This is a genomic window from Amycolatopsis sp. WAC 04182, from assembly GCF_003947465.1.
GTDB lineage: Bacteria > Actinomycetota > Actinomycetes > Mycobacteriales > Pseudonocardiaceae > Amycolatopsis.
Window position 1 is genome coordinate 227,915 of sequence record NZ_QHJJ01000003.1, and the last position, 230,686, is coordinate 458,600.

General features: G+C 66.9%; 221 protein-coding genes and 1 pseudogene (2 of these 222 cut by a window edge). 111 read left to right on the plus strand and 111 right to left on the minus strand.

All coding sequences use genetic code 11. From position 1 onward, the window contains the following. From DMH01_RS14820 to DMH01_RS14830, 3 genes are all read left to right on the plus strand, one after another. Nucleotides 1-1,506: the 3' portion of a hypothetical protein gene (locus DMH01_RS14820; protein WP_125677119.1), read on the plus strand. The gene continues 69 nt to the left of window position 1, outside the view; 1,506 of the gene's 1,575 nt are visible here — the last part of the coding sequence; its start codon lies beyond the left edge, outside the window; the stop codon is at nt 1,504-1,506. A gap of 132 nt (nt 1,507-1,638) precedes the next feature. Next, entirely contained in the window at nt 1,639-2,052 is a 414-nt protein-coding gene (locus DMH01_RS14825) for a hypothetical protein (RefSeq protein ID WP_125677121.1), read from the plus strand. Nucleotides 2,053-2,175: 123 nt separating this feature from the next. Then, on the plus strand, nt 2,176-2,589 hold the full coding sequence (locus DMH01_RS14830) for a hypothetical protein (protein ID WP_125677123.1): 414 nt from the start codon (nt 2,176-2,178) through the stop codon (nt 2,587-2,589). A gap of 641 nt (nt 2,590-3,230) precedes the next feature. Here the strand turns inward: DMH01_RS14830 and DMH01_RS14835 are convergent. Both DMH01_RS14835 and DMH01_RS14840 read right to left on the minus strand, forming a co-directional pair. Then, entirely contained in the window at nt 3,231-3,608 is a 378-nt protein-coding gene (locus DMH01_RS14835) for a hypothetical protein (RefSeq protein WP_125677125.1), read from the minus strand. A gap of 133 nt (nt 3,609-3,741) precedes the next feature. Further along, complete coding sequence (locus tag DMH01_RS14840; RefSeq protein WP_125677127.1) at nt 3,742-4,029, minus strand: hypothetical protein; 288 nt, start codon at nt 4,027-4,029, stop codon at nt 3,742-3,744. A 205-nt stretch (nt 4,030-4,234) separates the two neighbouring features. Between DMH01_RS14840 and DMH01_RS14845 the strand changes: the two genes are divergently transcribed. The 4 genes from DMH01_RS14845 (at nt 4,235) to DMH01_RS14855 (ending at nt 12,512) form a co-directional block, all read left to right on the plus strand. Further along, nucleotides 4,235-6,943 carry a LuxR family transcriptional regulator gene (locus tag DMH01_RS14845; protein WP_125677129.1) on the plus strand — a complete coding sequence of 903 codons (2,709 nt, stop codon included), beginning with the start codon at nt 4,235-4,237 and terminating at the stop codon, nt 6,941-6,943. Between the two features lie 405 nt (nt 6,944-7,348). Beyond that, a complete protein-coding gene (locus DMH01_RS42695; protein WP_158633216.1) occupies nt 7,349-7,495 on the plus strand; it encodes a hypothetical protein in 147 nt (48 codons plus the stop codon). Then, a complete protein-coding gene (locus DMH01_RS14850) occupies nt 7,492-9,582 on the plus strand; it encodes a patatin-like phospholipase family protein (RefSeq protein ID WP_125677131.1) in 2,091 nt (696 codons plus the stop codon). The genes DMH01_RS42695 and DMH01_RS14850 overlap by 4 nt, the downstream gene beginning before the upstream one ends. 1,919 nt (nt 9,583-11,501) lie before the next feature. Next, entirely contained in the window at nt 11,502-12,512 is a 1,011-nt protein-coding gene (locus DMH01_RS14855; protein WP_125677133.1) for a hypothetical protein, read from the plus strand. 163 nt (nt 12,513-12,675) lie between these two features. Here the strand turns inward: DMH01_RS14855 and DMH01_RS14860 are convergent, their stop codons facing one another. Continuing rightward, nucleotides 12,676-13,269, minus strand: a complete 594-nt coding sequence (locus DMH01_RS14860; RefSeq protein ID WP_125677135.1) for a hypothetical protein — start codon at nt 13,267-13,269, stop codon at nt 12,676-12,678. Nucleotides 13,270-13,475: 206 nt separating this feature from the next. On the opposite strand from DMH01_RS14860, the gene DMH01_RS14865 reads away from it, so the two are divergent. Further along, the gene (locus DMH01_RS14865; RefSeq protein ID WP_125677136.1) at nt 13,476-14,531 is read left to right on the plus strand and encodes a pentapeptide repeat-containing protein; all 1,056 of its coding nucleotides are present in this window, start codon (nt 13,476-13,478) and stop codon (nt 14,529-14,531) included. On the opposite strand, the gene DMH01_RS42985 is transcribed toward DMH01_RS14865, so the two are convergent. From DMH01_RS42985 to DMH01_RS14880, 4 genes are all read right to left on the minus strand, one after another. Further along, entirely contained in the window at nt 14,522-14,749 is a 228-nt protein-coding gene (locus tag DMH01_RS42985; RefSeq protein WP_199745495.1) for a hypothetical protein, read from the minus strand. The two genes, DMH01_RS14865 and DMH01_RS42985, sit on opposite strands and share 10 nt — an antisense overlap. 91 nt (nt 14,750-14,840) lie before the next feature. Next, nucleotides 14,841-16,874, minus strand: coding sequence for a site-specific integrase (locus tag DMH01_RS14870; protein ID WP_199745496.1), 2,034 nt, complete (start codon nt 16,872-16,874; stop codon nt 14,841-14,843). A 125-nt stretch (nt 16,875-16,999) separates the two neighbouring features. After that, nucleotides 17,000-18,250 carry a site-specific integrase gene (locus DMH01_RS14875; protein WP_125677138.1) on the minus strand — a complete coding sequence of 417 codons (1,251 nt, stop codon included), beginning with the start codon at nt 18,248-18,250 and terminating at the stop codon, nt 17,000-17,002. An 11-nt stretch (nt 18,251-18,261) separates the two neighbouring features. Next, nucleotides 18,262-18,807 (minus strand): hypothetical protein, encoded by a 546-nt coding sequence (locus tag DMH01_RS14880; RefSeq protein WP_125677140.1) that lies wholly within the window; start codon nt 18,805-18,807, stop codon nt 18,262-18,264. Nucleotides 18,808-19,251: 444 nt separating this feature from the next. Between DMH01_RS14880 and DMH01_RS42700 the strand changes: the two genes are divergently transcribed. From DMH01_RS42700 to DMH01_RS43555, 9 genes are all read left to right on the plus strand, one after another. Continuing rightward, nucleotides 19,252-19,425 (plus strand): hypothetical protein, encoded by a 174-nt coding sequence (locus DMH01_RS42700; RefSeq protein WP_158633217.1) that lies wholly within the window; start codon nt 19,252-19,254, stop codon nt 19,423-19,425. A 332-nt stretch (nt 19,426-19,757) separates the two neighbouring features. Then, nucleotides 19,758-20,360, plus strand: a complete 603-nt coding sequence (locus DMH01_RS14885; protein ID WP_125677142.1) for a hypothetical protein — start codon at nt 19,758-19,760, stop codon at nt 20,358-20,360. Nucleotides 20,361-21,133: 773 nt separating this feature from the next. After that, nucleotides 21,134-21,916, plus strand: a complete 783-nt coding sequence (locus DMH01_RS14890; RefSeq protein WP_125677144.1) for a hypothetical protein — start codon at nt 21,134-21,136, stop codon at nt 21,914-21,916. After that, complete coding sequence (locus DMH01_RS14895) at nt 21,913-22,329, plus strand: hypothetical protein (RefSeq protein ID WP_199745497.1); 417 nt, start codon at nt 21,913-21,915, stop codon at nt 22,327-22,329. The genes DMH01_RS14890 and DMH01_RS14895 overlap by 4 nt, the downstream gene beginning before the upstream one ends. A gap of 635 nt (nt 22,330-22,964) precedes the next feature. Then, entirely contained in the window at nt 22,965-23,669 is a 705-nt protein-coding gene (locus DMH01_RS14900) for a DUF169 domain-containing protein (protein WP_125677146.1), read from the plus strand. A gap of 185 nt (nt 23,670-23,854) precedes the next feature. Then, a complete protein-coding gene (locus DMH01_RS14905) occupies nt 23,855-24,280 on the plus strand; it encodes a helix-turn-helix transcriptional regulator (protein ID WP_199745498.1) in 426 nt (141 codons plus the stop codon). 32 nt (nt 24,281-24,312) lie between these two features. After that, nucleotides 24,313-24,495, plus strand: coding sequence for a hypothetical protein (locus DMH01_RS14910; protein ID WP_125677149.1), 183 nt, complete (start codon nt 24,313-24,315; stop codon nt 24,493-24,495). A gap of 5 nt (nt 24,496-24,500) precedes the next feature. After that, complete coding sequence (locus DMH01_RS14915; protein WP_233621608.1) at nt 24,501-26,765, plus strand: peptidase domain-containing ABC transporter; 2,265 nt, start codon at nt 24,501-24,503, stop codon at nt 26,763-26,765. 379 nt (nt 26,766-27,144) lie between these two features. Continuing rightward, entirely contained in the window at nt 27,145-27,270 is a 126-nt protein-coding gene (locus tag DMH01_RS43555) for a hypothetical protein (RefSeq protein WP_255432057.1), read from the plus strand. Between the two features lie 191 nt (nt 27,271-27,461). Here DMH01_RS43555 and DMH01_RS14920 read toward each other — a convergent pair whose 3' ends face one another. Continuing rightward, the gene (locus DMH01_RS14920) at nt 27,462-28,430 is read right to left on the minus strand and encodes an alkylmercury lyase family protein (protein ID WP_158633218.1); all 969 of its coding nucleotides are present in this window, start codon (nt 28,428-28,430) and stop codon (nt 27,462-27,464) included. A 95-nt stretch (nt 28,431-28,525) separates the two neighbouring features. On the opposite strand from DMH01_RS14920, the gene DMH01_RS14925 reads away from it, so the two are divergent. Continuing rightward, a complete protein-coding gene (locus DMH01_RS14925) occupies nt 28,526-28,921 on the plus strand; it encodes a heavy metal-responsive transcriptional regulator (protein WP_125677155.1) in 396 nt (131 codons plus the stop codon). A gap of 51 nt (nt 28,922-28,972) precedes the next feature. On the opposite strand, the gene DMH01_RS14930 is transcribed toward DMH01_RS14925, so the two are convergent. From DMH01_RS14930 to DMH01_RS14995, 14 genes are all read right to left on the minus strand, one after another. Then, on the minus strand, nt 28,973-29,956 hold the full coding sequence (locus DMH01_RS14930; RefSeq protein ID WP_125677156.1) for a hypothetical protein: 984 nt from the start codon (nt 29,954-29,956) through the stop codon (nt 28,973-28,975). A 185-nt stretch (nt 29,957-30,141) separates the two neighbouring features. Beyond that, nucleotides 30,142-30,711, minus strand: a complete 570-nt coding sequence (locus tag DMH01_RS14935; protein WP_125677158.1) for a hypothetical protein — start codon at nt 30,709-30,711, stop codon at nt 30,142-30,144. 168 nt (nt 30,712-30,879) lie between these two features. Then, nucleotides 30,880-31,692 (minus strand): trypsin-like serine protease, encoded by an 813-nt coding sequence (locus DMH01_RS14940; RefSeq protein ID WP_125677160.1) that lies wholly within the window; start codon nt 31,690-31,692, stop codon nt 30,880-30,882. Between the two features lie 326 nt (nt 31,693-32,018). After that, on the minus strand, nt 32,019-32,771 hold the full coding sequence (locus DMH01_RS14945; protein ID WP_125677162.1) for a hypothetical protein: 753 nt from the start codon (nt 32,769-32,771) through the stop codon (nt 32,019-32,021). Next, nucleotides 32,768-33,385 (minus strand): hypothetical protein, encoded by a 618-nt coding sequence (locus tag DMH01_RS14950; protein WP_125677164.1) that lies wholly within the window; start codon nt 33,383-33,385, stop codon nt 32,768-32,770. Before DMH01_RS14950 ends, DMH01_RS14945 begins: the two co-directional genes overlap by 4 nt. A 137-nt stretch (nt 33,386-33,522) precedes the next feature. After that, nucleotides 33,523-34,560 carry an SAM-dependent methyltransferase gene (locus DMH01_RS14955; RefSeq protein ID WP_125677166.1) on the minus strand — a complete coding sequence of 346 codons (1,038 nt, stop codon included), beginning with the start codon at nt 34,558-34,560 and terminating at the stop codon, nt 33,523-33,525. Continuing rightward, nucleotides 34,554-35,468 (minus strand): helix-turn-helix transcriptional regulator, encoded by a 915-nt coding sequence (locus tag DMH01_RS14960; RefSeq protein WP_125677168.1) that lies wholly within the window; start codon nt 35,466-35,468, stop codon nt 34,554-34,556. The genes DMH01_RS14955 and DMH01_RS14960 overlap by 7 nt, the downstream gene beginning before the upstream one ends. 164 nt (nt 35,469-35,632) lie before the next feature. Further along, nucleotides 35,633-36,700, minus strand: a complete 1,068-nt coding sequence (locus DMH01_RS14965) for a trypsin-like serine protease (protein WP_158633219.1) — start codon at nt 36,698-36,700, stop codon at nt 35,633-35,635. 208 nt (nt 36,701-36,908) lie between these two features. Then, nucleotides 36,909-37,298, minus strand: a complete 390-nt coding sequence (locus DMH01_RS14970; protein WP_125677172.1) for a hypothetical protein — start codon at nt 37,296-37,298, stop codon at nt 36,909-36,911. Continuing rightward, a complete protein-coding gene (locus DMH01_RS14975; RefSeq protein WP_125677174.1) occupies nt 37,295-38,185 on the minus strand; it encodes an SAM-dependent methyltransferase in 891 nt (296 codons plus the stop codon). The genes DMH01_RS14970 and DMH01_RS14975 overlap by 4 nt, the downstream gene beginning before the upstream one ends. Continuing rightward, nucleotides 38,169-39,074 carry an SAM-dependent methyltransferase gene (locus DMH01_RS14980; RefSeq protein WP_125677176.1) on the minus strand — a complete coding sequence of 302 codons (906 nt, stop codon included), beginning with the start codon at nt 39,072-39,074 and terminating at the stop codon, nt 38,169-38,171. The genes DMH01_RS14975 and DMH01_RS14980 overlap by 17 nt, the downstream gene beginning before the upstream one ends. 86 nt (nt 39,075-39,160) lie before the next feature. Next, entirely contained in the window at nt 39,161-40,012 is an 852-nt protein-coding gene (locus DMH01_RS14985) for an ABC transporter substrate-binding protein (RefSeq protein ID WP_158633220.1), read from the minus strand. 249 nt (nt 40,013-40,261) lie between these two features. Next, a complete protein-coding gene (locus tag DMH01_RS14990; RefSeq protein WP_125677180.1) occupies nt 40,262-40,834 on the minus strand; it encodes a hypothetical protein in 573 nt (190 codons plus the stop codon). 124 nt (nt 40,835-40,958) lie between these two features. Beyond that, nucleotides 40,959-41,903 carry an SAM-dependent methyltransferase gene (locus tag DMH01_RS14995; protein WP_125677182.1) on the minus strand — a complete coding sequence of 315 codons (945 nt, stop codon included), beginning with the start codon at nt 41,901-41,903 and terminating at the stop codon, nt 40,959-40,961. 354 nt (nt 41,904-42,257) lie between these two features. Here DMH01_RS14995 and DMH01_RS15000 point away from each other — a divergent pair, with 354 nt between their 5' ends. After that, nucleotides 42,258-42,923 carry an HAD family hydrolase gene (locus DMH01_RS15000; protein WP_125677184.1) on the plus strand — a complete coding sequence of 222 codons (666 nt, stop codon included), beginning with the start codon at nt 42,258-42,260 and terminating at the stop codon, nt 42,921-42,923. On the opposite strand, the gene DMH01_RS15005 is transcribed toward DMH01_RS15000, so the two are convergent. Continuing rightward, nucleotides 42,920-44,305 carry a hypothetical protein gene (locus DMH01_RS15005; protein ID WP_125677186.1) on the minus strand — a complete coding sequence of 462 codons (1,386 nt, stop codon included), beginning with the start codon at nt 44,303-44,305 and terminating at the stop codon, nt 42,920-42,922. The genes DMH01_RS15000 and DMH01_RS15005 overlap by 4 nt on opposite strands. Before the next feature lie 1,153 nt (nt 44,306-45,458). Between DMH01_RS15005 and DMH01_RS15010 the strand changes: the two genes are divergently transcribed. The 6 genes from DMH01_RS15010 to DMH01_RS15035 all read left to right on the plus strand — a co-directional run bounded on the left by DMH01_RS15010 (nt 45,459) and on the right by DMH01_RS15035 (nt 50,135). Beyond that, nucleotides 45,459-46,517 (plus strand): hypothetical protein, encoded by a 1,059-nt coding sequence (locus tag DMH01_RS15010; RefSeq protein WP_125677188.1) that lies wholly within the window; start codon nt 45,459-45,461, stop codon nt 46,515-46,517. A gap of 39 nt (nt 46,518-46,556) precedes the next feature. Continuing rightward, nucleotides 46,557-46,937 carry a sigma-70 family RNA polymerase sigma factor gene (locus DMH01_RS15015; protein WP_125677190.1) on the plus strand — a complete coding sequence of 127 codons (381 nt, stop codon included), beginning with the start codon at nt 46,557-46,559 and terminating at the stop codon, nt 46,935-46,937. 101 nt (nt 46,938-47,038) lie between these two features. Next, a complete protein-coding gene (locus DMH01_RS15020) occupies nt 47,039-47,845 on the plus strand; it encodes a hypothetical protein (protein ID WP_125677192.1) in 807 nt (268 codons plus the stop codon). Beyond that, nucleotides 47,842-48,465: a DUF3558 family protein gene (locus DMH01_RS15025; RefSeq protein WP_125677194.1), complete on the plus strand. Its 624-nt coding sequence runs from the start codon at nt 47,842-47,844 to the stop codon at nt 48,463-48,465. The genes DMH01_RS15020 and DMH01_RS15025 overlap by 4 nt, the downstream gene beginning before the upstream one ends. Before the next feature lie 87 nt (nt 48,466-48,552). Next, the gene (locus DMH01_RS15030) at nt 48,553-49,326 is read left to right on the plus strand and encodes a hypothetical protein (protein WP_125677196.1); all 774 of its coding nucleotides are present in this window, start codon (nt 48,553-48,555) and stop codon (nt 49,324-49,326) included. Between the two features lie 74 nt (nt 49,327-49,400). Then, entirely contained in the window at nt 49,401-50,135 is a 735-nt protein-coding gene (locus DMH01_RS15035) for a Scr1 family TA system antitoxin-like transcriptional regulator (RefSeq protein WP_125677198.1), read from the plus strand. 126 nt (nt 50,136-50,261) lie between these two features. Here the strand turns inward: DMH01_RS15035 and DMH01_RS15040 are convergent, their stop codons facing one another. The 5 genes from DMH01_RS15040 to DMH01_RS15060 form a co-directional block, all read right to left on the minus strand. Continuing rightward, nucleotides 50,262-50,711 carry an SUKH-3 domain-containing protein gene (locus DMH01_RS15040; RefSeq protein WP_158633221.1) on the minus strand — a complete coding sequence of 150 codons (450 nt, stop codon included), beginning with the start codon at nt 50,709-50,711 and terminating at the stop codon, nt 50,262-50,264. Between the two features lie 246 nt (nt 50,712-50,957). After that, nucleotides 50,958-51,272, minus strand: a complete 315-nt coding sequence (locus DMH01_RS15045; RefSeq protein ID WP_125677202.1) for a hypothetical protein — start codon at nt 51,270-51,272, stop codon at nt 50,958-50,960. A gap of 9 nt (nt 51,273-51,281) precedes the next feature. Then, entirely contained in the window at nt 51,282-51,674 is a 393-nt protein-coding gene (locus DMH01_RS15050) for a hypothetical protein (protein ID WP_125677204.1), read from the minus strand. Nucleotides 51,675-52,143: 469 nt separating this feature from the next. Further along, on the minus strand, nt 52,144-52,344 hold the full coding sequence (locus DMH01_RS15055) for a hypothetical protein (RefSeq protein ID WP_125677206.1): 201 nt from the start codon (nt 52,342-52,344) through the stop codon (nt 52,144-52,146). 214 nt (nt 52,345-52,558) lie between these two features. Beyond that, entirely contained in the window at nt 52,559-53,023 is a 465-nt protein-coding gene (locus DMH01_RS15060; RefSeq protein ID WP_125677208.1) for a hypothetical protein, read from the minus strand. 277 nt (nt 53,024-53,300) lie between these two features. Between DMH01_RS15060 and DMH01_RS15065 the strand changes: the two genes are divergently transcribed. From DMH01_RS15065 to DMH01_RS15075, 3 genes are read left to right on the plus strand one after another with little or no spacing between them, the layout of a single operon-like run. Beyond that, a complete protein-coding gene (locus DMH01_RS15065) occupies nt 53,301-54,563 on the plus strand; it encodes a hypothetical protein (RefSeq protein ID WP_125677210.1) in 1,263 nt (420 codons plus the stop codon). Beyond that, nucleotides 54,556-55,431 (plus strand): phosphotransferase enzyme family protein, encoded by an 876-nt coding sequence (locus tag DMH01_RS15070; RefSeq protein WP_125677212.1) that lies wholly within the window; start codon nt 54,556-54,558, stop codon nt 55,429-55,431. Before DMH01_RS15065 ends, DMH01_RS15070 begins: the two co-directional genes overlap by 8 nt. Before the next feature lie 12 nt (nt 55,432-55,443). Then, nucleotides 55,444-56,280, plus strand: a complete 837-nt coding sequence (locus DMH01_RS15075; protein WP_125677214.1) for a hypothetical protein — start codon at nt 55,444-55,446, stop codon at nt 56,278-56,280. Here DMH01_RS15075 and DMH01_RS15080 read toward each other — a convergent pair. The 5 genes from DMH01_RS15080 to DMH01_RS15100 form a co-directional block, all read right to left on the minus strand. Further along, entirely contained in the window at nt 56,275-56,724 is a 450-nt protein-coding gene (locus DMH01_RS15080; RefSeq protein ID WP_125677216.1) for an SUKH-3 domain-containing protein, read from the minus strand. The genes DMH01_RS15075 and DMH01_RS15080 overlap by 6 nt on opposite strands. Before the next feature lie 167 nt (nt 56,725-56,891). Continuing rightward, the gene (locus DMH01_RS15085; protein WP_125677218.1) at nt 56,892-57,500 is read right to left on the minus strand and encodes an SMI1/KNR4 family protein; all 609 of its coding nucleotides are present in this window, start codon (nt 57,498-57,500) and stop codon (nt 56,892-56,894) included. Nucleotides 57,501-57,598: 98 nt separating this feature from the next. After that, complete coding sequence (locus DMH01_RS15090; protein ID WP_125677220.1) at nt 57,599-58,942, minus strand: hypothetical protein; 1,344 nt, start codon at nt 58,940-58,942, stop codon at nt 57,599-57,601. Between the two features lie 644 nt (nt 58,943-59,586). Further along, the gene (locus DMH01_RS15095; RefSeq protein WP_125677222.1) at nt 59,587-60,780 is read right to left on the minus strand and encodes a hypothetical protein; all 1,194 of its coding nucleotides are present in this window, start codon (nt 60,778-60,780) and stop codon (nt 59,587-59,589) included. A gap of 845 nt (nt 60,781-61,625) precedes the next feature. Continuing rightward, complete coding sequence (locus DMH01_RS15100) at nt 61,626-62,201, minus strand: hypothetical protein (RefSeq protein WP_199745499.1); 576 nt, start codon at nt 62,199-62,201, stop codon at nt 61,626-61,628. A gap of 1,112 nt (nt 62,202-63,313) precedes the next feature. On the opposite strand from DMH01_RS15100, the gene DMH01_RS15110 reads away from it, so the two are divergent. Then, entirely contained in the window at nt 63,314-63,631 is a 318-nt protein-coding gene (locus tag DMH01_RS15110) for a hypothetical protein (RefSeq protein ID WP_125677224.1), read from the plus strand. A gap of 290 nt (nt 63,632-63,921) precedes the next feature. Here the strand turns inward: DMH01_RS15110 and DMH01_RS15115 are convergent, their stop codons facing one another. Together DMH01_RS15115 and DMH01_RS15120 are read right to left on the minus strand one after the other, a co-directional pair. Further along, on the minus strand, nt 63,922-64,986 hold the full coding sequence (locus DMH01_RS15115) for a DUF6348 family protein (RefSeq protein ID WP_125677226.1): 1,065 nt from the start codon (nt 64,984-64,986) through the stop codon (nt 63,922-63,924). Nucleotides 64,987-65,158: 172 nt separating this feature from the next. Next, on the minus strand, nt 65,159-68,206 hold the full coding sequence (locus DMH01_RS15120) for an RICIN domain-containing protein (protein WP_233621609.1): 3,048 nt from the start codon (nt 68,204-68,206) through the stop codon (nt 65,159-65,161). Between the two features lie 663 nt (nt 68,207-68,869). Between DMH01_RS15120 and DMH01_RS43305 the strand changes: the two genes are divergently transcribed. The 8 genes from DMH01_RS43305 to DMH01_RS15165 all read left to right on the plus strand — a co-directional run bounded on the left by DMH01_RS43305 (nt 68,870) and on the right by DMH01_RS15165 (nt 78,446). Further along, on the plus strand, nt 68,870-69,529 hold the full coding sequence (locus DMH01_RS43305; protein WP_233621526.1) for a hypothetical protein: 660 nt from the start codon (nt 68,870-68,872) through the stop codon (nt 69,527-69,529). 152 nt (nt 69,530-69,681) lie between these two features. Beyond that, entirely contained in the window at nt 69,682-73,974 is a 4,293-nt protein-coding gene (locus tag DMH01_RS15130; protein WP_233621527.1) for a DNA/RNA non-specific endonuclease, read from the plus strand. A 51-nt stretch (nt 73,975-74,025) separates the two neighbouring features. After that, nucleotides 74,026-74,580 carry an SMI1/KNR4 family protein gene (locus DMH01_RS15135; RefSeq protein ID WP_125677232.1) on the plus strand — a complete coding sequence of 185 codons (555 nt, stop codon included), beginning with the start codon at nt 74,026-74,028 and terminating at the stop codon, nt 74,578-74,580. Nucleotides 74,581-74,860: 280 nt separating this feature from the next. Then, entirely contained in the window at nt 74,861-75,415 is a 555-nt protein-coding gene (locus DMH01_RS15140; RefSeq protein WP_125677234.1) for an SMI1/KNR4 family protein, read from the plus strand. 87 nt (nt 75,416-75,502) lie between these two features. Beyond that, a complete protein-coding gene (locus DMH01_RS15145) occupies nt 75,503-76,015 on the plus strand; it encodes a hypothetical protein (protein ID WP_233621528.1) in 513 nt (170 codons plus the stop codon). Nucleotides 76,016-76,048: 33 nt separating this feature from the next. Continuing rightward, nucleotides 76,049-76,600: an SMI1/KNR4 family protein gene (locus tag DMH01_RS15150; protein ID WP_125677236.1), complete on the plus strand. Its 552-nt coding sequence runs from the start codon at nt 76,049-76,051 to the stop codon at nt 76,598-76,600. 1,100 nt (nt 76,601-77,700) lie between these two features. Next, nucleotides 77,701-77,853 carry a hypothetical protein gene (locus tag DMH01_RS15160; protein WP_199745500.1) on the plus strand — a complete coding sequence of 51 codons (153 nt, stop codon included), beginning with the start codon at nt 77,701-77,703 and terminating at the stop codon, nt 77,851-77,853. After that, on the plus strand, nt 77,850-78,446 hold the full coding sequence (locus tag DMH01_RS15165; protein WP_233621529.1) for a DUF3558 domain-containing protein: 597 nt from the start codon (nt 77,850-77,852) through the stop codon (nt 78,444-78,446). The genes DMH01_RS15160 and DMH01_RS15165 overlap by 4 nt, the downstream gene beginning before the upstream one ends. Before the next feature lie 397 nt (nt 78,447-78,843). On the opposite strand, the gene DMH01_RS15170 is transcribed toward DMH01_RS15165, so the two are convergent. Both DMH01_RS15170 and DMH01_RS15175 read right to left on the minus strand, forming a co-directional pair. Next, entirely contained in the window at nt 78,844-79,119 is a 276-nt protein-coding gene (locus DMH01_RS15170) for a YrhB domain-containing protein (RefSeq protein ID WP_125677240.1), read from the minus strand. 207 nt (nt 79,120-79,326) lie between these two features. Then, complete coding sequence (locus DMH01_RS15175) at nt 79,327-79,725, minus strand: hypothetical protein (RefSeq protein ID WP_125677242.1); 399 nt, start codon at nt 79,723-79,725, stop codon at nt 79,327-79,329. A gap of 214 nt (nt 79,726-79,939) precedes the next feature. On the opposite strand from DMH01_RS15175, the gene DMH01_RS15180 reads away from it, so the two are divergent. Then, nucleotides 79,940-80,356 (plus strand): hypothetical protein, encoded by a 417-nt coding sequence (locus DMH01_RS15180; protein WP_125677243.1) that lies wholly within the window; start codon nt 79,940-79,942, stop codon nt 80,354-80,356. A 178-nt stretch (nt 80,357-80,534) separates the two neighbouring features. Here the strand turns inward: DMH01_RS15180 and fxsT are convergent, their stop codons facing one another. The 7 genes from fxsT to DMH01_RS15215 all read right to left on the minus strand — a co-directional run bounded on the left by fxsT (nt 80,535) and on the right by DMH01_RS15215 (nt 91,370). Next, nucleotides 80,535-82,901, minus strand: coding sequence for an FxSxx-COOH system tetratricopeptide repeat protein (fxsT, locus tag DMH01_RS15185; protein WP_199745501.1), 2,367 nt, complete (start codon nt 82,899-82,901; stop codon nt 80,535-80,537). A gap of 11 nt (nt 82,902-82,912) precedes the next feature. Next, entirely contained in the window at nt 82,913-83,323 is a 411-nt protein-coding gene (locus DMH01_RS15190) for a hypothetical protein (protein WP_125677245.1), read from the minus strand. A gap of 338 nt (nt 83,324-83,661) precedes the next feature. Next, the gene (locus DMH01_RS15195) at nt 83,662-86,718 is read right to left on the minus strand and encodes an NACHT domain-containing NTPase (RefSeq protein ID WP_125677247.1); all 3,057 of its coding nucleotides are present in this window, start codon (nt 86,716-86,718) and stop codon (nt 83,662-83,664) included. 418 nt (nt 86,719-87,136) lie between these two features. Next, nucleotides 87,137-87,628, minus strand: a complete 492-nt coding sequence (locus DMH01_RS15200) for a hypothetical protein (protein WP_125677249.1) — start codon at nt 87,626-87,628, stop codon at nt 87,137-87,139. 229 nt (nt 87,629-87,857) lie between these two features. Further along, the gene (locus tag DMH01_RS15205) at nt 87,858-88,538 is read right to left on the minus strand and encodes a cysteine hydrolase family protein (protein WP_125677251.1); all 681 of its coding nucleotides are present in this window, start codon (nt 88,536-88,538) and stop codon (nt 87,858-87,860) included. A 232-nt stretch (nt 88,539-88,770) separates the two neighbouring features. Then, nucleotides 88,771-90,990 carry a tetratricopeptide repeat protein gene (locus DMH01_RS15210; protein ID WP_125677253.1) on the minus strand — a complete coding sequence of 740 codons (2,220 nt, stop codon included), beginning with the start codon at nt 90,988-90,990 and terminating at the stop codon, nt 88,771-88,773. Between the two features lie 5 nt (nt 90,991-90,995). Further along, nucleotides 90,996-91,370, minus strand: coding sequence for an RIP homotypic interaction motif-containing protein (locus tag DMH01_RS15215; RefSeq protein ID WP_233621530.1), 375 nt, complete (start codon nt 91,368-91,370; stop codon nt 90,996-90,998). A 356-nt stretch (nt 91,371-91,726) separates the two neighbouring features. On the opposite strand from DMH01_RS15215, the gene DMH01_RS42705 reads away from it, so the two are divergent. Together DMH01_RS42705 and DMH01_RS15220 are read left to right on the plus strand one after the other, a co-directional pair. After that, entirely contained in the window at nt 91,727-91,885 is a 159-nt protein-coding gene (locus tag DMH01_RS42705) for a hypothetical protein (RefSeq protein WP_158633223.1), read from the plus strand. Nucleotides 91,886-92,118: 233 nt separating this feature from the next. Further along, nucleotides 92,119-92,784, plus strand: a complete 666-nt coding sequence (locus DMH01_RS15220; RefSeq protein ID WP_199745502.1) for a hypothetical protein — start codon at nt 92,119-92,121, stop codon at nt 92,782-92,784. Between the two features lie 215 nt (nt 92,785-92,999). On the opposite strand, the gene DMH01_RS15225 is transcribed toward DMH01_RS15220, so the two are convergent. Then, complete coding sequence (locus DMH01_RS15225) at nt 93,000-93,575, minus strand: 3'-5' exonuclease (protein WP_125677255.1); 576 nt, start codon at nt 93,573-93,575, stop codon at nt 93,000-93,002. A gap of 172 nt (nt 93,576-93,747) precedes the next feature. Between DMH01_RS15225 and DMH01_RS15230 the strand changes: the two genes are divergently transcribed. The 10 genes from DMH01_RS15230 to DMH01_RS15275 all read left to right on the plus strand — a co-directional run bounded on the left by DMH01_RS15230 (nt 93,748) and on the right by DMH01_RS15275 (nt 103,003). Continuing rightward, complete coding sequence (locus tag DMH01_RS15230; RefSeq protein ID WP_125677257.1) at nt 93,748-94,227, plus strand: hypothetical protein; 480 nt, start codon at nt 93,748-93,750, stop codon at nt 94,225-94,227. A gap of 322 nt (nt 94,228-94,549) precedes the next feature. Next, on the plus strand, nt 94,550-95,959 hold the full coding sequence (locus DMH01_RS15235; RefSeq protein ID WP_158633224.1) for a pentapeptide repeat-containing protein: 1,410 nt from the start codon (nt 94,550-94,552) through the stop codon (nt 95,957-95,959). Nucleotides 95,960-96,467: 508 nt separating this feature from the next. Further along, nucleotides 96,468-96,767: an SseB family protein gene (locus DMH01_RS15240; protein WP_125677260.1), complete on the plus strand. Its 300-nt coding sequence runs from the start codon at nt 96,468-96,470 to the stop codon at nt 96,765-96,767. Between the two features lie 74 nt (nt 96,768-96,841). Then, a complete protein-coding gene (locus tag DMH01_RS15245) occupies nt 96,842-97,162 on the plus strand; it encodes a hypothetical protein (RefSeq protein WP_233621531.1) in 321 nt (106 codons plus the stop codon). After that, nucleotides 97,159-98,466, plus strand: coding sequence for a putative T7SS-secreted protein (locus DMH01_RS15250; protein WP_125677264.1), 1,308 nt, complete (start codon nt 97,159-97,161; stop codon nt 98,464-98,466). The genes DMH01_RS15245 and DMH01_RS15250 overlap by 4 nt, the downstream gene beginning before the upstream one ends. A gap of 49 nt (nt 98,467-98,515) precedes the next feature. After that, complete coding sequence (locus DMH01_RS15255) at nt 98,516-98,923, plus strand: ankyrin repeat domain-containing protein (RefSeq protein ID WP_125677266.1); 408 nt, start codon at nt 98,516-98,518, stop codon at nt 98,921-98,923. Then, the gene (locus DMH01_RS15260) at nt 98,920-99,447 is read left to right on the plus strand and encodes a suppressor of fused domain protein (protein WP_125677268.1); all 528 of its coding nucleotides are present in this window, start codon (nt 98,920-98,922) and stop codon (nt 99,445-99,447) included. Before DMH01_RS15255 ends, DMH01_RS15260 begins: the two co-directional genes overlap by 4 nt. 125 nt (nt 99,448-99,572) lie before the next feature. Beyond that, nucleotides 99,573-100,523, plus strand: coding sequence for a hypothetical protein (locus DMH01_RS15265; RefSeq protein WP_125677270.1), 951 nt, complete (start codon nt 99,573-99,575; stop codon nt 100,521-100,523). Nucleotides 100,524-100,725: 202 nt separating this feature from the next. After that, on the plus strand, nt 100,726-100,926 hold the full coding sequence (locus DMH01_RS15270; RefSeq protein WP_125677272.1) for a hypothetical protein: 201 nt from the start codon (nt 100,726-100,728) through the stop codon (nt 100,924-100,926). Nucleotides 100,927-101,221: 295 nt separating this feature from the next. Then, nucleotides 101,222-103,003: an Hsp70 family protein gene (locus tag DMH01_RS15275; protein WP_125677274.1), complete on the plus strand. Its 1,782-nt coding sequence runs from the start codon at nt 101,222-101,224 to the stop codon at nt 103,001-103,003. Between the two features lie 527 nt (nt 103,004-103,530). Here DMH01_RS15275 and DMH01_RS15280 read toward each other — a convergent pair. From DMH01_RS15280 to DMH01_RS42710, 8 genes are all read right to left on the minus strand, one after another. Then, nucleotides 103,531-103,968, minus strand: a complete 438-nt coding sequence (locus DMH01_RS15280; protein WP_125677276.1) for an Imm10 family immunity protein — start codon at nt 103,966-103,968, stop codon at nt 103,531-103,533. After that, nucleotides 103,913-104,977, minus strand: a complete 1,065-nt coding sequence (locus DMH01_RS43715) for a sigma factor-like helix-turn-helix DNA-binding protein (protein WP_158633225.1) — start codon at nt 104,975-104,977, stop codon at nt 103,913-103,915. The genes DMH01_RS15280 and DMH01_RS43715 overlap by 56 nt, the downstream gene beginning before the upstream one ends. A 330-nt stretch (nt 104,978-105,307) precedes the next feature. After that, on the minus strand, nt 105,308-105,835 hold the full coding sequence (locus tag DMH01_RS15290; RefSeq protein ID WP_125677278.1) for a hypothetical protein: 528 nt from the start codon (nt 105,833-105,835) through the stop codon (nt 105,308-105,310). A gap of 80 nt (nt 105,836-105,915) precedes the next feature. Further along, complete coding sequence (locus tag DMH01_RS15295) at nt 105,916-107,115, minus strand: hypothetical protein (RefSeq protein WP_158633226.1); 1,200 nt, start codon at nt 107,113-107,115, stop codon at nt 105,916-105,918. A gap of 866 nt (nt 107,116-107,981) precedes the next feature. Next, nucleotides 107,982-109,085: a WXG100 family type VII secretion target gene (locus tag DMH01_RS15300; protein ID WP_125677282.1), complete on the minus strand. Its 1,104-nt coding sequence runs from the start codon at nt 109,083-109,085 to the stop codon at nt 107,982-107,984. A gap of 23 nt (nt 109,086-109,108) precedes the next feature. Then, nucleotides 109,109-109,402: a hypothetical protein gene (locus tag DMH01_RS15305; protein ID WP_125677284.1), complete on the minus strand. Its 294-nt coding sequence runs from the start codon at nt 109,400-109,402 to the stop codon at nt 109,109-109,111. Continuing rightward, entirely contained in the window at nt 109,399-109,800 is a 402-nt protein-coding gene (locus tag DMH01_RS42990; RefSeq protein ID WP_199745504.1) for an SAV_915 family protein, read from the minus strand. The genes DMH01_RS15305 and DMH01_RS42990 overlap by 4 nt, the downstream gene beginning before the upstream one ends. Nucleotides 109,801-109,979: 179 nt before the next feature. After that, nucleotides 109,980-110,147, minus strand: a complete 168-nt coding sequence (locus DMH01_RS42710; RefSeq protein WP_158633227.1) for a hypothetical protein — start codon at nt 110,145-110,147, stop codon at nt 109,980-109,982. A gap of 238 nt (nt 110,148-110,385) precedes the next feature. Between DMH01_RS42710 and DMH01_RS15315 the strand changes: the two genes are divergently transcribed. After that, nucleotides 110,386-113,328: a helix-turn-helix domain-containing protein gene (locus DMH01_RS15315; protein WP_125677286.1), complete on the plus strand. Its 2,943-nt coding sequence runs from the start codon at nt 110,386-110,388 to the stop codon at nt 113,326-113,328. Nucleotides 113,329-113,675: 347 nt separating this feature from the next. Here the strand turns inward: DMH01_RS15315 and DMH01_RS15320 are convergent, their stop codons facing one another. Then, entirely contained in the window at nt 113,676-115,184 is a 1,509-nt protein-coding gene (locus tag DMH01_RS15320) for a peptide deformylase (protein WP_125677288.1), read from the minus strand. Between the two features lie 148 nt (nt 115,185-115,332). Between DMH01_RS15320 and DMH01_RS15325 the strand changes: the two genes are divergently transcribed. From DMH01_RS15325 to DMH01_RS15345, 5 genes are all read left to right on the plus strand, one after another. Then, nucleotides 115,333-115,674, plus strand: a complete 342-nt coding sequence (locus DMH01_RS15325) for a hypothetical protein (RefSeq protein WP_125677290.1) — start codon at nt 115,333-115,335, stop codon at nt 115,672-115,674. A 39-nt stretch (nt 115,675-115,713) separates the two neighbouring features. After that, a complete protein-coding gene (locus tag DMH01_RS15330) occupies nt 115,714-116,289 on the plus strand; it encodes a dTDP-4-dehydrorhamnose 3,5-epimerase family protein (protein WP_125677292.1) in 576 nt (191 codons plus the stop codon). A 63-nt stretch (nt 116,290-116,352) separates the two neighbouring features. After that, nucleotides 116,353-117,357 (plus strand): dTDP-glucose 4,6-dehydratase, encoded by a 1,005-nt coding sequence (locus tag DMH01_RS15335; protein ID WP_125677294.1) that lies wholly within the window; start codon nt 116,353-116,355, stop codon nt 117,355-117,357. Further along, nucleotides 117,354-118,565 carry a DegT/DnrJ/EryC1/StrS aminotransferase family protein gene (locus tag DMH01_RS15340; protein WP_125677296.1) on the plus strand — a complete coding sequence of 404 codons (1,212 nt, stop codon included), beginning with the start codon at nt 117,354-117,356 and terminating at the stop codon, nt 118,563-118,565. Before DMH01_RS15335 ends, DMH01_RS15340 begins: the two co-directional genes overlap by 4 nt. Further along, nucleotides 118,562-119,212, plus strand: coding sequence for a formyltransferase family protein (locus DMH01_RS15345; RefSeq protein WP_125677298.1), 651 nt, complete (start codon nt 118,562-118,564; stop codon nt 119,210-119,212). The genes DMH01_RS15340 and DMH01_RS15345 overlap by 4 nt, the downstream gene beginning before the upstream one ends. A 22-nt stretch (nt 119,213-119,234) precedes the next feature. Here the strand turns inward: DMH01_RS15345 and DMH01_RS15350 are convergent, their stop codons facing one another. Further along, nucleotides 119,235-120,452, minus strand: a complete 1,218-nt coding sequence (locus tag DMH01_RS15350) for a glycosyltransferase (RefSeq protein ID WP_125678768.1) — start codon at nt 120,450-120,452, stop codon at nt 119,235-119,237. Nucleotides 120,453-120,739: 287 nt separating this feature from the next. Between DMH01_RS15350 and DMH01_RS15355 the strand changes: the two genes are divergently transcribed. The 3 genes from DMH01_RS15355 (at nt 120,740) to DMH01_RS15365 (ending at nt 123,091) form a co-directional block, all read left to right on the plus strand. Beyond that, the gene (locus tag DMH01_RS15355) at nt 120,740-121,231 is read left to right on the plus strand and encodes an NUDIX domain-containing protein (protein ID WP_125677300.1); all 492 of its coding nucleotides are present in this window, start codon (nt 120,740-120,742) and stop codon (nt 121,229-121,231) included. A gap of 221 nt (nt 121,232-121,452) precedes the next feature. Beyond that, nucleotides 121,453-121,818 carry an Lsr2 family protein gene (locus DMH01_RS15360; protein ID WP_125677301.1) on the plus strand — a complete coding sequence of 122 codons (366 nt, stop codon included), beginning with the start codon at nt 121,453-121,455 and terminating at the stop codon, nt 121,816-121,818. Between the two features lie 448 nt (nt 121,819-122,266). Then, nucleotides 122,267-123,091, plus strand: coding sequence for an SAM-dependent methyltransferase (locus DMH01_RS15365; protein ID WP_125678769.1), 825 nt, complete (start codon nt 122,267-122,269; stop codon nt 123,089-123,091). Between the two features lie 20 nt (nt 123,092-123,111). Here DMH01_RS15365 and DMH01_RS15370 read toward each other — a convergent pair whose 3' ends face one another. Both DMH01_RS15370 and DMH01_RS15375 read right to left on the minus strand, forming a co-directional pair. Then, complete coding sequence (locus DMH01_RS15370; RefSeq protein WP_125677303.1) at nt 123,112-123,702, minus strand: DUF6624 domain-containing protein; 591 nt, start codon at nt 123,700-123,702, stop codon at nt 123,112-123,114. A 19-nt stretch (nt 123,703-123,721) separates the two neighbouring features. Continuing rightward, on the minus strand, nt 123,722-124,396 hold the full coding sequence (locus DMH01_RS15375; protein WP_125677305.1) for a bifunctional 2-polyprenyl-6-hydroxyphenol methylase/3-demethylubiquinol 3-O-methyltransferase UbiG: 675 nt from the start codon (nt 124,394-124,396) through the stop codon (nt 123,722-123,724). 712 nt (nt 124,397-125,108) lie between these two features. Here DMH01_RS15375 and DMH01_RS15380 point away from each other — a divergent pair. Continuing rightward, entirely contained in the window at nt 125,109-125,522 is a 414-nt protein-coding gene (locus DMH01_RS15380; RefSeq protein WP_125677307.1) for a hypothetical protein, read from the plus strand. Between the two features lie 142 nt (nt 125,523-125,664). Here DMH01_RS15380 and DMH01_RS15385 read toward each other — a convergent pair whose 3' ends face one another. After that, complete coding sequence (locus DMH01_RS15385; protein WP_125677309.1) at nt 125,665-126,462, minus strand: pentapeptide repeat-containing protein; 798 nt, start codon at nt 126,460-126,462, stop codon at nt 125,665-125,667. A gap of 71 nt (nt 126,463-126,533) precedes the next feature. Here DMH01_RS15385 and DMH01_RS42715 point away from each other — a divergent pair, with 71 nt between their 5' ends. Together DMH01_RS42715 and DMH01_RS15390 are read left to right on the plus strand one after the other, a co-directional pair. Then, nucleotides 126,534-126,701 (plus strand): hypothetical protein, encoded by a 168-nt coding sequence (locus tag DMH01_RS42715; protein WP_158633229.1) that lies wholly within the window; start codon nt 126,534-126,536, stop codon nt 126,699-126,701. An 832-nt stretch (nt 126,702-127,533) separates the two neighbouring features. After that, a complete protein-coding gene (locus tag DMH01_RS15390; RefSeq protein ID WP_125677311.1) occupies nt 127,534-128,004 on the plus strand; it encodes a helix-turn-helix domain-containing protein in 471 nt (156 codons plus the stop codon). A 668-nt stretch (nt 128,005-128,672) separates the two neighbouring features. Here DMH01_RS15390 and DMH01_RS15395 read toward each other — a convergent pair. The 3 genes from DMH01_RS15395 to DMH01_RS15405 form a co-directional block, all read right to left on the minus strand. Further along, nucleotides 128,673-129,059 carry a peptidase inhibitor family I36 protein gene (locus DMH01_RS15395; protein WP_125677313.1) on the minus strand — a complete coding sequence of 129 codons (387 nt, stop codon included), beginning with the start codon at nt 129,057-129,059 and terminating at the stop codon, nt 128,673-128,675. A gap of 473 nt (nt 129,060-129,532) precedes the next feature. Next, the gene (locus DMH01_RS43720) at nt 129,533-129,901 is read right to left on the minus strand and encodes a peptidase inhibitor family I36 protein (protein ID WP_370323373.1); all 369 of its coding nucleotides are present in this window, start codon (nt 129,899-129,901) and stop codon (nt 129,533-129,535) included. A gap of 18 nt (nt 129,902-129,919) precedes the next feature. Next, nucleotides 129,920-130,309 (minus strand): peptidase inhibitor family I36 protein, encoded by a 390-nt coding sequence (locus DMH01_RS15405; protein WP_125677317.1) that lies wholly within the window; start codon nt 130,307-130,309, stop codon nt 129,920-129,922. Nucleotides 130,310-130,689: 380 nt separating this feature from the next. On the opposite strand from DMH01_RS15405, the gene DMH01_RS15410 reads away from it, so the two are divergent. Next, nucleotides 130,690-133,620, plus strand: a complete 2,931-nt coding sequence (locus DMH01_RS15410) for an AfsR/SARP family transcriptional regulator (protein WP_125677319.1) — start codon at nt 130,690-130,692, stop codon at nt 133,618-133,620. Nucleotides 133,621-133,710: 90 nt separating this feature from the next. Here DMH01_RS15410 and DMH01_RS15415 read toward each other — a convergent pair whose 3' ends face one another. Beyond that, nucleotides 133,711-134,073 (minus strand): hypothetical protein, encoded by a 363-nt coding sequence (locus DMH01_RS15415; RefSeq protein WP_125677321.1) that lies wholly within the window; start codon nt 134,071-134,073, stop codon nt 133,711-133,713. A gap of 168 nt (nt 134,074-134,241) precedes the next feature. On the opposite strand from DMH01_RS15415, the gene DMH01_RS15420 reads away from it, so the two are divergent. Next, the gene (locus DMH01_RS15420; protein ID WP_158633231.1) at nt 134,242-134,592 is read left to right on the plus strand and encodes an endonuclease domain-containing protein; all 351 of its coding nucleotides are present in this window, start codon (nt 134,242-134,244) and stop codon (nt 134,590-134,592) included. Between the two features lie 49 nt (nt 134,593-134,641). Here the strand turns inward: DMH01_RS15420 and DMH01_RS43310 are convergent, their stop codons facing one another. The 4 genes from DMH01_RS43310 to DMH01_RS43615 all read right to left on the minus strand — a co-directional run bounded on the left by DMH01_RS43310 (nt 134,642) and on the right by DMH01_RS43615 (nt 139,044). After that, the gene (locus tag DMH01_RS43310) at nt 134,642-134,965 is read right to left on the minus strand and encodes a hypothetical protein (protein WP_233621533.1); all 324 of its coding nucleotides are present in this window, start codon (nt 134,963-134,965) and stop codon (nt 134,642-134,644) included. A 1,862-nt stretch (nt 134,966-136,827) separates the two neighbouring features. Further along, a complete protein-coding gene (locus DMH01_RS15430) occupies nt 136,828-137,619 on the minus strand; it encodes a hypothetical protein (RefSeq protein WP_125677324.1) in 792 nt (263 codons plus the stop codon). Nucleotides 137,620-138,124: 505 nt separating this feature from the next. Then, nucleotides 138,125-138,553, minus strand: coding sequence for a hypothetical protein (locus DMH01_RS15435; protein ID WP_125677326.1), 429 nt, complete (start codon nt 138,551-138,553; stop codon nt 138,125-138,127). Nucleotides 138,554-138,603: 50 nt separating this feature from the next. After that, nucleotides 138,604-139,044, minus strand: a complete 441-nt coding sequence (locus tag DMH01_RS43615) for an ATP-binding protein (protein WP_305016644.1) — start codon at nt 139,042-139,044, stop codon at nt 138,604-138,606. A gap of 51 nt (nt 139,045-139,095) precedes the next feature. On the opposite strand from DMH01_RS43615, the gene DMH01_RS15445 reads away from it, so the two are divergent. Then, a complete protein-coding gene (locus DMH01_RS15445; RefSeq protein WP_233621534.1) occupies nt 139,096-139,713 on the plus strand; it encodes a GNAT family N-acetyltransferase in 618 nt (205 codons plus the stop codon). A gap of 181 nt (nt 139,714-139,894) precedes the next feature. On the opposite strand, the gene DMH01_RS42995 is transcribed toward DMH01_RS15445, so the two are convergent. Further along, nucleotides 139,895-140,845: a DUF6283 family protein gene (locus DMH01_RS42995; protein WP_199745505.1), complete on the minus strand. Its 951-nt coding sequence runs from the start codon at nt 140,843-140,845 to the stop codon at nt 139,895-139,897. Between the two features lie 1,487 nt (nt 140,846-142,332). On the opposite strand from DMH01_RS42995, the gene DMH01_RS15455 reads away from it, so the two are divergent. Further along, nucleotides 142,333-142,758 carry a hypothetical protein gene (locus DMH01_RS15455; protein WP_125677328.1) on the plus strand — a complete coding sequence of 142 codons (426 nt, stop codon included), beginning with the start codon at nt 142,333-142,335 and terminating at the stop codon, nt 142,756-142,758. A gap of 74 nt (nt 142,759-142,832) precedes the next feature. Next, on the plus strand, nt 142,833-143,480 hold the full coding sequence (locus tag DMH01_RS15460) for a hypothetical protein (RefSeq protein WP_125677330.1): 648 nt from the start codon (nt 142,833-142,835) through the stop codon (nt 143,478-143,480). Nucleotides 143,481-143,580: 100 nt separating this feature from the next. On the opposite strand, the gene DMH01_RS15465 is transcribed toward DMH01_RS15460, so the two are convergent. Next, entirely contained in the window at nt 143,581-143,805 is a 225-nt protein-coding gene (locus tag DMH01_RS15465; protein ID WP_199745506.1) for a hypothetical protein, read from the minus strand. A gap of 90 nt (nt 143,806-143,895) precedes the next feature. Here DMH01_RS15465 and DMH01_RS15470 point away from each other — a divergent pair, with 90 nt between their 5' ends. The 3 genes from DMH01_RS15470 (at nt 143,896) to DMH01_RS15480 (ending at nt 146,527) form a co-directional block, all read left to right on the plus strand. Continuing rightward, on the plus strand, nt 143,896-144,582 hold the full coding sequence (locus DMH01_RS15470; protein WP_125677332.1) for a hypothetical protein: 687 nt from the start codon (nt 143,896-143,898) through the stop codon (nt 144,580-144,582). Between the two features lie 596 nt (nt 144,583-145,178). After that, complete coding sequence (locus DMH01_RS15475; RefSeq protein ID WP_125677334.1) at nt 145,179-145,724, plus strand: hypothetical protein; 546 nt, start codon at nt 145,179-145,181, stop codon at nt 145,722-145,724. 140 nt (nt 145,725-145,864) lie between these two features. Beyond that, a complete protein-coding gene (locus DMH01_RS15480) occupies nt 145,865-146,527 on the plus strand; it encodes a DUF6518 family protein (protein ID WP_125677336.1) in 663 nt (220 codons plus the stop codon). A gap of 494 nt (nt 146,528-147,021) precedes the next feature. Here DMH01_RS15480 and DMH01_RS43560 read toward each other — a convergent pair whose 3' ends face one another. Together DMH01_RS43560 and DMH01_RS15485 are read right to left on the minus strand one after the other, a co-directional pair. Then, nucleotides 147,022-147,150, minus strand: coding sequence for a hypothetical protein (locus tag DMH01_RS43560; protein ID WP_255432058.1), 129 nt, complete (start codon nt 147,148-147,150; stop codon nt 147,022-147,024). Nucleotides 147,151-147,972: 822 nt separating this feature from the next. Then, nucleotides 147,973-148,347 carry a hypothetical protein gene (locus tag DMH01_RS15485; protein WP_125677338.1) on the minus strand — a complete coding sequence of 125 codons (375 nt, stop codon included), beginning with the start codon at nt 148,345-148,347 and terminating at the stop codon, nt 147,973-147,975. 102 nt (nt 148,348-148,449) lie between these two features. Here DMH01_RS15485 and DMH01_RS15490 point away from each other — a divergent pair, with 102 nt between their 5' ends. From DMH01_RS15490 to DMH01_RS15515, 6 genes are all read left to right on the plus strand, one after another. Then, entirely contained in the window at nt 148,450-149,418 is a 969-nt protein-coding gene (locus DMH01_RS15490; RefSeq protein ID WP_125677339.1) for a hypothetical protein, read from the plus strand. Continuing rightward, nucleotides 149,415-150,311: a helix-turn-helix transcriptional regulator gene (locus DMH01_RS15495; protein ID WP_125677341.1), complete on the plus strand. Its 897-nt coding sequence runs from the start codon at nt 149,415-149,417 to the stop codon at nt 150,309-150,311. Before DMH01_RS15490 ends, DMH01_RS15495 begins: the two co-directional genes overlap by 4 nt. A 399-nt stretch (nt 150,312-150,710) precedes the next feature. After that, complete coding sequence (locus tag DMH01_RS15500) at nt 150,711-151,304, plus strand: hypothetical protein (RefSeq protein ID WP_125677344.1); 594 nt, start codon at nt 150,711-150,713, stop codon at nt 151,302-151,304. A 131-nt stretch (nt 151,305-151,435) separates the two neighbouring features. Continuing rightward, the gene (locus DMH01_RS15505; RefSeq protein ID WP_125677346.1) at nt 151,436-151,663 is read left to right on the plus strand and encodes a hypothetical protein; all 228 of its coding nucleotides are present in this window, start codon (nt 151,436-151,438) and stop codon (nt 151,661-151,663) included. Between the two features lie 381 nt (nt 151,664-152,044). Then, a complete protein-coding gene (locus DMH01_RS15510) occupies nt 152,045-153,604 on the plus strand; it encodes a 3'-5' exonuclease (RefSeq protein ID WP_125677347.1) in 1,560 nt (519 codons plus the stop codon). Between the two features lie 173 nt (nt 153,605-153,777). Next, nucleotides 153,778-154,410: a hypothetical protein gene (locus tag DMH01_RS15515; protein ID WP_125677349.1), complete on the plus strand. Its 633-nt coding sequence runs from the start codon at nt 153,778-153,780 to the stop codon at nt 154,408-154,410. A 100-nt stretch (nt 154,411-154,510) separates the two neighbouring features. Here DMH01_RS15515 and DMH01_RS15520 read toward each other — a convergent pair whose 3' ends face one another. From DMH01_RS15520 to DMH01_RS43725, 4 genes are all read right to left on the minus strand, one after another. Beyond that, complete coding sequence (locus DMH01_RS15520; RefSeq protein WP_125677351.1) at nt 154,511-155,992, minus strand: serine/threonine-protein kinase; 1,482 nt, start codon at nt 155,990-155,992, stop codon at nt 154,511-154,513. Nucleotides 155,993-156,184: 192 nt separating this feature from the next. Next, on the minus strand, nt 156,185-157,009 hold the full coding sequence (locus DMH01_RS15525; protein WP_125677353.1) for a TIGR02391 family protein: 825 nt from the start codon (nt 157,007-157,009) through the stop codon (nt 156,185-156,187). Between the two features lie 111 nt (nt 157,010-157,120). Beyond that, nucleotides 157,121-157,309, minus strand: coding sequence for a hypothetical protein (locus DMH01_RS15530; protein WP_125677355.1), 189 nt, complete (start codon nt 157,307-157,309; stop codon nt 157,121-157,123). Next, on the minus strand, nt 157,306-158,049 hold the full coding sequence (locus tag DMH01_RS43725) for a hypothetical protein (RefSeq protein ID WP_199745507.1): 744 nt from the start codon (nt 158,047-158,049) through the stop codon (nt 157,306-157,308). The genes DMH01_RS15530 and DMH01_RS43725 overlap by 4 nt, the downstream gene beginning before the upstream one ends. A 227-nt stretch (nt 158,050-158,276) precedes the next feature. On the opposite strand from DMH01_RS43725, the gene DMH01_RS15540 reads away from it, so the two are divergent. Beyond that, on the plus strand, nt 158,277-159,212 hold the full coding sequence (locus DMH01_RS15540; protein ID WP_233621535.1) for a phosphotransferase family protein: 936 nt from the start codon (nt 158,277-158,279) through the stop codon (nt 159,210-159,212). A 467-nt stretch (nt 159,213-159,679) separates the two neighbouring features. On the opposite strand, the gene DMH01_RS15545 is transcribed toward DMH01_RS15540, so the two are convergent. Continuing rightward, nucleotides 159,680-160,390: a hypothetical protein gene (locus DMH01_RS15545; RefSeq protein WP_125677356.1), complete on the minus strand. Its 711-nt coding sequence runs from the start codon at nt 160,388-160,390 to the stop codon at nt 159,680-159,682. Next, the gene (locus DMH01_RS15550) at nt 160,387-160,773 is read right to left on the minus strand and encodes a hypothetical protein (protein WP_125677359.1); all 387 of its coding nucleotides are present in this window, start codon (nt 160,771-160,773) and stop codon (nt 160,387-160,389) included. Before DMH01_RS15550 ends, DMH01_RS15545 begins: the two co-directional genes overlap by 4 nt. A 394-nt stretch (nt 160,774-161,167) precedes the next feature. Between DMH01_RS15550 and DMH01_RS15555 the strand changes: the two genes are divergently transcribed. Together DMH01_RS15555 and DMH01_RS15560 are read left to right on the plus strand one after the other, a co-directional pair. Next, nucleotides 161,168-161,839, plus strand: a complete 672-nt coding sequence (locus DMH01_RS15555; protein ID WP_125677361.1) for a hypothetical protein — start codon at nt 161,168-161,170, stop codon at nt 161,837-161,839. Nucleotides 161,840-162,957: 1,118 nt separating this feature from the next. Further along, a complete protein-coding gene (locus DMH01_RS15560; RefSeq protein WP_125677363.1) occupies nt 162,958-164,163 on the plus strand; it encodes a helix-turn-helix domain-containing protein in 1,206 nt (401 codons plus the stop codon). Nucleotides 164,164-164,471: 308 nt separating this feature from the next. Here the strand turns inward: DMH01_RS15560 and DMH01_RS15565 are convergent, their stop codons facing one another. After that, nucleotides 164,472-164,660, minus strand: a complete 189-nt coding sequence (locus DMH01_RS15565) for a hypothetical protein (protein WP_125677365.1) — start codon at nt 164,658-164,660, stop codon at nt 164,472-164,474. A gap of 84 nt (nt 164,661-164,744) precedes the next feature. Further along, a complete protein-coding gene (locus tag DMH01_RS15570; protein ID WP_125677367.1) occupies nt 164,745-165,197 on the minus strand; it encodes a hypothetical protein in 453 nt (150 codons plus the stop codon). A 426-nt stretch (nt 165,198-165,623) separates the two neighbouring features. Between DMH01_RS15570 and DMH01_RS15575 the strand changes: the two genes are divergently transcribed. The 3 genes from DMH01_RS15575 (at nt 165,624) to DMH01_RS15585 (ending at nt 167,331) form a co-directional block, all read left to right on the plus strand. Further along, entirely contained in the window at nt 165,624-166,058 is a 435-nt protein-coding gene (locus DMH01_RS15575; RefSeq protein ID WP_125677369.1) for a hypothetical protein, read from the plus strand. Then, on the plus strand, nt 166,055-166,603 hold the full coding sequence (locus DMH01_RS15580) for a hypothetical protein (RefSeq protein ID WP_199745508.1): 549 nt from the start codon (nt 166,055-166,057) through the stop codon (nt 166,601-166,603). The genes DMH01_RS15575 and DMH01_RS15580 overlap by 4 nt, the downstream gene beginning before the upstream one ends. Before the next feature lie 416 nt (nt 166,604-167,019). Then, complete coding sequence (locus DMH01_RS15585; protein WP_125677371.1) at nt 167,020-167,331, plus strand: hypothetical protein; 312 nt, start codon at nt 167,020-167,022, stop codon at nt 167,329-167,331. Nucleotides 167,332-168,068: 737 nt separating this feature from the next. Here DMH01_RS15585 and DMH01_RS42720 read toward each other — a convergent pair. The 8 genes and pseudogenes from DMH01_RS42720 to DMH01_RS15615 form a co-directional block, all read right to left on the minus strand. After that, a complete protein-coding gene (locus DMH01_RS42720; RefSeq protein ID WP_158633232.1) occupies nt 168,069-168,233 on the minus strand; it encodes a hypothetical protein in 165 nt (54 codons plus the stop codon). A 1,638-nt stretch (nt 168,234-169,871) separates the two neighbouring features. Beyond that, the gene (locus DMH01_RS15590; RefSeq protein ID WP_125677373.1) at nt 169,872-170,174 is read right to left on the minus strand and encodes a hypothetical protein; all 303 of its coding nucleotides are present in this window, start codon (nt 170,172-170,174) and stop codon (nt 169,872-169,874) included. Next, a complete protein-coding gene (locus tag DMH01_RS42725) occupies nt 170,117-170,335 on the minus strand; it encodes a hypothetical protein (RefSeq protein WP_158633233.1) in 219 nt (72 codons plus the stop codon). The genes DMH01_RS15590 and DMH01_RS42725 overlap by 58 nt, the downstream gene beginning before the upstream one ends. Nucleotides 170,336-170,636: 301 nt before the next feature. Then, complete coding sequence (locus DMH01_RS15595) at nt 170,637-171,149, minus strand: hypothetical protein (RefSeq protein WP_233621536.1); 513 nt, start codon at nt 171,147-171,149, stop codon at nt 170,637-170,639. Nucleotides 171,150-172,229: 1,080 nt separating this feature from the next. Then, nucleotides 172,230-172,562, minus strand: a pseudogene (locus DMH01_RS15600) (lysine 2,3-aminomutase); the annotation flags it as partial. A gap of 91 nt (nt 172,563-172,653) precedes the next feature. Then, nucleotides 172,654-173,349 carry a tyrosine-type recombinase/integrase gene (locus DMH01_RS43320; protein WP_370323469.1) on the minus strand — a complete coding sequence of 232 codons (696 nt, stop codon included), beginning with the start codon at nt 173,347-173,349 and terminating at the stop codon, nt 172,654-172,656. 439 nt (nt 173,350-173,788) lie between these two features. Further along, nucleotides 173,789-174,613, minus strand: coding sequence for an alpha/beta fold hydrolase (locus DMH01_RS15610; protein WP_233621537.1), 825 nt, complete (start codon nt 174,611-174,613; stop codon nt 173,789-173,791). 98 nt (nt 174,614-174,711) lie between these two features. Beyond that, complete coding sequence (locus DMH01_RS15615) at nt 174,712-175,467, minus strand: thioesterase II family protein (RefSeq protein WP_125677379.1); 756 nt, start codon at nt 175,465-175,467, stop codon at nt 174,712-174,714. A gap of 161 nt (nt 175,468-175,628) precedes the next feature. Here DMH01_RS15615 and DMH01_RS15620 point away from each other — a divergent pair, with 161 nt between their 5' ends. Beyond that, the gene (locus DMH01_RS15620) at nt 175,629-176,006 is read left to right on the plus strand and encodes a hypothetical protein (protein ID WP_125677381.1); all 378 of its coding nucleotides are present in this window, start codon (nt 175,629-175,631) and stop codon (nt 176,004-176,006) included. A gap of 318 nt (nt 176,007-176,324) precedes the next feature. On the opposite strand, the gene DMH01_RS15625 is transcribed toward DMH01_RS15620, so the two are convergent. Beyond that, the gene (locus tag DMH01_RS15625) at nt 176,325-177,188 is read right to left on the minus strand and encodes an alpha/beta fold hydrolase (protein ID WP_125677383.1); all 864 of its coding nucleotides are present in this window, start codon (nt 177,186-177,188) and stop codon (nt 176,325-176,327) included. Between the two features lie 57 nt (nt 177,189-177,245). Here DMH01_RS15625 and DMH01_RS15630 point away from each other — a divergent pair, with 57 nt between their 5' ends. Then, on the plus strand, nt 177,246-178,064 hold the full coding sequence (locus tag DMH01_RS15630) for an AraC family transcriptional regulator (RefSeq protein ID WP_125677385.1): 819 nt from the start codon (nt 177,246-177,248) through the stop codon (nt 178,062-178,064). An 87-nt stretch (nt 178,065-178,151) separates the two neighbouring features. Continuing rightward, nucleotides 178,152-179,000 (plus strand): fructosamine kinase family protein, encoded by an 849-nt coding sequence (locus tag DMH01_RS15635; protein ID WP_125677387.1) that lies wholly within the window; start codon nt 178,152-178,154, stop codon nt 178,998-179,000. A 1-nt stretch (nt 179,001) separates the two neighbouring features. Here the strand turns inward: DMH01_RS15635 and DMH01_RS15640 are convergent, their stop codons facing one another. Further along, nucleotides 179,002-179,676 (minus strand): TetR/AcrR family transcriptional regulator, encoded by a 675-nt coding sequence (locus DMH01_RS15640; RefSeq protein ID WP_125677389.1) that lies wholly within the window; start codon nt 179,674-179,676, stop codon nt 179,002-179,004. 93 nt (nt 179,677-179,769) lie between these two features. Between DMH01_RS15640 and DMH01_RS15645 the strand changes: the two genes are divergently transcribed. Next, nucleotides 179,770-180,495: an SDR family oxidoreductase gene (locus tag DMH01_RS15645; RefSeq protein ID WP_125677391.1), complete on the plus strand. Its 726-nt coding sequence runs from the start codon at nt 179,770-179,772 to the stop codon at nt 180,493-180,495. 10 nt (nt 180,496-180,505) lie between these two features. Here the strand turns inward: DMH01_RS15645 and DMH01_RS15650 are convergent, their stop codons facing one another. From DMH01_RS15650 to DMH01_RS15670, 5 genes are all read right to left on the minus strand, one after another. Further along, on the minus strand, nt 180,506-181,108 hold the full coding sequence (locus DMH01_RS15650; RefSeq protein ID WP_125677393.1) for a DUF2510 domain-containing protein: 603 nt from the start codon (nt 181,106-181,108) through the stop codon (nt 180,506-180,508). After that, complete coding sequence (locus tag DMH01_RS15655) at nt 181,105-182,469, minus strand: DUF4041 domain-containing protein (RefSeq protein WP_125677395.1); 1,365 nt, start codon at nt 182,467-182,469, stop codon at nt 181,105-181,107. Before DMH01_RS15655 ends, DMH01_RS15650 begins: the two co-directional genes overlap by 4 nt. 234 nt (nt 182,470-182,703) lie before the next feature. After that, nucleotides 182,704-182,967, minus strand: a complete 264-nt coding sequence (locus DMH01_RS15660; RefSeq protein ID WP_125677397.1) for an amphi-Trp domain-containing protein — start codon at nt 182,965-182,967, stop codon at nt 182,704-182,706. 81 nt (nt 182,968-183,048) lie between these two features. Further along, nucleotides 183,049-183,645, minus strand: coding sequence for an SUMF1/EgtB/PvdO family nonheme iron enzyme (locus DMH01_RS15665; RefSeq protein WP_125677399.1), 597 nt, complete (start codon nt 183,643-183,645; stop codon nt 183,049-183,051). 29 nt (nt 183,646-183,674) lie between these two features. After that, entirely contained in the window at nt 183,675-184,820 is a 1,146-nt protein-coding gene (locus tag DMH01_RS15670; protein WP_125677401.1) for a Cmx/CmrA family chloramphenicol efflux MFS transporter, read from the minus strand. A gap of 367 nt (nt 184,821-185,187) precedes the next feature. On the opposite strand from DMH01_RS15670, the gene DMH01_RS15675 reads away from it, so the two are divergent. Further along, nucleotides 185,188-186,267 carry a dihydrodipicolinate reductase gene (locus DMH01_RS15675; protein ID WP_125677403.1) on the plus strand — a complete coding sequence of 360 codons (1,080 nt, stop codon included), beginning with the start codon at nt 185,188-185,190 and terminating at the stop codon, nt 186,265-186,267. Beyond that, nucleotides 186,264-186,743, plus strand: a complete 480-nt coding sequence (locus DMH01_RS15680) for a carboxymuconolactone decarboxylase family protein (RefSeq protein ID WP_125677405.1) — start codon at nt 186,264-186,266, stop codon at nt 186,741-186,743. Before DMH01_RS15675 ends, DMH01_RS15680 begins: the two co-directional genes overlap by 4 nt. Nucleotides 186,744-186,786: 43 nt before the next feature. On the opposite strand, the gene DMH01_RS15685 is transcribed toward DMH01_RS15680, so the two are convergent. Next, nucleotides 186,787-188,328 carry a GMC oxidoreductase gene (locus DMH01_RS15685; RefSeq protein ID WP_125677407.1) on the minus strand — a complete coding sequence of 514 codons (1,542 nt, stop codon included), beginning with the start codon at nt 188,326-188,328 and terminating at the stop codon, nt 186,787-186,789. Nucleotides 188,329-188,501: 173 nt separating this feature from the next. On the opposite strand from DMH01_RS15685, the gene DMH01_RS15690 reads away from it, so the two are divergent. The 3 genes from DMH01_RS15690 to DMH01_RS15700 all read left to right on the plus strand — a co-directional run bounded on the left by DMH01_RS15690 (nt 188,502) and on the right by DMH01_RS15700 (nt 192,771). Then, on the plus strand, nt 188,502-188,867 hold the full coding sequence (locus DMH01_RS15690) for an RNA-binding S4 domain-containing protein (protein ID WP_125677409.1): 366 nt from the start codon (nt 188,502-188,504) through the stop codon (nt 188,865-188,867). Nucleotides 188,868-189,010: 143 nt separating this feature from the next. Continuing rightward, nucleotides 189,011-191,329, plus strand: coding sequence for a cellulose binding domain-containing protein (locus DMH01_RS15695; RefSeq protein ID WP_233621539.1), 2,319 nt, complete (start codon nt 189,011-189,013; stop codon nt 191,327-191,329). Next, nucleotides 191,326-192,771, plus strand: coding sequence for a cellulose binding domain-containing protein (locus DMH01_RS15700; RefSeq protein ID WP_125677411.1), 1,446 nt, complete (start codon nt 191,326-191,328; stop codon nt 192,769-192,771). Before DMH01_RS15695 ends, DMH01_RS15700 begins: the two co-directional genes overlap by 4 nt. Nucleotides 192,772-192,815: 44 nt before the next feature. On the opposite strand, the gene DMH01_RS15705 is transcribed toward DMH01_RS15700, so the two are convergent. Next, complete coding sequence (locus DMH01_RS15705; protein ID WP_125677413.1) at nt 192,816-193,619, minus strand: class I SAM-dependent methyltransferase; 804 nt, start codon at nt 193,617-193,619, stop codon at nt 192,816-192,818. Nucleotides 193,620-193,669: 50 nt separating this feature from the next. On the opposite strand from DMH01_RS15705, the gene DMH01_RS15710 reads away from it, so the two are divergent. Beyond that, entirely contained in the window at nt 193,670-194,242 is a 573-nt protein-coding gene (locus DMH01_RS15710) for a TetR/AcrR family transcriptional regulator (protein ID WP_125677415.1), read from the plus strand. A 100-nt stretch (nt 194,243-194,342) separates the two neighbouring features. Here DMH01_RS15710 and DMH01_RS15715 read toward each other — a convergent pair whose 3' ends face one another. The 3 genes from DMH01_RS15715 to DMH01_RS15725 form a co-directional block, all read right to left on the minus strand. Beyond that, entirely contained in the window at nt 194,343-195,176 is an 834-nt protein-coding gene (locus tag DMH01_RS15715) for a bifunctional 5,10-methylenetetrahydrofolate dehydrogenase/5,10-methenyltetrahydrofolate cyclohydrolase (protein WP_125677417.1), read from the minus strand. Continuing rightward, on the minus strand, nt 195,173-195,796 hold the full coding sequence (locus DMH01_RS15720) for a cyclodeaminase/cyclohydrolase family protein (protein WP_034318628.1): 624 nt from the start codon (nt 195,794-195,796) through the stop codon (nt 195,173-195,175). Before DMH01_RS15720 ends, DMH01_RS15715 begins: the two co-directional genes overlap by 4 nt. Before the next feature lie 121 nt (nt 195,797-195,917). After that, nucleotides 195,918-196,751, minus strand: coding sequence for a peptidoglycan-binding protein (locus DMH01_RS15725; protein ID WP_125677419.1), 834 nt, complete (start codon nt 196,749-196,751; stop codon nt 195,918-195,920). Between the two features lie 171 nt (nt 196,752-196,922). On the opposite strand from DMH01_RS15725, the gene DMH01_RS15730 reads away from it, so the two are divergent. After that, complete coding sequence (locus DMH01_RS15730; protein WP_125677421.1) at nt 196,923-197,378, plus strand: hypothetical protein; 456 nt, start codon at nt 196,923-196,925, stop codon at nt 197,376-197,378. A 189-nt stretch (nt 197,379-197,567) separates the two neighbouring features. Next, nucleotides 197,568-199,901: a chitobiase/beta-hexosaminidase C-terminal domain-containing protein gene (locus DMH01_RS15735; protein WP_125677422.1), complete on the plus strand. Its 2,334-nt coding sequence runs from the start codon at nt 197,568-197,570 to the stop codon at nt 199,899-199,901. A gap of 500 nt (nt 199,902-200,401) precedes the next feature. On the opposite strand, the gene DMH01_RS15740 is transcribed toward DMH01_RS15735, so the two are convergent. Further along, a complete protein-coding gene (locus DMH01_RS15740) occupies nt 200,402-201,082 on the minus strand; it encodes a hypothetical protein (protein ID WP_125677424.1) in 681 nt (226 codons plus the stop codon). Between the two features lie 186 nt (nt 201,083-201,268). Here DMH01_RS15740 and DMH01_RS15745 point away from each other — a divergent pair, with 186 nt between their 5' ends. Together DMH01_RS15745 and DMH01_RS15750 are read left to right on the plus strand one after the other, a co-directional pair. Further along, nucleotides 201,269-201,724, plus strand: coding sequence for a DUF4383 domain-containing protein (locus DMH01_RS15745; protein WP_125677426.1), 456 nt, complete (start codon nt 201,269-201,271; stop codon nt 201,722-201,724). A gap of 34 nt (nt 201,725-201,758) precedes the next feature. After that, nucleotides 201,759-202,640 carry a manganese catalase family protein gene (locus DMH01_RS15750; RefSeq protein WP_125677428.1) on the plus strand — a complete coding sequence of 294 codons (882 nt, stop codon included), beginning with the start codon at nt 201,759-201,761 and terminating at the stop codon, nt 202,638-202,640. A gap of 61 nt (nt 202,641-202,701) precedes the next feature. On the opposite strand, the gene DMH01_RS15755 is transcribed toward DMH01_RS15750, so the two are convergent. From DMH01_RS15755 to DMH01_RS15780, 6 genes are all read right to left on the minus strand, one after another. Further along, nucleotides 202,702-203,688: a YihY/virulence factor BrkB family protein gene (locus DMH01_RS15755; protein ID WP_125677430.1), complete on the minus strand. Its 987-nt coding sequence runs from the start codon at nt 203,686-203,688 to the stop codon at nt 202,702-202,704. A 59-nt stretch (nt 203,689-203,747) separates the two neighbouring features. Beyond that, nucleotides 203,748-203,960, minus strand: coding sequence for a ferrous iron transport protein A (locus DMH01_RS15760; protein ID WP_125677432.1), 213 nt, complete (start codon nt 203,958-203,960; stop codon nt 203,748-203,750). Next, nucleotides 203,957-204,196: a glutaredoxin domain-containing protein gene (locus DMH01_RS15765; RefSeq protein WP_125677434.1), complete on the minus strand. Its 240-nt coding sequence runs from the start codon at nt 204,194-204,196 to the stop codon at nt 203,957-203,959. Before DMH01_RS15765 ends, DMH01_RS15760 begins: the two co-directional genes overlap by 4 nt. A gap of 3 nt (nt 204,197-204,199) precedes the next feature. Continuing rightward, entirely contained in the window at nt 204,200-207,088 is a 2,889-nt protein-coding gene (locus DMH01_RS15770) for a helix-turn-helix transcriptional regulator (protein WP_125677436.1), read from the minus strand. Between the two features lie 89 nt (nt 207,089-207,177). Next, nucleotides 207,178-207,372 carry a hypothetical protein gene (locus DMH01_RS15775; RefSeq protein WP_034318598.1) on the minus strand — a complete coding sequence of 65 codons (195 nt, stop codon included), beginning with the start codon at nt 207,370-207,372 and terminating at the stop codon, nt 207,178-207,180. Between the two features lie 13 nt (nt 207,373-207,385). Continuing rightward, nucleotides 207,386-210,265 carry a type 2 lanthipeptide synthetase LanM family protein gene (locus DMH01_RS15780; protein WP_233621540.1) on the minus strand — a complete coding sequence of 960 codons (2,880 nt, stop codon included), beginning with the start codon at nt 210,263-210,265 and terminating at the stop codon, nt 207,386-207,388. A gap of 890 nt (nt 210,266-211,155) precedes the next feature. Between DMH01_RS15780 and DMH01_RS15785 the strand changes: the two genes are divergently transcribed. Beyond that, entirely contained in the window at nt 211,156-211,638 is a 483-nt protein-coding gene (locus DMH01_RS15785; RefSeq protein WP_125677440.1) for a hypothetical protein, read from the plus strand. 17 nt (nt 211,639-211,655) lie between these two features. Continuing rightward, nucleotides 211,656-212,150, plus strand: a complete 495-nt coding sequence (locus DMH01_RS15790; protein WP_125677442.1) for a hypothetical protein — start codon at nt 211,656-211,658, stop codon at nt 212,148-212,150. Nucleotides 212,151-212,214: 64 nt separating this feature from the next. Here the strand turns inward: DMH01_RS15790 and DMH01_RS15795 are convergent, their stop codons facing one another. Then, nucleotides 212,215-212,445 carry a hypothetical protein gene (locus DMH01_RS15795; RefSeq protein WP_125677443.1) on the minus strand — a complete coding sequence of 77 codons (231 nt, stop codon included), beginning with the start codon at nt 212,443-212,445 and terminating at the stop codon, nt 212,215-212,217. Nucleotides 212,446-212,664: 219 nt separating this feature from the next. Between DMH01_RS15795 and DMH01_RS15800 the strand changes: the two genes are divergently transcribed. Together DMH01_RS15800 and pip are read left to right on the plus strand one after the other, a co-directional pair. After that, nucleotides 212,665-214,773, plus strand: a complete 2,109-nt coding sequence (locus DMH01_RS15800; protein ID WP_125677445.1) for an acyltransferase family protein — start codon at nt 212,665-212,667, stop codon at nt 214,771-214,773. Between the two features lie 101 nt (nt 214,774-214,874). After that, a complete protein-coding gene (gene pip / locus DMH01_RS15805) occupies nt 214,875-215,816 on the plus strand; it encodes a prolyl aminopeptidase (RefSeq protein WP_125677447.1) in 942 nt (313 codons plus the stop codon). A 281-nt stretch (nt 215,817-216,097) separates the two neighbouring features. On the opposite strand, the gene DMH01_RS15810 is transcribed toward pip, so the two are convergent. Then, complete coding sequence (locus DMH01_RS15810) at nt 216,098-216,430, minus strand: hypothetical protein (protein ID WP_125677449.1); 333 nt, start codon at nt 216,428-216,430, stop codon at nt 216,098-216,100. Between the two features lie 793 nt (nt 216,431-217,223). Here DMH01_RS15810 and DMH01_RS15815 point away from each other — a divergent pair. The 7 genes from DMH01_RS15815 (at nt 217,224) to DMH01_RS15850 (ending at nt 222,721) form a co-directional block, all read left to right on the plus strand. Next, nucleotides 217,224-218,048 carry an alpha/beta fold hydrolase gene (locus tag DMH01_RS15815; protein WP_125677451.1) on the plus strand — a complete coding sequence of 275 codons (825 nt, stop codon included), beginning with the start codon at nt 217,224-217,226 and terminating at the stop codon, nt 218,046-218,048. Then, a complete protein-coding gene (locus tag DMH01_RS15820) occupies nt 218,045-218,497 on the plus strand; it encodes a GbsR/MarR family transcriptional regulator (protein WP_125677453.1) in 453 nt (150 codons plus the stop codon). The genes DMH01_RS15815 and DMH01_RS15820 overlap by 4 nt, the downstream gene beginning before the upstream one ends. A 99-nt stretch (nt 218,498-218,596) precedes the next feature. Further along, complete coding sequence (locus tag DMH01_RS43730) at nt 218,597-219,190, plus strand: NUDIX domain-containing protein (protein ID WP_125677457.1); 594 nt, start codon at nt 218,597-218,599, stop codon at nt 219,188-219,190. After that, nucleotides 219,132-220,454 carry a M20/M25/M40 family metallo-hydrolase gene (locus DMH01_RS15835; RefSeq protein WP_034318586.1) on the plus strand — a complete coding sequence of 441 codons (1,323 nt, stop codon included), beginning with the start codon at nt 219,132-219,134 and terminating at the stop codon, nt 220,452-220,454. Before DMH01_RS43730 ends, DMH01_RS15835 begins: the two co-directional genes overlap by 59 nt. Continuing rightward, nucleotides 220,454-221,338: an alpha/beta fold hydrolase gene (locus tag DMH01_RS15840; protein ID WP_125677459.1), complete on the plus strand. Its 885-nt coding sequence runs from the start codon at nt 220,454-220,456 to the stop codon at nt 221,336-221,338. Before DMH01_RS15835 ends, DMH01_RS15840 begins: the two co-directional genes overlap by 1 nt. Nucleotides 221,339-221,378: 40 nt before the next feature. Beyond that, complete coding sequence (locus tag DMH01_RS15845; protein ID WP_125677461.1) at nt 221,379-221,975, plus strand: helix-turn-helix domain-containing protein; 597 nt, start codon at nt 221,379-221,381, stop codon at nt 221,973-221,975. Next, nucleotides 221,975-222,721, plus strand: a complete 747-nt coding sequence (locus DMH01_RS15850; RefSeq protein ID WP_125677463.1) for an SRPBCC domain-containing protein — start codon at nt 221,975-221,977, stop codon at nt 222,719-222,721. The genes DMH01_RS15845 and DMH01_RS15850 overlap by 1 nt, the downstream gene beginning before the upstream one ends. Nucleotides 222,722-222,795: 74 nt before the next feature. Here the strand turns inward: DMH01_RS15850 and DMH01_RS15855 are convergent, their stop codons facing one another. The 3 genes from DMH01_RS15855 to DMH01_RS15865 all read right to left on the minus strand — a co-directional run bounded on the left by DMH01_RS15855 (nt 222,796) and on the right by DMH01_RS15865 (nt 225,106). After that, nucleotides 222,796-223,017: a DUF5703 family protein gene (locus tag DMH01_RS15855; protein ID WP_016334446.1), complete on the minus strand. Its 222-nt coding sequence runs from the start codon at nt 223,015-223,017 to the stop codon at nt 222,796-222,798. Then, nucleotides 223,014-224,027, minus strand: coding sequence for a YncE family protein (locus DMH01_RS15860; RefSeq protein ID WP_125677465.1), 1,014 nt, complete (start codon nt 224,025-224,027; stop codon nt 223,014-223,016). The genes DMH01_RS15855 and DMH01_RS15860 overlap by 4 nt, the downstream gene beginning before the upstream one ends. Before the next feature lie 113 nt (nt 224,028-224,140). After that, on the minus strand, nt 224,141-225,106 hold the full coding sequence (locus DMH01_RS15865) for an aldo/keto reductase (RefSeq protein WP_199745509.1): 966 nt from the start codon (nt 225,104-225,106) through the stop codon (nt 224,141-224,143). A 136-nt stretch (nt 225,107-225,242) separates the two neighbouring features. On the opposite strand from DMH01_RS15865, the gene DMH01_RS15870 reads away from it, so the two are divergent. The 4 genes from DMH01_RS15870 (at nt 225,243) to DMH01_RS15885 (ending at nt 230,033) form a co-directional block, all read left to right on the plus strand. Next, the gene (locus tag DMH01_RS15870) at nt 225,243-226,289 is read left to right on the plus strand and encodes an LLM class F420-dependent oxidoreductase (protein ID WP_125677467.1); all 1,047 of its coding nucleotides are present in this window, start codon (nt 225,243-225,245) and stop codon (nt 226,287-226,289) included. Further along, a complete protein-coding gene (locus DMH01_RS15875) occupies nt 226,289-227,128 on the plus strand; it encodes an undecaprenyl-diphosphate phosphatase (protein ID WP_125677468.1) in 840 nt (279 codons plus the stop codon). The genes DMH01_RS15870 and DMH01_RS15875 overlap by 1 nt, the downstream gene beginning before the upstream one ends. Nucleotides 227,129-227,177: 49 nt before the next feature. Beyond that, on the plus strand, nt 227,178-227,888 hold the full coding sequence (locus DMH01_RS15880) for a histidine phosphatase family protein (RefSeq protein WP_125677470.1): 711 nt from the start codon (nt 227,178-227,180) through the stop codon (nt 227,886-227,888). 102 nt (nt 227,889-227,990) lie between these two features. Beyond that, the gene (locus DMH01_RS15885; RefSeq protein ID WP_125677472.1) at nt 227,991-230,033 is read left to right on the plus strand and encodes a M3 family metallopeptidase; all 2,043 of its coding nucleotides are present in this window, start codon (nt 227,991-227,993) and stop codon (nt 230,031-230,033) included. A 56-nt stretch (nt 230,034-230,089) separates the two neighbouring features. Here the strand turns inward: DMH01_RS15885 and DMH01_RS15890 are convergent, their stop codons facing one another. Then, nucleotides 230,090-230,686, minus strand: the 3' portion of a protein-coding gene (locus DMH01_RS15890; protein WP_125677475.1) for an aminotransferase class V-fold PLP-dependent enzyme. 627 nt of this gene lie beyond the right edge of the window; only the last 597 of its 1,224 coding nucleotides appear in the window; its start codon lies beyond the right edge, outside the window — the gene reads right to left on this strand; it ends in the stop codon at nt 230,090-230,092.

Genomic DNA, 230,686 nt, shown 5'->3' on the forward strand with positions numbered 1-230,686 from the left:
CCGTCCGGGCGGCTGCCGGCAGAGGTGGGGTTGCCGGATGACGCCAAGGTGATGTCCGATCGGCTTCGGTGGGTGCCTGGTGCCATGGATGGGGTCATCGGTCACCATGGATCCGCCGATGGCACTGACCGCGCCACAGAGGTCGCACGCTTGCTGGCGACGGCGTGCCAGCGGCCATCAGCCAGGCAGCTCCGCAAGCTCTATGCCGGTATCACGGATGACGACGTCATGGACTACGTCGACGCGTTGATGGAAAGGCTGGGCCGCGAGCGGCTGGACGGGAGGGCGCTGCATAGGGTCGGGAAGTGGCTTGCCGTCACGGCCCCCGATCGAGGGCCGGTCAAACTGGGTATCGCACTGCTTGGTGTCACCGGGCTTGGAGACGACGTGGCCGTCGTGCGGACGCTCGGCGCACACGAAGAGTTCACCCTCTTTTGCGCAGTGGCCATCTCCAACGGGCTACCCGCCCCGGAATCGGAGTTGTGGGCGCTGGCCGCGTCGGTGGATGGCTGGGGCCGGATTCATTGCGTAGAGCGATTGCGGGACACGACCGATCCGGACATTCGCTCGTGGATCCTGCGTGAGGGATTCCGAAACTCCATCATGTACGAGTACTTGGCCTGCATTGCCGCCACGACCGGAGGTCTGCTCGAAGCTCTGCGCGGTGAGACGGTCGATCGGGGGTTGTTGACCTCCGCTGGTGAAATTCTGGAAGCGTTGATCACGGGTGGACCGGCGGAAGACGTCGACGACTACGAGTCCGGCGCCGACGCCGTGGAGGCGTTTCTCGCCACGATGACCACCCAGGCGCAGACCCTTCAGGACTTCTCAACCGTGGCGACGATCCGCTCCTTCCTGGCCCGCGAGACCGGGTGGGACCAGCGCAGCCAGAACGGCTGGACCGCCACCCGCCGACAAGCCTTCGAGCACGCCAGTGACCAGATCCTGAGCCAGGATTCATGGATCGGCCGCATCACCGCGGGGCTGGCATCAGACGACCCCGTTGAGTTCTCCCTGGCAGACCGTGCTGCCCGTGTCCGGGGCATGGACACCTTCGACGCACACCTCGAGAAGATCAAGACCGATCCGTTCGGCAGCGGGTGGTACCACGCTTGGCAACAGGCAGACACCGGGCGTGCTCAGCAGTTGGCAGACCTGGCACATACCCTCCTGCCGATCGACCAGATCACGACCGGGCCAGCCGATGAGCTGGGAATGGGCCCGCAATGGCGCGCCCACAATGCGCTGGACTGGACCCTGCAAGCCCTGCGCGACCATCCGGGCACCGGAGCCGATCTGCTGCTGGCAGGACTGCACAGCCCGGTTACTCGCAACCGGAACATGGCGCTGACAGCGTTCCAACAGTGGCCGCGAACCGCATGGCCGGCCGACGCTCACGACGTGATTCACGACCTTGCACGTTCCGATCCCAACGACAATGCACGCCGGTTCGCCCTCGAACTGACTACCGGTCAGGTAGAGGAGGACGAGCAGCATGATCGGTAAGACAACCACCCTCCGCTGAAAAACCACATCTCGAAGAGAACGAGCTCTCCATTCGCACGCTCATGCCGACGAGCGGGCGGTCGTGACGTGCGCTTCCACCGATGACGTGGGGCGCTGCGGCAGGATGGCGGCATGGCAGCGCACAGGTACATGCCGAACGAGTTGCTGGGCAGGCTGGTTGGGTCTCGGCTGTACTCCGTGAATTTCGTGTACGACTATGTCCAACTGCAATTCGACCGGCTCGGCAGCGACTCGCCCATCCTCACCTGCGACGCCATGCCGACGGTCACCGTCGTCAACGGCACGTACGTCGACGGCGGACCTGGCTATGCCGACGCGCTGCGATCCCTGATCACCGCAACGGTCGTCTCCACGGAGGAAGCCACGGGTACGGGACTGAGCCTCGAGTTCGACACGGGCAGTCTCGCCCTGCACCCGACGCTGGCCGAACTCACCGGCCCCGAGATCGCAAACCTGACCGGCTTCACCGACGGCCAATGGATGTGCTGGCGCCCAGGAGAGGACTCCTTCGAAGACCTCGCCTGAGTCGACCACGGCACCAACGCACACCACGAGCATCTGCGGAAACCGCACCGTCGATACCTGACGAACATCCGCTTCTGCCGGTGGGCGAACGTCGACCTTAGGCGGGGCGATTACGCTGGTCTGGTGACCGCGGAGAAGATCGACTGGGGCGGGCAGCGCGAGCGTGTAGCGACGAAGGCTGAACGCGTATTCGCCATCTCGTTGGACGCGCTCGTTCCTGGGTTGGACTACTGGCTGCACGCCGACGGCGATGGCACCCCTTGGCTCCTGGTTTCCCTGGACGTCGTCGAAGACAACGCTGTGCTCGCCACCTTACGATTGGACTTCGATGAGCGTGGCATTCGCGGTGGCTGGAGCCCGGCCTGCCTCAACTGGGACGATGGGGTGAGGGCCGAGGAAGCCCTGATCGAACTATCGGGACCCGACGGTGTGATCCACCCGGCTGACGGGGCGTCCGTCGAGGACCTCGCCCGCCGAGCCGCTGAGTGGTTCACCGCGCCAAAAAGGGGGCGGTGGGCCGACCACCCTGCACCGTAAGCCGAGGCCAGTCGTGCCGGTCCACGATTTCCCCTCATGCCGCGATCAGCGTGCTTTCGCTTGGCCAAATCTCATTGATCTTGGCCAACGTTGGCAAATATCCCATTGGATTGAGATTGATCATCGCTGGGCCATCTGAGTAGGCCTTGGCGACTCGCCGATCGTCGTCGAGCCCTGGTGCGGTGTAGGCATGGAAGGTGTCCGACGGCTCCCGGCGGTGGTAGCGCGATCCCGTGAGCGAACACCGACGGCTGATGCCGGTCGCGCGTTGGTGCCTGGTCGTTGTGCTCGGGTTGACGGCGTATCACAGTTCGGCCTGCTCCCTGGCGCCGAAGCGCCCAGTACCTCTGCACTGCCTCCCCCTTATTCTGGACGACCATCGCCGCCGGACGGATCGCGCCGAATTACCCGTCTCCGTCAGCTGCGAGCTCACCGAGGATCGATCGACATATGCTTACGAGCCGACGCCAGCGAGGCGATGCTGCCATCACGAATGGCCAGACGGACAGACCACGCACTGTGCGGTGTGGGTCGCCCTCGTTGTGCGATCTTGGCCTTTTGAGCAGCCCCGTTCCGGATCACTAGGCTGTGGCTAACGAGTGGCCGCCGCGTGCATTGGCGACCACTCGTTGTCCTGAGCCTCAGTAGGTCCACGTGTACAAGGGCGAATGTCCGTCGTTGTACACCGACACTGGCACGCCCCACCACCACCTGCTGATGCACTCGGTCGCACCAGGCTGCGGGTAGAGGTGTTCCGGAGGCGCGGCCGGGGACTGGGACTGGATCTTGGCCACGCTCTCGCCCAATCCGGGGTTGTAGACGCAGAGCCGGGTTTCACCGAAGAACCAGGTTGGGAAGTAAGCCCGATCTCCGTAGTTCGGCAGGTAGGTGAGATTCGATGCGATTGACGCGGGCGACTCATGTTCCGAGGCCGCAGACGCGTCGTCGTTGAAGCCGCTGGTCATAGCGCCGGCGGTGATGAGTCCGGCGATCAACCGTGTGCCTGTTTTCCAGCTCATTGCGTGATCCCTTTCGTTATAAGCGATTCTCTTACTAGATCCATTAGGCGAGAAATCGGAAGCGCGCGCGTGGGTGCTGCTCAGTAGGTGGGGAAACTGCGCCGCTCCTTGAACCGGTTGCGCCAGCCGACGTCTACGATCCGCCTCCCGTGCCTGACACCAGCAGGTCGACTTCGGCCCAGCGGTGCCGCAGCAACGAGTTCAGGGGCGATGTGACGGCTAACAGCTCGCAGACGTCTGCGTATGCATCGAGCACCGCCAGCCGCGACTGTCCTGGAACCTCATCTTCGGTCTGCCCGCCACGCGAGCCCTCCATGAGCGGATCATCGTCGCCCAGCGCCGGATCGGCCGTCCCCGGGTTGCCGAGCTCGACCAGACTTCGTCTCAGCTCCCCGGCTGTGTGCGGTATCGCCTCGTTCATCTCAGTGTCCTCTCGGTCAGTACTTGCCGAATCGCATTAGTCGCTTGGTGCTGTCGTGGACCACGTTGGACCTCCAAGCGCGTGTGCGGCCTCAGGGGAAACCCCAGTAACTTGAGAAAGGTCGGTAAGGTGGAATTCATCGGCGTTCGGCGTAAAACCCTGCAGAACCTCCGCTGTTATTCGGATTCGCTGATACCTTGGTTGGATGCTCTGCGGTCGCGAGGCGGAGTCTCGTCAGATCGATTCGGTACTTGATGGCGCTCGGCGGGGTGACAGCGGTGTGCTGTTGTTCTACGGCGAAGCTGGTATCGGCAAGACAGCGCTGCTCGAGTACGGCGAGGCGGCCGCCGGGGACATGCGGGTACTACAGGTACGCGGATTTGAGCCGGAGCAGAACCTCGCTTTCTCCGGGCTCTCCCAGATTTTCTTTCCGTTGACCTGTGAGATCGCCGAGCTGCCGGAGGCGCAGGCACGCGCGTTGTGCGGCGCGTTAGCCATGGGACCTCCGGTGGCGGCCGATCGGTTCGCGGTCTACGCGGCAACACTCGGCTTACTCGCCCAGTTGGCCGAGTACCGTCCGCTGCTCGTGACCATCGACGATCTGCAGTGGCTCGACGGTCCTTCAGCCGAAGCGCTGACCTTCGCCGCGCATCGGCTCGTTGCCGAGAACATTGCTATCCTGGCCGCCGTTCGGCACAGTCGAGCGCAGATCGGTGCCGACTGGCAGCTGCCGACGTGCGTGCTCGAAGGCCTCGGCGACGACGACACCGCCCGGCTAATCGAAGCGCACACCGCGATCAGACCTGCCTCCGCCGTGGTCAATCACCTCAGGCGAGAGACGGCGGGAAATCCCATGGCACTGCTGGAAACCCTGAATGGGTTGACCGCCGCGCATCTAACCGGCGGCGCCCAGCTGCCTGCCGTTGTGCCTGTCGACGCCGCAGGCGCGCTCTTCGCCCCCCGCGTGGCGGCGCTGGACGAGCGGGCACGCGACGCACTGACACTGCTGGCAGTCAGCCGATCGAGCAGGATGGGCACGGTACTTGCAGCGGGACAGAACCTTTCCTTGCCGGCCCAGGCCTTCCTCGACGTCGAGGCCAGTGGTTTGGTCGAGTTCGGGAACGGCTCGTTCCGCTTCACCCATCCGCTGGCGCGCACAGCCGCCACAACCGCCGTGCCACCGGCCCGGCGACGGCGTGCACACCTGGCACTGGCCGAAGCAGCGGGCGAGCCCGAGCAGATGCCCGAGCGCGTCTGGCATCTTGCGGAGGCCGCCCTCGGACCCGACGAGCAGGTGGCGCTTGCTCTGGAGCGGGTTGCGGAGCGAACACGAAGCCGGAACGGATACGCCTCCGCCGTGTCGGCATTAGTGCGGGCAGCGGCGCTGAGCCAGACGGAGGTGGCGCGGGCCCGCCGGCTCTTCGCCGCGGCGGAAAACGCTTTGCTCGCTGGACAGAGCACCCGCGCCCGAAGCCTGCTCATGCAGGCGGACGCGCTCACCGACGATCTCGATCTGCGTGGCGCGGTTGCCGCCAACCGGGGACGGGTAGAGCTGTTCACTGGTCATCCTGCCCTTGCGCGCAGGGTCGTTGGCGCCGCTGCGGACACGTTCCGGGTTACCGACCCCAAGCGCTGCGCCGAACTGCTCGCCGACTCTGCCGTGGCCGCGCTACTTGCCGGCGACGCAATCGCCGCGGTCGAGGCGGCCGATGCGGCGAACCGGGTGGCTCCGAGGGGTAGCACGAGCACCGCGTTCATCATAAAAGTGGTGCAGGGCATGACGTTGCTGCACATGCGGGACCTCGTGCGCGGCTCGGCTCTGTTGCACGAGGCAGCCGCGATGGTGGAGCACTGGGGAGACGAGTCGCTGCGGGTGGAATACGTTATCCTCTCCAGTCTTGGCATGTACTGGATCGGCATGCACGACCTGGCGTTGCGCGTGCTGTCGTCGGTGGTGAATCGGCTGCGTGACACCGGAGCGATCGGCATGCTGCCGTTCGCGCTGGCCACGTCCGCCTACTGCGAAGCCCGCGCTGGACGTGTCAACAGCGCTCGGTCGATAGCGTCCGAAGCCGTGGAGTTGTCGCTGCTCGGCGGGCACAGCCTGTGGCGGTACCTAGCACTCAGCTCGCTGGCGCATGTCGAGGCAATCCGCGGCGATGAGGACGACTGCCGGGCGCACGTGGCACGGGCGCTGACGCTGCGGGCGAGGAACGCCGACTACCCCCGCGACGCCGCCGAGGCGCTGGCGCTGCTCGAACTGGGCAAGGGACGCTATGACGAGGCGATCAAGAGCACCGGCGACACCGGGCCGGAGGTCGGACACCCTGACCTGATCGAGGCCAGGATCCGTAATGGTTCGCCACCGGACGACGCCCCGATCGACGCTCTCGCGACAAACACGACGCTGCCACTGCAAGCCGCGGTTGCCTGGCGCCTGAAGGGACTGCTGGCGGACAATGCCGAGTTCGTGGAGTGCTTCACCACCGCCATCGGCCTGCACTCCCAGGTCCTATGCCCGTTCGAAGAAGCCCGCACCCTGCTCGCGTACGGCGAACGACTGCGCCGGGCAGGACACCGCGTTCAGTCACGTGAGCACCTGAGACCCGCGCTCGAGATCTTCACTGCTCTGCCCGCCGCACAGTGGGCCGCGCGCACCAGGCAGGAGCTGGCCGCGACCGGCGAGATCAGGCGTGACACGACACGGGTGTCCGGGCTAGAGCAGCTCACGCCGCAGGAGTATCAAGTGGCGCGCGCCGTGGTCACCGGCGCTACCAACCGCGACATCGCGTCCTTGTTGTTCCTCAGCACCAAGACGATCGAGTATCACTTGAACAACGTCTTCCGGAAGCTCGGTCTGCGGAGGAGAACCGAACTCGGCCACCGGTTTCCCGAACTGCTCGCAGGCAGCTGAGCTGGCCCCAGGGTTTCTCCCGAGGCGCACGACGCCTTCCGCAGTGCACCGTGAAGTCACCAGAGTGACAATGCTGCGGGAAAGCGGTGAACATGAAGGTCAGCACGGTCCTCGTCCTGATGTGCCTGCTGGTTGCCGCAGAGCGTCCGAGCAGGTCGCACCCGTCGCGGAGCATGCCGCGCGGGACGCGGTCCCACCGATCTGGCCGCACGTACCGGCTCTACACGCTGATCCTCCTTCGGCCGATCGCACGCTCGCCGTCGCCAAGCGAACGGCTGAACTGCTCCGGACGATTCCTTACCGAACGGCAACCAGCGCAAGACTGTGATCGACGTCGACTGCAGGCTGCACACGCTCTACGAGCACAGTTAGATCACGGACCCGGACGAGCTGAAGAAGCACGCTGTGCTCGAAGCCAGTGCAGACCCGACCATCGGTCTGCAGGCCATCGACTTCCTCGTAAAGCTTAGGCCCTCCTCGACGGAGGACAACGTCAAGAAGCTGGTCATCACTAAATCTGCGGCCTATAGCGAAAAGGAGACGACACCATGACGATCGCACTGTGCCTGAGTGGCGGCGGAGCGAAGGGTGACTTCGAGCTCGGCGCACTCAGGTGCCTGTACGACCGCGGCATCAGACCCGACATCATCGCAAGCACGTCGGTGGGTTCCGTGAACGCCGTCAAACTCGCGGAAGGCGAGGACCCCGCCGACGCTGGACGCGGCCTCGCGGGACTCGAGCGACTGTGGAGCGGGCTTAACACCAACGACGACATGTACGTTCCGGCGGCGTGGCTCAACCACCCCGAAATGGACAGCAGGGTCCGTGACTACCTGACGGGCCGTAGCGCGCATCTCGGCATCAGTGGACCACAGAAGCAGGACGGCCGTTGGGGCATGCTGGACATCTTCGTGGACACCTGGAACGAAGCGTGGTTTCTCGGCAGCGACGGCGCCGCCTTGCTCAAGTCCTTAAACCTGCTCGCGACGAAGGCACGCAGTCTGTACGAGCTCTTACCCATCCGGACGTTGCTGTACGCGCAGGTGAACCTCGCCCACATCGCCGAGTGGGCGGGCGCGGGCGGGCGATGGCGAATGGCCACTGTCGCCTTGGAGAGCGGCAGGTTGCGCTACATCACCGAAACCGGTGGTGTACTTGAAAATACCGGAACACCGGTGATGGTGTCTGGGCCACTGCTGGCAGAGTGCGCCGTGTTGCAAGGAAAAGTACAGGAGGTCGAAGACGTGATTCGCGACCTCCAGCAAGAACTCCGTGCAGCATCCACGGGGCAGAAGAGCTTCTACAGCAGTCAGATTCGCAAGCTGCAGAACGACCTCGGCAAGACACGCACGGCTTTCGCTGCCTGTGTGGCGGCACAGCCGGCCGTGCCGCTGTCGGTGGACGTCCGCGAAGGTGTCCTCGCGTCCGCCGCCATCCCGGGAATCTTTCCCACGGTCAGACTCGGCAACGAGTCCTACGTGGATGGAGGCATCCGCGAGATCCTGCCTGTCCAGATCGCCGTCGACCTGGGCGCGGACCAGGTTTACGCGATCAGCGCATCCGCATTGTCCGTCGTCGAGCAACCACCAGGCACCTATGCCACCGCGGGCCTCGCCGACGTCGTCAGCCGGTCGGTCATGTCGCTGGTGCTCAACGAGACCAACATCGACGACCTTCAGGTGAGGTCCGGCAGCGGCGCCCCACTGCCCAGCGTGACCGTCATCGCGCCGGACCTGGAGATCCACGACATGACCACCATCGACCCCGGCCTGGTCCAGATCAACAAGGACTACGGCTGGATGCGTGCCGCGGACGTGCTCGACGGTGTCGCCGCCGACAGCGCCCGATGGCGCTCGGCCACTGACATCGCGGCGGTCCGGCTGGAAACCTGGCGACACGAGAACCGCCTCTACGGCCACGAAGACCCCACTCGCCTCTACGAAGGCAGCCAGCCGCCCTACCCACTCGCACACGACCTGGTCATCGCCGGCCGAGCCCGCCTGGCCCACTTGCTGACCGCCCGGCGGGCGAGCGGCGGCCCCACCCCGCAGAGCATCGACCGGTGGACCTCCACCCTGGAACGGCATCCCTGGTCCATCGCACGGAACGACGCGACCTTCGTAGCACAGTCGGTTCCGTCCGCGATGACGTTCGGCCAGCCCGCGCGGGTGTCGGTGACGATGCGCAACACAGGCGCGACGACGTGGACCGAGGCGGCCGGCTACCGGCTCGGCAGTCAGGCACCGCAGGACAACATGGTCTGGGGCAGCGGGCGGCAAATCCTGACCGGTCCGGTCGAGCCCGGTGACGAGGCGACGTTCTCCTTCGCTGTCACCGTGCCCACACCGGCCGGCGTCCCGTTCCAGTGGTGCATGGTGAGGGAGGGCGTGGAATGGTTCGGCGAGTTGACTCCTGAAATCATGGTCACCGTCACCCAGTCACCGGAATGCGCCCAAGTCCGCGGGTCGATCAACCAGAGCAACCGGGTGATCGCGGCCCTGCGCAACGTGTTGGACGGTCTCGACCCCACGAACTCCGGCGACCGACAGGAGATCAGGGAGATACGTGCTCAGATCGCCGAGTGCCAGAAGCAGTTGAACGCGCAACGGGCACATGAGGCAACACTCGCCTGCCCATAACGGTCCCTTGGCGCTCTACAGCCGTCTCATCGGCGCTGCTCACCGCGAGCGCTGCCGGAGTCTGTGCTTCGACATTGTGCACGGTCGCGTCGCGTGCAACTTCTGCTATCACTGCGAACGCACCCTCATGCCGCAATGAGGACCTCCGGGCAGGCGGCTGGACCAGGCCGCACTGCCCGGTCGCCGCAGCCGCCGGGTGCACAACCTCAGCCGAGGAATGTCACGGGTTTGGGACTGATCATTGTGACGTCTTCGTTAGACAACGGGGAACACCCAGGTCATGCAAGATCGACATGTCATGGGCGGCGAGACCCTACAGGGGAGGTATCGAGGTATCGCGATAGGTCGGAAGGGGCGGGTTCTGTCGGGCAATGGCAATAGCCGCAGGTGGCAGGGTCGATGTTGGCGGGTGGTCATCGTGACGGATCTGGCCCACTTCGCGAGGCCCTGCCGCATTTCGGTCGGGTGTGACGTGCGACGCGCAGTTCGTCGTCCTGCCCTTTTCCCCCGGGATGTGCTGGATGAGGTCGTAACTCTGGGTTGCATTCCGCTCGCTCTTGGAAAAGATCATGCTGCGGGCATTGGTGGAAACCTGCTCTGACCGGCAACGATGCCACTAGGGGTAATTGCAAACGCTGCAAGTTTGCAACGGTGCGATTGTGTCCTATTGTGCAACACTTGATTTGTCCGGCGGCTGGTCGGCAAGTCGACGTTAGTGTAAAGGAGGTGTCGCGGAATTGATCGATGCTTGGAAAACGGTTGATCTGGCGTGTGGGCGCATTGAATTGCGCGCGACTTTCGCGGAAATGGCGATGTGGGTATGATTGCGACTGCGTGACTGGAACGGCCGCGGAGTGCTGCAGACACTCACGCGACCGTCCAGTCGCGTCGACGAGGGCTCCGGCTACCTGCGCGCCCACTTGGCGACTACGCGGAGTCCGATCGCTGCGAGCCTGGCGGCCTTGGCCGCCAGGCTCGCGCCGTCGTTCAGGAGTTCCACCGTAGTGGCTCCTACCTCTAGAAACGTTGCCAGAGCCTCGCAGCTCCGCGCGTACCGCTTCTGGACCCGACGGTCCTCGTCGTCGGCACCTCGATTACCCATCCATCACTCCCGGTTCCCGACCGGGCAGGGCTGCCCCGCCGGATGCGGAGCTGCTCACCCCGCACCGGCGCCGCGCACGGGAGTGGCCCGGGACGGGTCGGCAGAGATGGTCAAGCAGTAGGTGCCTGCGAGCAGAATACCGTAGAAGTCGATGGGTGGACCGTTTGCCGATAAGCAAGCGCCGCCAGTCGAGGGCTGACGTAAGAATGCGCCGCGAGGCACCGCCCACAGCGGAGACCGCTAGGTGGTGGTGAAATAGTGGACGGCCGCGCGGGCTGCCCCGAATGGGCTATCTGTAGTTGAAATGTTTACTGCCGTGCAATTCATCAACCATTTTCCGGAGGTTCGGCCGAGGGCGGGGTTGTGACCAGCGGTTTCGTCTGTTCTGGCTGAGGGCTGTCCTGCGTCGTCAGCATCTGCGGGACCTCGGCAGAGCCAGCGAAGGCCGGATCGCGCGGGTAACGGCGGGAGCACTCCGCCGCGGTGATCCGACCAGGTCGTAGCGTGCCCTGTCCTCGGGTGACGCGTCATGCGGGAGGCCTGTGATGTCGCCGTCCGAGGCGATCACGTGGACCTGGTGGTCGAAAGGAGCGCGGTTGTGTGCTTGCGATACGGGCGGAGTCGGCAGCGCAGGAGCAAGTGCTTGGCGCCGCCGATGGGTGATCGCCGGACCCGCAGACGTTCTGACCAGGTCCGGTCTCGTTCTCCAGCCTTTCTGGAACCGTCTCATTGCGTCGTCCCGATCGATCGCCGGTCCCAACCTTGGGATGACAAGCCGGGCTCGACCTACAGCAACACCTGATGGAAGCATGCGTAAATGCTTGACGAGATCGACTGGGGATCGCTCAGCCACGCCTACGGCCCTGCCACAGACACTCCTGTGCACCTGGCAGCACTCAGCTCCACGAACCCCGACGCACGGAATGCCGCACTCGACCATCTGGATACTGCCGTGCTCCACCAAGGATTCCCCGAGTCTGCTACAGCGCCGGCCACTCGCGTCATCGTTCAACTGCTCGCACGAGGAGAAGTCACATCGGAAGTCCGTGACGCGCTCCTTGAGTTCCTCGGTTGGGTCGCCGAAGCGACCACAGAAGCTTCAAAGGTCGCGCATTGCGCTGATCTCGTCGCACCGCTACAGCAGGCAGTCAAGGAGTCCTACCCCGTGGTGGTCAGCTTCCTGGACAATGCCGACCAGTCCCAGCGGAAAAGGGCCGTCCAAGCGGCGGTTTCGCACGTCAAGACATCTGCGCTGGCCGATCAGCGGACCGCCCTTGCCGCACGCCTCCGCAGCTGGGCCGCTGATCCATCCGAGCAGCGCGCCTACTGGGTACGGCAGCTCGGCGAGCTCGACAACCACACCGAGCAGGATCTCTCAGACCCTGACACCGACGTGCGCATCTGCACCGCGCTGGCTCCAAGCCTCGCAGAAAGCGCCACGGCCACCAACATCATCGTCGCCGCACTGGCCGACGTGGCCGACCGCGGCATCCCCGAGCCTGACCTCTACACGCTCAGCGAACTCATCGACGCCGCCATCGCCCGAGTCGATGACTTCGAACGCATCGCGGCACCAGCCCAGGCGATCATCCGGCAAGCCGACTGGACCGGATTCGACACCACATGGGGTCCACTGCTCTTGGCCGCCTTCGACACTCCATACAACGAACAAACCAAGCTGTCGACAGCACAACGCGACACCCTTGCGGCATTGGTCGTCAACCCCAGGATCTGGAACTACCAGATCGGCAACTCGTCGTTGGTATTCCGCCGAGCCGGGCTTCCGTTCGATCGAGAAGCCTGCGACCGGATCACCGAACAACTTTAGAAAACCACCCACCTGTCAACAAGCCGAACAGGAAGTCGCCCACCGACCTGCGTCGCTAGTGTCACCCACACAAGGCCGCTCGCTCTCCGACGCCCGTATTCCCTGCCGTGTCTCATGAGATACCCAACTCTGGGGAAAGGTGGGTCCCCAAAAGTTGAACAGGTCAAGCGACCGGCCAGGGGAGACCGTGGCCGGTGATGATCTGCCCGGCGATGTCGTGGAAGGCGTCGCGGGCGTGTTCGCCGGTTACGCGGCGGCCGAGCAGGCGCTCGGCGAGTTCGTCGACGGGCCAGGACATCAGCACGCCGTGGCGGCCGAGCAGTAAACCGACCCGCCGGATCCGGTACAGGTCGGCGGTGTCCAGCCACGCGTAGAGCAGGACTTGCCAGAGCCATCGGCCGACTTTGCCGGTGTCGCGGACGCTGACGACAGTCTTGACGTCGAGCAGCGTTCCGCCGCGGGCGTCGATCCCGTGGTCGGGGTCGATCGCGCCGAGGAGGAGGTCGGCGTCGGCCCAGTGCGGCACGATGGTCGGCCCGGCGATCCCGAGCGGTGTGCCGGGGCCAGGGTTGCCGGCGAGTTTCCGGAGCTCCCACAGGGTGCCACGTTCGTGCAGCCGTCGCGCCAGTGCGACCAGCTCGTCCACCTGGCGCTGCTCGACCAGGCCACGCAGCTGATCGACGGTCGGGCGCCCGGAATCGAATAGCCGGGCCAGCCTGTCGTCGACGAACCCGCGGCGGTATACGTCCTCGCACACGGTCAGCAGCCAGCACAGGCGAGCCAGGCCCGCTTCAGCGGCGGGGGAGCCTTCTCTGAACTAACGCGATCAACAACCTCGGCGAAGGTCATCGCGCTGCCGCTCAACCGTCGGCAGACTTACACGGCATGAAGCCGGGAAGCCTTCGAGGCGGTCGTGGGAGATGGTGGCGACGACGCGAAGGGACATGGTGGTGGGCAATCGCCGTGATCGTGGTGCCGGTCACGGTGCTCGCCGGGGTAGCTATCACCCTTCTGCTGGTATTCGTCGACAGTAGCGACCCGAAGAACCAAATCGAACTGATCAAGACCGGCCTGACCCTCGGCGCAGGAACCGGGGGCGTGCTCGCGCTGGTGCTTGCCCGGCGTCGACAGTGGTTCACCGAGCACGACGCCGCTGAACGGCGCCTGACCGAGCTGTACTTGAAGGCTGTTGAGCAGCTGGGTTCCGACAGAGCCGCCATCCGCCATGGCGGGCTCTACGCCCTCGAACGTGTCGCTCAGGGCAACCCCAGTCAACGGCAAACCGTGGTGAACGTGCTGTGTGCGTACCTCCGCGCCCCGTTCCGATTGCCGGATGAACCTCACCCTCGCAGTCGAGCTGGTATTCGCCGACCGCTCGCTGCCTCACGACCAGGTGCTCGCCACCTCGCCGCCGGTGGTCGCCACCAAACATCGGGTGTTGCCGCGTTCGATGACGAAACTCGCCAGGAGCAGGAAGTGCGCCTCACGGCCCAGCGCATCCTCAGCGACCACATCAGGCCAGGGCCTGACCGGGATCATCCAAGAGAAACCTATTGGGCAGACATCGACCTGGACCTCACCGGCGCAGTCCTGCTCGACCTAGATCTCGACCACTGCCATCTGCGTTCCGGCCGATTCATCGGCGCTACAATTGCACGAAACACGCTGGTTCGGCACGCAAGATTCGATGGAAATGCCGACTTTGGTCGGGTGAAATTCTCCGGAGTCGCCCAGTTCGAGTCAACGCATTTCGCTGGGCACGTCTGGTTCACTGCAACCAGCTTCGCCCAAGAAGCTGACTTCAGCGATGTCGAGTTCAACATGGTCGCGTGGTTCAGGAGTGCAATATTCGCAGGTGAGACACTCTTCAGGAGGTCCAAGTTCGCTGGGAAAACTTCGTTCGAGAGCGTTGCCTTCAAAGGAGAAGCCTCATTCGAGGCTACCAACTTCACACAGCCTCCCCAGCTTGAAGGTGCGGATTTCCACAACGGGCTTCCCCAAGAACTGCCTCACCGCTGAGGCGATTGACTGGGCAGGCAGGTGCTTCTGCCTGCAATTTCACCGAAGGCTGGCAGTCCAAGGGTGACCGTGGTGGCTCGCTTGGCACGTTCGTCGAGCCCGGCGAGCTTGTCTCGGGTGGCGGCGAGGCTGACGCGTAGCCCCTCGGCCTCCCCGCGCCATCCCTCGCGCTCGGCTTCGGCGATCCGGACGGCGAGGTTGTTCCGGATCTCCTCCAAGCGGTGCCGCTGGCTCGGATCGACCCGGAGGACCGGACATCGAACGCAGCTGTGCTCGTGCTGGCACCCCGTCCCATACGCCCGCCCGCAATCACCCAGCGCGACCTTCCGCCGCTCGAAGTGACCCAGGAACTCGGTCCACTCCTCCTCGGTCGGTGTCCGGTACTCCTCGCTGGGACGCAGCCGCGCGCCGGCGGGCGATGAACGCCCGGTGGCCGTTGACGACCTCCTCGGGGTAGACGGCCTTGTAGCCCATCGTCGTGTTGATGTCCTGGTGCCCCAGGAGCAGCTGAGCAATGTGAGGCGGCATCCCGTTCATGATCGCTTCGGTGGCGAAGACGCGGCGAAAGTCGTGGGGCTGGAAGTCCAGCAGCTGTCCCGCGGCGTCGGTCATGCCGACGTCGGTCCAGATCTCGCTGATCGCTGCGCGGATCGTTTTCACCGACACCGCTCGGTGTTCGCCGTTGCTGTACCACTGGAACAGCAACGGTGCGGGCGGCAGCCAGACCTTCTCCAGCCGGTCCCAGAACGGCACCAACGGCACGGCGCCGTCGCTTCCCCTAACCCGGCTGATGGTGGCGGAGAGAACATCCGCCAGTTTTGGGCTGACCACCAGGAGCCGCTCTCGGTCGGACTTGGATGGCGCGATCTGCAGCAGCGGGATGACTTCGCCGGTGGTGGGCAGCCTGTGCTGGGTGATGCTGTGATGGCCGGTCTCCATCATCTCCTCGATGCGGACCCCGGTGTGGCGGAGAAACTCGATCGCTGCCCATCCCCAGAAGGCCCGGTTCTCGGCATGGTTGAGGTGGTGCTTGTGGCCGTTGGTGTCGAGAACGCAGAAGGAGCTGTCGATGTCCCTGCGGTTCTTGCTGTTCAGCTTGAGGTAAGTCTCGCCCAGGACGACGAACTCGCTGCCGGCCTTCGTGGTCTTGACCGCGGCCAGCCGGGTCTGCGCGTCGCGAAGACGCTGTGCGGCGACACGCACCAGGGCCGGTAAGACCGGTACCCGCTCCCGGGTCCGCTGGTCCATGCGAGCTTTGCGGTGGTGGAGGTGCTTGGTGTAGGTGATCTCGTTGCTGCTGACCGGGCTGGGGGCAGCCCACGGCGCCCAGCGAGCCGGGTCTTCCAGCGCCCACTGGGCGATATCGAGGTAGAACGCGCGCACGAATCCCAGCTGGTTGAGGTAGTGCCCGCGGGACCGGGCGACTTCGGTGGCCGAGCCGTCCGGCGCGCGGCGGCGCACGACCTTGGTCTGCAGGCGCTTCTTCCAGGTGGCGACGACGTCCGGGGCCAGGTGAAGCGACGCTATGCCGGGATTGTCGATCTCCAGGTTCTTCCAGAAGTTCAGCGCGAGAGTCCGGGCGAGGTTGTCGAAGCTGGAGTAGTCCAGCGCGGGCTGGCGCTCGGCGAGGTAGTCGACAATGAGGTCGCGGACAGGACGGCACTGCAGGTCGTAGCGGTCGACGAGCTGCCCGGCGCTGAGCTGGCCGGAGTACACGTTGAATGCCCTCAACGTGGCCGGGGCGACCGCCGGGAACAGCCCGGACTTCTTGAGCATGGTGTAGAACAGCGCGCGGCCGCGGCTGCGGCGCCGCAGCACGACGAGCTCGACCGAGCGCAGCTCCAGGCAGTCGCCCACGGTGATGTCGGCTACTCCGCCGCCCTTGAGCAGCAGGATGACCGCGACCTGCGTGAGAGCCAGCGTGCCCGACGGGGACGCCAGCGTGCGCGGGTCGGATGCTGCCTTCAGCCGTGCGAAACCGTCCGGATCGCGGTTCCGCAGCACCTCGTCCTGCCAGTGTCGGCTGCGCACGACCAGCAGCAGGAACTCCGCATCGGGCCGGATCACGTCCGCGACGACCAGGACGAGCAGCCCGCTGCGCAACGCCTTCGTCCTCAGCCTGTCACCTTGATCAGTCAGCCAGGAAGCGAGGGCGTCAGGCCATTGGTGGCCCAGCACGGGCGCGGGGCTGTTCTGCCAGCGTTCCTGCCAGGTGGCGCCGGGCAACGTTGCCAGCCAGCGCAGCAGCCGGTCGACACCGAATCGGCGTGCGGCCCGGGTGTCTTCGTGCGCCGGCCACTGCTCGATCACCCCGAGGACGTCGCTGGCGGCTGTCTCCGTCATCGGCCAGCTGGCCGGTCGAGTCCGCGGCGGGAATCGCTTCAGCAGTGCCCGGCCGGCCTCACCCACGAACGCCGGAGCACTAGCTGAGTTTCGCTGATCCGGGGCGAGCAACGTGCTGTCGGGACTCATGAGGTCCGGCCGAACAGAACGTCCAGGGACGCGGGGTCGTACTGCGGGCTGCTCACCGCGGCGGCCGGCACGACGCGGGGTTCGGCTCGTCGGCGATGATGCGCCACAGCTGCGGCGATGACGTCGTCGTGCGTTGGCGCGGTGTAGAGCTGCGTGGTGCGGAGGCTGGCGTGGCCGAGCACCTGCTGAACGTCGGTGATCGGCATCTGCGGATCTTCAGCCATCCGGTAGGCCGCGGTGTGGCGTAGGTCGTGCAGCGAGTAGTTCGAGCCCAGCAGGGCTTGCGCGCGGGTGAACATCGCGCGGGCGGCCGGGTAGGCCAATGGGCGCCATGGTCGCCGCAGCGTGCACCACAGCGGTTGGTCGCGGCCGCGCGGTGCGCCCCGGCCCCACTGCTCTTCCTGGTAGAGCCGCAACCACACGAACGCATCCGGCGACGCCGGCAGCCACTGGAACGCTCCGCTGCCCTTGCGCACGACGCCGATCACCTGCTGGCCCGGAGCGGCGTGCTTCTGCGTCACTCCGAGCAGCTCCTCGGCGCGGGCCGCGCTGGAGACCCAGAACGCCAGCAGCGCCCGGTCCCGGTGGTGCTTCAGCCCGGCGAACAGCGCGTCGAACGCATCGTCAGGTATCCGTTTCGGCAGGCGCTGGGGTACCACCGGCCGATACCGGCCCGTCCGGGCCTTCTCGAACGGCTCGAGCGGGTTGTGGTGGGCATGTGCCCTGCCCGCCCGCCGCGACCGGTCCAGCGGGAACGGATTGACGATCGGTCCGGTCCCGGCTTCCAGGTGGAAGTCGTAGAACGAACGTAGCACCGTCTCCGCGTGCGCCCTGGTCGACGCCGCATACCTTGCGGCCGACCGACGTGGGGTGCTCGACCGCGGGGCGGGAACCGGCGTTCCATCGGCGGCTGCGCGTTCGGCTCGCCAGTGGGGCCGGCTGGGTTTGTCGGCGAGCTTCATCCACCGCATGAAGTCCCGGCCCTCGCTCCGTGTCGCGTGGTTCCAGGCCACGTCCACAGAGGCGAGGAACCGCCACCACCGCAGCAGGTCGTTGCCGTAGGAGTACAACGTCGAGCGCGACGAGCGAGCTGCCTGCAGCTCCGCGAAGTACTCAGCAACAGCCTCGACCGCCGTTTCGTCGGCATCGAGGAGCCGGTAGGGCATGTACTCGTCGGTCGCAATCAACCGGCACACCCGGGCCAAAACGAGTCCGGTCAGATCCCGCTGCTGCTGGTGCTCACGCATGGCGGGGGAAGCTAACAGAAACTGCGTTTGAGCTGCAAAAATTCGTGCTTTAGTTCAGTCAACGTGCCGAGCGTTCCGGTAGGGGCGTGGCGGGCCAGGTAGGTGCGTCCGCGTTCGAGGAAGTCCGCCCACACCACCTCGGCGGCCGGGTTGCCCGGTAGGTGCCGTTCGCCGGGGCCGCCAAGGTCTAGCCAGGACCCCGCCGCGGACCGGATATGCAGCGCGCGGGCACGGTACTCGGCGGTGAGGTCCCGGTGGCTGGGGTAGCGCGCGGCCTGATCGTGCGCCCACGCAGGGGACGCCCACTTGGCCTGGATCAGCCCGAGCAGCGCGTAGTACGGCGGCGCTGGCTGGACCGGGTCAGCAAGCCGCTGTCCGAAGGCGCCGCCGACCTCCGCCCACCACCGTGCCGGGACTTCGCCTACTGGACGGACCGGGCGGACGTCCCGTACGGCGGTCGCGATCTGCTCGACCACCGACGCCGTCCCGGTGAATGTCCGTCCGCACCACGCGGCGAGCGGGCTTCGGGGGCTGGCGAGTTCACTGGTCAACGACACGATGTCACCACCGCACGCGGCGCGCCGCGGCCGGTCCGCTCGCAACGGACGTTCCGACAGCCCTCCACGTGTGCCATACCAGTGCAACGTTCATGTCCACCGTCTATCACGCCGGTCCGACATTCCGGGAAACTCGAAACATCACGGCGTTCCGGCCCGAGGGGTTGCGAGCCGGGCGGCGGACGCCTCCAATCGGCAACTGCGCTTCGCTCTGGCGGCGGTCAGGTCGTGGACGACCGGGCCCGGCGCCGTTCGATGAGTTCGCCCCGCACCGCCGCCGAGCGATGCTGCTTCCGGCCGAGCCTCCGGAGGCCGGCGCCATGCTGCCGACGTCATTCGTCGGCATCAGGGTTGGCGTTGTCGGCCGCGACTCGGGGCACGGGAGCGTCACGCACCCAGCCCGTATACGCGACTCGGCATGAACGGCTGGGGCCGGTCACGAGGGTGCGGGACGGTCGGAAAGGCTGCCGCACCGACCTGCCCGCCGCGATCCTCGCCGACCTCCTCGGCCTCCACGTCAACACCGCCGTCCGCTGGGTCACCTACGCCCGCCGAGACTGGACCGACTACCTCGCCGCACGAGCCGCCGAGCACGGCAAGCCACAGCGGGACGAATAGCCCCCGATCAGCGGCATGAGAGTAGGTCGGTCAAGTCACGCTCTCGGCTGACGCGCCTTCGCTGGGCTCGGCCAGCACGGCTGCTAGAGATCGAGGTGCAAGTACGGGAAGCACGCGACCTACCGTGTTAACACTGAAGCCAGCACCAACGACGTACGTGCTGAACTGAACGCTCACCGCGTAGACGCGTGAAGTGCCTACCTCCATCACCCACGCTGGCAGGTTTAAGTCGCATGAGATGCCCTCAGTGCCACGGACAGCAGTTCCAGATTACCTCACCTGGACACCTTCAGTGCACAACGGAAGTCGTCGTTGACGCTGTGCCACCCGGCATGGGCGCAAATCGCGGCTACACCCCTATACCGATCTATGGCCCCTGCAACAGAAAGTACGATCAGCAAGCTGGCGAAGCAGCTGAGATTGCTTTCGAACATGCGCGGCAGTCGGCGAAGATCCGTGCCGACGAGGACAAAATGGAGCGCAAGAAGGAAGCGGAAGCGCAGACCGACCTTGAACGTCGCAAGTACGCTGCACTCCTGGAGCTCAAGAAAGCGGGCAATCCCGGCACTCTGCCGCGTCGAGTGGTAGGACAATATGAGTACACACTGTTCGAGAGGTGGCTTGGGAAGTCAGGCCACGAAGTGTACGTAGACGCAGAGCCCGCGTGGCCGATCGGCACATTCAGGTGGGAGTGGAGTGGGTCTCATGGCGTTGATCATGTGGAAGATCTAGCGACCGGATATACACCAAGTGGGCGATATGTGCCGATGCAGTACGGTACTGAGGGCGATGACGTTCACATCCTGTACCGCAAACATCGCATCCGTAAACCGGGCTATGACTACTCACACGGTCCTCTCCCAACGAGCGTTCAACTGGTCGAGGGTTTGGAGCGAGCAGTCAAGTCAATTCGGCGTCCGAAGCATAACGACTAATTGGGAAAGCGTTTCACCGCCACTGGGTGTACCAGTGACATTTGCCGTCGACGGGTACTCAATGTGCACGGCGTCGAATCCACTCAGTCTCGGGCGCGGCGACCACGCAGGGTAGCGGTAAGTCGTGTGCGCTCGCGGCGGCAGAGGTCAGGACGGCAGGGGCAGGATCGACGCCGATGCTGACCGGCCCCTCTACCGATCGCTGGCGCTCGGCGGCGGATCTGCTCGACTTGGCGATCAAACAGCCACCATGGATTGCACGTTATGTCGTTGACTTTGAGCGCAGGCCGCCAGCCACCATGTTGTCGGCTTGAGTGTTTGCGTGCCCGGAGGGCTGCCGGTCGCGAATGGCCTAGTTCGGTCGTCAGCAGAATAGGACGTTCGAGTGGCGGTAGGAGTCGACGACGCACGGCAATGCAGCGTGCCGGCTGCCCGGCAACTGGCCCTGTCATCCGCGACCGCAATGCCAGTGCCGGTCAGGTCCTCGTCTCCGGTGAGGAATAGCGCATGGTTGGAATAAGTACTTTCCACCAGTAGTCCTGGGGTTACGGGCCGGGTGCTGCCCGGACCCCGAACCCGGTGGCAAGGGCTCACGACACCTGATCCGCAGCCATGAATACAAGAGCGCAACCGACGATCAGGGGAATCACCTGTCGGCTGGGATTGAGCGCGACGTTCCTTGGGGCGCCATCACCCCGGTCGTCCGAGCCATCCGGGTCCTGGAACGCATGGTTCCCGATGGCGCCTTGTTATTCGACCACTGTGCTCACGACATGCACATGCGTCCCGGGACCGGGACGCTGAAACTGACCACATTCCGCAGGCGGATCGACGCGTTCGTGCACTGGGCGAACACGGAAGCCGACCGCTGCGGACTGACCGGCGAGACGATCCCACCCGACCCGCTCGGGAACATCGGTACCGCACGCTTCCGCCGATCCCTGGCCTGGCATATCGCACGCCGTCCCAACGGCCTCGTCGCACTGGCAATCCAATACGGACACTTGCGGACCGCGATCTCCGGTGCCTACGCTTCCCGCGGTCGCGGCGGAATCCACGAGCTCATCGACATCGAAACTGTCAGGGCGGTCGCCGACACTGTCGCCGACGTGCATGACGACCTCCAAGCTGGTCGAGGTGTGTCGGGACCCGCGGCCCGTCGCGCGATCAAGGCATCCGCCACCGCACCGCGCTTCGCCGGCACCGTCATCACCGCCACGACAGCCAAGCGCTTGTTGGTGAACGAGGACGCGATCATTTACGACAATCCGCATGCCTTGCTGCTCTGCCACTACAAACGCGGCACTGCGCTGTGTCATCGCGACGGCGTCAAGGACGCACCCAGCCTGGACCACTGCGTTCCTGGTTGCGGCAACATCGTCCGCACCGATCGACACGCCATCCAACTCCGAGAACGCGCCAATGCACTGGACCGCGCCGCGTCCCACGTCCCTCAGCCGGTCGGAACGCGGTTGCGTGCCAACGCAGACCGACTTCGTGCTCATGCCGACACACACGACCGTACTCGCATCACCCTGCCTGAGGATGCCCCATGAGCCCCGCCCCCGACGAACGCGACCGCATCCGAGCCGCCATGGCCCGCATCCTGGCCGGTACCCCACAGCGGTCTAAGGGAGCGCTGACTGTTGTTGCCCTCGCGCTGGAGGCAGGCGTTCCCCGTAACGCGCTGACCCAACGGCACACCGACCTGAAAGCGGAGTTCTACGAGCGCACCACCGAGCACGGGGCGGTGGCCGAGGTCGAGCAGAGACTGCGTGCCACCATCGTCAGACTGAACAAGACGATCGCGGGCAAGAACGCCGAGCTCTCGCGGCTACGGACTGATGTCCCGGCTCTCGCCCGCGTCGTCCAACAGCTCACCCTGGAGAACAGTCAGCTCCGCGAGGCGCTCGCGCAACCTGACGCCACCGTTGTAGCCCTGCCCGGCCGACGCACACTGAGCCCGTAGGGCCGCCTCCCACAACTCGCGCTCGCGAATTCACCTCACAACGAGATCCCTGCGCCCTCGCTGCACGGCGAGTCCCGCCAGTTCGACGCAGGGCATTTCCTGGCAGGGATCGGGGCAGGAGACGGCGACTGCGAAACCAGACACGTCGGCGATTGCGGAGACGAATCCGACTGTGACGGTTCAAGCTGACACAACCATCCACAGTGAGCACGCATGTACCGATCGGTATTCGTAGAAACGGAGCGTGTCTAACGATTCCTTCGGTTCCGAACCGGTTGGCCGACTGGATCAACGTTGCACCCGAGTGGACGACGCGGTGTCGGCCCAACGGGGGGCAGGATTTACCGGCTACCCGGGTTCGCGACTCTCTCTTGATCAGTGCGGCCCGTGGTCCGGGGGTGTAGTGCGCAGGTCGAGGGGTGGGGTGACGAAGTCGTGGCTCGTACCGCAACGACGTACGTCGAACGCTCCTTTCCTTGTCACGGCGAGGGCGGGTTTGTGCACTATTTCTCGGTCGGCACGAAGGAAATCTGGGAACACCGTATTGCTGGCCGCTGTCATTTCACCTAGAAGTGAGCTGTCGGGCTGGTGATCGTGTTCCGCCACCATCAGAGGACCAGCGAAAGGCACGAAAAGTGGAGCATGCTCATGCGGCAGGAAGAATCACCGACCTGCTCTCGGCGGATCTGCCGCCGGTGGCGTTGACGTTCGCTGACGGACCACCCGACGGCGTCGCGGTCTCGACCGAGGCTGTGCCCTCCAGTTGTAACTTCTGGCGTGTCGCCGAGAAGGGGGTGTTTTACGCCGCCGCCGAACAGCATTTCAACTGTCCGGTCGGGGCGATGGTGATGGGTTTCGAGTTGCCCGAGGCGACGGGTGAGCAACTCGGCGGCCTGGTGCAGTCGATGTGCGACGCCCGGTACCTGGACCCTGACGAGGCGGCGAACATCCCCTCGGTGGACAAGAAAAGCGCGGGGATCGTGTACGGGCCGCTCGCGGAATTCCCCATCGAACCCGATCTGATCCTGCTGTGGCTGACACCGGCGCAGGCGATGATCTACAACGAGGCCGCGGGAAACGCCAAGTGGACCGCGTCCCCGATGGATGTCTCGGGCCGGCCCGGTTGCGCGGCGCTGCCGCTGGCGCTGAAGAGCCAGACGCCGCGGATGGCGCTGGGGTGCATCGGCATGCGGACGTTCACCGACATCGCCGACGACCGCATCCTCGCCGTGCTGCCCGGTGGTCTGGCCGAGGAGTTCATCTCGGCGTTGGAGACCACGGTGGCCGCCAACGCCGAGATGAAGAAGTTCTACGAGACCGCGAAGGCCAGCTTCGCGTGAGCCTGAGGGTTCTGTGGTGATGCACGCGTTGTGACAGCCCCTGTCGCCGGTGGTTGGACCATTCCGGTGGCGGGGGTTGTGCGTTGGAGCACGGGGCTCGTACGGTCGGACACATCGAAGAACCTGGATCTAGTACATCGAGGTATCTCGATGAGGGGGTTGATGTGACTCGAGTGGAGCGGACCGTGGTCGCCCCGTCAGAGGCCGAGTGCGCCCCGATCCCGCCGTCCGGGGTTCCGCTGTGCAGCGTTCCCTTGACGACGCCGCGGCTTCCCGCCGAGGAAGCCAAGCAGATCTCGGTGCTGTTCAAGGCTCTCGGGCACCCGCATCGGGTACAGCTGGTGAATCTGCTGGCCCGCCAAAGCTCCCCGGTGTGCGTCTATGACATCACCATGGCGATGGAGCTCGCGCAATCCACCGTGAGCCACCATCTCAAGCAACTCGTCTCGGCGGGGTTGCTGCGCCGCGAGCAGCGCGGGATCTGGGCGTACTACTCGGTCGATCGTGCGGCGACGGAGCACTTGTCCGCGGTGATCGATCTTGATGTCGCGCCGCGGCGAAACGATCGTGACACAGCGACGACCCAGGAGACGGCCGCCGCGAGACCGTGACCCGACCACAGCGTCGAAGAGGTGGTGAACCGATGGGGGAGAACAAGAAACGCGTCCTGTTCGCCGACGAAGGTACCCAGGTGCTCGCGGGCCGGGAGCGCGACATCCTCCCGGTCGCGGTGCGGGCGCCGGCGCTGAGGCTGTTGTGGGTCTTGCTGGCGGTGGCCGCGATCTGTCTCACGGTTCTGGTGATCGTGATCGGGGGACTGTTGTGACCCGCATGGCGCGGCTGCGCGGCCGGGTGCCGTTGGTTTTGCAGTCGAGCAACGCCGAATGCGGTCTCGCGTGCCTGTCGATGATCTTGGGCCATCACCGGCGGCCCACGCCGGTGCGGGAACTGCGGGAGCTGTGCGCTCCGGGACGGGACGGGGTCAGCGCGGGCGGACTGCTGCGCGCCGGACGCGCCTGCGGCTTGACGATGACGGGCTACGCCGCCACACCCGAGGCGTTCAAGGCGGTCGCGCTGCCCGCGATCGCGCACTGGGAAGGCAACCATTTCGTTGTCGTGGAACGGATGTCGCCGCGACGGGTCGACATCATGGACCCCCGCCGCGGACGACGCCGTCTGACGCCTGAGGAGTTCCGTGCTGGTCTCGGCCGTGCGGTGCTCGGCGCCGGTCCCGGCGACGAGTTCGAGCCGCGCCCGGCGTCCGGGGAGCCCTTCTGGCGGACCTATGCCCGCTCGCTGTGGCGGTTGCCCGGGACGATGGCGTTGCTGCTGCAGGTGCTCGCGGTCAGCATCGTCGCCCAGGCGCTGGTGGTGGCGATGCCGCTGGCCACGCGCACCGTCGTCGACGACCTGTCGGCGTTGCGGTCCACCGACGTGCTGTCGTTGATGGGCATCGGCATCGCGGTGGTGGCCGTGGCGCAGCTGATCACCACGTTGCTGAGATCGTCGCTGCTGGTCTATCTGCAGGGCCGCCTGGACACGGCCGCGCTGCTCGGGTTCAGCGCGCACTTGTTCCGGCTGCCGCTGCGGTTCTTCGAACAGCGCAGCACCGGCGACCTCGTCACCCGCTTCGGCAGCATCGCGATGCTGCGTGACCTGATGACCGGACAAACCCTCGGGTCGCTGCTGGACGCCGTGCTGGTTCTGGCCTACCTCGGTGTACTCGCGGCCCTCGATCTCCCGGTGGCGCTGGCGGTGCTCGGGGTACTGGCCGCCGTGGTCTTGCTGCTGATCGCCACCACCCGCTCGGTCCGCGAACGGATGGCCGCCGATCTGGCCACCCAGGCCGAAACCCAAGGCTATCTCGTCGAATCCCTGGAAGGGATCGCCACCTACAAGGCCGCCGCCGCCGAAGACCGCGCCCTGGGCCGTCTGGGACATCTGCTGTCCGGCTGGATGAGCGCCACCCTGGGCCGGACCTACCTGGCCGCCGTCGTCGACGCCGTCACCACGGCGCTGCGGGTGCTGACGCCGCTGCTGGTGCTGTGGCTGTGCGTGACCCGCGTGCTCGCCGGAACCATGACCCCCGGCACCATGCTGGCGGTCGCCTGGCTCGCGTCGGCCATCGTGTCGCCACTGGCGACGGTGGTGGCCAACGGGCAACGGCTGCAGCTGGCCGGTGCCCAGCTGCAACGCCTCGCCGACGTCCTGGACAGCCCGCCCGAACGCAGCGACCCCGCCGCCGCGGGCCACCGGCTGCGCGGCCGGATCGACCTCGAGAAGGTCGGGTTCCGTTACGACCTGTTCAGTCCGCCGGTCCTGCACGACATCAGCGTCCGCGTCGAGCCCGGTGAGAAGGTCGCCGTCGTCGGCGCCACCGGCTCCGGCAAAACCACCCTCGGCATGGTGCTGCTCGGCCTCTACACCCCGACCAGCGGCCACATCGGCTTCGACGGCATTGCCGCCGACGACCTCGACCCGCGTGCGCTGCGGGCCCAGATCGGTGTCGTGCCGCAGGAGCCGTTCGTGTTCGCCGGCACCATCGCCGACAACATCACCCTGCGCGACCCCACAGTCCCCGCCGGAGAGATCGAACGCGCGGCCCGGCTGGCGTGCCTGCACGACGAGATCACCGCGATGCCGATGGGCTACGGCACTCAGCTCGCCCAGCGCGGCAGCGGTCTCTCCGGCGGGCAACGGCAACGCCTCGCCCTCGCCCGGGCTCTCGTGCGCGAACCCCGGATCCTGCTCTTGGACGAGGCCACCAGCCACCTCGACGCCGCCACCGAAGCCCGCATCCACCACAACCTCGCCGAACTGAAGTGCGTGCAGATCGTCATCGCGCACCGGCTGAGCACCGTCCGCGACGCCCACCAGATCCTCGTCCTGCACCACGGCCGCATCTCCGAACACGGCACCCACGCAGAGTTGCTAGCCCACGGCGAGCACTACACGCGGCTCGTCGCCGCCCAAATCGACCAGACACCCAACGGCCACCGCGCGAGCGCCACCACCGGGCCGGCAAGCCCGGCTTCCCTGCTCCCCGCCCCCGCAGGCGGCGAGAACCACACCACACCAGAAGCCGAAAGGAGGTGAACCACCATGGAAGACACCATCGTCACGCCCGAACTCACCGAAGCCGAACTCGAGGAGATTCAGGGCGGCCACGACGGCGGCCCGTGCTGCACCCTGACCGTCGACGGCGGCTGCGGCTGCTGACCGGCCGCACACCGAGAAATGTGCTGAGAACCGGGTGATGGGCGGGCCAGTCGTACCCTGGCCCGCCCACCACCTGGCCATCTCACGCCCGCCACCACGGGGGCGCAACCGCCATCCTGCCGTGAAACCCGATCGGCCGCGTACCGTCGCACGCCGGATCCCGGCGCCCGAGCAAGCCACCGGCCTGTCGCGGGTTCTCCACGCTCACGCCACACCCGGCGTTGAGACCACATCAGCACGCGACAGGAGGTGACACATGGAGATCACAACTGCCCCGCCGCAGGAACTCACCGAGACCGAACTCGACGAGATCCAGGGCGGCCAGGGCGCACAGAGCTGCGCGAGCAGCGTCGACGGACCCTGCATCTGCAAGCCCGAATAGATGCCGCTGTCCGCGATGACCACGGAAGCGTGACAGTGTGGTGAGCGGACCAGTCTTACCCTGGTCCGCTCACCACACCCACCTCGCGTCCGCGTAAACGGGCGCGGATACATCTTGCCGCGAGGACCCGCTCGCGCCTCCACCCGCCACCCACCGAGCCTCGATAGCGGACGCCGACCGCGCCTCGAAGGTCAGGCCAGCAACGAACCGAAGATCTCACGTCCCAGCTCACACGCCTCACCCACGCCGAGAATCGATCCCGGCACGTCAGGATGCGCGGCGGCCCAGCCCGCGGCGCCGTCGCGGCTGGCGAAGAAGTTCAGATGACCGCAGCACACCTCCGCGGCCGGCCCCGTCTCACAACTCGCGCCGACGAAGACCACCGCCGTCGACGGGTCGGCCTCAGGCCGCCCGCCGAGGACGCTGACGACAACCTCCGCGCCGTCGGCGGTGGTCGACACGATCTCTGCGTCCGTGGACAGCATCGCCGGAATCCCGAGAGCGTCGACCGCGCACATCGCGAACACCAAGACCCCATCGGCCTGTGTGACGCGATGCCGGGTCGGGAGCGCCGAAAACGGATACGCCACGGTGATGCACCCAGCGCTGTCCAGCCGAAGGAAATCGGCGTCGTGCAGCAGCGCCAGCACCTCCGCGGCCGATGCCGAGAACTCGGCAGACACCACCTCCAGCTCGTCGGCCGTCGGTGGATGCCCCGCTACGGCGAACGACCGCAGGACCGCCTGCTGGACCGCTCGCTGCCCCCGCGTTTCCGGTGCCCGGCGCCGCTGCCCACCAACCCGCAGAATCTCGGCCACACCCGGTGGCAGGCCCGCCACCGGCGGCTCCGTCCGACCGCCGTATGTGGTGAGCGCGGCGACCAAGGCCGTCCTCGGCGGCGCCGGCCGTGCCAGACCGTCCTCATCACGGAACAACCGGCACGACACGCTCGGCCGCGACCCCGGCACAGCGAACGGGTCGACACCGTTCACCAGCAGGGTCGGCGAACCGTGCATCCCCTCAGCCTCCGCCTGGGCGTGCTCGGTGACCTCGCGGTGCACAACCCGGACCTCCGGGCGATCGGCAAGCACATCCCGCAGCAAGTCATCCAGAAGCGCGACATGTGGACAGTCCGGAACGGACAGTACGACCAACTCCATGACACCCATCCTCTACGGTCTGGCACACACGCTGACCTCGTCCAGCACCGTAAACCTTCCACCTGGGTGGAAGGTCAAGGCGTAGAATCGCCACCATGCGCATCGGCGAACTCGCCCAGGCCACGGCGGTCAGCACCAAGACCATCCGGTTCTACGAACAATCCGGCCTGCCGCCCGAACCGCCCCGCACCGCCAGCGGCTACCGCGACTACGACCCTGACACCACCCACCGCCTCGAGTTCATCCGCACCGCCCAGGCCGCAGGACTCCCATTGCACGAGATCCGGGACATCCTCGCCATCCGAGACATCGGCCAAGCACCCTGCGACCACGTCGGCGAACTCATCGACCGCCACCTCAGCAACGTCCGCCGCCGCATCGCCGACCTGCACGCCGCCGAACAAGACCTGCGCCAGCTCCAAGCACGAGCCGCCACCTACACCGCCACCTCCTGCGCCAGTACAGAAGTCTGCGGCATCTTCACCCACTGACAGGCCGCCAGCGGGACAGGAAATTGACACGCTGGTCCAAGCAGAAGCTCGTCAGGTGCGCGACCGTCCGTCAGCGGAGAACCTGAGTGCGAACAAGAACCGCTTATGGTCGTTTCTCCGCCACTTGCGACCAGGCCGCACCTCGTTGGGTTCGACTGGCTCATGAACCTGGACGCTGCCGGGCACGAGCATCTCCGCGGCCTGCGGATTCAGTACCGCGCCGTCGATCTGGGTCGGCGGGCGACCATTCAGGGCGGGAAAGTTCGTAGGGGTATAGACCCGGGCAAGCTCACCGACGTGCTGGAAGCCGACTCCACCGATGCGGCGGTCGTCCACCCACCGTCCACAGAGGAAGTCCAGAGCGCTGGTGGCGAAAGGATGGTCGCCGGGCATCGGGATCCCGTCGGGAAACAGCATCCGAGGCGCGTAATGTGCGATTTCGTCGAAATGCTTGGCGTAGCTGGCCGGCTCGAACTCTGGGCCAGAGGGGTGGCCGAACCAGTCGGCAAGCACTGCGGCGGGTCGTGCTTTGCAGGTGCCGTATGGCCTGAAGCGGTCAACGTCCTGCAGTCGCAGGTCCCCGTTCGGGTGCCCGTGCGTGGCGAACAGGTCCATCTTCCGCTCTGGCAGGTCTCGCGGCGAGATCACCGCGCGATTGCGGTTGCGGCCGAGGAAGCCAGCATCCCGCGGGTCACCGTGCCACTCGTGCACGAGAACCTTACTGGCGTCGTAGAGAAGCGCCGGACCGATCGCGCCCCAGTCACCCGGAAGGGAGCCGACCCGGAGAACGTAATTGCGATCCCGGGCGACGGTGTTCAAGGCTACTTCCGCCGCGCCATGTCCTCTGTTGCCGAAGAAGCGCCAGAAGTTCGTCTCCGCGATAACCCCGAGATCGGGCCATCGGTCATCGGCGCCCACCAACTCGACCAGCCCGTCCATGCAGTAGTCAACTGACTGATCGGAGGACGCACCACCGTGATCAAAATTTACGAACATCAGATCAAGTTCTGCAAAAGCATCGTTGATCACGGACATGTTGTGAGCCCTTCAGAGCCCTGCCGTGCTAGACACGCTGACTTGACAGGGAAGACGAACATCAGATCCAGCCGCAGCGAACCGGTCGAGGCCGCGGACTCGTCGGGGCTTGCGGTCGTTGACAATGCTCGGTAGGCGGGCGTGGCGGGACGATCGCTGATGTGGTCCCGGTCGGTGTGGTTCATCTATTCCGCTCCCTCGCCGCCATGGTGAACGGCGTGCAGGGTGGAGCGGTGGTCCGCCGCTGGCTGCCGGAGCAGGCAGGGCCCGCTGGGAATGCTGTGGCTGCTGCACGCGCCGAAGACCAAGCAGTGCGCGATGTCGCGTGGTCGGCGGCGACGGGCAAGGAATTCCAGAATGCCAAGCACTGCGGTGAACGGGAGGGCGTGGACACCCATGGTGACGGGGATGCTGCGATGGCGGTCGCAGCCGATCAGCACCCCGCACGAGGAGAAATGGGCAACCCAGTGCACACCACGCAGAACGAGCTCGACTTCGAGTTCTTGCAGGTTGTCATCCGGCGCGGCCGAGCGACGGTCGACTGTGCCGAGCGCGCCGTGGAAACTCTCCGGGTAGCTCAGCACCGCGGTGGTGTGGGTGTCGCGGTCGACGATCGTCCAGCCACGCCACTGGAAGTACGCCAGTAGCGGGTCCACGGTTCCGTCGTCCGGCGGCGGCAACATGTCGTGGCGGGTGGTGAGAATCGGGTCGATGACCGCATGGAGTCGGGTTCGTGCGGTGCCGATGAGGGTCATGTCTTTCGTCTGTCTCGCAAGGGTCGGGTGGGTTAGAGGTACTGCGCGGGCGTGGCCCGGGGATCCGGTGAGCACCAACCTGGCGCTGGAGCGATCGATCACCGAGTGTCGAGGCCGCTGGGTCCAGTGGCAGGCGGGTGTGCGAGATCGTTGCGGCGCCGGCGCGGGCTAGGCGCTACCGGCGATGGTGGCGCGGATGAATGGAAGGTGGGGCGTCAGGTCTGTGACAACTCCGGGGAAAGTCTCGGGTTGCCCGTAGATTCCGCGACTGACCACGCCGGTGAGGAGGGGCACGGTGCTCGTGTCGTCGTCAGGGAGCAGAAACGCGGGGCCGCCCGAGTAGCCCGGGCGAATCGGGGCGCTCGCGACGTTCGCGACACAGGCGTCACCGGGGCCGGGCGCCATCCCGATGCAGGACTCCGGGGGGATGACTTCGGTGTCCACCCGCGTGAGACGCCCGGTGCCCCGACGTCCGTCAGGCCAGCCGTACGCGCGGATACGGTGGCCGACGCGCAGGCCGTGGAAGTCGGCGAGTACGGCCGGCTCGGCGTCGGCGGGTTCGGTGAGGCGCACCAGGGCCAGATCGTTGACCGGCCCCCATAAGACCGACCGGTCTTCTGTCATGCGGAATCGGTTCGTGACGACTTTGTCGAATCGGTGCACCGTTCCGGTGCCGAGTTGCTGTCCTCCGATCCGGACGTAGAGGTCCAGGTCCTCGAATTTGGGCGCATCCTCCGGGCGAAAGATGTCGCCGAAAACGTGACCGCAGGTGAGCAACCAGCATGGATCGATCAGGACGGCGGCAGCACGGTAACCGTCGACCACCTTCTTCGGGACGTCGCAGTTGAACATGAAGCTCGCGATCCACGGAGTCTCGTCAGTGGCCTCCTGGGCCTGTGGTTCGCACGAGAGCTTCTCGAGATCTTCCTGGTAGTAGCGCAGAGGTTCGATGAATTCGGGGTCGAGGTCGGCGTGTGGCACGGGATTCTCCTGTCGTGGGCAGTGTTCGTATGCGGTGTGGTGGTTGTGTTGCGGTGTATTCGAATGGTGGAGCCGGGGGGTCTGGTGCGATGTCCAGATGCCTCACGGTGCCGCTGGGAGTGCGGTGCTGACGTCCAGGATCTGTTGCCCGGGTTGGACATCCGCAGGAAGACAGAACCGGCACGGGTAGCTGTTCGCCCGAGTCGTAGTTGGCGTCGCAGCGCCAGCTCGTGTGCTGGTGGTCGTTTGCCGGCGTGCGACCTCGTCTCGGGTTCATGTGGCCATCGGTGTGCGGGGGCGTGTGAGCCATGACGGCACCGTGCGGGTTAGCCGCAGCCGGCGGCGGTCAGGGCGAGTCGCGTGGCGCGGTCGCGCGGCACGACACCACGGCCCCAGATCTCGGCGCGGGCGCCGGAGGGCCAGCCGTCCTCGGTTCTGGTGAACCGCAACGTCCCGCCCTGTGAGCCGACGACGGTGACGGTGTCGGTGGTGATGCTGAGCTGCGCGGCCAGGTCGGTGTATTCGGTGCCGGACAGGCAACTGCCGCGGTAGTCCCGCACCCCGGCCCACGGGTCGGGAGCGAACCCGATGTCGGCGGGCTGCCCGACAACGCCCAGCATGACGGCGGCGGACACCAGAAACGCGCACGAACTCAGGATCAGGATCGGGTTGCGGGACAGTGACATGTCCCCGAGTGCCCATCCCATAGCGGTCGCGGTGAGACCCGCCGCCAGGACGACAACGGGCCACCACGGCATGGGCAAGTAGTACTTGCCGCTCCAGGTCGCCAGTCCCGCGGTGATGGCGAGGACGACTCCCCAGACCACGGCCGTGGCCACGCGCCACACGGGACGGCTGGCGGTGCGGCCTGGCCGCTCGAGCGCAGAACGGCGCTGGGGGAACATTCGGCGGTTGCGTGTGCGTCCGGCCCGGTCGGTGGGCCGGGTGAGTCGTCGGATCACCGGCCGGTCTCGGTCGGCGGAGGGAGGCCACAGGCGGACTTTCCCCTGCTTGCTCGCCTCCGACTGCCTGACGTCGTCGGTGTTCGGCCGCGCGGTGTGCGGGTCGGGATCGTTCACGGTGTTCTCTTTTCTCTGCCACAAAAGCGGAGGTTGCGGGTGAACTGCGGGGTCTGGACATGGCGGTGTCGGCCGGAGGGAGCCCCAGCGGTTTGGGTGCGTTCGGCGGCCGCGGCGAGCTGCCAGCGGGACTGACGTGCCAGGAGGTCCTCGGCGTCGACTCCGTAGCGGCGGCCGAGGCTGTGGGCCAACGCCGCGGTGACTGCCTTGTGACCGTTGAGGATCTTGGAGATGCTCGTGGGGTCGTATCCGAGCGTGACGGCGAACCGGCTGTTGCTTAAGCCGGTGGCGGCGATGACCGCCCGGATCACGTCGATCGCCGAGGCGTTGTCGTCCACGTCGAGGTAGACGGGATGCCGGCTGAGGGGAGCTGCTGATCCGGCCGTGGCCGCGAGGTGCTCGCGGTCGGCAACGGTGGCCAGCGCGGTGCGGTTCTGCCGGATCAGCAGGTCGAGCGGGTCGATCGTGTAGCGCTGCGCCACGGCGTGAGCGAGGTCCGGGCTAATACGGGTACTGCCGTTCAGGACGCGCCCCATCTTGGCCGCCGGGTAGCCGACGGGGACCGCGAAGTCTCCGCGGGAGAGGCCGCTGCGGGCCACGACATCGATCAGCACGTCACGCGCGGTGGCACACGAGAATCTACCTTCCGTGGTTTTCCCGGACTGCTGGGCGAGAACGTGGGTGCTCCGAGCGTTGCGTGGTGTGGTGCGCGGGACGAGGGCAGTGTGTTCGCCGGGTGGCGAGGTGAGGGTCATCGTGTTCTCGTCGGTGTCGTCTCGGGTGTGGTGAGGGTGGGGATGCGGCCGACGGCGGCGAGGGTGAAGGGGGCGCGCGGGTGTCGTGTGGTGTCCGGGTGCGGCCAGCAGGATGTGCTGGTGATTCCTGGCCCGAGAAGGTCCAGGTCGGACACCATTGATGCGAACCGGGCGGGACCGAATGCCCTGGGATGTGGCGGAACGCAGCGCTGGTAGGCGCGGCACCAGCGGGCCGTGTCCTCGCGCAGCGCTGTGCGCGTGGGGAGTGGAAGCTTGGGTAGCAAGGGTTGGTCGGACAGGTGCGTGACCGCGACGATGCTGCGCGGTGGCAGTTTCGTGGCGAGGGACCGGAGGATGGCGCGTGGTGCGCGGCGTTCGAAGAAGTGCAGGATGTCGACCATCAGGACGGCCACGGGCCTGGTGCGGTCCAGCAGCTTGGCCTGGCGGAGACGGCCCAGCATCCCGGGGACCGCGAAGCAGTTCCCGCGTATCGCGGTGGCCCGCAGGCCGTGGTGTGAGTTTTGCCGTAGCCAGGCGCGATTGGACTCGTCGACCCGGATGTCGTTGTCCACGAACACGATGCTCGCCGCGGCGCCGGTACTGGACGCTTGTGCGGTGAGGGTGGTGTAGGCGGCGCTGGTGCAGGCGAGTCCGGAGCCGAGGTCGAGGAACTGGGTGATGCCCTCGGCGAGGGCGTGCTCGACGACGCGCGCGGTGAAGTGGTCGCGGTCCCGCACGGACGGGGTGGCCAGGGAGATGTGCACGAGCTCGTCGGCCAGGCGCCGGTCGTTCGCGGTGGCGTGGTCCCCGTTGCGTAGCACGTTGTCGACCAGGGCGGGATGCGGGCGCATGCTGCACGGGGTCGGCAGGGCCGACCACAGCGCTTGATACTCGGCACGGTTGGTGAGGGTGTGGTTGTACCGGCAGCACCCTCGCGCGGCGGGGCAGGGGCCGCCCCAGTACGGTCCGCGGCCGTCCCGCCATGTCTCGACCGTGCGCATCGCTTCCGGGCCGACCTCGCGAACGATCAGCATGCCGTTGCCCCGCCGAAGGTGCCTGAGGCGAGAAGCCTCACCGCGGAGGTGGTATCAGTCAGCGCTCGGGAGGCCAGTTGAGTGATGGTCTGCCGGTAGGGCGCGAGGTGATCCGGGTGGTCCAGGACCAGCATCGCCGTCGGCGTGAAGGCGGTGACGACTTCGTGTCCCCGGTCGTCCTGGAACAGGGTGAAGCCCGTCGTGGCGGTGGAGGCGGCGGTGGCCGGGATGATTCTGAGGTGGCAGCGTGGGTGCCAGACCAAGGTGCGGAGATGAAGTCGTTGCTCGGCCGCGACCTGTGGCGGCAACGGCCGGCTCAGAACGGCCTCGTCGATGTACGCGGTCGTGGCCGGTCCTTTGGGCCCGCTGAGGATCGTCTGGCGTTTCTGGCGTGCTGATGCTCCATCGAGGACCGCCTGAGGTGCGAGGAGGTCGCTGTCACGCAGGATGGTCTCGGTGTATCCGGCGGTCTGCGTCAGGTGCGGCAGTTGATGTGGCTGGTAGGAAATGATCGTGTGGGCGTTGGCTCCGAGATGGAGGAGTGTCGGCAGCATGTCGGGAAGACCCACCGGGTGGGCCTGGATGCTGTACGCCCGTGGGGACAGGTCGGCCACGGCGGAAACGCGCTCGATCTCCTCGGGAGCTACCTCTGCCGCCACGAGGAAGCTGGCCACGTCCAGCCTGGTAGCGGCCGTGTACCCGGTGACTATGCGGCTCGTTTTCGAATCGCTCCAGCCGAGTCTGCCCGCGATCGTGCCTTGAGTGAGTTTCGATCGCCGGAGCGCAAGCTGCAGCGCGGCACCGATCTCTCGGCTCTGGACCGAGGATTTTTCCGTGGAGGCAAGCGTTGTTCCGGCAGGACAGGATGCGGCGGTGGACACGGTGAATCGCTTTCTGAGGGCGCTCAAGGAAAATGATTGTTGGCTCGTCGGGTGACGCATGTGCTGCCGATACCGAGGTGCCGCTCGGCCAGTAGGTCGCGGTCGGCACGCAACGGTGGCGACGCTGCGGTGGCGGGGAAGAACCGGTGTTCCGGCGACCGCGAAGGGCTACCGGAACACCGGTTCCTGTGCTATCCGGCCAAGGTCAGATCCGCCTGCGTGACCTGTGTCTGCGCATCACGCTCGTGCATGGTGCGGATGATCCACAGCAGAAACCGCGGTTCCGCGACCTGCGTGTAGATCGTCGAGGCGACACAGGCCTGCGTGTGCGAGCGCGATCCGAATCCGGTGAGGACCCAGTCCCGCCCGTACCGCTGTAACGCTCCGCCGCCGGAATCACCGGCACACGCGGTGCCTCCACCCGGGGCGGTGCCCAGGCAGATCTCGCCGCGCCCGATTCCCGCTGGGGCGCAGTCGTCCTTCGGGGCGATCGGCACGTCGAGCTGCCGCAGCCACGTCGGTGCCGGCGCACCCCAGTGAGCCGGATCCGGGTCGGTCACGCCCCACCCGATGATCCGGGTTTGCCTGCTCGCCCGGGGATAGGCGAGTTTCGCGGGCTTGACCTGCCATCCCGGGACCGGGTGGTCCAGCTGGATCAGTGCCAGGTCCCAGATGTAGCCGTCGCCATCCGGCATACCCCACTCCCAGTGCTTCGGGAGCGAGATCGACGTGACCCGGCGGACGGCTCCGCCGGAGTGCCGGTTGGTTGACCCGATCCGCAGCGTGTACTGGGACGGGTCCTGCGGTTCCGCCTGCGTACCCACTCCGGCCCGCCGCGGGGGCGGAGCCTGCTGGAACGCCCGCCATGCCAGCTCGCCCGCCCGGTCCACGCGTTGCGGCGCCGGAGGCACGACGGACAGGCAATGCGCTGCCGTGACAACGAACTCGGGGTGGATCAGCGCACCGCTACAGGTGTGCCAGTCCTTCACGCCGTTCTTCAGCAGCTGGATCGACCCGGCGCCGGCGTAGGCCTGTGGGGCCCGTTCGCCGCGGACGATCATCGGCGACACATCGTCGCCTCCGGTGTCGGTGGCGGCCGGGCTGGTGGTGCTGGCGGGTACGGCCGTGGCCGCACCGTGGTTCCCGCCGTCGGCGGCAGCGACCGGCGCGGCGCCGAGGCCGGTGGCGAACAACGCCGCCAGGGTGGCTACGGCGACGCGCAACCCGCCACGGCGGCGGGCTCTCGTGCTTACTTTCACTGTTTCCCTTCTCGGATCGTGCTTCCTGACGCTCCTCGCAGGCATGCGAGGAGCGCGACTGTGGAGCCACCGGATCTCTTCGGTGGCATTGCTGCGACGTCGGCTACCGGGCGCGGCGCTCGCCGCACCTGGCGCGGCCACGGTGGACAGTCCTGTTCGGACGACACGACGCTCCGCACGGGGCAGCCGGTCGGGCCGGGCGGTGGATTCAGCTGTCGCCGGGGCCTGGGGCGGATCGGGCGGCGTCGACGAGCTGCGGGTAGAGGTCCGTCTTGGTGCCGGTGCCGGGGGATTGCGCCATGTAGAACATCGGCACGCCGGTATCACGCCGGAATAGGACGAGCCGGACCGCGCGGTGGGTGGTCACGTCGACGAACAGATGCTCCGAGGCGGAGTGGCGGTGCTCGATCCGGCGACCGAGCAGGCTGGAGAGCCACACTCCGGCGTCCTCGCGGTCCAGCGGGCCGGCGTCGGTGACCTTGCTCAGCTCGAGCGAGGCCACATCGAGCGCGGCGTGGTCGACGAGATCCGCGATCCACGCGGCGTGCGCGAGGTCGGGGTGAGCGGTGTCCTGAACGGTCACGGTCGAGGTCGTCACGACGCGGTCCTCGTCGCGATCGCGCACCACACGGGAAGTTCCGGACCCGCGATGTCGGCAGGTTGCGGGCCGCACCACTGCGACGCCGGCGCGACGCCGGGGGGTTCGAGCTTCCAGCCGGTGTCGAACCAGCTTTCGACCTCAGCCTGCGATCGCGGGGTCAGCTGTGGCTCGGGTGTCAACGCCAGGTGCCCGGCCAGCTCATCGAGCGCGGCGGCCGCCGCGCTCCCCGGAGGCGCGGTGCCAAGGGTGCTCACCCCGATGACGCTGCCGGGAGGGAGCTCCTCGTGGTAGGCGCGCATCAGGCCGCTGACGTCACCAGGCCAGTGCGACGGATCTGCGACCATCGTGAGACACACCGGTGTCGTGAGGTCCAGCGACCAGCCGCCACGCTCATGGATCTGGTGCAGCGGCCGGTGGACTTCGTGGACCGCGGCCTTGACCGCTGCGGCTCGTTCCACTTTGAGCACGGCCAGGGCCGTCTCCTGGTGGCCGAATAGCATGTTTTCGCGAGCCACCAGCACCATGCTGGGGGCACCGACGTAGGCCTTGGCCTGGGTGTAGGGAGTTTTCCTCTCCGGACCGAGAGGCAGCGGGGCGCGCAGGACCACGAACTGGCTGATCCCTCGCTTTTCGGCGGCGAACGCGATGACGTCGTAGAGGAAACGCTGCTGCGCCAGCACACACCAGCGATAACCGGGCACATCGGCGTCGATCCGCTTTGCCAGTTCCCGGTCCGCGACAAAGACTCCATCGGATCGGACACCGAAGGTCTCGTCGAGGAAGAAGCCGTTGACACGGCCGATGGTCGGGTTGTCGGTTTCGGCGTGCAGATCGGGGACGGTCCCGTGCGAGGTCAGGGAGTATGGGTCAGGCGTCGAGGTCATGGCCGGGGTTCCTCGTGTGATCGACGGTGCTGGCAGAGGGACGTGGTCGCGTGCGGGTCGGGCGGCGTGCGATCACCGTGATCAGCTCTGCCGCTGTGTCCGTGGTGGACAGTGACGTAGTGGTGTCCGGCGGCGCCTGGATCTCCACGCCGCTGTACCGGATGAGGTCCCATTCGTGCGGATCGGTGAACATGTCCAGCACTTCGGAAGAGGTGCGCAGGATCAGCGGCGATGGCAGGGAGCTCGTGAACGCGGCCTCCACCGATGAGCGTCCCGAATCCGGGGTCGTGGCCGGGTGCTGTGGGGCTACGTGGGTGACCGACACCCGGCTGTCCGCGGGCAGCACGTCCCACAGGTCAGCGAGCAGTGCCTGCGGATCCCAGGTGTGCTGGAGCGCGGCGGACAGCACAACCCAGATCGGTGCGTCGAGGCTGATCTCTCCGTCCGCGGCGGCCGTGCGCAGGCAGGCGCCGAGCCCGGGATCGGAGGACATCCAGCTGACGTCCGGGTTGTCGCGGTAGGTCGCGACCATCCAGGACCGCACCGCGGCTTCGGCGTCGTCGAGCAGGTACAGCACGCGAGCCCCGCTGTCAGCCGGCAGCACCTCGTGGACGGGTTTCCAGGGTGGGAGGTCAGGGTCGACGACGACGTACTGCCGGTGCGTCCTGGCCGCCAGGGCGAGGACAAGGTCCCGGAACTCGTGTTCGGCCACGATCGTCGCCGGGAAGGTGGGCATGCACTCACGGATCCGCCACGCCGCCTCAAACGCCCCCGGGTCGTCCCTGCGGCCGCCGAGCGCGGCACGGACCGCGGCGCGGGTCACGGTCCACGGTGGACCGTCGGAGATGGACACCGTCGCGGGGACGGAACGGTGTGGGTGCTCAGGCATCGTGGTGCACTTTCGTGGTCGCGGACGTGGTGGTTAGACAGCACGCGTGCGGTGCGGTGCTCTTGGGACAGTGAGCGAGAACGGGTTTACTGGTCCGGCGGGGGCGCGATGACCAGGTCTGACATCCGGACCGGCTGCTTGATCACGCCGAAGCTGTGCATCAGGTCCGCCCAGCGCTGCAGCTGCACCGCGGACGGCGTGAGCGGGAAGATCGGAAGTTTCATCAACTGCGCGTCTCCCGCGTCGACCTTCATCTCCCGCACGGCGAGCCGCTGCGCGATCTCGGGTTTCGACGTCACCTCGGCCGCGGCGCGGCGCAGTGCCCGCTGAAACGCCGCGATCTCCGCCGGGTGCTGTTGTGCCCAGGCGGCCGTGACGACGTAGCTGCCGGTCGGGATCGACTGCTCGAAGCCCCCGCCCTTGATCGGATCGATCAGCGGCTTCAACTTCTGCTTGGTCGCCGGCATGATGTATGGCTCGGGCAGCAGCGCGGCGTCGATCTCCTTGCGGGCGAGCAGGCCTGCCATGTCGGGGAAGTTCGCTCGCGTCCACTGCACGGTCGAGTCGTCGACCTTGTGTGTGGCCATCACGGCGCGGGTGAGCATGTGGCTCACACCGTTGACGCCGTTGTGCGCGATCCGTTTCCCGGCCAGGTCCGCCACCGTCGGGACCGAGCCGTCGTCACGGACCATGATCCACATGGTTTCGGGGCCCGCCATCGCGGCCTGGGCAATGACCCGCAGGTCCAGGCCACCCGTAGCCACGGCCGAGATGATCGCGACATCACCGGCGTAGGCGACATCGGCGTCCCCGGCCTGCAGCTTGACGATGCCGACCTGCCCGCTCTCGGCGGGCACTGGTGTCACGTCGATTCCGGCGGCCCGGAAGTACCCCTGCTCGATCGCCCACCGCAGGGGAGCGGAGTCCAGGATCGTCATCAAGGTCGCCGCCACCTTCGGCCGCGAACCAGAAGATTCTTCGGTGCCGCCGCCGAGAAGCCCGCACGCCGAGGTAGCGAGCAGAAGCGTGGCGACAAGCAGGGAACCAAGCACGGTGGAGAAACGCCGGGGTGCCGAGCGGGGCGATCTCATCATGGGGGTCTCCGTGGGGACGCAGAACGAAGGGGAACGGGGAATGCCACATAAGCGAGCCGGCAGGGGAGAACACCAGCGGCCGTGGTACCAAGCTCAGTGGTGCTGACGCTGCCTGAACGGGGTCCGGCGGCGGTGCTCGTGCCTGGGCAGCAGCAGGCCGCCGAGGCCGTCAAGACAGGCGCTGCGCGGCTGCAGACTCGGCGAGCGCAGCTGATCGCGGTGAAGTCCGGCTTCGGAGAGAATCATCCAGAGCACCGCGGCGCGGGGATCGGCCGTATCCCCGTCCTGGTGCGCCGATGCGAGCATGCGATGCCACAGGAAGGTAGCCTCGGGGTCCATAGCCCAACCTCGGAACAGAACTTTGCGAGCCGAGTTCGCGCGCTGCAGTGCCGTCCAGGCCACCGTGTACGCCGGGCCCTCGAGTTCGGCGAGCATGTCGTCGATAGGCAGAACTCTCGACAGAGTTGCGCGGACGGCGAGGCCGCACGGCTCAGCCAGCCGGGCGACCGCCTGGCCGTCGGCGACGGCCAGCCGCCCACCTTGGATCGTCACCGCGCGCTCGAGGAAGAGGTCGGCGGCCAGCGCGACCGCGATCGCACGTCTGTCCCGGTGAACCTGACGTGTGAACACGTGATCGCGCCGGTCTTCGCCGACCGCCGACAGCACCAGCGCCGGCAGAGACGTCGGACCCTCATACGCTAGAAGCGCAGCGGAATCTGTTGTGTGCACAGTGTTCCTCCCCTACAGGTGCGAGAGCCAGTCGGGGCGGCTCTCTCCGAATTGCGGGTGACTACGCGAGCGGCCAGGGCCGCCCCTTGTGCGCGACGCCGCCGAGGTTGAAACGATCGGTGGCGACCCGCTCACGGAACGGGCCGGGCGGATACCACTCCGGGCACGGCACAGGCACGCGGTCGTTCGTCAGCGCGTGAGGAACAACCAGCGGGAGATCGGCGAACAAGGCCTCGATGTCCTTCTGTGGAAGGAAAGGGCGAGTCCCGAGACCTCGCGCCTTCAGTTCGTTGCCCGCCCGCCGCGCCGCCTCGGCGTCATCAGAGTCCTCAGGCGCACACAGATGCGTCAGTGCCAGGAACGAACCATCCTGAAGTGTGTCGCTCAAACCTGCGGTGATGTCCTGCGCAGTCCACCTCGTGCCGTCAGGAACGAACGGCAGAGTTCCACACTGCAGCACCGCCACCGGCTGCTCGGCATAGAGCGGGAGATGCATGTCATGCAGTCGGCGGAGCAAGTCAGGATCGTAAATGTCGGCCTGGACAACCCGGACCACGGAAGTGCCCGAATTGACGGACGTGTCGTACTCCGAGAGCGCGTGACTGAAGATCACCGGCTCCGATTCAACGTAAATTACGACCGCATCGGAGTTCGCCCGCTGAATACGCTTATGCAGCGGATCCCCGTCCACAGCCCACTGGTCGGCTCCACAGACGACGAACGTTCTGACCTGCGTGCGCCGGAGCAGCATCTCGCAGACCCGAATCTGAAACCGGCGGTCCTCCTTGAACAGGCGCCTCGCCGTGGCCGCTCCGCCCGGCAACGCCGCACTGACCGCGCGTGCGACCTGCCGGTCCTCCTCGTAGTGGTCCTTGCCGCCGACCAGCGCGTCGATCAACCGAACACGGCTGGGACCCTGCAGAAGCGCCAAGTACTCAGAAGGCATCAACTGCGGTGTACAGCTTGGTTCCCCTGGGATCTCTTCAATTGGTGCGTTGGCTTTCACGACTGGATCACTAGCGGTTCCGATCCGGATGGAACATGCTCGACGTCGTAATGCGGCGCGCGGTGTGCCGACCGGCAGACCTGGCGAGTCGTCGCCGTCAGGCGTCGAGGTCTAAAGGTGTGGGCTTTCTCTGCTGGCTGTAACACGCCAGTAGTTGACCACCGCGAGGATCGGCTTTATAAGGTGGTACGGGGGGTGTGTAGGGGGTGTGCAGAGGGTGTGAGCGGTTCAATCGTGATTGGACCAGGGAGGCGGTGACCGCTGGCAAGTCCAGCGGGGGCGAACCGTATCCTGAGTTGGCAGACTGTCAAAGTGCCCAGGCAAGGGTACGAAGTGGAGGGAACAACACCGCCAATGCGGATCAACACGGTGTTCTTCGACGTGGGGGAAGTACTAATCGACGAAGCCCGGGAGTATGGAACCTGGGCGGACTGGCTTGGCGTCTCCCGGCACACGTTCTCAGGCGTGTTTGGGTCTATCATCGCCCAAGGGCGAGACTATCGGGAAACCTTTCAGGTATTCAGGCCCGGCTTTGACCTCGCTGAAGAACGAGAAAAACGCGCAGCTGCGGGCCAGCCTGAATGGTTTGGAGAGGATGACCTCTATCCAGATGTCCGGCCGTGCCTCGCTCGGTTGCGTGAACTGGGCCTAACGGTGGGAATCTCAGGCAACCAGACGGCTCGTGCTGAAGGCCTGTTGCGTGGTCTTGATCTACCACACGACATCCTTGGCACTTCAGACACGTGGGGTGTTGAGAAGCCGTCGACAAACTTCTTCACACGCGTCGTCGCCGAGGCAGGGGTTTCAGCAGAGCAGATTCTTTACGTCGGTGACAGGCTCGATAACGATGTTGCTCCGGCGCAGGAGGTCGGAATGAAGACAGCTGTAATCCGACGCGGGATCTGGGGTCATGTCCTCCGAGACCCGGAGTCACCGATTGAGAAGGCATGTGTCTTCACACTCGATTCGCTGGCTGAGCTTCCCAACCTCGTGCAGGCCTACAACGCCGACGAGGGTTAGGGTTCGATCGCGCGTTGGGTCCGTAGGAGTTCGTGCGTGCGATCAACCAACATACCTCCCGTCGGTGCGGTCGACAGCGCGGCGTGTACACGAGGGAGCCGCGCCACGGCCATCCGATAGGGTGCCTGCTCCAACTGGTCACAGGCCTTAATAGCGAGCTCAACGGCGTGTTCGGGCGATTCGGCAGCGTGGGCGGCGGCAAGATCCAGCAGCAGTACCGAGCGCTGCTTGCCGCTGCCCGCGCCAAGACTCTCCAGAGACTGCTGCAGCCAGGCGATAGCTTCGTCGAAGCGGCCGGCCAGGAGTGCCGTGTTTCCGGCGAATCCCGCGAAGCGTGAGCTGTCGAAGAAGTCCATCCACAGCGGTGCCGTGCCATCGGACTTGGCGAGATAGTCCTCAGCCTGCTTGAGGTGACGACGACTCTCGGTCACCTGTTCATTGCGGGCGTAGATCTCTGCGGAGACACAATGCAGCCACGCGCGGACCAAGGGGTGGTGGCCTGAGTTCCGCCACTGGCGTTCGGCGGCTACGAGGAAGGGGCGCGCATCGGCCAACCTCTCGTCGAAGCCTGGCACAAACGCCTGGTGAGCGGCCACGGCAACGGCTAACGAGTGGTCTTTGGCGTGGGCAACACCGGCCTCGGCCGTCCTGAAGGCGTTCAGGGCCTGCCTTTCGAAGCCATCGAGATCGAAGAACGCCAGTCGCGCTACGAGCAGCGCGCACTCTGCAACTGCGGCCGCCAAAACAGGCTCGTCACCTTGGGCTGCGCCCAGCATCTCGCTACCGAGAGCCATATGTGCTTGCGCTGCGTGAAGGAGCATTCTCGACTGGGAAGTCCAGTACAGCGTGCGTTGATGCGCGACAACCTGGGCATAGGCGGCGACCGCCTTGGGGTCTGTGCCCGTTGCTCGTCGGCGATGGTCGACCGACAGCACCTCGTCCTGATCGACGTCAAGTGGAACGCCTGCTGCTTGGAGAGCTGACCGCCAGGTCTCATCGGCACCGCCTGCCAACACCGGTACGACCTCCCTTGCTGTAAACCTCCCTAGTAGGTTCACCATGCCAGATGCGGGGGCGATGTCGTACGGCCGGGGATCGGCCGGCCGGAGTGCCAGCTCCTCGTCGGTGAGGAGGCCAAGCGCTGAGGCGCTCTTGTTGAGGACCATGCAGAGGTGCTTGGCAAAAAACTTGCTAGTGCCGTTACGGGTTTCCCAGGATTTGACCATCTGCTCGGTGACTTCGCGATATCCAACGAGCTCTTGATCCCCTTCGGAAGCGATGCTGCGATTCAACTGGCGCGCAAGTTCGCTCCGACTCCATCCACGATCCACTCGATACCATTGCAGCCGCGGGTTCTGTTTGAGTTCCCGTTGACCTGCCACGAAGTGCCCCCTGATCCATACTTGTCCGGTCACTCGCCTCGAATGGCGTCGCATGTTGCTGCGGTCGTTGTAAGCCGTTGGTGAAGTTGCACTGGCCGCCGCCCGCACCTGTGGTCACAGACTATCGGAGAGCTCCTCCTTGATGTGCTGAGAGCTGTGCACGACACCTAAAAGGAGTCTCCGGGGTGCAATGAGCGAGTCCTTAACTGCAGCATCCGTTACAGGCGGTGGCACTGGAAACCAGGTTCAGGGATGTGCAGCTCGTGGAGCGCTCGACCCACTCACACCCCCTGTGCACCCCGTGCACACCCTCTATGCCACCTTATAAAGCCGCTACAGGAAGTGGTCAACTACTGGGCGTGTCACAGCCCGCAAAGCACAATGCGAATTACTGCCCCCGCTCCTTTCCCAGGATCGCTCGTGCGCCTACCGTCGGGGGCCGCCTGCGTAAAGTTGTGGCTCGCCCCCTGCTGGCAGGCCAGGTGAAGCGCTTCTAGCTCGTGACGTTGAACCTGCTGGGAGTTGAAGACATAGATCACGCTCGTCAGCGGTTAGCCTCCCCTGCGTTCCCTGCAGGTAGTCGAGATCTCCTCGGTACCCGCCGGCAGTACGAGCAGCACCAAACGGCGACGGCAAAGCTGGTCCACACAATCGACGCCGGGGTCCGCTTGGAGCGCAGTCTCCTGGTTCCGTTGTGTCTACCCGAAGCCGTGCGCGCGGAGTACCTCTACACGGCAAGTCGTGCTGCACCGAGTTATGCCGCCACATCACGCCCGGTCAACTGTCCAATGTGTCTGGAGAAAGCTGCGCAAGCCGAGACAACCTGGATTCCGGTCATCCCGACGGCAGACTCAACGCCGCCGGATTCCCGGATCTGGTGGTCATCGGTACGAGGAGATCGTCCGCTGCTGGATTTTCTACGGGATCCGGAGGGGTACAAGCTGGCCCGTTCCCACCGGACCGCGGCCGGGCTCTTGGCGGCTTTGGTGGCGCGGGCGCCGGTTACTGAGGTGATCAGTGTTAGGGGCGATGTGCTGTCGCACAGCGGAAAGCTGGTCGAGCCCGGTTCCGGGAAGGACGTCACGGTGCTTATCCGCCGTGTGATGGCAGGCGTTGGCGCTTGTAGAGGGGATTCGGTGTGCGCGGAGGTGTTGTGCGGTCCGGTCAGGTCCGGTTCCTGAGTTACAACCTGTTCAACTACGGCGACGACCTTGAGCAGGCTGAGCTTGCCCACAAGGTTATCCGCCAGCAGCGTGAGGATGCCGCCAAGGTAGGTGATGCGCTGGTAGTCGCCGTTCAGGAGCTGTTTGCCGGGGACCGGGCGGTTGGGGTCGGCGGCACGCGGTGGTGTCGTCGGTGGTGGCCGGGGGCCGGTGGGCGGAGTAAGGCAGGTCGCGCGGGGAGGCGGCTGCGGACGCTGGCCGAGGCGACAGGTTTGCGGTGTGAGTATCAGCGGAATCGGCCGGCCGTCGGGGTGGGTAATCAGCGTTATCACCCGGGTTTGTTGTGGTCGGATGAGCTGAGCCCGGCGGGCGGGTTCGCTGTGGTGGCCGGTCAGGCGCTGTGGCATGCGTATGTGCAGCTGGACCTGGATGTCGGGGTGCGGGAGCCGGTGGCGCACGGGTCGTTCCATGCGCGGCCGCATGGGTTGCGTCAGCGTGCTGACGAGTGCGAGGTGGTGGTGAAGCGGGTGTACCGGCTGCCTCGCCGTCGGGCGACGCTGGTTGGGCTGGACCGGAACGGTGTGCCGGCGGATCTGCCGGGCTGGCCGCCACAGGCCTCGCGCGCGACGTCGTGGCCGGAGTACGACCACGATCCGTATCGCGTTCGGCATGGTGAACCGTGCCGAACTGTGGACTGGCATCCGGAGTTCACCTTCCAGTGCCGGACCTGGGTAAACGCTGACGGGACGCGGGGCTGGGAGGCGGACCGGACGGCGGGTCGGGTGCTGTGTGATGGCGGCCTGGTGGACGCGGCCGCGGCCCTCAATGTCACGTGGGCGGCGACCGTCGGGCATTGGCCCGGGGACCAGGCGTGTGGGCCGCGCCGGCTCGACAGCGTGATCGTCACCCCTGAGGTCGTGCCCGCGCTGGTGTCGTGCGAGGTCATCTCGGGCGCGCTGGCGAAGAAGGCGTCGGATCACCTGCCGGCCATCGCCCGGTATGCGCCTGCGGCGATCACTATGTCCGTCAGCGAGCGTGCTGGTGGATAGCGGTCACGTGTGCGGACGCGGTGCCGGGGGAGCGGCGTGATGCCGGGCCTCGAGGCGGTCGCGACGCGGATGCCTGGGCAGCGCAGCAGCTTGAGTGCCCGGTCGGTGTGGTGGCCGACGATCGGTGAGTGCGTCATCGAGGCTCACGGCGACGACGTCCCGGACGCCGACTGGTCGGGGCCGGGGGAGAGCGGCGGGGCGTTCGTGCGGTGGATACCGCGCTGTGAGCGGTCGCCGGATCGCTTGTGGACGGTGTTGGAGTGGCGAGCACACGGGATGCCGGTGGTCGATATCGCGGTCCTGATCGGTGTGCCGGAGGCACGCGTGCGGTCGTGGTTGACCCGGAACGCACGTGAGGCACGGAAAGAACGATTGACGGCCGCGCTGATGCCGCGGTCGATGAGGGGAGAGACGACATGACGGACACCGAGCTACGGCTACGGACCGCGACAGCGAACGTGAAACGGGCGGGATACAAACGCCGGACGAGGTTTCACGATCACGACAAGCTGGCGGCGACCTTGTGCTCGCTGAAGAAAGCACCGCACGCGCTGTACTTGTCTGAGTGCACCCATTACACCGGCACACCTCACGATCCGGATCCGCTCGAGGAGGTCCTCAAGCTGCTCGGCTCGTTGTGGACGACCCTGGGGCCTGATGGCCGGAAGTTCGGCGAAGTGCCCTACCGTGCCTGGATTTCCACGGTGCCGGGATCGGTGAACGTCCCCGGATTGTTTGTTGACCCCCGTGTCGTCCAGCCGCGCGCCTGGTATGGGCTCGCTGGCAGGCGGACTCAGCTGGCCAACACCCTCAGCGCCACCATCAACGGTCACCCGTTCCGGTTGAGGTGCGTGCACTGGAATGGATCGCGCGGTCCGAGCGGCCTGACCGAGCAGGCGGATCAGGACGGTCAGGTCGCGTCGGAGAACGCGCTGTACGCCGGCGACTTCAACACAACCAGCTCCGCTCAAGGCGAGACGGTCTATGAGAACTGGGGGGCGCTCTGCGACCGGGTGGGCCGTCCGTGGATGCGCAGCCAGAAAGGCATCCGCCTCGCGGACGGCACCTGGGTCACGCACACCGGGATGGACCGGTTCCTGGAGCATGGGTGGTGGGACGCGGGCCAGGTCGCCGGTGACTTCACGCCGACCACGACCGACCCGGAGACGGCGTTGCGGATCGATCGCATCGTGCTGTCGAAGCGGTCACCGGCCCGTTTCGACCCCGACACCTACGCCGTCCACAAGCATCCGCTCCTCGGCAAAGGCGCGAAACCGAACGATCACCTGATGGTCAGCGCGGACGTCATCGTCGAGGCGGCGGCATGACCCGGCTGGCGAGGTCGGCGGCTGGGCCGAGCACGGTGCTGCTGATCGCGACGGTCGTGGCCGGATGCAGCCCAGCTCCGGTGAGCCCGCCGCCGTCACCGACGACGACGCGGACGATCGGGCTGGCGACCCGGGTCCCGCCCTACGCGGGGGCGCCCGCGGTGCGTGACCCGCTCCCGTTCACCGTGTTGTCCGGTCATCCGTGCGCGACCGCCCTCACCCCGGCCCAGGTCAAGCAGATCCTGGGGATCGAGGCCACCGGCAAGCCCGACCGGAACGAACCTGCTGGGCCGACCTGCCTGTGGGAGAACCCGGTGACCGCGCGGATGGTCAGAGTGGGCTACGCGACGACCCATCGGCAGGGCCTCAGCGCGATCTATCCGGCCCCGGGCCCAGACGAGGGCCGGGTGTGGCGGGAGCTGATGGTGGGCGGGTATCCGGCGGTGGCCACGGCTGAGGATCCGGAGTGGTACTGCACGGTCATGGTCGGCCTGGCCGACGATGCTGCGGTCGGGGTCGCGCTGATCGGCCGTGTCGGCGACACCCGCGATGTGTGCGCGGCGACCGGGCAGTCCGCCGATCTGGTCGTCACGACGTTGAGGAAGCAGGTCGGACGGTGACGACGCCGATGCCATCAGAAGCCACGTGGCGCGACCGGACTGGCCCGCCGCCGTCGGTGATGACCGACCATCCCGGGTGGTGGCTGGATGACCAGGGGGCGCCTGCGGCGGCTGCTGCGGTCGTCGGACGCGGTGTGGCCGGTCATCGCCACACCGTCCCGGGACGGCGGCCATCAGATCGACCTCGAACTCGTCGGCGGGCGGCCAGGCACCGACCCGTCGGTCGACGTCGTGGACCCGGCCGCGCTCGCCGACACCGAGACAGATCTGCGCGCGGTTCTGCTCGAGGCGGGGACGGTGGCTCGGGTCCGGTCCGGTGACCTGTGGGACGCGCTGGTCGGCGCGATCCTGCGGTGCACCACACCGGCCGAACGCGCCCGCGCGGTGTACCGGGACACGGCGACGGGATTCGGGACGAGCTATGACACACCAGTGGGCAGGGCGAGTCTTTTTCCCTCACCCCAACTGGTTCTCCAGTTGTCGGCGGACGTGTTCGAGGTGTACGGGCTCAGCCATGTCCGCGATCGCCTGCGCACCGCGGCGTGGGTCGCCCGCGAGCTGGAGTCCCGGTGGCGGACCGTGCCGTCGGATCAGCTCGCCACGGTGCTCGCGGCGGTGCCGCGGCTCGGATCGCTGATCGCCGGTGCTGCGGTCGCGGACCTCAGCGGCGACTTCCGCTGCCTCGAGCCCGGTGACGTCCTGGTCCGCCGCCGGGTCCGTGCGCTGGTTCGTGCGGCGTCCTGGCCCGACGATCCGCGGGAGTTCGGCATCCGGTGGCAGGAGATGACCGGGATCGAACGATCGGCCTGGACCGTGCTGGTCCTCGCCGCCGACGCTCGACACACAGTGCAGGTGCCGTGACCCCACCTCCTCGTATGAGCCCACCGGCGAGACGAACCAGTAAGCGCCAGAATCCGCCCACGAACGGAGACGACGTGACCACGAGAGACACACTCGACCGCATTCGTGCCGACGCGGTCGCGTTATGCCGGGCTGAAGAAACCGCGGTGTCGATCCGCTCCTACGGCGGGCTGGAGTTCCCCGATCTGTTGATGGACGGCGCCTACGCCGAGCAGATGTGGTCGATGCGGACAGCGTTCCAGCCGTTGCCCGCGATCGCGGGTGCGCTCCTGCAACCGCGGCGCATGGCCGTGCTGCGCCGTGATCCTCCGGCCGAGGCGTCCTTTGTGGTCAACGAGAGCGCGCTGACGGTGCTGGAGTACGGGCGAGGCGATCCTCGTGTCGCGACCGCTCAACTGCGCTGGCTGGCAGACCGCATCGACGAGCGGGCCTGCACAGTGCGGGTCCTGCACTTCGGAGCGCGGCTGGCGCTGACGCCGGACCCCGCATTCGGGCCAGTCCTAGGGGGCACGCCGGGACCCGCGTTCACGATCGTGACCGACGCCGACGGCCGGGAGACGGTGTTCGCGGACGCGCCGACTCCCAGCCGGATCCAGATCGTCCGCGACGAGATACCTGATGTCCGCGGAGTCGCCTACTACACGCGGCGGTTCGCCGAGCTGAGCGACGCCAGTCTCGACCGCAACGGCAGCCGGGAGCGGATCCGCGACGCGATCCGACGACGTGAGGAACTGGCCGCCCTTGCCCCATCGGATGGTGACAATTCGACCGGCGCCGTAGGTACCGGCGGCACGAGACGGTCTCGGTGACGTGGTCGCTCACAGCCGTGACGAGCGCGTACCGGGCTCGGGCCGGGCCGCGGTCTCCTCCCGGACAAAACCCGCGCAGGAGTGCGTATCCACCCACCGCCTCCAGCACGCGATAGCCCGGCACGGTCATGAAGGTTCTGGAATCACCTCAGGTGCGACACCGAGAATCAGGTTCTCCAGGGCGGCATCACCGGTACCGAAGCTCGCTACCCAGGTTTCCACGAGGACGATCTCAGCGTGCTCCGAGATTCCCAGGAAGTAGCGACCGCGATCGAGTTCGCCGATCGGGAAGAGGTTCATGCCGAGATGGGTGCCCCAGTCGGCGAACCTGTCCGTCTCCGACTCGACGTCACCAGGGTTGAGCTCGAAGGGCTCTCGGGCTCGCGAGACGCCACCGCCGCCAAGGTTCACCCGCAAGCCGCCGAACTCGGTAAGGAATCGTTCAGCGGCCTCATGCATGTGCACCAGTCCGTCAGCTTCCAGCGTGCGCCGCCAGGCAGTGGTATCAACACGCCTCCCTGGTTCCCAGCCAGAAGACCGAAGCACGTGTTCGACCTCTGCCGAGAACCTGGTCATTCGCCAGCCCCACATCACACCCCGATCGGAACGTTCACCCTATCCGGTAGGCGGACTTCCTTCGGCGAGGTAGGTCTCTCACCGTCAAGGATAACGCCGACCACCGCATTAAGAGCAGAACGTCAACGGCCACCGTGCGCTCGTTCAGGCCCTTGTCCGCTGGCGCACCATTGGACACAGGCAAAGAGGAAACCGAGGCGTGCTTAATGGCCGTCGAGGTGCTCCGCCTGTCCGGTTGGGCCCGGCTCAGCTGGTGGGGCGCAGTGCGTGTCGGCCGGTGGCTTCAGCGATGTTGCTAAGGTCGGTGAGCAGGACATTGAGCTTGAGCGGGAGCTGACACCGGGTCCGGCGCCGCCATCGAGGGCGAGGACATGCTTCGCAGTCGCCGTTGGTATCGATCTGGTGCTGATCCAGCAAGGCCCGCAGCGCGCCGGTCAGCAGCAGCACTGCCTGCGCCAGTTGTTGCGGGGACGTGCTATTGGCGTGGTGCGCGGCATGGTCGTAGCTGTCGAGACGCGTCATCACCTCGTCGGTGAACGTCTGAGCGAGGACGTATGTCACGGCTTCTCCTTATGTGGAAGACGATGTCGTCGCTGACCGCGAACGCAACGGCATCACCGGTTGCGTATCCATGGTGGTGGAGCGTTGCGCGGGAATGACCGGCTCGTAGGTGTCCGGGTCGGCTGATATGAGGACCAGAGGGCCGAATCTCGTCGCGGCGGTGGGGGCGCATTCTCCGATCCGGTCGGGTTCGCGGCGGCCTGGTGGCTGGTGGGGAAGCTCGGTGACCGTGGCTGCGGTCATGGTGCGCCACCGTGCCCCGAAGGCGACGGGAAAGGTCGTCTGGGAGAGCCGGGAGTGTTGGTAGGGCATGACTTTGCCGGTGATGGTGTGCCCGTCGATGACGGCCGTGACGATCGTGCCGATCCACGGCAGTGCCGGAACCGCTCCGAGCGGGCTCACGAGGGCGGTCCGGGTTCTGGATTGGTCGTGGGCACGTGTTTGGGGCCTTTCGTGGGCAGTTGGTGAAGCTTCGCGAGCACGCGTTCCATAACGGCGAGGTCAGGGCTCGGCAGTGGCCGGTGCACCGGTCGTGCGGCGGCGAATGGGACCACGGGCCGCGCCAGCCGCAAGGGCAGCGGGCGGTAGGGGAGCAGATCGGCGGCGAGCACGGCGACGGCAGACGCACTGTCGTCGGGTCAGGCGCACGGTCCAGGCCGTGACGTCGCACTCCGGCTCGGTGTCCGCCAGTCCCCAGGTGTGGTGGTCGCGGGCGCAGTCGCCGCAGCGGACGGGATCCGGGTGCACGGCGCTGTGGCCTAGCGGCCGGGCAGGAGGAGGCGCGGGACGTCCAGGGTGAGGACGTTGCGGTGGGCCAGACGGTCCGCGGCCAGTTGCGTGAGCCGCGCCCCCCGGGACGGTCGTGTCGTGATCATCGGGGGGCGTCCTGGTCGGATGCGGCGCGGCGGGCCTCGGCGACCTGTGACTGCCACATGACGAACCCGTGGTCGCATTGGTAGCCGGCCTGGTTCCAGGCCCAGGTGTCGCAGCAGTGGCCTCCGACGGCGAAGGACACACCACGCTTGACGACGAGCACGGCGGTGGTGGGTGGGACTGCGGTTGGGTGTGTCACGGGGATCAGCTCCTCGAAGGGCCGTGAACGTGGCATGGGGGTTGGTGCTCCGCGCCGGGGCGGGAAGGCGCCGGACAGTGGCGGCCGCCTGCGCTGCGGGCGTCGGGGGTCGCCCGGGCAGCGAGCTGGTCACGGCGCGCACGGCGCGGAGCACCTGGTCGTGGTGACATTCGAGTTCGAGAGGGTCGTCGTGCTGCAGCGGGCGAGCCGGGTCTCAACCCGTGCTCTCCGGCGGTCCGCAGAGGGAGGGCCGCGCGGTGGCTGGTGCGGCCGGTGCTTCCTCGGATGTGAGGGGGAGGGTTTCCAGGACGCGGTCGACGGCGCTTCGCGAGCCGGGGAAGCTGTCGCGCAGATGACGCCACCGCACTCCTCGGACTTCCGGGGCCCGCATGCGCAGATCCGTGCGGTGGGCGACCCTGGCCATCACCAGTGTTCCGGCCTGTGCTACGCCGTGCGCTGTCTGGCTGGTGGCCCCGAGCCGGCGTACCGGGGTTCGGGGGAAACCCCAATCCGACAGAAGCCACGTGGTGGCGTGCTCGAGTGAACCCTCCGGTACGTGGGCGACCGAGGGCAATTGCCATTCCGGTTCCTGGAATGGCGGTGTCAGGGTGCATTGCAGGACGTCGTCCTGGTGAATAATGGCCACCAGGAGGCAGGTGTTTGCGCTGTCGGAGGTCACGCTGTTCCTCGCGTTGTCGTCTCTTCCCGGATCCAGCGTCGAAAATTGACCGGAATCCGTTGGTGCCGGCCGGAAAACTAGTGCGTTCCGCGGGTCTCGGCCGTGTTCTGAGCGTGCCTCGCATGCGCCTGCCGTGGAACCCCGTGGCGTTGCAGCCACTTGCAACGCACTGCAATGCGCGTTGCAGCCCTATTGCAGTTCACGATGCCGGGCGGCACAGTGGAGCGGGATAGGGAGGGTGTGGACAATGAATTTCCGGTGGACGGCGCAATCGGCGATGGCTCTCAAAACGGCGCTGAACCTGAACCTGGTGTCTTTTGCCGAGCATCTCGGACTGAGCCCCAGCACCGTCAACCACTGGAGCGCCCCCGGAACCTCGGTCACACCGGGCAGCGAAGCGCAAGAGCTGTTGACCGTGGCCCTGAACCAGGCCACCGGCGAGGCGAAGAACCGGTTCTGGGCCACCGTGGCCACCGGACCCGGCGACCCGGCCGGCGCTCCCGAGCGGCTCGATCTGGGCGGTCAGATCCGGGACGGCGCGAAGCTGTCGATGACGATGGCCGACGAGGCCGCCCAGCTGGCCTCCAGCGACGAACAGCTGAGCTACCTGCGCGACGAGCTGTGCAGGATCGCCGTCGCCTATGTCCACACGCCACTGTCCACCGTGGTCGACGACCTCCGCGACGCGCAGAAAACGCTGGCGGCCATCACCCAGACCGCGCACCGCCCGCGCAGCGCACACGAAGCGACCGTCCTGTCCGGAGTGCTGTGCCTGCTGCTCGCGCACGCCAGCCAGAACGCGGGCGACCAGAAAGCGGCACTGCAGCAGCTGCGGTCGGCGAGCACCTTCGCGAACGTCGCGGGCAGTGACGCGCTGCGGGCCTGGGCGCTGGGCTCCGCGGCACTCATGCTCGAGTGGTCCTCGCGCCCCGGGGAAGCCGCCGCACGAGCCCGCGAAGGCCTCCGGTACCCCGTCAGCGCGCAATCGCACCAGCGGCTGCTGGCGATCGCCGCCAGGTCAGCCGCACGAGCCGGGGACACCCCGGCCGCACGCGACGCGCTCGCCAGCCTCCGCGACCTGGACCCGGCACCCGCCGCCCGGGACGACGTCGTCGACTTCGGCGGGCTGCTCAGCTTCCCGGCGCCGAAGCTGACCTACTACCAAGGAGGGGCCCTGACGCTGCTCGCCGACTACGAGCTCGCCGAACGTCACTCGGTGACCGCGATCAACGGCTACGAAACCGGCCCCTTGGAGGAGCGCTCCTACGGCGACGAAGCGCTCGCCCGGCTGGACGTGACCCGGGCCCGGCTCGGCCAGGGCGACGTCACCGGCGCTCTCGCCGCCGTCGAGCCCGTCCTCACCCTGGACCCGCAGCTGCGGATCCGGCAGATCGACACCGCCATCGGAGGCCTGCGCACGGACGCACACGCCCTCGCCGCGCGTCATCACGGTGACGCCGCCGAGCTCACCGACCGCCTCACCGGCTACCTGACCGCCGCCCGGCAGGGGCCCCGAGCACTACCATCGGCTCGTGCCTGATCACCCGGACACCGCCGCCCTCGTCCAAGCCTGTCGCGAAGCGGGCCTTAATCCCGGTGACGCGGTCCTGCTGCGGCGGCACGCCACCACCGTCTACCACATCCCCGGCCCCGGCCAGGGCCTGATCGCCAAGATCGCACACACCGCCCGGACCAGCGCGGAGCGCGCCATCCACCTCACCCGCTGGCTCCGCACCCACGACTTCCCCTGCACCGAACCAGCCGACGTCAGCCAGCCGATCGACGCCGGCGACTTCGTCGTCACCTTCTGGAAGCACTACGACCAAACCCAGCGAGACCTGCCCGGCGCCGCGCACCTCGGAACGCTGCTCCGCACGCTGCACGCCCTGCCCGCGCCGCCCATCGACCTGCCCGCGGCCGCGCCGCTACGACACTTCGCGGACCTCGTGACCTCCTCGGCCGCATTGTCCAGCGACGACAAAGCCTGGCTCGTGGCCGAACGCCGTCGCCTGCTCGCCGAGTACGCCGACCTCGACTTCCCACTCGGCGTCGGGATGCTGCACGGAGACGCCTACCCCGGCAACACCCTCTGGGACGGGAGCACCGCACTGCTCGGTGACTGGGACGAACCGGCCGTCGGCCCCCGCGAACTCGACCTCGCGCCCACCGTGCAGGGCGGGATCAGGTTCGGGCGCAGCACCGCCGAGCTCGACGCCTTCACCGCCGCCTACGGCTACGACCCCCGCGACTGGTCCGGCATGGCCACGCTGACCGGCCTGCGGGACCTGCACACCCTCGGCTCCTTCATCCGCCGCGCCCAGCACAGCGACACCGACGCCGTCAACGAACTCGACACCCGGATCGCGTCCCTGCGCCGGCGTGACAATTCCAGCTGGCGCGCCGCCTAGACCGGCGAACCGATGCCGGATCTCACCGTCACTTCAGCGCAGAGCCCAGCCGCCGACACCAGCGACGACAGGATTTTCACCACCCACAGCGCGGTCATCGTGCTCGACGGCGCCAGCGCCTACGCACCCGTCCCGGTCAGCCCCTCCACCTACGCTGACAGCCTCGGCCGGCACCTGCGCGACCACCTCGCCCACGACACCGGCATCGACCTGGCCGACGCCCTCGCCGACGCGATCACCGCCACCACGATCCAGCTGGGCCTGACCGCCGGTAGATCCCCATCCAGTACGGTGACCATCTTGCGCCGCCGCGACGAGCACGTCGACGTGCTCATGCTCGGCGACAACCTCCTCGTCGCCCCCGGCCGCACGATCACCGATCCCCGGCTCGACCACCTCGACATTCCCGAACGCCACCTGTACAAGCAGCGCCTCGCCGACGGCACGGGATTCGACGACACCCACCGCGGACTGCTGATCACACTCCAGCGCCGGCAAGCGGCACGCCGCAACCGGCCGGGCGGCTACTGGATCGCCGAAACCGACCCGGCCGCGGCCTACCAGGCCATCCGCGCCACCATCCCCGCCGACCAGATCCCGTGGGCGATCGTGGCGACCGACGGCGCCTACACACCCATGAAACACCTGGGCATCACCGACTGGCCCACCATCAGCGCGATGACCACGGCAGACCTGCACGACGTCGTGACCCGCTGCCACACCTGGGAACACGACACCGATCCCGACGCCCGGACGCTGCCGCGCGCGAAACGCCACGACGACAAAACCCTTGCCGCAGTGCGTATCCAGCTACCGGCGGCAGCAACGGATATCCCGACACCGTCATGACGACTCCGAAATGACCTGCGGTGCGACACCGAGAATCGGTTTTTCCAGGGCGGCATCGCCGGTTCCGAAGCTCGCCACCCAGGTTTCAACGAGGACGATCTCAGCTGACTCCGCGATCCCCAGGAAGTAGCGACCGCGATCAAGTTCGCCGATCGGGAAGAGGTTCATGCCGAGATGGGCGCCCCAGTCGGCGAATCTATCCGTCTCGGACTCGACGTCTGCAGGGTTCAGCTCGAAGGGCTCCTGGGCTCGCGAGACGCCGCCGCCACTGAGATTCACCCGCAAGCCGCCGAACTCAGCGAGAAATCGGTCAGCGGCCTCATGCATGTGCACCAGTCCGTCAGCTTCCAAGGCATCCCGCCAAGCCGCGGAATCAACCTGCCGCCCAGGTTCCCAGCCGGACGATCGGAGAACGTGTTCAACCTCTGCCGAGAATCCGGTCATTCGCCCGTCCGCCACGTCACACCGAAGAACTTCACCCTATCCGGCTGGATCCCCGTCATCGACGTGGTCTGTCCGCGCGGATGCGGCGACAGCGGCACGGTGTCAGCCCGGCACCTGGATCGGCTCGTCCAGGGAACTGTCCTCTGAGGGACTCACGGAGCTAGGGGTTACGCCCAGGTCAGTGCTCCGTCGTCGCGGATGCCCGGAGCACCGGGACGGGCCTCGGCTGGTGTGGCGGAATGGTGTCTGTCGAGGCGGTCGGCGGTGTCGGTGAGCAGGGCGTCGAGGTTGGCCCAGGGGGTGCGGTGGGCGCCGGCTTGGGCCATCCAGTCCATCACCCGGCCGTGGTGGTTACCGGGGCGCAGGTCGAGGGCGAGGATGGCGCCGTCGACACCGCGGCAGATGGGGATCAGTGCGGTGCAGTATCCGAAGGTGGCGTCGCCGGCGGAGCGCAGGTGGTGCCCGCCGGGTCGGCAGCAGTCCTCGTCGGGATAGCGGCTGAGGCTGGCCCATTCCTCCCGGACACGTGCCACCGAGAGTGGCATGTGTACTTCGGGGAAGGTGAAAGCGGTGCGGTAGTCGCGCTGGTCGTCGACACCGTCCATCAGGCTCCACCAGTGCAGCAGGTCGCTGGGAAGTGCCTGCCCTACCGCTTTCTGGGTCGCGTGGATGTCCTCGGCGGGTGCTGGGGGACGGAGTGTGGCGGCGGTGACCGGCGTATGGATGTGCAGCCAGGCCGTGATCCGGTCCCAGGCCGCGTCGATGCCGCCGTTCACGTCCGCACGCTCCTCTGTGGTCGTCGGTGGGTGTGGTGGCCCGCTGGGAGGCGATCGTCCCGGCGGGCCACCACGGTTGTCGTCAGTCCCGGTACTGGCTAGGGATTGATCGGGATGAAGAACCGTTCCTGATCGTGCGGGTCAAGTTCCGGGTCTTTGCCCAGGTCCAGGATGCGGTCGTTCTCCTGCCAGCCGAACAGCCGCCGGCCTGCTTCCTGGTTCTGCTCGCTGTTGACCCACCGTACCGTGTAGTCCAGCACGTATTGTGCGCCTTCGTACTCGTGCCGCGCAGACCCCTCGTAGCTGGACGCGAACGCGTACTCGTCACAGTCGAAAGGCCCGCCGGTCGGTGGCTTCGGCGGCATCTTCACCGTGTCGCAGAAGTTCGTCGACACCCTGCGGTTGCGGACGGCGCGGGCTCTGGAATCCTCGCTGCGGGCGCTGGCCAGCCGGTGCAGCGTGTCCCCAGGTGCGGGCGAGCCGCCCAGTAGCCGTTTGCCTTGTTTCGTCGGCACGGTCGCGTCGGGGTTGGTGCGGGCCTCGTCGATGTGCACGGCGTGTCCGGCCACCGCCGGGTCGCTCTTGCCGTAGGACATGCCCGGCACCGCGCGGTCGAAGATGCTGCCCTGTTTGTCACGCAGGTAGAACGCGCTGTCGAACCGTAGCCCACCTTCGGGGCTGACCGACTTCAGGTCGATGTCGCGTTTCGGGGTGAACTCGTACTCGAACTTGAACACGCCCTGAGCCAGCTGTTCACCGAACTCCGCGCCGGGCTGGTACCCATCGGACAGCAGGTCGAGGTAGGAGTTCGGATCGAGGCGCCATTGCGGGATAGTCGCCTTGCGGGTCGAGAATTTACCCGGGTGGCACGCGCGATCGTTGGGGATCCCGAAATCGACCCGGTACTCGCCCGCGCATTGGATGGTCACCTGCATCGTGGCGTTGGGCTGAGTGAACGCGCCTTGGGTGTAGAGAATTGTGGTTTCCAGCCGGAAGTCGGCGAAGCGCTGCGTGGCGTTCTCCGGATGGGGCCCGATTTTGCCGTAGCCGACCACGACACTCGTCGCGCCGATCGCACCGATGACCTGGCAACCCCGCGGCCCGCATTTCAAGTCCACTGCCCAGACCAGATCGATCTGGCAGTACGAGAACCGGTTCTTGATCCACCCCGCGTCCTGGCCTGCGGTTCCGGCCTTGGCCAGGCAGTCCGCGTGGGTCATGTATTCATACGGATCCGCAGGCTTCCGCCCGCTGGGGAATCGGGAACTATCCACCACATACGGCGGATCTGCCGCCGCGATCCGTGGTTTCCCTTGCGGTGGTGCCTGTCCCGCCGCGGCGCTCGGCTGGATGCCGAGCGCGTCCAGGTTTCCGTCGCGCTCCAGCGTCTTCCGTACGATGTCCGGATTCTGCACCAGCGCTGGAGTGCGGATGATGTACATTTCCGATCGATATGTCACCGCCTCGTCTGCCTGTGCGGGCACTGAACCCACCAACAGTGCAACGACGGATGCTAACAGTAAAAAGGCATGTCTGAGACGTATCACAATTGTTGACCCTCCCCAGGTGTCACCAGTCGGCAGTCACGTCTGGGCTGCCGTAGTTCAAGACTGTCGAACCGTACGTGTGTTCGACGACCGCCGATCGAGTGACGATAGTTCCAGGTGTTTCGAATAGGTGGAGACCTAGACGTAGAGTGCGAACTTCCTGACGTCTGCGGGAAGGATTCCTGGTGCGGAATCCGGTTCAACGGCGTTTCCGGTTGAAAACTCCTGTCATGGTGTTGCCGTGCGTGAGCGGCGACGATTTACTTCAAGACTGCCCGACTGGGCAAGCAAGTCCTCAGTGTGTTACTGGTGATTTGACGCATTCCGCAAAGGGCTGGTCAGATATTGCGAATATGTGGTGGCGAAATTGTCGAGCTGCCGGTACGCGTCACGGAGGTATTCGTAGTCGTGGGCCGTGTCTGCTCCCGCTGTCAGTCAGTCCGTGAGCGAGGACGGTGGTGATCGCCAAGACTCTGCGGCTGCCGCTTCCTGTGCCCGCTAACCGACAGCTCGGCACGAGGTGGACGCCGCGATGCGGATCAGCTTGTCGGTGTCGGGGGTTCGGCGGATGCGCCGCTGTGTGGGGCGGCACTGATCTGATCGATGTTCGGGCGGTCGTGCAGGGCCCGTGCCGATGGTGTGGTCCCGGTGGCCTGTCGGTCCTGGCCGGTGAGATTGAGAGCGCGAAGGATGTCGTGTGGGGAGGTGAGCAGGTGTGGCTGATGGTCGAGAGTGAGTTGCTGGGCCGCGGTGAGCTGGTGCACGGCGACCACGTTGTCGGCCTTCACGATCAGCAGTGCGCCGATCCTCAGCACCGCGTCGGGAGTGGGCTGCAAGGCGGTCAGGACCGGTCCCAGGTTCTGCATCATCGTGGCGGTGATGGTCGCGTCCTGGCTCAGGACCAGGCGCGCGTCGAGCGCGTGTGCGGCGGATACCGCCGCGTCCCGCGCCGTCGGTGACGTGCTGCCCTTGACCCATAGGCGCCGAAACCACGATCCGAGGACGGGTTCGTCTTTGTCGATGATCTCGGCGCCCGCTCGCGCGAGCAGGTCCGTGACGGCCGTCTCGACCTGTTCATGGACACGTTCGTTCGTAAGGTAGATCGTCACCGGGAGATCGGTGCGGGGGACAGCATCGTCCGAAGCGACCTGCCGGGGCACTCTGATCCAGCCTCGGGATGTGTGCTCTTTCCCGTGGACGGTGACGGGACGGAACCCGGCGGGGTCGACGGCCTTGCTGCGGCGCACCACATCGTCGTACAGCCACTCGGAGAACACCAGGATCGGTGCATTTGAGACGGTCGCCCGCGTGACGCCTTCCAGGCGCGGAGCATCCAGTAACCGGAACGCCTCGGAGACCACCGCGCCGTGCACGCCGGCCTCATCGATGGCAACCTGCCCGCCGTGCAAGGCGATTGTCAGGTCGATGCGCTGCTCCGGTGGGTGCACGGCGTTGTACCGGGTCAGGGCGGCTGTTAGGGCTTCGGGTACCACGTTGACAAGAACGTCGGGGCGTGTTCCGGCGGGAAGAACGATGAGTGCCCCGTCGCCCCTGTCTTCGACGTAACTGTCCTCCCAGGGCAGGCCAGCGACGTCGAATGCCTGCCTCAGGACGTCGTAGAGGCCCTGGATGAGGGAAAGTCGATCCCTGCTGCTCCGGTAGCGCGCGGCGAAGTCCTCAAGGTCGGTGACGAGGACAAGGCGGTTTTCGGCCTCGGGGCGGCTGGTATGCATGGCGGCCTTCCTGGTGGTGCGCTTCGGGCACGTTGGTCGCTTCGTCGCCCCGGACATCGTCGCACCGTCGTCAGCCACCCTGCGACAGGTCCTGGTGTGCTGCCTAGGCCCCGATCCGCCGGTTCGCCCATCTTGCTACGGTCGCGGTGATCAACTTGCTCCCCCATGGATCTGAGAGGGTGGGCACGACGCCGCTCCTATTGCTCAACGGGCGATCCCCCGCTCCGGCACGACATTCCCGAGACAGAGCGCGATCTCTGGCGGGAAAGGAGGCTATCGGTGCCCTTCGCGACGGAAACAGCACCTGGTAGACCACCCGTAGTGGACTGCCTTTGTCGGCACGTTCGCCGCTGGGTCGGCGTGAGCGCTCATTACACGGACCGACCGTTGCAGGTTTCCAGAAGCCACGCATCCGGAAGGCCACGCCGGCGTCAGGAGGCTGAGCTGACATCGGCGTGGCGGGAATGTCGGCGTACCTGGCGGCGCTGTAGGAGGTCCGGCTGGCCGGCAATCCGGAGCCCCTGTGCGGCCGCCGAGGAGATCACGGTGGTCCTGGGAGAGCTGTTCGACGCGTTGCCTACCGCGAAGAAAGCCGCCGAGCGTGAGGCGCAGATCGTGGACACGAGCCGGTGGGTGCTCGGGCTCGGCGAAGCCTAGAAAGACTTTGTCCTGGCCGCTCGGTGCGATGTCGGCTTCGCCGGGAAACTTCGCACATACTGGTGGGAGTTCTGGCGTCGGCGCTCGGAAGAGGAGCGGCCGGGTGGCTGGCTGGGCAAGACCGCCACTCTGGTGATCGGGACACCGATGACGAGCAGTGGCTGATCCGGTGCGTGCGATGGCCGGGTTCAGGACACGTCATGCCGCGCGGTGTGTTGCCTGGACGCTGTGGTGCCGTCCGGTGTGGACCAGAGTGGGGCAGTGGGCGGGTGTGCTGCGAGTTGCGCGGAGCACGCGTGGCGGACTTCTGCACGGAGTTGTGGGATGCTCCGGCCCCAGCCTGCTCCCCATTCGTCGACGAGATAGTAGAGCTGGCCGAGTGGAAGGTCGATGACGCTGCCGCGGTAACCGGTTTGGGCGAGGATGTGGTCCACCTTGCCGACGATCCATTCCTCGCGGACCGGGCCGTCGGTGTGCAGGCGGGCGAGGTGGGTGAACGCGGTGTTCGCTGCGGCTGTGTCCGAATCAGGGATGGAGGTGTGGCAGTCGGCGAGTGCGTCGCGCAGGACGTCGTGCACTTCGCCGGTATCGGTGCCGCTCAGCCCGGCGAGTGTCCGCAAGGCTTGCCCGTCGTGGCCGTCGATGAGCCAGTGGGCTGCCCAGAGGGGAATCCGCTCGGTGGGCGTCAAGCTCAGTGTTGTCCAGGCGGCGACCAGTTCTGGGGTGGGGATGTCGCCGGGATTCAGGGCTGGCCACTCGTGCATGGATGCGATCGTGTCTCAGCTTCACCGGCCCGGCATCTGAATTTTCCGTCAGGATGAGTTCGAGTCGCGATGACAGGAGTGGGATGGAACAGCCTGCGGCGTAGACGAGCGCGGCGCCGCGGAAGATCAGGCTGATCATGAGCCCAGCGGTGTCGCTGATGTACTCGGCTTCGTCGCGGTCGGTGTCGCGGGCAAGCAGGCGTTCGGGCTTGACGAGAGCGCTCCAGATCGCGCCGGAGAGGAGGCCGCCGAAGCCGCCGGCGACGTCGCGCAGGTCGGTCCGGGACCAGTCGCCGCGGCGGTCGATGACCGACCTTCTATACAGCCGTAGCGGCGGGTGCGGGACGCGGCGGCCGTCGTCGGTGTAGACGGTGGCGGTGAACAGTGTCCGCCATCGGTCGCGGCCGAGTGTGAGGTAGGGGGCGTTCAGCGTTGGATCGGGCGAGCCCGATCCAACGCTGAGGTAGTGATCGATGATGAGCCGGTGCCGGTGCAGGGCGTCGAGCAGGATCGGCACGTCGTCGCTGGCTGTTGTGCCCCGCCCGGCTCGTCGCACCGGCGGGCGCGCCCTGGACGACCAGCGGTCCGCCCGAGGCGCCATAGCAGGCAGTCTGGTAATTACGAGGAACCGACAGTTTCGGTCAGCAGGGGCGCTACCGAGTTCGCGAAGGTGGGGCGCCACGTGCGGCACCACCGGCGTGGTCTGGGGCCGTCGCCCTTGGGCGATTCCGACCCCTCCCGCTTGGACGTACGCCGCGTCGGGCGTGCACACCTCAGTCATAAGGACCGCTTGCGGCAAGATGGCTCACGTGACCGTTTCAAGCGATGTACGAGCACGAACGTCCAGCGAGCTCCTATACCTGTCGGTGGATCTGGGTGCAAGTCCGGATCTTGAGGAATTTTCACGGAACGCGCAAGGATTAGCTTCGCTCGGACGCTTCGCTCTCGGCATGAACTTGGCCGGACAGCCATCCTGGCCTAACTTTTCCGTTGTACGTGTCTCACTCGCGAGCCCGTGGGTCACCGTCCTTGGAGATCTGGCTAAAGCGTCAAGTCCGATTGGGTACAGCGTGGCCGCTCTGTATGGACTGCATCGCCTACTCAATGTCGTAATGACTTGGCAGCAGCACAAGCTGGACATGACCGAGCGCGAGATGCGTCTCGTGGCACTGTCGCAACAGTTGGAGGCCGAGGGGCTCATACAACTGGAAGAAGCGAAGGCTAGGGCTCAAGACTCAGCGTCCTCGGACGCAATGGATGAAGGTGAGCTTGAGCGACGCTTGGAGTTGGCGCAGCAGCGCCTCAAGCGTTCATCTCGAACAGGGGCACCACTGCTTGTTGCTCACAGCGCAGACGAGCTAGGCAATATCGAAGCTGCTGAGATGATCTCACCTGATGATCCTCGTGGGGCGCCGCCACGAGCCGAGTGATTCGTTCGTTCGCTCCGCCTCTCCTGCGCAAACCCTGATACGCGGAGTTTTCCGAGTAGCCTCGCCGTCGGACGGAGCTTTAGGGGGCCGCGTGGCGTGGGTAAAGAGGTCGCCGTTGGGATGCGGACGGCGAGCGCCAAGATCAAGGGCGTGCCAGCGGAGTCCAACGCGCGCAGGGAACCAGCCACGTGCCTCTCTACCGAGGACGTGAGTGCGATCCGGCGAGTGCTGGAGTCCGTGGCCAAGGCCTCGTTCCCGCCAGCATGCTCGCGATCAGTCTGTCCGGCAGGCTAGGCGTCGACGGGCACAAGTAGTCCGAACACCCGCGTCGCGACCCGTCCGTCGGCGAGCAGCGCCGGCTGTTCCGCCACCACCGCCTCACCACCGGACCACGGGCGGCTGTCCAAGAGAACTTCGTTGTTCAGCAGCGCGCCGTCGTTGTGCGCGACGAACAACCGGAGCCCGTGCACCTTCCGGCTGAGCTTTTCCGCGCGCAACGCTTCCAGCAGCCGGTCGAGCAGCGGTTCGACGGAAGGCACGTTCTCGGCGAACAGGGTGATCTGCGCGCCGAGTACCAGCTCGAACGCCCCGTCCGGATGGTCGTACTGTTCGCGCTGGACCTGATCGGCCGCGGCGCCGGGTAGCAGCAATCCGTCGATGAGGGGATGCAACGCTCCGCGGCTGAACATGTCCACCGCGCGGCCGATCGCCTCGCGCCACGTGGTGCCGTGCCCCGCGAAGCTCTCGACAAGCCACGGCTCGGCCAGCGCTGGATGCGACACGGCGAAGTCGACCTGGGCCATCACCACGCCTTCGGGGGCGGGGTGCACGACGAGTTTCGTATCCGCACGAGTGTCGTCATCCAGCGGGATGCCGTGCTCGCGAAGAAGAGCTTCGTACATCGATTGCGGTGAAGGCACACCGCCGTCGCCCCCGACGGCCGGTTCGAGGTCCTTGAACAGCACAGGTTCGGCGAGTTCCAGGTCCGCGAGCTGCGATCCGGCGTTCAGCGCCTCGTTGATCACGGCGAACGTGCTGCTGCGGAACGCGATCCGTTCGAATTCCGCGCGGCTCGCGTACTGGGCGCGATCGAACGCCGCTACGAAGACCGGCTCCTGTGCGAGGAAGACCTGCCCGCGGGAGTCGCGCACGGCATCCGGATACGTGACGTCCGGCAGCAACCGCCGGACGTAGGCCATCGGCAGGAAAACCAGCAGCCGCTCGGCCAGCCACGGCTCGACTCCCGCGCCGGTCAGCCGTTCCCAGAACAGGTCGTCGCTCGGCGGTTCTTCGCCCGCGCAGAACGCGGCGATCCCAACTTCAAGCGCGCCATCGAGCCCCCATGATGCGATCACCGCGGAAGTCTAGAGGAACAGCAACGGCCGTCACACGGAACCCGTACCGGCTGGAGCAGCATCGTGACGTGTCTGATCAGCGCCATCCGGGGACGTGGCTTGACTGCCGCTCGGCATCGGCACGGGAGGCGGGTGCTGGCTCCACAGTCGTGGAGCCAGCACCCTAGTGGGGTTACGGGGTGGTGTTGATCTGGATGCTGGTCCAGCGTTGGTTGGGGTTGCCGAGGTCGGCCCACTGGCCTACAGGTGTCGCGTTGGCGGTGCCGTTACCGAGGGCCTCGACGACTTTGGCGGAGTAGACGCTGCGGAGGGCGAGTGTGCCGTTGGCGGCGGTGGTGAATTCCCATTGCTGGTTGACGCCGTTGTGGCAGGTGTATTGCGTGATCGAGGTTCCGTTGTTGTAGTTGGGGGCAAGGTCGAGGCATTTGCCGGAGTTCTGGTTCTTGAGGTTGTACTTGTTGTCGCCGAGCGGGATGAGTTTCCAGACCTGTTTGGCGCCGGCGACGCAGTCCCAGAGTTCGGTGCCGGCGCTGTCGCGCAGTGCGTCCTGGCCGACGCCGGCGACCTGGATGCACCGTCCGCCGTTGGCGTTCTTCAGCTCGACCGAACCGGGTGTCATGGTGACGGTCTTGTAGTCGATGGTGCTGCCGCTCTCGTTGCTCCAGTCGATCCGTCCGTTCTGGAAGACGTTGCGGCGGCCCTTGGGCAGGGGGAGTTCGTCGGTGGTGGGGTAGCCGAGGTAGGACTTTTCGGCTCCTAGGGCGTTCCAACGGGCGCGGATGTTGCCGTAGATGGCGTGGGCGCCGGTGGCGGGATGCCAGTAGATCGCGGTGCCGTTGCTGAAGTTGACATACTCGCCAACCCCGTCGGAGGTGGTGAGCACTTCGGAGGTGGGCAGACCGAGGATGCCGGATTCGTAGCCGAGTTCGGCGTACTTCTTGTAGATCTCGCCGTGGACGGCCAAGACGCCGTTGGCCTGGGTGCGGTAGAGCGCGCCGGTGGAGAAGCGCTGGCGCTGGACGCTCGGGACGCCCGCGCCGGCGAGCGTTGCCTGGCGTTCGTTCTCAAGGGGGTGTCCCAGGAGCCCCGTTTCGTAGCCGAGAGCTTTGTGACGGGTGTGGAAGTCGCCGGTGACAGTAAGACCGCCGATGTTGGGCATCCAGTAGACCGATCCGCCGGTGAACCGGTTGTAGTAGCCGGTGCCGCTACCGAAGCCGGTCTCGTCGGTGGTGGGGTAGCCCAACGGTCCGGTCAGGCCACCGGTTTGACTCCAGGTGACGCCGATCCCCCCGTGCACCTCGTGGGCGCCGCTGGCCGGGCTCCAGAGGATGTAGAGGGTGTCCTCGCCGCCTAGGGCATAGAGGAACTCGAGCTCCTGGCCCTGGCCGTCTTTGGTCGTGGTCTGGGAGGTCATGATGCCGGGGATGGCGTTGGGGCCGCCCATGGCGAGGAGTTTGTCGAGTATCGGCCCGTTGTAGACGGCGCTGATGCCGTAGGACTCGTAAACGCCGCTGCCACTGCGGGTGCGGTAGAGGCGGCCTTTCTCGTAGGGGCGATAGCCGAGGTGGTTGGCGTCGAGGACGGGGTCGCCGACGGGCTTGCCAAGCTTGTCCCGAAGTTCGGGCCAATCGGAGAGCGCCACGTCGAAGGGGGTGGGGGGCAGCGGCGTGTCGATGTCTATGTAGTCGTCCCGCGAGCCGTCTACGTGCAGGGAGTGGTTCGGTGCCGCTTTGGACTTGAAAACAGGTCTCGTGGGGTCCAGGCACCAGGTCGCTGCGGTTTTGAACTCGGGTGTGCCGTCGGTGGGGGACACGGTGAGGTGGTCAGAAGACGGGCGGGAGGTGTCGCTGTTCCAACGGATGTAGTTGTTGGGATGGGTGACCGACTGGATCGAGAAACACGTGGGGTCGCTGAGCCCGGGTTCGATCTTCCAGACCACTTCCGGGTGGTTGCCCTGCTGCCAGTGAGTGAGGGTTACCCGGCCGCCGCCGCTGTCGGTCAGGTACATGTCACCGTTCAGCCAGGTCAGCGTGCGCAGGGACTGGGTCAGGTGCTGAGACTGGCCCTCGCGGAGGAACCGTTCTCTATCGATCGGTGAGCCTGCCAGGGCGGTGTCGGCGGCGGTGACGAGTGCGGGATGGACTCGGCTTTTGGCGGCGCGGGTGCGGATCTCGGTGATCTGGCGGACGTATTCTTCGTCGCGTTTGCGGAGTGCGTTGTCGATGTCGCGCAGGTGGGCGTCTTTGGCGCCGTGGTCGATGAAGGCTTTCCAGTCGGCGGGGTTGCGGCTGCGGACGGCGGCTTCGGCGGCTCCGTGCACCTCGGTGTCGCGTGGTGCGCGGCTCCAGATCTCGATGACGAAGTCCTGGTCGCTGAGGTTGACCAGGGCGGTGTCGCCGCGGATACCGAGGGCGTGCCAGGCGGCGTTGGCCTTGGCCTCCCGGGCGAGCTCGGCCGCTTTCTCCGCTTCGGTCTTGGCCGCGTCTTCCCGGATCAGCCGGTCGACGTCCTTGCTGTGCTCGTCGAAGATCCCGACGGTGAGGAAGGTCCACTGTGCTTCGGCTGTGCCGCGGAGGGCGGCTCGGGCTGCTTCCTTGACCGCGGTGTCCTTGTGGTTGTCGGCGTTGAGGTCGAGGTAGACGATGAACTCATAGACCGACTTCGCCAGGGCGGTGTTGTCGGCCGGGATGCCGAGCAGGGCGGCGGCTTTGGCTTTGGCGGTGCGTTCCTCTTCCTGCCGGGCGCGGCGTTCGGCCACGATGGCCTGATCCTGGACGTTGGCCGCGGCCATGCCGGTCTTGATGAACGTGGTGCAGGCGTCGTCGCTCTCGCCGAGCGCGGCGATGGCGGCGTCCTTGACCTTCTGGTGTTCTGGCTCGAGTGGCTTCTGTTTGTCTAGGTCGTCGGCGGCGTAGTACATGGCGGCGGTGAAGTTGCGGTCGGTGAGGATTAGCAGTTCCGGGCCGGCGACGATGCCGAGGATGGCCGCGGTCTTGGCTTTCTCTGCTTCCGTCGACTGAGCCAACGTGGCCCGCTGAGCCGCGGCCGCCGTCGCGAGCCGGTCCGGGTTCGCCGCTGCTGGTGCCGCGGCGAGCAGGCTGACCGCCATAACGGCTGCGGTGAGGACCGCGGTCGTCTTTCCCGTGCGTTGTCTGGGCGGGCGGGATACCGCCGCCGGTCTGGCCGAATGTCTCACGAGAATTCCCCCTCTTGATGGCACGATGAGCAATCAAATGGCGTATTACCGCTCAACGGGAACCGCATTTTCTGGATGCCGGTTCGCGAACGCGAGCCTGTGAGAACTAGCGCCCGTGGCTAAATGTGGTCAACAGTCCGGGGTAACCGAAACGCAGACGTGATCAACGCCTATGAATTAGAGTGATGGACATCACGTTTGGCGGGTTGGATGTCTCGGCGGTGTGCCATAGTTTCCCGGCTGCGTGATCACGTAGCTACTGGGGGGAGTGGGTTTGTGGGGAAGATTTCTGCCGTGTGCAGGGCGCTCACGCTCGGGTTGATAGTCACGCTTTCCTTTGCTGGCACGGCTTCTGCCGCAGGCGGCCGCGAGGAGCAGGTGCGGGTCGCGGGGATCGAGCAGTCGCGGTGGTATCCGATGGTGCGCCAGATTGCTCTCTATCACGGGGAAATAGTGGTTCGAGCCTCGGCGTGGCAGGCGATATGGTCGGACGAAGGGGAAACCGCGCTCCAGCGATTCGTAATATCCGGATTCCGTGAGGCGCGGGAGCGTGCTCAGCAGAATTCCGCGCGCAATCGAGATTTTGTGCAGCGAGTATTAGCGACGTATACGGCCACGTACTCCCCGAGGGTTCACGCCGCCGCGAAACAGGCTTCCCAAGGTAGCGACGCTGACCGGGATCGTTTCGTGCGGACTGGTTTCGCCGAAGCGAAAGCGCTCGACACTGCCGCCCGGGAGTCCGACGAGCAGCATCGGCAGGTGATCGCTCAAGAGGAGCGGGACTTCGTCCGCCTGCTGAGTGTCTCCGATCCTGGTGAGCAGGTCCGGCTGGCCGCACAGCATGCTCTGCGCCCGGGAAGCACGGACACCGATGTGCGGGAGTTCTTCGCCACAGGGTGGATGGCCGCGGCCGCGCTGGATGTGGAGATCTTCCGGCTCCGCACGCAGGACGCGGGGATCCAGTATCACGCGGTGATCCCGCGGCTGGTGGCTGACGCCGAGGCGGCCGAGCTCGAGGCCCGCAACGCGGGAGAGGCCGCGGCGGAGCAGGCCCGTCTGGTCGCCGCCCGGGCCTGGGCAACCACGCGGGACAAGGCCGAGGAAGCACGGCAGGCGTGGGAGGCCGAACGGCAGCTCTGCCTGGAGCAGGCCCGGTACTGGCAGACGGTGAAAGACCGCGCGGCCGCGGAAACCGACCCGGTCTGGGCGGCGATCGTGACGGGCGCGGAGAAACAGCGCGGCGGCTGGACGACGGAAACGACGTTCGCCGGCGACGAGGCCGGACGGTGGGCAGGAGCCCGCGATCAGGCTCAGCAGGGCTATGACCGGATGACCACCCGCCCCTGACCCGGCAGGTGCGTTCCGCCTGGCCGACCCGACCGTGAGCCAGGTGTTCTGACACAGATCGTTCTTCGAGGGTGGGGTGTGTTGTGCGAATGCCGAGACGGATGCGCCGCGCGAGACAAGGGATCCTGGCCAGCCGGTGGTGCCGGCGAACCGTGGTGGTGACACTGGCCGCCGCCCTGGTGGCCGGGGGAGCAGGACCGGGCAGCTCGGTCGCCGCCCTCTCCGCGCCAGGGGCAGCGCAGGGCCAGTGGCAGCCGCCCGCCGGTCCCGCCGCGGCCAGCGAGCCAACGCCGCCGCCGTCCGGGCCGGAAGGTGATCCGGAACTGGAAGCGCTACTGCGGCAGCTGCAGCTGGACTTGCTGGCCGACATCGCCGCGTTCGACGAGGACGAGGAAGTCCGCGCTGCCGCCCGGGACACCCTGCGCAAGACCGAAGCCGGCGACGCGACCGCGATTCCCGCGTTCTTCGACCACGGCCAGCAGGACGCCAAGGCGGCGGCGAGGAAACGCAAAGCCGACGCCGACGCCAACAACCGTGCCGTGATCGAACCACTCGCCGGCACCGGCGGCCCCGTGTTCAACGCCGCCGTGGCCCGCGCTCTGGCCGGCAACGCCTACGACCGGGCCGACTTCCTGGCCTTCGGCCGCGACATCGCCGCCGAACAGGACCGCCGCGAGGGCGCCTATGACACGGAACTGAAGAACCGGCGGCGGATGCACGTCCAGGTCGCCGCTGACCGCGGAACTCCCGAGGTGTCCGCGGCGGCAAAGGCAGCGCTCGCCGCGGGGGACGCCGCGATCGCGGAGTTCCTCAAGACGGGATACCTGGCCGCGGCACGGCGTGATGCCGACGCGCGGGAGTTGTATCTGGCCGAGCTGGAACAGAAACGCAAGGACGCGGTCGCGGCATCGGATCTGGCTCAGCGGACCGCGCGGGCGATGCGTGCCCGGACCAACCTGCTCGGCGCGCACGCCGACGGGGTCAAAGCCCTCGAGCGCACCGCGAACGACATGACCTCCGCGGCGAACATCTCCCGCGAGACCGCCCGATTGCTCGCCTCGGATCAGGCCGGGCACACCTACCACCCGGAGCTGTATCAGCGCGCGAAAGACGACGTCGCCCGCGAGGTCGGCCGCGCCGTCACCGACGCCCGGGCCGCGCAATCCGCGGCCGCGGGTGCGAAGACCCAGGTCGACATCCTGCTACAGAACGGGATGCCGCACGGCGCGCAGTGGGCGAAGGTCGTGGAAGGCATGGCCGCCGCGGCGGATGCGGCGAAACGCGCCGCCGAGACCGCCGCCCACGCCATCGACGCGATCTCCGCCGACGCGGCGGCCACCGACGCCGCCGAGAAGGCCAGGGCGCACGAGGAGAACGCTCGGCAGTGGCGGCTCAACGCCGAATCCCACGCCGCCGCGGCCGCCCAGCTCGCACAGGCAGCCAAAGAGCAGGCCACCGCGGCCGCCGAGGCCGCCGAACAGGCCCGCCAGGCCCGGGTCGACGCCGAAACCGCACTCCGCAACGCCCGCGTTCACGCCGCGAACGTCAAACAAGCCCGTGTGGACGCCGAACGCGAACGCGACGTCGCCGCCGCGAAACGACACGAGGCCGAGCACTGGCGCCAGCAGGCCGCCGCGAAACGACAGGAAGCCGAAGCCAAGCAGCGCGAAGCCGCGCAGCACCGCGACGCCGCCCAGCGCGACGCGGCCATCGCCCACCAGAAACGCCTGGACGCCGAAGCCCAGCAGAGGATCGCGGCGGGGAAACGCGGCGACGCCCAAGCCCAGGAACAGATCGCCGCCGACGCCGCCCGTGACGCCCGCGCCCAGGAAAAGATCGCCCAGGACGCCAACACCAGCGCCCGTAACGAGGAAGCCAACGCGTTCCGGGCACGGGACGAGGCCGCGGCGATCGCACAGTCCGCGGACACCGCGGACAAGAAGGCTGTCGCCCTAGAAGGCCTGGCCCAGCGGATGCAGCAATCCACCGAAGTCGTGCAGGCGGACAAAGACAAGGCGTGGGCAGCGGCCCACGCAGCTCGTGCTGATGCCAACAGGGCCAAGGATGCCGCACTGATCGCCCGTGGTCACGCGAACGACGCTCAAGCAGCCGCGGGCCGGGCGCGCGGCGCCGCGATCGAAGCGGACGCGGCCGCCGGACGGGCCCGCGCCCACGCCGACGCTGCCCAAGCTGCTGCCGCGCAAGCCCGCGCCGCCGCCCGCGAAGCCGAGGTCGCTGCCGAGAAGGCACGTACCGCCGCGAATGAGGCCCAGGCCGCCGCGGCCCGCGCGAACGAGGCCGCTTCCCGCGCCGAGCGGGAGGCCGCCGCGGTCCACGCCGAAGCACTGCGCGCCCGCGCCTTTGCCGAAGAGGCCACCGCTGCTGAGGCCCGGGCCGCGGAGAACGCGCGCAACGCGGCCAACCTCGCGCAGCAGGCAGCCGTCGAAGCAGCGATCACCTTGGACGCTGCCCACCGCACCCGGGATGAGGCCAACGCCGCCGGTGTCGAGGCAGCCACCGCGGCCATGCAGGCCGGGATCGCCGCCCGGGCGGCGACCGCGTCGGTGCAGTCGGCTTCCGGGATCGCCGCTCCGGCGGACCAGGCCATCGCGATCGTGAGCCCCTTCACCGGCGCGGACATCGACGCCGACTTCATCATCATGGTCGCCAACCGCGCCAAAGACGTCGGGGACACCCAAGTCAAGATCGCCCAGGCCGCCGCCGTGGACGCCGCCGCCCAAGCCCAGCGGGCAGCCGACGCCGCACGCAACGCCGCCGCCGACGTCGCCCCCGCCTACCAGGCAGCAGCCCAGGCAGCCAGCTCCGCCGCCGCTGCTGCACGCTCCGCCGCGGCGGCACAGCAGTCAGCGGCCGACGCCGCCATCCACGGCGCGGCCGCCCGCAAGGCCGCGGCGGACGCCGCGGTCGTCGACGCCGGCGCCCAAGCCGACGCCCAAGCCGCCCGCGCGGCGGCGAACCAGGCAGCCGCCGACGCCGCCCTCGCCGGACGTCTCGCCGACCAAGCCGAAGCCGACGCCCGCGCCGCCCGCGCGGCCGCCGACTCCGCCACCCGCGCGGCGAACGAGGCGAGCGCTGCGGCCACCCGCGCGGAAAAGGACGCCGCAGCCGCTCACCAAGCCGCCGCACAGGCTCAGGCCGACGCTGACGCGGCCCGTGCCTCTGCGGACCGGGCCGCGGAACACGCCCGAAACGCCGACGAGGCAGCCACCAACGCCGAGAACTACGCCAAAGACACCGAAGCCCGCGCCGGAAACGTGGCCGCCATCTCCAACGACATCCAGAAGCAACTCGCCGAGTTGCAGGAACAACTGAGACTGGAGAACGAACGACGGCAACGGGAGGAGGTCGAACAGGCGCTCGGTGATGACACGGACATCCCCGAGCTGACCGCGGAGGACATCGAGCTCCTGCGCGCCGAGCAGGGACAAGCCGGCGTCGACGAGTACAACCGCGCCCGCGCCGACGCGAATAAACCGCTGCTGGACTTCATCGCCGCTGAGGGCGGGCAGATCATCCTCGACATCATCGGCTACAACGACGCCAAACGCTGCTTCACCGAAGGCGACTTCATCTCCTGCGTCATGACCGTCATCAACGCCCTGCCCATCCTCAAGATCGCCTCCGTGCTCAGCAAGATCCCCGACGCCGTCTCCGCCGTCGTCCGCATCGTCAAAGGCATCCGCACCTTCAAAGACCTCAAAGTCGCCGGCCGGCGGATCGTCAACAACCTGCGCGACGTCATCCGCCAGCTCCGCAACTGCCGCGGAGTAACCAGCCTCACCACCGCCGCACCCGCCCACACGCAAGGCACCTGCAATGTCCTCGACCGGGAGAAACGCATCAAGGCGGAGATGGACGAGCACAACAAGCAGCCGCAAGTCGCCCCGAGCCCCGGACGCCGCTTGACGCACGTCGCCAGCAAGACCGACCTGGATGAGTGCTTCCAGGGACGGATGCAGGCCAACGTGCCACAGAACTTCCCCATGGAACCCTTCACCTGGATGGGAACCCCCGCCCAGCGAGCCACCGGCGGCATCGTCTGCGCGACCCGTACGACCGTCGAGAAGGGCGACCGTGCCACACCTGCCGGTCATCCCCTCGACGGCAAACTGAACGGCGTGCCAGTGCATAGGGGACACCTGGTCGCGGCGCGACTGCATGGCTCCAACCTGGTGGACAACATCGTCACCCAGTACCAAATCGTGAACCAGTCAGATGTCAAGATCATCGAGAACGCGGTCGCCCGAGTCCTTGACCGCAATCCTGGCGTGTCCGTCCTCTATAGGGTATGGGTCCAGTACCCTGCCCCAACGGCCGCCATGCCGCAATGGATCTTCATCGACGCGGTAGGATCCAACGGGTTTACCTGCGCTGCGGAGATCCATAACATTCCCAACGGAAACGCCACCAAGATCCGATGCTGATACCGCACTCAGACCGCCCCTAGCGTTTCCTTGCCCCTTCTGGAGAGAGTCGTGACCCACGCTCAAACACCCTCGCTTGTCGACAAAATCGCGGACCTTCTCGACTGGCGACGCGAGTTTGCTCCACAGAAACAATGGGCCGAAGTGGAAAGCGAACTCGGTACAGCGCTACCTGTCGACTACAAAGAACTCTTGACTCGCTTTCCTGGTGGCGTATTTCGCAGGATCACTATTTACAGCCCAGTCGCCAATGAACAGGCGTGGACTGAGTACAAATACAACCTTGATCAGCTTCTGTGGATCCTGGGCGACGAGGATCTTGAGTATCTCGACAAGGTCAATTATCGCCTCTTTCCTGAACCGGGCGGACTTCTCCCCTGGGGTGGTGACGGTCAAGGTGGAACCTTCTGCTGGATCACCGAATCGGCCGATCCTGACACCTGGAAGATCGCCTACTACTCGCAAGGGGCGGACGAGTGGAGTGAACATCCGGGTCCTGTTACAAAGCTTCTCTATGAAATCCTGACAAATAAGGGCGAGGACAACATCCTCGGCTGGGACTTTCGGAGGCTTCCCTTGGAATACGTTCCATCGCCACTGCTGTAAGTGTGGGCAGGTTGAAATCCAGTCATCGAGAGAAGGCAGATGATTGCACTGAGGTCGTCGGAGAGCGAGGCAAGACCGCGCGTCGTCTTGCTGGCGTGTCCAGAGGCACCTTCTCGATCTCGGGCAGCGTGGTTGCCGAGCGCAGAATGTTTCCCCAGCGTGTGCCCATCTCCGAGGTGGCGAGCTGCACTTGGCCATCGAGGCCGACGCTGTGACGACGGCGTGAACCCCATGCCATCTCAGCTCGCCGTCGACAGGATCGTCCAACCTTGAGAAAACGATGAGACACGCCGAAACCCCATCCCGCGTCGATGAGATCGCCGACCTCCTAGGCTGGCAGGAACAGTTCGCTCCCGAGCGCACCTGGACAGCTGTGGAACAGGATCTGGGAGTCGCGCTGCCTTCGGACTACAAAGCGTTGCTCACGCGGTTCCCGGGCGGGGTGTTCAGACGGATCGAGATCGACAGCCCGGTCGCTCACGATAACGCCTGGGCAACGTACAAGCACACCCTCGACGAACTGCTGCAGATCCTCGGCGACGAGGATCTCGAGTACCTCGACAACGTCGAGTACCACCTGTACCCAGAGCCCGGGGGTCTGCTGCCGTGGGGATCCGACGGCCAAGGCGGAACCTTCTGCTGGATCACTGATTCCGGCGACCCCGACCGCTGGAGGATCGCCTACCACGACCAGAGTGCGGACCAATGGCGCGAGCACCCCGGCCCGGTCACCCAACTCCTCTACGAGATCCTCATCGACACGGGGCATGAGAACCTACTTCGTTGGGACTTCACGGACCTGCCCGTGGAATACATTCCCCTTTCCAGCCGATAGCTCTTCATCGACTGTCCGAGATGGCGTAAGGGCGGACTGACCGCGGGCCGCGGCGATTAGGAACGTTGGTGTGCTGGAGGAGGTAACATGCCGGGGCGGGAACCTGTGGACATGCCGCGGACCGGTGATGTCGATCACCGGTCCGTGACACCTCGACGCAAGGTTCGGCGGCGTGTGGTGATGATGGCTGTCCCTGGGCTGGTGCTACTCGGCGCAATGAGTGGCGCGGCGTTCCTGCCGAAGGTGGCGAATCACGTCGGCTACGCCCTGCCCGGAGAGAAAGGCCTTCCGTACAGGATTCACTACAACGGCAGGGACTACCGCAGCGACGCGACGTGCGCAGGCGCGCGATGGTGCGAAGACGAGCGAACCCCTGAACAGCGACTAAAACCATACTGTACGTCTCGGGCCGCGCTCGACCGTATGCGTGGCAACAACGGTACAGGGCTGGTGAAGGTCGATGACCTGTTCACCCTGTTCGGACCTTCGCGCTCAGTCTTCACAGCTGGAGCCCTACCGCCGGGAGAGACAGTGGCAACGATCATCGTCGAGGACTCCGCTGACTGCTATCTGACCTACGCCCTGATGGGCGGCCCTTAACCGAGAGGGTCGGATACGTTGAAGGAGCTTGGAATGTCTGTGGCTGACCCAAACCTTGCGGTGGATGCAATCGCCGCCGCACTCGATTGGGGCGGGGCCGCAACTCATAAAGTTGACTGGGGCGTCGTCGAGCTGCACCTGGGAACCTCGTTGCCTGGTGACTACAAGGAATTCATGGCCAGGTTCCCGTCGGGGATGCTCCGCGGCGTGATCAGCTTCGTGAACCCTGCGCAATCCACAAGGCATCTGCGGTCTTTTCAGCGAGATTTCGACCAGGCCCTGGCTAACGTGAGGTCAGCCTGCGCATACGACTACGACACCTACCTCCCGTTTCCGGAGCCTGGAGGAGTCATACCGTTCGCCTCCGACGACACGGGTGGTGTCTTCTTCTGGCTACCGTGGACACCTGACCCTGACCGATGGCACGTGGTGTACCTGAGTCGGCATAGTCCTGACGCTTGGACGCGGACGAGACGGTCGATGACCACAGTGATGCTCGAACTCGCGAAGAGCCAAGGCAGGCGAAACATTCTTGGCTGGAACATGGCACGGTATGAGCGTTCATTCAACCCGTTGACCTTGTAGCCACCTGAGCTGTGACCTATCGGAAAAGGTCTTCCGTACCTGTGCCGCTGCAACGGGGTCTCGACGACCGCAGCGGCGTGACGTGCGCCCGGGCGATGGTGTAACGACAGTCGAACCCCTGAACGCTCCGCTAAGCCGTACTGCGCGCCTCGTATTGCGCGCGAACTCGCCAGAGGGCACATGCCTGACAGACCGATGTCCCCTTCGCCCGGATCGGACCGTCACGCCCGCATACACCACTGGTGACCGTCGGGCGAGGCGGGACAACGGTCATCGTCGGGGCTGCCGCCGACCGTCGCTAGACCTCTATCCAGATGGGTGGCCCTCGACGAGTCAATAGGACTCGTTCCGGTGGGCCACCACGGGCTACATGCCTGTGCGGCGTCGAAGGGTGAGATGGAGGGTGGACTTCGGGGCGCGTCGGGCCGAGGGGGAGGGAGCGCGCCGGCCCAGGAACACCCTGCCGCAAATCGAACAAATGTTCAGTGCGAGTGCGCGCGACATTTACTGGTCTGTCGCCGGCGTGGATGTGTGACGGCGCCGGTGGCTGGCGAACCTGAGGCCGCAAACTGCAGGGTGAAGCAGGTCAGGGAGACGGTGCCTGGCGTAGGCGTCACCGCGACTTGAGTGCGACGCGGAGCAGCAGGTCATCGGTGCACCGGATCGTCGAGCTTGTTTCGGGAGGAGTGACGGGAGAAACGGGACACGGACACCGGGTTCGACTACGCTGGCCGCTCGACCGGTTACGCTCGTGTAGTGATCATGGTGTGGCGGTCGGGCCGTAGGGGCGGCTAGTAGGGGAGAAGTCGGGCGACGGGGAGGGTAGGCCGGCGTGCCGTTGAATGGCGCCAAGTTGCGGCAGCAGGCTGGTGAGCTTGATGCTGAGCTGGAGCAGGCCCGGTTGCCGGGAGATCGGCTGATGGAATCGCGTCGGCGGTGGTGACCGGTCAGGGGCAGGCTTGTGGACCTTACGATCACGGATCACGTGATCTGGAGTACGCATCCGCAGAGGCTGGGGCCCGCGGTACTGGAGGCGGTGTCCGCGGCTCGGCGTGCGGCCGCTCAGGTCGGTGTCGCCAAGATGCGCGCTCGTCTCCGGCATGATCACCTCTGTTGAGGCGCTGATCGGGAGTGGCTTCGAGCTGACGGTCATCGAAACGAACTTCCCCAAGATCCCGGATGTCGGCACGAGTGTCGAGGTGGTCGGGGAGCCCCGTCGCTGGCGGGTCAAGCCGGGAGCTGATCCTTCGTGACACGACGTCTGGTCCGCGGGCTCGCCACACTAATGGCCGGCGGCGTGGTGGTGCTGTCCGGCTGCGGCACGAGCCCGCGACCTCAGGCACCTGAACCGTCGGTGTCGGTCCCGTCGATTCCGGCGCCCTTGAACGGCGCCAAGTTCATCGGCGATCCGTGCTCGGTGATCACGGTGGAGCAGCTGCAGCGCATCGGCTTCGGTGAGGGCAGGCATGAGCAGACCCGGGAAGGCCAATGCCTGATCGTGCTCGGTCCGTCGGTCGACGTGACGACATCGTGGTTTCCGCCGGTGCGGGAGAGCATCCGCACGTTGTACAGCGATCGTGCGCTGGGCCGCGATACCGGCAACCACTGGGAAGAGGTCACGATCAACGGCTATCCGGCCGTGATCGTGGAAATCAAAGAGAACATCCCGAGCAGGCGGGACCAGGGGCCGCTGGCGTGCAGGCTGGCTCTCGGTGTGGATGACAACACGTTGGTACACCTCAAAGCCAACACGTGGGGAAAGCCGGAAGCCGGTCCGTGGCAAGCCGATCCCTGCGGTGCGGTCAAGAAGATCGCCGAGTTCGTCATCGACAACCTCCGAAGCTAACCGAGAAGCATGCCCCGGCGAAATCGATGAGACCGGACACCAGCGCAAGCCGACTGCCATCACCTGCCTGCTCCGGCCAGGGCCGGTGATGTCAGCGTGATCGTGTGCCCGACATGAGCTTCACCTAACCGTGCGAGGTATACATTCCTGGTTCGGGATTCGGCCCAGATAGACGCCAACACACCCTTCGACTGGTCCTCGTTCGAGGCAGGCGTGGGCGAATGTGGTCGGGTACTGCCACGCGGGCCGCGACAGCCTCGACGTAATCTCTGGCTTCTTGTGCGCTGAGGTCGGGAGCGGATGCCCGTATGAGCCGGAGCGCGTCGAACCGCCGGCCGTGGTCGGTCAGCTCGGTGATGCGTGCCCGCCGAGGATCTGGACGTGCGATCCCGCGGACCTACTCGAGGTACTGCTCGATCCACTCGCCCTGCTCGAGATCAGCGGTCGCGTGCAGTCCGTGGAGACTGCCGTCCACCGCATCGACGAGGAACGGCCCGTGGCCCACCACTGCGTCCGTGATCTCGCCGGTGCGCAGGTAGCGCTCGCTCTGGCTGAAGACCACCCAACCAAGCCGGTGCGGACTGACCTTTGTGATCACCATTTCCGGCCCGTGCACCGCCCACCCGGTCACATGCCGCTCCACGATCTTGACAGCCCATTCCCTGGACACCACGACACCAGGCTAGAGGAGACGGCGCGGGTGGCACGAGGAGCTAGGCAAGCAAAATCGGTTCCGATGCCAGGAGACAGGATGGTTCACGGTCCCGAAATCCTCGCCGCGGTGACGCCGGGATAGCGCATATCGGGCTGAGTCCTGCTTCCTATGGAGCGTCGGATCTGCGGTCTTCGCCGGCATCTCCAGCGGGCCCGGACTCCGGCCTCAGCTCCGGTCGGTTCTGAGGAGTGTTCCGGTGACGCTGTTTCCGGGGTACTCGATGCGGGAGGTGTGGGGGAGGGCGACTTCCGTGAGCTTGCCGTCCTTGAGCATCCAGAGGCCGAAGCAGTCGTCATCTTCGTCATGGACGAGGACCTGGACGGAGTACGGATCGGGCCAGGGCAGGGATTCCAGATGGGCCAGTAGCCCTCGCCAGTTGAGCCGGATGAACTGGATGACCCAGGTGTAGCACTCGCTCGATCCGGTGCGTGTGCCCTCGAACACGGAGTCGTCGACACGGGTGAAGCATTGGTACCACTCCCGGTCTGGATCCGGGCGCGTCAGCGGTTCCATCACTTCCTCGGCATCGCGCGCCAGGACGATGACTTCCGCGAATCTGCTCATGCCTCAGCATACGATCCCGGCCGTGGCCGGGATCGGCATCGTGAATGAATCGGGCTTACCCGGAGCGCGGCGAAGTCGCGGCAGGGTGGTGGGAGGACTGCCAGGGCAACCGCATCGCCGAGTTCGACGTGTGGGCACCGGCGAGCTCCGGCGCGGCCGAGTTCCAGGGGCTCTACGCCCAGTGGGTGCAGCGGGTGGGCAAGGTCTTCACCGGGTGGGCGAGCCTGACCGGACCCCGTATGAGAAGAACTTCTGGGAAGCCGCCGGCCGGCTGCGCGATGCGATCAAGCCGCTGGGGGTCGTCAACGTTCCGGGCGAGTCCTGCTATGTGGCGTGCCGCAGTCTCGGTCTCCTCGCGCACGATCCGGGAGCGCAGGGCACCAGCCCGCCCGGATGGTGGGCGCCCCAGATCAATGGCCCGATCGACCGGTTCGTCATCCCGTTGCAGGGAACCCTCCTGAACCTCCACGTCCTCGGCGAAATGCCGGCTGCCCAGCTCGACGGCTTGGGAAACATGTGGCAGAGCACGCGGACCGTGAGACAACGGAGAACGCCCAGGTCGCGCAAGATCGACATGTCGGGAGCGGCGGGACCCTACAGCCCATGCAGGGTCATAATTTCCGGTAGCTAAATCTCATAGATGGGCGTGTTGGCGTGGAGCACCAAGGTCGTAGAGCTCGTCGAGCGCTGCAGCCGCCACCGGTCGGAGACGTGGTGCACAAACGAACCAGCAGCGTCCGCTCATGCCGATGAGCGGATATTCGGCGCCACCGTCGGCTGGTTCCGTAACGACTGGACGGTGGCCAGCTTTAGGTCGTTCGCGCTCTATCGAGGTTCGAGCGGATGATCTGGGTAGTAAGGTGATCGCGTCCCAGCACCCGCTCGCTGTCGGCGAGGGTGGCCTCGTACAGCGGGATCGCCCGGCCTAGATCGCCCGCCGACTGGCAGGCGTAGCCCAGGTTGTTGCGTGAGAGCAGTGTGTCGGGGTGGTCAGGTCCGAGCACCCGCTCGCTGTCGGCGAGGGTGGCCTCGTACAGCGGGATCGCCCGGCCTAGATCGCCCGCCGACTGGTAGGCGCTCGCCAAATTGTTACGCGAGGTCAGCGTGTTGGGGTGGTCGGGTCCCAGCACCCGCTCGCTGTCGGCGAGGGTGGCCTCGTGCAGCGGGATCGCCCGGTCCAGATCACCCGCCAACTGGTAGGCGTAGCCCAGGTTGTTGCGTGAGAGCAGTGTGCTGGGGTGGTCGGGTCCCAGCACTCTCTCCCGATCCGCGAGAGTGACCTCGTGCAGCGAGATCGCTCGGCCTAGATCGCCCGCCGACTGGTAGGCGTAGCCCAGGTTGTTGCGTGAGAGCAGTGTGTCGGGGTGGTCAGGTCCGAGCACCCGCTCGCTGTCGGCGAGGGTGGCCTTGTACAGCGGGGTCGCCCGGCCTAGATCGCCCGCCGACTGGTAGGCGCTCGCCAAATTGTTACGCGAGGTCAGCGTGTTGGGGTGGTCGGGTCCCAGCACTCTCTCCCGATCCGCGAGAGTGGCCTCGTACAGCGGGATCGCCCGGTCCAGATCACCCGCCGACCGGTAGGCGCTCGCCAGGTTGTTGCGTGAGAGCAGTGTGTCGGGGTGGTCGGGTCCTTGCACCCGCTCCCGATCCGCGAGAGTGGCCTCGTACAGCGGGATCGCCCGGTCCAGATCACCCGCCGACCGGTAGGCGCTCGCTAGGTTGTTGCGCGAGGTCAGGGTGCTGGGGTGGTCGGGTCCGTTGAGGAGTTGGTAGCTGTCGCAGGCGCGGGTGTGGTAGCCGATTGCGGTGCCGACGTCGCCCTGTCCTTCGAGGTATCGGCCCAGTTCGTTGAGCAGGTGGCTGGTCTGCGTAGTGTCAGTGTCGGGGGTGGTGTGTTCCAGCAGAGCCCGTGCGTGGGGCAGGACCGTCCGATAGGCAGGCCAGTCCGCGGGGGTGAGTGGGCCCAGGCCGGCGATGGTGGCAGCGAGAAGCGCCGCGGTGTTGTCGCGGGCGGTGGCGATGTTGGCGGGGTGACGGTGTGGGTCGGTCGGATCGGGTGTGCGGGTGACCGCCTGAACTAGGCGATGCACGGCGATGGCGTCGCCGGTGAGAGTGATCATGCTGTAGGCGGCCAGGCGGCCCAGCGCCTCGGACAGCTCCGGCTCCCCGACGACACCGGCCAGCAGGTCCCGGGGGATCCCGCCCGGGGCGTACCAGGCCAGCTGCCGCAGCAGCCGCCCCACGGCCGGGGTGCCGGCCAGGTGGTCGAGGGTGACGTGCCAAACCCTCGCCATCGTCCGCTGCGCGTCACCGCCCTCCGCCGTCGCGGTGAACATCCGCGCCGGAAACCGTGCCAGCAGCTCGAGATACGCGGTCGGGCTGGTCCGGGTTTGGGCCAGGTAGGCCCCGGCCTGCTCGACGGCCAGCGGCAGCCATCCCAGCTCTTCGCACAACCTGTCCGCACCGGTCAGGTCTCCCTCGGGCCACTCCGACCGCACGATCCGGGCCAGCAACTCCATGGCCTCGTTGTCGGCGAGGACGTCCAGCGGCACCGTCTCCACCGCCCGCCACCCCGAGCCTTGACGACTGGTGATCACTACCGTGCCGGTCCGCACCCGCCCCAGCAACCCCGCCACATCACGCGGGCTGGTCACGTTGTCCAGCACCAGCAACCAGTCCTCATGCGTCGCCAGCCACCGCACCCCCAGCGCACTGCGCTGCTCCACAGGAAGTTCCCTCGTGGCGGGCTGGAGGGTTTCGGCGAGTTCGGAGAGACCAATGTCGATGGCAGCCGCGGAGTCCGCAGTGATCCACCACCGGAACCCGAACCGGCCTGCATGCAGGTGCATAAACCGGGCCGCCAGCGTGCTCTTACCCACCCCGCCCAGACCATGCACCGCGACCACCGTCGCTCGCCCGGACTCGTTCAGCACGTCGTCGAGCTGGTCCAGCTCATCGGAGCGGCCCACAAACAATGCCGTGTCGAGAGGGATCCGGGACAGGTCCGGCACCGCGGACACCGACTCGATCGCGGGCAGCGGAGCCTGCATGACGGTGTTGTAGTTGTGCTGGATGTTGTTGTCGCCAGCCTGCACACCCCGGCTGTTGTCCACCGCATACACGGGCGGCGCCGAGGCGGCGGGGTCGGCAGGCTCCGGGGACGGCGGGTCGGTGGGCATCGAGGGCCGTTTCAGTGGAAGGTATTGGTCTGGGTGTTGTGGTCACCCACCTGCACACCCTGGTTGCCGTGCAACAGGACGCGGTACTTGCCCGCACGGGTCCCCTCGGGGTCGGTCAGCTCCAGCACCTTCAGCGCCGCCGCCACCAGCTCTTCGTCGTCCCCGGCACCGGCTGCGGTCAGCGCAGCAGTGAGCTCACGGCGTCCCGCGGTCCTGGTCTCGTCCTCGGTCAGCGTGACCGCGTCGGATTCCACCATCTCCACCACCTCGGCCGGCACCGCCTTCGCGCGACGCAACGCCCGCGAAGCCAGCGACTTCAACCCGGTATAGGCATCCTTCACCGCCGCAGACGCCGTCTCACCCGCGCCCGCCGCAGCACCAGCCGCCAGCGCGGCCACCACCAACTCCACCGACTCGATCACACCAAACCCCTCACCTGGACGCACGACTCTCTATCTTCAGTATCGACCGAACAGGGCAGACCGCGACAAGCCACACCGAATTGACCACATTCCCTACGTCCGCTCATGCCGCGAAGCGCACGTTAGGCGGTTCCCTGCCTCGTGCCCCTTGTGGACGGTCATCGGGATGTGCGTGAGCGTTTTGAGTCGTTCTCTTCAAGGGAAAGGCGGAGCCCAGTCACTCGAGGCGCGCGCTGTCCGCGATCCTGGCGAGGTCCTCTTCGACAGGCGAGTCCGGCATCTCGTGCGGCGTCGACGGGCTGCACCGCTCGTGCCGGGCCGGGTATCCGCACCGTGAGTCACTCTGTGGCGCGGTCGTCTTTCGCGGCGTCCACCTCGATGCGGCTGGAGATCCCTGCGAACCAACGGAGGGCCGCCATCGCTTGGTAGCGAGGCTCTACGGCCTTGGCGTCCTGCGCCAATCGCTGACGCAGTGGGCGCAAGAGCGCTCGGCCCTCTTCGTTCTGGATCTCCTCGCCGGCGAGCAGCACGACGGGGCCCCAGTTTCGGTTGTACTTGGACGGGTTGTTCAGGATAGGGAAATCGACCAGCAACCGGGGGAAGGCGGCGATGGCGGGGACGAAATGGTTGAAATCCAGCATGGCCGGACCGGACACGTCGTGTGCCAGCCAGACCAGCTGGCGGACAGTCTTGTAGTCCAGTTGTCCGAGCCACATTTTCAAGAAGTGGACCACGGCGTAGTAGACGTCCGCCCCGTACAGTGAGTGTGAAAGGTCCGGCACGCGCTGGTCTGCCGCGAAATCGAGGAAGAACTGCACGTCGGGCGCTCGCTCGTTGTGATATCCGTTGGCCACCGTCGAGAGTAGAAACCCGGTGGTCTGGATGACTTCGGGCAGGGGCAATTGGTTGACGTCATACCCTTGCAGCGCCAATCCGTTCGAGTGAGTTCTCAATCCGCTGACGTCATCGGTCATGTCGTAGTACGCCAGCTCGGTGGCCCAGCCCGGCAACGCGGGTACGCGCTTCATCGGCTTTCCTTCGCTACTGAAGGTGAGCACCTCGAGCAGGGGACGCCAGCTGGGTGCGGGCAAGCCCGCCCGCCACAGGCGCGCCAGGATAATTCGCTCGGCGTGGTCGACCAAGGGTGTGTCGTCGTCGGCCAACGCCAGAAGCAGCACCAGGTTCGCAGAATAGGCGGCCATCTCCCGAAGGCGGTCGACCGGAATGGGCCGATAGTCCGCGAATCCCGTTCCGCCGCGCCGATCGCGGTACTCGCCGACGAGGTGGACCAGCGCTCGGACGCAGTCGGTGCGCTCTTCCGTGGGAAGCTTCCGAAGGAGTCTCGTGAGGAAGCTGATGGTGGTCCCCCTGTTGGAAAGGGTTTGGTGGCTGAGCAATGCGAACAACAGGTCGTCGTCGTACTGTCTTCGTGGCGACGTCGATCTTCGGGTACGTGCCATCTCGCGCAGCACCCGGATCGAGTGATGAGCGACGAGGTACTCGCCGAAGGTGGCGTGGAGGAATTCGTAGGCCCGCCGGACGTCCTGGTCGCGGTGTCCGTCCGCCTCGTCGGTGTGGATGAAGAAGAAACGCCCGACGATCCGCTGCCCGAGCCGATGCGGTTCCAGATCGGAGTCGACCTGGGTGAGGACTTTGATATCGGAGCCGAGATCGTGGTCACGGACACTCTGGCGGTCTCGGTTGAACATCGCGAAAGCGGCGACGCCCAGCCGCCACATCTCCTCGTCGATCGCGTCCTGAGTGACCTCCGGCAGGGCCTTGGTGAGTTCGCGGCGCACGAAACTGGTGAGGATCCGCTCGTAGAAGACCTCCCTGGAGGTGCCCGCCTTCAACGGTTCGGCCTTCGGATCCGCCGAGTAGAGGGCCAGCATGAGCAGCAACAGTGGCTGAGCGGTCAGGTCACTCAGGGAGGTGGCCACGTCGAGTTTCAGCTCGCCCATCCGGCCCGAGGTTATGGCGGGCAGGTTCCGGTCGCGCCAGATCTCCAGCCAGGTGATCATCTGCTCGTCGGAGAAATCCTCAAGCTTCACCACGGTGGTACCGGGAGCGATGCGCACCCGGTCGGCGACCACGGTCCGTGAGGTCACAACCACCACTACCGGATAGCCCAGGTCCGCCTCGGCAGCCTGAAAGTCCGCGACCTGTTCGAGGTAGTCCTTGCGCTCACCGGCCGAGGCTTGCAACAGCTCGTCAAGCCCGTCGAGGATGACGACGCGCGTCCGCTCGGGTGCCTCGTCCACCAGGTCGCCCCATTTGACGCGGTCGTTGATGAGCAGGTCCAGAGCCTCCTGGATCTGGGCGGGAACCCGTGCATCGGCGGTGACGTGCCGCAGTTCCACCCGGACGACTATGAAGTCCTCTTCCGGCAGCCGGGCGGCGAGCACCTTGCTGAACAGGGATTTTCCGGCGCCCGGATGGCCGAGCAGCAGCAGGGGGTTTTCGACGCTGCGGGGAGAGAACAAATAAGACGCCAGAAACCGGTCGAGATCATCACGGACGTCCAGACTCTCCCAGTCATCTCCGCTAGTGGGGGCATCGCCTGTCGTGATGGCGCTGCGGAAGCGCGGAACCTGGTAGATGCGCCAGACCGCGGGCAAGCTGACCTGGTTGGCCACGCCGACGCCGTCAGGGGTGATTGGCTTCGACAGCACGGCCTGATTGCTCCTGGCCAAGAGCTTCGCTCTCCGCGTGGGGACGTCGTCATGCTCGATACCACGTGCCAGCAGGATTTCGTTGAGACGGTCCAACGCCCGCGACTGGGCATTCACTGCGGCGAGGACGGCCTGACCCGCGTTCCGGAGCTCGGCCATACCTCCCAGGTGGGCCCACAGCGAGAACTCGGGTACGTCGGCGGCCAGGTCGGCAAAGTAGGCCCGGTACCGCAGAATCGCCTTCTCCAACAGCGCGGCGGCACTCGACTCGTCCAGGCCGATTAGAGCACCGAGGTTGAGATAGCAGACGGTCAGATCATGGGCACCCAGGAGACAACCGCTCCAGCCCTCCAGATCCAGAACGGAATCGAATGACGGCCCCAGCGCACTCAGACGGTCCTTGGAGACCCTGACCCCGCCCTCACGCACCACGTCGAAGAAGGCGGACATCACGATCGTCGTGTGAGCGGCATCGATGAGTTCGTAGCGCTCCTTTCCTTTCGCCTTCCCCAAGCGCCGGACGCCCGCGTGGACCAGTTTGCGGATCAAGCCCGAGGCCTCGTTCTTCTGGTCCACCAGATTGAACGCCCAGGCCACCGGTGTCAGGACGCTGCTGAGGATGAAGCCGCCGAGAACCGCGTCCAGCGCATTGAGGAGGGAGTCGGAGCCGTGCCCAAGGATCTTCAGCGCGCCTCGATATGTGTACGGCGGATCTTTCGCCACGGCTGTCCTCTGCTGGTTCGAGCTTCGCCTCAAGGAGGCGACCACTCTAGACCGCTCCGCCTGGCGCGAGTCATGGTGGTTGCCAGTGCTATCACGGATCTTCCCGAAGCCGTCACAGGCAAGGACGGAACGACGTACGTCCGGCTCGACGAAACAAGGGCAGTGGTGACCCACCCGGATCCTCACTTCCGTGATGAGGACCTTCGGGCAGCGTGGGCTACAGTCCCGCTGCCCGTCCGCCGTAGTCCAAGGCTCACGCCTGCCGAAGAAATGCCAGAAGTTTGGGGGCTGATCATGGTGAGACAACGAAGAACGCCGAGGTCGCACAGCAGCGAGATGTCACCAGCGGCGAGAACCTACATGTAGGCGGCGGCAGAATGAGGACGTTTGCTGACGGGCTGGCGGAGCAAGGCTCCGGTCAGCGGCTGGCCGCCAGTTCCGACCAACTGCCCGCGTCCAGCAGGGCCAGTAAGTCCTTGGCCATCTTCCTGGCGGGGCTGCCATCCGACCTGTCGCTGGCGACGGTACGCAACACGTCCGCCGCGGTGCGGATCTGGCGCTCGACGGCCTCTGTTACCTCTGCAGGCCGCCCATCGTCGTCCTGGGTGCTGGCGTACCCGGGCTTGGGCGCGAAACAGCCCCACCAGTCCAACAACACCCCCAACGCCTCAATGCGTGGTTTGCCCGGCAGATGCCGGATAACCTTGAGCAGCACACTCACCGCTGGGACTGCGGCCGGGTACAGCGTCCCGCGATGGTCGTTGCCGACTGCGTCGACCAACCGGCCAACCGCCAAGGCGGCACCGGCCACCGACACCGACGCCGCGAGGTCGCGGACAGCGTCAGCGGCCGCCTCCGGCCGGTACAGGCACTGCGAACCAATCCACCGTCGTCCACCGGTCCATCGCACCAGCGTAAGCTTAGATCGCGACTGGCACGCGTGGATTCTGTTCCCGACACGTGCGTCCCGTGTTGGGTGAACGGTGGCCGGAACAAAGCCCGCGAAGTCGGTGACCGAGATACGCATTCGTCGTGTGCTGGTGCGCCGTATTCCGCGTTTCCCCATTGTCCTGATTTTCGCTCTGCAAGACCACGTGGGGACAGGTTCAGCCTGTTCGGGCCGAAGTGCGGGCCAGAAGTCAGGTGGTGGCGGTGGTCTCGGTCCAGTAGGCCGGGTCGCGGCCGTAGTTCGGTGTGGTGAATGCACGGTCCCAGGCCGCGTCGGGTGCGAGGATTTCCCGCCAGGGGGCGACCTCGGTATAGAGGACGCGCAGGGAGTTGAGCGCGCTCTCGTGCAAGGCGGGGCCGTCGGTTGAGACCGCGTCGCTGGGGACGGCGACCTCGAAGTTGCGGGCCAGTGCGGCGCGGGCGGTGGCTTCGACGCACACGTTGGTCTGCAGGCCGGCCACGACGAGTCGCTGGACGCCGAGGTTGTGAAGCAGCGGATCGAGTTCGGTGTAGTCGAAGAAGCTGGCCCGGGTCTTGTCCAAGATGACGTCACCCTGCTCCGGCGCGACCGCGTCCATGATCTGCCGGTTCCACTCTTGCTCGGCCGCTTCCACCCCGGGAATGAGGTGAGATCGGTGAGCCAGCAACCGAGCCATGCGGGGACTTTGTCCGAGGGGCCCGGCTGTACCGGCGGTCGATCGGGAGTAGATGACCTGCATCCCTTGGGCGCGGGCGGCCGTCAGCAGATCCGTGCAGGCGGTGATCGTCTCCTGCAGCCGCCAGATCGGCGGCCAGCCCAGCGCATCCCGGACGCCATCCTTCGCGAGGTACGAGTTCTGCATGTCGATCATCAGCAGAGCAGTAGATCCCATCGCTTAACGCTCCTCAAAAGTGAACAGGCCAACCACTGATCGTCTCTACGATGCGGCTCGGCAGCAGGAACAGCCACAGTGATGCGGAAGCTGCAGCTCGCTCTATCTCTCGCACGCCCTTGGTCCCGACGTGCTCTGGCGGCCCGTTTCTGCCAGGGCCAGGACGCGAATTCTCTGATTGTTCTGTCTGAACGGCGGACTGACACAGCACAGCCTTCACGGTGGGTTGGGCCTAGTCGCCGTCGCGTCCGCCGTCGGACGCTTCGAGATCATGCTGTTTTGAGGACTGGTGTCGCCACGCTTCGAGTTTCCTGAGGGTGTAGCACGTTTCCGGGTGGTCAGGTCCACGGAAGTGGATCTGGTCGACCAAGAGTTCTTCGAGCACTGCCACCGCGGCTACGGTGTCACCTGCCTCGTGTTGCCAGCGGGCAACCTCGGCGCGAATTGACAGTTGCCAGTAAGGCCGGCTGGCGCCAAACACCCGCACCTCGTCGGCAAGCAACTCCTCTAACGCGGCTACGGCCCCGAGCGGATGGCCGGCCTCGCCCCGGCACAGTGCGATGTTGTAGCGAGTTTTGGTGATGCTTGGGTGGTCGCGTCCGAGAACCTTCTGCTGGTCGGCGAGCACGGAATCAAGCGCTTCGGCGGCAGCGGTCAGGTCGCCGGATCTGCGTAGCCAGCGGGCGAAATCGAGGCGAAGCCGAAGGACGCGATCGTCCTGCGGCCCGAAGACGCGCAGGAGGTCGGGCAGTAGCTCCTCAGCTGCGGCAGTCCTCGCTGCCGGCTCGAACTGGCCTCTCCAATGCAGAAGGCTGTGTCGGACTCCCAGCGTGTCCTCGTGATCGGGCCCCAGAATTCGGATCAGGTCCGGCAGGAGGTCGGTAAGAGCCGATACCGCTGCGTGGCTATCGCCGGCTTCTCCGCGGCAGTCGGCCAGGGCATAGCGGGCGGTGAGAGTCTGCGGATGGTCGGGGCCAAGGTAGCGGGCCGCGTCGGCGACGAGATTCTCGTGGTATGCGACGGCTGCGGCAAGCAGTCCTGAGCCGCCGAGGCTCCAGCCGGCCCGGAAGAGAACCTCGTGACCGCGAGGAGTCCAGAGGTGTGCTCCGGCGTTGGCCAGCAGCGCGTCAGTGTTGGAGCGCAAGGCTTGCGCGAATGCGGTGTCGCGTTCGACTGGAGGCCAGATGAACAGCAGGGCATCGGCGCAGGCTCTCGCCGCATACTCGCGGTCGGATTCGCTGATGGTTTCTCCGATCGCGCGTTGTACGAGTGCGTGCACCCGGATCATGCGGTCCGGTGTTTCTCGCTCGACTGTCGCCAGGTTGAGGCGGTGGGCGACGTAGAGGGCATCGCGTGCCTGTTCCGCAGTGACCTCCTTGCCGAGGGCCTTTCCGAAGTGTCGCAGCACGGCAGGGGCCGTGAACAGGACTGCAGGTATGCCGTTCGGATCCAGAAGCGATGCCATGACCATCAGGGGCCGCGCGAGGCCCGCCGGTGCCATCCGGTCGGCGAGGCGGAGGGACAGTGACCAGGTCGCGGCGAGGGTGTCGCGGTGATCGTCGGGCAGGAGTTCGCCGGGGCCCGGCAGCAGTTCGGGCAGTTTGGTGCGCTGGTCGGCCAGTCGGGTGGTGTACTCGCTGCAGGTGAGATCCCGGTCGAGGATGTAGGCGGCCACCTGTGCCAGGGCGAGGGGCAGATATCCCAGGTTGCGCGCAAGCTCGTCGGCTCCCTTGAGCAGGTGCGGCCGATCAGCGAGGACGCCGCGAAGATAGGCGTCCGTCTCACCGGGAGTGAAGACGCTGACATCGGAGATGGTGCGGTCCGCGCGGGCGAGTGCGGCGTCTCGGCGACGCGTTGTCACCAGGACTTGGCCGGTGGCGGTGGTTGGTGGCCACAGCCGCGTCAGGTCGCCAGGATCCTGCAAATCATCGAGGACGATCAGCCACCGGCGTGTGGTCTGTGCGAGCCAGGTGAGCAACTGCTCGGCCATACGTAACGGATCCGTGGCGACTGGGCTGATGATGCGGGATGCGGCGTCGGCGTAGCCGGTCAGCACCGACTCCCGGGAGGTTGCGGTGACCCAGACAAGGAGGTCGATCGCGCCAGCGGCCCACTGCGACTCTGCGTGATAACCGGCGAGCTGGGTCTTGCCGACGCCGCCCAGCCCGGAGAGGACATGTATCGGCAATACCGCGGCCTTTGATACGGCAATGCGGTCCGTGCGTCTCCCCTGCTCGTGAAGGGCTCGTGGTTGGAGACAGTTCGCCGCCAGTGGTACGACGCCGACCCGGATCGGCCACGCGAGAGGTTCCGGGAACGGCAAATGGATGTGCTGAACGTTGCCGTGTCCGATCTGTATGCCGGTCCCGCTCTCGATGGTCGCGGCGTACCGCGCCGTGTCGTCTGCGCACGGGACGTCGTGCTGCGCTCCGGCGGAGTTGTCGGACAGCATGCGGTCTACCGGTCGCTGGGGTCGCCGAGGTGGAGAATGTTGCCGTCACCAACTTGGACTCCCTGCGAGCCACGGACGCTCACCACGTACTTCGAGGTCCCAGCCCCGGGCATCTCCAACAAGGACAACAAGTCACGCGCCGCGGCCAGCAGAACAGCGTCGTCAACGACATCGACGGCGCGCAGGGCCGCTGCGAGTTCTTCCCGCCAGTCATCTGGGGCCGCTGCGTGCGCTTCAACCATCGAAACAGCGGCTGGGTCTTCGCTGTGTCGGCTCAAGCGGTCGCGTGCAGCGGTGACCAAGCTGCGGTACGCATCCTTCACCGCCGACGTAGCGGTTTCTTTCAATCCGGCTGCCGCTCCTGCGGTCAGAGCCGTCACGACCAGATCCACAGCCTCTAACGACACCGCGAACACCCCCAAACCGGGTAAGGCCCGTCCTGCGCTGCAACTCAGTCAGTGTCCACGAAACAGGTACTCTGGCGCTACGCAATCAGCTGGATATTCCGGCGGGGGTCCGAGCGCACTCGCCCACGCCATCGAGTCCGCGATCATGCGCGCCGATGGGATCGGAGACGATGTACGTCCATCAAGTGCGTGGCGGACATGGCTGCGCAACCAGATCAGCTACGTCCTCGACGAACCTCCCCGCAGACACTGCGAGATGAGCGAGCTTCGGCTGCCCGTGGACCAGATTCGGCAACGATACGGACCGGAGCACGTGCAGCACCGTTGAAATGACGAGGCGAGACGACACGGCCGACCTGCACGACATCGTGACCCGCTGCCACACCTGGGAACACGACGCCGATCCCGACGCGCGGACGCTGCCGCGCGCGAAACGCCATGACGACAAAACCCTTGCAGCAGTGCGGATCCAGCTGCAGGGATGGTGACGCCCGACGAGGCACGGATGGCGTGGTGCCTGCGATCCGACGGCAGCTGGCCACTGTTGTGGGACCGCGAGACGTACACGGTTGACCGCTGCTGTCCTCGATCGCGGTAAGGAGAGGTGAGAGCAGATCCTGCTCGACGAGGTGCTCGCATCGAATGTCTCCAGCGGACCTGTGCGGCTGCCGCGGGAGTACTCGCGGCACGCTCCGCGCGTGCTGACTGGAATCATGCAGGCATGTCCGAGTTTCCGACCGCGTTGACGAAGCTGTGGCCACTGGCCCTGCCCGGGGTCACAGACTGGTTACTGGCGGTGTGCGGCGACGGCCTGACCGGGTTCATGCCACCGGCGATGCCTGACGCGGCGTGGGTGCTCAACGCCATGTACGAGCACGAACGAGGACCAATGGAGACGACTCATCACGAGTACCACCAGGCGCGCCTCGCGGATGGAGGCGTTCAGCCCCACATCATCGGCGGCGTCGACCTCGACGCGGTCAGCGTGACCACGGGAGGCGGGCTGGGCCGGGCCGAGCACCCCGGTTCCGGGTGGCGGTGCTTACGCTGGGCGGAGCTTGCCCGGCGTACCGGCGACCCTGTTGTTCCCGACGGTTTGCTGCCCTCGTACCGATGCTTTCCCTCAGTCAGGAAGGAGGGCAGTTGGCCGCTCGGTATCGTTCCGCCCACCGAGGGAAGCCTGGACCGCGAGACCTGGACGCGGCTGCTCGAGATCCTCACCGAACATAGTCCCGCAGGTCCGGTCACCCGCTGCCTGGCCTATTACAGCCCGCTGACGCTCGGGGCCAGCGACTTCGAGAATCTCCATGTGCGTGTGGGGAAGCTCGGCGACGCCGCGATCTTGTACGACGATCCTGAGACCGACTTCAGCCCGTCCAACCTGTGAGCTATCAAGGTCGCCGGCTCGCAGGTGCTGGTCGACGCGTTGGTGAGCGACTCCGAGATCGAAGCGATACAGCTACCCTGGACAACCACCTGAACGCCCGGACACGAAGCGCGCCGTACAACGTCGCTCACTAAAGTTGCGGCTTTCCAAGGGATGCCCGGAGAACCGGGGCAACATCACCCTCTCCGTCGCAACGGGGCAGGCCCACAGCCTGCTCAGTGAAGCGGCCATGCCCCACGGCCCACAAGATCGAGGACGAGTGCGGCGATGTTCCACGCATCGTCCTCGCCGCGGTGGTGGCGTCCCTCCAGTGGCAGTCCGGTGATTTGCAGAGCGTGATCCATACCAGGTTTCCTGCGCAGCCCGTAGGCCGCGGCGAACACGGCCTTGGCGTCGGTGTGGGTGCGCTCAGTTGGATAGCCGAACGGGTAGGCCACCCCGTCAGCGTGACTCTGGCGCGCGAATTGCCGACGGTCGTACTCGCCCCAACTCGCCCAGGGGCGCTCTCCAGCCTCATACTCCTCGACGAGGATCCGGCATGCCTCGCCGAAGGAGACGCCCCGCTCCACCTCAGCTTGCGTCAGTCCGGTCAGTTCAGTGCAGAAGTCGCTCACCTTCGACCGGACAGGTCGGATCAAGACACGGTGCCGGGACACACGGCGCCCTGCCGACACATCCACGACAGTGAGACCAATCTCGATGATCTCGTTCACAGAGCCGGGCGGCGGCTGCCCGTCCCAGCAGGTGGCTTCCACATCAATGACGTTCAGCAGGGCGGATTCATAGTGCATGGGGCCGACGGTAGGGATGCTCGGCCTGTCCTGGCACCTCAATTTCCGCGTGTCCGCGTAGTCACCGCCAGCACCAAACGTCAGGGCACTCACCGCACTGTCCACGGTCCGCTACCTCGGACTCGCCAACCCACCTTGCCGGACGCCTCGCCGGCTAGACGACAATGTGGATATGGGGTATCGCCTGCAAGCGGTCATCGCGAGCGACAACGTCCTTCGAGACTTGGCCGACACCGTCGAGGAGGCGCACATCGTGCCCCTCGGCCAGCACCTGGCGCTGTTGCCGATGACCGACGCGTACTTCGACGCGGTCACCGTCCCCGGCGCGCCGAAACTCGGCGGATTCTGGAAAGTACCTCGTGGATTCGAAAGGCTCTTGGCAGCGTGTTCGGCGAAGGGGCCCGTGGCCTATGTCGCGGCCGAGTTCTTCGGCAGCACCGGCACCCAGACGGCCCAGGTGTGGAACGGCGGGAATGTGGTCCTAGGACCTCTGCAGCTGGCGGTGAAGGAACCAATCCCTGCCATCGGTAGCCCGATCTCCCAAGCGCTCCGGCAACTCGGAGCCGTCAAGGGCGTACACGTCGACGAGTTCGACGCGATCGGGCTCGGCCGTCACCGAGACACCGACGACTGGCTTCCGGCCACGGACTGATCGCGACACAACGCGTCCGCTCGCGACTCGGTGCGGTGAGACGACGAGACGGTGGCCATTGCTCCTGGCAGCGCTGCAGGACCACTGGCACTGGTGCTGGTGCTGGTTCAGCAAGGCTCGTAGCGCGCCGGTCAGAAGCGGCGGCGAGACGTTGCCCGGTATCGGTCGTTGGGGCAGTCGAAAAGTGACGTAGCGGATGCTGACTCGCGAGCGATTGTTCGTTAGTGGCAGCAGAACTAAAGATCCGGCACAACATGGCGCGGAGCCGTCCGTCGACCGCGTGGCATCGGCGCGGCCTGTGCTACGTCCGATTCCGAGGTGGGTGATCGCGGCCGGCGTTCCGGTGATGGTGCTCACGGCGGCGGGGGCAGCGTGGTTGTTCCTGGGGCGTGGGGTGACCCGCGATCAGCTGGATGCGCTGCGAACCGCTGGGGCGTTCGGCATCGGCCTTGGGGGCGTGGTGGGGTTGTGGCTGGCGGTTCGGCGGCAGCGTTCCGCTGAGCTGGATCTGCTGCAGAAGTATGAGGCTCACGAGCTGGCGGTACGAGCCATGGAACACAATGAGCTCGACGCGAGGGAGCGGCGGCTCAACGAGCTGTATTTGAAGGCTGTCGAGCAGCTCGGCTCCGATAAGGCCGCTGTGCGCACCGGAGGCGTCTACGCCCTCGAGAGGGTGGCGCACGACAACCCGGGCTTGCGGCAGACAGTGGTTGACGTCGTGTGCGCATATCTGCGGAGTCCCTACACGTCGCCTGGTTCCCTCCGGCCCCGTCGGCTGGGGGTGAAGCGACCGTTGTCGGCCGCCGCGTCGGCGCGGGTCAGAAGCTCGTCGCGGGCGCATGGCGGGCCGTCCGTAGCGGTGGTGGGTGACGACGGTGGGCTGCAGGAACGAGAAGTACGGACCGCTGCGCAACGGCTCCTCGCGCGGCACCTGCGCCCCGGCCTCCGGCCTACCCCAGCAAGCACGTTCTGGGAAGGGATCAACATTGACCTCACCGGCGCGACGCTCATTGACTTCGAGCTTCGTGACTGCCAGGTCGGCGAGGCCGAGTTCGCCAGAGCGAAATTCGTGGGCGCCGCCTGGTTCAGCGGAGCCCGGTTCACCAGCGACGCTGTGTTCAGCTGGGCGCAGTTCTCCGGTGGAGCCGGGTTCTTCGGAGTTCAGTTCGGCAAGGACGCCTGGTTCTACGAGACCGGCATCGCCGGCGACGTCAGGTTCGAGGGAGCAAAGGTCGCGGGTGTCTCCTGGTTTACTCGTACCCAGTTCGGCGGAAGCGCCAATTTCGAAAAAGTCAAGTTTGGTGATCGGGCCTGGTTTGGCGGTGCTACGTTCGCCAGCGGCTCTCGGTTCACCGAGGCAGAGTTCGCTAGAGGTGCCACGTTCGCGGGCGCAAAATTCGTTGGTGACGCCTCATTCTTCGCCGCGAGATTCGGCATAGACGCGGAGTTCGAGCGAACACAGTTCGCGGGGGATGTGACGTTCGGCAAGGCGAAATTCGCCCGACATGCAGAGTTCAGTGGGGCGAAATCCAAAAGCATCCCCGACTTCGCGGATGCGCAGTTCTCAATTAAATCGCGGGTCGGAGTTACCGGATTTCCCGAACTGGACTGGCTCGACCTCGCCACGTCGTCCTCTCATTCAGAGTCCGAAGCAGTGCAGTTCACCGGGAAGACGCCACCTGCGGATGCGGAGTTCGCTCGACCCGACCCTCCTGACTGGCGGGAAGGCTGATCAAGGTTGACCTGGCTCAGCATCCCTGCCGGATGGCTGCTGCCTCGGAAGGCCACCAGGAACCAATCGATTCTCAAAACTCCCGGTCTGGTGCACGATGCGCTGGAAGAGCTATCAGAATTTCCCGCCGTGGAGACGGACTCCGCAGCCGGGAAACTGAGGAATGTGCCGCCGCAGTTGACGGAACCGCAGAAAGCCGCTCCCGTACACCGTGATCCGGGAAGTCGCGTCCAGGACCTCTGATGCCGAGAACTGGGATCGGCAGGAAGTCCTCGAGTGAGCTGTGGCCCGAGGTGGGAGTGCCGCCGCAAAATGGACGGCGACAGGTGATCCCCTGAGCAGTTTTATGGTCTGTCCGGGCGCGTTTGCTGTCGCGGGGGTGGATTGATCAAGGAGGGTCACTCCTAGTACGGTCTCGTGCGTGCATGGTGAGCGGGGGAGTGGTGAGCCGCGTCTCGTGACCGTCGCCTGTCAAGTCAAGACCGGTCTGCGGGGCCCATCCGACTTCATGGACGTGTTCGCGACCGCGACGGTGTACGCCCGACGGCTGCGACGGACTGCGTTGCTGGTGACCGAATTAGGAGAGCGGGGACGATGGACTGTGGTGTTTTCCTCGCTGGACCGGCTCGCCCTGCACGCCGGCGAATGTGACTACTTGTCCGCGACGGGCGCGGATTTTATGGAATTAGTGCCGGAAGGGGTCGCGGTGATGGTCGACCCCGATGACGACCACCGTTTTCCGGTGCTATCGAAGGCGGTGCCTGCGGATTTCGTAGCCCGGGTGTGGGCTGGGAAATCACGGGGCTAAGCGAGCGCCCGGCTTGTGCGGGCCGGTGAACGACAGGGGAGGGATCACGAGGGGTGGACGGCCCGGGTTTTCACGTGGAGCTCGAGGTGCTGGAAAGCGCGTCGAAAAGCATGGGTGAGATCGTGCACGACCAGGAGGGGTTCGAGCTGCGCGGCTTGTGTGGCGAACCCGCGTTGTACGGGCATGACGGGGTTCATGCCGCGTTGGCGGAGTTCTGCGGGCGGTGGAGTGTCGGGCTGGACGCGCTGGCGGATCGCGCTCGCGATCTCGGGGGCCTGCTGGGTGCGGCGGCGAAGGCCTACCGCGAGGTCGAGCACACCAACCTCGCCGCGCTGAAGACCGATCCCGGACTGGGCTCGGTCAGCGCGCCGCCTCGCGTCGGGAGCGGCCGGTGAAAGCCGCGGAGCTGGGACAGACCGATGACCCGAAAGCGCTGGTACCGGGCAATCCCGACGCGGTATTCGAGAACGCCCGTGTGCTGCACGAACGGGCCCGGGACGCCCTCGAGGCGGGGGAGGCGCTCAAGCGCATCGACACCGGAGCGTGGCAGGGGCCGGCGTCGAATCAGTTCCACGATGATCACCAGACCGAGGTGCCGCGCTGGGGCACGGCCGGTGACTCGCTGGACAACGCCGCACTCGCGCTGACCGACCTCGCCAACTGCCTGGCCTGGGCCCAAGGCCAGGCCACGGAGGCGATCGCGCAGTGGGAGCAAGGCGAGGCCGACACCCAGCGCGCGGTCGACGCCCACGGCCAGGCCTGCGCCCAGGCTGAGGCGCAGAACCGGGCGAACATCGAGCGGGGCGACCCGACCGTTGTACAGCCACCGCCCTTCACCGATCCCGGTGCGGCGAAACGCCAAGCTGCCCGCGACATCCTGAACCGGGCCCGCCAGCAGCTGGCCAGTGAAGGGGGCCGGTGCGCCGAGGCGCTGAAGGCCGAAGCCGCGTTAGCGCCCCAGGACTCCCGGAAACAGGCCGACGCGAACTTCTACGGCGGCATGGTCGACAGTGCCCTAGGCGTTCTCGAAGGACTGTGGGGCGCGGTCAGCGACCCGGGCGGCACGGTCGCCGCGATGGCCCACAACCTCACTCATCCCGTCGACACCCTCAAGTCGATGGTCGCCTGGGACGACTGGGCCGCCGGCCGCGGCGACCGGGCGCTGGGGAAGATCACCGGTGACATGGTCATCGCCGCCGCCACCTTCGGCGCCGGAAAGCTCATCAAGGACGGTCTCGGCCGCCACCACGACAGCGACAACCCCGGTCCGACCGGTCATGACGGACCGCCCGCACCGGGGCCACGGCCGGTCTACGAACCGACCCGGAACCGGGTGAAACTCCGGCAGGGAACCAAACGAGCCATTTACCGGGACGCCGAGCGGCAGCCGGACGGCTCCGGCGACTTCGTGTGCCAGGCGTCCCGGGAACGGATCCCCGCCGCGCACAATCCCGACGGCAGCCTCGTCAAGATCGACCCGGACACCGGTAAACCGGACCCCGCAGGCATGACAGTCCCGGAGCCGGGGAAATACGAATTCGGCCACCAGCCCGGCTCGGAATGGTGGCGGTACAAAGCCGAAGCCGAAGCGGGCGGCTACCCACGTGAGAAGGTCATCGAAGACCAGAACGATCCCGGCCGCTACCGGCTGGAAACACCCGAGTCCAACCACGGCCACAAATACGAACTACCACCGTAAACCGCGTGAAACGGCCAGGTAGCATGTGGAGCAACGGAAACGAGGTGTGATGACCAACTCGGACCGCGAGGGACGCGACGAACTCCATTACGCGGCACAGAAAGGCGACGTCGCCGCGATTCAGCGTCGCTTGGCCGACGGTGTCGACGTGAACATCACCGAGAAACGTAGCCAGTACACGCCGCTGCATTTCGCGGTACAAGAGGGCAAGGTCGACGCCGCCCGCGCGTTGCTCGACGCCGGAGCGGACGTCCAGGCCGTCTACACCCCGGGTGCGACACCGATGCACCTCGCGGTCATCCGATGGCGCGAAGCGTCCGACGGCGCCATGATCAAACTCCTGCTCGCCCGAGGCGCGGACAAGACCGCGACCGAGACCAACGGACATACCCCGGCCGAGATCACCAAAGGCCAGTACGGATTCCCCGCCGACCTCACGGAGCTGCTGCAACCATGACCGAGCAGGCCCTCGACGAGCACCTCACCCGCTTCCTCGGCCAGGGCAGGCGGGTCACCGACGTGGGCGGGGTCGAGATCTGGCGGCACGAGCGCCCCGAGTACGTCACCTTCGCCACCCACGGCCTGTCCAGCCAGCCCATCACCGCGGTGTACCCGCAGGAACTGGTGTGCTCCGTCGAGCACGGCCAGGACGGCGCCGCGCTCCACCTTGTCCGGGCCACCCTCGAGATCGTCGAGGAGAATCGGCGCGGCGTCGTGAACAACCAGGTGATCCGCAACAACCAGCCGCTGCTCGCCGACACGGACATCACCGGCGTCCTCGTCGGCGGGCACCCCTACCTCGACGACTTCGACGTGATTTTCGGTGCCGACCGGAAGGTGTTGGTCGAGCTGATGACCTTGATTCCGCTGACCAGCGGCGAAGTCGCCCGATCCACCAGTACCGGCGTCGACGCGCTGCTCGATCACCTCGAGGACACCGACCCGCCCCTGCTGAACGTTCAGCGAACCTCAGCCACCTGAGACGCCCCGGGGACTCGGCTCGGAAACCCCCGGCCGATGGAAGTCGGATCCTCCGGCGGCGACTGCGCACGAGAACCAGGCACCCGCCTGAATACCCGTTCATGAAGCCCAGACAGGAACATCACATGAGTGGCGGCATCAACCCGACCGAGAACTCCGGCTCGACACGGACCGGGAGTCCTGAGCTTGACGCGGCGGCTCTACGCGGTGTTCTCGGCGAGCTGGCCCTGGTGTGCGGGAACATGATCGCCGACGCGAACGAAGCCGACGCGACGATGATGAGCCTGTCCGAAGCCTGCGAGACCCGGCTCGAACACCGAATCGCGAACCGCATGACCCACGACCAGCCCGATCCGGTGGGGGCGCAGTTGTCGATGCGGAGCAACATCGCGAACAACGTGGCCCGGGAACGCCGTAAGGCGGCACGGGAATTCGTCGCGTGGTGGTCGGACGTGGCCTCGCTCGCCCTCGCCGCGGCGGGAACCCGCCAGACCGTGCGGTCAGCCCGAGTGGTGGCAGCAGACCCCACCATCCTGCTGGGCGACGAAGACCTTCGCGTCCTGCCCGACATCTCGGCCACCGACCGGGACCTCACACTCCTGGCAGCCAGACTGGCGATGACCCCTGCGCCCCCGGGTGAGCACGGGCGGGACATGGCGACCGTGGCGATCGAACGTGCGGGACGGCTCGGTGTGCAGATCCGCTACGGCAACGGAGAACCCACGCTGTCCGAGGACGGAAACGCCGAGGCACGACGCCGCCGCCTCTGGGGCACACCCTGGATCGAGGCCCGCGCGCCACTCCTGCCAGAACCCGATCAGCTGACCGACTGGCTCGCCCAGTGCAAGATCGCAGAACCTGCGAGCACGGAGATACTCGGGGCAGCCCGCGAGGTTGCCGTCGCCACCATGGCCCACCTGCGGGCTCTCGAACTCGAGGACGACGACTCCCAGGACGGCCCGGACGTGATGGCCGAGATCGAGACCCTGTACGAGCAGGCTGATCAACTCACGGACCTACTTGCCACGTACTCGCGAAAGGTCACGGATGCCCTGTGCGGGGACCTCGGCAACTAGGGACGCTGATTGAGCCTTGTCGTCCGCGGTCTGCGATGTGTACTTTTCTCCCCGTTCCGCAGCCCGTGATCCTGCGCAATCGTCCGACCGTGTCTCATCTCGAAACGGTGGGCAGGGCTCTTCCGTCATGGAGCTCTCAGGAGGCCGTCGGCGGCCCCGTGCCGTCTGCGGCGGACCGCTCGACCCGCTGTATGTTCGATAAGTGACGTTCACCTGGGGCTCGCCGCTGATCGCCCAGCTTCCCGCAGTTCCTTTGGGGCGTCGTATACACGTTCGTCGGTTGGCCAAGGCGGTCGTGGAAGTGTTGCCGAACCTGACCGAGTTGTTCCTCGTTGATGAGGTGCACGCCTTTACTCGCCGACTACTCACGGAAGATCACGGACGTCGTGTGCGAGGCCCGTGAGCGGAGACCACCCCTGACCTAAGACACCGCGGCCTGCTGGCGATGACCTCGGCTGCTGCACGTGGCGGCGCGTCCTCGTCACCAGTGCGACGACGGGCGAATTTACGCAGCACCGAGTACTGGAATCGAGGGCCGTTCGCAGGAAGAGCGCTGATTCGTCCGCGTGGAGCCTGTGGTGCAAGGGCTCGGCGGCCGCCTTCTTGTCACCCGAAACGGTGATGCTGACGCGGTGCCTCACTAGATCGTGTGGCGAGCACGCCGATCCTGTCGGTCACTCTGGCTACCGTCCCCGGCCATGTCACATGAGAACATTCCCCCTGCTTTCAACGCGGCAAGGCCTGTGAGGCTCGGGATCGATGTCGGTACCTACGGCACCGGTTACGCCTGGACGATCCTCGCATCAGAGAGTCCTCGCGGCGCCCGCCGCGACATTACGTTCAAGAGGAGCTGGCCCGGCGCCCCGCCGGACGCGGTCAAGACCCTGACCCGCCTGCTCGTAGACACCGACGGCTCGGTGGTGGCCATCGGGTACGACGCCCAGCGCAAGGGCGAAAGCCGCAACGCCGGCGGCAAGAACTCGGGGCTGCGGTTGGTGGAGGCGATGAAAGCCCGGCTGGGACGTCGGCCGGACCCGTCACTGGACAACACGGTGAGCTTCGGCCAGTACATCGACCTGCCCGAACACAGCCTGGCCCAGTTCCTGACCCACGTGTACCAGCAGGCGGTCGCCGACATCGCCCGCGCGGGATACGGCGAGGACCAGATCCAGGTGTGTATCACGGTGCCGGCGGTGTTCACCGACCATCAGAAGCAGCTCGTCCGCCAGGCCGCCCACTCCGCCGGGGTCCCGCGTGCGAAAGGTGCACTGATTCTCGCGCTCGAACCGGAAGCGGCCGCGCAGTACGCGCTCACTTCCGGTGTGCGGATCGGAACCGGCATCGACGCCCAGCCGGTCAACCTGACGACGCCCGGTACACGGTTCGTGGTCGTCGACTGCGGTGGCGGCACGGTCGACATCACCGCCTACCGGCGCGACGCCGACGGCATCACCGAGATCGGCAAGGTCGGCGGCGGATGGTGCGGAAGCGCCCACCTCAACGCGGCGTTCGAGAAGCTCGTCCTCATGCCGCGTTTCGGAGGGGAACGTGCCTACGCCAGGCTGCTCGAACGCTATCCGTCCGCGGTGCGGAGCATGCGCGACGCCTGGGAACAACGCAAACGCGACATCACGGTCGATCAGAGTGAATCCATCTATATGCAGATCCCTGGTGACATCGCTTGCAATCTCAATCCGCGCGCGAAGAAGCTCCTGAAAGAGCGGCAGGGCGGGCAAGCGACACAGCTGCTCGTCACCGCAGAAGAGATCCATGAGGTCTTCGCGGAGGTGATCCCGCAAGTCGTGGACTTGGTCGGCCAGCAATTGGCGCTGGTGATCGACGAGTTCGGTGCGCAGGAGGCACCGGAGAACATCCTGCTCGTCGGGGGTTTCGCGGAATCCGACTACCTGCGTCAGAGCTTGACCGACCACTTCGCAGGCCGCGCGAAGATCCTGACACCACCAGATCCCAGTATCGCCGTCGTTGCGGGCGCCGTCCATTTCGCCTGCCAGCCCGAAGCGGTCGCACGTCGAGTCCGCTACTCCTACGGCATCGAAGTCGCTCACGATTTCGACAAAAGTGCCGGCCATCGCGAAGAATACAAACATATCGTTGATGGAAAGCCCATGTGCTACAAGTTATTTGCATCCCATGCCCGAGCGGGAGCGATTATTCCGACCACGCACGTGGCGACCGAACGCTACGGGCCCATCTCTGACTTGGACAAGAAAATCGAGATCGACGTGTATCGCTCAACGAATACCAATTCGATGTTCATTACCGATCCGGCGTGCGACTACATCGGGTCTCTCTTGGTAGATCTGACACCAGTCATGGGACTGGACAAGACAATGCGGGACGTCGATGTCTCGTTCCGCTTCGGAGAGACGGAGATCGAGGTCTGGGCTACCGTTGTCGAGACAGGCGCGCCGGTGCACGCCGAGTTCGACTTCGTCAAGCTCGAAGCACTAGCAGTGTGAGACAGCGGCTTCTTGCGCTCGTTGGTATTCGGAGGAGACACTAGCTCCTGTCCATTCTGCCGCCGTAACGCATCCCGGCTGGTCGGCGATCTCTAGGGATCTGGTTCCCTGGCAGTACCTCCCCCTCGCTGCCAGGGGACCAGCCCCCGAACAGGTCTGTCGCCGGACTCCACCTGGCCGACTCTGGATACGGAAGGTGCGCTGAGACTCGCGTGCCATTCGGCGGCTTGGGTTAGGTCTCGCGACCGCCACTCCAGTGCGGGACCTGTCGTGTTCTCGGCAACCAGTGCCGGCCTGAACCAAGGTCCGCTCGACGCTGTGCATCCGGCCAGCGCTTCTCGCCGTAGCCGCGACAGGCCTGTCTGCCACGGTCTGCCGTGGCGGACTCCTCCGCTTGTCTCAAACCAGCGCCCATCGCCGGTGCCGATAAGCGGCACTGTGATGCCGCTGCCGGTTTACCCACATCGCACGCAGAGTTGCTGCCCCTCGCAGCCCGGATCCCCGCCCACCTTCGCTGCCTGGGAACCTCACTGATCGGAGGGCGGGCCGGCAGCGCTCAGCCCGATCAACCTCGGTCGCTTCTCGGGAGCACCCCAGTCCAGGATCTCGCGAAGCCGTCCGGACAGGTTCACGTCATCAACCCCTGAGCCGTTCAGGTCTACCTCCACGGGAGTCGGGACGTCCAGGATCTCCGCGTCCTCGGCCGTGAACTCCAGGGTGAGCAGTGCACCGGTCAATCGCACACCGCGCAGGCAGCCGTACACCGTGAAACCTTGTTCGGTCGAGACGCAGTACGAGTCCATCCCCGACCGGACTTCCTGCTCGTCGGGCTCGTAAGTGGACCGCTGGATCGAGAACGACCTGCGGACGCCGGCGCCGTCGACCCCGGCGATCCCCACCTCCAAGGTCTCATCGTCCTCGTAATCCTCGAAGAACCCGACCTCGACAGCGGTCAGCCTCAACATCGGCAGCCCCCTTTCCCACGCTCCTGAGCCCTTGACTTCGGGCCACTCGTGACGTCGCCGGGACCAGACCGGGCTTCGGCACATGCCACATTCTCCAGACCGGCGGCCGCCGATGATCAGCACCCCGGCAAACCAGCTGCGGGCATCGCGGCGTGTACCGCAAACCACCTGAACACCGCAAAGTTCCCCTGAACAGGACAACTAGCCCGGACAAGGGCCGGGAACGGCACAGATGGAGTGGCGACCAAGCCGCGCACCGGTTGATCAGCGTGATTGCCGCGCTGACGACGACCTGGCTGGTCATGCGATCGGAACGACGAGGGTGACCCGGCCGCTTCCGGACTTGTAGCTCCTCACAGAGGTAGCTTGCCTCGCCAGGTAGCAGGTTTGATAGGCCTATCGCCAGTAATGACCTTTCCAACTTGTTCAGAGAACTTCTGTTTGGCAAAACGATGAGAGGATCCGGCCCCGGTTCTGCGCCCCGGCAGGAACCTCGCCCCGGCCCGGTGCGGATCCCGACGGTGCCGCGCGGGAGTACCTGGGCGAGAGCTACTCCGGCCCGGACGATCCAGAGGTCTCGCTTTCCGGTCCTGCCTGCGGATGCTAGGCAAGTAGCCACCACACCATGACGATCAGCACTGAGAGCAGGACCAGGGACATCGTCACAGGCCTGGCCGACAGAACTCGCCGAATGCCCGAGGGTTTCTTGCACCTGCGCCCCTTCCCCGTTGCCGCCGGTCGCGTGGCCGTGGTCCCAACCAGTGTCGGAATCCGCCCGGGCGTACACCGACCAGATCAGGTGCTCGTAGGTGGTCTCGATGACGGTCTTGCGCAGGTTCGCGCGGGCGTGGTTCGCGTGGACTCGCGCGGTGACCTCGCTGATGCCGAGCTCTTCGGCGATCTCGGCATAGCTGTAGCCGAGGACTTCTCGCAGGTAGAACACCGAGCCCTGTCTAACGGGCAGGCCAAAGATTTCGTCGGCGGCCGCGGCGACGGCGTGGGCGACCACGGTCGAGGGCAGCGTCGTCTTCGTCCTGTACGGCGGAGCGAGCGCTGCTGTAGAACATCAGCGAGATGGCCACGCATCCCGCGCAAGCCGCAAGGACTGGCGCGTACCAGCACGCGGTCGGACAGCCCATCATCTCACTGTCGGGAGACGACGCCCTCGAACGCCTCCGTCGTGCTGGCGCCGTGCCCGGCGCCGAGCGCCGCCGAAAGCGAGGCTGTGCACGCGGGTGGTGAAGTTTCCGCGCCAGGCCGCCGACCGGCCCGTGAGCGCAGGTGATCGTGTGGCGATGATGTTGTCGATGGCCGTGCGAAGACTGGCCGCTTGTGGGTGTCAGGGAATGCGCCAGAGTGCGCCAGTGTTGTCGGTGGCTTTCAGCAGTTCGTCTGGGCGTGGGGTGTCCGGCCAGAGCTGGATCAGATGGTGTTCTTGGGGGTCGTCTGGGCCGCGGTCTTCGCCGGCGTCGCGGTGGAGCACCGAGTCCCGCACGCGGTAGCTGTAGCCGGGGGAGGGTGGCAGGGTGAGGGGGATGTCGACGGCACCGTCGGCTTCGGTTCCGCAGACCGCGATCCGGTTGTCGGGCCAGGTGACGGAGACTTCGGCGACGTCGTCCCAGGTGGCGAGGTCGGGGCCGGGGGGACTGTCCCAGGTCTCGGTGGTGACGGTGATCTCGCCGAGGTGGACGCCGCAGGTGACGCCTACGAATCCTGGGGCTGTGGCGAGGAGTCCGGTCACGCGGGGGATAGGCAGGGCTCCGACGTGGTAGAGCGGGCTGTGCGGATCGTTGCGGTCTCCGAGGGAGAAACTGTTGTCCTCGATGAAAAGCGTGCCGGTGGTGCGAGAGAGCAGCGTGGCAGGCATCGGTCTCCATTCCAAGGTGCGGGAACGTGCCAGGGGTGAGGCCTGGTCGAGGCCTCACCCCTGGGCCTGGGGACGTCAGCCTAGCCCGGGCACTTGACGAACTCGCGTGTCTTCGCGGCGAGTTCCTGCTCGGTGATCCCGGCCGGGAGGACCACGTTCACCCAGAATTTGTCCTTGTCCAGTACGCGGTTCGCGGCGTACCAGGGGCGGCGGTAACGGCTGCCCTCCAGGCTGTTCTGGGTCGCGGGAACCATGTAGCAGGAGTGATCCGGGTTCAGGGACCCTCCCTGGTAGGTGCTGGCGAACGGGTACTCATCACACGATTTGCCTGTCGGGCGCGGAATGCTCGCCGGGCAGGCGGCGTTCCTGTTGGCGGTGATCACCGTGGCGTCCATGGTGCGGGTGAGTTCGGGGCCGAAGCCTTTTCTGCCCCATTTGCCGGTGAGGTTGCGCTGCGCCCATTGGATGTGCCAGGCGACCTGGGCGGTGTCGTTGTTCAAGGTCGACACGTCGTAGGTCGGAGTGAACTGGGCGTAGACGCATCCGCCAGTGTTGGGCCCCACGGTCGGGGTGCTGTCACAGCGCACGTCGACGGCTGACCCGATCTCCTCGCGGATCGGTCCCCACACCGCGGGCGTGATCGATTGGAACGTGAAGCTGGGCGTGATCTTCAGCTGGTCCAGGTTGCTGCCCGCCGAGGTGACCTGGTAGTCGAAGTCCACGGGTACCCGATATGGCAGGGTGCGGATCGCCGAGTTGGTGGCAGTGCAGCCGCTCGAGCAGGTCGCGGTCGCGAACCCGGCCGTGCCCAGTTTGGCTGCGCCTTCCGCGATCATCACGGTCGCGTTGATCCGCTGTGTCCAGGTCCGGGTCCGGGTATCCAGCGTCACGAGACTTTTGACGGCCATGTCCGCGAAACCGACCTCTTTGCCGGTCTGCAGGTCGATAAGTCTGTAGGCGACCTCTTCGAACAGACAGGACTCGGTCCGGTTGAAGAACAACTGATCCTTCGCTGTGCACACCACCGCGGCGGGTGCTGACAACTGCCGCTGCAGTTCCTCCCGCCGCTGCGCCTGCCCGGGAAGGCTCTCCGGGCTGATCAGGCACGCCACCGTCCCTACCTGGTCCGCGCTTCTTCGCAGGCTCGCGCAGTCCTCTCCGGCCTGGCTCACGCTTTGCGGCGCAATCGCAATGCGGTGATCCGAACTCGCGCCGATGGTGTCTGCCGAGGCCACCGTGCTACTCACGATGACGCCGAAAACAGCGAGTACAGAAACCAAAGTCCACGCTCTTCGCGCGGGGCGTTGTATCGTCACGTGCATACCCCTTCCGATCGGTTCGATTGCGAAATGTCAAACAGCGTCATAAAAGTCCAGCGCCTAGTGGATGTCAGATGACATCCCGCATGGACAAGAAATACCGTTTCAGTATCTCGTGTTCGGGGTGCAGAATTCGAGAAGGTAGGAATGCTGTGCGACTCGGCGGCGCCTTCTGTCGGCGTTCGAGTGAGAGATCGGTTCTTGTGTGCGGCGCGTTGCCGAATTCGCGCAACTGGTCAGGTGTCGCCTGCCCTTGCTTACTGCAGGAAGACTCTTCCTGGGCAGGTGCGGCCACCTGCTGTTTCGGCAACTCATTAATGGTATGCAAGTCGGTTGAGTACGAAAAATGCTGTGGTCAAGTGAATCATGGTCGCCATGGCGAGCACGGCTTGAACCAGATTCTGAACAAGATTCCGCCCAGTCCCCCCAAGGTTGAAAGTCGATACGATCTGTTTACCAATAGTAACTTCAACCTGTCAAGCCTTGACGAGAGTGGTCTACCCAAAATTGACAACTGTTACGGATTTCGTTGATTTACTGCTATCGCGGGAACGAATACCTGTCGCAAGAAATTCGAAGCTTTGTCGTCGGCATCATCGAGCCGGGCCGTGGCCTTCTCCGGGTGATCGCCCAGCGGTGCCGGGCAGACCCTGGTCAGACAGTAGCCTGTTTCCACACGGAAGTTCTTCTACCTGATAGGTCGAACCTGTGGCCTGCACGCCCCGCAGTGGCCTCCGGATACCTGGACTGGCATCTGCTCACTAGAACGATCACCACCGCCCGTCCGGCCTTAGCGGGGGCGGTGGCGATCGCCGGCTTCCCGGTCCTCAGAACAGGTAACGCCAGACTTTGTCGGCTGCGTTGTCCATATCGTTCCACCAGGTGTCCACGGCCTTCTTCCCGGCCTCGAACAGGTCTTTCGCGCCCTGTTCGATCTTGTCGCGTACCGGTTTGGGCATCTTGTCCCAGGCGGCGTCAGCGAGCACCCCGGCCGCGGCACCGACGAGGACACCCCCGCCGGTGCCGAGCACAGCCGCCGCCCCGATTCCCAGGCCGCGCATGGTTAGGTGCCGGCCGAGCAGATTGCCGACGACACTGCTGGCAGCGGACCCAGTGACGTTAGTGACGACGGACTTGACGGGCGGTTTGCCGTGCGCGATGTCGTAGGCGATCGAACCCGCGGTGGCGGTCCTGTCGAGCAGCTTGAACATATTGACGTCTCCCTTGAGGTCAGAGATGTCGGACTTGATGGTGTTGAGCTGCTGGCCGCTGATGCCGGGTTGACCGCGCCACTGGGAGGCGACGGGGTTGTTCTCAAGGGCTTGGGCTTTCGTTTGCAAGTCGCTGATCTGAGCTTTGGTGTACTTCTCGGCGCTTTTGCCGATGAACTCCAGCGCGAGCAGGTAGCGCTTCTCGACGATCTCGCGCCAGACCGCGGAGATCGCGGCCCCGACAGCGGCGAGGGCGGCGACCGCGGCTAACGCGTCCTGACAGGCGGACGCGTACGCGGCGAGCAACCGCTCGTGCAGCGCGTTGGCCGCGGCCTGAAGTGCCGGGTCGGCGAAGCAGTTCGGTGCGGGGAAGGGCTCGAAGATGACGTTCGCGGCCACGTGCAGCCCGGCACCGACCGCGGCATCGAGAACGCGTCCCATCCTGGTCTGGGCGGTGCGCAGCGCTTCGGCGAACTGGTCGAAGGTCTCCGCGGTCTTCGCGGTGTCACCGGCGAGTCGGTCGTTGCCGCCGCGTATGTGGTCCATCCGCGCGCCGAAGGCGGTCGCAGCGGGGCCGGTCCAGCTGGTCCCGGACATGTCCCGGGCACGGATCACGTCGACCGTGGTGTCGTTGATCGTCCCGGTGAGCCGCCCGCGCAGCCAGGCAGCCGTGGCGTGAAGACTGTCAGGGTTTCCGGAGACCACAGTGTTGATCGGCATGCTGTCCTCCTTCAGGGGACTGGTCAGTTGGTCCACAGCTGGAGCACGATGTCGCGGGCGGCGCCGTCGCCTTCGCGATAGGCGGCGGCGGCCGCGCCGACCGCATCGCCGACGGCGCCGAGCCCGATCGCGAGCTGCGCGGTGGCGTCGAGCAGGTGCGCCAGGACCGCGCCGGCGGCACCGCTGAACTCCCCGGCCTCCGGCATGGCGGGGACCTCGGCGTGGAGACCATCCACGGTGGAACCGCCGCGGCGCAGCCTCTCCTTCGCGATGTCGAGGTCGCCGAACGGGATCTTGAGAACCTCGTTCTCGCTCACCGCGGGCCTCCGATGTGCGTGCGGGCGTGGTGGGGTACGGGCAGGTCGAGGAGTACGACGTCGAACGGGGTGACGCGGTCGAGTTCGTCCAGTTGGGCGGTGATGACCGCGACGCAAGGCTGGGTCGCGCCGCAGTACGCGGCCAGCCGGTCGAGGGCGGTGTAGGCAAGCAGCGCGACCCGCCCGTCGCGCATCACCCGGGTCTGCACCGCGACGTCCCCGCCGGCCACTGGCCGCACGCACGGCACCCACAGCAGCGGCGGCGCGCCGACCGGCACGGTCTCCGGGCCCGTCGGCGGCACCTGCGTGGGTTGCCAGTCAGGTTCGAACGTGGTCACCGGACCGAGGCCGGCATCCGGATCGAAGCCAGGGTCGTGGAACCAGGAAGTGGTGCTCATCAGCTGCTCCTTCAACATCAACTTGGAGACGTCATGGGGTGAGGCCGTCGAGACACCTGCGCCTGCTCTCGTTGGGCACGAGACAGGGCCAGCGCCTCGGGTTCGCCTGCCCGGCACCGTGCGTGGCAGTGCCATGAGGTCGCACGGCCTTGAGCCGGGCTCGTGCCCAGCACCTGGCGCTAGGGACGGTCGGTGGTCGCGGTAGCCGGAGCGGTCGTCGTGCCCGTGGTCCGCGGCGTAACCGCGGCCGAGACGGCGATCGCCAACGACACCGCCACCATCGCGACGAGCATCAGCCACGTCGTGACCCGGCGCGCCAGCTCCGGTTTACGCAGCACGGACACCACGACGTGCCACCCCCGGGCAGTGCCACAGCGGACCGGACACGCTGGATCGCAATCGTGAGGACAAACGCCTCGACGAGTCTCTGAGGACACGAAGTCACCTCATCTTTCTGATCAGCACGGGACGGCGGTGATCTGCTGATCCGAGGTGTATCGACCTGGGGTTGTCCGGCGCCCACGCGTGGACACCGGACATCAACTTCCGGACAATGAGACGCCACGAACAAGGGGAGGTGGGCGAATGCCGCGCGCTGAGCGGCCGCTCGAAGACGACGGATCTGCACTTTCGCAATTCGCATCTGACCTGCGGGCCCTACGCCGACGCGCAGGCAGCCCCACCTACCGAGAGCTGGCGAGCCGGGCACATTTCTCGTCGACCACGTTGTCCGACGCCGCAGGCGGACGCCAGTTCCCAAGCCTCGCGGTCACCATCGCCTACGTCCGGGCGTGCGGCGGAGACGCCGACCAGTGGGAGCAGCGCTGGCATACCCTCGCCGCCGAGTGGGCCATCCAGCGGCCGGTGCGCGACGAGGACGCGGAAGCGCCCTATGTCGGGCTCGCCGCCTACAGCGAAGCAGACGCGGCGCGTTTCTTCGGCCGTGAACGACTCATCGCCGACCTGGACCACCGAATCACGCACCAGAGATTTTTGGCTGTGTTCGGCCCGTCCGGATCTGGCAAGTCATCGGTGTTGCGCGCAGGGCTCGTCCCTCGGCTGATCAACGCCAACGCAGGACCCGTCGTCGTGCTTCATCCCGGCGCCAGCCCAGTCACGGAACTCGCCACCCACCTGGCCGAACTTCTCGGTACGACTCCCGATGACGTGACACACGAATTGGCACCAGGCGGTGCGGAAGCCCTGCGCGCACTCAGCGACCGGATACTGCAGAACCGTCCGGACGCCAGCGAGATCGTGCTCGTCGTCGACCAGTTCGAGGAGATCTTCACTCTTTGTGATGACAAGGACGAACGGACCTTGTTCATCACCCTGCTGACCGACACCGCACGACACCACGGTCACCTGCGGGTGGTTCTGGGAGTACGGGCCGACTTCTACGACCACTGCGCCCAGGACCCCGAGCTTGCGGCGGCCTTACAGGACGCCCAGGTCACCGTCGGACCGATGACCGTTGACGAGCTGCGGCTCGCCATCACCAAACCGGCCGTGAACGCGAACTGCACGATCGAGACGGCCCTGCTCGCGACGCTAATCGCCCAAGCCCAAGGCCAAGCGGGCGTTCTTCCCCTGCTCTCCCATGCCCTGCTAGAAACGTGGCGCCACCGCAAAGGACACACTCTGACCCTCGCCGGATTCCACAGCACCGGCGGCATCGCGGGAGCGCTCGCGAACAGCGCCGAGAGCGTGTTCACAGACTTCAGCGGGCCACAGCAAGCCTTCACTGCTCAACTGTTCCGCCGACTCACCGCGGTCGGTGAAGACACCGCCGACACCAAGCGACGCATCAATCTCGACGAACTGGACGACAATCAGGACACCCGCAGCGTCCTGGCCGCGCTCGTGTCGGCCCGACTCATCATGATCTCCCAGAACACTGTGGAAATTACCCACGAAGCCCTCATCAACGGGTGGCCTCGTCTCTACGACTGGCTTCAGGAAGACCGGGATGGCCAGCGCCTGCATCGGATGCTGACCGAAGCCACTGCGACATGGATCACGCACAACGAGGAACCCGGAAGCCTCCTCCGAGGCGCGCGACTCGAGATGGTGTCGGGTCAAGCTGTTCGTAACGCGCAACTTTCAGCGAAGGAACGAGAATTTCTCGATGCCTCCATCTCCGCCCACGAGCACGAGAAAAGAGTTTCCCGGCGCCGATCGAGACGACAGAGGCAACTGATCGCGTTACTAGCAACTATCCTGATGCTCAGTGTCGCAGCTACCATCTATGCGGTCGACTCACGTCGGACTGCAACCCGGCAACGCAACATCGCTTTGGCCTTAAGCGCTACACGAGCCGCTACTGAAATAAGTCCGAATAACCCATCGTTGGCCGCCCAGATCAGCTTGGCCGCCTTCCGGTTGCATTCTTCTCAAGCAACCAAGGACGGCGTGATCACCGCAGCAGCCGAAGCAACGAAGCGACCACTGGAAGGCGATATTGATCGAGTTTCCTTATCTGCGGATGGCGACATCGCGATTGCCGTGACCACGTCCGGCGACGTGTCGATTTGGAGAGTGACTGACGGTGGCGCGACACGGGAAAGTGAACTTCGTGGGGCGCAACTCGATGCTGAAATCAGTACAAACGGACGACTAATAGAAACGGTCGACGGAGATGGCAAAATGCGCCTCTGGGACACGGCTGACCCTAAAAGTCCACGCCTAGCCGCGTCTCTGCCAGGTTTGGCAGTAAAGGGGTCAATAAGTCCGACCGGCAGAAGCCTTATTGTCGTAGGTGGAGTACCTGACCCTGAGCTGGCCGACAATAGTGCGGGCTCCCTAAAAGTTGGCTCGTCGAAAGAAGGTCGACTGTGGAATATATCCGATCCGGGTAATCCGATCCCTGAAGGAAAGACGGTGCTCGCTGGCTGTCAGTTTGCCTTCAGTGCAGATGATGCCTACATTATCGGAAATAGTTGCTACCCTAAGCCGACAAGCGACGGATCGGAGAATACACTCTACCCTGTGCGAGCAGGGATGATAGGGCCCGGGCGAATTTTTGGCGCGCCGGGAAGGGATGTATTCGGTCCGATCATATCTCGCAATGGCAGGATACTTGCCGGAACGGTTGGTGGTGGCAGCGGCGCGGCCGAGATACTGTTGTGGGAGGCGTCAGACCTTGCAAGCCCGAAATTGGCTGGAAGTGTCCAGCCTCCCTCGGTCGGGATTGATTCAATTGCACTGAATGGAACCGGGGACAAACTTGCTTTTGCGGGACCGGCAACGATTCAAATTCGCGACATTTCCGATGCGAGAAATCCGCGCAAAACTCTAGATTTGCTGAGTGTGCGCGCCAGGTTTTCGAGCCTGAAATTCGCCCCCGATGATCGGGTTATTATCGGGGTGGGAAGAATGGAATCAGATGGCACCTACTTTGTCTGGAGATGGAATTCAGATGCAAGCTTGGCTGCGAATGCGATCTGTGCTCAGCCTGTGAAAACTATAACCCAAGCGGAGTGGGAGACATACTTTCCGGAACTGTCGTACCAGCCGCCGTGCTCGTAGTCGCACGGTGCGGCCAATGTGTACCGTACAGTTGTGCTCAATGGAAAGGCAGGTCCTGCGGAATCAGGTTCGGCGATCGCGTCGAAACGAACAGGCCAATCAACCTTTGGCGCGAAGGTAGGATGGTCCGGGCGCGAACTCGGTGAGTGACGCTTTGACAGCGCACGTCGTCGGCGAGTTCGTGGCCGGTGCGACTGCCGAGGCCGGAGTCGAGCGAGGCGGCCAGCGCATCGGCCCCGGCGGTGCGGCCGTTGGGCGAACCTGTCGGGCCGAGCGGCCGTCTTCTAGGACCCGAGCGGCTGCTCTTGCCGACGGACATCATCTCGGTAACGCGTGTCCGTCGGAGATCAGTATTTCCAGGTGGTGCCGGTTCCGCGGTATTGCTCGACGGGGATCGGTTTGACCCCGGTTCGCATGTGGTCGGTGTAGAGCGTGCCGTGTAGATGGTCGATTTCGTGGGCGACTAGCCGGGCGACGCCGCGCTCGAACACGGTGATCTTCGTCTGGCCGTCGATGGCGGTGTGTTCGACGTGGAGCACATGTGAACGGGGGACCTGGCCGCGGACGTCGAAGAAGGACAGGCAGCCCTCGTACTGTTCGTCGACGTCGCCGCCTGTTTCGATGATGGTGGGGTTGAACAGGGTGATGGCCTCGCCGTCCGGGGTGCGGACGATGGCCGCGGCGCGGTCGATGCCGATCTGCGGGGCGGCGATTCCCATGCCTTTGCCGAATGTGTGGGCGTGGGCGACGCGTTCGCAGGCGGAGTTCAGGGCGGTGATCACGCGGCGTGCGTCTTCGGCCTCGGCGGGCAGGTCGAATCGGCGGGCGACGCGGCGCAGCGCCGGGGCGCTGTCTTGCACGATGCCGAGTGAGGCCATCACCTCGCTCGGCATCGGAGCTGGACCGTCGGTCTGTGCGGCGCGGCCGCGGAAATCCCATTCGAGCCGGTAGCGGGCGTGCAGTGGCGGGTCCTCGCACGACCAGGAGAAGATGTGCCGGTCGCCGGTGTCGTCGCGGCCGATCGCGGTGGCGAACGGCATCGCCTGTGCGGTCATCGATGTGTGCAGCCCCCAGACCGACGCGGCGCGATCGGCGGGGAAGTCCAGGCACACCGACAGGGTGCGGGTGGGCAGCCGCACGGCGCGTTGGAACCAGTTGCCCCAGTGTTCTTCGCTGACGGTGTATTCGTACTCGATCCAGCAGGATTCCCCGGGATACAGGGGAAAGTGTCCGTGCGTGCCGGAGAAGAGCAGCCACACTTCTTTGAAGGCGTCTCGGTCGTGGTGGGCGGTCCAGTCCATCGGGTTGGCGCGGCCGCGGCCGTGCCAGGCGTGCAGGTCGATCTCGTCCCAGGTCAGCGGGTTTTCGGAGTAGAGCTGGTTCGAGCGCTCCGGGTCGCCGGGGTAGCGGTCGACGGAGATGCGGATCAGGTAGCGGCTGATCGGCTCGGTGCCGTGGTTGACCAGGTGGCGGCGCTGGGTGAGGCGGTAGACGCCGTTGTCGTAGCGCAGGGTCGCGTCGTCGTGGTCGACCACCAGGCTCCCGGTCCCTGCCGTGGCGTCGGCGATGGGTGGTACCGCGGGGTGGGCGCGGGCGGGGCGGTGAGCCTCGTAGGCGCGGAAGGCGGCGAGCAGGGCGCCGCCGGCGCGGAGTGCGGCCTCGGCGTGCCTGGCGAACGCTTCCGACGGCCGTTCCGTGCCGGACAGCACCTTGGAGACGTAGGACCGGTCGTAGCCCATGGCCTTGGCCAGCGCGGCGCGGGAGAACCCTCGGACGTCGCGCCAGCGTTCGAGCTCGATGGCGAACACGTTCACCTCGGCATCCGGGTTGCTGCCGTTGGTCGTGCCCGTCGTCATCGTCGCCTCCGCCATTCGGGACCGTGAGTGTGCGTGAACGCACCGTGAGTCGCTGCTCAGCCTAGAGGCACACCACCGGGGCGCGGTGTCCTTCCATCAGAGCACGACGAAAGGGGATGCGATGACGGGCGGCGGGGAGCGAGTGAGGGTGGTGATCCGCCTCTATGGCGGGGACGGACGGCGTCACGCCTATCTCGCCATCGATCTGGCAGGTGAGGGTTACTACCAGGTCCATCCAGTGTGTATCCAGGTGTTCGGGTACCGCCTTGCCCACGTGGTCGGCATCGTCGGGTCGAGCAGCTTCGCTGGCCTCGGGAATTCGTTCGAGGCGTGCGAATTGTGCGCGAGTTGGCTGCGTAGCCAGCCGCATGAAGTTCTGGTCGGCAGCGAAATCGTGGCGGTACGGGGGACGCTGGACTTCTCCGGAGACCAACTCCGTCGAGGGCGGCCGTGCCCCGAGTCGGAGGCGAGCGCGGTTCTGGCTGCCTGACGATATTACGTCCTGGAAAAGCAAAGGAGGCTTTGCGATATGGCTGCCCACGTCAGCGCGCTGCCGTTCCCGGGCGCGTGGAAGATCGGAAGTCCTCGTCATGAGGATGGGCGGGGGAGTTTCCACGAGTGGTTCAGAGACGACATCGTGGGCTCCGCGACGGGGGCGCGTTGGCAACCGCGCCAGGCTCATTGGTCGGTATCCCATCGGGGAGTTCTGCGCGGGATCAGCGTCGTCACCGGGACGCCGGGGCAGTCCAAGTACGTCACCTGCGCTCGAGGAGCGGTGCTGGACGCCGTGGTCGACCTGAGACCGGGTTCCCCGACGTTCGGTCGCTGGCACATGGAGCAACTGGACGAGGATCACGACGTCTCGCTGTACCTGAGCGAGGGCCTGGGCCACGCGTTCCTGTCCCTCACGGCGAACTCGATGCTGATGTACCTGGTGTCCCAGCCCCACGAGCCGGCCCGCGAGGTTCGCATCCAGGCACTCGACCCCGACCTCGGTATCGCCTGGCCGCCCGAGGTCCCCGTGACGCAGTCCCCGAAGGATCTCACTGCCTGCTCACTGGCCGACGCCGAACGGACGGGGTTACTGCCCTCCTGCAGGCCGTGACATCCCTGAAACCGTTCCACCACAATCATTTCCTCTGATCGCGTCGAGACAGATTGGATCGCCATGCACAGTGTGCTCGTGACAGGTGGAGCCGGCTTCATCGGCTCGCACCTGGTCGACCGTCTCATTCAGACAGACGAGATCGACCGGGTGACCGTTCTGGACAGTCTCACCTACGCCGGCGACCGGCGGAACCTCTCCGCCGCGCTGGACTCCCCGAAACTGCGGTTCGTCGAGGGCGACGTGTGCGACGCTGCTCTGGTCGGTGATGTCCTGCCCGGCCATTCCGCGGTCGTGCATCTGGCCGCCGAGTCCCATGTAGACCGGTCGCTACGGGACGTCGGCAACTCGGTCAGCACGAACGTGATGGGCACGCAAACCCTGCTCGACGCCGCAATGCGCTGCGGAGTCCAGAAATTCGTGCACGTGTCCACCGACGAGGTCTACGGTCCGATGCCGACCGGCTCGGCCCGCGAAGACGCCCCACTACGGCCCACGGTCCCGTACGCGGCCAGCAAGGCGGCCAGCGACCTCATGGCCAGCTCCTACTTCGTCAGCTTCGGCGTCCCGGTCTGCATCACCCGCAGCTCGAACAACTACGGCCCCCGCCAGCACCCGGAGAAGCTCATCCCGCTGTTCCTGCGCAAGCTCCTCACCAACGAACCCGTGACCGTGCACGGACACGGGCAACACCTGCGGAACTGGCTGCACGTCGAGGACAACTGCCGGGCGATCGAGCTGGTGCTGCGCCACGGTGTCCCCGGCGAGATCTACAACATCGGCGGCGGCACCGACCTCACCACCCTGGAACTGACCGGCCGCCTACTACGGATCGTCGGCATGAGCTGGGACTCGGTCGCCACCGTCGCCGACCGCACCGCCAACGACATCCGCTACGCCATGGACTGGAGCAAGATCGCCGAACTCGGCTTCCGACCCCAACGTGACCTGGCATCCGGTCTGGCCGAGACCGTCCACTGGTACCGCGGCAACATCGACCGCTGGCCCACACCAGACACCACGCCCACGCGGGCCGACGGCGCCGAGCTGACGGCGGTGAGCGGATGACCGTCGTGACCGCACCGGGCGGACCCCGCGCCAACGCCCGGCCCTTCCTCTACGGCGACGAGATCACCGCGATCGCCCGCGCGCTCGAAAGCGGTCAGTACGGGCACGGCGCGGAGACCGAGGCCTTCGAACGCGAACTAGCCGCCTACCTGGACGTCCCGGACGTGGTCGCGGTCGCCACCGGCACCGCCGCCTTGCACCTGGCGCTCCTGTCAGCCGGGGTCGCGCCGGGCGATGAGGTGATCGTGCCGTCGCTGACCTTCTGCGCCAGCGTCCAGGCCATCCTCGCCTGCGGCGCCCGCCCCCGGTTCGTCGACGTCGACCCGGCCACCTTGTGCACCACCGCCGACGACGTCCGCGTCGCCCTCACCCCGGCCACCCGCGCGGTCATGCCGGTCCTCTACGGCGGCCGCGCGATCGATCTCACCGGCCTGCGCGAGCAGCTCGCCGCCCAGGACATCGCGATCGTCGAGGACGCGGCGCACGCCTTCGGCTCCTACACCGGGCCGCGGCGCGTCGGCGCCGCCGGCGACCTGACTTGCTTCAGCTTCGACGCGATCAAAGCACTCACCTGCGCAGACGGCGGAGCGATCGTCCCACGCACAGCCGGCGAGGCCGCGGTTCTGCGCCGGGCGCGGGCGCTGGGCATCACCAGGTCCCGGGCCGACCGGGGCGCCGCGTTGTCCTACACCGTGGACGGCACCGGCTTCCGCTACCACCTCTCCACCCTGCACGCCGCGATCGGCCGGGTCCAGCTCGCCCACTTCCCCGAGATGGAAACCCGCCGCCGGCGCCTCTGGACCATCTACGCGGCCGCATTGCGCGACATCGAGAACGTCACGGTGGTCGACCTCGACGTCGCCCATACCGTGCCGTTTACGTGCACGGTCCTCGTGCCGGCGCCGCTGCGGGACGAGGTTCACACGCGGTTGCGGGCCGCTGAGATCGCCGTGGGCGTGCACTATCCACTCAACCACCTCCAGCCCGCGTTCAGCCGCTGGGCCAGCCCGCTCCCGCGGTCGGAGGCGCTGTGGCGGCAGGTCCTCACCCTGCCGTTCCATCCCGCCATGACCGAGAACGACGTGCACACCGTCGCCACAGCCCTGCGCAGAACACTCCGCCTCGCCGCCGACAACGCGCCAGCCGGGGCGACCGCACCCAATCAGGACAAGGGCCACCGGCCACACCCCAAGGAGACAAGCCAGTGACTCGGCGCCGCGCCGCCGTGCTCGGGAAAGGCAGCCTCGCCGCACACGCCTGCAATGTGATCACCGCGCTGCCCGGCACCATCCTGGACACCGTCATCCCCAACGCGCCCGAGCCAGACTGGGACATCAGCCTGTCGCGAGTGGTCGAGCAGAACTGGCCAGAGACGCGCGTGCTGCGCTCCGGCGACTGGCGCGACCTCGAACCCGGCCGGTGCGATCTTGTCTTCAGCGTGCTCTACGACAAGATCATCGGCCGTAGCCTGATCGCGAGCACCCGGCACCTCCTCAACTGCCACCCCGGACGGCTACCCGCCTACCGCGACGCCCGCCCAGTCAACTGGGCACTGCACAACCGCGACACCCTCGCCGGTATCACCATCCACGTCATCGACGACGGCATCGACTCCGGACCCGTTCTGGCCGAAGCGCTGTTCTCCATCTGGCCCGGCGTCGACGAGGTCGCCGACGTCTGGGACCGGGCCATGGACCACGGGCGGAGGCTCATCTCCGACACCCTGCCCCGACTCGACGCCATCACACCCACACCCCAAGACGAGACCAAAGCGACCACGCACTACCGACGAGACAGCCACCTACTCGGCGACCGCGACGGCTGGACCAGAACCACGCCCCGACCCCACTGGTGAGCTCACCGCCCGGCGGCCATGATCACCGACGGTCGCCCGCGGCGTCCAGGACGACATCGACGAGCCGGTCGGCGGCGTCCGGCCGCCCCAGCTCGCGTGCCCGTGCAGCCATAGCGCGGCGCTGATGCGAGTCGGTCAGCAGTGGCGCCACCGCGTCCCGCAGGTCCGCCGAGGTGACCTCGGTGCCGAGCAGCGCGGCCGCGGCTCCCTGTTCGGCGAGGTGCCGCGCGTTGTGGGCCTGCTCGCCACCGGCCGAGGATGCCAGGGGGATGAGCACGGATGCCTTGCCCAGCGCGGTCAGTTCCGCGATGGTCCCTGCCCCGCTACGGGAAATCACGACATCGGCCAGCGCGAACAGATCAGGCAGCTCAGTACCGACGAAACCGACTGGCAGGTAGCGGCCGGCGAGGTCGGTAGGTAACGCGGCGGCGCGGTCCTGCTGCGTCTCCACTGCGGTGGGCCCGCACTGGTGGACCACGTTGGCGTGCTCGAGCAGCCACGGAAGGATTGCGGTGACCAGGTCGTTGATCTGGGTCGCGCCCTGCGCGCCACCGGTGACGTACACCGTCGGCAGCGCGCGATCGAAACCGTGAAGGCCGAGCGCGCGCACCGCTCGGTCCGCCTCCCCGGTGAAAACCTCGGAGCGCACGGGATTTCCGGTGGCGACGGCGCGCCTGCGCATCGCGGGGGACAGCAATGGCAGGGTCGATTCCGACGACACCGCGACCCGGACCGCGAAGCGTGCCAGCACCCGGTTCGCCAGGCCCAGCCGCAGTGTCTGCTCGTGAATGACCAACGGCCGGCCACACAGCCGTGCGGCCACGCCCACGGGCACGGCGACGTAGCCACCGGTCGCCAGCACGACATCGGGACGGAAACGGGCGACGGCCGACCGCGCCTGCAGCACCCCGAGCGGAACCCGGGCCATATCGGTCACATTGGCCCGGGACAGCATCTTCAGCGGGCTGCGCGCGCGGCGGATCTTGCCCGTGGCGACCGCCTGGAACGGGATTCCCTGGTCCGCAGTGACGCGAGCCTCCAAACCGGCCGCGTTCCCCACCCACAGGACCTCCACGGTCCAGCCCTGATCGGCCAGCCGCGCCTGCACCGTGCGAACGGCCGTGAGCGCCGGGTAGGTATGCCCGCCCGTCCCGCCTCCCGTGACCAGCAACCGGAACGGCCGCTGCGCAGCATGTTCACGCGGCTGGGTGCTGGCGTGCGCCGAGGTGTGCTCATCCATCGTCAACCCGCTGTTTCTCAATCTGTCGGAGGCCTCGACCGTGACCCGACATGGGTCCCGGCGTCGGGCGCGGATTCTTCCACAGCCGCAGATTCCAGTATGACGCCACTCGATCGATGCCGGGCAGTTGACGCAAGCTCGTCCACTGTGGACGATATCCGGACGGCTGTTGCGGAACGGCTGATGCGCACGTCCCGGGCTGCGCCGCACCTCGGCGCAGACCAGTCCTGCTCAACGGGGGTGTGGCAGGCTGGAGCGAACGATCCAGCCGAGAGGGGACGTTGTCCGTGACGGTCACCGAGCGCACAGCCTCGACATTTCTGGTGCAACGCCAGGAGGACCAGTGGTTGATCGGGCTGATCTGGCACCGCCGCCTGCACATCACGCTCCCGACCGGCGGACATCAAGAGTATGGAGAGTCCATCGCCGAAACGGCGGTACGCGAGGTACTCGAAGAGGCGGGGGTGCGGTGCACGCTGATGCCGCTACCGCTACCCGCCCGGTTTCCTCACAAGCTGAACGGGGCACCATGGTGGATCGCTGATGTGCCAGCCGGGCCGGATAATCACACGAACGAGCCTCACATCCATCGCGACCACGTGTTCGTCGCCGCACCCGACAGCGATTATTCCGACACTGCCGAGTCCGAGGTGCTGTGGTTCACCTGGAACGAGCTCGCCGATGCACGCGAGGTATCCGAGGATTCCCGGATCCAGGGCCTGGAAATACTCGCGATCCTGCAACGACAATCAGCCAACGACGTGACGGCACCTGCCTGAAACGCGTGGTGTCGAAGCCGGGGTGAGCTGTACTGGTGACATGGAACAAATCGTGCGCACCGATGGTCGCGGCGGCAGCCCTCCATAGCTGCCGCGCTGAACGCACAGAGATGCCGGCCCGAGCGTGTTGCTGACGATTTTGTTTCGCGAGGTGTCGGGTTCCCGGCGTTGCTTCGAGCGTACTTTTCTGTCCTTCGATTCACATTCTGGAGGGACAGGCAATGGCGCAGCAAGTTTCGGTCAGTCTAGTCGACGACCTTGATGGCACCGATGCGGAAGAGACCGTCGAGTTCGGTCTCGACGGCGTGACGTACCAGATCGATTTGTCCGCGGACAACGCGGAGAGCCTTCGAGACGTCCTGGATCAGTACGTCGAACACGGTCGCCGGGCCGGGGGACGTAAACGCAGGGCGGCCCCGGCTGCTGCGGTGGTTGCTGCTTTGTCGCCGGTGTCCAAGGCGCCGACGGCGGCCGATCGTGAGCAGAACCAAGCCATCCGTGCCTGGGCCCGCAAGAACGGGTTCTCGGTGTCGGATCGCGGGCGGATCCCGTCCGAGGTCGTCGAGGCGTATCACAAGAAGAAGTAGCGCAGCTCGTCGGCCAGCGGCCCTCGATGGGCGACTCGACTCCCATCGAGGGCCGCGGCCGTGACGTAGGACGCTGGGTGTCTGGTGTGGACACCGGCCGCTCGGCGCGATCACACTCCGGTCTGCCGGTCGTACCTGGACAACACCTTGGCGTTGACCGAACCTCCGAGGAGTCGTTGGCGAGTTCTAGCGCGGACCAGACGCGGTATCTGTAACGTGCGCTTCGACCGCAAACCAGTTGCCGGTGCGAGACTTTGCAGGTCGGGGCCGGTTAATCAGGTGGCTGCGGAGTTCGCGGCCGAACTGAGCTAGATCGGCGCGGACGGCCCCACGCGCACGTGACCTGTCCTCACAGCACGATTCGGACATCGGGCCCTGCGCCTGATCGGGTACTGTGCCGCTACTGGATGCATCTTCCGCGAGAAGGCTCTTGGGGGACACGATGAGCATGGATGATGCCGCCCGTGTGGCCGCGTCGGTGGACAAGGTCTCGGTGGGGCGGGTGTATGACTATCTGCTCGGCGGGACGCACAACTATGCCGTTGATCAGGCTTTCGCGGAGAAGCAGCTCGCGGTGCTGCCGGAGATCCGTGACTTCGCCCGCGCGAACCGGGCGTTCCTCGGCCGGGCTGTGCGGTTCATGGTCGGGCAAGGCATTCGGCAGTTCGTGGACATCGGCTCCGGACTGCCGACCCAAGGGAACGTGCATGAGGTCGCCGACGAGGTGGCGCCGGGTGAGTGCCGGGTGGTCTACATCGACAACGAACCGATCGCCCAGGCGCACGCGCAGATCCTGCTCGAGCAGACCGCGGACCCGAACCGGCACGCCGCGCTGGACGCCGATTTCTTCGACCGGCGTCTGCTGTGGGATCGCGTGCTCGACACGGGGCTGATCGACCGGACGCAGCCGATCGGGCTGCTTCTGGTCGCCCTGTTGCATTTCATGCCCGACGAGCAGAATCCGCACGCCGCGCTCGGGTTTCACCGCACGATGCTGCCGCCGGGCAGTTTCCTGGCGGTGTCGCATATTCATGTCGCGCCGGAGGACTTCGAGACGCAGAACGCGGGCAAGAAGGTGGCGCAGGAGTACGGGCGCCGGACCAATCACACGGCGATCATGCGTTCACGTGAGCAGATCGCCGAGTTTTTCGGAGACTTGGAGCTGGTCGAGCCCGGTCTGGTGTGGCTGCCGCAATGGCACCCTGACACCGCGGATACCGGCAAGAACCCCGCGCGGTCGCGCGGCCTGGCCGGCGTGGCACGCACACACTGACCCGTCTGGCCTACCTGCCCCTACCCAGCCGGGTCGTCGGTGCGGTCCTCGCGCGACGAGGGAGCCGGTGACGACGCGCTTGATACACCGCGCGCGGCGTCGATGCTGGCGTAGCTGGGATACGCCGCGGCGATGTCGGCTTCGCTGAGGCGCGCAAGCCCGATCAGCTGGCGCCGTGTGTTCAAGCTGGCCGGGTCCTCGAGCGGGTACAGGCGGCATCCTTTGCCGGGGAAGCACAGGGATTGGGTGCCCCAGCGCTGCGGTCGCCGTGTGTCCGTGGCGACTCGGTCGGCGAGGTAGGCGTGGTCGCGTACCGCGACATCATCGTCCGGGTCGACGGCCGCGGCGAGCAGCGGAAGCCACCGCGCCCGCTGCTCCGCGGGCGCGTGCTGGGCGATCAGCCACGCCGCGCGCGCGGCCGCGGAGCCCACCAACCCCGCGCCAGGCCAGCCGACACGTTCGATCACCGAGGCCAGGAACGCCGTGTTGCGCACATCGACCTCACGCACCCGCTGCCACTGCAGCCGCGTCGGATGGCTGGAGTCGAGCTCCTTGCGTGCCGCCTGGTCGGTCTCGGCCCGGTGCAGCAGGTCCCGACGCAGAATCTCCAATGCATCGCCCTCGCCACCGTCACTCATCCCGTACGCTCCAGCCCACGGTCGGCCGTTGTGCTTCGACTATCAGGGTTCCCAGTTTCCCGATATCCGGCGCGGACTCGACGCGTGCGTGAATACTCCTGAAGCCGTTGCCGTGCAACATCTCCGCCCACGTCTCGGGCTCGTAGGACCACCGGTACAGCCACTGCGGCTCGGCCCTGAACGGTGCCCCGTACGTTCCCTGGATTCCGTAAGCTCCAGGCACCGGGGGCGCGTGGGAGAACACCAGCTTCCCGCCGGGCGCCAGGCATTCCCTAACGAGAGGCAGCACTACCGCGGGGTCGAGAAACCAGATCGCGCCCCAGACCGAGTAGACCACGTCCCACGTCTGCTCCGATCCGGACAGGAACTCCAGCACATCAGCGTGTACGAAACGGGCGCCCGCGATATGACCCCACCGTCGGCACGCCTGCTCGTACTGCACGCCGGACAGATCGACCCCGGTCGCGTCGACGCCGCGCATGGCCAGTGCCGCGACGGCGTCACCGTCACCGCACCCGAGCTCGAGAGCCGTGCGCGGTTGGCCGAGCAACTCCGGTCCCGGGCCGTGGGACGGATATTGGGTCCATCCGAACGGTTCAGCGGATGCCAGGTCAGCCCCGGTATTGACCGCGTGCGAGGCGTAGCGATCCCAGTAGCCGCTGGTCATCGGCCGGGGCAGTCGGACGCTGTGAGTCCGTCAACGGTGCATCTGGTGCTGGCCTGCTCGGTCAGCATCCGTGGTCGGAGCGGACGGGCAGTCCAGGCGGGACCAGAACTGCGGATCAAGCCAGCCGGCATAGTCACGGCGCGAGAGGTCACGAACGGCCACGCTACCGACTCGGACCGACCGTTTCTGGAGCCTCGTTCAGGATTCCCGGGTGATCCGTTGTTTCAGCCTATGAGGCCACGGAGGTAGCTGCTGCAGGTGGCGATCGTGCGCCAGGCCGTACCCGGTGTGTCGGCAAAAATGGTCCCGCCGGAACTACAGACCACGGTGTTGCGGGCCGAGGCGGAGCGAGCACGCCTGACAACACCTGCCGTGCCGGCGCACTGCGACGACAGGTCACCCGAATGGCTCTCGGATGGAGCGAAGAGACATAGGCGCGCGGTCGTGGTGTCGGGCGGGGAAGCCCCGGACGTATCGCCGGCGCCCGCGCTGTGCGTGGGATTGCACGTCTCCGGCACCGATCGTCACTGGCGTGCCGTCCCCGGCGCACTGTTCCACATGGGACGTCCCACGGGACAGACATTTCCGCAGGTGATGCACAGGTTTACGTCCCGCCGTCTCAACGTTTCCCCAGCCGCTTTCGCTCGTGGAAGTCGATGCTCAGACTGGGATGGCCCATTCGGGCAAGCACTGAGATCGAGGGGAGACCACCATGAAGGTGATGCGAAAACTCGCGGTCGGGCTGGTGGCTTCGGCCACCCTATTCGCCGTGCCGACGTCCGCGAATGCCGCGGCGGCGAACCCGGCGCCAAGCCAGCCGGACGTGGGCATCAGGAAGGAATGCAATCCGTATCCCTGGCTCTGCGGCGTGATCCGCAACTTGCCGAGCTCCAATCATGGATTGCGGATCACCAAGGCGTGGGGTGATCGGCACGACTCCAGCAGCTGGACAACATTGGCGCCCGGCAAGAGCTCACGCGACTCCCACGTCAGGGACGCCGACGGGTACTGGGTCGCCCGAGGCTGCACCGCCAAACAGGGCTTGTTGAAGTACAAGGGGCCACGGTGGGTGAAGGTCAGCAACCTGCCGCTTGGCTCGGAGTGGCATGTGAAGTACCGCTGCTGAATAGAGGTAGGCGTGCCCGGCGACCAGCAGGACATCGTCGCCGGGCTGCCATCACCACGCCGCGTGACCGGTGACTTCGTCGGAGAACGCGATAGTCGTCGTCTGTGCTCAGTGCCGTCGGCCCGCGAACGAGGAATGCTCGTCACCCCAGGTCACCTTGGCTGCGCTGAGCGCATCGTGCCACTGACGCCGTCCTCGGTGAAGGTGACCTCATCGCCGACGCGACTCTGCCGGACTGGGGCACATTGACGGTGGGTCCGGGCCGATGAACGGCGCCACGTCGAGTCGATCGGCACCGGCACGGACGTCGCCCGCAGACGGCGTCGGTCCTGAGACAGCATGCCAAGATCGTGAACCGGCCGTCGTGTGTGTGGCCCCGCGCCGACGTTGACCGGACACCGCGGACAGACGACCTACTCAGCGGTGACGTTGTGGCATCGACCCCCGGTTCACTGGGGACGAAGCCGTTGTGCAGACCCTTGGCATCTTGGAGCCGGGCTCCTCCGAACCGGGCGTCGGTGAGGGTCGCGCCGGTGAAATCCGCGTTCTCCAGGTCCGCGTTCTCCAGGTCGGCACCGGTCAAGTCCGCGCCGGCGAGAATCGCCGAGTGCATCTTCGCGGCGCGTAACCCGGCCTTGGCCAATGTCGCGCCGGTCAGATCTGCCTTGTCCAGGCGAGCCCGGTTCAGCTCCGCGCCCGCGAGGTCAGCGCCGACCAAGGACGCGCTGTCGAGATCCGCTTCTCGTAGCAGAGCTCCTTGCAGATGGGCGTTGTCCAGCCGAACTCCGACCAGCCGTGCCTGAAGAAACCGCACCGGACCCAGCTGGGCGTCCCGTAGACCGGCGTAGGAGAGATCAACTCTGGTCAGGTCGAGTTCGTCGGCGTGGCCGTTCAGACCACCGGGCCAGCGCCGCAGCTCAGCTGCCACATCCGCTGGCACCGGTGCCCTGGCGTCGACGAGGGTGTTCGTGCGCGCCGGGACGGTGCAGCAGCGTCCGCTATAAGAGAGCCATGACCGAGCGCTGGATCTACCACTACAGCACCATCAATATTTACTCGCCGCCCAGCGAGCACATGAACGAGATGGCGGCCCAGGGCTGGGAGCTGGTGAGCGCCAACGCGGTCCTCGAGCAGCCAGAGCGAATTCGCCACCACTTCTACTGGCGTAAGCCCGCCTGAGCCAGTCCGCCCCGGCCGGTGGAGGAAGTGCTACAGGTCGTCGATGTCTTTCCGGCTCGACCTGCCGCGCGCGGCGGCGATGATCGTCGCGATGGCGGCGCCCCGCGCGGTGATGATCTCGGGCAGTGCCTCCACGAAGTCGTGCATAGCATTCTCCAGCTGACGTTGTCGGCACGCCACCGGCTGGAAAGTCTCCCGCCGGGCGACGCGGAACGCGCGAGCGCGCGTTGCTGACCTCGCACGTCTGCCAGATGGGCAGTTCACCGTTCTCCCACGGCTCGAACCTGTACTTCCGGACCGCCACCTCGGCGGAGCAGAGCGTTGACCAGCGAAAACCGCGAGCCGGGTCTCGGGGAACCTCTAGTAGGTGTATTAGGCAGATGTAGGTTCTGCACACTTTGCACGAAGGCGCTGCGCGGCGAACATCCACCGCGCAGCCCCCTTTTCGTGTAGCGGCCTGTCAGCCGTCGCGGTTCGCCATCCGGATCAACCTCCCTCGAATGCTGCTGGACCTCCAGTGTCAGCCGCGACGTCGTCCACGGCACAGGACCGAACGAGGCAAAGTGTCGGCAGGCGGGGTGAAGGCGGCGAGCGATCGCACGCCCACTGCTCTTCGGTGGGCGTTAACACCGTGATTGCTTGTGAAATCCGCCAGGGGTGCGGTAGGAAGCGAAGCGGGCCCCGAAGGTCACGCCTCACCTGATCTTTCAGGTGCCCGCAGCCGCTCGAGCAACAGTGCGTTCGGGTGATCCGGACCGGGGCGGTATCGACGCCCGAACACCATGCACATCTCGGCGGACGTTGACGTCTGATGGTGAGCTCAGAACAGCAGGTGAGTGGGACTGTGCGCGACCTGGACGGAGCCCGGCTGAGGGTGCGGCCGGACCGGGCCAGCTGCACTAGCAGCGGCGCCACCCATGTGCTGCTGAACGCGGCGTTGCTGGCCCGCCGCAGCGCCACCGCCCGCGTGATCGGGACCGCCCTGACCCGCGCTGCAGGAGGCCAGTCGCACCGCCGGATCGCCGAGGCTCTGAACACGCCAGTCGCCACAGTGCGCGGCCGGGTTCGCTGCGCACGAGCCACCGCGGTCGAGCTGTGGCAACTCGGCGTCCAGGCCGTCGTTGCGTTCGACCGCGATGCCCTGCCGACCGTCGACCGGGCGGATCCGCTGGCCGCTCTGGACGTGCTCGTCGCCGCAGCGGCAGCCGCTCGGCGGCGCTTCGGCCATGCCGTCGGGCCACCCTGGACAGCGATCACGGTGCTGACCCGCGGCCGGCTCCTGGCGCGTGCCCCGACGGGCTGAGCCAGCCGCACCGTCCCGTGCTGCATGCTGCCCGCAGTAGCCCCGGAGACCCGACCAACCGCGATTCCCGGCCCGGCAGACGGGTCCTGCCTGCCGCCGATCCGGCACCATGCCGACGAACGCAGGCACCTCGCCGACGAACCAGCTCACAATCACCGAACTTCATCGGCATTTACCATGCCGCGTAACAAGCGTGGGTCGATGGCACTGCTCACCGGATGACGGCAATCCTCACAACATGGCGTGGCCCCAAGCGTTGTCGCTGGGCCGCGTCAAGGTGATCACGCGCGCCATGGGGCAACACAGCCTTTCCGTGCACGGGAGCCGATTTCCAGGCATACCTGTGACTCTGGTGTCGGCCGCGCTATGCGGCGTGTCCGCCGGGAGAGTGGCCGACAATGGCCTGCGGTGCAGCGCGGCGGATCCGCGCAGGTCGCGGGCTGCCCGGATAGTGCTGACGGATGGCGCCATCGGTCGTCACGATGACGCCACACCATCGCGGCGATCTGCTACTCGTGAGCGCAGGCGTCGAAGACCGCTGCCCGCAGTACTTCCGCGGTCTGGGTTGGTCACGTGCGGGGTGCGACGGCATCGCTCAGATTGTCTGTGCCGCCTTGACTTGGCGCGTGGCCAGGCTGGACGCAAGCAGGCTTGCGCCAAGCTTGTTTTCAGCATGGACGTACCGAGCTGATCCGGTCGTTGATGTCGCTGGGAACGTTACCTCGCCAGCCGGGGGGTACACGCCAGACTTGTCCGTTGTAGTTGATGTCGGTGTAGGCGCACCAGGTCCGGTTGGTTCGGTTATAGACGGAGGAGATCTGGTCGTTGATACCCACTGCCCGGAGCTCGGTCGAGCCGACCTGGAAGCGCGCCATCCGCCCCTGCTCGTTGACGTGCTCCCACACGCAGAACCAGCCTGGAGGGCAGTCCGAGTAGGCGGCTATCGACACACCGCCGCCCTGAGAAGCCGAGGCGGCCTGCGCCGAGGCTGCCGGGGCGACCGCAGCCACCGTGACGAGTCCGAGGGCCGCGCAGAATCCTGTGAACCAACGCATGACGTGGATGTCCTTTCTGTCATAAAACGGCGCCGGCCTGGCCGGCGGTGGCTCGCTCCCCCTCGGAACGAGGCGGGATCACCCGAGGTGTTCGGCGGTCCCTATCAGCCGGTGCGCCACCTCCGACCACTCGTCACGGCGCTGATCCACCTAGTCCTGTCCGGTCTGGCGCTACTTCGTAGTGGACGCGGTCGCGGCCGCGCTGATGTTCGCTGTGGCGTGATGCGAGAACAGCCCGGTCGCAGAGCGGACGCGGAAAACGCTACGTCGACGGGCAAGGGAGCCGGGAGCTACCTGAACAGGTCGGCAGCGCAGGGAAGAAGCCGACCGGTGTCGCCAGCGGTCGCGACCGGGTTGCTGTGCTTGCTGCCTGCCGAAGAACCGAGGGCGTACGTCGGCGGGCCGCGAGGCGGCACTGCTGGGTTCCGAGTGACTACCGCACACAGAAACCAGCAGTGCCGCTGTGTGTTCAGCTAGCAGCCCCTGCGTAGCGAGCTGATTGCGTTGTTCGAACTTCCTGTGAGCGAGCCCCTCCAGTTTCCTATCCGGGACGCGGCCCCGACGTAGTGCGGTTCGAGGTAGGCACACCACTCGACGCCGGTGCGGTTCCAGAGCGACGAGATCTGATTGTCCATACCGACCGCACCGAGGTCGGGGATGCTGACCTGGGTTCGGAGTTCCTTGCCGGTTTCGCCTGGCCCGTCCCAGGCGCAGAGCCGTCCGGCTGGGCAATTGGCATACGAGCCGACCGACACTGTGGCGGGGTGGGCCGTGGCGGCCGGTGGGACCGCGCCCAGAGGCGTGATTGCAACCGCGACGCTAAGGATGTTCCGGAAGCACATCACGTCGGCCCTCCGATCTCAGCAGGCGCGCAGAGAGCTGATGTTGTCATTGCGGTTGTACGGACCGGTGTTCCCACGCCAGTTGACAGCGACACGCCAGCCCAAGCCGCCGTAGTTGATGTCGGTGTAGGTGCACCAGATCCTGCTGGTGCGGTTCCAGACGGACGAGATCTGGTCGTTGAAGTTCTGACCCCGCAGGTCGGCGGAGCCGACCTGGAAGCGCACGATCCGGCCCTGACCGTCGGCGTGCTCCCACGCGCAGAACCAGCCGGACGGGCAGTCCGAGTAGGCGGTGATCGACACTCCGCCTTCCTGCGGCGCCGGGGCGGCTTGTGCCGTAGTTGCCGGGGCGACGGCGGCCGCTGTGGCGAGTCCGAGTGCAGTGCAGAATCCTGTGAACCAACGCATGAACGTTTCACCTTTCGTGGTATTGACAGTTGATGATCTGCTAGGTCTGACGTCTCGTCCCCATGAATGACGAGATGCCCGACAGTTCTTCTAATCGGAAGCGGTTGTCCGGCGCCGAGGACTGAACGCCGGACTAAACGTCCGGACGATCGGTGCGACCTCCAAGGATCGCTTCGATGTGCGCAGGTGTGCAGGTCGCCTATGTCAGCACCGCCGTGTCGATCGTGAGGAACCTGCGACCCGCGCCCCGAATTCTCATTGGTGATCCTTTCGTGCCGTCGACGGCTGGTTTGGAGATAACCATGAAGTATGCGCTGTACAGAATCGGCATAGAGCGCGAATATTGACCTGCAGGAGCAGACGCAACACGAGGGGACGCTGTGGAGTTCAATCTCTTGGGGCCGGTAGAAGTGCGGTCAGGGTCGGCCTGCCTAAAGTTGAGTTCTCAGCGGCAGCGGTCGGTACTGGCGACGCTCCTGCTCTCCCGCGGAACAGTTGTCGCGCCGTACCGGCTGGTCGAGATGGTGTGGGGTGAGATGCCGCCGTCATCTGCCGAAGCGAACCTGCGCACGTACGTTTCGCAGTTGCGTCGTCAACTGTCGAGCATCGCTGACGGTGAACAACGCATCCTGGCGCGCTCGGGCGGATACCTCATCGATGCACAGCCTGATGAGGTAGATGTCGATCGCTTCCTCGGGCTGTCCGACGCGGGACAGCAAGCGTTGCTAGCTGGCGACGACGCTCACGGTGTTGCGCTGCTCGGGCAGGCACTGGCGCTTTGGCGAGGGGAACCGCTAGCGAACGTCGCCCCGACGACTACGGTTGTCGCCGAGGTTCAGCGGCTGGTTGAGGCACGATTGGCAGCGGTTGAGAACTTGACTCGTGCACGTCTGCGCCAGGGTGCACATTCCGTGGTGGTGGGCGAGTTACGCCGGTTGGTGGCCCAATATCCACTGCATGAACGGCTGTGGGCTCTGCTGATGAATGCGCTCGTCGGTGGCGGACAGCAGGCGGCGGCGCTCGCTGCGTACGACACCGTGCGCGAACGGCTGGCAACCGATCTGGGCGCCGAGCCCGGTCCCGAGCTACGACGCGCCCACCTTGCGGTTCTGCGGCAGGACAACGCAGCTGTTCCAGACATCAGTCTGATCCCAGCCCAGCTACCGCGGCTCGCTACCGGATTCTGCGGCCGGGTTGCCGAGCTGCGTCAGCTCGATCAGGTTCTGCGCCTGGGTGACGGGCCGCGCCTCGTCGCAGTTGTCGGCGCCGCCGGGGTCGGCAAGACGTCACTGGTCACCCACTGGAGCCAGCTTAGACGGGATCGCTTTCCCGACGGCCAGATCTACGCGGACCTGGGGAGCGAACACGAGCTGCCATTGATTCTGGCGCGGTTCCTGCGGGCCCTGGGCATTCCACAGCAGCGCATCCCCCATGAGTTTGCTGAGGCCACGGCATTGTACCGGTCGGTGCTGGCCTCCAAGAAGGTCATCTGCGTTCTCGACAATGTGACCGACGTATCTCAGATCCGTCCGTTGCTTCCCACGGGCACTACATGTGCGGCATTGATCATCAGCCGCCACCGACTGGATGAGCTTGCTGCTGTGGAAGGCGCCGAGCGCATCACGCTTGACGTCCTGTCCATGCGTGACGCAGTCACGGTGTTGTCTAAGACAATAGGCGCCGAGCGAGTTCAGGCAGAACCGGAGGCCGTCCGTGCTCTCGCGAATGCCTGCGCTCGCCTTCCGCTCGCACTGAGGATCACCGGAGCCCAACTCGCTTATCGAGCCGACCGACGGGTCGCTGACCACCTCGCCGGTCTGCTCGAGCACGGTGTCCTTGACAGCCTGACTCTCGACGGCGCCGGCACGAGCGCGGTCCGCGCCGCCTACGACCTGTCCTATCAGGCACTCGATGTCGCCACTCAATACACCTTCCGTATGCTCAGCTTGATACCCGGTCCGGACTTCACCGCGGAGTCAGTCGCAGCATTGATCGGAAAACGCGTGTCGTTCACCGAGCGCCAGCTCGATCGGCTTGCTGCTGCGCATCTTATCCAGGAACGAGCATCGGTCCGGTACGCTCTGCATGACCTGCTACGTGTCTACGCGAGTGAACGCGCCGACATCGATGACACCAGCGAGGTCCGCGATACCGGCATCGCCGCGCTGTTCCGCTTCTACCTCGCACGCGCCGACGCCGCGGCCGACCGCCTCTATTCGCTCGTCCTACGCCTCCCACGCGACCGATCAGAGAAAAGCATGTTCAAGAGTGACACGGCAGCGCGTACGTGGCTCGACACGGAGACACCTAATCTCATCGCCGCTGTCCGTCACGCTTACAGCAGCGGGCCAAAACCGATGACCTGGATGCTTGTCGACGCCCTACGGGGGCACTTCTGCTTCAACCGGACGGACGAATGGCTGACACTCACACACCTTGCGCTCCACGCTGCCGAAGACGCTAACCAACCTGACGCTCGAGCGGCCGCCCATAACACGCTTGCGGGAGCCTACTTCCAGCAATGCCGATATGAGCTGGCGGCTACACATTTTCGTATGGCTCGACGCCTCGCCCACACCTTAGGGAACTGGCGCCGTGAGATCGCTGCGCTGGAAAACCTCGCTGCCGTGTACATTGTCACGGGGGATCTAAATAATGCTGCTGCAGTACTAGCGGAGGCTGCTCCGCTCGACCCTGCGCCTAACCAAGTAAATCTGCGTAACCTGGCCATCTTACACGAGTACCGCGGTCAACTTGCTGAAGCAGTCACAATTCATCGGCAAGTAGCCACCGTCCAGAGTAGCGCCGAATCCTTATATTTACTTGCACGTGTATTCAACAGAGTTGCTAGTGATGATATCGCCTTATCTGCAGTCGAGGCGGCCCTGGAAGAGTCTGCGCATATCCGCGACTGCTGGAGCGAGGCGCATTCCCTTGCGTTACTTGGCTCAATCCAAGCCAAGGCAGGAGAACCTGCGCGGGCTCTCATCACTGCCGAAGCCGCAGTGAACCTCGCCATCGAGATCGCCGACCCATCCGCCGAAATCGCTGGCCGCGCGGCACTGGCGATGGCTAGTCAATCCGCTGGGGATTTACATCGGGCTCTCCAGCAATACCGTCAGTCCCTGCAGCTAGCCCGTCGCATTGGCATGCGCTTTAATGAATGCGAACTTCTCGTCGGACTAGCCGACGTCTACCTCCACCTAGGTCTACGCCGTGAGGCCGCCAATACTCGACGCGACGCTCTGCTGTTAGCTGTCAAGCAGGGCTATCATGGGCTACAAGCAGGGTGCGCAGATCCCACGAGTTGACCGGCCCCGATCAATATGACTGCGCACTCGTTGCCGATCTATCCGCCAGATTTGCAAATTTCTCACTTTGCCTTTTTGGCCCCGCCGCGGTTACTGTGATGAGCCGTCGAGGAACGCGGCCGCTGGGTCCATGGGTGGCCTCGTGCCCGTCAACGCCGACCTGTTGGCCGTCAACGACGTCCCGGGCTGCGCCCCGGCGACGTGCTTGAGCTGGATTCCCAGCGCGATCTCGGAACCAGCAAACTGCTCGGTAAGCATCGACATGGTCCTGCTGAACATGTGCGACCGGACAGTGCCGGCCGGGATCGGGGTCATCCCGGAGATCTCGGCCTGGGTATTCACCGCGGTGATGAAGTTATCGATCATGACGCCGCCGACGACCGCGTCATGGCACGCCCGCCCTGAGACCGGGGCAAAAACGTACTCCGAATCCGAGGGCAGCTGTTCGGACACGGCAACCACCTACCGCACGTTCGCCCCGCAAACCGCGCCCGAGAACCAGCAGCGTCGCCCGCTCGCTGAACAGCGGGCGTCGTGGGCGGTGGGCCTAATCGGCGACCCGATTGGCCCGCGTACCGTCGCGCCATCACACTGGTGCGCCTTCGTCGGTGGCCGGAGCGTGTGGCCGCCTACTGTAGTGATGATCGACTATCCTGGATCCGGCGGCGGCTGATCGATCGCGGCGGGCCGCTGTGTCACGCTTGCCAACGGACCATCGGCGTCGTGGCCGACCATGATCACTTCACCGGCCTCTGTCGCGGCCTTCTGTGCTGGAGCTGCAACTTGGAGATTGACGTCTGTCCGCACCTCGACGGCTGTCCCCGCGCGGTCTACCTCAACAACCCGCCGGCCCTCGAACTTCGGCTGCGCCACCCGAACGCGGCCAAGGACCGCCAGCACGATCACGCCCGCATCGAGTATCTCGGCATCGACCCGGTCACTCCGGTACGGGCATGGGTCCGGAAGATCTGACGAGGAGCATGTCGTGGGCGGCCCGAACCGTGGGATGACGCTTCTGCGATCAGGTCGAAAGCGCGGCGTGGAACTTGTCCGGCACGTCCACGCCGAGCCGGAGTCCGGTCGAGAGCGGGATCAGGCGTCCGTTGACGTGGTCGGAGTGTCTGCCGGCCGCCTTGAGGTCAGCGGCTGGTACCTCACGCGCCTGGAGCAGCGCGTAGGTGTCGCTGTCGGGGGTGATCAGGACTGCGACGTCGAAAGCGAAGGGCCGGAAGGCCGAGAACTCCGCGCTTGTGCGGGTGTCCGCGCCCACGGTTCGGGCCTTCACCTGAATCTGGAACCCGTCAGCGGCGAGCAGGTCGTAGGACTTGACGGAGTTCTGAGCCAACTCGCCCCCGTAGACCCGTTGGGCTCGGTGTTCGGCGTAGTCCGCCAAGGGGCGCGTTCCGGGTTCGCCACCACGCCTCGGTGACGCAGCTCCTGCAGAATCGAGGCATACCCAGCCAGCAGTTCCGCCTCAGAGGCTGTACTCAGATCCCCTGAACGGTCCGCCCACGCGTCCTCCCTTGCGCAAGTCTCGCAACTCAAAGCCACGCCGTCGGCGGCGAGCCGCGACCATCGTCTCGCCAGCGGTCAGCTGCGGCAAGGGAGCTCGAGTGACGACCCGCCGGTCCGTCGAGGTGGAGCGGATCACGGACGACGTGTCTGAGGATCGCCGACAATGAGCACGGTCGTAATGTCCCGGGCCGAGGTAGCGGTGCTGGCGTAGGCACCGATACGCCGAGGCCGGCTCGGGCCGTGGGGTTGTCGCCGGAGGCTCTCGAGTTGGGACGGCCGAGACGGCCGGTGGCACGGGAAAGCACCAAAGGTCTCAGCGCGGTAACAAAGGGGCGTGGTTGGTAGACCATGTCCGTATGGGCTAGCATCGGCGTTGCTGGGCGTCAAAACAGCAAAACAGGAAACCCGTTCGGGTGAACTTGTCAGGTGGTCAGCCGCTGACACGACTGACCACCCGACCTCAGAGGCTCATCAGCTGGATAAATCGGATCATGGTCTCACTGAATCCCACTAGCTGAGTTGCCAAGATGACGACGGGGCCCCACCAGGCGAGCTTCTGCCACCTGGTGGGGTCACGCCGCTGATTGCTCGCGCGGCGCGCCTCGTCCTCATCTTCTGAGTCGTGATCCATCGTGTTCCTTCCGGCTCCGGCCTGACCTTGACTGGAAGACGGACCTTGCGGCTGTCTCCCCCGGAGTCAGCCGCGCTGGAACTGGAATCCTCACGACCCAATCGGCTCACGCCGATGCCTGTAGAGAGTAGCGAAGGCCCGCGGCTGTGGCGTCGGCGGGTACGTGTCGAATTCGGGGATTCGGTAAGTGGCTGCGGCGACCGGCGTGTCGCTGGCGCGAAATGCAGGAAGTCTTGCTGGCCAGCAAGATTACAGACTCTGAGTCATAGTCTCCGTCCGAGATATTAGTTAGTCCAGCTATTAATATTTGATCAGATCAGACTTATCTCCCGTGCTTTTTAAGCCTCGGCGGTAATGCGGAAATATTGTTGCTGTCGGTGAAGCTAGTCGGCGATCTATCGTCGCGGGAATGTTGGGGGAGTCGGCCGTGGATTCGCTGTGTCTGTCCCTTACAGCGCCCCACAGGCCGACTTTCCACGAGCGGGTCGGTGAACGGCGCCTGCATCCCCGGCCGTGGTCCTGGTGTTCGGGGTGTCGAGGGCGAGTCGGCGCGGTTCCGTGGGCAGTCGGCATGCTCATTCGCGTGGGCAGTATCCGGCGGCGGCGAGGTGGTCCGCTTTTGGGCGGGGATGACCCCAGTACGGGCGAGGGCGTAGTCGGCCAGCGCTCGAGGGCCGACAGGCACCGGCGATCTGCGGCGCACCGACGTGCCGCGAGTGCGACCGCCTCATCCGGCGACCTGATGTACTTGGGGTCAGCCGCCGACGGTGATGCCGCGAGACTGCTTGATGCCGTCGAGCAGGTAGGAGTACTGCGGGGTCATCTCCGCGGCGTCGGCGAAACCTGGCCGGTTGAACTGGTTGGTCCCGTATACCGTCAGTCCTTGCGGCGCACCGTCGAGGCGTTCCTGGGTGGCGTCGGCGTGTACCCGACGCGCGGGCTCGGAGGAGCGGGGATCGAAAATCGACTTGAGATATCCCTCAACGTCGGTGTCCTTCTCGCGGTGCCAGACGATGGTGCAGCCGTCGAGCCTGGTGACCTGCTCGCCGGTGCGTCGAGCGTCACGTCGCGCACGTCCACGTCGTTTCCGTGTCTTTGTCTTCCGTGCGGGCGCGTGCTGCGAACTCGGTGCCCGGCACGACCACGATCGGGTCGACGGCCTCGGCGGCGTGCTCGAACAGCCAGACCTCATCTGGCCAGCCGCCGTGACGCCGGGCCGCCGCGGGGGAGGCGGTGGGGTCCTCGTGCCAGAGCCACAGCTGGGAGGACTCACCGACGACGTCCGGCCGGAACCGGGGCGCCCGCCGCGGGTCGCGGTCCAGCACGAGGATTTCCACCGGCAGGGCTGACCGCCGTCGCTGCCGGTCGCGGTGCAGCGCGGCCAGGTGCGAGCGCATCATCTGTTCGGCGACCGCGCGGTTGGCGAACCGGGCCACGGACCGTGGCTGGCCGTCCTGCAGTTCAGCGCGCACGTGGCTGCGGTGCCAGTCCTGGGAGAGCCAGATGCCCCACACGGGCGGGCCCTCGAGCACGGCTTCCGCACACGCCGGGCACCACCCGTCCGGGTGCGCGTAGAACTGCTCAGGCGGGTCGCGCAGCAGATCTGGTCCTGTGAAGACCATGTCCATCGTGAGCCTGACCAGCTCCGCCGCGACGCGGCCGTTGTACTCATCCCACACGAGCGTCACTCCACCGTCATCGTGGTGTGTCACCACGACCCGGTCCTGGTCGAGCAGATGCGCGACCGGCTCGATACGTGTGAGGTGAGCGCGGCTGTAGGCGACGAGCATTCGGCACACGCCGTCCGGGACGGTGGCCAGGGTCTGCTGGTAGAGGTCGTCCAATGTGGACACGGTAATTCTCCGCTCTCGTGAGGCATGGCACGACGATGGGCGCACGAGGGTGCGCCAGGGTGTGTCGTTGCGATCCTCAGCCCGAGATGAGCGGGGCTGCTACGTGAAGCGTATGCCAGTGAAGTGTACCGGCAGCGGGGCTACGTGGGGAATGCGGACACAACGCAACGGTCGGTCAGCACGTCACGTCAGTCATGTTTGGCCCAGCACCGCTCTCACGTGCGCTGTGGGACGCCGGTGTTGGCGAACGCGGTCTCCGGCAGGCCTTCGCGCAGAAGCCGCATGTCGTCGAGGTGCTGGTCGAAGAGTACGGTGACGGTCCCGCGGCGGGCTTCGAATTCGGCGAGGTAGTCCGGTGTGAACGCGATGCCGAGGTAGGCGCATGTGGACGCTCACGTAATTCCCCAGGGCTGTGCTCACGGAATTCCGCAGCTGGTGGGGTCCTTCGTGATGTTATTCCAGGTTGCCTCCTTGGTCGCCGTGCGGGGGAGCTGACTTCGGTTGATCAGGGAGTGGGAATGGTCCAGCTCCGGATTTCATCGCCGTACTCGACGATCGTGTCCAGGCGTTCGTCGTCCGCGTGCACCGCGGTGAACTCGACTTGCACTGCTTCGAGTTCGTGCGTGGGGTTGATGAGGTGGGGGCACCAGCGGAAGGCCATGACCACGCATGCGGCGTGCATCGCCGCGTCGCTGACGACGACTCTGCCTGCCTCCAGGACCACCCAGGCCCGGCGCGGAAGTTGCTGTCCGCAGACTTGGCAGAGCCACTCGTCTTGGCAGCGCAGCAGCCTGGTGGGATCGATGCGCGCCCAGACCGGGCCGTCGGGATCTACCCGGGTGATCCAGGGCACGGGCATGCCGTCCAGCCGCGGCCGGGGAAGCCCAGCCGCCGGCCCGGCCGCGCTGATCTGCGCGAGGTCCGCCTCGGGCATGCCGGTCTCCTTCGCTGCGCGTCCTGCGGTGTGGTTCGGTTGATGGGGTTCTACCCTGCGGCCTCCTTTGCTGGTTGGGCACCCTGCTTGGGGCGCTTGTTGGGCCGGTAGCTGGGGCCGTTCATGAACACCTGGTGGCTGGTGTTGATGAGCCGGTCGAGCAGGGACTCGGCGACAACGGGGTTGGGGAACAGGGGGTACCAGTCGACGGGTGACCGGTTGGAGGTCAGGATCAGCGAGCGGCCGGCGGTGGCGCGTTCGCTAATCAGCTCGTAGAGGTCGTCGGCCTGGGTGGCGGTCAGCTCCCGCATGCCGAAGTCGTCGAGGACGGGCGGACCAGACTTCGCGCCGCGGCGGCCACGCCGGATGGGCTGCGTTTGTGCACGTCGAACGCAAGGCGAGTTGCGGAGGGAGACGTCGATCCGGTTCGACGGGGGATACGTTAGCCTCGCCAGGAACGATCGGAGCCCGCTGTGTCCCCCATTCCTCACCGTGATCCTGACCAGCGTTCGTCGCTCGATGTCCGCGCACAGAGGCCCGGCGTGCGAGTGCGGTTGCTTCGCGCCGGTGAGGGAGCAGCCGCGCTGGCGATCGCGGCCGGGACGGCAGTGCCCGCGCCCGCGGAAGGCGGGGCGCTGCAAGCGGCTCTCGACCAGACTGGCGGGCTGATCGAGTTCCCCGGTCTGCCTGGCTGCGGGGGTTGGTGTTTCGGCGCGCTGGCGGACGATCGCCTGGTGGGCGTGTTGTATGCGTGCACGCCGGTGGATTTCGTCCTGTCGCATCACGGCGAACAGAGGGCATGGCTTGCCAGGTCCGTCGCCGAGATCGAGATCTTGGCTGTCGACGCGGGCTTCCGTGGCAGAGGAGCGGGAACCGCGTTGCTGGATCATGCCGAGCGGTTCCTCGGGGATCAGGGGGTGCGGGTCTTCGTCGCGAAGGTCGACGCGGGGGATATGCCGGTCCTGCGGTGGTACCGCCACCGGGGCTATCGCGTCGCCGACACCGGTGAAAGCTGCACCATCGATACCCCGGCCGGAGCGACGAGCGTCAATGCCGGACCCGTACACGAGCGCCGGTGGCGGCTCGCGATCAAAGCGCCCGGACACGCAGTGGTCCGAGGCCTGCGTGGACTCCGCCTGGCCCGGACCACGCTGCCGTAATCAGCCACCGCCATCCCGGCAGTGCAGCGGCAACGGCTGGAGCTCGTCGGGAGACCGGCGTTTCTGCCGGAGCTGCTCCCGAGCGCCGTGCCCAATGAACCGGGCATGCGAGGGCTACTAGGAGACCCTGCCCTGCCCCGCGGGATGCGTTGGTGCACCAGGGGCTTGTCGCGTTTCAGCGCTACGACGATCGTGCTCGGTCGTCGCGTCGGGCGGTGAGTGGGAGCGGGGTGAACGTTCCGTCGCCGAGGAGTCCGGCGGAGGCGAGAGTGTCGCGCAGTTGTTCTGCTTGGTCGGTGGTGAGCGGGCCGAGGTCCTCGCCGCTGCTGTCGACGATGTACGCCCGGATCAGGGAGGCCGCGTCCACCTTCGGTGGCCTGGCGGTGTGGTGGGTGAGCAGTCCGGCGTCGGCCAGGAGGTCGGCGAGTTCGGCGGCCTGCTCGATCATGGGCGGGCCGGCGTCGAAACCGGTGCTGTCGATGAGAAAGCCGTGGATCGCCTTCGCCGCCCGAAGCCTGCGTTCGGGTGCGGCTGTCGAAGTTTCAGGCTGGCCGGGTGCTCCCGGTGCTTCGCTGGGCCGGCGGTCCGGTGTGAGAGCGGCGGGGTCGGCCGCGGTGTCCTGAGGGCTGGTCTTGCCGTACACGCGAACGAGTTTGTCGATGGCGCGGCGGGCCTCGTCGGGCGGGTTCAGGATCGCGCCGACACCATGCGCGGCCGCCGCGGCCCCGGATTCCCACAACGGGACAGGTGAGTCATAGGCGCGGGTACGTTCGGCGGTCTCGAGGCTGATGACGCCACTCCGCACTGCTACGCGGAGGCTGAGCAGGGTGTCGCCGTCGTGGCATCCGGCCCACCCGGCGCAGATCCGGGCGAGCCCGCCCTCCGTCCCGTCGGAGCGACGATGCTTGACGGGATGTTTGTCCTCGTCGGTGAGGTGGCACTGGAACACGGCGGTCGGTTGCTGTCCGGTGTCCTGGTCGTAGCGGGGGAGCTTGTCGTACTCGGTGATGTCCCAGACCCCGGAGGGCACATCGCGCCGGTACGGGCACGTCCGGCACGGCGCCTCGGCAGGCGGGCCGAGCTCACCCATACGCGCGGCAACGACAGGAACCTCGTCTGCTGCGGCGGACATCCGCGCAAACACCTCCCCGGGCATTCTCCAGCCGGACCTCGTGGATCGGGCACGGTGGGGGGACAGCGTACTGCTGTGCAGGGCAGCGCCTGCAGGAGACGGCCCACCGTGCGGTGGAGTTCGTCTCGCTCGGTGTGTCGCCATCAGACCGTCCGAGATCGCTGGTATTTGTGGCCGTCGTTTTCGGCACGGGCTTCGCGAAGTGGATCGCGTCGACGGGGGGTCGAGTTCGTGAGGGCGATGACGTCATCGCCACGTCATCCACGCCGAGCCGGAGACGATCGCGGAAGCGTGTCGAAAACGACGGTCACCCGATCAGCTCGTTCAGCCCACTTGGAACGACATCGTGAGACGTCGACGGCCTCCGCACCCCAACCGACCGTGCCAGCTACGCGCCTGACAGCGCCGGCACCACCCTCGGCGACCTCCGCCACGAAGCCGACCGGCCCCGCAGGCGTGGGAGCCACCCGATGCCGAGGGCCACTTCCGCAGCACCGAACGCACGCTGCAGGCCGAACGAGCAACCAGGGCCGCGCAACAAGCGGTCTCCGCGCGCCAGGGCGAGCGCAACGATCCGCTCCGCCGCGATCAGAGCTACGGCCAGATTCACAGATGCGGCACGGCCTATTAGGTGCCGGTCGGTGCGTTGCCAGCTGCAAGGACGCTCTCGGAAGCGGCACACCGCTGTGAACAGGGCGTCTGGCTAGGCTGGGGCGGATTCGCCACCCAGGGCGCACACTCTGATCCCCAAGTGATTCAGGTAGAGTGCGCCTGCATCACCGAATAGAAACGGGGAGTCCCGGCCCGCGTACACGGCCCGGAACTCCCCGCGACTGATGGATTAACGGCTCAGGAACCAGGCAACCGCCGGCATAGCGACCACTGGTAACAGAGCCACCGCGGGCCCGGTCACCTTCACGGTGACCGGGCCGCTCAGTTCCAGGACAAACCTGGAGCGCGAACGTTCCCGCGGTTCCTCCGAGTCTGACGGCTCGGCATCCTCCATAGCCATCACCTCCCCTCCTCGCCCGCGCGATGCTCGGCGATCGATCAGCCGAGCACGCGTCGCGATGAGGGCCTGTGACAGCGGTAACCTTACCGGGCCGAGAAACCCAGTTCTCCGCAGGTCAGAACTACCCCAAACCGGTTTACAGGCATCAACACTGGGAAGCAGGCCAGGGTGCTCAACACGTCCATGCGCGCCGCTCTGAGGATCGTGTCGAGGTGAATTTGCGCGAGCCATCGACCGACCCGACTATCGCCTGAGCCGACCTCCTCTGGCACGTCAACCCACGCATATCGGCGACTGTGCAGGCGAACCTGCCGTACTGCAGATTTCGCTCCAGCTCTGCCGGTCGATAAGGGTCGACCACTCTGTTAAGGAGGCTTGCCAGCTAGCGAATCGTGTCTATGACCGCGAGAAGATCCTGCTGGGGCGTGACGAGTCAACCCTGATGTACGACGACCGTTGCATGATCATGTGACACTTGCTGGAGACCTGGGCCGTCGACGGCGCCGGGCCAACACCTGTACGGCAAGCGGGTGATCCTTGTGCGGCGTCCGGGTCTTGCGGCGGCGCGTCGCGCAACGTCGAAATCGTCGATCACGGTGAACTGGCGAGCACGTACTCCGACGAACCGGAGAGGAATTCGCGGATGCCGATGCCGTACTGCTGGTCCGAGACAGGTTTGCCCTGCTACCGCCCGGGCGCCGCGCCACCGTTTCTGCGGACGACGAACCAGCTCGCGGACATGGGGCTGTGCGCGACGGGCCGGCCCGCCGCGTTCGTCGACTCGCAGTACGGTCCGGCGGCGCTGTTCCTGCTCACCGAAACCGAGCTGCTGCCCGGCACCGTCTGGCCACCAGCGACGCCGACGGAACAGGCGCCGATGCAGCCCTCGACCTCAGGATGACCACTCCGCGTCACGTCGCGCAGGAGCAGATCTCCACGCAGGTCACCCCTTGCTCCACCTCAGAAGGAGAGTTGATGGACAACGCCCGAACTCGGCACCAGGACTACACCGCCGAACGCGACCGGTTACTCGCGCTGTGGGAACGCAGCGTGGCCGGCCCCGATGGGCCGCTGCCCGGAGCGATCCTCGACCCGGCGCCACTGCCGACAGGCTGGTGCGGACAGGTGCAGCTCGTGCCGGGCGAACACCACACCGGGGACGTCCGCGACGCCGATGACTTCATCGCCGCGACCTACGGGCTGCAACGCGGAGCGGTAGTGGTCGAGGACAGCCGGACCGGCACCGCGGACACGGCGTTCGTGTGGGCCTTCCACACCGTGTCCGCCGCGGACCACCACCGCCACACCCCCATGACCACCCTCGACGTCTACGGCCGCGCGGGCGCCCCCGCCTCCACGGTCGCGGACCGAGGGGAACTCGAGCACCTCGCAGACTGGGCCGACAAGCACCGGTTCCTCTGGGACCAACTACGCGCCGGCGAGCACCGGCACGTCGACGTCGACCGCGTCGTGCACCGGCTGCAGCGGCTGCGCGGCGGCATCCTCGACCTCCTGCCCCGCACCGCGCCCGGCCAAGTCCGCGCTGTGCTCGAGGACGTCGGGGTGACCCGCGAGCACCTCCCCGATGACCTCGCCGACCTCGCCGGATTGCCGCAACGGTAAGGGAGCTCTGGTTGTGACCGTCATGTTGCGCTGGGGGAGTGCTCTCTCGGCTCCCAGGTGCACCTCCGGCCGGACGGCGACAAAGTCAGCACAATCGGTGTCAGCACGGGCGCGCGGCCAGCAGACGAGGGCACGAACTGTTGCTGGCGATGTAGGCCGCAAGAGATGGGTCGATCAGGGCGGCGAGGGCGAGCACACGGTTGTACCGATCACTCAGGTCCACGCTGGTCAACGGCTCATGGTGCGCAACGCGGTTGCGCAGCCGGTGCAGCTTGTCCGCGTGATCGTCGACCACCGGGCCGGGCGGTTCCTGGCACGAAGGCATGGTGCAAGTCGAAGTCGGTGGACCAGTGGTGTTGCATGGCAATTCGCGGCGGTGTTTCGCTGAATGTCGTTGATCCGGCACGATGGGTGTGTGAACGAGCGGATGATGGGTGAACGGTTGGGCGAGGCGAGTGCTGAGCAGGTTGCGAAGGCGCCGAGCTTCCCTGTCTATGGAGTGGCAGCGTGGGAGGGGCCTCGCTGGCTGGAGTCGGTCGGTGGTGATGCCCCTTCGGAGGTCTGGCTCGGGCACGTGACGCCGGAGGGCGGAGAAGGCGTTCTGGTGGGCACGATGCACCATGCTTCTCGTGATCTCGAGGACCCGTCAGCTCACACTGACGTGTTGAAGGCTTCGGCGCTGGCGGCGTCCGGGCGTTTCCTCAACGCTGGATCGCTCGATCCGCAGGTGGTATCGGTGCGGGCCGAGGATGCGGAGAAGATCCGTCGTCACGTCGAAGACCAGGCCAGGCGGGTTGCCGCCTGGCCACGTGTGCCCTGGATGGTCGCTGGTGTTCAGGTCCAGGTAGCGGTGTGGCGGTTCGCCGGCGGCTGGATCGCGGTCTGCGATGCCGTGCGGGATGCGCCCGTGGTGGGTGTGGGAGTGGCGGCTGACCCGGTGGGCCTGCAGCTGGAAGTGGTGGACGGCACGGCGTACGGGGTCGATTTCGCGTCCCCGACCACTCTCGCCGACTTGCGGCGGCGGACTCCGGAGATGGCGATGCCGCGGCCGACCGGAGACCCGCCGCATCCCGATGTGCAGGCCCTGCTCGCGACACTCTGAAGTTCACCGCCGAGGTTCCCGAAGTCCGAACAGCAGCACGTTCGCGCGAGCTATCTGTGGCGTGAGATCGCGGCGTCCGGAAGAGGCTCTCCGGACCACTCGGTCGGTGGTACAGCCAGCAAGGAGTACCTCGACAAGCTGATCTTGAGCGTGCGGGGCGCGTAAGGGGTGGACTCGGGGGCAAGGGCTGCCCTGTCGGCTATGAGGGGGCCATCGTCTGACAGCTGCCTGTCGCATTACCTGTTGTAGGCATCGTCGGTGAACGTCGCGAGCATTCGGCTGCCCAGCCCACGGGTGTCGAACCTAGGCGCAGCGACGTCCCAGGCCGTTCTGGTGCGAGAGGAGATGAACAGGGGTTGCCGATCACCGGTACCCCTGTTCCTTCGGCATGCCCGAAACAATAAGGCCCTACGAATTCTTTATTTCTCGATCCGAAATTGTGCGAAATCTGAGCATGATCACAAATCACTCGGATGGAGGATTCTTTCGCGTCGTACCTTTTGGCAGCTCTCGTTGTAGCGCCGAATTGACCGGGCGTGACAACGAGGGGGAACTCGGGGCGAGTTATTCCGCGTTCCCGAAAGGGGTATTCTTTTATGAAAAAACTGCTTGCCGCGCGACAGGGAAGATTGCTCGCCGGACTGATGGGACTGCTGGCGGCCGCCGCGGTGACAGCCTCGCCGGCCGCCTCGGCGGCCACATCCATCGCCAGTGAAATGGAGGCAGGGAAGAGCTGCGCCGTCGAGTTGAGCAAGGTCAAGCCGGGTTCGCCTGACGCCAAGATCCAGCGTTACGCCTGCGCGGACACGCAGGAGAAAGCCGCCGCGATGCTTCCGGCGGACATCCGCAGGGTCGGTCTGGCCGTCTTTTACGAACACTCGTACCAGAGCGGCCGGTCCTACGGAGTTTACGGCGATTCGCCGTGTGACTCGGCGGGCTGGGGATTCAGTGACCTCAACGACATCAACAACCAAATCGGAATTTCCTCGTACGAGACATTCAACGCCTGCAACGCGCAAATCGTGTACAAGCAGGTGCGGTATGGCGGCCTGTGCGGGTTCTACAACGGGTTCAAGCAAAACATTTCGGTCGCCTGCAACGACCAGGTGCGGTCGATGAAGGTCTACGCCGCCTCCACCTAAACAAGCGGGTTCGTGGGTCCCAGCGAGTTTCGCTCGCTGGGACCCACAACAGCACCCGAGACCGGCGGCAAGCTGATGCACGTTCCCCCGTAGCCTTCTCTCGCGACCGGGTTCGGCGGCCCGGGCAGGGGAGGAGCATCGTGCCATCAGGTTCAGTTGAGCGGCCAGACACCATCGATAGCCAAACCGCGTTCCGCCCAGGACGAGCAGAGCTGCTGGTCGCCGGCGCGGGTATCCTCTCCGGCGCGTTCGCGTCCGTCGCCTACTACACCGACATCCGAACACTGGCACACAGTTTCGTCATCTGGATCGTCCTGGTGAGCCTCGTGACGACACGACGCCCCGCGCCGCAAGCTGTGATCCGAGCGATCATCGCCCTCCTTGCCGCCGTACTCGCCTTCTACCTCGGCAAGAAGGTCATCTACGGCATCAAGTACCCGGATGCGCCGTCATATCAGATCAATCTGCCCACCGTGGCGATCTGGTGCGTCCTGGCAATCATCGCGGGCCTGGTGCTCGGGATGGGCCTCCGCTACATCGGGACCCCGAACTGGCCAGGAGCGCTCGCCACAGCGGCCGCCGCAGGGCTGATCCTCGCCGACTCCTGGCGCTTAGGCGGCTCCGTCCTCTGGGAGCGGCCGCTCCAGCTCGTCGTGAACGTGCCCGCAGCCGCGGGTCTCATCGCCTTAGGAAGCCGGTCTCGCAGGCAACTCGGCAAGATCCTGGCCTTGCTCCTTCCGTTGACCATGATCGGATACGGCATCGTCTCCGCGCCGGACCTGATCGAGGACGTCCTGCTGTAGAACACGCAGACGCATAAGTGCGATCCGAGCATGCCGGGGCGGAGCAAGACCGGCCCACCGGGCACCGCGGTGATGCACCAGGCGGTCAGCAATTCGACGGAAGCAGCGCGTGATAGTCGGTAGCGGTGCGGCTGGCCAGCATGAGCCTGCAGGACTCGCAGGGAGGAACAGGACATGCAGCCGGAGAGGGCACGTAAGACGTCCTTCAGCGGCTTGGCCTCAGAAGTCCAGGCCCGCCCCGCAGGCGACGCCAAGGCCGGCCGCGCGTACGCCGCCGAGGAGTGCACCGAGCAGCGTCGCACCGTTGCCCAGCCCGCGGAAGCCGACGATGACCAGCGCTGCTCGACGCGCGTCTATACCCGTCCTCGACGATCGCTCGGACCGGCACGACCGCGGCCCGGTCCATCTCCGAGGCCCAGGTGAGGATCTTCGGTACCGTCGTCGGCTCGAAGAAGATCCGGAGACGCTGCGGAACTCGCCGTGCACAGACAAGATCAGCCTCGGATGCGGTAGGCGAGTTCACCGGTGTTCGCGTCGACCACTCGTTCGTCGCGGATTCGGTAGGCGAGTTGCCCGGTGTTGGCGTCGACCATGCGGTGGCCGTCCCAGCGCGCGTTGTCCATCTATCATCACACCGCTGCCATCTTCCGTGACGTTGAAGGCCGTGACCGATGACCTGCGGTCCCTGGCCACCACCAGCCCGCCGCCGAAGCCAGCGACGACATCGGCGCCCGGCTACGGTGTTGACGGGCATCCGGCCAGAACACCTAACAGCACAGATTCGAGGTGAGACCATCCTCTACCGGCTCAAAGAAGGCATGCAGCCGGAGAGGTTGGTCCGGATCTTGCAGACTGAAGGCCTGATTTAGAAGCTCACCCAGCGAGGCAACAATGCCCGATACCCCGACACGGTCAAGCTGTACCAACTCGCGTCGCACGCCCAGCGTGCAGTTCAGACAGTCGACCGAAACGTTCCTGCCTCATTCCGCGACGGTAAGGGTCGTGACCGACGGTCCACGGCACCCGGCCGCCTTCAGCTCGTCGAGCCCGACATCGCCGCCGGCGCAGCAGTCTGCCGGAGACAACCCGGGCCACGGACTCACGGACGCCGTCGTCGACGGGTGAGGTGCGCCGGTGCTGCAGCCGATCTTGAGCTGGGTAATTGCGGTCGGGATTCGGTGATTCTGCTGGTCGTGGTCCGTGCGGTGTGGCTGAGGCTCGGCATCGGCGTCGACGGCGCGAAGCTTGAGAACGGCGGCTCCCCGTAGCGCCCAAACCGACGGCAAGCATGCGCAGCTACTGCGGCCCGATCGGCCTGGCCGAAGTCGGTCTCGTCCGGTGGCAGTTCGAGCGCGCTGCGCGTCGGTGATCTGCTCGGACTGGCTGCGGCCCAAGGACAGCGTCGGGAACGGCCGCTGACCCACCCAGCTGGTGAGCGGCTCGGCTCAGCGTGATCTCGCCGCTCGTCGGCGACGCATCCGGCGCAGGCCTCCGTATCCCAGCCCGCCGGCCGCCGCGGCACCGGCGGCGATCTGCGCGATCGTGTTCGTCAGCACCTGGCGCAGGAGCGGCTCGGCCCAACCTACCAAGGCGGCCGCGGTGCAGACGACCGCGGCGAGCACCATACCCAAGCCGATCAGGACGTCGCGGCGCACCCGCGCGTCACGTACCCAGCCATCGACGAGCACCCAGATCCCGGCAGGCGCCGGCGTGCTGACGGCGGTCTCGGCGCCCGCGGTGGGCACTCGCCCGGACCGCCGAGCTCTGGAAGACTTGGTCGGCCCGTTCCGTCGGCGCCCGCGGTTATCGACGTCGGTCATGTCTGGTCTCTAGGCCTAAAGGCGCAGCTCAGCCCACGGAAACTTCCCTGCAAAAAGTCGTGGGGTCGCGAGGACAGCCGGGCCTAGAAGAAAATCGTGTATGTGGTTCGCCCGATCGGGTCCGACGAAGGAGGACAGGCCGGGAACACCCGGCCGACCCGGAGGTCGCCCGGCCAGAGCGAGGAGATGCGGGTGGCGAAGGACGGGCAGGGCAGCGTGACGCCGCCGCGCGGCCCGATCGCGCGCCTACAACCCGAGAAGGGTCCCGCGAACCTGTGGGCCTTCGTGGCCGACCTGCTGGAGTTCGTCGACTCCGCCGAAGGCGGCCCGCTCACCAACGAAGAGGTGGAGGCCGCCGTTGCCCGAACCCGACTGGAATCCCACGGCGCCGACGCCCTCCTCGTCCAGCGCCTCGCCGCACAGCAGTTCCACGGAGCCGAGTTCGAGGTGTTCCGCGCCGAGCTGGCCGCCTACGCCTTCCCCGTGCTGCGCTCCTGGATCCGCCGGAAGATGATCTACGACTTGTGCGCGCGGATCGGGCGCCCGGTGACCTCGACCGACAAAATCCGCGAGCGCCTGGCGCACTCCCTCGACGACCGGATCGAGCTGGCCTCCGACGCCATCGCCGAAGGCCTCCGCGTCTTCCGCCGCTACGCCCTCGTCGGCGGCCGCTGGTCCGCCGAAGGCGGAGCCTCCCTCAAGACCTACTTCATCGGAGCCTGCCTGCGCGCGTTCCCCGCCGCCTACCGGCGCTGGCTCAAGGAACAAGACCCGCTCGACGGCTACGGGCTTCGACCCGAGACCGCCGAAGGACGGCACATCGGAACACCGACCAGCCCGCGGGCCGACACCGACCCGGCGGACACGGTCGTCAGCGAGATGATGGTGCTGGACCGGCTCGCGGCCATGGACCCCAAGACCAGAATCCTCGCCGCGCGAGTCGTGTTCCGCACCGACACCCACCACGAGGCCGGCGAACCGGACGGCCTGTCGGCCCGCGCGGTGGAAGGCCGCTTCTACCGCCACCGCACGGAATGGAAACGCCGAGAACAGAAACGAGGTGAAGCATGATCGACCGCGCCGAACGACAGTGGCACGAGACCGTGCTGCACCTCAACGCCATCCTCGACCGCCTGGGCCCGCGAGCAGACCAGCTCGGCATCGGCGAACGCGACATCATCGCGCTCCGCGAGCTCCGCACCCGCATCCACCGCGGCTACCACCTGCCCGACACCACACCGGACGACCTCAACGACGACGTCGACCAGATGGTCGAATTCCTGCGCCTCCTCGAGCAGTCCTCCCTCGGGCCCCCGGGCTCGCACGCCATCCGGCGCCGCAGCTCCCCGGAAGCCGTGGCCGACATCCTCGTCCGCAGCGACGCAGGCAACGACTCGTCGCCCTCCGGACCGAAGGCAGACGCCGTCGAAACGTTGCTGGCGCAGTCCATCGTCGCCGCGATGCCGCCCTCGCTCACCGGCCCCCAGGAACACCTGGTGCTGCAGGCGCTGGCCGAACACCCGGACACCGAGGTCCCGGCCACCACACTCGCCCGCGCCGTGTGGGGATCCCGTCCGCCCCTGACCTGGCGCGCTGTCCTGGCCGACCACGTGACCAGACTCCGCCAGCACCTGAACGACCTGGCGGAACATGGACTGCGGTCGAGCATCGAGGCCACATCCGAAGGATTCCGGCTGGCGATCGGCGGCGAGCCACCTCTCCGGCTGTGGGAAGACGAAGCACGTCCTGGGGCGACCCGCAGGGCGCTGGACTTTACGAATCTGACCTCAAGGGAACGCCAGGTTCTGGCCAAGGTCGTCGAAGGGCACACCACCCGCGAGATCGCGACCCAGCTGCACCTCTCAGCCAGGACCGTGAGCTCCTACATCAAGAGAATCGAACGGAAACTGGGCGTCCGACCAGCAGAAGCAACCGACACGACCAACCGCATCCCTCGGTTCTAGCGCGCCACACGGAGGCCGGAACTGCCCAGAGACGACCCCGGGCAGTTCCATTGAGGCTGACAAAGTCCTCCACGAACACGGTAGCGGCCGGCACCGACAGAACGGCGGCGACAGCCTGAACTCGCCGACGTGGCGCAGGATCGACGACGAGAAGATCATGCGCCTCGCGCTCGGTCATGCGGCCGTCGATGCTGTTGCGCAGCCCGGCGGCCTGGACCGCGGAATGCCGGGCCCTCGGCATCGTCGACGCGATGCCGCGAGCAGGGCGCCAAGTTCGCCTCTGGTCCGCTCGGGTGTACTTCGCGATCCGGCCGCGTCGGTCGCTACCTGCGCATGGCTGCCCAGGCACACTCACTATTCCTGACAGTGATCAACTGTGAACACAAGGTGAGGTGCTGCGTGGTGCAGTCGAGCGGGGACGAGAACGTGTTCAGCATCCCGGACGAAGCGCCCGAGGAGGTGCGCGAGTTCATGGACCGCGGTCACCGCCGGGCGAGCATCGCTGACGGTGAGCGGATGATGATGGACCCGGGCCAGGTCCTGAACAACATCGAGAACACGATGCGGCGCCTGCACGCCGACATCAACGTCGAAGTCAGCGTCGATGGCGACCTGGCCAACGAAAAAGAGCTCATGGTGATGATGGGCGACCTGATGATGGCCTCGCCGCTGATCACCTTCCTGGTCAACACCGGCATGGAGATCATGACCACCGGCGGGTATCCCACAGACCTGGTCACCAAGGCGCTGCCAGACCACTACGACATCACCGCCCTGATCCCTTCACTGAAGGTGAACCAGCGCCAGCACGACATCGCGACGACGATCTTCAACATGCGCTCGTCCAGCACGCGCGACCTGACCGAGGACGACATCGACGACCTCATCGAACCGCTCGACCTCGCCGGGAAGATCGAGGTCTTCATCATCCTGTTCTGGATCTGGGGCACCAAGATCGGCGCGATGAAGAACGTCATGGGCACCGATCGCTAGCTCCCGCCGTGAAACCCCACCCCGCGGCTGCCCGCGGCAGCAGCATGACGGACCAGTAGCTCCACAGCGTGGCCAGCGCGACGCCCGCCGGAAAGCGCCCAGGCCACATGACCGTCGGCGAAAGGAACCGCATGGCCAACGAAACCGTCAACACCGACCTGCTGAAAGTTCTGATCGGCCCGAATCTCACTCTGGTCGGGTCACAGGGAGAACCCACCCGCACACTGCATCACCTGCTAAATAAGGTCACGTTGGACCAGGCGATCGAGTTGCTGAAAGTCGCGCAGCTCCGCCAAATCCACGACCAGCTCGACAACCTCACCAGCGCAGTCCGCGGGCTGACCGACTACCGAGGCTGAACGACAGGCTGCCGCAGCCTCGCCACCGCGCAGGTTCAGCGAGAGGTGTTGTTCTGCTGGTCAGCCCAACGAGAGGCCTTGTGCGGGCAGAGGAGCTGAGTCTCGGCGAAGTCCTCAATGGACACGATCCGCGGTGGGCGCAGGTTCTAGTAGTTCGCGCGCCCCCCAACAGCTCGGCCATATGGAACTGCTCGAAAAGCCACGTCCTGCGTCGGTGACCTGGACGTCCGGTACCTCGGCGGCTGATTCGTGCGCGGACACGACCAGGCCGAGTTCCCGGGTGAGGGCGAGGTCATCGTCGAAAACTGTCGGTGCCTGCCACCACACTTATCGCTGACAGTCGCAGAACATGAACTGCCAGCGAGCAGGAAGGCTCACGCGATGACGGCAAGCACGCGCAACTACTACGGCCCGATCGTCCTGGCCGACGAGGTCGGTCTGGCCCGGTGGCAGTTCGAGCGCGCCGAAGCCGCCGGGATGCTGCCCAAGCCGGGACACACCCGCGGCTGGCTGCCCGAGCAACTCGAGACCATGCGCCAGCTGGTCCCTGTCATCGTCGAGAAGTTCGGTGCCGAGCACCCGGTCGGCGCCGCCCGGTGCGCCGACCGGCTCGCCGAACGCCTGGGCCTGGACGTCGACCCCGCCGACATCAGCGCCCTCGCCGAGAAAGGCCACCTGGCCGTGGCCGACGTGTTCTACAAGAAGGGCCGCAGCCACGACCTGTACGCGCCCACCAACGTCGACGCCCTCACCCTCGAACAGGTACAGCCGGTACTCGACAAGCGCGCCACCTGGCTGGAGCAGTCGCTGCCGCTCGACGAGGCCGCGGAATCGCTGGCCTGGCACTACCGCGAGCTGAACCAGGTCATCACCGCCCGCGGGCTCACGGTCCGGCTGCGCCGCATCGCCCGCGCCGACGTCGACACCCTGGCCGGGGACGAGGAACTGCGCGTGGACCGGCTGGTGACCGCAGACAACGCCGCGGCGATCCTCGAACACCGAGCGCCGGCACTTCGACATCTGCGTCGAGGCCGGTTGACTCACCCCGAAAACCCACCACACCAAGGAGATCAGCCGCTACAGCACCGTGACGGTCCCGCTCTACCGCACCGGCGACGTCGAAGCACTGCTCGACCTGCCGGACGTGAACTGGCACGAGATCCGCGAAACTCCGAAAGGCACACGGTCCCCGCTGCTGAACCTGGTCGGCGGCCGCGCCCCGACCCGCGCCAAGGTCATCCGCGCGTTCCTGCGGGACTTCGGCGCCGAGCACTCGATCGAGATGTGGGCCTGGTGGGTCCCCGGACCCGACGTCTGGGAAATCGACTGGGAACGCATCGACGGCGGACCAGCCAAGCCCGACGTGCTCGCCGCGATCCAAGCCCGGCCCGCCGTCGCCCGCTACCTTGGCGACATGCAGCTTCACTCCGCCGCCGGCGCCGCGGTCCGCTTCGCCCGCGCCATGCTCGAACCCATGCCGCGGTCATCCTCGACACCGAGACCACCGACCTGCACGGCGCGATCTGCGAAATCGCCGTCATCGACGCCTGCACCGGAAAAACTCTCCTCGACACCCTCGTCAACCCCGGCGTCCCGATCCAGCCGGGTGCGTTCGCCGTGCACGGCATCACCGACAGCGAAGTCACCGCCCCCGGCATCCCGGACTGGGCCACCGTCTACAAGCGACTCCTGCGAGTCACCAAGGACCGGATCGTGCTGGCGTACAACGCCGACGACGACCGCGGCGTCGTCACCGCCGACTGCCACCGGCACGGCATCCGCCGCACCCGCCTGGCCGACCTCGGGCACTGGGCCGATGTCATGGTCCCGCGTTCCGACCACGCCCACTCCCGCCGCTGGCTGCGCAACGGCGGCGGCCACCGCGCCCTCGGCGACCTCGAACAAACCCGCCAGCACCTCCTCCGCTTGACCGCCCCCTGACCGCACCCTGCCCGCCGAAGGCCCGCCACGCCGCACAGGCTCCGTCCCCGGACAGCTGACCGTGAACGGAGCGGCGGACTGCAAGCAAGATGCCGTCCGCGACGCGGCGGCTACCATTGAGGCGGGTGCCCCGTCGGGGGGCACTGTCGCACAGAGTCCTATCGGAGGACGTAATGGCACTGAGTCGTCTTGCCCGCGAGTTCGCTGCGGAAATCAGCTACCACGATTGGTCGGACGCACCGTACCGACTCGACCGCGCAGGTCACCAGCGCCATCACGATGGACCTCGTGCCACGGAGAAGGTACTCAGCCCGGACGAGACCGACTGCGTCCGTACGAATGTGATGTGGGTTGCCGCGCAAGCGCTCGGGCATGCCGATCCCAATTTCGACGTGTTCGAGTTCGCCGAGTGGTGTGGTGTGGACACCCGCACGCCGGCCGGGCGCCCTCGTTCCGGCCATATCCTCGCAGGACTGCGTCACGATTCCGAGACCGGAACGATCGATCGCCCCGGCGACCCAGAAATCTGGGACGAGGCGCCTGCGGAACCAGCGCCCACCGGAAACGGTCCCGATCAGGTAGGCACCTCCGCGCAGCGGGCCAGGCGGTGGCCGGCTGACCCGAACACGCCGGGGTTCGTCACCGCCCGCAGCCGCAACATCCACCGCACCCCAGACTGCGTGAAGTACCGGCACACCCTGACTGTGTCACGTCAGCGCGGACGCACGGTGCACCCGCCCATCTGGACCACAACCGGTGCAGCGCAGGCAAACAAGAAGGGCATCTGCTCATCCTGCTGGTCTTAGCTCCCGGCGCCGAGCGGACGGGTGATCACGCGTGATCACCCGTTAGGCGCAGGCTGCAGGAGCGTGAATAGCGGCTCGCAGCCCGAGTGGCCGCGAGCCGTCAACTTCGACGGAAGCTGTTCTCCGGCCTTCGCTCGGGCATCGAGGAAGGATGGCTGAGATTCCCGGTCGCGGCCGCGGCTAACCAGCCTGCCCACCTGCCGATGAACTCATCCAGGTCATCCACGGCCAGCGGTGTGAATGGCCAGGCGAGCTGCCATTCGGCCATGCCGTTCCACAGCGCCTTGGCCGCTTCGATGCCCGGATTCAGAGCGAACGGGTCCTGCGAGAACCGGCGGTTAACCATGGGCGAGACCATGAATGCCGTCTCGAACCACTGGTAACGTTCCTGGCCGCCAGGAGCAGCATCGCAGAACCACAACGAGTGCTCGCGTCCCTCATAGCCGGAGCGATCCGCAGGAACGAGTAGGTCGATCTCGGCGTAGGCGATCACGTCGAAGGCAGGCCGGTCCCACGCGGCCCACACTGACTCCGACGTCAGCGTAGGACCCGTCATAGTGAGCACAGCCTGGCCGAGGCGGATCTCCCAGCCTCCTTCGCGTACTGCCTGAACAGTGGCTCCAGGCGCGTTGCTGGTGAGCACTTCTTTGATCACGTCAGCGAGTCTGGCGAAGCTGCGCGTGGCCGCCTCGAATAACTCGGTGCGCCGCTGATGTTCTGACTGAGCCACCGACTCTGCCCGCACGGACGCGGCCTTCCGGACAACTTCGACGCGGTTGGCTTCCTGCAGCGCCGCCAAACCCGGTAAGGCAGCCTGTTCGGCTGCCCGCTCGAGACGCCTGACCAGGTTCGCGGCGCTGGGACGAGCTTGAGGGGACTTGTACAGGCACTCCTCCACCAGCGCGGCCAGTGACGCCGGGGCGGCAGCCAGTTGCGGAACCGCGCCAGACAGGTGCGCCTCGCGAAACTCGTGGACGTACTGACCGGTGAACGGGGGAGTGCTTGACAGCAGCTCGTAGGCGATGCAGCCGAACGAGTAAACGTCGGTAGCGGCGGTCGCACGCTCGTTCTTCCACCGCTCCGGTGCTGCGTAGGCGGGAGAGAAGGCTCCCTTCCGAGTATCCGGGGCGGTCGTGGCGTCCGCGTAGCGGGCGATACCGAAATCGGCCAGGCACCAGCGGCCATCGAGCAGCAACACGTTGCCCGGCTTCAGATCGCGGTGCACGACCCGATCTTCCAGATCAGCCAGCGACACCGCGATATCGCGCAGCACCGCTACGACCGAGCCGACGTCCAGACCTCCGCCGGCCTGCTCAAGGTGGTCCTCCAAAGAGCGTTTCGCACGCGGCATGACCAGCACCCACGCGTCGTCAGTCTCGCCATCGTCGATGATCGGCACGACGTTGCGGACCCCATCCAACTCGGCGAACAGCAACTCACGCTCCGCGCCAGGCTCCTTCGGGACGAGCTTCGCCGCACCGATGACCCCAGCCTCGGAACGCGCTTCCAGGACTTCGCCAAAACCGCCCCCGCCGATCCGGGCACCGAGTTCCCACACGCCATTCTTGCAGGTAACACGCATCGAAACTCTCTCCGTTCACGCTGATCCCGTAGATGGTAGGCGCCGGGGCCGACAGTCCCAGGTTCATTGCCCTTGAGCCACTAGCGTCCAGAACGTCGCCGCCTACCTCGTCGGTGATGCTCGCCGCGGCTTTGACGAGGCGCAGTAAGAGCTGCTTCGCTCCTCCGGTCGCAGACCCGCGAACCGGGCTGCTCAAACTGTCACAAGCTCGCACTCATCGACCCAGCGGGCGAGCAGACTCAGAGTACAGAGGCGCTCGAGAGCGGTCTGCTCATCCAGGCCGTCGAGATCGTGGGCGGCGCTGTTGCGGATCGTCATCTGCACACCGGGAGCCAACGACAGCAGCCCGGAGTTCATGGTCTTCACATCCTGGCTGGCCGGATCGCCCGGCCATCGCAGTCGCGGCTGCCCAGGTTTTGGCGCGTCCTTGGAGAAGGCCTGTTGCCACAACGACGTCGCTGACACGTCGTTGCGCCCCGTCCGGGCTTTCACCATCCCCACCACCGACTCCGCCGCGGCGGCCACCGCCTCGCGGAAATGGCCGTCACCCCACAACCGCGAGATCGGGCCCCAGACTGCGGGGTGCATCGCTTCCGCCCCGACCGTAGGAGGACGCGCCGCCTCCGCACGCAAGATCAAGTCTTCGATGCGGCCGAGAGCGTAGTCGCAGGCACTCAGGACATCGACGCTCTCCAGCAACGGCTTCGGCCGTGTGATCGTCACCCAGTTCTGGATCGGATCGATCACGCCAGCTCCCTGCACACTGATCGAACCACCCGTCAACGGGATCGCCGCCGAAGCACGCCCAGCCAGCCGGGTTACCTTCTCCCGACGCTTCTCTATCTCCTTCGGATCCGCGTCGCCACGGGGAAGCACCGCTGGCGCATACCCCAACGCCACCCCGCCGACGCCTTCGTTAATGACATGCAGTTCGAGGAAATCGGCCAGCGCTGCGCGGAACTGCTCAACGGCGTCCGCCACCGACCTCAGGTATTCAGGACTCTTCCGGGCTTCCATGAACTGGGAGACTAAACACCAGCCCCGACACAACCGACCTGCGTCACAGCGCGTGTCGTCCGCCCAGCACCCAGCTCAGAAGCCACCCGAAACGTCCCGCCACGATAATGGTCATGACCGACGACCCACGGCGATCGGCCGCCTCCAGTCCGCCTTCGAGCCCGACAACGACGACGGCGGCGGCCAGCGGCGGCTGCCGGAACTGGCCCGGACCACGATGTGGACCACCGCTGGCGTGATCGCGGTGTTGACCGCGGCGGCGGTGGTGGCGTTGTGGTGGCCGGCCACCGCGGGACTCAACGGCCCCGACCTCGTGAAAGCCCGCTTCGATGCGTTGAAGATCGGGTTGAGCATCGGTGTCGGCAGCGGGGGAGTGGTCGCCCTTTACCTCGCCTTGGCGGCGCCAGCACTCCACCGAAGCCGATCTCGACAACCGCGAACGCGCCCTCGCCCACCAGCAGGATGTCGCCGCCACCACCCAGACGCACCAGGAGCGGGTCGCCGACGCCGCCCGCGCCGATGCCGCCGCGCGCCGGATCACCGAGCTGTACACCAAGGCCGTCGAGCAGCTCGGCTCCGACAAGACCCCCGTCCGGCTCGGCGGCCTTTACGCGCTCGAACGCCTCGCCCAGGACAACGAGGACCAGCGGCAGACCATCGTCAACGTCCTGTGCGCCTACCTCCGCATGCCCTACGAACTCCCCGAACCACCAGCCGACGACGCCGACGCCGACCAGCTCGAACAGCACCGTGCGCTCGTCCAGGAACGCGAAGTCCGCCTCACCGCCCAACGCCTCCTCAACGACCACCTTCAACCCGCCCGCGGCACCGCCTATCGGGGACCACTCGACCTCGACCTTGCCAGGCGCGATGTGGCTGTCCTGGCCGGAGGCCACGACCGCCAGAGCTCGCCGGTGGCGCTCCCACGCACCCGACTTCTTCGCGTCCCGCGCCGACGGATCGGCGCTGCAGATCGACTGCCGCCCGGCCGAGCGGATCAGCCGCGCGACGCCGCGCGGTGTTCGCGCGCACCGGTTCACCGCGCCGGACTTCGCGGGCGCCGGCGCCGAAGGTGGTCCGGTCGGACTGCCGGACGCGTTGCCCGAGCCGGTGCTCGCCGCGGCACGGCGCTGGGAGCGGCACGTGCCCCTACGTCTGCGACAGGTCTGGCTGTGGGTCGCGCCGGACCGCCCACGGCCCGGCATACGAGATCGTCGGCGGCCCCCGTGTCATCGTGGTCGCTCGAAATCAGGTGCGACACGGGGGTGTGATCACGGTGCACGAACTGTCCGAGAAGGTCCAGCGCTGGGTGAGCGACGCGATGGGAGGCAGCGCCCCAGTGGCCACAGCCACCGGCCTACGACAGGGAGCCAATCCCTGGCTTTTGACGTTCGACCAGGGCAGCCGCGTCGAAGCGGCCGTGCTGCGACTCGGAGACCCAACTGATCCCGACCATTGCCAACGGTTCGCCACCGAGGCGGCGGCACTGCACGTTGCCGGCAACCACCGGCTGCCCGCGGCCAGGCTGATCGCCACCGATCTCGACGGTTCCGCAGCAGGAGCCCTAGCAGCGCTAACCACCGTCCTGCCCGGGCACAGCCGGATTCCATCGGTCGCCTCCACCGAGCGGCTGCGGGGCTTGGGTGCTACAGCCGCCGCTCTGCAGGCAGTTCCGTTGGCGCCCCGGGCTGCTCTGCCGCTGCGGACCCGCTCGATCGCGGACGTCGACTTCGCGGCCCAACGGCGGGAAAAGGGCACCACCGCACTGCTGACGGCCGCGGAAGTGCGACTGGAGCAGCTTCCCGCGCCCGGCGGCCCGACAGTCTTCGTGCATGGTGACCTGTGGTTCGGGAACACCCTCTGGTCCGGTGACCGCTGCACCGGCCTGGTCGATTGGGACTGCGCCGGCGTCGGATCGCCGGGAATCGACCTGGGCGGTGCACGCTTCGATGCGGCCCTGATGTTCGGGCTACCCGCCGCCGAGCAGGTCCTGGTGGGCTGGCAGCGCGCTGCCGGCCGACGAGCCGAGCGGGTCGCCTACTGGGACGTCGTGGCGGCGTTAGGCACCCTGGCCGACATGGCGTTCTGCGTTCCGGCGCTCCACGACCAGGGCAGATCAGACCTCGACGCTGACCTTCTCGGACAACGGCGGGACGCATTCCTCAGCACCGCTCTGCGCCGTCTCGACGCCGACGATCAGTAGCCAGCGGTCGGGGACCGGCACCCGCGCTTGACGGCACAAGCATCCTCGGGAGTCAGCGCATCACGAACGGTCCCCACGATGGCCGTCGGGTTCGTCCCACGGTCTCGCACACCACGCCGCCCATCACCGGCGCCCACAGCTCGACCAGCAGAAACACGCGAACGAGGTGGGGTCAAATCAGAGTGCCGACCCCGACTCAACAACAGCAGGTGGGGCCACAACAAGATGCCGACCGATCCTGCAACCCAGCTGCCGGGGCCAGATCGAAAGGCCGAACCGGGGCCAATTCGACTTGCCGAAATCAACCGCATCTAGAGCGGCTGTCGGCTGAAGTTCAGGGCATGCGACAGGCATCGGAGATGCTGGGTCTGGCGGCGGTCACCGCTATTCCGTTGGCAGTCCTGGAACTCGTCCGTGTTCTCGATGTCCTCAACGTGGGTGGACAACCACAGCGGGAGTGGGCAGGGCTAGGAGCGATGTTCGGTGTCGCCGCACCGCCAGATGGCGTTGTCAAGCTCCCACGGGCTACAGCCAAGAGCGGCAGCGGCGTCGGTGAGCAGTTGTCGTGCGTTGGGGACGTCGACCTCATGGTCGAGGGTTTGACGCAGCCAGCGAAGTACCTTCCGGTCCGGTTTCACCTGTTCGTCGGTGCCGGCGAGCATCCAGAGGTAGCCGATCCGGATGTCGTGCTGGCCGTTCCCGGGAACGGTGCGAAGTCGGCTTTCGACGGCGTGGAGTCTGGGCAGGTCGGCTAGGAGCAGGGTGACGTCGCCGAGTGTGTGCACGTCGGAGGCAGCGAGGATTTCGGCGTAGCGCACGGCGGCGTCTGCCTTGAGCACGCCGCCGCGTGTGCTGGTGCGGCCGCGGTTGCGCAGGACGTCGGTGGCGAGGCGAGCTGGCCCGAGCCGGTGCCCCAGATCCGCCAACTCGTCGACGGGCTGCTCGGCAGCGTCACCAGCGACTGTTGCGAGGTCGGCCACGTCGACGAGGTAAGTCAGGAGGCCTTGGTGTTTCGCGTAGCGGTCGCAGACCGCAATGGTGCTGGTGTAGCGGGCGTTAATTGAGAAGACCGCGTCGAGCACGCAGAGCGGCAGGTGCGCCCAACGCCGGGCGCGGGGCTGGATGTCGAGCCCGCCGGCGGCGTCGACCAGCTTCTGCACGGCCGGTGCGGTGGTCATGGCTGGCGGTCGTGGGGGCGGATACGGAACATCGTCAGCGGGAAACCACTGTCGATGAGGCTGCTGGCATGCTGACCGCCACGGGCATCGACGAATTCCATGGCTGTCACGTGGTCACAGGACAGGAAGGCGCCTTCGACCGCGCTCGCGTCGCCGTCGCGAGCGATACGCGACGACAGCTGCTGAGCCAGGTACTGCGCGAGGCTGTTGCGCCGCCCGGTCTCGGCGCCACCGATCTCGAATCCGAGTTCCCGTGCGACCTCGGGATACTTCGTGTCGAGCGCGATAGCCAGCTGGTAGGCCGTCGCGTACGGGCGGCCGAGGTGGTGGCCCGGCGGCTCAGGGGTGACCTGCTGGAGAATGTCGAGGACCTTCTCCAGCATCGACATTCGATCCCAGACACTCGTCACAGCCGTCCCTTTCCGTGCGCCGATCGGACGTCGGCAAGTTGTCCACCCAGGCTGCACCGTTACTCGCGGTTTCGCCCCTGCTGGCGTTCCCCGGTTCGGAATGCTCCAGAGCCAGGCACGGGAGGTGAAGCCCCAACTCAGGAGCACGTCGCCCAACGGGCCCATTTCGGAACAGACGCTCGCGGCGGGCAACGCAAGCTTCCTGCGAGCGGCCGTCGACGGCTCCCGCCACCCTCCGGTGTGTCTCACACCCAGCAGATCGTCGTCCACATACCGGGCAAAATCCGCTTTGGGTCGGTAGCAGGGCCGGTCACAACAGCTGGCCACAGTCGGGCATGCTGAGGTTGTGCACGCAAGCGAGATCCCCATGCCGGCCGCGGTCGCGCGGCGTCCCCGCGACGCGCGGGGAATCCCGATCCCGGCAATCACTCCGTGGGACGGCGGCGAACCGGTGTTTCGGGAAGCGTCCGGCGATCGGCAGATGCTGTGCGCGGTGCGGATCCTCTGCTCGATCTGCGCTCTGTCGATGGGCGACGAGAACGTGTGGCATGTCGTGGACGCGCCCGCTGCGAAGTGGATCAGCTATGCGCTCAAGCGCGGCGCCGAACCAGCGGGTGTTTTCACCACCTACGAAGTTCCCGGCCACCACGCCTGCATGCTGTACGCGGCGGTGGCGTGCCCGTTTCTGGCCTCACCGACCGCCCGACGGGCGTTCGAAGGCGTGGCGCCGGCGAATACTAGTGATTCGATCCCGGCCGGGACCCGGCGAGGTCCCGTGTCCGCGGTGGCGGAGTTCGGCAGCTGCCAGGTGAGGACCCTTCCCGGCGGCGGCTACAAGGTCGACCTCGCCCAGCCGCGCGCCATCCACCCCTACCGCAGCGGGAGCGAACTTCTGCCGCTGCTGCGAGACTCCATCGCCGACGAACCACTACGCCCGGCGCCGGCGGATGAGCTGTTCGGACCGGATGAACGCCGGATCGAACGTGAGCTTCGCCGAACGCTCCACGCGAAGGGCGCTGTCGCTGCAGGTGGGATCTAGCTGCCCACCACGATGCTCCGGGCCTACATTCGGCTGGCCGCGCCGTGTACCCGGCCCGATACCGCCAATAACGTGGCGGTGCATGCCGCCCCCGGCCCCATCCTCGCTGAAACGCCGCAGGCGCCCCGGCTTCGCGGCATGTGGAAGGCGGTCAGGCCTATCGTCACTCGGCATTACCTAAGCCCGAGTACCTCAGACCGACGCGTCCGGTGCAAGGAGTGTCCTCGGCGTCCTGAACGTGCTCGGCGAGCTCGAATAGCTCGTGCAGGTACGAAATGGTGGCGGATAGCCGCACGTCAGTGATCAACCAACGTGCGAGCTCATGCTCCTACGTCGTCATCCGCACCACTGCCTCTACAGCATGCGAGCGGGTTCGTATCCTCTGGGGCAGATTTGGTCGCGCTGCTAGACGTCACGTGTCAGTGGCAGGAGTGAGCAAGTCTGGAGTTCGTCGCTTCAGGCCAGGATGGCAGCGCTGCCGCTACCCAGTTCGATCCGACTCCTGACACGGTCAGGAGTACAACGCTCATGAAAAGCGTCATGTGACCACCTCCTCGACGCTCACTGTCTGCCCGTTTGGCACTGATGTGGGAGGCGACGTGAGTGAAAAGCAGGATGATCGCTAGCGCGATCAGGTACGCATAGATAGAACCCAGCCCGAGGGAACCCTCGCCTCAAGCGACGAACGTGCTCATCGTACCAACGAGCACTGACAAGTTCGGCCGGACAGTGCATCGGTGCCGGTACGCCGGCTGTTTGGCCCGGGTTTAGTGGTCTTTGTCGTAGCGAGATGGCGGCGAGAGTGACGGTCTACGTCCATCCCCGGTGTTCTGTGGATCGCGGCGTCGTTCGCGCTCATCCTGTGGGCGCTCTGGACCGCGTACCCGCTTCTGACCGTGATTCCGTTAAAGCTCATCGCCGATGGCGACCTGCCGAGATGCTCCTGTCGCCCGTTCAGCCGCAGCCCGGCAATCGCCTCGTCTGACCGGGTTCGCGCGGGCAAGGTAGCTGGCTGGCGAGGCGGCGCGCCGACCATAGCGCGCTGGGAGAGCGGAGTCGGGCAGACTGTTGTGATGCGACCGTCGCGTTCGTTCTACGTTGGCCCAGGACGTTCCCCTGTGCAGATCGAAACCTGGCAGCAGTTGTGTGCTGCGGTGGACGCCGGCGTGCTGGGAGAGAACCAGTGGATCGAGCACAAGAAGGACATCCCCCGTGGGAAGAACACCAGCGGTGAATTGGCGAAAGACCTCGCCTCGCTGAGCGTCGAGGGCGGTCTTCTCGTGGTCGGCGCCGTCGACAAAATCAGCGATTCGACCGGCCTGGTCGGAGTCGAGGACCCCGAAGGCCTGCGAGACCGAATCGGTCAGGTCGCGGAGAACCGGGTCAAGCCGCCTCTGAACGTAGTTGTCGACGTGGTCCGCGATGAGCAGGAGCAGCGGCCTTGTCTGCTGGTGACCGTGCATTCCTCGGCGAGCGCCCCGCACATGGTCGAGGATCGGTACTGGGGCCGGGGCGCGACGGGCAAGCGGCCGCTGGCCGACAGCGAGGTACGCCGGTTGCTCGCCGAGCGCACTGCCCGCGCCCACGACTTCACCCACGAACTGGTGGCCATGAGCGACGAGTTCGATCCCGTGCCTCCCGACGCCCGCAGGTTCGGGCATATCTACCTCTACGCCAAGCCCGTGATGCCACCCACGACCCGTGTGACCGACGTACTCGCGCCGAAGCACCCTGTGGAGTGGGTGCGCGGGTTCCTACCTGGGCGCGCGAACTACTCGCGGGTGTTTCAAGAGATGCTCGAGCACAGGACACCGCACGCTGACGGACTCATGGTGTCCTCGGACTGGAGGAATGAACGAACCGCGTCATCCGAAGAGTATGCGGTACAGCTTCTGCTGGAGGACGACGGCGGACTCCGGGTGTCCAGCTGTGAAGGCACCCGCGAATGGAGCGGCCCGGACGCCACCGTCATCTCACCTAACTACCACCTCGAACTCGCGCACCAGGTCGTGACCACGGCCGCGGGCATCCTCGACACCTACGCAGGCTACCGAGGAGCATGGACCATCGGTGTGCACGCCACCGGCCTCCGGGGCTGCCTGTCAACGCTGGCCATGACAAACACCTTCAGATCGTCGGACAGTCCCTTTCAGACATCTGCCTACACCAGTGTGACCGAATCCAGTACCGAGGAAATGCGGGTGAAGACACCGGCCGTCGTCGAGCGGCTCTATAGCCGCTTCACCCGGGGACTCGGTCTCGACACCGTCTTCTTCCCCTATGACACCTTCGCCGACATCAGCGCCAAGACAGACTCACGCTGAGCAGTCCTTCGTCACGGTCCGGATCAGCGCAACCCTGGGGCGATCCGGTCACGGGCACGCAGCGCGATGGTCTGGCAGTGCAGGTCGTCGGTGAGCTCGCGCCCGGTGCGGCTGCTGAGGCCGGCGAGGATCCCAGCGTTCTTGGGCGAGGAAGTCGTCGATGACGGGCAGGATCCCCGCGGCGGGGGTCCTATCTCGGCGAGGTAGTCCAGGGCGATGAACCATGCTCGCCAGTGGCTTCCGGGCTGGGTGCCACAGGCTTGTTCCAGCAGGGCAGGCAGAGTGTCGCTGTGGTCGCCGCTGAGGCGCTAGAGCGCATGGGCGAGTTCGACGTGTGCCCAGGCGTGGCTGGTCGCGGCGAGACGATCGTGCAGGAAGCCCGCCGATGGTGGAGGAGCGCGCCGCCGTCGGCGACTGCGCATCGACCTGAGCGAGAGGCTGGGCTGTTCCTCGGTGATCACGGCGGAGAACAGGGTGGGATTTCGGCGATGCGCCAATGGCCCCAGGCTGCGAGGACGCTGGCCTCGCCGTGGTCGGTGTGCGGGCGTCGTTTGAGGACGGATCCGTAGTGGATGACGAGCCTAAGCCAGGACTGACGGTTCAGCGTTCACCGGCGTTCGATTCGTGCGAACAGCGCCCGGAACCGACGGATCGTTGCCCCCTGCGGCTTCCAGCCGGTCATACAAGGCCGCTTCCAGCCAGCCTTGGTCCACGCCCATGACCAGCACGCGCGCCATGAAAGCGGTCTCGAGTTCGGCCTGCGTGCACGCGCCGATGGCGACGAGGCGATGTGCCAACTTCGCATATGGATCAGTAGTCGAACCCGTTGTCGTGATCTGCTGCTGGGACAGCTCCATTAAGGTCGATGCCACCAGTTGTCCGCGCCCAGTCGTCACGAGCCCACGGTTCACCATCTGATCGGCGATGTCGATTGCTGCGCCGGCATCGCCGCCGGGCGCTGCGGCGACAACCAGTGCCGTCTCCAGCTGAGTGCCCGCCCGCATCCTTTCGTGATCGGGGCCGGGAAGCTCCACTGTCTACCTCCAGGGACTGGCAGTTCTGACGAGTAGCCTCGCATCATGCGGGCACGCGCGGTCACGGAGGCACTGCGGGATACCCTGCCGCCGGCCGAGAACATCGGGTGTGACGACTTCGCCGACTGGCCGCCGGCGTCATCTGACCGCCGCCGGGTCGGCGGGGTTAGATGAGGTGGGGAACGCCGCCGTTGGCGATGGCATCCTGTGGCAGGCCTTCGCAGGAAGCGCATGTCGTCGAGGTGCTGGTCGAACAGGACGGCGACGGTGCCGCGGCGGGCTTTGAACTCGGCGGCCGCGGCTGATCGTTATCTGCGGTGTGGAACGAACTCGCCTTGCCCGGCGACTTATCCACACAGCCCGCGTCGCTTACCGACAGGAACGGCAGGGTTGCTACGACCGTCCTGGCGCGGCAGAGGAGCATCAGTGGATCTCTCCACATTGAACAACGACCAGGTCCACGCGGTCGCCGCCCATCTCGCGGTGGCTGAAGCGATCGTCCGTACCCGGCGTCCTGCCGAGGTGATCTCCGAAGCTCGTCGTTACCGGCTGCGACTGGACGGGAAACTCGCGCAGGTGACCGCGCGGCGGACAGGGGAGTGGCAGGTCTCCGACGCCACCCGGCCGCTGCTGGACGACACCGAAGTACTGGTGCTGGTGGACTTCATTCCCGAGCTACCGGAGTTCTACGTGATGCCCGCGGAGTGGTTCCGCGCGGACGTCGAGCAACGCTATGCGGCGTTCATGAACCGGGTCGGCTCCCGGCCCCGTAACCCGGACAGCAAGCACCACAGCGTGCGCACCGCCGACGTCGAGCAGTGGCGCGGCAGGTGGGCAGTCATAGCCGGGGAGGCGACGTGAGCGAGCCGGCCACACAGGCCGCGGATGCCGACGAGTCCGAGGAGGACTACCGGGACAAGTCCCCGTCGGCAGGACGGATGGGGAAGGCCGTGGAGTACCTGGTGGCGTCGGCGTGCATTCTCGCGTCCCGCGGTGAACTGAACGCGGCCACGTCGCTGGTGGACGATGAAGGCGTCGATCTAGTGTTCAATCGGCGCGGCAGCTCTGCCACGCTGGCTGTGCAGGTCAAGTCCCGGATGTCGGACAGCAAACGGGTCCAGGCAGGGGCATTCGTGGCGTTCGTCCGCTCGCAGACGTTCCTGCCGCGTCCCGATCTGGACCTGCTGTTCGTCGCGGTGGACATCACCGAGGCGCGCTTGATGACAGCGTGGCTGGTGCCGAGCGAAGACTTTGCTGCACAGGCCGGCGCGCCCAACAGCCGAGGGCGACTGCGGTTCAACGCCTCTCTCAAGCCGGGCTCGCGCGATCGCTGGCACCTGTATCGGCTCAGCCCCGCTGAACTCGCTCCGCGGGTGCTGGAGCGGCTTGCCGAGCGCGGCGACTGAACGACGAGCCTTTATCGCGCGAGCGGGTGATCATGTCAGCTGTGAACCAGCACGTGTCGGTCACCCAGGAAGGCGGAGCTCACGGTTCGCAGTTGGCCTTCATGTTGCGAGTCCGGGTTAAGGCAGCCGCGCACGCGTCGTATCGAAGCCGGGTCCCGAATAGCGCAGTCCTTCCTCTCGACTGTCCACACACACCCTCGCCTGACCACTGCCGATGGGCATTAGCGGCGGAAATCTGGCCGCGTCACCTCACTCTCGTGACTGCGGGTCGCCGAACCGGGATGGCTCCGTCGCCTCCAAGTCAAAGACTGCCAGGAGATAAACCTGGATACACCGTGACTTCCTGGCCCGCAAATTGTTGCTCGGCGGTAGTGCGATAAGGTCATGTTCTACATCTTCGCGAAGGGAATAACCGCGTGTCCAAGCAGGTCACCGAGCAACCCGAAGACGCCTGGAATCGCATCACCGGCACCCTGGTGGCCAGCTCTGATGAGGAGCTTTGGCAGGCGTTGGGCGACATGGCGGACTACCGAGGTGGTGATCCCGAGAAGAACCTCACCCTCGCCGCGCTCGTGCACACACTGGCGGATCGGGACGACGACGCGCGGCAGGCGTTCGAGTCCTGGAAACAAGGCGGCCCGGACGGCGAAGACTCCGGGCACATCGTCGCGTGGATGCAGACAGCCACAGGCCGGATGAACACCGAGGTCGCCCGAGAAGAGACGTGAGCCCCGCCGCACTGCCCCCGGCCCGCGCCTGGGCCGACGCCAGAACACGAGCCCTGGAACCGATCACCGACTACCTCGGCACACAGCATGCCTGGCCCGCGCGATGCCTAACCTGCGGTAAACCTGCCCGACCCCGATACGGGCGAGGCGGCTGCACACGATGCGCCGGGCTGCGCCGAGGACAACAGCGCCGCAGCACCCCTACCGCCCGGACGGCCAGGATGCTCGCGTCCGGCCAGATCCCCACCGTTCCCGATCCCGGCCTGGTCACGGCGCGATGGCCTTCGCGATGCATGTTCGCCGGCCACTTCGGCGAGCCCACGGTGGCCAACGCGGCCAAGCGAGGCAGGGCTTGTAACCGATGCGGACGCGCTACGACGGCAGACAAGCTAGCCCTGAACCCTCGGGTCGCGCGGGCCCGCGCTCTCGCTGCACTGGCCGAGCCCTTACATGCTTACCGGCCAGGCAATCCGTGGATCCTGCGATGCCTGACCTGTGGGCGTGCACTGACCAAGCAGGCGCACACGGTGCGAGACCACCTCGACGGCTGCGGGCACTGCCGAACCGCCAGCAGCGGTCGCGATCGTAGCCGTCGCTACAGGCAGCTTCCCGCCGATGTCGCCGTCGCTCGCGCGCTGATGCGCGCCCAACTGCCCCTCGAACCATGGCACGGCCGCACCCTCCGGGGCTGGAGCATGCGGTGCCTCATATGCGGGGTCGCCGCGCCGAAACTCCTGTCACACCTCAAACAGGGCGTCGGGACCTGTGCGCACTGCGCCGAGTACGGCTTCGACCCCGGAGCGCCCGCCGAGGTCTACATCGTGGTCCACGACGAATTCGGTGAAGGCAAGTTCGGTATCGGCGGCCTGGAGAACTCCAGCGGTCGCCGGGTCGATCGCCACGAGAAGCTGGGCTGGCGGCTGTACGGGTCACGGCAGTTCGAGCAAGGAAGTCACGCCAAACGCGTGGAGGACCTCGTCCGGGCGACCTTGCGCGAGAAGTTGAACGTGCCACCGTCCCGGCCACCTGGCACGATGCCCCAGGGCGGAGAGACTGAGACGTTCGAGCTGCGGCTGTGTCCGGTATCCACCGCCTGGGATTTGGTGACTACGTTCGCCCGTCAAGTCGAACAGGAGATTCCTCAGCCGCTGCGCGAGACTCTGGCCCGGCGTCGCCGCACCCGCGAGATGAGAGCCTGGCTCGAAGCTCTGCGTGCCGGGGCCTGGCCACAGCTGCCGTACCCTGGAGGCAGCGGCAAGCCGTGGCCTATGCGGTGCCTGGTGTGCGGGAAATCCCACTCCCGTCACTTGGCCCACCTCCGTGAGGGCAGGCCAGGCTGCCCGTCCTGCCGCCGGTCTGAGCGGATTGACGCCACTCGCTTGCCAGCCGCGCACGCGGCAGCCTTGATCCGCTCGGGCGGGGTGGAGCCGACAGGTCCCCGCCCGCGTTCGACGCATCAGCCTTGGTTGAGTCGCTGTTTGACCTGTGGCCGGTCGGTCAGTCCGCGTCTGGCGAACGTTGGTCGCGGGGAGAGCGGCTGTAAACCTTGCTCTATGACCAGGTTCGGGTTACGGACCCGGCTGGAGTACGGTTCTGCTGCGGTGCGGATGCTTGCGCGCGCGCTCGAAGTCCTCGACCGCTACAGCGGGACCACGCGTCCGTGGCGGTCCCGCTGCCTGATCTGCGGATCTGTCTCGGCGCCGTTGCCCGCCAACGTCTTCGGTGACCGCGCGGGGTGCGGCACGTGTGAGAAGCGGCGGCTGGCCGTCCGATACCGGACCCCGCACCGAGCAGCTGTCTCGACCATGCGTAGAGGAGGGTGGGAACCATTGACTGCCTATACCCACACCAAGGCCCCTTGGCTCTCCCGCTGTCTGTTCTGCGGCATCGCATCCAGCCCGAGCAAAACCAACACCCAGCATCGACGCGGCGGCTCACCCTGCCACGGAGGCAACCGCCACAAACCGGGCCGCTCACGCTCTCGACCCTGAAGCCGAGCGGGAACCTCGACGCCTTACCTGTCGCTCGTCCCGGAACAGCAGGAGACCTGTCGCTACGGCCACGTGGAGCTGGGCGAGCCTGCCGTGGGCCGATGCGTGCGGGATCCTGCCGTCCCTGAAGTCAGAACTGCTGTCAGCTGCAGGAACCGAAGTGCACCTTGAGGTTCAAAGACATGGCCGATCGCGGCGTGGATGCCCTGTCGAGTACCGGAGCGTTCTGCCGTGCGTACGAAGTTCGTGCTCGAGGGCCGATGCGAGTTGGCCGTGGCGTTCCTGGGCGCGACTAAATGAGCAGGGGCCGCATAGGGTCGATGATGACGGTGTCGCGTGGGACCTCTGCCGGAGCATGCCGGCGAGGCCCTGCATGGATTGTCGGTGCTGGATGCGATGATCCGCGCGCCCGAGACTCGCTTGGGCTGGGTGGGTACCCGGCTGGGTGGCGGTACTGAACCAGCGCCGCCACCCAGCACCCGCCCCCCCGTGAGCGTCCGGCTGCCCATCGACCCGGCTCAGCGGCCCGCGAGCAGAACGGTCTGCTGGTCAGTGCAGTGTGGGGTCGCTGCCGGGACGACCGAGTGTCCGCCGAACGTCCGGAATCGCCTGACGCAGCACGGTTTCCACCTGCTGGCAGGTCGACTCGAACGTTCGCAGCTCCTTTCCGTGGAAATCGCCCAGCGACCGCCCGGCGATGAGGACGACGGCGGCCACCTCGGCGGCGAGCTCAAGGTGTTTGTCCTCGAAGTTCAGGGTCGAGAGGTACATCCCGGTGCTGTCGTCGCGCAGGCTCAGCGTCCTCCACGGGGAGACCGCCCAGGAGGCGTGGTGCGCGATCCGCTCCACCACCGGTAGAGCCGCCGACCGGGATCGCCGAGGCTTTTGGAGATCGCGCTCGCGGTGTAGAAGGTCTTCACCTGGCCGTCCAGGACCACGCCGAGGTCGTTGTGGCGGCCGAACCCCTGTACATCGAAGCCCGCGGCTTCGATGGTCTTGCGGACTTCGTCCACCGAACCGGGGCCGCCCGGGGCCGGTCCGAGGTCGCTCTTGCTGCCCTTCGTTCGCCGACCAAAGCTGGAACTGAGCACAGCGGCGAAGCCGCTCAGTATTGTCTGGCGTCAACGACCAGCTCACCAAGCCCGCAGCTTCCAACAGCGACCGGGCAGCGGAGAAGGACGACAGTCCAGGCCATCCACGCGGGTCAAGACCTGCTTCGGTCAGGGCGTCCGGAGGGTATGCCAACGCCAGCAGCTGCAGGTGATGCAAGACCGAGATGGCCGCACTGTCCGTTGGGCGGGCCCGACGGCTGCCTTAATCGGAGAATGCCGTGAGCCAGCTCGTGGGCCGCAATGCCTCGATCTTCTGACGAGTCTGCTCGTCCAGCTCGTCGTCATCGGGCAGACCCAGCGCGCCACCGTGTTCGCCGAGTCGCGTCAAGACAGCGTCGAGCCGTTTGCCTATTCGCGCCAGCTGGGTGAGTGCGTCCTCGCGGTGCTCGTCAGAGGAGACGACAAGGAAGTACTCCCGCAGGAAGTGATGAGCGAGGTAGTTACGGGCCTTGACTGCCTGATCGAGCTCGGCGACCAGGCCCGCCGGCCAGTGGTCCTGGGTGCGGAGTCCCCGCCATAGCTTGCCGAAGGTGGTGGCGTCCCATCGCTCAACCTTGGCCGTGCCCTGGTCAAAGGTGATGCCACTCTTGAGATTGCGCGCGAGGAATCCCCACAGGGGCAGCTCGAGGATCTGGAACTGGTGCATGATCTCGCCGTACGCGCCGTAGACGACGAACTGGTCAACCGTCTGGGAATCGGGCTCGGCATCGCTCATGCGGCAAGGCTAGTAGGCGAGCAACGGCTGTCCCTGCCTGCGCGCCCCGGAAGAACACGTGTCTGCGGATCAGCTGCGCCCGGAGGGGGGCGAGGCGGGGCCGACGGGAGTCGCTTCCTGATCTGTCCCGCGACCCTCCCATTGTTCGGCGGGAGGCTACCTCGGAGATCCGCTAGCGGAGGGCCGCCCACGTCGCCCTCCCCACCGCCCCAACCTGGATCAAGCGCGCTTTCTCCAATAGAAGTGGTGGCAGACGAATCTCCCGTCGTAGGCCGCGTTGGCGCTGACCAGTTCCCAACCCTTGGCTGCCATCTCGTTCATGTGTTCGCTGTGACCTCTGTTAGAGCCCCAAGTGTTGTAGCAATAAATCCAGCGATCAGTCATGGCTCCCTTACAGCGGACGCGTCGGCTCCGGAGAAATGCCGCCGGCAGCAAGGAGCCGGTCGAGTGGCTCCCGCGCGGCGGTGACCGTGCGGGCCAAGCGGTGGCCCGCCGTATACAGAACTAGATGTCAGCCCCATGCTGCTTTGCGACCGCGCGCCAAAAGTCAACCGTCCGGACATCTGGAGGATTCACGGACACCACAACCACCTCTTCCGGACGTGTCGGCCCCTTGAACATGCGGGTGTCGCTGGAGTCCCGCCAACCCCGCCTTTGCTCCCTCCATCCTGCGGCTTTCAAGTCCTCCACGAGGTTGTTCAATGCCCTGATGGCTTCACTGTCCACGTAAGGCCCCCTCCAGTCGCTGGAGCGCAATCATCTTCGCCGTTCGTCCCAACGCTGCCAGCGCCGCACCCGGCGCTCAAGAGGTATCCGGTCCGGCCCGCGACGTGTACCCGATCAGGCGCCCCGGCAGTAATGGTGCTCCTGTGCGGGATCACGCACTCTAGGTTTGACCTCCGGGGCACCACACTGTCCACTGTGGAACTCATGGGCCTTTTCTGGGCCTTTTGAGGTCCGGTCGCAACCGGTAGTAACCGGTTCTGACCAGCACAAACAGTCGGTACGGCAGAGGGGGCGCTCAAAGCTCCCACATGAGACTGAACGCCCCCTCCGGGACCTGCCCGACGAGCCTGCCGGTCAGAACGTCCGGGACTGGTCGCGCCACCAGCGCTGGCCGGCCTCGGGGAGGGTGGAGATCGGGTCGTAGTAGGGGTAGCGCTGCCGCAGCGCCTCGTCGGCGTTGGCGACGTTTTCCCTGTCTACGCTGGTCAGGTAGTTTTTCGTCCAGTAGGAGATGCCGAGCTCACGGTCGTATTCGGCGAGCTGGTGCACCCACCGCTTCCCGACATAAGGCACGTCGCAGACGATCCGCGGAGTGGCGTAGCCGGTCAGGTAGCCCATGATCGCGTGCTGGAGTTCCTGCGCCTCGTGCACGGAGACCCGCCAGTGTTCGGCGTTGGGGATCATGTCGAACTTGATCCACTAGATACAGCAGACATGACACAGGGAGTGTTAGGTTCGTGTGTGCGGGGCGACGTTCGTAGCTGATCCTTGTGCTACTTCACCTCGTGCTGCTGTAGGCTCGATCGAGTGTGCGCGCCGTTTCTGGGTTCGCTACGCCGGGGTCGACGTAATGAGTTCGTGTGAAGTCGCCGTCGACGTGACCAAACTGGTCGGCCACGTCATGGGAGCTGTGATGCGCGCGGTATAGGACGGTGGCGGCGGTTTTCCGTCCGCTGTGCGACAGGAAGTCCGGGATATCCAGGCGCTTCCGCATCAGCTTGATGGCCTTGCTGATTGCCTTCGGGCGTCGCCATTGGTACTTGGTGCCGCTACAGAGAAAGACAGGCTCGGTTTCGTCTACGTCGGAGGTCTTGCGCATCACGAACACGAGATACAGGAAGTCGGGGATCCCGACGATTCGGTTCGAGCGTGTCGTCTTTACTGGCCCGTAAGTCGGTCCCTGCCTCTTTGGTTCGGTTATCGTGGCGCAGATCCACAGTGAGCGAGGTGGAATCGTCCGTACCTCGTCGAAGGCGGTCCGCTCGATCGGCTCGTCGCTGAGATTGATGTACTGCCAGGTCAAGGCGAGCGTCTCACCCACTCGCGATCCTAGGCCGAACAAAGTTCGGATGAAGTCGGGTAAATCTGAGCGTTTGCTGTAGGCGTCGTTGTCGAGTTTGGTGAAGAATTCCGGCATTTGAGCTATCGGCATCGACTTCGCTGCGTGACGTGTGCCCCCGGTGATCCTGCGCATGCTTGTGACGGGGTTGTGGAGGATCACGTCGTCTTCGACGCCTAGCTGTAGCAAGCCGCGGACGACTTCACGCACGATCCGACGCGTGCCGGGGGCGAGCGGTGGTTTCTTCTTCGGCGTTTTGCCATTCTTCGTGCGGCTACTCACGAGGCCTTCATCGAATTTCTGCAGTTGAGTGACTGTAGCTTCAGTGAACAGCAGGCCACCGATCCCGGGGACGACGTGGTTATCGAGGATCGACTCGTAGCGATCGCAGGTCGTGGGAGCACATTCCTTACGGATCCGCTTCCGATAGGCGGGAACTGCATCTCTGATTCGGGACGATGTGGTGAGGCGGGCTCGCGTCTGGCTCAGTGCTGCGAGGTCATCGCGTAGCCGAGTTTGCGCGTCCGATGCGCTGGTACCGGTGCGTTCGACCGGGCCGGTGACGCCGTTGTGGCTACGGTAGTTGGCGATGGCGCGCCAGCGGGGGAGGCGGATGCCGGCCGGTAGGTTGGCTTTGGGGACCCAACGGCCGTCGCGGTATCCGTAGAGCCGGATGTTGCCGTACGTGCCGAGGGAGAGTGGCTTGCGGGGCAAGGTCTCCTCCGTAAAACATGGATATGGCATGGATATAGGCTGCTGAGCGCCAGTCGCAGGCGTCGTACCTGCATGTTAGCTCGAAAATCAGGTAGTAATACTGGTACCACCAGCCGAGCTCGGCGGCCGGGGAAAGCGGCTGCTTGTTCGTCTCCCGGTTGGTCACCAGGTAGCCGCTCACCGAGACGAGTGCCTTGCACCGTTCGGGCCACAGCGCGGCGATGATCACGGCCGTGCGGGCGCCCCAGTCGAAGCCGCCGAAGACGGCCTTCTCGATCTTGAGGGCGTCCAGCAACGCGACGATGTCGGCGGCGATCGCGGACTGCTGGCCGTTGCGGAACGTGTCCTTCGACCGGAACCGTGTCGGCCCGTAGCCGCGCAGGAACGGCACGATCACCCGGTATCCGGCCGCGACCAGGCGCGGGGTGACGTCGACGTAGCTGTGGATGTCGTAGGGCCAGCCGTGCAGCAGGACCACCACCGGACCGCCGGCGGGTCCGGCTTCGGCGTAACCGATGCTCAGTTCCCCGGCGTCGATCTGCTTGATCGGGCCGAACGAGGTGGTCCCGCCGGTCGTGGCGGGCGCCGCCACCGGTGCCGCCGCGGGCTGGGCCGAACAGCTCGCCACGGTGGCTCCTGCTGTCGCGGCGACGACGGCCTGCGCGAACCTTCTCCTGCTGAGCATCCTGATTCCTCCCGCGAAACGCCTGGTACGGGACGAAATTAGGGCGCAGGCTCCTGGCGCGGCGACCGTCGGACGACGTCACCGGTGTAAGTCGGGTACTAGGCGACTTCCGGCTCGGCGGCCACGAAGGCCGCTTCCAGCCTGCGGATCCGGGCCCAGAACCCGGCCTCCCTGCCGGGCTCGAGAACGCCCAGATACCCGCCGGGTACGACACGCCCCACGAACGCACCGGACGTCCACACCCGCCAGCCGCCGGTGGCGTCGTCGCCCGAAGCGGACGCGGGATCGTCGGCGCCGCGGATCGCCGCGATCGGGCACGGGAGCCGGGTCTTGGTGGGCCCGCGGTAGGCGTTCAGCAGCTGGAGGTCGCCGAGCAGCAGGTCCAGGGCGTACTCCCAGCTTTCGGGTGAGTCGCGGTAGCCCGCGACGGGGGTGAGCCCGGTGCGGCCGAAGACCCGCCCCATCGCCGACGCGCCCGCCTTGGCGTTCTTGTCCGGTGAGCGCCGCTGCGGAGCGCACGCGTCCACGACGACCAGTGCGCCGGGGGCGACGCCGAGGCGTTGAGCGGTTTCCAAGGCGACGAAGGCGCCCATTCCGAATCCGATGGTCACGGAGCGGGAAAACCAGGATTTCGGTGTCGCGGCGGCCAAATGCGTGGCGAGTTCTTCGAGAGAGGACGCCGGTGATTCCGCGAGTCGTTCCCCGTGGCCGGGATATTCGTAGGCGCGGATGTCCGCATCGACCGCTCCCGCGAGCGCGTCGAACGCCCGGCTGGTACCGCCCGCTGGTGGAAACAGCAGGTAGCCGGGTTCGTGACTGTCTGATGTAGACAGTGAAACGAGTGCGGCCGTCATGATCCGAAAGATACGCGCGATTAACCCGAATGGGGTAACGGTTCGGATTCGACCAAGATCAATTCACCCGCCTGAGGGAGGTTTCGGCAAAAGCCTGCCCGGCCGTGTCGTATCTGGCGCCGCCTGTTCGACGTCTTGATAAGAGCCGGAAGGAGAAAGCGATGAACACCACGACACTGGCCTCGACCACGCGGCTGAACCCGGTGAGCCGCACCCTGCCGGTTCTGCTGGCGATGGAGGACGACGCCGAAGACGTCGGCCGCCTGTCCCCGGACGACCGTCTGACCTGCCACGTGCACGGCCGCTGGATCCACCAGTGCGTGGCTTCCCCGCTGCACGTCAACCCGGTCACGCGCCACCGCTGGTGCCGTTCGTGCGCGACCGCGTTGACCGTCTCCGTCGACGAACTGTCCGGTGACGTCACGATGTCCTGTCCTCGGTGCGGCCACGGCGAAAGCGCCGCCTCGGCCAGGTTGATCGCCGCGTGCCGCGCCAGTCTGGCCGCCGCGCGCCGGGGTTCCGGCGCGCGGGCCGCCTAGAGTCTGTCCTGCAAGTCGGTTCGCGGTCTTCGCGCCCAGGTGTCGCGAAAGCCACTTTCGGGACATCAGACGTCGCGAACGTGGCTTTCGCGACGTACTCCGGAAGCACGATCACTTGCGGGACGCCGTCGGCGGCACAGGTGCCCACAAAGGCCTCTCTTCGAAGCGACCGAGGGGTCGTGAGTGATAAAGAGGGTGAGAACCGTCCTTGCCGCTCACGACCCCACCTAAACCGTACATACAAGCATCAAGCGAACATTCCGGTCAGCGAAAGCGTCCTTTGTGGACGCTCGGGGGCGCAGGCTTACAGGACACCGCCTAAGCGACCTTGTCGAGGACCCGCTCGATGATCAGGTCACGGTCCTCCGGGCGGAGATGAAGGTAGTGGCCGGCGTCCGGCAGGATTCCGACGTCGGCATGGGGGAGCAGGCTCTCGAGCCGTGCGGCGGCAGCGGCGGAATCGTGGACGACGCTGCGCCCGCCGAACAGGGCGAGCGTCGGCACTTCGATGGACCGCAAGGCCTCCTCGGCCGGGCATACCTGGAACGGCACCCGCGCGCGATAGCACCGGATCCCGGCGAGTACGAGCCGGGCGGCGGGCTGGTCGAGGATGTCCGCACCGGCGGACCACGTCACGAAGCGGCGCCACAGCCGGTCGCTGTCGAATACGGCGGCGGCCAAGCCGTACCGGAAGACCTTCCGGGTGAAGGGAGCCGAGACGGTGGTCGCGTCCAGCAACGCGATGGACGCGAGTCTTCCGGGCGCGTGGATCGCCTGGTTGACCGCGTGCCAGCCACCGGTCGAACCGCCGACGAGCCGTACGTCGCTCAGTCCCAGTTTCTCGAAGACGTCGTCGAGGGCGCTCGCGCGGTCCCGGATGTCCTTGAACGGCGCCTTTTGCACGCTGCGGCCCGCTTCGCCGAGAGTGTCGATCGCGTAGACGGTGTGGTGTTCGGCCAAGGGCGGGATGAGCGTCGCGAAGCAGGCCGAGGTCGCCAGGAGTCCAGGCAGCAGGGCCATCGGGCCGCCGCCGTCGCCGTAGCGGTAGACCCGCGTGGTGCCGTGGCGCGTTTCGACGTCGAAGACCCCGCCCGGTTCCGGGCATTCGGCCATGGCGCGGTCGTAGGCGGCGAAATAGCGCTTTTCGGCCGCCAGATTTCTGAAATCCCCGATTTTGTCCATGAGGGGAACGCTAGGCAAAGCCGTCTTCCGGGTCTTGAACGAAAGTAAGATGACGGCATGGGTGGGTGGGGTCTCGTGGTGCCGCGGCGGAACATCGTCCGCGCACCCGGTGAGCGGATTCTCCGGTGGCCGCATCCCGGCCTCGCCGCCCATGTGGCGAGCTACGTCGCGCACGACCTTCCCGACGCGGGCGCGAACTCCTGGCAGGTCACCCCGTTGTCCGTGCTCACCTGGGTGATCGACATCGACGCGCCGGTCAGAGGACCGGAGATCCCCGTTTCGCCGGTGCTGGGCCTGCGGGACCGGCCGTTGCGAATCGAACAAGCCGGTGCTTCGCGCGGGATCATCGTCACCCTCACTCCGCTCGGCTCGTACGCGTTGTTCGGAATCCCGTTGCGGGAGCTGGCGAACTCGGTCGTCGCGGCGTCGGACCTGCTGCCGGCCGGGTCGTTGACCGAACGGCTGGGCGAGGCGGCGGACTGGCCGGAGAGATTCCGGCTGCTGGACGAGTACCTCGCGGCGAGGCTCGCTCGCGGCCCGGAACTGGCCGCACCTGTCCGCTACGCGTGGGACCGGCTTTGCGCGGGGCCGGTCCGCGTCGACGTCCTCGCCGACGAGATCGGCTGGAGCAGGCAGCACCTCAACGTCCGGTTCCGTGAGCAGATCGGGCTGAATCCCCGCACGGTCGGCCGGATCGCCCGGCTCAATCGCGTGCTGGCGCTGCTGGACCGGGCGTCGTCGCTTTCCTGGGCGGAGGTCGCGTATTCGGGCGGCTACAGCGACCAGGCGCATCTCATCCGCGAGTTCCGGGCATTGACCGGACACAGCCCGGCCGAGGTCGGGAAACCGGCGGGGCTGTTCGTTCCGCCCCGGTGATGGCCGTTCGTCTCTCGAAAGCGCACGCACGCGGATTCGCCTCCGTACAACGAGCGTTCACCCGATCGGCGGAGGTAGGTTGCGAGTATGACTCAGGTTTCGACGCCTGCCGAGGCTGCCACGAAGATCACCGGACGCGCCGTCGCCGGGCAGCGGAGCCTGTCGAGCGGGGTGACCGAGGTGGTACTCGACAGCGGGGACACGGTGGTCGTCAAACGGGGCCACGCGCGGAACGCGACACCGGCCGAGGCCGCGGGTCTGCGGTGGCTGGGGGAGCCCGGTGCGGTGCGAGTACCCGAGGTCCGCGGCCACGACGGCGAATGGCTGGTCACCGAATTGGTCGGCGGCGGACGGCCGACGCATCACGCGGCGGAGCGGTTGGGGAGGGGGCTCGCGGAGTTGCACGCGTCGGGCGCGCCCGCGTTCGGCGCGGCACCGCCGGACGGGCCGACCGACGCGTGGATCGGCCTGGCCCCGATGGAGAACACGCCGGGCGACGACTGGCCGGCTTGGTACGCCGAGCACCGGGTCCTGCCCTATGTCCGCCGCGCGGTCGACGAGGGCACCCTGAACGGTGACGAAGCCGCTGTCATCGAGCAGGCTTGCACACGGCTTCCCGAAGTGTCGGAACCTCCCGCGCGCCTGCACGGTGACCTGTGGAACGGCAACGTGCTGTGGGGAGCCGTCGAGGCGTCGCTCATCGACCCGGCCGCCCACGGCGGCCATCGCGAAACCGACCTCGCGATGCTGCAGTTGTTCGGCTGCCCGTTGCTCGACCGGGTGCTCGCCGCCTACCAGGAGGTTTCCCCGCTCGCCGACGGCTGGACCGATCGGATCGGCGCACACCAGTTGTTCCCGCTCCTGGTGCACACGGTCCTTTTCGGACGGTCCTACGCCGGGCAGGCGGTCGCGGCCGCGAAGGCCGTCGGCCGGTAGCTCAGCGTGCGAGGCGGTCGAGCCATTCGGCGAGCATCGCCCGTTCGGCGGGGGTCAGGACGGTGCCGGGTTCCTTCTCCAAGGCGGCTTTGAGCGCGATCGCGCGGCTGGGGATGTCCGAAACGTGGTCCGCGGTGTCGGTGGTGATCGCCGCGATCACGTGTTCGCGGGCGGCGATGAACAGGCCCGGATCGCGCTGCTCCGGTGGGCTCGCGAGGAAGGACAGGATCACTCCCATTCCGGTCGCGTGCACCAGTTGCGCGGCTTGCTCGACCGGCACGCGCAGCCTGCCGGCCTCGGCGATGCGTTCGATGATCCGGCGGAGTATCGCGTCGGCCTCCTGGCGCGCTTCGCGGACGCGGGGCTCGCCGTACATGAGCATGTAGAAGGCGGGCCGGCGCAGGCCGAACTCGACGTGCAGGTCCCAGCCTCGCCGGAGGTCGCTCACCGGGTCGACGGTCTGCCAGAGGGCGTGCTTTCCCTCCAGGTAGTTCTTGAAGCCGTACGTGGCGACGGCATCGAGCAGACCGTCCTTGTCGCCGAAGGTCCGGTAGAGCGTCGGCGCCTGCACTCCGGCGGCGGCGCTGACCGCACGCGTCGACAGCGCCTCGCGGCCCCCCTCCTCCAAGAGCTCCGCCGCCGCGCGGATCAACCGGTCTTTCGTCGTCAACGTCATGTATCGACGATAACACCCACGCGGTAGCACTGGTTCGATATCGCTGATACAGTGATCGTGTTATCACCGAAAACACCTGATGGGAGCACTTCCATGGCACGCGTAGCGATCGTCACCGGCGGTTCGCGGGGTATCGGCAGGCAGGCCGCCGAGCGGCTGGCGTCCGACGGATTCGCGGTCGTCGTCGTATATGGCGGAAACAAGGACGAAGCGCAGGCCGCGGTCGACGCGATCATTGCCGGCGGAGGCCAGGCGATCGCGGCGCAGGCCGACGTCGCCGACGAGCAGGCCGTCGCGGCCGTGTTCGACACCGCGGAGAAGACCTTCGGCGGAGTCGACGTCGTGGTCCACGCCGCGGGCGCCCTGTACCTCGCGCCGGTGGCCGAGCTGGACCTCGACCGGCTGGACCGGTTGCACCGCACCAACATCCGCGGCACCTTCGTGGTCGACCAGCAGGCCTCCCGCCGCGTCCGCGACGGTGGCGCGATCATCAACTTCTCCACGTCGGTGCTCGGCCTCGCGCTGCCGGGATACGCCGCCTATGCCGCCTCGAAGGGCGCGGTCGAGGCGATCACCCTGGTCCTCGCCCGCGAACTCCGCGGCCGCGACATCACCGTGAACGCGGTCGCCCCCGGCCCGACCGCCACGGCGCTGTTCCTCGACGGCAAGGACGAGGCGACCATCGCGAGCATGGCGGCGCAGCCCCCGCTCGAACGTCTCGGCACCCCGTCCGACATCGCCGAGGTCGTCTCGTTCCTCGCCGGCCCGGCCCGCTGGGTCAACGGCCAGGTCCTTCGCGCCAACGGCGGCATCGTCTGAGCTTCTCGGTTCAAACGACGTCCAGTCGCGGCGCGGCGGCAGCCGACTGGGCCGCGTGGGCGATGGTGTTGGCGTCGTTGAGGTTGTTGACCCGCACGGTGAACGCCGGAATGGCCCGCTTCGTGAACTTGGTGGTGTAGACCGAGAACGTCTTCGTGGCCTGGGAGTAGAAGATGTGTTTGGTCTGGTTCCAATCGACTTCGAGGAACTGACGGCGCACGACTCCGACGAACAGGAAGAGCAATCGGCGGTTCGTGCAGGCGAGTACACCCTGGCCTTCACCTTGGGCGGCGGTGAGCGCGAGTACCTGTTCTTCGGGCCGGAGGTAACCGGGGAGGAGATTGACCTCCTTCATCGAGCCGACCAACACGCCGCGAACGTTCTGCAACGCGACCACGATGTCTCGGCGCATCGCCGGAACTGGGGAGGGCTGAACGGCCTGCTGCTGCGGCGGCGGCGCTGAAGGCGCGGGGACGGGGCGTGCGGCGGTGTGGAAGGTCCAGCGATATCCGTCCCAATACCGCAGAAGGGAGTCGTCCAAAGGGTCAGGAAACCAGGACGGAGGACGAGGAGGTGCCTGCGGGGGAGCAGGCGGCAAAGGTGGATGACTCATGTCAGATCGCCGTCCGAGGACAGATCGCCGTCGCCACCGGCGTCAGTGTTCGAAGAAGCAGCCGACAGCGCGAGCGAGCGTTCGGCGCGCGAAGAGGCGGCGTCGCGGCGAGACGCTCGCCATTCGACGGCGTCCGCAGTGTCCTTGTATTCGAGGATGTGGTCGTCGCCGAGCCCGGTGAGTAGCTCCTTCACCCGCGCCGGCGTGGCATAGAAGAACTCCCGGCGTGGATTCACCATGTTGACGCGATCGGCGGCCAGCCGCTGGTGCAGGGCGGTTTCCAGGGCAACGGCGTCTTCGGAGAAGAAGAGCCCGTGGACATCGAACCGGAACGGGACGGAAGCGTCGCCGAGCTCCCGGACCCTGTCCATCGGTTCGAGCCGACGGGTCATCCCGATCTTCACCACGTCCGGCCCGAACGCGCCCAGGTTCGAGATGACGTAGACGTAGCCCGCACGGACGTTGGCCGCCCGCTGCTCGACGCCGGCGATGGCGTCGTCGACGGCGGCCAACTGCTCCTTCGCTCGGGCCCAGCCTTCGGTGTCACCCTTCGCCTCGAGCCGGGCGAGCACGGTGGTGTAGTGAGTGCGCTCCTTTGCGAGACGCGCTCGCTCCCGCTCGACTTCCTTCATGACCTTGGCCTCTTCGCGAAGCCTGGCACGTTCTTCCCGTGCCGCCTCGCGTTCGACCTCGACCTTCATCAGGTAGTCAGCGGTCAGGTCGATCTCCTTGAGTCGGAGCCGGTGGTAGTCGCTGGAGATGACGATGCGCATCAGGGTGCCGAGCTTGCCGATCGTGTCCCGCGTGGTCGTCAAGCGGTTCTTGACGGACTCCACCGTATGCGGCTTGACCACCCGGACCGCGTTGTCGGCTTCGGCGTTGTACGCACGGAGCATCAACTTGGCCATGTCGCGGCCCAGCTTCTGCCCCTCCTTGACCGATCCGTTGACCGCCCAATCGACCTGACAGGTCACGGCGTCGGCCTTCGCGGCGGTCTTGATCTGCGCCCGCAGTTCGGCGAGGGCGTCCTTGTAGGCCAGCGCGTCCTCGAGCGGATGCGCGTATTCGTAGATGCCCACCTGCTGCAACAGCGCGAGTTCCCGGGTCTCGACCAGCTGGGAGCGCCAAGACTCCAGCTCGACGTTCAGTTGCTGTCGGGCGGCCGACTGCGCCGAGTGCTCCGCTTTGGCCTGCTCGACCGCAGCTTTCAACCCGCGGAGTTCGCCCTCCAGTACAGCGGTCTCGGTTCCGCGAAGATGCCCGACCCAACCCCTCAACTCCGCGATCGTCGCATGGGCTGCCGCGAGCTGCTGGTGAAGAGCGGCGACCTCCGCACCCTGATTGTTGCCGAACAACGCCACGCTGCTTCCTCCTCGTGTGGCACTGGGCAAACCGCCGGTCAAGATCGCCGGTTCCCGTGCTACTTCCGAATCTTGACGAGGGCACGCGGTGTTACGGACTTCGGGGCGAGAGCCGCCGGTTCACTGAACCGGACTAACGGCTTGGAGTACGGCGACGACCGCTCGCCGAGCAGAGTTAACGGGCGGGCCCGCCAAAGATCGACGAGCCCGCCCGAGTCCTTTATGGACGAAGGATCAGACGACGGTGCCTTCGGAGTCGTCGTCCGAGTCGGTCTCTTCGATCTTCCACTTCAGCTGGAACTCGACCTCTTCCTCGCCGTCGCCGCGCTCGTGCTCGATCGAGAACTGCGCGCGGGCGGGGACGCGGAACCGTTCCCCGGCGATCTGGATGCGGAAAGAGGTCTCGGACTCGAGCGCGTCGGCGAGCCGGCGCAGTTTCGCGACGACGTCGGCGGTGGAGTAGACGCGTTCGACGTCTCGGGGAGCGGTTCCGGTCACGGTTTCCTCCAGGGTCCGACACCCTGGCCGGGTGTCCGTGCCGCCATTCAATCGCGTGATCATCACGTCGTGGAGGCGGGGTCACAGTGACCGGGCGAGTCGGAAGCCGACGTCGTCGACACGGAAGGTCGGGTGGCTGCGGCGCCGTACCGAAGCCCGGCAGCTCCAGTGCTCGTCGAACCAGCCGCCGCCCTTCAGGACCCGGTATTCGCCGTACACCTCGGCGTCGTACACGTCCCAGCACCATTCCCAGACGTTGCCGAGCATGTCGAGCAGGCCCCACGCGTTGGGCGCCTTGCCGCCGACCTCGTGCACGGTCTCTCCGGAGTTCTCGCGGTACCAGGCGATCTCGTCGAGCGGCCCGTAGCGCGGACCGGTCGTGCCGGCGCGGCAGGCGTGCTCCCATTCCGCCTCGGAGGGCAGCCGATAGCCGTTCGCGGTCCGGTCCCAGGCCGGGGAATCCAGCTGGTAGACGGGAGTCAGGCCGTCGCGTTCGGAGAGGGTGTTGCAGAACTCGAGGGCGTCCTGCCACGAGACGTCGACCAGCGGGAGCCGGTCAGGTTCGCGCGTGACCGGAACCGCGGCGAGCAGAAAGGACGCGACATCGACGGTCCAGTTCCGCTGTGTCCGCCGGTCCGACAGCGTCACCTCGCCCGCGGGCACAGTGATCATCTCCATGGTGCGGCCGATGGTACCCAGCCCCGCGTTCATCGATGACGCACGCGGGCGGGCCGCACGACGAGCGGAAGCGCGACGAGGGTGACCGCCGCGCTGATCCAGATGGCGTAGCGGTAGTCCCCGGTCGACTCCGTGACCAAACCGGCGAGCACCGGACCCAGGAACGCGCCCGCGTTCAGCGCGACGGTCGCGAACGAGCCGCCCAGCGTCGGAGCTCCCGGGGCCACGTGCATGACCCGGGCCACGAGTGCGGAACCACAGCCGAACGACAGTCCACCTTGGACGGCGGTCACGACGAACAGGGCGATCGGCTGCGTCCCGACCATCGCCAGCACCGCCCAGCCCACCGGCAGGGCGCACAACCCGAGCACGAGGCCGCGCCGGAGTTCGCCGTCTCCCGTGCGGCCCGCCACTGTGACGCCGAGGAACGCGCCGACGCCGAAAGCCGCCAGCAGTCCCGAAACCGCCCCGGCCGGGAGGTGGGCGACGTCGGTCGCGATGACCGCGAGGAAGGCGAACGTCGCGAAGGTGGCGCCGTTCACCAACGCGCCGAGGAGCATCGCCTGCCGTACGGGAGGCGCTTTGAGTTCACGTGCTTCGCGCCTGATCGAGACTTCGTGGGGCTCCGCCGCACCGGCGGGGGCGGAGCGGAACACCAGCACCAGCGCGGGAAGGCACAACGCGGCGACGGCCCAGAAAGCGGAACGCCAGCCCGCGAGATCGCCCAGTACGGCGCCCGCCGGCACTCCCGCGACACAGGACAGCGTGATACCCGCCAACAGCACCGCGGTCGCCCGCGTTCGCTTTCCCTGCGGCGCCAGGGCGACCGCCACGGGCATCGCCACGGCGAGGAATCCGGCGTTGACGATCGCCGCGACGACCCGGGTGCCGAACAGCAGCGGGAAACTAGTCGTCACGGCGCCGATGACGTGCACCACGACGAAGGCGGTCAGGAACCCGGCCAAGGCCCGGCGTCGAGGCCAGCGCGCACTGAGCATGGCCATCGCCGGTGCGCCGACGATCATTCCGACGGCGTAGGCCGACGTCAGCGCCGCGGCCGCGCCCACCGGGACGGACAGGTCACCGGCGATCCCCGGCACGAGACCGGACGCCATGAATTCGGAGGTGCCTTGCGCGAAGACGGCAAGGCCGAGGACATAGACGAACAGGGGCAACGGACGACTCCCAAGAGAAAAGTGAACAGGAGGAGCCGTGCGCTGGACAGGAGGAAACCCGGCCGGACGCACGGAACAGCGCTCCGGTCACCGGGAAGCGAGAGGGCCGACACCTAACGGCCGGACACGACGACTCGCCGCCGGATGACCGGCGGCGGGGTTCTGTCCGACTCGGGGCTCGTCACGGGAACGCACACTACACACGCCCGCCGTCGCCCCTCAACCCGATTGCCGGGCAGCGAGGAAAAGGGTGTCCGTTCCGCGCACCGGAACGCTTTCGTTGCCCGCCGGAATCAACCCGAGTAATGCGCTCTGACCTGCGGTTTTCCTCATTGTTTCGGTACTCGGATTCGGATAGCCTCGACTGATGATTCCCACGGTTGTCTGGGGTACAGGCAACATCGGCCGCGCCTCCATCCGGGCCGTCGACGCGCATCCGGCGCTGGAACTCACCGGTGTGCTCGTGCACGATTCCGCGAAGGTCGGCCGTGACGCGGCCGCGCTCGCGGGAATCGACGGCGAACTGGGTCTGGCGGCGACCGATGATGTCGACGCGGTTCTGGCGGCGGGGCCGCGAGCGGTGGTGTACGCGGCGTCCGGCGATATCCGGCCCGCCGACGCGCTGGCCGACATCGTCCGCGCGATCCGGGCCGGGGCGGTGGTGGTGACGCCCGCGCTCTACGCGCTGTACGACCAGCGCAACGCGCCCGAGGAACTGCGCGAGCCGGTGCTCGCGGCGATCGCGGAGGGCGGCGGGTCGCTGTTCGTCTCCGGCGTGGATCCGGGGTGGGGCAACGACATCCTGCCGTTGCTGATCAGCGGGCTCGGCACCACCGTGGACGTGGTCCGCTGCCAGGAGATCTTCGACTACTCCACCTACGACCAGCCGGACTCCGTCCGCTACCTGGTCGGGATGGGGCAGCCGATGGACTACCAGCCGCCGATGCTGGCCCCGTCGGTGCCCACGATGGTGTGGGGCGGGCAGGTACGGCTGATCGCCCGTGGCCTCGGAGTGGAGCTGGACGAGATCCGGGAGACACTCGATCGCCGTCCGCTGGAGAAGACCGTGACCACGCGGGCGATGGGCGAGTTCGAAGCGGGCACGCAGGGCGCGGTCCGCTTCGAAGTGCAGGGGATCGTGGACGGCGAGCCGCGGATCGTCATCGAGCACGTGACCCGGATCCACTCATCGTGTGCGCCGGACTGGCCGATGCCGCCCAGCGGCGACGGGGCGCACAAGGTGATCATCGAGGGCCGTCCCAGGATCGAGGTCTCGGTCGAGGCCACCGACGAAGGCGAGAACCGGTCCGCCGGGGGCAACGCGACCGCGGTCGGCAGGCTGGTCGGCGCCATCGACTGGCTCGTGGACGCCAAACCTGGCCTCTACGACGCACTCGACGTCCCCTTGCGACCGGCGACCGGCAAGCTCGGAAGGAGCGCGCGATGAACATCGACATTCCCGAGGGCAAGGACCCGATCGGCTACGTCTGGGGCGAGATGGTGCCCGGGATCGGCGTCGCGGCGTCGCAACTCTCGCTCGCTGTGTACTCGCACACCACGCTGGGGCTCCGTGAGTTCGAAGCGGCCCGGTTGCGGATCGCGCAGATCAACGGCTGCGTCTTCTGCCTGGACTGGCGGACCGAGCGTGACGGGGTGAAGGTCGAGGAGGAGTTCGCCGCCGCGGTGACCGAGTGGCGCACCACCGACGCGTTCGACGAGCGGACCCGGCTGGCCGCCGAATACGCCGAACGCTACGCGCTCGACCACCACGGCATCGACGACGAATTCTGGAAGCGGATGGCCGGGCACTACAGCCAGAAGGAAATCGTCGAGCTGAGCATGAGCATCGGTTCCTGGCTCGCCTTCGGGCGCTTGAACCACGTTTTGGGGATCGACACCGTCTGCGTGCTGCCGAAGATTTGAAGAATAGGCCGAGGCGATGGCCCCGGCCTTTCTCCGGTCGTCGTCACAGATCGGTGGCGACGATCTTTTCGATGTTCCTTTCCGCCAGCGCGGTAATGGTGACGAACGGGTTCACCGAGGTATTCCCCGGAATCAGCGCGCCGTCGATCACGTAAAGGCCCGGATAGCCGTGGAGCCTGCCGTAATTGTCGGTCGCCTTGCCGAGCACCGCGCCGCCGAGCGGGTGGTACGTGAGGTGGTCGCCCCAGATCTTGTAGGTGCCGAAGAGGTCGGTCCGGTAGATCGTGCCTTCCTTGGCATTGATCTTGTCGAAGATCGTCTTCGCCATCTCGATCGACGGCTGCTTCCACGCGGTCTGCCAGTCCAGGTCGACTCTGTTCGCACCGGGGTTCCAGGAGAACGCCGCGCGGTGGGGGTTCTTGGTGATCGACAGATAGAACGAGGCGTAGGTCTCGATGCCGGTCGGCAGGGGCGCGACCTCGGCGAACGCGCCCCCCGCCGCCCAGTTGTCGATACCCGCGGTGGGGATGGAGGACTGCAACGCCCCGGTGGCGTCCCACATGTGGTTGGCCCGCCCGCACATGACGTTCCCGTTGTCGCCCCAGCCTTTGCCGACCTCGGTGCTGAGGTTGGGCAGCGCACCGGTGGCCCTGAGCTTGACCAGCAGCTTGCTCGTGCCGACGCTGCCCGCGGCGAAGAACACCTTGTCCGCGGTGACGGACTTCGTCGCCGTCACGGTGCCGCCGGTATCGAGCTGCTCCATCACCACGGTGTATCCGCCGCCGGACGCGGGCGTCACCGACGTGACGCGGTGCAGCGCCGAGATCGTCACGCGCCCCGTCGCCTTGATCCTCGGAAGATAGGTCTGCTGCAACGATTTCTTGCCGGCGTTGTTGCCGTAGAGGATCTCCCCGGCCAGCGCGGACCTCGGGACCGTGCCCGCCTGTTCCTTCTTCATGTACTCCCAGTCGTACACGTCCGGGACGAACAGGAACGGGAAACCGGACCGCTGCGCGTGTTTACGGCCGACCCGCGCGTACTGGTAGCACTCGGCGGTCTCGAACCAGTTCTGGTCGATGGTGGCGACGCCGAGGCCCGCGTTGGCGCGCGGGTAGTAGACGCCGTACATCTCGCCGGCGTCGACCGTGGGCAGGACGGCGCCGAAGTTCTCCCGTTTCGGCGTGACGGCCATGCCGCCGTTCACCAGTGAGCCACCACCGACACCGCGGCCCTGGTAGACGGTGATGCCGCCGAACTCCTCGGCGTCGAGGATCCCGGTGTGGCGGGGGACGTCCTTGTCCAGCGGGAAGCCGAGGAAGTTGCTCAACGGCTGCTTGGTCCGCGTCCTCAGCCAGAAGGAACGGTAGTCGGGTTTGGTGGTGTTGGCGAAGATCTTGCCGTCCGTGCCCGGGGTGTCCCAGGCCTTGCCGAGTTCGACGAGATGGACGTCGACGCCGGCCTCGGCGAGCCGGAGCGCGGCGACGCAACCGCCGTATCCCGAACCGATGACGAGTGCCGGGATTCGGGCGGCATCGGCGATCGAACTTTTCGCGGAAGCGGTCCCGCCGAGGGCGGCCGCCCCCAAGATAGAACCAGTTCCTGCGATAAAGAGGCGGCGGGATAACTGTCCGGAAGCGCTTCTCCGCATGGTTTCGTCGCTCACGTGATCTTCCTCACCGTTGAGGGATTTAGAACAAGTTATACCTGCGGTTATGCCGGGTGGCAATAAAGCCGGCCGATAGGCCACTATGTACTGCTGTGGAGTCCACTCGAGTTGACCGCTGGCTGTGGGCCGTCCGGCTGACCAAGACGCGTCCGGACGCCGCCGCGGCATGCCGTGGCGGCCATGTCCGCGTGAACGGCAAACCGGCCAAACCCGCGACCACGGTCGTGGCGGGTGACGAAGTGCGTGCGCGGGTACACGACACGACCCGGATCCTGGAAGTGACGCGGGTGATCCAGAAACGGGTCGGTGCCGCCGACGCCGCGACCTGCTTCATCGACCGGACGCCCGCGCCGCCGCCCGAGGCCGCCGTTCCGGTCGCGCGGCGGGAGCGGGGTGCGGGGCGCCCGACGAAGCGGGAGCGCCGCGTGCTCGACCGGTTCCGTTCGGGCGAGGGCTGAACGGAACCGTCGGTGGATCGTGCCATTCACATACGTGGACATGATTCACATCCGTTGACGACCGACAGGGACGTGAACTATAAAGACGGGGTCCGGGTGTACACGCCGCAACACCTTCCGTCAGTCCGTCACGGAGGTTTCGGGTGTCCCGAAAAAGTCCTCTTCGTCGTGCCGTCCTCCCGGCGGTCGCCGCCGTGGTCGCCGCCGCAGCACTCCTGCAGGTACCGCCCCAGGTGGCGGACGCGGCGCCGGGGCCCGGCGCGCTACCCGGCCTCGACCTCGGAGCGGCCAACCGCCGCGCGCCGGTCGCGGGGCTCTACGACTGGTCCAAGGCCGGGTATCGCGGCGGTGCCACCCTGCCCGGCTCCGGTGAGGTGAATCCGGACGCCACCTGTCAGGTCACCGCGGCCGAGCTGGCGAGCCAGTACAACGTCAAACCCGACGACGGCGCCGACGACACGAACGGGATCCAGGCGGCGATCGACGGGATCAGGAGCGCGTGTTCGCCGTCCGGGAGCTACACCAAGCTCAGCACGATCACCTTCCCGGCCGGCCGGTTCGACGTCACGCACGAGATCCACGTCGACGCCGACTACCTGATCCTGCGCGGCGCGGGCAAGGACGCCACGAAGTTCGTCTACAAGCCCGACGCGAACACCCTCTACGACACGCTCACCCCGGACGGTTCCGACTGGGACGAGGACGGGATGACTTCGGGCGCGGGCAAGGGCGGCTGGTTGTGGCCCGGTCGCGGGTTGTTCCGTGTCCAGTCCAGGGGAGTGCACACGTCCTACGCGAGCGACCACGCCTCGGCGTCCGCGAACCGCAAGGACATCTTCGAGGGCACGATCAACGTCCATTGGAAGGCCGGGGTGAAGCTGCGGGGCAAGCCGGGCGACACCGCGTTCGCCGCGCGGACGGGGGACAAGGTCGTCCACCTGGCGAGCAGCGGCGCGCTGACCTCGCTCGCCGCCGGGAACCTGGTCAACATCAGGGCGGCCAACTCGCGGAAGTTCTACGAACAGCAGCAGGCGACGCCGACCACGTTCCCGTTGCTGAACATGCACATGCGCCAGCAGATCTTCACGATCGCTGCACTCGATACGTCCGCGCGCACGATCACCCTCGACAAACCGCTCGAGTACGACGTCCCGGTGAACTCCACTTCGGACGGTTCGGCCCCGATCGACGGCGCCACCTACGACTCGAAGGCGGCACCGCTGGTCGACCCGGTGCTCGGTGTCGGGTTCGAGAACCTCGGCTTCACCCAGGACATGCCGGGGCTGAACCCGGCGGAGGCGAACAACAACTACGGGAACATGGCGCCGGCCGCGGAGATGCACGGGATCGTGTTCAAGTGGGCGGCGAACTCCTGGGTCCGTGGCATCCGCGCGGACATGACCGGATCGCATCCGATCGTCACCGAAGAGGCCAAGAACCTCCAGATCGTCGACAACGAACTCAACGGCTCATGGAACAAGGGCAAGGGCGGCAACGGCTACTTCCGCGGTTCCCGGGTCTGGGACTCGCTCTACGCCGGCAACACTTCGACCCTGCTGCGGCATTTCACCTTCCAGTGGTCCGCCGCGGGCAACGTGGTGATCGGCAACTCGTTCGACTCCGACCTCAACCTGCACGGTGGCTGGGAACGCAACAACCTGTTCGAACTCAACACGGTCAAGGTCCCGTACGCGCACCGCTCCGGGAACTGCCGGGCCAACTGCGGCGAGGAGGGCGGGGGCGGCCCCGACGACTCGAACTGGTTCCCGATCTGGTGGGGCGCGGGCAAGAAGGCGGTCAAGTGGTCGGGCGCTTCCGGCCCCCGCAACGTGTTCTTCAACAACGCCATGACCAAGCAGCTCGCGGACAACGGCCCGTACAACGACTTCTACGCCGACCGGCACCGCGTCTACTCCTTCGGCTGGGACGGCACCGCGTACAAACACCTCGACATCGGCGGGACGCCGGTCGCCGACTGGGCGAAGAACGAGCAGCGGGATTACACCGGCGGGCACGGCGTCGACGCGACCAAGACCGACGCCTCGTCGTCGCTCTTCCTGAAGTCCGTCGACGGGACCCCGCCGTCCTCGCCGACGAGCCAGAACCCCACCACGACCACACCCACCTCGACGAACCAGACCCCGAGCGCGTGCCTGAACGCGACGTTCACCCGTAAGTCGGTGTGGGACAGCGGCTATGGTGCCGGTTTCACGGTCACCAACACCTGCTCGGCCGCCGTCGGTTCGTGGGCGGTCGAGTTCGACCTGCCCGCCGGGACGACGATCACCGGATCGTGGAGTTCGGTGCTGACCAGGACCGGACAGCACTACCGGTTCGGGAACGCGGCCCACAACGGGAGCGTCAAACCCGGCGGCACGGCGACGTTCGGCTTCAACGCCGCCGGTCAGGGACTCCCGGTCGCGTGCTCGATCGCCGGAACGAAATGCGGAGGCACGGAATGACGAGGAAACGACTGCTCGCCGCGATCGCGGCCACGGCGTCGGCGGCGGGCCTGTTCGGCGCCGTCGTCACCGCCGAGGCCGCCGCGCCCAGCCTGACCGCGACCTTCGCCCAGAGCTCGGCGTGGGACAGCGGATACGGCGGGAAGTACACGCTGACCAACGCGGGCGACGCGACCAGTACACAGTGGACGATCGAGTTCGATCTCCCCGAAGGCACCACGATCACGACGTCGTGGAGCTCGGTGCTCACCAGGACCGGCCAGCACTACAAGGTCACCAACGCAGGCTTCAACGGCACGATCAAAGCCGGCGGCACCGCGTCGTTCGGCTTCAACACCAAGGGGCTCGGCCTGCCGACCGGCTGCACGATCGACGGCAGCCCGTGCGGGGGAGGGCCGCCGAGCACCACCACGACACCACCCACCACCACGAGCAAACCGCCGACGACGACCACGAGCGTTCCCGCGGGAGAAGTGGTGGACGTGAGTACCGCGGCGGAGCTGCAGGCCGCGCTGGCCGCCGCGAGCCCCGGCCAGACCATCCGGCTGGCCACCGGAACCTATCGAGGTTCGTTCGTGGCCACGAAACCCGGCACGGCGGGCGCACCGATCACGGTGACGGGACCGTCGACGGCGGTCCTGATCAACGACGGCCCGTCCGGTGAGGCGCCGTCCTGCCCGGCGCCGACCGCGGGCTGGGACTCCGGGTACGGGTTCTGGCTCTACGGTGCGCCGTACTGGCACCTCAAGGGTTTCACCGTGCAGGAGTCGAAGAAGGGGATCGTCGCGGACAACTCGCACCACACTGTGATCGAAGGGGTGCGAGTGCACCGGATCGACGAGGAAGCCGTGCACTTCCGCCGCTCCTCGGCGGACAGTGTCCTCCGCGATTCGACGATCAGCTACACCGGTCTCGTGCAGGCGGGTTACGGCGAGGGCGTCTACCTCGGCTCGGCGAACTCCAACTGGGCGTGCCACGGGAACTCCGGCGGGGTCGACCGAAGCGATCGGATCCAGGTGCTCGACAACCACATCGGGCCGTACGTCGCCGCGGAGGGCGTCGACGTCAAGGAAGGTACCGCGGACGGGGTGATCCGGGGCAACACCTTCGACGGCCAAGGGGTTTCCGGGCAGAACTCGGCCGATTCCTGGGTCGACGTCAAGGGATCCGGGTACATGATCGAGGGCAACACCGGCACCTTCGCTTCGCCGGGAACGTTCGCGAACGGGTACGAGACGCACAATCCCGGGACCACCCCGTCGTTCCCGAACGGGTGCGGGAACGTGTGGCGCGACAACAAGTCCGATCTCGGCGGGGTCGGCCAGTACGCCATCAAGATCACGTCGACGTCGAAGTGTTCGGAACGGCCCAACGTCGTCCACGCGTCCAACACCGTCTCGAGGGCGGTGAACGGGCTGACCAACATCCCCGTCACGCCTTGACGGACGCCGGTGACGGGAGCGTCGCGGCTCCCGTCACCGGCGGGTCAGTCCCGGACCGCGGTGATCGCGACGGTGGCGTAGCGGACGGTGAACCGTCCGCCCATCCCGTCGATCACCGCGCCGACTTCAGCGAGGATCTCTTGTCGCACTGTGGATTCGACCCAGGTGAGCGAACCGAACGTCGGAAGCTGGTCCAGCCATTCGTCCCGGGTGTAGACCCGGTCCCAGTCGTGGCGGCTTCGTTCCGGCTCGCCGAACCCGCCCGCCTCGCGCAGCCCGTCGGCGACCTTCACGATGAGTGGCCCGTACGGGTCAGAGGGCTGTTTCGGCACGCTGCCGAGATCGATCGGGGAATCCGGCACGAGCCGCCGGTAAGCGTCCGCCAAGGCGTTCGCGACCTCTTCCGGCGGTTCGGGTACGTGCCAGAACGCGGCCAAGAGTCCGCCGGGCCGTAGCACTTCGGCGGCCTTGGCGGCGCCCGCCACCGGGTCGACCCAATGCCAGGCCTGCCCGGAGACGAGCAGATCGAACCGGCGTCCGGCGGGCTCCCAGTCCTCGAACTTCGCGACCTCCACGTCGATGCCGCCCTGGCGGGCGAACTCCGCCATCCGCGAGTCCGGCTCGACGCCGAGGACGTGACAACCCGCCGCCTGGAACTGGCGTGCTTCGATCCCGGTCCCTGCGCCGACGTCGAGGACGTCGCGGCCCGGGGCGGCGGCGATGAGGTGACCGATGAGTTCCGGGGGATAGGCGGGCCGGGTGCGGTCGTAGCGTTCGACGTCCGTGCCGAAGGATTCCGCGGCCTGTCGATAGTGATGAGGCTCTTGCCCCGAGGGTAGAGTGGGCATGCGCCCATCTTAAGTGGGCACTTGCCCACTCGTCAACGCAAGGGAGCCGTATGCCGACCGGGATAGCCCTGCGCGCCGTCCGTGCGCAGTTGTTCGACGCGGCGGAGCGAGTCCTGCTGCGGGACGGGCCGAGCGGGCTCACCAGCCGAGCCGTGACCACGGAGGCGGACTGCGCGAAAGGCGTCCTTCACCGGCATTTCGACGACTTCGACGGATTCCTGGCCGAGTTCGTGCTGGACCGGATCGAGAAGCTGGACGAGAAGGGCCTCCGGGAAGCCGTCGGTACCGGAACGGTCGTCGACAACCTCACCTCGGCGCTCACCGCGGTGTTCGAGTCGGTCGCGGTCGCGATCGTCCCGCTCGTGATCTTCCGCGACGAGCTGCGTGCCCGGTTGCGCCGCGAGTGGCCCGCCGGGGTTCCGGTGCTGACCCAGGCCGCCGTGATGATCGGCGGGTATCTCGACGCGGAACGGGCGCGGGGCAGGATCGCGGCTGACGCCGACGTCGAAACCCTCGCGGCGACGCTCATCGGTGCCGCGCATCTGCTCTATGCCGACCGCACCGCACCCGCTCCGGAGATGGCCCAGGTGCGGAAGGTCGTGGAAACGGTGATCGGGACGTAACTCACGTGATTGGAGGCGTAACTCACGTGATTGGCGGTGCTCGATCACAGGCAAGCGAAGGGCGGCGAGTCCTCAGTGGACTCGCCGCCTTCTCGGTGGATCAGGACCGCGCGGCGGTGACGGTGTGCCGCAGCAGCAGCGACGTCGTGACCGGGCCGACGCCGCCGGGGACCGGCGTGATCGACCCCGCGATCTCCTCGACCGCGGCCTGGTCGACGTCGCCGACGAGCCCGCCTTCCGGCGTCGGGTTGGTGCCGACGTCGATCACCACGGCACCGGGCTTGACGTGCTCCGCGCCGACGAAATGCGCGCGGCCGACGGCCACGACCAGGACGTCCGCGGTCTTGGTGACCGACGCGAGGTCCTTGGTGCGGGAGTGGCAGACGGTGACCGTCGCGTGCTCGCCGAGCAGCAGCAGCGCGGCCGGCTTGCCGACGATGGTCGAGCGGCCCACGACGGTGACCTGGGCACCCGAAAGGGCGACCTGCTCACGCTTCAGGATCTCCAGCACCGCGGCGGCGGTGGCGGGCGCGTAGGTGGGAAGGCCCGCGGTGAGACGGCCGAGGCTGACCGGGTTGGCGCCGTCGACGTCCTTGCGCGGATCGATGTGCGCGCCGACGTCGTCGAGCGTGACGCCTTCGGGCAACGGGGTCTGGCAGATGATGCCGTGGACCGACGGGTCCGCGGAGAGCTTGTCGAGTTCGCGGGTGACGTCCTCGCCGGTCGGCTTCTCGAGCTGGACCACGCGGCAGTCGACGCCGACCTTCTTCGCGGCACGCTCGATCGAGCGCACATACCAGGCGGTGGCGTCGTCGTCGGTCGGCACGAGCACGGCGAGCGTCGGGGCGGTGCCCGATTCGCGGAGCTTGGCGGCGGTCTCGGTGACCTCGGCGGTGATGGCGGCGGCGATCGCGCGCCCGTCGATCAGGGTCATCGGGCGAGCCTTTCGCGAACCTGGGCGATGAGGGCGTCGGCGCGCCCGGCGGCGGGGGTGTACTCGGTGAGGCGGGCCTCGGTCTCCTTGCGGAGCTGCTCGTCCGCCATGGAAGCGAGGTTGACCTCGACGTTGACCACACCGGATTCGAGCGCGGACTTGGCAGACGAAGCCGCGACCGCGATGTCGGAGATGACGTTGGTGTTGGCGCCTTCGAGGATCGAGGCGGCGACGTCGATGACCTCGGCGGCGAGGGCGGCGGTGCGCAGCGGGACCTCGGCGGCGCCGACCAGCGCGGCCTGGATCGCGGCGGTGCGCGCCTGCTTCTCCTCGTCGGTGGCCTTGGGGAGCTTGTACGCGGCGACCACGGCGTCGAACGCGGCGGCGTCGTCGGCGGCGAGGCCGAGCGCGCGCGTCCGGAGGTCCTCGGCCTTGGCGAGCGCCTCGGTCATCGTGGCCTCGTGCTCGGCGTACTTCGGCTTGCCGATGGTCAGGTTGCACACCATGGAGACCAGGGCGGCACCGACCGCGGCGTTCATCGCGGCACCCGCGCCACCACCGGGCGTCGAGGCCTTCGATGCCAGCTCGTCGAGCCACTGACCGACCGGTTGAGCCTCCACGCGATGTTCCCTTCCCGCTGGTTTTGCCGTCGCGCCGAAGCCTACCCGGGGCTTCCTGGACAGCCCGAAGGCCACCTTCGCGACGATCGACATCGGCGAAGGTGGCCTTCGGCCAGCAGGGTCAGGACCGCTGGTACTCCTCCCAAGTGAGCTTCGGCGTGACGGCGGGGCCGTCGTCGGAACCACGGCCGGCGAGGCCGTTGTAGCCGAGGTAGTAGTCACCGGCCTGGTGCTGCGCGCCCGACGACAGGTCCGGATCGGACAGTGCGATGGCGTGGATGTGGTAGGCGAAACCCTGGGCCGGGGTCCGGACCCAAGCCGCGAAGCCCACCTGACGCAGCTTCCGCGCGACGTCGGTCCGCGTGGTCGAGGACATGCCCTCGACACCGATGTCGAGCGCTCCGCCACCGTCGTGAGTGCCGGCCGAAGCGCCGACGCCGCCAGGGTTGTACGAGCCCTGCGTGATGGTGAGCTGCCTGCCGAGCAGACCCTCGGCCTTCACCAGCATCGCCTTGGTGCGCGTGTTCATCGTCTTGCCGTGGTAGGTAAGGCGGCTACCCGCCGAGACCACCGCGGTGACGGTGTACCGGCCCTCGCCCAGCTTCTCGAGCGACGTCTTGCCCGGCAGGCCGGAGGCGTCGATCCCGGTGTAGCCCAGCGACTTCTGGTAGCTGGAGTACGCCGTGATGGTCGTCGTCCCGAAGTGGCCGTCGACGTACTGCTGGGCGAGCAGACCCTTGGCGGCGAGCGCCTGCTCCACCAGCAGCACGCTGTCCTTGGCCCCAGGGGTCAGTGCGCTGTCGGCACGGCGCGGGTCGATCTGCGCGGCCTTGAGCACCGCTTCCATGCTGGCCGCGGGCAACAGGTCCGCGGTCACTTCGGCGCCGGCCGGTGCGGCGGCCACGCCGAGGGAGAGCGCGGTCGCTGTCGCGAGCACGGCTACCTTGGTCAACAATTCCTGCCTCCTGAGCGGATTCGGTTCGTCCGGACAGCATGGGCAGGGTGAATACAAGGGCCGTACAAACGAACCTTTCCCGGCTCCTTGTCGCCCGGTCGGGTGTCACTCCGGCGAAATCGGAAGCGAGCTGATAAGACTTCCGGTGGACGCCGAAAGGTCGAGACCGACATGGTGCTACGTACTCAGCCACCCTCAAGGGCTCATCTCAGACTGCTCGCGGCGGCGGACTCGGCCCCGCCGGCGCGGCGCCGGGACCGGTACGGCGAAATTCCCGACCGGCGGCTCGCCGCGATCCTCGCCGCGGAGGACGTGGCCGAGGAGCACGGGCTGAGCGCCCACGTCCGGACGACGTGTTACGTCCACCGCGGCTGGGTGCATCAGTGCATTTCCGATCCGATGCACGTCCTGATCGTCACCGGGCATCGCTGGTGCCGCCGCTGCGATCGCACGGTCGAAGTCCGGGTCGACGAGACCTTCCCCGGCTCGGTCGAGCTCTTCTGTGACGGCTGCGGTGTCCCGCCGGACACCGTCGCGAATCGCGAGGTCCTCCTGTCCTGCCGGACCAGTCTGAGTGCCATGCACGGCGGGGAAGCATCGACGCTCTACGTCGTCCCGGACCGCTGACCGGCACCCGACAGCACCGCCCGAGGACGCCGAACGGCCGTATCGCCCTGCGCTGTCCGGCGTATTCAGTGGTTTGGACCACCAATGTTACCGAAGCGTGATCTGGACATATCGCACGGACGGCTACTTTGTTGTGGCGCGCAACGAATTGCTTCGCCCGTGGATTTCCAACGCCGGAGGTGTCACGACGTGAACCGGATCCTTGTGCTGTCCCCACGGCGGAAAGGGGTCCGTGGCGTGCTCGCCGCCGGCCTTTCCGCACTCCTGATCGCGAGCGGGCTGGGCGGTGCCACCGCCGCGGCCGCCGACTACAGCCAGACCGCCGCCTCCTTGAACGCGAGCCAGGCGCAGTTCTCCTTCACACCGTCGACGCCCGCGCGGTACGTCGACATCCACTACACCGGTGTCCCGGGAGTGGGGCAGCAGAACGTCCGCATGACCGACAACGGCGGCACGTGGCGGCACACCGTCGGTTCACTGACCGCCGGCACGGTGCTCGACTACTGGTTCACCTACGAGAAGAGCGGGCCGCAGTACGACACTCCGCACTTCACGTACACCCACGGCGGCAGCGGCACGACCGTCGCCTCACCGACGTTCGATCCGCCGGGTGGCAGTTACCCGAGCGCCCGCTCGGTGACGTTGTCGAGCGCGACCGCGGGTGCGACGATCCGGTACACAGTGGACGGATCCACGCCGACGGCGTCGTCCACTGTGTACACCGGGCCGATCACGGTCTCGGCCTCCTCGACGATCTCGGCGATCGCGCTCAAGTCCGGCTCGGCGAATTCGCCGGTGGCGTCGGCGAGCTACACGATCGGATCGACACAGGCGACCTGTCCGGCCCAGGCCGAGGTCCCCGACTTCGGCCCCAACGTACGGATCTTCGACCCGGGGATGTCGGCGTCGACGATCCAGGCCAAGCTCGACGGGGACTTCAACGCGCAGAAGGACACCCTGACCGCGCAGTTCACCGAGCGCCGGTACGCGCACCTGTTCAAGCCCGGCGTGTACAACGGCATCCACGACAACGTCGGTTACTACACCTCCGTCGCGGGGCTCGGGCAGAACCCGGGCGACGTCGTAATCAACGGCGACGTGACCGTCGACGCGTTCAACGAGTCGGACAAGGGTGTGGCACTGCAGAACTTCTGGCGCTCGGCCGAGAACCTGGCCGTGGTCCCGAGCAGCGGCTCGACCCGCTGGGCCGTCGCGCAGGCCGCGCCGTTCCGCCGGATGGACATCCGCGGCGGGCTCCAGCTCTACCCGGCAAGCTACGGGTTCGCCAGCGGTGGCTACACCGCCGATAGCAAGGTTTCCGGGCAGACCGCGTCGATCTCGCAGCAGCAGTGGTACACCCGGGACAGCAGTTACGGAAGCTGGGACGGCGGGGTCTGGAACATGGTCTTCTCCGGGACGAGCGGCGCTCCCGCGAACACCTTCCCGAACCCGCCGGAGACGACGCTCGGCACCACGCCGGTGTCCCGCGACGTCCCGTACCTGTACCTCGACGGCTCCGGTAAGTACCGCGTGTTCCTGCCTTCGTTGCGCACCAACGCTTCCGGTCCGAGCTGGGCCAACGGCGGCACCCCGGGCAGCTCACTGCCGATGAGCCAGTTCTACGTGGTGAAGGCGGGGGACACGGCGGCGTCGATCAACACCGCGCTCTCCCAGGGCTGCAACCTGTTCTTCACGCCGGGCGTCTACCACCTGAACCAGACGCTCAACGTGACGAAGGCGAACACCGTCGTCCTCGGCGTCGGCTATCCGACCCTGGTGCCGGACAACGGTGTCGACGCCATGAAGGTCGCCGACGTGGACGGCGTCCGGATCAAGGGCCTGCTGTTCGACGCCGGGACGACCAACTCGCAGTCGCTGCTCACGGTCGGGCAGGCGGGCTCGACGGTGAACCACTCCGCGAATCCGACCACCCTGCAGGACGTGTTCTTCCGGATCGGCGGCCAGATCGCGGGGAAGGCGACGAACAGCCTGATCGTCAACAGCCGTGACACGATCATCGACCACATCTGGGCGTGGCGGGCCGACCACGGCAACGCGGGCACCTACGGCTGGACGATCAACACCGGCGACACCGGCGTGGTCGTCAACGGCGACAACGTGCTGGCGACCGGCCTGTTCGTCGAGCACTACCAGAAGTACCAGGTGATCTGGAACGGCCAGAACGGCAGGACGATCTTCTTCCAGAACGAGATCCCGTACGACGTCCCGGATCAGGCGGGCTGGAAGAGTCCCAACGGGCTCAACGGGTACGCCGCGTACAAGGTGGGGGACAACGTGACCTCCCACGAGGCGTGGGGCCTGGGCAGCTACTGCTTCTTCAACGACAACCCCGCAGTGAACCTTTATCACGCGTTCGAGGTGCCGAACCGCTCCGGCGTCCGGTTCCACAACATGGTGACGGTTTCGTTGAACTACAAGGGGACCATCACGCACGTGATCAACGACGCCGGGGCGGTGACGCCGCCGGACACGCGGCCGAGCAACCTGGTGAGCTACCCGTAGCGCTCGCCTGAAGTACGTGAAGGACCCCTTCATTGCGTCCAGCGCGGTGAAGGGGTCCTTCACGTACTTGGGAAGCGGCCGCAGTCGACCGTCCACTAAGGACGCTCCTCGATGACTGAATGACCGATCGATATCGATATGTACGGTTCTGCGCGGGGTCGTGAGTGGCTATGAGCGTTGTTGAGGGTTGAGGCGCCTTCGCATCCCTCGAAGCCCGTACCCCGATGCTCGCGTCGCGAAAGCCACTTTCGGGACGTCAGACGTCGCGAAAGTGGCTTTCGCGACACACCCGAGAGCGTCGGGACCTCCCACCACGATCGACCCCCGCCCGGCCGACCGTCCACGCCACCGACGTTGCGAAAGCCACTTTCGCAACACGCCATCTTTGACTTTCCCCTCGATAGAACCTCTTGCCACTCGCGACCCGCCGGAGTCGGCCACGACACGACTCCTTCGAACGACTCCCGTATAACGCCCTATACCGTGCGGCAAAGGAGGGCTCAGCGGCCCTCCCGGCTACCTTCATAAGCCCGCTCGCGTAGCCCGCTGAGCCAGCCCGGACGCAGCTCCCAGCCAGGCGGCGGATTCAGCATCGGATCGAACGCGGGCCGAGGAGAGTCGTCGTCGACCTCGTGGAGGGTGAGCGTCGCGCAAGGCCTCCGATGTCCGTTCGCGCGGACGGTCTCGACGAGGTAAGTCACCGGTCCTTCCGCCACCAGCCGCCGCAAACCGTCCAGCGACGCTTCGGCGTGCCGTGACGTCTCCGCGCGAGCGGACAGCCAGACCAGTTCGCCCTTCGTGCGATAGGGCAACAAGGTGCTGTAGCGACCGGCGGTCCAGGCGCGTGACGGCCGCGGCAACACGCGACCGGCGAGACCGGTGCCCGAAGTGGTCAACGTGAGATCCCACGGATGGCCGCCGACGGCGGGGATCCGCACGGCCAGCCCCAGCGCGTCGGGCACGCGCCCCGGGAGACCGGCGCCCTTGGACATCCGCACGGTGACGGCCACCGGTTCCTCCGGCAGTGCGAGGTCATCACGCCTCAAAGCCCGAAGTTCCCCTTTGAGCAGTAGGCCGTTCGGGTGGAACGCTCGCGCACCGCGAAGTGCCGCCAGTGCGTGGAACCCGGCACGGAAAAGCCTGCCGACCGGCCCTGCCTGCGGTGCTTTCTCCTCGGCCACGGTTTCCACCCTCCTTGTGACGTGTGTGCTTCGCAGGGGCTACCCCGGGTGGGCCGGATTACACGGGAATTCCCACGGATTCGAAAACGCCGATTCCCCCGGTGTGACCGGCTTTCGCCCGGGTACTCGCGTGACGTTCGCCCATCGGGCGTCCGACAGTCCTTCCACCTGGATCGGAGGAAAACAATGACTGCATCGCCGGCCACGGTTCGGCGGGCTCCGCGCCAGCTCATCGCCCTCGGCGTGGGCGCGGTCTTCCTGCTCGTCGGCATTCTCGGCTTCATCCCCGGCATCACGACGAACTACGAGCAGCTCAGCGGCGCCGGGCACGAGTCCGGCGCGTTGCTGCTGGGCGTGTTCCAGGTGTCGATCCTGCACAACATCGTCCACCTCGCGTTCGGCGTCGCGGGCATCCTGCTGGCCCGGACGGTGACCGGCGCGAAAGCGTTCCTCGTCGGTGGCGGGGTGATCTACCTCGTGCTCTGGCTGTACGGGTTGCTGATCGACCACGGGTCGGCGGCGAATTTCGTGCCGGTCAACACCGCCGACAACTGGCTGCACCTCGGGCTCGCCGTCGGGATGATCGCCCTCGGGCTCATTCCGCTCTCCGGTTCGAAGGCGCCGATCGCCGACTCCCGCTAGTCCGTTTGTTCCCTGAATTCTCTGGAGGTTGTCTGTGTTCCGTCATACCAAATCGCTCCAATTCGAGGCCAAGCCGGAAAAGCCGGACGCGTTGTACGCCCGTAAGCTGCAGGAGCTCATCGGCGGCGCCTACGGTGAAATGACCGTCACCATGCAGTACCTGTTCCAGGGCTGGAATTGCCGGATCGAGGGCAAGTACAAGGATTTGATCATGGACACGGCGACCGAGGAGATCGGGCACGTGGAAATGCTCGCGACGATGGTCGCCCGGCTCCTCGAAGGGGCGCCCGCCACCACGGTGGCCGAAGCCGCGAAGGATCCGGCCACCGCGGCGATCCTCGGCGGGATGGATCCCCAGCAGGCGATCATCTCCGGTGGCGGCGCCACGCCGAGCGACAGCCAGGGCTACCCCTGGAACGGCCGCTACGTCGTGGCGTCGGGCAACCTGCTGGCCGACTTCCGGGCGAACGTCGCGGCCGAGGCGCAGGGCCGGCTGCAGACGGCTCGGTTGTACAACATGACCGACGACCCCGGCGTGAAGGCGATGCTGCAGTTCAACCTCGCGCGGGACACGGTGCACCAGAAGCAGTGGCTCGCCGCGATCGAGGAACTCAAGGCCGACGGCCTGGAAAGCGACATCGCGCCGACGGCGTTGTTCGACGAGGAGAACCAGGAGCACAACAACACCGTCTGGCACCTGTCCGACGGTCCGGACGGTTCGAAGGGCGGCTGGAGCTTCGGCGAAGACGGGCTCGAGTACCTGATGGAACCCGAGGCGCTCGGCGGACCGGGCACCGCGCCTAAGCCCGACCCGGCGCTTTACGGCACCTACGCGCCGCTGCAGGACGCGGTCGGGACGGTCAAGGGCAAGGTCAAGGACGCCAAGAAGAAGGCCACCAAGTCGAGCAAGAGCTAGAAGAATCGAGAGGAGCCCTTCCCCGGTACCGCTGGGGAAGGGCTCCTCTCATGTGCGGGACTCAGTCGGCGTTCTTCGCTTCGGCCTCGGCGACCGCGGCTGCTTCGTCGTCGTCCATCGCCTTGGTGTCCCGAGGCGGGAGGAAGGGTTCGTCGTCGGCGGGGGAGCCGGAGGCGCGCTCCTTGCCTCGCGCGAGTTCGGCGTCCAGCTCGGCGCCGAGGAGGACGGCGATGTTCGAGATCCACAGCCAGATCAGGAACACGATGACGCCGGCGAGCGAACCGTAGACCTTGTTGTACGACCCGAAGTTGCTGACGTAGAAGGCGAATCCGGCGGTGGCCGCGGCCCAGAGCAGCACGGCCACGAGGCCGCCCGGGGTCAGCCAGCGGAATTTCGGCTGCCGCACGTTGGGGCTCACCCAGTAGAGCAGCGCGACCGCCAGCCCCGCCAGCAACGCGATCACCGGCCATTTCGCGATGTCCCAGACCAGGACACCGGTCGATCCGAGGCCGATCAGGTCACCGAGGTAGCGGGCGATCCCGCCGGTCGCCACCACCCCGGCGGCACACAGGGCGAGCACGACCAGCACGGCGACGGTGAGCCCGATCCGCAACGGCACGGTCTTCCAGATCGGGCGGCCTTCGGGCATCGAGTAGAGGACGTTGGACGCCCTCATGAACGCGCCGATGTAACCGGACGCGGACCACAACGCGCCCACGAAGCCGATGATCGCCGCCGTTCCGGCCAGCCCGCCGGATTCGGACAGCTCTTCGATCGCGCCGACCAGGATGTCCCGGCCCTGACCGGGCGCTATCCGGCCGACGTTCTCGACCAGCGCCCGGGTCGCCGACGGACCGAGGAGCCCGAGGATCGCGGTCAGTACGAGCAAACCGGGGAAGACCGAGAGCACGCCGTAGTAGGTGAGCGCGGCCGCCCAGTCCAGCATGTTGTCGCGGTTGAACTGGACGACCGTCCGTTTGAGCACCGCCCACCACGATCGTCGGGACAATTCGGTGGGACCGTCCGGGTCTTTCGCTGTGGCAGCCAAGGGAACCTCCTGCTGGGGATTCCTTGGCTTACCCGGTGGTGGCGGGGCGAAACGGGTGGTCAGACCGGGCGGGAACGGGGTGGCGGTGGCGGCGGGACCGTCTTCGCCAGCACGATGTCCGCCAGCCGGATCGTCGCGAGACCGCGTTTGGTCTCGACCGCGCACTCCGTGTCGTCACGGGAACGGAGGTAGCCGAGCGCGTCGGTGAACCCGCCCTCGATCCGGTACCGGACGACGACCCTGGTGCCGAGCGGGACGTCCGGAAGGGTCACCGGTTCAGGTGCGCGGTGAGCTCGTCGTCACTCGGCTCGACCAGGTGGGTGCCGTCCGGCCAGACGATGGTCGGGATGCGCCGCTCACCGTTCTGCAACGCCCGCACGGTCTCCTCGGCGCCGGAATCCGCTTCGACGTCGATGTAGTCGTACTCGATGCCCTTCGAGTCCAGGAGGGCGCGGCTGCGTTTGACGTCGGGGCACCAGCCGGCGCCGTACACGGTGAGGTCGCTCATGGATCACAGCATGCCAGGTCGCGGTCCGGCGGCGCGTTCGGCGAGGGCCGCACGGTCGGCGAGGCCGGTCTTGGCGAGCAGGCTCGCGACATGCTTCTCGACCGTCCGCGGCGAGATGTGCAGCCGGGCGCCGATGTCCTTGTTGCCCATCCGCTCGGCGAGCAGCACCAGGACCTCGTACTCGCGCACGGTGACGCCGGAAGCCCGCAGGTCGCCGGGGACCCGGTCGACTCCGGTGCGGCGCTGCCGGACGGGTGCGCCGAGTTTGCGCAGGAGGCTCCGGCAGGCGGCCGCGACCGCCGGGATGTCCCTGCGATGGAAGTACTCTTCGGCCTCGTTGAGCCAGCCCGCCGGATCACCCCAGCCGTCGGCGGCGGCCGGTTCGGCGATCAGCCGGAGCCCGAGATGACGGGCCAGGGGATAGGGCGCCGACGTCTCCAGCGCGGAGGCCACCGCCTGTCCGGCCGCCGCCGCGTCGCCTCGTCTGCCGTGCTCGACCGCGTGCGCGAATTCGACGAACTGCCGGTTCCACCGCATCCCGCTCACGGCGGAGCCGTCCTCCGGGCAGGGTGCGCCACCGAGCGTGTCGACGAGCGTCCGGAGCCCGTGCTGGCCGGCGAGGTGGAACCGGCTCGGCCGCCGGTCCTCCAGCTCGACGACCTGGCCGAGTTCGCGGCGGGCCCGGTCGAAGTCCTCTTCGAGCAGTGAACAGAAGACCCGCGCCAGCCCGATGCTGAGCACCATCTCCTGCGCGTTCTCGCCGCCGCTGTCCCGGAAGTCGTCGAGTGCCTGCTCCATCGCCGGGCGGTCCGCCCGGTGCCCGGCGGACATCGCCCGCGTCATATGGGCGTACTGCAGCAACGCGGTCAGCCGGAGCCTGCCCAGCACGGCGAGGTTCTCCGCCAGCAACGCGTGCGCGGTGCCGAATTCGCAACGCAGGATCGCGTGCATGGTGCGCACCGAATCGACCGCGCAGTGCAGGGTGATCGACCCGGTGCGCTGAGCGTCCGCGCGGGCGAGCAGCAGGGTCTGCTCGTCGCCGTTCATCAGCACGCGATGCCCGCCCAGCCGGACCAGCGCCTGGGTGCGCAGGTGGTGGAGATGGTTGTCCTCGGCGGTCCGGCGCGCGAGCTGCATGTAGTGCTCGGATTCGGTGAGGTCCCGCGACAACGCGAGCATGCCGAGCACCTGCAGCGCCTGGCAGACGACGAACGGCTGCTCGGTCGCCTCGGCCACCTTCCAGGCCTGGCGCGCGAGCCGTTCCGCCGTGCCCGCCCGGCCGGGAACGTCCAGCCAGAGGTTCGCTTCGACGGCGTCGAGCGCGGCTTGCTGAGCAGGCGAGATCGCCGAACCGAGGGGAGCGCGGGCGCGTTCGATCTGGCCGAGGCATTCGTCGTGCCGTCCGGCGATGTAGGCGGCCCAGGCCAGCTGGGTATGCAGTTTGGCGGCCCGTTCGAGGGTGCCGATCTCCCCGAACGCGGCGGAAAGCTCGACGGCGCGGTCGAACTGACCGGTCTGCCCGAGCGCGTGCACCAGCGTCTCCAGCACCTCGGCCCGATCACCCGCGTCGGCCCCGGCGAGCAGGTCGACGGCCTTGGTGAGCATCGTGACCGCGGAGTCGGCGGCGCCCGCGTCGAGGGCGCGACGGCCGGTTTCGGCGAACAGGCGGCCTGCCGCCTGTTCGTCCAATGCGGTCAGCCGGAGCGACGCGACGAGCGCGCACAGGTCGCCCGGCAGGCCCGGGTACAGCTTTTCGACGGCGTCGGCGGCCTGGCGGGCGAGCGCCGCCTTCCGTGCCGGTGACTGGCGCGCCAGCAGCGCTTCCGCGGTCAGCGGATGACGGAAGGCGTACCAGCCGGGTGTCGTCTCGTCGGTGGTCACCAGGTTCGCCGAGACCGCGGCGCTCAGGTGGTTGTGCAACGTCCGGTCGTTGGTGCCGGTGACCGTCTGGACCACCGTCAGCGGGAAACGGCGGCCGATGATCGCCGCGACCGACAGCAGCTCACCCGCCTGCTCGCCGAGTTGCTCCATCCGGACGCCGATACTGGTGACCAGTGCGGCGGGAACGCGGGCGCGGAGTTCGCCGATGACGCGCCAGCCGTCGCGGCCCTCGACCAGCAGTCCGTCGTTCACCATGCCGTGGAGCAGTTCCTCGACGATGAACGGAAGGCCGGCGCTGTTGCGCCACAACAGCTCCGCCGCGGCCGCCGGAAGCCGCCCCGGCTCGGTCTCGAGGCAGGCGGCGGCGAGGGCGCGGGTGTCCGCGAGGCCGAGCCTGCCCAACTCGACGACGGCACAGCTCATCCGTTGCGCGCCGGAGGTCGCCAGGCGCAGGGCGTCGGAGGGCTCGTTGCGGAGCGTGCCGACGAACAGGGCTTGTGCCGCCGGAAGGTTGTCGACGAGGTATTCGAGAATGAACAGCGTCTCCGCGTCGGCGTCCTGGAGATCGTCGAGGACCAGGAGCGCGCCGCGGTCGCGGCTGGTGACGGCCAGCAGCCGGAACACCGCTTCGGCGAGCACCATCAGGGAACCCGACTCCCGCGGCCGGTCGCCCCGGCCCCAGTCGGGGACGAGCTGGGCGAGCACGGGGATGAACGGGTCCAGTTCGGCGGCCGACGGCGGGCCGCCGCCGCGGAAATGCGACCACAGTGCCTGGGCCAGCGGCCGGAACGGGACGAGCGGGCCGATCGAACTGGCCCGGCCCTGCAACACGGGGATGTCGGCGGCGACCGCTCGAGAGGCGGCTTCGATGGCGAGCCGCGATTTGCCGATGCCGCCTTCGCCCACAAGAAAGATCGCGCCGCCGCGGCCCGCGATTGCGCGATCGAGAGCTCCGGAGAGCTCGGCCAGTTCGGCGTCGCGGCCGATCACTCGCGACGAACGGATCCCCACCGCGGTGACTATAGCGAGCGGATTTCCCCGTCACGGCCAATAAATGATCACGAAGGCGGGCGGCGCGTGCCCGCCTTCGTGAGTCTTTCTCAGATCCAGCCGCCGGTGAAGACGCTGACGACGGACGGCGAACCGGGGTCCGTGGACAGGGTGGCGAGCGGGTTGGCGCTCAGCCGCGGCTTGCCGCCCGCCAGCGCGTGGTTGCGCGAGCCGACCTCGAGGGCGCGCGGCAGGTTCACGGCGCCGAGGACGTCTTCGGTGGCGGGCAGATCTCTTTCGTACATGCGGGTTTTCTCCTCATACTCGATTTACCGGCGGAACAACGGTGGCCGCGGGATGCGGCCGGTCGGGGCGGAGCAGGAGCGCGGAGGGGACGCGGTCACCGAATCCCAGCCGCAGCAGGCCGTAGCCGATTCCCGCCAGACCGCTCAGCAGCCCGGGCGAGGGGACCGCGCCGGGAGTCCCGCAGCGGGCACCGCGCTGGTCGATGGCGGCGAGCAGATGACCGGTCCGGCGGCGTACCGCGGCGGCGGCGTCAGTGTGCCCGTTCTCCGCCAGCACGCACAACACGTCCAGCACTCCGGACTCGCCGTGGCAGAGGCTGAGATCCTTCATCGGTGCCCCGTCGGCCAGCTGTTTGATCGTCCGGTCGAGGTCCCTGGAATGCCCGGGATCGGGCAGGTGGGCGGCAAGGCCGAGCGCGTCGCCCGCGCGACCGTCGCACCAGCCGCCGGTGCTTTCCGCTCGATCGTCCGCCTTTCGGGGCGGTTCTTCGCCGGAACGGTCGTGCGCCCGCAGTACCCAGTCGATCCCGGCCGAACCGCGGGCGAACGACCGCTCTCGCGGACGTTCGCGGTCGAGCAGTTGTCCGGCGTACCGGTCGGCCCGGGCCAGTGCCGAGTCCAGTCCTGTTTGGACGTACACCGACCGCATCGAGGCGACACCGCCCGCCAGCCCCGTCGTGAACCCGGATGGCGTTTCGGGAGTGGCGTCCGGCATCAGGTCGACGGCCTGCTCGATGAGATCGCCGGCGGGAAGGCCGACCAGGGTGCTGAGCCGGGCGATCGTGTACGCGACGCCGCCGAGCCCGAGAAGGCCGCCGCAGCCGGCGGTGGCGGCCAGCTCGCGGTCGGCGCGGAGCGTGGCGAAGAGGCCGGGTAGCGGGGTGATCGCGTACGCGGCCAGATCGCGGTATCGCGCGATCCCGGTCAGTTCGGCGAGCTGGGCGAGGAACAACGCGACACCGCAGTAGCCCTCACCGAGCCCGGCGCCCATCGGGAGCACGGTCCAGTAGCGGTCGTCGACGAGTTCGATCCCGAGCCAGTTGGAGCGGTGTTCGTCGGAAAAGGCGTTGGCGACGATCTGGTCGGCGATGCCGCACGCGGTGACCAGCAGCCGTTCCGGGTCCGGTGCCTGATTCGGCGCCGCCGTCTCCGCGGTGTCGGCGCCGCCGTGCTGGCCCGCGGTCGCCGTGCTGATGGCGAGGGTGGCCGAGATCAGCCATTCCTGGTCGCGTTGGTCGAGCGGGTCCATGTCGGCGAGCTTCGCCAGCACTGTCACCAGCGAGGGCCGGTCGACCACCCCTTCGACGCTCTCGCCGCGTGAATCCAGCAGCGACGTCGAACCGGGGTTCGAGGTGAACATCGGCACGTCGCCCGCCCAGAGGTCGTCCCGCTCGTGTGGCACCAGGCGGAGCAGCTTCTCCTCGTCGGCGGAATCCTCTTCGAGCAGGTCGAACGCGCGGTCGCGGTCGGCGGCGTCGCGAAGCAGGTCGGGATGGGTGGTCTCGTCCAGCAGCCGGAAGTAGAAGTTCGTCGGTCGGATCAGCACCCGGATGGGATCCTCGGCGCAGCGCCGGAGGTGCTCGGCGAGTTCGTCCCGTCCGGTCGAGACCGCGTCGTAGCCGAGCCGGAATCCGGCCAGCAGGGCGGCACTGTGCTCGGCGGGGGTGATGTCGCGGCCGCCGAGACGCGGCAGGTTGTTCCCGCCCGCGAGTTCGCCGGGCACCCGCACCAGCCGCATACGGTCGGTGCCCGGGTCGGCCCAGTCCACGCGATCGGTGGGCAGCTTGCCACCGCGGCCGGCGAGGCCGGAGATGTCGACGGCGCCGTCTTCGCCGGCGAAAAGCTGGGGGAGCAACAGCGTGCGCTGCACCGATCGGGCCAGCATCGCCGCCGCGGGGTCGCCCTCCGGCGGATCGGGCGGCGACGGCTGGAACAGCGTCTCGATGTCGATCAGCACCGGCTGATCACCGCAGGCGATGATGTTCTCGTAGTGGACGTCGGTGGCGTCGAGCGCGTACAGCAGCGCCAGGAGGATGCCTTGCCGCCGGTAGAAGCGGTCGACGTCGCCGATATCGGCGCACGGCCGGTGCTCGACGAACCGGAGCCAGCCGTAGCCCGCCCGCGGCAACGCGTCCGCGGTCCGCAGTTCGAGCCCGGGCAGCCGTTTGTTCAGCTGCTCGACGACGTCGGTGAACCGCTCGTGCAGGATCAGCGGCCGGGGTTTGTAGATCACCTTGGCGCCGCTGGAGAACCGGAGCAGTTTGACCGAACGCCCGCGTGCGTGCGAGTCACCGATCCCGCCCGCGACCTCGACGAGTGTGCCGAGTTCGCCGTCGACGACCGAGCAGGGCAGCAAGGCGGCGTCGGCCGAGAACCGGGCCAGCGTCTCGGCGTTGGCTTCGGCGGCGTTGAGGCAAGCCTGCGCGAGGAGCCGGGCCAGGACGGGGTACTCGCCGAACAACCGGACGAGCCCGGCCGGAGTGGCTTGCCGTCGCACGAAATCGGAGAAACGCTCTTCGGGGGTTTCGCCCCGGAGGTTTCCGGCCTTGCGGTCGCGGTGGAGTTCGAGGACCAGTGTCCGGACCGCGAGTTTGAGCAGATGCTGGTCGAGTTGAGCCGCGAAACCCCGGCGGAGGGTCTCGACATCGGCGCCGGGGAGATCGTCCGGGACCGCGTCACGCAAGGTGGCGTGGACGAGCGACCTGAAGACCCCGGCGAACTCGACACGCCAGTCATCGGCTGGGGGACGCTCCGGCAGAAGCGCGGTGATGGCGTGTTCGGCGAAGTCCGCCCATGCGGGCTTGTCCGCTGTCCGTTCGCGCGGGGTCTGGCCGTGTACCCACCACCTCGGCGGCAGGGACGTCGCCGATGGTGGGGGCGTCACGCCGGTCATGGTTTCAGTTCGGCCGGGCACGCACATGGGGGCCGCACCCCCACATTCAGCGCACGCACGAAGATGTCCGGAGAGTGACGGCCGTGCATTCTCACCGGAATATGGGGTCCCGGCCCCCATGCGCGGGGACCGGTCCCGGTCGCACCATGGTCGGGCGGCGGCGGTCGCAAGGGGGGAATCGCCGCGGTGTCGGGCGCGGGCCGGTTACTGGGGGTCCGGCCCGCGCCTGCCGGGGGCGGGCAAAGACTTTTCTGCGGTGAAAAACCGGAACCCGGTAAAGGGACACGGGCGTGTCCCCTTACCGGGTCGCAAACACGAGGGGCCGACCCGCGCCAACAGATTGGCCCCCGTCAAACCCTGTGCTTAGAGCGTCAGACCAGCCATCCGAGCACGTGGGCCAGGTGCGCGAGCAGACCCGAGATCAGGTCGTGGCCGTGGTGCACGTGCTGGGTGAACATCTGCATTGAGGGGCTCCTTGAATCGGATTTCGTGTTCGGTTGTGCTCTCGCGAGGAGCGATCGAAGATTTTCACCACGTTGGCACGCTGTCAAAAAACGATTTCCCGGGCCTTCGGGGAGTCGTGAATCTTCCTACGATAAACACGTAAGTCTTTCGTGTTTTGCGCCAGGGGTGGGCTTCTGGGGCGTTGACACTGTGCGTAGCGCGCCCGAGGTGAGTCGATGTGGAACCTCGGCCTCCGCTACGGCAAGTGGGCGGGCGCGTGACACGAACCGGTGATCCACATGCCACGAATGGTGAGTCGGCGAGAATCACCGATACGGGTGAAGGAACGCGATCGCCGGGGCCCGATCGCACATCGGAAGACGCTTCGCTCCGGTCGTATACGGGACGGTGAGTTCCCAAGCAGTCACAGGAAAAGGGGTCTTCCTTTGCTTCGACGAACAATCGCGACCGTCTCCGTCGCGCTGGCGACCGCGTTCGGGCTGACCGTTGCGGCGGATTCCGCGGCGGCCGGCACCGTCACTCAGACCTTGCGCTGTTTGCCGGGACCTTCCTATCGGACCGTGTACGTGACCGTCACCGCGCCGGACATCGTGAAAAAGGATGTGGCCGCGGCGGTTTTCGTCAAGATGGAACACGACGAGCCTTGGGCGGGGCCGGGTCCGGGTAGCCCTTACACCGCCGGGCGACTCGCTTTGGGTGGCGCGGACAGCGACACCGTCACCGTCTCCCTGTCCTCGCCGACCGTCCTCGAGCCGGGCGATCCGTGGATCTTGGAGGGGACGGTCAAGGTCACCTTCATCCGCACGGGAACGGGCACCCTCACGTTCACCGGACACGGCATTCCGCCGTGGTTCAACTGCGGGCAGGCCGATCCGCCAGTGGCCGAGACCGTGACCGTGAATCCTTGAGCGGAAAGGACTTCCCCATGTTCCGTCGAAAGATCGCGGCCGTCGCCATCGCGGTGGCCACCGGGTTCGGCCTGACCGTGACGGCGGGTACCGCCGCCGCCGGCACCGTGACCCAGACCTGCCCCGCCTACAGCGGTCCGGGAACGGTGAACGTGACGATCACCGCGCCTGCCACCGTGACGCGCGGGGTGCCCGCGCCGGTCTTCGTCAAGGTCGACGGCGTCGAGCCATGGGCGAATTCGGAGTTGTCGGCGGGGTCGGCCCGCTTGGTCGGCTTCCTGAGACAGGGAGGGGCGGGCACGGGCGAGGTCAAGGTCGACGTGCTGAACAACCCGGCCCCGATCCGGACCGGTGGCCACTTCAGCGTCGAGGGCACCCAGCAGGTCACGTTCTCGACTCCCGGTGCCGTCACCCTCGGCCTCCATCGCTTCGGCAAGCCGCTCACCTACTGGTGGTGCGCCTTGCCCGCGGACCAGCAGCCGCCGGTGGCCGCGACCGTGATGGTGAACTGACCGCGCTTCGACTTCGCATCCGGCTCCGGTGGCGCGAATCGCGCCACCGGAGCCGTCGTACGCGCTACCGCTTGATGTAGAGGTCCCACGACCAGGTCGACGCGGAGCAGAAGTAGGCCGACCAGCGGCCACTCTGCTGGCCGGAGTGGCCGTTGAGCCGGCAGTCGCCCTCCGTCGACCAGCTGGACTCGTAGTAGTACCTCGGATCGACGCCCGCGCTCGCCGGTTGCGCGAACGCGATCGTCGACGCCAGCGCGCCCAGGACGGCGGCGGTCGCCGCGATCTTCTTCTTCACTTGTGAAGCCCCAGTTCTCTTCTCGGAACACGTGCGTGCACAAATAATCATGAACCGGAGCCGCTTGTCAGCCGAACGGGTGAATCGGCCTCCCTGCCTGGGCCGACCGCCGCACTCGGGAGGGTGAAGACAGGTGGTCGACTGGGTGTTCTACGCTCTTGGCCGACTGGCCGCCTTTGTCCCGCGCGGCCGAAGCGATGGGGCAAGGGGGGTGTTGCGATGGCGCTCGCGCAGGTCGAACAGAAGGTTCCGCCGGGAGCGGCGTCGGCCGGGTCACGGGTCCAGCGTCGGGACATCCAGGGGTTGCGCGCGCTGGCGGTCGGTTTGGTGATCGTCTACCACCTCCGGCCGGAATGGCTGCCTGGCGGCTTCGTCGGCGTCGACGTCTTCTTCGTCATTTCCGGCTACCTGATCATCGGCACCCTCGCCGGCGAACTGCGCCGCACCGGCACCATCCGCCTGCGCGAGTTCTACGCTCGCCGCATCCGGCGCCTGTTGCCCGCCGCGTCGGTCGTCCTGCTGAGCACGGTGGTCGTGACCTGGCTGGTCCTGCCGATCTCACGCTGGCCCGCCATCATGAGCGACGTCCTCACCTCCGCGCTGAACGTCCAGAACTGGGCGCTGGCCGCCCAGTCCGCGGACTACGCCCACGCCACCGCCGCCGCGTCACCGGTCCAGCACTTCTGGTCACTCAGCGTCGAAGAGCAGTTCTATCTCGTCATCCCTCTGGTGCTGCTCGTCTGCGCTCGGCTGGCTCATCGCGCCGGGCCGAAGGCCGCCCGGCACGCCGTCATCGCGGTCGCCCTCGTCACCGCCGCGTCGTTCGTGTTCTCCGTGGTTTACAGCGAGCTCGACCACGGTCGCGCCTACTTCGTGACGCCCACGCGGATGTGGGAACTCGGACTCGGCGGCCTCGCCGCGATGACCGTGCATCGGATCCGGCTCAAGGGCAGGGCCCGGCTGATCGTCGGCTGGGGCGGGATGGTCGCGGTCCTGCTCGGTTCGTTCGTGCTGACCACCGCGATGGCGTTCCCCGGCTACCTCGCCCTCTTGCCGACGCTGGGCACCGTCGGTTTGCTGCTGGCCGGGGCCGTCGCCGCGGACCAGCGAGTGGCACGCCCGGAAGTGTCGGCCGTGCTGGGGCTCCAGCCGCTGCGCTACCTCGGCGACATCTCCTACAGCCTGTACCTCTGGCACTGGCCGGTGATCGTGGTGGTCCTGCAACTCGCGGCCAGCACGGAATTGACACGGCGGCAGGCGGTGGGTGTCTTCGTGCTCAGTCTGGCGCTGGCCATGGTGTCCAAGCACCTGGTCGAAGACGCCTTCCGCGGCGGGAGGACCACACCCTTCCGCCGCCGCACACCCCGGCTCCGCAGCGCCTACCTGCTCGGGGCGGCCTTGGTCGCGGTTACGGCGGTCGCCGCGACGGTGCCGTGGCAGTACGCCTCGGCGGAGCTCGAGCGCCTCGCGTCGGCCGCCAGACTCGATGAGGGGCACCCGGGCGCCCTCGCGCTCGACAAGGACAACCCGAGAGCGACGCCGGACGGTGTCCCGCTGACTCCTGACCCGGCGGTGGCGGCACAGGACTGGCCGCTGAGGGACCTGTCCGTCAACTGCTCCTCGTACGAAATCGAGAACTGGCCGCCCACCGGCGACAAATGCACGTACGGCACGGCGACCGCACCGAAGACGATCGTGCTGGTCGGCGACTCGCACGCGGCGATGTTCAGTACCGTTTTCGCGCGGTTCGTGCGCGAGCATCCTGAGTGGCGGGTGAAGATGATGCTGCGCAACGGCTGCCCCTTCACCGCCGTCGCACCGGCCGGTCTCACCGTCTGCACCGACCAGAACGAACTCGAACTCGCCGGGATCCTCGCCATGAAGCCGGAACTCGTGGTGACCTCCGCGATGTCTCCCGAGTCCTATGACAAGGACCTGAAATGGCGCTGGGAGTCGCGTGCGCAGACCGTGGACGGCTACGAGACCATGTTGCGGCGCATCTCGGACGCCGGTATCCGAACCGGCGTGATCCGCGATGTGCCCCGGCCGGCCGAGAACACCCCGCGTTGCCTGGAAAGCAACCCCGGCCGGCACGCGGAATGCGACACGCCCCGGGGTGACGCCTTCGGCCAGGACAAGGACCCGTTGGTGGAGGCGGCCGAACGCGTGCCACGCACGACGGTCGTCGACCTGACTCCGTGGCTCTGCGTCGGTGACGTGTGCCCGGCTGTCGTCGGCAACGTCGTGGTGTACCGGGACAATCACCTCACGGACTCGTACGTGCGGACGCTCTACGGGCCCCTGACCGCAGGACTCGGCCTGGTCTGACAGTCGCGTGTGCGCTCGGAGTGGGTCTTCACGCGATGCGGCCGGACGAGCCCCCGTGGTCTCTCGTCCGTGAGTTGCGCCAGGTGTCCGAGGATAGGTTCATGTATCCGGAGATCGAGCCCTACGCGTCAGGCCACCTGGACACCGGTGACGGCAACCTCGTGTACTGGGAGGAATGCGGGAACCCCGACGGCAAACCCGTAGTGTTTCTGCACGGCGGGCCCGGCGGCGGCTGCTCACCGTCGCATCGCAGGCTGTTCGACCCGTCCGCCTATCGGATCGTCCTGTTCGACCAGCGCGGGTGCGGTCGGTCCCTGCCGCACGCTTCGGCGTCGGGCGATCTTTCGTCGAATACGACCTGGCATCTCGTCGACGACCTGGAACGCCTGCGGGGGTCGCTGGGCATCTCGCGGTGGCAGGTGTTCGGCGGGTCTTGGGGGTCGACGCTGGCGTTGGCGTACGCCGAGAAGCACCCGGAACGGGTGTCGGAGTTGGTGCTGCGCGGGATCTTCACGCTGCGTTCGTCCGAGGTGGATTGGTACTACCGGGGTGGTGCGGCGAACGTCTTCCCGGACCTGTGGGAGAAGTTCACGGCGCCGATCGCCGGGCTCGACGGCGATCCCGTCGAGCTGTACGCGAAGCTGCTCGCCGACCCCGACCCCGCGGTGCACGGGCCTGCCGCTGTCGCGTGGAGTACCTGGGAAGGCGCGACGGGGACGCTGCTTCCCCGGCCCGAGCAGGTGGCGGATTTCGCCGTGCCGGAGTTCGCGCTGGCATTCGCACGGATCGAGAACCATTACTTCGTGAACAACGGGTGGCTCGAGGAGGGGCAGCTGATCCGGGACGCCACGGCACTGAAGGGTATTCCCGGCGTGATCGTCCAGGGGCGGTACGACCTCGCCACGCCCGCGGTTTCCGCGTGGGACCTGCACAAGGCGTGGCCGGAGTCGGAACTGGTGATCGTGCCGGACGCCGGGCACGTGTACGACGAGCCCGGCATCCTGGCCGCGTTGCTGGCGGCGACGGATCGGTTCCGTGACTGACCGGCTGCCCTTCGTCGGCCGCTGCGGTGAGGTCGGTGACGACCTGGGCTCGGCCGTGGTCGCCGCGCGCCCACAAGCCGTGCTTCATCGCCAACGCAGTCATCGTTGACGTCCGTACTAGGCCGGCTACGGCCCGGAGCGATTTGGTAGCCGCTCGAAGATTTCTCGACGTCGCCAGCCAGAAACCTGGCCAGGCCCCGGGACCAGCTCTGCGACTTCCGAGCGCCGACCGCGGGATGGTCACGGCGTGGCGTTCGACAAGGGACCGTGCGGGCGGCGGATCACTCGTTCGGAATCCGCGGTTTCCCGGAGACGCAGCTGTCCACGAAGTAGTCCCCGTGCAGTGAGATCCAATCCGCCGTGGCACTGTATGGCTCGTCCCACGGCGCTCCGCCGGAGAACCGCTTGAGGTTGTCCAAGCACGTCTCAGGCGTAGGAACTGTGAGCTCGGTGAGCAGCGTGACGTGCGCCTGGGCTCCTAGCTCGCCTGCCCTGCGCAGCTCCACCACCTTCTGTTCGTCGCTCATCATCGTCATCATCGAGCACGACGAGATCAGTAGCACCACCGCACCAGCCGCCGCCGCGGCCACCGTGCGCCCCCATTTCGTTGTCACGCCTACAAGTCAAGCAGCACGGTGTCGTCCGAGAAACAGGAAGTCATCCCAAACACCCTCAACGCCTTCGTGCCCGTCGTCATGGAGGTCAGATGCCTGCCCTGACAGGTACGAAGCAGAGAACTGCCCGCACCGTAGGGGGTTCGTCCAGCTGTGGTTCTGTTCCGCTGTGTCGTCAGCCGGTTGGCGATGACGCGAATCCAGCCGATCCGGCCGTTCGACGTCTCCGGCACCAGTACGCCGACCAGCTCCTCGCCAGCTCGGGCCCACAGTCCCAGTGCGCCGTTCGCCTCCGCAGCCGACAGCCTCACCCCTCACTGGCGATGCTCAACGATCCCACCAGGTAGCGCGCCACCTGTGAGACGCCGGAGATGGGCCGCCGGGCAGCGCCGACCCTGCCGCCACCGTCCACCCACACGGTCACGTCCACGGCCAGTATCTTCTCCAACCTCGGCAGGTCCCCTGCTTCGAGGCTGCCAGGAAGCTCTCCACCAGGTGGCGGCGATGGGGCTTGGTCCTATCGGCGATCGGAGCGACTACGCGCCTCGGTCAGGTGCCGGCGAGCGCAGTGTACAGCTACCGGGAGCTCGCCTCGGAGGAGTCGGGTCAACCCACTGCCTCCGATCCCTGACGGTCAGAGAGTCAGCTAGAGCGCGCAGCGCACTGACAACGAGGCTCGGTGGTTTCCCTTCGGTCAGTCGTCTTAGAAGCCCGGGGTCCGTCCACGAGCCTCAATGCCGCCGCCAGGGCTGAGGTAGTTCTACGAGAGCATAATGTGGGCTATATTTAGAATATGGTGAATTTGGATCGGGTGCTGACACGCGACGGCGGGGTGCTGCGGTACGGCGACCTGGCGGGGGACAGGTGTCCCGTCGTCTTCACGCACGGCGCCGGGATGGATCACCGGATGTTCGACGCGCAGGCACTGGTGCTGAACGAGGCTGGTCACCGGGTGGTCAGCTGGGATCAGCGGGGCCACGGCGAGTCGAGCCTCGCGCCGGGTGTCAGGTTCACCGCGGCGAGCGCGCTCGAGGATCTGAGCGCCCTCCTCGACCACCTCGGTCTCGACCGCCCGGTCCTCGTCGGGCATTCGCTCGGCGGGAACCTCGCGCAGGCACTCGTCCGTCGCTTTCCCGCGCGCGTGTCCGGTCTCGTCGTCGTGGACTCGACGTGGAACACCGGTCCGCTCACCGCGGTGGAGCGGCTCTCGCTGAAACTCGCCGCGCCGGCGCTCGCCCTCATCCCCGCCTCGCGGCTCCCGGGTCTTATGGCCAGGGCCTCGGCCGTGACTCCGGAAGGGATCGCCGAGTCCGAGGCGACGTTCGCGAACATGCCCAAACACCTCTTCCTCGACGTCTGGCGGGCGACCGTATCGTTCATCGCCCCGGAACCGGGCTACCGCACTCCCGTGCCACTGGGTCTCATCCGCGGCGACCGCGACCGCACCGGCAATATCGCGGTCGCGATGCCTCGCTGGGCGCGGGCCGAAGGCGTGACCGAGTACATCGTTCCCGATGCCGGACACGTGGTCACCCTCGACGCGGCGGACGCGGTGAGCACGGCGATCCGGGACATCATCGACGGCTGGGACGCGGCGATCGAGGAGCGCTCGGCATGACCGCGGCCGACGACCGGGCCGCGTTCGCCACGGCGATGGGCGACTTCCTCGCGTCATGGAACCTGCCCCGGGCGACGGGCCGGGTCTACGGGCGGCTCCTGCTCAATGCGGGTCCCGCGTCGCTGGACGAACTCGGCGAGGCGCTCGGCCTCAGCAAGGGAGCGGTCAGTGTGGCCGTCCGCGAGCTGGTCTCCTGGGGGCTCGCCAGGACCATCCCGCAGCCGGGCAGTCGCCGGCTGCTCGTCGAGGTGGTGGGCGGGTTCGAGCAGCTCCTCGCGGCCAGTCACGAACGGACGCGGGCCTTCGTCCGGGTGCTCCGGACCGGAACGACGAGTGCGGAGGACGAACGCGCCCAGTCCCGGCTCACGGAGGTCGCGGACTTCTTCGAGTCCTATGTGGACGCGGGCGAGCAGATGCTGCGAAACAGGCGTTTCCAACGCGGCACGTAATGGCGCGGCGGAGGAAGCCACAAACGAGGTCCGCCGCACGGTCGACCAGGCGACCACCGCGCCGAGAGCACTTCGACCGGCGCTGACCGGGACAGGAGCGTGGACTCGGCCGCACCGGTTCGCCGCCACGGCCGACCATTCCACGCTCACCATCGCGGCCGGCACACTCGACATCGACCTCTCCACACTGCTCGGACAGAGCAACCGCCTCGAACACGACCTCGGCGGACAGCTCCTTACACGCGCCGAACGAAATCAGCCCATGCAGGTGACACCTCTCGGGGGAAGGATCATCACAGTGCCGGAGGTGTTCGGCCCGGCGAGACCCTCAGCCCCGCTGTCCAGCGAGAAGTCCTCGAGGAAACCGGGCTGACCGAAACAGTCGCCGTCAACTCGCTGACCACTGAGGACAAGCCGCACCCGCACAGCGGCCAGCCGCGACGCACCACCTACCTCCACCTGCGCGCTCCAGCAACTGTTCCCGACGACTGGTCCCACCACGTCTGCGGCGACGGTTACGACACGCTCGCTGCCTTCCCCTGGTGCGGTGGCAGTCGCCTGAGTGGGTCTTCACACGCAGTCCACCACGCGGTGGCAGCGGGTCGGCGGGCTCTGCCAATGGTAGGAATGCCTGGTGACCGAACCGAATTTGATCGAAGCAGCCGCCGAAGAGGCAGTCACCCTCACCAGTGAACTGATCCGCATCGACACCACCAACACCGGTGACCCCGACACGCTGGTCGGTGAACGTGCCGCGGCGGAGTACGTCGCCGAGAAGCTCACCGACGCGGGCTACGAGATCACCTATGTCGAGTCCGGCGGCAAGGACCGCCACAACGTCATCGTCCGGCTGCCGGGCGCGGACCCGTCGCGCGGCGCGCTCCTGATCCACGGTCATCTCGACGCCGTTCCCGCCGACGCCTCCGAGTGGTCGGTGCACCCGTTTTCCGGCGCGATCCAGGACGACTACGTCTGGGGTCGCGGCGCGGTGGATATGAAAGACATGTGCGGGATGGCGCTCGCGCTGGCCCGGCACTACAAGATCAACGGCATCGTCCCGCCGCGTGACCTCGTCTTCGCGTTCCTCGCCGACGAAGAAGCGGGTGGCAAGTACGGCGCCCAGTGGCTGGTCGAGAACCGGCCCGAGCTGTTCGAAGGCGTCACCGAGGCGATCAGCGAGGTCGGCGGCTTCTCGATCACGCTGAAGGACAACGTCCGCGCGTACCTCATCGAGACGGCCGAAAAGGGCATCCGCTGGATGAAGCTGCGGGTGCGCGGCACCGCCGGTCACGGCTCGATGATCCACCGCGACAACGCCGTCACCAAGCTGTCCGAGGCCGTCGCCAGGCTCGGCAACCACCGCTTCCCGCTGGTCATGACCGACTCGGTCCGCGAGTTCCTGGACGGCGTCACCGAGATCACCGGCTGGGACTTCCCCGAGGACGACATCGAGGGTTCCGTCGCGAAACTCGGCAACATCTCGCGGATGATCGGCGCGACCCTGCGCGACACGGCGAACCCGACGATGCTCACCGCGGGCTACAAGTCGAACGTCATCCCGTCGGTCGCGGAGGCTTCGGTCGACTGCCGGATCCTTCCCGGCAGGCTCGAAGCGTTCAACGCCGAACTGGAGGAGATCCTCGGCCCGGACATCGAGAAGGAGTGGATGGAGCTGCCGCCGGTCGAGACGACCTTCGACGGTGCCCTGGTCGACGCGATGACCAACGCGGTCCTCGCCGAGGACCCGGGCGCCCGCACGCTCCCGTACATGCTCTCCGGTGGCACCGACGCGAAGTCGTTCCAGTCGCTCGGGATCCGCAACTTCGGGTTCGCCCCGCTGAAGCTGCCCGCGGACCTCGACTTCTCCGCGCTCTTTCACGGGGTCGACGAGCGTGTCCCGGTCGACGCGCTGAAGTTCGGTGTGCGGGTGCTCGACCGCTTCCTCCGTTCTGCCTGATGCCCGGTCTGCTGGCCGCCGACGGGACACCCCTGCATTTCGAGCGCTGGGGTGATCCGTCGGCGCCGGTGACCGTGGTGCTCCTCCACGGGTACGCCCTCGACAGGCGAAGCTGGCGTGCCATCGCGCCGGTGCTGGCCGAGGCGTCCGTGCCGGAGGAACCTGTCGCCGTGCTGGCCTACGACCAGCGTGGCCACGGCGAATCCGGCGAGGTCCGGGCCTCGTCGGCGACCATGGGGAAGCTCGCCGACGATCTGGCCGAGGTGCTGGACAAGGTCGTCCCCGGCGGCAAAGTCGTGCTGGTCGGCCACGACATGGGCGGGCTCGCGATCCTGTCGCTCGCCCAGCGTCATCCGGACGTCTTCGCGGCGCGAGTGGCGGGAATCGGGTTGCTCGCCATGTCGGCGGGCGGCGTGACGCCGGACGCGATCTGGCCGAACGCGCTCGGGAAACTCGGCCGGGACCTGGAGCTCGTCTTCGGGACGAAACTGATCGGCCTGGTGCGGGAGCACACGAGCAAGGCGGTGACGGCCGGGCTGCGGTGGTGGCTGTTCGGCGACGACCCGGTGCCCGCCGACGTCGAACTGACCGTGCGGATGATTCGCGGCAACTGGCCGCAGACGGTGTCCGCCTTCCGTCCCGCACTGGACGCCTACACGCGCGAATCGGCGTTGTCGCAGGTCGGGGCGGTGCCGGTGACGGCGATCGTGGGGGAGCGGGACAAGCTCGTGCCGACGGCGGACGTCGAGGAACTGGCGGGCGCGGTGGAGAACGGGACGGCTGTGGTCCTGCCCGGCGTCGGGCACGTCGTGCCGCTCGAGGCGGCCCCGCAGGTGATTCCCCGCCTGCTCGCGCTGGCGAACGAGGCTCGCCGACAAGCCTGACTGTCTTGACAAATTCTATTTTCGGTGGCACCTTCTTGGCATGTTCTCCGTTGCGGTGATCGAGGACGCGGAAGCGGCCGAAGTGTCGCTGGATCCGGTCCGGGCCAGGCTGCTCGCCGAACTCGCCGAACCCGCATCGGCCACGATGCTGGCCGCGCGGGTCGATCTGCCGAGACAGAAGGTGAACTACCACCTTCGCGCGCTGGAGAAGCACGGGCTCGTGGAGCTCGTCGAGGAGCGGCGGAAGGGCAACGTCACCGAGCGCATGATGCGCGCGACGGCGTCGTCCTACGTCATCTCGCCGACGGCACTTTCGGCCGTGCAACCTGATCCGGCCCAGTCGCCGGACCGCCTGTCCGCGCGCTGGCTGCTCGCCGTGGCGGGCAGGCTGGTGCGCGACGTCGGGCTGCTGATCACCGGATCGACCAAGGCCCGCAAACGGGTCGCGACCTTCGCGATCGACGGCGAGGTGCGGTTCTCCTCCGCCGCGGACAGGGCCGCGTTCGCCGAAGAGCTCACCGTCGCGGTCACGAACCTGGTGAGCAAGTACCACGACGAAGGCGCCGAACAGGGCCGGGACCACCGGATCGTCGTCGCCGTCCACCCGAGCGTCCGCACCGAGCCCGAGGAGCGCTGATGGGCCACGAATTCGAGATCTCCGACCGCGTCGAGGTCGACGCGTCCCCGGAACAGGTCTGGGAAGCCATCGCGACCGGGCCGGGGATCACGTCCTGGTTCATGGGGCGCAACGAGGTCGACGGAGGCGTCGGAGGCACCGTGAAGACCGCTTTCGGCGGCTTCGAACCCACCTCGGCGATCACTTCGTGGGACCCGCTGGAACGCCTCGTCTACGGCACGGAACCCGCGCCGGACGGACGTTTCGTCGCCTACGAGTTCCTCATCGAGGGCAGGGCAGGCGGCAGCACCGTGCTGCGGACCGTGACGAGCGGTTTCCTGCCCGGCGACGACTGGGAAGACGAGTTCGAGGCGATGACCGCCGGCGGCGAGCTGTTCCTCCGCACCCTCGTCGAGTACCTCAACCGGTTCGCCGGCCGGAAAGCGGTGCCGGTGACGGTGTTCGGGCCGATGATCGAAGACTGGGACAGCGCGTGGCTGACGCTCGGTCGTGAACTCGGTCTCGCCGGGCGGCCGCGGACGGGGGACCGGGTGCGCCTGTCCACCGGGGCGGTGTCCACTGTGGACGGCGAGGTCTATTTCGCGAACGCGCAGACGGTCGGGATCCGGACCGCGGACGCGCTGCTGAGGTTCGTCCGCGGTTTCGCCGGGCCGATGTGCGCTATGCATCATCTGTTCGGCGACGTCGACTCCGCGGAACAGGACGCGCTTTGGGCCGAGTGGCTCGGCCGGGTGTTCAAGGGCTGAAGGGGCCTTTCACCGCATCTCACGCGGTGAAGGACGCTTTCCTCGCATCGCATGCGGGGAAAGTCCCCTTCGGCTCAAGTGATGAGGCCGGGCAGGGGTGTGGCGGTGCGCTTGCGGCGCAACCACACCCTCCGCGTCCCATCGGAGTAGAGCCGGACGGTCGAGAGCTCCCAGCCGGCGAACTCGGCGTGGATCGACAGCTGCGTCGCCGCCGCCCGCCGGGAAACACCGGGCGGAAGCTGCAACCGCCGGTACTCCCAATCCCCTTCGACCACCGCCTCGTCCACCACTGTCATGGCGTGATCACCTGGATCCCTTCTCCGATGGCCGAGCCGACGACCACACGGCCGCCCTGCTCGTCGACGGTGACCGAATCTGGCTGCCGCACGGTGGGGAACCGGTGCTTCTCGATCGGTTCCCCGCCGCGGACGTCGAAACCGACGACCTCGTTGCGTCCGGTGAGCGTGACCCAGGCGAGGCCACGGGTGCGGTCGTAGGCGATGCCGTACACCCCGCCGGGAACGGGGTAGCGCTGGCGCAGCAGCAACGGCGTCGTGGAGAACGCCAGCAGCGCGCCGGCCCGCGCGTCGGTGACGAAGACACGTCCGAGATCGTCGGTGACGGCGTTGGCGGCGCCGTCGCCCGCCCGCAGACCCTCGCCGATCTTGCCTTCGGCGAGGTCGACGGCGAACAGGGCGGTGCGGAGCTTGTCGAGCACGACCACGCCGTCGCCGGTGTTGAGCACGTCGTCGGCGCTGTAGATCTGGCCGGTGATGGTCTTCGGCCCCGCGTTCTTCGACAGCACCTCGACGGCCTTGCGATCCCGCACCGAGACCAGCGTCGCGTCACCGTCGGCGAGACCGGCGGAGGGCTGTCCCGCGACCGGGACCGTCTCCAGCGCGCCGCCGGGCAGCGAAACCTTCGCCAGCAGGCTCTTGCCGGGGACGCTGGCGAGCACCTGGGAACCGGAGACGGTGAGCCGCTCGGCGGGACCCGGCAAGGCCACGGTCGTCTTGGGGGCGTCGAGGGCGGCGAGATCGTAGATACGCAGCGAAGGCGGCTCCGAAACCGCGACGACCAGCGTCTTGCTCGCCTCGTCGGTCACCAGCGCCTTCACGCCCGGCACCGCGAACACCGACCCCGCGGGTTTGACCGTCACCGCGGGGGAGACCGCCGCGGTCGCCGCGACGGGGTTCTGCACGATCTGCAAGGAGTCGTTCGGCGTGTCGTCCGCACTGCAGGACGAGAGCACCAGGACACCGGCGAGCGGGATCGCGATCCGGGAAACGGCGGACAGCCGACCCACCTTGGTGCCTCCACCTGCTACTCGTCGGACGGACCTGTCCAGCATCCTCCAGGAACTCCACCACGTCACGTCTGCGTCACCCAACAGTCACCTGATCCAGTATCCGAGACGGCTCACAGGCCGCGTTCCGGGTATCCGACCTCGATCGCGCTGACGTCGTCGAGCGCCGAGCGGATGGCGGGCGGGAGCGTGATCTCCTCGGCTGTGAGCGAACCGGTCAGCTGACCGGTGTCACGGGCTCCGACCACGGGTGCGACCACTCCGGGCCGGTCGCGCACCCACGCCAGCGCGACGGCCAGCGGCGAGGTCCCGAGGCCGTCGGCGGCCGTCGCGACCGCCTGCACGATCCTCGCCGCGCGATCGGTCCGGTGATGTTCGACATAGCCGGCGAAAACACTCGAAGCGCCGCGCGAATCGGCGGGTGTCCCGGTGCGGTACTTGCCGGTGAGCACGCCCCGGCCGAGCGGTGCCCAGGGCAGGAGCCCGATGCCGTGGTGCTCCGCGGCCGGGACGACCTCGCGATCGACCCCGCGCTCCAGGAGCGAGTACTCGACCTGCGTCGAGACCAGCGGAGCGACGGCCGAACTGCGGGCGGCGGCGGTCGCCAGCTGCCAGCCGGAGTAGTTGGAGACGCCGACGTAGCGGGCCTTGCCGCTGTTCACGGCGTACTCGAGGGCGCCGAGGGTCTCGTCGACCGGCACGGTGGTGTCCCAGGCGTGCAGCTGCCAGAGGTCGATGTGGTCGGTGCCGAGCCGTCGTAGCGAACCTTCGAGCGCGCTCAGGAGGGCGCCGCGCGAGGCACCGCCACCGAACGGGCCGTCGGTGCGGCGGGCGACGGCCTTGGTGGCGAGCACGATGTCGTCCCGGGGGACGAGGTCGCCGAGAAGTGCCCCGAGGACGCGTTCGCTCTCGCCCTCGCCGTAGATGTCGGCGGTGTCGACCAGGGTGCCCCCGGCGTCGACGAACGCGACCAGCTGGCTGGCCGCCTCCTCCGAGTCGGTGTCGCCACCCCACGTCATGGTCCCGAGGGCCATCCGCGAGACCCGAAGTCCCGACCGGCCGAGCTGTCGCTTTTCCACGACGGGCGAGCCTAGCCGGAAGGCAAGTGCGGGACACGGAGCAGGTGAGCGTGTCGTGATCGAGTACCACCGTGCGGGTCATCGAATGTCAACACCCTGAACGGAGGAGTGACTCTCCGGTGGATACATTCACGCCGTGCGACTCGGACTGAACTTGGGCTATTGGGGCGCGGGGAACGACGCGGCCAACCTGGCATTGGCGAAGAAGGCGGACGAACTGGACTACGGGGTCGTCTGGGCCGCGGAGGCCTACGGGTCGGACGCGCCGACGGTGCTCTCGTGGGTGGCGGCGCAGACCTCACGGATCGACGTGGGCAGCGCGGTCCTCCAGATCCCCGCGCGGACACCGGCGATGGCCGCGATGACCGCCGCGACCCTGGACACCCTTTCGGGGGGCCGGTTCCGCCTCGGCCTGGGTGTTTCCGGCCCTCAGGTCTCCGAGGGCTGGCACGGCGTGAAGTTCGCGTCGCCGCTGGGCCGCACCCGCGAATACGTCGAGATCGTCCGCAAGGCCCTGGGCCGCGAGCGGGTCCGGTACGACGGCGACCACTTCCAGCTGCCCCTGCCCGGCGGCCCCGGCAAGGCGCTGACCCTGACCGTGCACCCCGTTCGCGACGAGATCCCGGTGTACCTGGCCGCCATCGGCCCGAAGAACCTCGAACTGACCGGCGAGATCGCGGACGGCTGGCTGCCGGTGTTCTACTCGCCCGAGCACGCCGGTGAGCAGCTGAAGCTGATCCAGGCGGGCGCGGACAAGGCGGGGCGCGCCCTCGACGGCTTCGATGTCGTCCCCACCGTTCCGCTCGTGGTCGGTGACGACTGGAAGGCCTGCGCCGACGCGGTCCGCGGGTACGCGGCGCTGTACCTCGGCGGGATGGGCAGCCGCGAGAAGAACTTCTACAACCAGCTCGCCTGCCGGATGGGCTTCGAGCGCGAAGCCGCCGACGTCCAGCAGAAGTACCTGGGCAGGGATTACGAGGGTGCCATGGCGGCCGTGCCGCTGGAATTCATCGACGCGACGTCGCTGCTCGGTCCGAAGGAGCGCATCGCCGAACGGATGCGGGCCTTCGCCGAGTCCGGTGTCACGACGCTGACCGTCGCGCCGTCCATGCCGGACCCGGAGAGCTCCGCACGCGCTCTCGAAATCGCGGCCGAGGCGATCGAAACGGCCGGTGTCGCCTGATGGGCTGGTTCGAAGCGCTGGTCCTCGGTCTCGTCCAGGGCCTGACGGAGTTCCTGCCGATCTCCTCCAGCGCGCACCTGCGGATCACCGCGGCGCTCGCCGGCTGGGACGACCCGGGCGCCGCGTTCACCGCGGTGACCCAGATCGGGACCGAACTCGCGGTCATCCTGTACTTCTCGAGCAAGATCGGGAAGATCCTCCGCGCCTGGTTCTTCTCCATCTACAAGAAGGACTGGCGCCAGGACCCCGACGCCCGGCTGGGCTGGCTGATCATCGTCGGCTCGCTGCCGATCGTGGTGCTGGGCCTGCTGCTGCAGGACGCCATCGACGAAACCTTCCGTGACCTGCGGATCACCGCGACCACCCTGATCGTGTTCGGCCTGATCCTCCTGGTGGCCGACCGCATCGGGAAGCAGCAGCGCACCCTCGACCACCTGACCGTGCCCCACGGCCTGGGCTTCGGGTTCGCCCAGGCATTGGCGCTGATCCCGGGCGTCTCGCGCTCCGGTGGCACCACCAGTGCCGGGCTGCTGCTCGGCTACACCCGCGCGGAGGCGGCGGAGTACTCGTTCCTGCTGGCGCTGCCGGCGGTGTTCGGCTCGGGCCTGTACAAGCTGACCGACATCGGCAAGGACGGCGCCCCGGCGCAGTGGGGGCCGACGATCCTGGCGACGCTGGTCGCGTTCGGCGTCGGGTACGCCGTCATCGCCTGGCTGATGTCCTACATCAAGACCAAGAGCTTCGTGCCGTTCGTGATCTACCGGCTCGTGCTCGGTGTCCTGCTGTTCGTGCTGATCTTCACCGGTGTCCTGGACCCCGGCGCGGGTCCGCACCTGTAAACCCGCGATTCGCGGAGCAGGGCAAAGCACGACACGTAGGGTGGGCCACGTGAGTACTGTGATCCTTCTGCGCCACGGCAAGTCCACGGCGAACGGTGCGGCCGTCCTGGCGGGGCGCACGCCCAAGGTCGGCCTGGACGACACCGGCCGGGCGCAGGCGGCCGCGCTCGTCGAGCGCCTGGCGCCGGTCCCGCTCGCGGAACTGGTGGTCTCGCCGATGCTCCGCTGCCGCCAGACGGTCGCGAAGCTGGCCGAGGCACGCGGTCTGGACAAGCTCAAAGAGCCCGGTTTGTCCGAAGTGGACTACGGCGAATGGACCGGGCGCGCACTCAAGGATCTGTTCAAGGAACCCCTGTGGCGCGTCGTGCAGGCGCATCCCTCGGCGGCGGTCTTCCCCGGCGGGGAAGGGCTCGCCGAGATGCAGGCGCGGGCGGTCGCCGCCGTTCGCGCGCACGACGCGAGGATCACCGCGAAGCACGGCGAGAACGCGGTGTGGCTCTTATGCAGCCATGGCGATGTGATCAAGGCGATCCTCGCCGACGCGCTCGGCCAGCATCTCGATTCCTTCCAGCGGATCGTGGTCGATCCGGCGTCGGTTTCGGTCGTCCGGTACACCGAGACTCGTCCGTTCGTGTTGCGCGTCAACGACAACGGCGGCGACCTGGCCGGTGTCGCCCCACCCGAACCGAAGGCCAAAGCCAAGCGTGGCAAGGGGAAGCGCAGCTCCGACGCGGTGGTGGGCGGTACCACCGGAGCGTGACCACTCCCGTCGGTGGCGTCACGCCACGGACGGCATCCACCGGCCCCTCGCTGCCCGTAAGGTGGCCAGACCAGCAGATTCGACGACCCGGGAGCAACACCGATGATTTCGCAGGACAACCCGTTCGCCGCGCCGAGTGAGCTGCCCTACGCCCTTCCTCCGTTCGACCGGATCGCCGACGAACACTTCCTTCCCGCCTTCGAAGCGGGCCTGGCCGAGCACGCCGCGGAAATCGAGGAGATCGCCGGCTCGGCCGAGCCGCCGACCTTCGAGAACACCATAGTCGCGCTCGAGAAATCCGGCAGGCTGCTGTCCCGCGTCTCCAGCGTGTTCTTCAACCTCGCCGGGTCGAACGCGAACGACGAGATCCAGCGCGTGCAGGCCGAGATGGCGCCGCGACTGGCCGCGCACGCCGACGCCATCAACCTGAACCCCGCGCTGTTCGCCAGGATCAACTCGCTGTTCGAGCGCAGGGACGAACTCGGCCTCGACACCGAGTCGCTGCGCCTGCTGGAGCGGCACCACACCGACGTGCGCCGCGCCGGCGCCGGTCTTCCCGAAGCCGACCAAAAACGCCTGCGGGAGCTGAACGAGCAGATCTCGACGCTGTCGACCCGGTTCCAGCAGAACCTGCTCAAGGACACCAACGAACTGGCCGTGGTCGTCGACGACGTCGCGCAACTCGCGGGTCTCGGCGAGGACGAGATCGCGACGGCCGCCGAAACCGCCGGCGAGGAGGGCAAGTACGTCCTCAAGCTGACCCTGCCGACGGCGCAGGCCGCGCTCGCCTCGCTGGAGGATCGCGCGCTGCGTGAGCGGATCTTCACCGCGTCGGTCTCCCGTGGCAACCGGGGCAACGAGTTCGACAACAACGAGATCGTGGCCCAGCTGGTCCGGTTGCGTGCCGAACGGGCCGCCGTGCTCGGCTTCCCCGACCACGCCTCGTACGTCATCGAGGACGAGACAGCGAAGACCGCTCAGGCCGCTGTCGGGCTCCTGGAACGGCTCGCACCGGTGGCGGTCGCCAACGCCAAGGCGGAGGCCGAAGAACTGCAGCGCTACCTCGAAGCCGACATCCCCGGCGCGGTCCTGCGGCCGTGGGACTGGGCGTTCTACGCCGAACGCGTCCGCAAGGACCGGTTCGAGGTCGACACCGCCGCGCTGCGCCCGTACTTCGAGCTGAACCGGGTGCTGACAGACGGCGTCTTCTTCGCCGCGTCCAAGCTGTACGGCCTGAGCTTCACCGAGCGGGAAGACCTGCCGAAGTACCACCCCGAGGTCCGGATCTTCGAGGTCTTCGACGCCGACGGCGCGGAGCTCGGCCTGTTCCTGCTCGACTACTACGCCCGCGACTCGAAGCGCGGCGGCGCGTGGATGAACAACTTCGTCGACCAGACGAAACTGCTCGGCACGAAGACGGTCGTGGTGAACGTGCTCAACGTCGCCAAGCCTCCGGCGGGGGAGCCGACCCTGCTGACCTTCGACGAGGTCGTCACCGCGTTCCACGAGTTCGGGCACGCACTGCACTCGCTGCTCTCCGATGTCGAATACCCGATGTTCTCGGGCACCAACGTCCCGCGTGACTTCGTCGAGTACCCCTCGCAGGTCAACGAGATGTGGATGCTCTGGCCCGAGGTGCTGGCCAACTACGCCAAGCACCACGTGACCGGCGAGCCGCTGCCGCAGGAGCAGATCGACAAACTCCTGGCGTCGCAGCAGTACGGCGAAGGTTTTTCGACCACCGAGTACCTCGCGGCGTCGCTTCTCGACCAGGCGTGGCACGCGCTGGGCACCGAGGACAAGGTCGAGGACGTCCAGCGGTTCGAGGCCGAGGCCCTGACCAAGGCCGGTGTCGCGCTGGAAGCCGTGCCGCCGCGCTACCGCACCACGTACTTCGCGCACATCTTCAGCGGCGGCTACAGCGCCGGGTACTACTCCTACATCTGGAGCGAGGTCCTCGACGCCGACACCGTCCAGTGGTTCCGCGAGAACGGCGGGCTCACCAGGGAGAACGGCGACCACTTCCGCCGCGAACTCCTCGGGCAGGGCGGCAGTGTCGACCCGATGGCGGCCTTCCGCGCCTTCCGTGGCCGCGACCCGGAGATCGAGCCGCTCTTGAAGCGGCGCGGCCTCGCGGGCGCCTGACCTCCTGACGGTTCCCCTGCCCGGACACCCCCAGTGCCCAGGCGGGGGAACCGCGCTCAGGCGGCGAGTTCGGCGACGGCCGCTGCCACGTCGTCCACTTCGCGTTCGGTGTTGTAGTAGTGCGGGCTCAGCCGCAGGCACCAGTCGACGTCCTTGTCCCCGAAGTCGAACTGCGCGAACTCCCGGTAGCTGAGCGCGGAGTTGATCCGGCGGGCGTCCATCGCCTCCTTGAAGGGCACGGCTTCCCAGCCCTTGATGGAGAACGTCACCAACGCGCCCAATTCGGGGCCCCGGTCGAGCACTTCGACGCCCGGGACGGCGCCGAGGCCGTCCCGCAGTCTCGCCGCGAGCGCGGGGGTGCGCCGTGAGATCGCCTGCAGGCCGACCTCACGGGCGTACCTCGCGGCGGCGGCGCAGCCGAGAACGGTGGCGTAGGGGAATTCCCATTCTTCGAACCGGGAAGCCGACTTCGCCGGTTCGTACGCGCCGGGCGCGCTCCAGCGGGCTCCGTGCATGTCGATGAACAACGGCTCGTGCTCCGCTTCGAGGAAACGGTCGGAGACGAACAGGAATCCCGAACCCCGCGGACCACGCAGGAATTTACGACACGTCGAGGTGAGCAGGTCGGCGCCGATCGCTTCGACGTCGATGGG

Excerpts from the sequence above, each read along its gene's own strand:
- DMH01_RS42990 (WP_199745504.1), bottom strand. The coding sequence starts at position 109,800 with ATGAGCACCACTTCCTGGTTCCACGACCCTGGCTTCGATCCGGATGCC.
- DMH01_RS14915 (WP_233621608.1), top strand. The coding sequence starts at position 24,501 with ATGGCGCGGCTGCGCGGCCGGGTGCCGTTGGTTTTGCAGTCGAGCAAC.
- DMH01_RS42715 (WP_158633229.1), top strand. The coding sequence starts at position 126,534 with ATGACCGAGCGCTGGATCTACCACTACAGCACCATCAATATTTACTCG.
- DMH01_RS15635 (WP_125677387.1), top strand. The coding sequence starts at position 178,152 with ATGACTCAGGTTTCGACGCCTGCCGAGGCTGCCACGAAGATCACCGGA.
- DMH01_RS15290 (WP_125677278.1), bottom strand. The coding sequence starts at position 105,835 with ATGCCTGCCACGCTGCTCTCTCGCACCACCGGCACGCTTTTCATCGAG.
- DMH01_RS15625 (WP_125677383.1), bottom strand. The coding sequence starts at position 177,188 with ATGGACAAAATCGGGGATTTCAGAAATCTGGCGGCCGAAAAGCGCTAT.
- DMH01_RS15040 (WP_158633221.1), bottom strand. The coding sequence starts at position 50,711 with ATGACCAGGTTCTCGGCAGAGGTCGAACACGTGCTTCGGTCTTCTGGC.
- DMH01_RS15065 (WP_125677210.1), top strand. The coding sequence starts at position 53,301 with ATGGCTCTCAAAACGGCGCTGAACCTGAACCTGGTGTCTTTTGCCGAG.
- DMH01_RS15745 (WP_125677426.1), top strand. The coding sequence starts at position 201,269 with ATGACTGCATCGCCGGCCACGGTTCGGCGGGCTCCGCGCCAGCTCATC.
- DMH01_RS15260 (WP_125677268.1), top strand. The coding sequence starts at position 98,920 with ATGACCGAGCAGGCCCTCGACGAGCACCTCACCCGCTTCCTCGGCCAG.
- DMH01_RS15715 (WP_125677417.1), bottom strand. The coding sequence starts at position 195,176 with ATGACCCTGATCGACGGGCGCGCGATCGCCGCCGCCATCACCGCCGAG.
- DMH01_RS15555 (WP_125677361.1), top strand. The coding sequence starts at position 161,168 with ATGCCGGCCGCGGTCGCGCGGCGTCCCCGCGACGCGCGGGGAATCCCG.
- DMH01_RS15520 (WP_125677351.1), bottom strand. The coding sequence starts at position 155,992 with ATGCGTGTTACCTGCAAGAATGGCGTGTGGGAACTCGGTGCCCGGATC.
- DMH01_RS15610 (WP_233621537.1), bottom strand. The coding sequence starts at position 174,613 with ATGCTCAGCAGGAGAAGGTTCGCGCAGGCCGTCGTCGCCGCGACAGCA.
- DMH01_RS42995 (WP_199745505.1), bottom strand. The coding sequence starts at position 140,845 with ATGTCCGCCGCAGCAGACGAGGTTCCTGTCGTTGCCGCGCGTATGGGT.
- DMH01_RS15110 (WP_125677224.1), top strand. The coding sequence starts at position 63,314 with ATGACTTGGCAGCAGCACAAGCTGGACATGACCGAGCGCGAGATGCGT.
- DMH01_RS15705 (WP_125677413.1), bottom strand. The coding sequence starts at position 193,619 with ATGCCCACTCTACCCTCGGGGCAAGAGCCTCATCACTATCGACAGGCC.
- DMH01_RS43720 (WP_370323373.1), bottom strand. The coding sequence starts at position 129,901 with ATGTGCTTCCGGAACATCCTTAGCGTCGCGGTTGCAATCACGCCTCTG.
- DMH01_RS15645 (WP_125677391.1), top strand. The coding sequence starts at position 179,770 with ATGGCACGCGTAGCGATCGTCACCGGCGGTTCGCGGGGTATCGGCAGG.
- fxsT (WP_199745501.1), bottom strand. The coding sequence starts at position 82,901 with ATGCCCACCGACCCGCCGTCCCCGGAGCCTGCCGACCCCGCCGCCTCG.
- DMH01_RS15845 (WP_125677461.1), top strand. The coding sequence starts at position 221,379 with ATGTTCTCCGTTGCGGTGATCGAGGACGCGGAAGCGGCCGAAGTGTCG.
- DMH01_RS15505 (WP_125677346.1), top strand. The coding sequence starts at position 151,436 with ATGGCCAACGAAACCGTCAACACCGACCTGCTGAAAGTTCTGATCGGC.
- DMH01_RS15790 (WP_125677442.1), top strand. The coding sequence starts at position 211,656 with ATGTTCCGTCGAAAGATCGCGGCCGTCGCCATCGCGGTGGCCACCGGG.
- DMH01_RS15640 (WP_125677389.1), bottom strand. The coding sequence starts at position 179,676 with ATGACGTTGACGACGAAAGACCGGTTGATCCGCGCGGCGGCGGAGCTC.
- DMH01_RS15335 (WP_125677294.1), top strand. The coding sequence starts at position 116,353 with ATGCACAGTGTGCTCGTGACAGGTGGAGCCGGCTTCATCGGCTCGCAC.
- DMH01_RS15495 (WP_125677341.1), top strand. The coding sequence starts at position 149,415 with ATGATCGACCGCGCCGAACGACAGTGGCACGAGACCGTGCTGCACCTC.
- DMH01_RS15350 (WP_125678768.1), bottom strand. The coding sequence starts at position 120,452 with ATGGATGAGCACACCTCGGCGCACGCCAGCACCCAGCCGCGTGAACAT.
- DMH01_RS15435 (WP_125677326.1), bottom strand. The coding sequence starts at position 138,553 with ATGCCCGAGGCGGACCTCGCGCAGATCAGCGCGGCCGGGCCGGCGGCT.
- DMH01_RS14935 (WP_125677158.1), bottom strand. The coding sequence starts at position 30,711 with ATGACCCTCATCGGCACCGCACGAACCCGACTCCATGCGGTCATCGAC.
- DMH01_RS14975 (WP_125677174.1), bottom strand. The coding sequence starts at position 38,185 with ATGACCTCGACGCCTGACCCATACTCCCTGACCTCGCACGGGACCGTC.
- DMH01_RS15090 (WP_125677220.1), bottom strand. The coding sequence starts at position 58,942 with ATGTACATCATCCGCACTCCAGCGCTGGTGCAGAATCCGGACATCGTA.
- DMH01_RS15315 (WP_125677286.1), top strand. The coding sequence starts at position 110,386 with ATGCCGCGCGCTGAGCGGCCGCTCGAAGACGACGGATCTGCACTTTCG.
- DMH01_RS15075 (WP_125677214.1), top strand. The coding sequence starts at position 55,444 with ATGCCGGATCTCACCGTCACTTCAGCGCAGAGCCCAGCCGCCGACACC.
- DMH01_RS15080 (WP_125677216.1), bottom strand. The coding sequence starts at position 56,724 with ATGACCGGATTCTCGGCAGAGGTTGAACACGTTCTCCGATCGTCCGGC.
- DMH01_RS15340 (WP_125677296.1), top strand. The coding sequence starts at position 117,354 with ATGACCGTCGTGACCGCACCGGGCGGACCCCGCGCCAACGCCCGGCCC.
- DMH01_RS42705 (WP_158633223.1), top strand. The coding sequence starts at position 91,727 with ATGACGAGGCGAGACGACACGGCCGACCTGCACGACATCGTGACCCGC.
- DMH01_RS15205 (WP_125677251.1), bottom strand. The coding sequence starts at position 88,538 with ATGGGATCTACTGCTCTGCTGATGATCGACATGCAGAACTCGTACCTC.
- DMH01_RS14920 (WP_158633218.1), bottom strand. The coding sequence starts at position 28,430 with ATGGAGTTGGTCGTACTGTCCGTTCCGGACTGTCCACATGTCGCGCTT.
- DMH01_RS15665 (WP_125677399.1), bottom strand. The coding sequence starts at position 183,645 with ATGGAGATGATCACTGTGCCCGCGGGCGAGGTGACGCTGTCGGACCGG.
- DMH01_RS15140 (WP_125677234.1), top strand. The coding sequence starts at position 74,861 with ATGAGACACGCCGAAACCCCATCCCGCGTCGATGAGATCGCCGACCTC.
- DMH01_RS14855 (WP_125677133.1), top strand. The coding sequence starts at position 11,502 with ATGCTTGACGAGATCGACTGGGGATCGCTCAGCCACGCCTACGGCCCT.
- DMH01_RS14875 (WP_125677138.1), bottom strand. The coding sequence starts at position 18,250 with ATGCGTGAGCACCAGCAGCAGCGGGATCTGACCGGACTCGTTTTGGCC.
- DMH01_RS15650 (WP_125677393.1), bottom strand. The coding sequence starts at position 181,108 with ATGAGTCATCCACCTTTGCCGCCTGCTCCCCCGCAGGCACCTCCTCGT.
- DMH01_RS15000 (WP_125677184.1), top strand. The coding sequence starts at position 42,258 with ATGCGGATCAACACGGTGTTCTTCGACGTGGGGGAAGTACTAATCGAC.
- DMH01_RS15150 (WP_125677236.1), top strand. The coding sequence starts at position 76,049 with ATGTCTGTGGCTGACCCAAACCTTGCGGTGGATGCAATCGCCGCCGCA.
- DMH01_RS15855 (WP_016334446.1), bottom strand. The coding sequence starts at position 223,017 with ATGACAGTGGTGGACGAGGCGGTGGTCGAAGGGGATTGGGAGTACCGG.
- DMH01_RS15360 (WP_125677301.1), top strand. The coding sequence starts at position 121,453 with ATGGCGCAGCAAGTTTCGGTCAGTCTAGTCGACGACCTTGATGGCACC.
- DMH01_RS15380 (WP_125677307.1), top strand. The coding sequence starts at position 125,109 with ATGAAGGTGATGCGAAAACTCGCGGTCGGGCTGGTGGCTTCGGCCACC.
- pip (WP_125677447.1), top strand. The coding sequence starts at position 214,875 with ATGTATCCGGAGATCGAGCCCTACGCGTCAGGCCACCTGGACACCGGT.
- DMH01_RS15730 (WP_125677421.1), top strand. The coding sequence starts at position 196,923 with ATGGTGCTACGTACTCAGCCACCCTCAAGGGCTCATCTCAGACTGCTC.
- DMH01_RS15100 (WP_199745499.1), bottom strand. The coding sequence starts at position 62,201 with ATGCACGAGTGGCCAGCCCTGAATCCCGGCGACATCCCCACCCCAGAA.
- DMH01_RS15210 (WP_125677253.1), bottom strand. The coding sequence starts at position 90,990 with ATGCTGTCCGACAACTCCGCCGGAGCGCAGCACGACGTCCCGTGCGCA.
- DMH01_RS15265 (WP_125677270.1), top strand. The coding sequence starts at position 99,573 with ATGAGTGGCGGCATCAACCCGACCGAGAACTCCGGCTCGACACGGACC.
- DMH01_RS14895 (WP_199745497.1), top strand. The coding sequence starts at position 21,913 with ATGAGCCCCGCCCCCGACGAACGCGACCGCATCCGAGCCGCCATGGCC.
- DMH01_RS15550 (WP_125677359.1), bottom strand. The coding sequence starts at position 160,773 with ATGCTGGAGAAGGTCCTCGACATTCTCCAGCAGGTCACCCCTGAGCCG.
- DMH01_RS15775 (WP_034318598.1), bottom strand. The coding sequence starts at position 207,372 with ATGTACGAAAGAGATCTGCCCGCCACCGAAGACGTCCTCGGCGCCGTG.
- DMH01_RS15675 (WP_125677403.1), top strand. The coding sequence starts at position 185,188 with ATGATTCCCACGGTTGTCTGGGGTACAGGCAACATCGGCCGCGCCTCC.
- DMH01_RS15220 (WP_199745502.1), top strand. The coding sequence starts at position 92,119 with ATGTCCGAGTTTCCGACCGCGTTGACGAAGCTGTGGCCACTGGCCCTG.
- DMH01_RS14985 (WP_158633220.1), bottom strand. The coding sequence starts at position 40,012 with ATGACGATCCTGGACTCCGCTCCCCTGCGGTGGGCGATCGAGCAGGGG.
- DMH01_RS15145 (WP_233621528.1), top strand. The coding sequence starts at position 75,503 with ATGCCGGGGCGGGAACCTGTGGACATGCCGCGGACCGGTGATGTCGAT.
- DMH01_RS14955 (WP_125677166.1), bottom strand. The coding sequence starts at position 34,560 with ATGCTGATCGTTCGCGAGGTCGGCCCGGAAGCGATGCGCACGGTCGAG.
- DMH01_RS15630 (WP_125677385.1), top strand. The coding sequence starts at position 177,246 with ATGGGTGGGTGGGGTCTCGTGGTGCCGCGGCGGAACATCGTCCGCGCA.
- DMH01_RS15595 (WP_233621536.1), bottom strand. The coding sequence starts at position 171,149 with ATGAGCGATGCCGAGCCCGATTCCCAGACGGTTGACCAGTTCGTCGTC.
- DMH01_RS14910 (WP_125677149.1), top strand. The coding sequence starts at position 24,313 with ATGGGGGAGAACAAGAAACGCGTCCTGTTCGCCGACGAAGGTACCCAG.
- DMH01_RS15850 (WP_125677463.1), top strand. The coding sequence starts at position 221,975 with ATGGGCCACGAATTCGAGATCTCCGACCGCGTCGAGGTCGACGCGTCC.
- DMH01_RS15545 (WP_125677356.1), bottom strand. The coding sequence starts at position 160,390 with ATGACCACCGCACCGGCCGTGCAGAAGCTGGTCGACGCCGCCGGCGGG.
- DMH01_RS15875 (WP_125677468.1), top strand. The coding sequence starts at position 226,289 with ATGGGCTGGTTCGAAGCGCTGGTCCTCGGTCTCGTCCAGGGCCTGACG.
- DMH01_RS15615 (WP_125677379.1), bottom strand. The coding sequence starts at position 175,467 with ATGACGGCCGCACTCGTTTCACTGTCTACATCAGACAGTCACGAACCC.
- DMH01_RS15815 (WP_125677451.1), top strand. The coding sequence starts at position 217,224 with ATGGTGAATTTGGATCGGGTGCTGACACGCGACGGCGGGGTGCTGCGG.
- DMH01_RS15840 (WP_125677459.1), top strand. The coding sequence starts at position 220,454 with ATGCCCGGTCTGCTGGCCGCCGACGGGACACCCCTGCATTTCGAGCGC.
- DMH01_RS14885 (WP_125677142.1), top strand. The coding sequence starts at position 19,758 with ATGGGCGCAAATCGCGGCTACACCCCTATACCGATCTATGGCCCCTGC.
- DMH01_RS15025 (WP_125677194.1), top strand. The coding sequence starts at position 47,842 with ATGACCCGGCTGGCGAGGTCGGCGGCTGGGCCGAGCACGGTGCTGCTG.
- DMH01_RS15365 (WP_125678769.1), top strand. The coding sequence starts at position 122,267 with ATGGATGATGCCGCCCGTGTGGCCGCGTCGGTGGACAAGGTCTCGGTG.
- DMH01_RS14825 (WP_125677121.1), top strand. The coding sequence starts at position 1,639 with ATGGCAGCGCACAGGTACATGCCGAACGAGTTGCTGGGCAGGCTGGTT.
- DMH01_RS14870 (WP_199745496.1), bottom strand. The coding sequence starts at position 16,874 with ATGACGGAGACAGCCGCCAGCGACGTCCTCGGGGTGATCGAGCAGTGG.
- DMH01_RS15800 (WP_125677445.1), top strand. The coding sequence starts at position 212,665 with ATGGCGCTCGCGCAGGTCGAACAGAAGGTTCCGCCGGGAGCGGCGTCG.
- DMH01_RS15240 (WP_125677260.1), top strand. The coding sequence starts at position 96,468 with ATGGACGTGTTCGCGACCGCGACGGTGTACGCCCGACGGCTGCGACGG.
- DMH01_RS15275 (WP_125677274.1), top strand. The coding sequence starts at position 101,222 with ATGTCACATGAGAACATTCCCCCTGCTTTCAACGCGGCAAGGCCTGTG.
- DMH01_RS15465 (WP_199745506.1), bottom strand. The coding sequence starts at position 143,805 with ATGCCTTCGTGCCAGGAACCGCCCGGCCCGGTGGTCGACGATCACGCG.
- DMH01_RS15515 (WP_125677349.1), top strand. The coding sequence starts at position 153,778 with ATGGCACTGAGTCGTCTTGCCCGCGAGTTCGCTGCGGAAATCAGCTAC.
- DMH01_RS15885 (WP_125677472.1), top strand. The coding sequence starts at position 227,991 with ATGATTTCGCAGGACAACCCGTTCGCCGCGCCGAGTGAGCTGCCCTAC.
- DMH01_RS15230 (WP_125677257.1), top strand. The coding sequence starts at position 93,748 with ATGGGGTATCGCCTGCAAGCGGTCATCGCGAGCGACAACGTCCTTCGA.
- DMH01_RS15015 (WP_125677190.1), top strand. The coding sequence starts at position 46,557 with ATGCCGGGCCTCGAGGCGGTCGCGACGCGGATGCCTGGGCAGCGCAGC.
- DMH01_RS14980 (WP_125677176.1), bottom strand. The coding sequence starts at position 39,074 with ATGCCTGAGCACCCACACCGTTCCGTCCCCGCGACGGTGTCCATCTCC.
- DMH01_RS43555 (WP_255432057.1), top strand. The coding sequence starts at position 27,145 with ATGGAGATCACAACTGCCCCGCCGCAGGAACTCACCGAGACCGAACTC.
- DMH01_RS15280 (WP_125677276.1), bottom strand. The coding sequence starts at position 103,968 with ATGTTGAGGCTGACCGCTGTCGAGGTCGGGTTCTTCGAGGATTACGAG.
- DMH01_RS15525 (WP_125677353.1), bottom strand. The coding sequence starts at position 157,009 with ATGGAAGCCCGGAAGAGTCCTGAATACCTGAGGTCGGTGGCGGACGCC.
- DMH01_RS15030 (WP_125677196.1), top strand. The coding sequence starts at position 48,553 with ATGACCAGGGGGCGCCTGCGGCGGCTGCTGCGGTCGTCGGACGCGGTG.
- DMH01_RS15820 (WP_125677453.1), top strand. The coding sequence starts at position 218,045 with ATGACCGCGGCCGACGACCGGGCCGCGTTCGCCACGGCGATGGGCGAC.
- DMH01_RS15405 (WP_125677317.1), bottom strand. The coding sequence starts at position 130,309 with ATGCGTTGGTTCACAGGATTCTGCACTGCACTCGGACTCGCCACAGCG.
- DMH01_RS15765 (WP_125677434.1), bottom strand. The coding sequence starts at position 204,196 with ATGAGCGACCTCACCGTGTACGGCGCCGGCTGGTGCCCCGACGTCAAA.
- DMH01_RS15175 (WP_125677242.1), bottom strand. The coding sequence starts at position 79,725 with ATGAGCAGATTCGCGGAAGTCATCGTCCTGGCGCGCGATGCCGAGGAA.
- DMH01_RS14845 (WP_125677129.1), top strand. The coding sequence starts at position 4,235 with ATGCTCTGCGGTCGCGAGGCGGAGTCTCGTCAGATCGATTCGGTACTT.
- DMH01_RS15460 (WP_125677330.1), top strand. The coding sequence starts at position 142,833 with ATGGACAACGCCCGAACTCGGCACCAGGACTACACCGCCGAACGCGAC.
- DMH01_RS14925 (WP_125677155.1), top strand. The coding sequence starts at position 28,526 with ATGCGCATCGGCGAACTCGCCCAGGCCACGGCGGTCAGCACCAAGACC.
- DMH01_RS15225 (WP_125677255.1), bottom strand. The coding sequence starts at position 93,575 with ATGCACTATGAATCCGCCCTGCTGAACGTCATTGATGTGGAAGCCACC.
- DMH01_RS43320 (WP_370323469.1), bottom strand. The coding sequence starts at position 173,349 with ATGCGCAGGATCACCGGGGGCACACGTCACGCAGCGAAGTCGATGCCG.
- DMH01_RS15680 (WP_125677405.1), top strand. The coding sequence starts at position 186,264 with ATGAACATCGACATTCCCGAGGGCAAGGACCCGATCGGCTACGTCTGG.
- DMH01_RS15395 (WP_125677313.1), bottom strand. The coding sequence starts at position 129,059 with ATGCGTTGGTTCACAGGATTCTGCGCGGCCCTCGGACTCGTCACGGTG.
- DMH01_RS15320 (WP_125677288.1), bottom strand. The coding sequence starts at position 115,184 with ATGACGACGGGCACGACCAACGGCAGCAACCCGGATGCCGAGGTGAAC.
- DMH01_RS15485 (WP_125677338.1), bottom strand. The coding sequence starts at position 148,347 with ATGACCGACGTCGATAACCGCGGGCGCCGACGGAACGGGCCGACCAAG.
- DMH01_RS15160 (WP_199745500.1), top strand. The coding sequence starts at position 77,701 with ATGATCACCTCTGTTGAGGCGCTGATCGGGAGTGGCTTCGAGCTGACG.
- DMH01_RS14930 (WP_125677156.1), bottom strand. The coding sequence starts at position 29,956 with ATGTCCGTGATCAACGATGCTTTTGCAGAACTTGATCTGATGTTCGTA.
- DMH01_RS15095 (WP_125677222.1), bottom strand. The coding sequence starts at position 60,780 with ATGCATACCAGCCGCCCCGAGGCCGAAAACCGCCTTGTCCTCGTCACC.
- DMH01_RS14850 (WP_125677131.1), top strand. The coding sequence starts at position 7,492 with ATGACGATCGCACTGTGCCTGAGTGGCGGCGGAGCGAAGGGTGACTTC.
- DMH01_RS15780 (WP_233621540.1), bottom strand. The coding sequence starts at position 210,265 with ATGACCGGCGTGACGCCCCCACCATCGGCGACGTCCCTGCCGCCGAGG.
- DMH01_RS14835 (WP_125677125.1), bottom strand. The coding sequence starts at position 3,608 with ATGAGCTGGAAAACAGGCACACGGTTGATCGCCGGACTCATCACCGCC.
- DMH01_RS15255 (WP_125677266.1), top strand. The coding sequence starts at position 98,516 with ATGACCAACTCGGACCGCGAGGGACGCGACGAACTCCATTACGCGGCA.
- DMH01_RS15300 (WP_125677282.1), bottom strand. The coding sequence starts at position 109,085 with ATGCCGATCAACACTGTGGTCTCCGGAAACCCTGACAGTCTTCACGCC.
- DMH01_RS15330 (WP_125677292.1), top strand. The coding sequence starts at position 115,714 with ATGGCTGCCCACGTCAGCGCGCTGCCGTTCCCGGGCGCGTGGAAGATC.
- DMH01_RS15375 (WP_125677305.1), bottom strand. The coding sequence starts at position 124,396 with ATGACCAGCGGCTACTGGGATCGCTACGCCTCGCACGCGGTCAATACC.
- DMH01_RS15700 (WP_125677411.1), top strand. The coding sequence starts at position 191,326 with ATGACGAGGAAACGACTGCTCGCCGCGATCGCGGCCACGGCGTCGGCG.
- DMH01_RS43560 (WP_255432058.1), bottom strand. The coding sequence starts at position 147,150 with ATGGACAACGCGCGCTGGGACGGCCACCGCATGGTCGACGCCAACACC.
- DMH01_RS14840 (WP_125677127.1), bottom strand. The coding sequence starts at position 4,029 with ATGAACGAGGCGATACCGCACACAGCCGGGGAGCTGAGACGAAGTCTG.
- DMH01_RS15510 (WP_125677347.1), top strand. The coding sequence starts at position 152,045 with ATGACGGCAAGCACGCGCAACTACTACGGCCCGATCGTCCTGGCCGAC.
- DMH01_RS15710 (WP_125677415.1), top strand. The coding sequence starts at position 193,670 with ATGCCGACCGGGATAGCCCTGCGCGCCGTCCGTGCGCAGTTGTTCGAC.
- DMH01_RS15620 (WP_125677381.1), top strand. The coding sequence starts at position 175,629 with ATGAACACCACGACACTGGCCTCGACCACGCGGCTGAACCCGGTGAGC.
- DMH01_RS14890 (WP_125677144.1), top strand. The coding sequence starts at position 21,134 with ATGCACATGCGTCCCGGGACCGGGACGCTGAAACTGACCACATTCCGC.
- DMH01_RS15475 (WP_125677334.1), top strand. The coding sequence starts at position 145,179 with ATGAAAAAACTGCTTGCCGCGCGACAGGGAAGATTGCTCGCCGGACTG.